Origin of the sequence: Dickeya oryzae (genome assembly GCF_020406815.2) — a bacterium.
GTDB classification, from domain to species: Bacteria; Pseudomonadota; Gammaproteobacteria; order Enterobacterales; family Enterobacteriaceae; genus Dickeya; species Dickeya oryzae.
On sequence record NZ_CP162670.1, the window covers coordinates 749,729 to 980,414 of the forward strand.

The 230,686-nt window shown below is 55.1% G+C and carries 186 protein-coding genes and 1 CRISPR repeat array (2 of these 187 cut by a window edge); of the genes, 99 read left to right on the forward strand and 87 right to left on the reverse strand.

The genetic code is table 11. The annotated features are described in order from the left end of the window. Together secA and mutT are read left to right on the forward strand one after the other, a co-directional pair. Positions 1-580 carry the 3' end of a preprotein translocase subunit SecA gene (gene secA / locus LF929_RS03190; protein WP_226093053.1) on the forward strand. It extends 2,114 nt beyond the left edge of the window, so only the last 580 of its 2,694 coding nucleotides appear in the window; its start codon lies beyond the left edge, outside the window; its stop codon occupies positions 578-580. A gap of 66 nt (positions 581-646) precedes the next feature. Beyond that, positions 647-1,048, forward strand: coding sequence for an 8-oxo-dGTP diphosphatase MutT (gene mutT, locus LF929_RS03195; protein ID WP_016940590.1), 402 nt, complete (start codon positions 647-649; stop codon positions 1,046-1,048). Positions 1,049-1,181: 133 nt separating this feature from the next. Here the strand turns inward: mutT and yacG are convergent, their stop codons facing one another. From yacG to coaE, 3 genes are read right to left on the reverse strand one after another with little or no spacing between them, the layout of a single operon-like run. After that, on the reverse strand, positions 1,182-1,367 hold the full coding sequence (gene yacG, locus LF929_RS03200) for a DNA gyrase inhibitor YacG (protein WP_226093054.1): 186 nt from the start codon (positions 1,365-1,367) through the stop codon (positions 1,182-1,184). A 60-nt stretch (positions 1,368-1,427) separates the two neighbouring features. Next, complete coding sequence (zapD, locus tag LF929_RS03205) at positions 1,428-2,177, reverse strand: cell division protein ZapD (RefSeq protein ID WP_038905657.1); 750 nt, start codon at positions 2,175-2,177, stop codon at positions 1,428-1,430. After that, positions 2,170-2,796 carry a dephospho-CoA kinase gene (coaE, locus tag LF929_RS03210; RefSeq protein WP_210176277.1) on the reverse strand — a complete coding sequence of 209 codons (627 nt, stop codon included), beginning with the start codon at positions 2,794-2,796 and terminating at the stop codon, positions 2,170-2,172. The genes zapD and coaE overlap by 8 nt, the downstream gene beginning before the upstream one ends. A 166-nt stretch (positions 2,797-2,962) precedes the next feature. Between coaE and LF929_RS03215 the strand changes: the two genes are divergently transcribed. Continuing rightward, positions 2,963-4,003 (forward strand): GMP reductase, encoded by a 1,041-nt coding sequence (locus tag LF929_RS03215; protein ID WP_226093059.1) that lies wholly within the window; start codon positions 2,963-2,965, stop codon positions 4,001-4,003. Positions 4,004-4,028: 25 nt separating this feature from the next. Here LF929_RS03215 and hofC read toward each other — a convergent pair whose 3' ends face one another. The 5 genes from hofC to LF929_RS03240 all read right to left on the reverse strand — a co-directional run bounded on the left by hofC (position 4,029) and on the right by LF929_RS03240 (position 9,312). Then, on the reverse strand, positions 4,029-5,234 hold the full coding sequence (gene hofC, locus LF929_RS03220) for a protein transport protein HofC (protein ID WP_226093055.1): 1,206 nt from the start codon (positions 5,232-5,234) through the stop codon (positions 4,029-4,031). A 9-nt stretch (positions 5,235-5,243) separates the two neighbouring features. Continuing rightward, on the reverse strand, positions 5,244-6,665 hold the full coding sequence (gene gspE, locus LF929_RS03225) for a type II secretion system protein GspE (RefSeq protein ID WP_080649114.1): 1,422 nt from the start codon (positions 6,663-6,665) through the stop codon (positions 5,244-5,246). Positions 6,666-6,670: 5 nt separating this feature from the next. Further along, positions 6,671-7,114, reverse strand: coding sequence for a prepilin peptidase-dependent pilin (ppdD, locus tag LF929_RS03230; RefSeq protein ID WP_226093056.1), 444 nt, complete (start codon positions 7,112-7,114; stop codon positions 6,671-6,673). Positions 7,115-7,375: 261 nt separating this feature from the next. Continuing rightward, a complete protein-coding gene (gene nadC / locus LF929_RS03235; RefSeq protein WP_038905650.1) occupies positions 7,376-8,266 on the reverse strand; it encodes a carboxylating nicotinate-nucleotide diphosphorylase in 891 nt (296 codons plus the stop codon). Positions 8,267-8,448: 182 nt separating this feature from the next. Beyond that, entirely contained in the window at positions 8,449-9,312 is an 864-nt protein-coding gene (locus tag LF929_RS03240; RefSeq protein WP_012886145.1) for a nucleoside-specific channel-forming protein Tsx, read from the reverse strand. A gap of 417 nt (positions 9,313-9,729) precedes the next feature. On the opposite strand from LF929_RS03240, the gene ampD reads away from it, so the two are divergent. Together ampD and ampE are read left to right on the forward strand one after the other, a co-directional pair. Beyond that, a complete protein-coding gene (gene ampD / locus LF929_RS03245) occupies positions 9,730-10,290 on the forward strand; it encodes a 1,6-anhydro-N-acetylmuramyl-L-alanine amidase AmpD (RefSeq protein WP_226093057.1) in 561 nt (186 codons plus the stop codon). Between the two features lie 6 nt (positions 10,291-10,296). Continuing rightward, positions 10,297-11,151 (forward strand): beta-lactamase regulator AmpE, encoded by an 855-nt coding sequence (gene ampE, locus LF929_RS03250; protein ID WP_210174593.1) that lies wholly within the window; start codon positions 10,297-10,299, stop codon positions 11,149-11,151. A 127-nt stretch (positions 11,152-11,278) separates the two neighbouring features. Here the strand turns inward: ampE and LF929_RS03255 are convergent, their stop codons facing one another. Next, entirely contained in the window at positions 11,279-12,625 is a 1,347-nt protein-coding gene (locus LF929_RS03255) for an amino acid permease (RefSeq protein ID WP_210174592.1), read from the reverse strand. A gap of 652 nt (positions 12,626-13,277) precedes the next feature. Between LF929_RS03255 and pdhR the strand changes: the two genes are divergently transcribed. From pdhR to LF929_RS03280, 5 genes are all read left to right on the forward strand, one after another. Further along, positions 13,278-14,042 carry a pyruvate dehydrogenase complex transcriptional repressor PdhR gene (pdhR, locus tag LF929_RS03260; RefSeq protein ID WP_012886141.1) on the forward strand — a complete coding sequence of 255 codons (765 nt, stop codon included), beginning with the start codon at positions 13,278-13,280 and terminating at the stop codon, positions 14,040-14,042. 132 nt (positions 14,043-14,174) lie between these two features. Beyond that, positions 14,175-16,838 (forward strand): pyruvate dehydrogenase (acetyl-transferring), homodimeric type, encoded by a 2,664-nt coding sequence (aceE, locus tag LF929_RS03265; protein ID WP_210176275.1) that lies wholly within the window; start codon positions 14,175-14,177, stop codon positions 16,836-16,838. A gap of 13 nt (positions 16,839-16,851) precedes the next feature. Continuing rightward, positions 16,852-18,723 carry a pyruvate dehydrogenase complex dihydrolipoyllysine-residue acetyltransferase gene (gene aceF / locus LF929_RS03270; protein ID WP_226093058.1) on the forward strand — a complete coding sequence of 624 codons (1,872 nt, stop codon included), beginning with the start codon at positions 16,852-16,854 and terminating at the stop codon, positions 18,721-18,723. Positions 18,724-18,938: 215 nt separating this feature from the next. Then, entirely contained in the window at positions 18,939-20,363 is a 1,425-nt protein-coding gene (gene lpdA / locus LF929_RS03275) for a dihydrolipoyl dehydrogenase (RefSeq protein ID WP_210174590.1), read from the forward strand. Between the two features lie 186 nt (positions 20,364-20,549). Beyond that, complete coding sequence (locus tag LF929_RS03280) at positions 20,550-21,728, forward strand: dienelactone hydrolase family protein (RefSeq protein WP_038909006.1); 1,179 nt, start codon at positions 20,550-20,552, stop codon at positions 21,726-21,728. 62 nt (positions 21,729-21,790) lie between these two features. Here the strand turns inward: LF929_RS03280 and LF929_RS03285 are convergent, their stop codons facing one another. Beyond that, positions 21,791-23,122, reverse strand: coding sequence for an MmgE/PrpD family protein (locus tag LF929_RS03285; RefSeq protein ID WP_210174589.1), 1,332 nt, complete (start codon positions 23,120-23,122; stop codon positions 21,791-21,793). 466 nt (positions 23,123-23,588) lie between these two features. On the opposite strand from LF929_RS03285, the gene acnB reads away from it, so the two are divergent. The 3 genes from acnB to LF929_RS03300 all read left to right on the forward strand — a co-directional run bounded on the left by acnB (position 23,589) and on the right by LF929_RS03300 (position 27,902). Next, the gene (acnB, locus tag LF929_RS03290) at positions 23,589-26,186 is read left to right on the forward strand and encodes a bifunctional aconitate hydratase 2/2-methylisocitrate dehydratase (RefSeq protein ID WP_210174588.1); all 2,598 of its coding nucleotides are present in this window, start codon (positions 23,589-23,591) and stop codon (positions 26,184-26,186) included. A 100-nt stretch (positions 26,187-26,286) separates the two neighbouring features. Next, positions 26,287-26,649 (forward strand): protein YacL, encoded by a 363-nt coding sequence (yacL, locus tag LF929_RS03295; RefSeq protein WP_038909003.1) that lies wholly within the window; start codon positions 26,287-26,289, stop codon positions 26,647-26,649. Positions 26,650-26,861: 212 nt separating this feature from the next. Then, complete coding sequence (locus tag LF929_RS03300; protein ID WP_210175837.1) at positions 26,862-27,902, forward strand: IS481 family transposase; 1,041 nt, start codon at positions 26,862-26,864, stop codon at positions 27,900-27,902. Between the two features lie 63 nt (positions 27,903-27,965). Here the strand turns inward: LF929_RS03300 and LF929_RS03305 are convergent, their stop codons facing one another. From LF929_RS03305 to LF929_RS03360, 12 genes are all read right to left on the reverse strand, one after another. After that, positions 27,966-28,559 (reverse strand): FMN-binding negative transcriptional regulator, encoded by a 594-nt coding sequence (locus tag LF929_RS03305; protein ID WP_193744481.1) that lies wholly within the window; start codon positions 28,557-28,559, stop codon positions 27,966-27,968. Between the two features lie 16 nt (positions 28,560-28,575). Further along, on the reverse strand, positions 28,576-29,448 hold the full coding sequence (locus tag LF929_RS03310) for a diiron oxygenase (RefSeq protein ID WP_038909001.1): 873 nt from the start codon (positions 29,446-29,448) through the stop codon (positions 28,576-28,578). Next, positions 29,445-30,335: an O-methyltransferase gene (locus tag LF929_RS03315; RefSeq protein ID WP_038909000.1), complete on the reverse strand. Its 891-nt coding sequence runs from the start codon at positions 30,333-30,335 to the stop codon at positions 29,445-29,447. The genes LF929_RS03310 and LF929_RS03315 overlap by 4 nt, the downstream gene beginning before the upstream one ends. 2 nt (positions 30,336-30,337) lie before the next feature. Continuing rightward, positions 30,338-30,832, reverse strand: coding sequence for a GNAT family N-acetyltransferase (locus LF929_RS03320; protein WP_038908999.1), 495 nt, complete (start codon positions 30,830-30,832; stop codon positions 30,338-30,340). Further along, positions 30,829-32,025 carry an acetyl-CoA carboxylase biotin carboxylase subunit family protein gene (locus LF929_RS03325; RefSeq protein WP_210174587.1) on the reverse strand — a complete coding sequence of 399 codons (1,197 nt, stop codon included), beginning with the start codon at positions 32,023-32,025 and terminating at the stop codon, positions 30,829-30,831. Before LF929_RS03325 ends, LF929_RS03320 begins: the two co-directional genes overlap by 4 nt. Beyond that, positions 32,015-33,181, reverse strand: a complete 1,167-nt coding sequence (locus tag LF929_RS03330) for a hypothetical protein (protein ID WP_210174586.1) — start codon at positions 33,179-33,181, stop codon at positions 32,015-32,017. The genes LF929_RS03325 and LF929_RS03330 overlap by 11 nt, the downstream gene beginning before the upstream one ends. Positions 33,182-33,478: 297 nt before the next feature. Next, positions 33,479-34,162 carry an SDR family NAD(P)-dependent oxidoreductase gene (locus LF929_RS03335; RefSeq protein ID WP_210174585.1) on the reverse strand — a complete coding sequence of 228 codons (684 nt, stop codon included), beginning with the start codon at positions 34,160-34,162 and terminating at the stop codon, positions 33,479-33,481. Between the two features lie 5 nt (positions 34,163-34,167). After that, entirely contained in the window at positions 34,168-34,641 is a 474-nt protein-coding gene (locus LF929_RS03340) for a YhcH/YjgK/YiaL family protein (RefSeq protein ID WP_210174584.1), read from the reverse strand. An 80-nt stretch (positions 34,642-34,721) separates the two neighbouring features. After that, positions 34,722-35,906: an exo-alpha-sialidase gene (locus LF929_RS03345; protein WP_226092528.1), complete on the reverse strand. Its 1,185-nt coding sequence runs from the start codon at positions 35,904-35,906 to the stop codon at positions 34,722-34,724. Positions 35,907-35,912: 6 nt separating this feature from the next. Next, positions 35,913-37,334, reverse strand: coding sequence for a sodium:solute symporter family protein (locus LF929_RS03350; RefSeq protein ID WP_210174582.1), 1,422 nt, complete (start codon positions 37,332-37,334; stop codon positions 35,913-35,915). A 37-nt stretch (positions 37,335-37,371) separates the two neighbouring features. Beyond that, complete coding sequence (locus LF929_RS03355) at positions 37,372-38,256, reverse strand: dihydrodipicolinate synthase family protein (RefSeq protein WP_210174581.1); 885 nt, start codon at positions 38,254-38,256, stop codon at positions 37,372-37,374. A gap of 74 nt (positions 38,257-38,330) precedes the next feature. Continuing rightward, positions 38,331-39,467 (reverse strand): iron-containing alcohol dehydrogenase, encoded by a 1,137-nt coding sequence (locus tag LF929_RS03360; protein ID WP_038906465.1) that lies wholly within the window; start codon positions 39,465-39,467, stop codon positions 38,331-38,333. A gap of 215 nt (positions 39,468-39,682) precedes the next feature. On the opposite strand from LF929_RS03360, the gene LF929_RS03365 reads away from it, so the two are divergent. The 4 genes from LF929_RS03365 to LF929_RS03380 all read left to right on the forward strand — a co-directional run bounded on the left by LF929_RS03365 (position 39,683) and on the right by LF929_RS03380 (position 43,501). Then, entirely contained in the window at positions 39,683-40,969 is a 1,287-nt protein-coding gene (locus LF929_RS03365) for a four-carbon acid sugar kinase family protein (RefSeq protein WP_226092527.1), read from the forward strand. Further along, the gene (locus LF929_RS03370; protein WP_029456213.1) at positions 40,962-41,942 is read left to right on the forward strand and encodes a D-threonate 4-phosphate dehydrogenase; all 981 of its coding nucleotides are present in this window, start codon (positions 40,962-40,964) and stop codon (positions 41,940-41,942) included. Before LF929_RS03365 ends, LF929_RS03370 begins: the two co-directional genes overlap by 8 nt. Positions 41,943-41,971: 29 nt before the next feature. Further along, positions 41,972-42,796 carry a DeoR/GlpR family DNA-binding transcription regulator gene (locus LF929_RS03375; RefSeq protein WP_016940560.1) on the forward strand — a complete coding sequence of 275 codons (825 nt, stop codon included), beginning with the start codon at positions 41,972-41,974 and terminating at the stop codon, positions 42,794-42,796. 207 nt (positions 42,797-43,003) lie between these two features. Next, positions 43,004-43,501 (forward strand): VOC family protein, encoded by a 498-nt coding sequence (locus LF929_RS03380; protein WP_038908992.1) that lies wholly within the window; start codon positions 43,004-43,006, stop codon positions 43,499-43,501. A gap of 55 nt (positions 43,502-43,556) precedes the next feature. Here the strand turns inward: LF929_RS03380 and LF929_RS03385 are convergent, their stop codons facing one another. The 7 genes from LF929_RS03385 to LF929_RS03415 form a co-directional block, all read right to left on the reverse strand. Further along, the gene (locus LF929_RS03385; protein WP_038908991.1) at positions 43,557-44,123 is read right to left on the reverse strand and encodes a TIGR00730 family Rossman fold protein; all 567 of its coding nucleotides are present in this window, start codon (positions 44,121-44,123) and stop codon (positions 43,557-43,559) included. Positions 44,124-44,377: 254 nt separating this feature from the next. Continuing rightward, positions 44,378-45,256 carry a metal ABC transporter substrate-binding protein gene (locus tag LF929_RS03390; RefSeq protein WP_038908990.1) on the reverse strand — a complete coding sequence of 293 codons (879 nt, stop codon included), beginning with the start codon at positions 45,254-45,256 and terminating at the stop codon, positions 44,378-44,380. A 41-nt stretch (positions 45,257-45,297) separates the two neighbouring features. Continuing rightward, a complete protein-coding gene (locus LF929_RS03395; protein ID WP_038905620.1) occupies positions 45,298-46,152 on the reverse strand; it encodes a metal ABC transporter permease in 855 nt (284 codons plus the stop codon). Further along, entirely contained in the window at positions 46,149-46,850 is a 702-nt protein-coding gene (locus LF929_RS03400) for a metal ABC transporter ATP-binding protein (protein ID WP_226092526.1), read from the reverse strand. The genes LF929_RS03395 and LF929_RS03400 overlap by 4 nt, the downstream gene beginning before the upstream one ends. A gap of 475 nt (positions 46,851-47,325) precedes the next feature. After that, positions 47,326-48,219, reverse strand: coding sequence for a BadF/BadG/BcrA/BcrD ATPase family protein (locus tag LF929_RS03405; RefSeq protein ID WP_226092525.1), 894 nt, complete (start codon positions 48,217-48,219; stop codon positions 47,326-47,328). Beyond that, positions 48,216-48,770, reverse strand: coding sequence for a glucosamine kinase (locus LF929_RS03410; protein WP_226092524.1), 555 nt, complete (start codon positions 48,768-48,770; stop codon positions 48,216-48,218). Before LF929_RS03410 ends, LF929_RS03405 begins: the two co-directional genes overlap by 4 nt. A 4-nt stretch (positions 48,771-48,774) precedes the next feature. Next, entirely contained in the window at positions 48,775-50,085 is a 1,311-nt protein-coding gene (locus LF929_RS03415) for an ABC transporter substrate-binding protein (RefSeq protein WP_226092523.1), read from the reverse strand. A gap of 539 nt (positions 50,086-50,624) precedes the next feature. Between LF929_RS03415 and LF929_RS03420 the strand changes: the two genes are divergently transcribed. The 6 genes from LF929_RS03420 to LF929_RS03445 are packed head-to-tail and all read left to right on the forward strand — an operon-like array spanning position 50,625 to position 58,477. Then, entirely contained in the window at positions 50,625-53,105 is a 2,481-nt protein-coding gene (locus LF929_RS03420; protein ID WP_226092522.1) for a hypothetical protein, read from the forward strand. 1 nt (position 53,106) lies between these two features. After that, positions 53,107-54,210, forward strand: coding sequence for a glycoside hydrolase family 105 protein (locus LF929_RS03425; protein WP_226092521.1), 1,104 nt, complete (start codon positions 53,107-53,109; stop codon positions 54,208-54,210). A 46-nt stretch (positions 54,211-54,256) separates the two neighbouring features. Next, positions 54,257-55,357, forward strand: a complete 1,101-nt coding sequence (locus tag LF929_RS03430; protein ID WP_153508228.1) for an ABC transporter ATP-binding protein — start codon at positions 54,257-54,259, stop codon at positions 55,355-55,357. Positions 55,358-55,372: 15 nt separating this feature from the next. Then, positions 55,373-56,374, forward strand: a complete 1,002-nt coding sequence (locus LF929_RS03435; RefSeq protein WP_026357747.1) for a carbohydrate ABC transporter permease — start codon at positions 55,373-55,375, stop codon at positions 56,372-56,374. Positions 56,375-56,389: 15 nt separating this feature from the next. Then, a complete protein-coding gene (locus tag LF929_RS03440) occupies positions 56,390-57,439 on the forward strand; it encodes a carbohydrate ABC transporter permease (RefSeq protein ID WP_016940550.1) in 1,050 nt (349 codons plus the stop codon). Beyond that, on the forward strand, positions 57,440-58,477 hold the full coding sequence (locus tag LF929_RS03445) for a LacI family DNA-binding transcriptional regulator (RefSeq protein ID WP_226092520.1): 1,038 nt from the start codon (positions 57,440-57,442) through the stop codon (positions 58,475-58,477). 2,598 nt (positions 58,478-61,075) lie between these two features. Here LF929_RS03445 and LF929_RS03450 read toward each other — a convergent pair. The 14 genes from LF929_RS03450 to LF929_RS03515 form a co-directional block, all read right to left on the reverse strand. Then, positions 61,076-64,945 carry a contractile injection system tape measure protein gene (locus LF929_RS03450; protein WP_226092519.1) on the reverse strand — a complete coding sequence of 1,290 codons (3,870 nt, stop codon included), beginning with the start codon at positions 64,943-64,945 and terminating at the stop codon, positions 61,076-61,078. Beyond that, the gene (locus LF929_RS03455) at positions 64,942-67,398 is read right to left on the reverse strand and encodes a hypothetical protein (RefSeq protein ID WP_210174570.1); all 2,457 of its coding nucleotides are present in this window, start codon (positions 67,396-67,398) and stop codon (positions 64,942-64,944) included. The genes LF929_RS03450 and LF929_RS03455 overlap by 4 nt, the downstream gene beginning before the upstream one ends. 2 nt (positions 67,399-67,400) lie before the next feature. Further along, the gene (locus LF929_RS03460; protein WP_226092518.1) at positions 67,401-68,228 is read right to left on the reverse strand and encodes a hypothetical protein; all 828 of its coding nucleotides are present in this window, start codon (positions 68,226-68,228) and stop codon (positions 67,401-67,403) included. Positions 68,229-68,278: 50 nt separating this feature from the next. After that, a complete protein-coding gene (locus LF929_RS03465; RefSeq protein ID WP_226092517.1) occupies positions 68,279-72,409 on the reverse strand; it encodes a baseplate J/gp47 family protein in 4,131 nt (1,376 codons plus the stop codon). A 63-nt stretch (positions 72,410-72,472) separates the two neighbouring features. Then, positions 72,473-72,892 carry a GPW/gp25 family protein gene (locus tag LF929_RS03470; protein ID WP_038908977.1) on the reverse strand — a complete coding sequence of 140 codons (420 nt, stop codon included), beginning with the start codon at positions 72,890-72,892 and terminating at the stop codon, positions 72,473-72,475. A 2-nt stretch (positions 72,893-72,894) separates the two neighbouring features. Then, positions 72,895-73,194, reverse strand: a complete 300-nt coding sequence (locus LF929_RS03475) for a PAAR domain-containing protein (RefSeq protein WP_016940542.1) — start codon at positions 73,192-73,194, stop codon at positions 72,895-72,897. A gap of 375 nt (positions 73,195-73,569) precedes the next feature. Next, entirely contained in the window at positions 73,570-75,360 is a 1,791-nt protein-coding gene (vgrG, locus tag LF929_RS03480) for a type VI secretion system tip protein VgrG (RefSeq protein WP_210174567.1), read from the reverse strand. A gap of 12 nt (positions 75,361-75,372) precedes the next feature. Beyond that, positions 75,373-76,020, reverse strand: coding sequence for a peptidoglycan-binding protein (locus tag LF929_RS03485; protein WP_038905591.1), 648 nt, complete (start codon positions 76,018-76,020; stop codon positions 75,373-75,375). A 14-nt stretch (positions 76,021-76,034) separates the two neighbouring features. After that, positions 76,035-76,235 (reverse strand): hypothetical protein, encoded by a 201-nt coding sequence (locus LF929_RS03490; RefSeq protein ID WP_210174566.1) that lies wholly within the window; start codon positions 76,233-76,235, stop codon positions 76,035-76,037. Positions 76,236-76,255: 20 nt separating this feature from the next. Next, a complete protein-coding gene (locus LF929_RS03495; protein ID WP_226092516.1) occupies positions 76,256-76,714 on the reverse strand; it encodes a phage tail protein in 459 nt (152 codons plus the stop codon). 105 nt (positions 76,715-76,819) lie between these two features. After that, a complete protein-coding gene (locus LF929_RS03500; protein WP_038905586.1) occupies positions 76,820-77,290 on the reverse strand; it encodes a phage tail protein in 471 nt (156 codons plus the stop codon). Between the two features lie 78 nt (positions 77,291-77,368). Then, a complete protein-coding gene (locus tag LF929_RS03505) occupies positions 77,369-78,922 on the reverse strand; it encodes a phage tail sheath family protein (RefSeq protein WP_210174564.1) in 1,554 nt (517 codons plus the stop codon). A 138-nt stretch (positions 78,923-79,060) separates the two neighbouring features. Beyond that, on the reverse strand, positions 79,061-79,873 hold the full coding sequence (locus LF929_RS03510) for a hypothetical protein (protein ID WP_210174563.1): 813 nt from the start codon (positions 79,871-79,873) through the stop codon (positions 79,061-79,063). Next, complete coding sequence (locus tag LF929_RS03515; protein ID WP_210174562.1) at positions 79,870-80,451, reverse strand: DUF4255 domain-containing protein; 582 nt, start codon at positions 80,449-80,451, stop codon at positions 79,870-79,872. The genes LF929_RS03510 and LF929_RS03515 overlap by 4 nt, the downstream gene beginning before the upstream one ends. Positions 80,452-80,751: 300 nt before the next feature. Here LF929_RS03515 and LF929_RS03520 point away from each other — a divergent pair, with 300 nt between their 5' ends. From LF929_RS03520 to LF929_RS03530, 3 genes are all read left to right on the forward strand, one after another. Then, the gene (locus tag LF929_RS03520) at positions 80,752-81,333 is read left to right on the forward strand and encodes a hypothetical protein (RefSeq protein WP_038908972.1); all 582 of its coding nucleotides are present in this window, start codon (positions 80,752-80,754) and stop codon (positions 81,331-81,333) included. Positions 81,334-81,527: 194 nt separating this feature from the next. After that, positions 81,528-82,157: an NAD-dependent dehydratase gene (locus LF929_RS03525; RefSeq protein ID WP_038908971.1), complete on the forward strand. Its 630-nt coding sequence runs from the start codon at positions 81,528-81,530 to the stop codon at positions 82,155-82,157. Between the two features lie 63 nt (positions 82,158-82,220). Further along, positions 82,221-82,796: a flavin reductase family protein gene (locus tag LF929_RS03530; RefSeq protein ID WP_038908970.1), complete on the forward strand. Its 576-nt coding sequence runs from the start codon at positions 82,221-82,223 to the stop codon at positions 82,794-82,796. Between the two features lie 86 nt (positions 82,797-82,882). Here LF929_RS03530 and LF929_RS03535 read toward each other — a convergent pair whose 3' ends face one another. Then, on the reverse strand, positions 82,883-83,431 hold the full coding sequence (locus LF929_RS03535) for a single-stranded DNA-binding protein (protein ID WP_038905579.1): 549 nt from the start codon (positions 83,429-83,431) through the stop codon (positions 82,883-82,885). A 235-nt stretch (positions 83,432-83,666) separates the two neighbouring features. Here LF929_RS03535 and uvrA point away from each other — a divergent pair, with 235 nt between their 5' ends. Both uvrA and LF929_RS03545 read left to right on the forward strand, forming a co-directional pair. Then, positions 83,667-86,498, forward strand: coding sequence for an excinuclease ABC subunit UvrA (gene uvrA / locus LF929_RS03540; protein WP_226092515.1), 2,832 nt, complete (start codon positions 83,667-83,669; stop codon positions 86,496-86,498). Positions 86,499-86,589: 91 nt separating this feature from the next. Beyond that, complete coding sequence (locus LF929_RS03545) at positions 86,590-87,009, forward strand: secondary thiamine-phosphate synthase enzyme YjbQ (protein WP_038908968.1); 420 nt, start codon at positions 86,590-86,592, stop codon at positions 87,007-87,009. A gap of 46 nt (positions 87,010-87,055) precedes the next feature. Here LF929_RS03545 and LF929_RS03550 read toward each other — a convergent pair whose 3' ends face one another. Continuing rightward, positions 87,056-88,666, reverse strand: a complete 1,611-nt coding sequence (locus LF929_RS03550) for a diguanylate cyclase (protein WP_368678958.1) — start codon at positions 88,664-88,666, stop codon at positions 87,056-87,058. Between the two features lie 956 nt (positions 88,667-89,622). Here LF929_RS03550 and LF929_RS03555 point away from each other — a divergent pair. The 7 genes from LF929_RS03555 (at position 89,623) to cas6f (ending at position 101,523) form a co-directional block, all read left to right on the forward strand. Beyond that, positions 89,623-91,293, forward strand: a complete 1,671-nt coding sequence (locus LF929_RS03555) for a methyl-accepting chemotaxis protein (RefSeq protein WP_226092514.1) — start codon at positions 89,623-89,625, stop codon at positions 91,291-91,293. A 1,671-nt stretch (positions 91,294-92,964) separates the two neighbouring features. Then, entirely contained in the window at positions 92,965-93,966 is a 1,002-nt protein-coding gene (cas1f, locus tag LF929_RS03560; RefSeq protein WP_226092513.1) for a type I-F CRISPR-associated endonuclease Cas1f, read from the forward strand. Continuing rightward, on the forward strand, positions 93,963-97,247 hold the full coding sequence (gene cas3f, locus LF929_RS03565) for a type I-F CRISPR-associated helicase Cas3f (protein WP_226092512.1): 3,285 nt from the start codon (positions 93,963-93,965) through the stop codon (positions 97,245-97,247). Before cas1f ends, cas3f begins: the two co-directional genes overlap by 4 nt. Positions 97,248-97,648: 401 nt before the next feature. Beyond that, a complete protein-coding gene (gene csy1 / locus LF929_RS03570; RefSeq protein ID WP_226092511.1) occupies positions 97,649-98,986 on the forward strand; it encodes a type I-F CRISPR-associated protein Csy1 in 1,338 nt (445 codons plus the stop codon). Then, positions 98,983-99,939 carry a type I-F CRISPR-associated protein Csy2 gene (gene csy2, locus LF929_RS03575; protein ID WP_226092510.1) on the forward strand — a complete coding sequence of 319 codons (957 nt, stop codon included), beginning with the start codon at positions 98,983-98,985 and terminating at the stop codon, positions 99,937-99,939. Before csy1 ends, csy2 begins: the two co-directional genes overlap by 4 nt. Before the next feature lie 11 nt (positions 99,940-99,950). Beyond that, entirely contained in the window at positions 99,951-100,964 is a 1,014-nt protein-coding gene (csy3, locus tag LF929_RS03580) for a type I-F CRISPR-associated protein Csy3 (RefSeq protein WP_226092509.1), read from the forward strand. A gap of 4 nt (positions 100,965-100,968) precedes the next feature. Further along, on the forward strand, positions 100,969-101,523 hold the full coding sequence (cas6f, locus tag LF929_RS03585) for a type I-F CRISPR-associated endoribonuclease Cas6/Csy4 (protein WP_226092508.1): 555 nt from the start codon (positions 100,969-100,971) through the stop codon (positions 101,521-101,523). 2,378 nt (positions 101,524-103,901) lie between these two features. Here the strand turns inward: cas6f and LF929_RS03590 are convergent. The 3 genes from LF929_RS03590 to LF929_RS03600 form a co-directional block, all read right to left on the reverse strand. Further along, positions 103,902-105,095 (reverse strand): amino acid aminotransferase, encoded by a 1,194-nt coding sequence (locus LF929_RS03590; protein WP_226092507.1) that lies wholly within the window; start codon positions 105,093-105,095, stop codon positions 103,902-103,904. Between the two features lie 40 nt (positions 105,096-105,135). Further along, complete coding sequence (locus LF929_RS03595) at positions 105,136-105,750, reverse strand: YitT family protein (RefSeq protein ID WP_210174552.1); 615 nt, start codon at positions 105,748-105,750, stop codon at positions 105,136-105,138. Positions 105,751-106,000: 250 nt separating this feature from the next. Continuing rightward, positions 106,001-106,477 (reverse strand): Lrp/AsnC family transcriptional regulator, encoded by a 477-nt coding sequence (locus LF929_RS03600; protein ID WP_016940523.1) that lies wholly within the window; start codon positions 106,475-106,477, stop codon positions 106,001-106,003. A 371-nt stretch (positions 106,478-106,848) separates the two neighbouring features. On the opposite strand from LF929_RS03600, the gene LF929_RS03605 reads away from it, so the two are divergent. From LF929_RS03605 to LF929_RS03615, 3 genes are all read left to right on the forward strand, one after another. Beyond that, positions 106,849-108,222, forward strand: a complete 1,374-nt coding sequence (locus LF929_RS03605) for an amino acid permease (RefSeq protein ID WP_012886070.1) — start codon at positions 106,849-106,851, stop codon at positions 108,220-108,222. A gap of 391 nt (positions 108,223-108,613) precedes the next feature. Further along, positions 108,614-109,361: direct repeats of the CRISPR family, unit length 28 nt; unit sequence TTTCTAAGCTGCCTATGCGGCAGTTCAC. Between the two features lie 206 nt (positions 109,362-109,567). Beyond that, positions 109,568-110,335, forward strand: coding sequence for a transporter substrate-binding domain-containing protein (locus LF929_RS03610; protein ID WP_012886069.1), 768 nt, complete (start codon positions 109,568-109,570; stop codon positions 110,333-110,335). A gap of 244 nt (positions 110,336-110,579) precedes the next feature. Next, a complete protein-coding gene (locus LF929_RS03615) occupies positions 110,580-110,828 on the forward strand; it encodes a DUF1471 domain-containing protein (protein ID WP_016940522.1) in 249 nt (82 codons plus the stop codon). Between the two features lie 173 nt (positions 110,829-111,001). Here LF929_RS03615 and alr read toward each other — a convergent pair whose 3' ends face one another. Both alr and dnaB read right to left on the reverse strand, forming a co-directional pair. After that, entirely contained in the window at positions 111,002-112,078 is a 1,077-nt protein-coding gene (alr, locus tag LF929_RS03620; protein WP_210176230.1) for an alanine racemase, read from the reverse strand. Positions 112,079-112,112: 34 nt separating this feature from the next. Then, a complete protein-coding gene (dnaB, locus tag LF929_RS03625; RefSeq protein ID WP_038905554.1) occupies positions 112,113-113,516 on the reverse strand; it encodes a replicative DNA helicase in 1,404 nt (467 codons plus the stop codon). 123 nt (positions 113,517-113,639) lie between these two features. Between dnaB and LF929_RS03630 the strand changes: the two genes are divergently transcribed. Beyond that, a complete protein-coding gene (locus LF929_RS03630; RefSeq protein WP_210176229.1) occupies positions 113,640-114,635 on the forward strand; it encodes a quinone oxidoreductase in 996 nt (331 codons plus the stop codon). A 405-nt stretch (positions 114,636-115,040) separates the two neighbouring features. On the opposite strand, the gene pspG is transcribed toward LF929_RS03630, so the two are convergent. The 3 genes from pspG to LF929_RS03645 all read right to left on the reverse strand — a co-directional run bounded on the left by pspG (position 115,041) and on the right by LF929_RS03645 (position 117,437). Beyond that, the gene (gene pspG, locus LF929_RS03635; protein ID WP_038905552.1) at positions 115,041-115,319 is read right to left on the reverse strand and encodes an envelope stress response protein PspG; all 279 of its coding nucleotides are present in this window, start codon (positions 115,317-115,319) and stop codon (positions 115,041-115,043) included. Between the two features lie 188 nt (positions 115,320-115,507). Beyond that, complete coding sequence (gene dusA / locus LF929_RS03640) at positions 115,508-116,524, reverse strand: tRNA dihydrouridine(20/20a) synthase DusA (RefSeq protein ID WP_226092506.1); 1,017 nt, start codon at positions 116,522-116,524, stop codon at positions 115,508-115,510. Positions 116,525-116,729: 205 nt separating this feature from the next. Beyond that, positions 116,730-117,437: a UTRA domain-containing protein gene (locus tag LF929_RS03645; RefSeq protein ID WP_226092505.1), complete on the reverse strand. Its 708-nt coding sequence runs from the start codon at positions 117,435-117,437 to the stop codon at positions 116,730-116,732. Between the two features lie 268 nt (positions 117,438-117,705). Between LF929_RS03645 and LF929_RS03650 the strand changes: the two genes are divergently transcribed. The 5 genes from LF929_RS03650 to LF929_RS03670 all read left to right on the forward strand — a co-directional run bounded on the left by LF929_RS03650 (position 117,706) and on the right by LF929_RS03670 (position 122,314). Further along, on the forward strand, positions 117,706-118,758 hold the full coding sequence (locus LF929_RS03650; RefSeq protein WP_023640685.1) for an ABC transporter substrate-binding protein: 1,053 nt from the start codon (positions 117,706-117,708) through the stop codon (positions 118,756-118,758). A 21-nt stretch (positions 118,759-118,779) separates the two neighbouring features. After that, a complete protein-coding gene (locus LF929_RS03655) occupies positions 118,780-119,604 on the forward strand; it encodes an alkaline phosphatase family protein (RefSeq protein ID WP_226092504.1) in 825 nt (274 codons plus the stop codon). After that, on the forward strand, positions 119,601-120,443 hold the full coding sequence (locus LF929_RS03660; RefSeq protein WP_012886053.1) for an ABC transporter permease subunit: 843 nt from the start codon (positions 119,601-119,603) through the stop codon (positions 120,441-120,443). Before LF929_RS03655 ends, LF929_RS03660 begins: the two co-directional genes overlap by 4 nt. Before the next feature lie 20 nt (positions 120,444-120,463). Beyond that, positions 120,464-121,246, forward strand: coding sequence for an ABC transporter permease (locus tag LF929_RS03665; RefSeq protein ID WP_029456181.1), 783 nt, complete (start codon positions 120,464-120,466; stop codon positions 121,244-121,246). A gap of 75 nt (positions 121,247-121,321) precedes the next feature. Then, entirely contained in the window at positions 121,322-122,314 is a 993-nt protein-coding gene (locus LF929_RS03670) for an ABC transporter ATP-binding protein (protein WP_210194042.1), read from the forward strand. A gap of 12 nt (positions 122,315-122,326) precedes the next feature. On the opposite strand, the gene LF929_RS03675 is transcribed toward LF929_RS03670, so the two are convergent. Next, positions 122,327-123,262: a LysR family transcriptional regulator gene (locus LF929_RS03675; RefSeq protein ID WP_226092503.1), complete on the reverse strand. Its 936-nt coding sequence runs from the start codon at positions 123,260-123,262 to the stop codon at positions 122,327-122,329. 548 nt (positions 123,263-123,810) lie between these two features. Here LF929_RS03675 and lysA point away from each other — a divergent pair. Next, positions 123,811-125,073 (forward strand): diaminopimelate decarboxylase, encoded by a 1,263-nt coding sequence (gene lysA, locus LF929_RS03680; protein ID WP_038908949.1) that lies wholly within the window; start codon positions 123,811-123,813, stop codon positions 125,071-125,073. 14 nt (positions 125,074-125,087) lie between these two features. Here lysA and LF929_RS03685 read toward each other — a convergent pair whose 3' ends face one another. Next, positions 125,088-126,098 (reverse strand): LacI family DNA-binding transcriptional regulator, encoded by a 1,011-nt coding sequence (locus LF929_RS03685; RefSeq protein ID WP_210174548.1) that lies wholly within the window; start codon positions 126,096-126,098, stop codon positions 125,088-125,090. A 121-nt stretch (positions 126,099-126,219) separates the two neighbouring features. Continuing rightward, on the reverse strand, positions 126,220-126,546 hold the full coding sequence (locus LF929_RS03690) for a PTS lactose/cellobiose transporter subunit IIA (protein WP_038905539.1): 327 nt from the start codon (positions 126,544-126,546) through the stop codon (positions 126,220-126,222). Between the two features lie 237 nt (positions 126,547-126,783). Between LF929_RS03690 and LF929_RS03695 the strand changes: the two genes are divergently transcribed. The 5 genes from LF929_RS03695 to LF929_RS03715 all read left to right on the forward strand — a co-directional run bounded on the left by LF929_RS03695 (position 126,784) and on the right by LF929_RS03715 (position 131,353). Next, positions 126,784-128,130, forward strand: a complete 1,347-nt coding sequence (locus tag LF929_RS03695; RefSeq protein ID WP_038905538.1) for a PTS sugar transporter subunit IIC — start codon at positions 126,784-126,786, stop codon at positions 128,128-128,130. 38 nt (positions 128,131-128,168) lie between these two features. Beyond that, positions 128,169-129,605 (forward strand): glycoside hydrolase family 1 protein, encoded by a 1,437-nt coding sequence (locus LF929_RS03700; RefSeq protein ID WP_226092502.1) that lies wholly within the window; start codon positions 128,169-128,171, stop codon positions 129,603-129,605. Between the two features lie 8 nt (positions 129,606-129,613). Continuing rightward, on the forward strand, positions 129,614-129,931 hold the full coding sequence (locus LF929_RS03705; protein ID WP_035344014.1) for a PTS sugar transporter subunit IIB: 318 nt from the start codon (positions 129,614-129,616) through the stop codon (positions 129,929-129,931). 177 nt (positions 129,932-130,108) lie between these two features. After that, positions 130,109-130,876 (forward strand): FCD domain-containing protein, encoded by a 768-nt coding sequence (locus LF929_RS03710; RefSeq protein ID WP_038908944.1) that lies wholly within the window; start codon positions 130,109-130,111, stop codon positions 130,874-130,876. 3 nt (positions 130,877-130,879) lie between these two features. After that, complete coding sequence (locus tag LF929_RS03715; protein WP_210174545.1) at positions 130,880-131,353, forward strand: GNAT family N-acetyltransferase; 474 nt, start codon at positions 130,880-130,882, stop codon at positions 131,351-131,353. 362 nt (positions 131,354-131,715) lie between these two features. Here LF929_RS03715 and galR read toward each other — a convergent pair whose 3' ends face one another. Next, positions 131,716-132,726 carry an HTH-type transcriptional regulator GalR gene (gene galR / locus LF929_RS03720; RefSeq protein ID WP_168366391.1) on the reverse strand — a complete coding sequence of 337 codons (1,011 nt, stop codon included), beginning with the start codon at positions 132,724-132,726 and terminating at the stop codon, positions 131,716-131,718. Between the two features lie 455 nt (positions 132,727-133,181). On the opposite strand from galR, the gene lpxO reads away from it, so the two are divergent. From lpxO to LF929_RS03740, 4 genes are all read left to right on the forward strand, one after another. Next, positions 133,182-134,084 carry a lipid A hydroxylase LpxO gene (gene lpxO / locus LF929_RS03725; protein WP_038905534.1) on the forward strand — a complete coding sequence of 301 codons (903 nt, stop codon included), beginning with the start codon at positions 133,182-133,184 and terminating at the stop codon, positions 134,082-134,084. Between the two features lie 456 nt (positions 134,085-134,540). Then, entirely contained in the window at positions 134,541-136,739 is a 2,199-nt protein-coding gene (gene aas / locus LF929_RS03730; protein WP_226092501.1) for a bifunctional acyl-ACP--phospholipid O-acyltransferase/long-chain-fatty-acid--ACP ligase, read from the forward strand. After that, on the forward strand, positions 136,736-137,983 hold the full coding sequence (gene lplT / locus LF929_RS03735) for a lysophospholipid transporter LplT (RefSeq protein ID WP_226092500.1): 1,248 nt from the start codon (positions 136,736-136,738) through the stop codon (positions 137,981-137,983). Before aas ends, lplT begins: the two co-directional genes overlap by 4 nt. Before the next feature lie 11 nt (positions 137,984-137,994). After that, positions 137,995-138,450, forward strand: a complete 456-nt coding sequence (locus LF929_RS03740) for a GNAT family N-acetyltransferase (RefSeq protein ID WP_016940486.1) — start codon at positions 137,995-137,997, stop codon at positions 138,448-138,450. Between the two features lie 283 nt (positions 138,451-138,733). Here the strand turns inward: LF929_RS03740 and LF929_RS03745 are convergent, their stop codons facing one another. Further along, positions 138,734-138,862, reverse strand: coding sequence for an entericidin A/B family lipoprotein (locus tag LF929_RS03745; RefSeq protein ID WP_012886033.1), 129 nt, complete (start codon positions 138,860-138,862; stop codon positions 138,734-138,736). A gap of 400 nt (positions 138,863-139,262) precedes the next feature. On the opposite strand from LF929_RS03745, the gene LF929_RS03750 reads away from it, so the two are divergent. After that, positions 139,263-140,732 (forward strand): diguanylate cyclase, encoded by a 1,470-nt coding sequence (locus tag LF929_RS03750; RefSeq protein ID WP_226092499.1) that lies wholly within the window; start codon positions 139,263-139,265, stop codon positions 140,730-140,732. Positions 140,733-140,799: 67 nt separating this feature from the next. Here the strand turns inward: LF929_RS03750 and hemW are convergent, their stop codons facing one another. Genes hemW through LF929_RS03780 form a run of 6 tightly spaced genes read right to left on the reverse strand, consistent with a single transcriptional unit; the run spans position 140,800 to position 145,040 of the window. Continuing rightward, positions 140,800-141,939 carry a radical SAM family heme chaperone HemW gene (gene hemW / locus LF929_RS03755; RefSeq protein ID WP_038908937.1) on the reverse strand — a complete coding sequence of 380 codons (1,140 nt, stop codon included), beginning with the start codon at positions 141,937-141,939 and terminating at the stop codon, positions 140,800-140,802. Next, positions 141,932-142,525 (reverse strand): XTP/dITP diphosphatase, encoded by a 594-nt coding sequence (locus LF929_RS03760; RefSeq protein ID WP_019843494.1) that lies wholly within the window; start codon positions 142,523-142,525, stop codon positions 141,932-141,934. The genes hemW and LF929_RS03760 overlap by 8 nt, the downstream gene beginning before the upstream one ends. 47 nt (positions 142,526-142,572) lie before the next feature. After that, on the reverse strand, positions 142,573-142,863 hold the full coding sequence (yggU, locus tag LF929_RS03765) for a DUF167 family protein YggU (protein ID WP_012886029.1): 291 nt from the start codon (positions 142,861-142,863) through the stop codon (positions 142,573-142,575). Then, complete coding sequence (locus LF929_RS03770; RefSeq protein WP_023640669.1) at positions 142,860-143,414, reverse strand: YggT family protein; 555 nt, start codon at positions 143,412-143,414, stop codon at positions 142,860-142,862. The genes yggU and LF929_RS03770 overlap by 4 nt, the downstream gene beginning before the upstream one ends. A 43-nt stretch (positions 143,415-143,457) precedes the next feature. Continuing rightward, positions 143,458-144,279 (reverse strand): pyrroline-5-carboxylate reductase, encoded by an 822-nt coding sequence (gene proC / locus LF929_RS03775; protein ID WP_226092498.1) that lies wholly within the window; start codon positions 144,277-144,279, stop codon positions 143,458-143,460. Between the two features lie 32 nt (positions 144,280-144,311). After that, positions 144,312-145,040 carry a YggS family pyridoxal phosphate-dependent enzyme gene (locus LF929_RS03780; RefSeq protein ID WP_264084742.1) on the reverse strand — a complete coding sequence of 243 codons (729 nt, stop codon included), beginning with the start codon at positions 145,038-145,040 and terminating at the stop codon, positions 144,312-144,314. A gap of 21 nt (positions 145,041-145,061) precedes the next feature. Between LF929_RS03780 and LF929_RS03785 the strand changes: the two genes are divergently transcribed. Continuing rightward, positions 145,062-146,084, forward strand: coding sequence for a type IV pilus twitching motility protein PilT (locus tag LF929_RS03785; RefSeq protein WP_226092497.1), 1,023 nt, complete (start codon positions 145,062-145,064; stop codon positions 146,082-146,084). A 109-nt stretch (positions 146,085-146,193) separates the two neighbouring features. Here LF929_RS03785 and LF929_RS03790 read toward each other — a convergent pair whose 3' ends face one another. From LF929_RS03790 to LF929_RS03805, 4 genes are all read right to left on the reverse strand, one after another. After that, positions 146,194-148,266, reverse strand: a complete 2,073-nt coding sequence (locus LF929_RS03790) for an EAL domain-containing protein (RefSeq protein WP_226092496.1) — start codon at positions 148,264-148,266, stop codon at positions 146,194-146,196. Between the two features lie 281 nt (positions 148,267-148,547). Then, entirely contained in the window at positions 148,548-149,789 is a 1,242-nt protein-coding gene (gene codA, locus LF929_RS03795; RefSeq protein WP_226092495.1) for a cytosine deaminase, read from the reverse strand. 2 nt (positions 149,790-149,791) lie between these two features. Continuing rightward, the gene (locus tag LF929_RS03800) at positions 149,792-150,763 is read right to left on the reverse strand and encodes a CdaR family transcriptional regulator (RefSeq protein WP_226092494.1); all 972 of its coding nucleotides are present in this window, start codon (positions 150,761-150,763) and stop codon (positions 149,792-149,794) included. Between the two features lie 333 nt (positions 150,764-151,096). After that, positions 151,097-152,683 (reverse strand): methyl-accepting chemotaxis protein, encoded by a 1,587-nt coding sequence (locus LF929_RS03805; protein ID WP_019843503.1) that lies wholly within the window; start codon positions 152,681-152,683, stop codon positions 151,097-151,099. 373 nt (positions 152,684-153,056) lie between these two features. Here LF929_RS03805 and nsrR point away from each other — a divergent pair, with 373 nt between their 5' ends. The 3 genes from nsrR (at position 153,057) to rlmB (ending at position 156,821) form a co-directional block, all read left to right on the forward strand. Next, on the forward strand, positions 153,057-153,482 hold the full coding sequence (gene nsrR / locus LF929_RS03810; protein WP_038909663.1) for a nitric oxide-sensing transcriptional repressor NsrR: 426 nt from the start codon (positions 153,057-153,059) through the stop codon (positions 153,480-153,482). Positions 153,483-153,522: 40 nt separating this feature from the next. Further along, positions 153,523-155,997 carry a ribonuclease R gene (gene rnr / locus LF929_RS03815; protein ID WP_226092493.1) on the forward strand — a complete coding sequence of 825 codons (2,475 nt, stop codon included), beginning with the start codon at positions 153,523-153,525 and terminating at the stop codon, positions 155,995-155,997. 89 nt (positions 155,998-156,086) lie between these two features. Beyond that, the gene (gene rlmB / locus LF929_RS03820; RefSeq protein WP_226092492.1) at positions 156,087-156,821 is read left to right on the forward strand and encodes a 23S rRNA (guanosine(2251)-2'-O)-methyltransferase RlmB; all 735 of its coding nucleotides are present in this window, start codon (positions 156,087-156,089) and stop codon (positions 156,819-156,821) included. Between the two features lie 174 nt (positions 156,822-156,995). On the opposite strand, the gene LF929_RS03825 is transcribed toward rlmB, so the two are convergent. The 3 genes from LF929_RS03825 to LF929_RS03835 form a co-directional block, all read right to left on the reverse strand. Beyond that, entirely contained in the window at positions 156,996-157,271 is a 276-nt protein-coding gene (locus LF929_RS03825; RefSeq protein WP_226092491.1) for a hypothetical protein, read from the reverse strand. A 288-nt stretch (positions 157,272-157,559) separates the two neighbouring features. Then, on the reverse strand, positions 157,560-157,925 hold the full coding sequence (bsmA, locus tag LF929_RS03830) for a biofilm peroxide resistance protein BsmA (protein WP_226092490.1): 366 nt from the start codon (positions 157,923-157,925) through the stop codon (positions 157,560-157,562). 199 nt (positions 157,926-158,124) lie between these two features. Next, complete coding sequence (locus LF929_RS03835; RefSeq protein WP_226092489.1) at positions 158,125-160,065, reverse strand: methyl-accepting chemotaxis protein; 1,941 nt, start codon at positions 160,063-160,065, stop codon at positions 158,125-158,127. Positions 160,066-160,298: 233 nt separating this feature from the next. Between LF929_RS03835 and yjfP the strand changes: the two genes are divergently transcribed. The 8 genes from yjfP to LF929_RS03875 all read left to right on the forward strand — a co-directional run bounded on the left by yjfP (position 160,299) and on the right by LF929_RS03875 (position 167,377). Further along, on the forward strand, positions 160,299-161,048 hold the full coding sequence (yjfP, locus tag LF929_RS03840; protein ID WP_226092488.1) for an esterase: 750 nt from the start codon (positions 160,299-160,301) through the stop codon (positions 161,046-161,048). Between the two features lie 184 nt (positions 161,049-161,232). Then, positions 161,233-161,625 (forward strand): 30S ribosomal protein S6, encoded by a 393-nt coding sequence (gene rpsF, locus LF929_RS03845; protein WP_016940468.1) that lies wholly within the window; start codon positions 161,233-161,235, stop codon positions 161,623-161,625. A 5-nt stretch (positions 161,626-161,630) separates the two neighbouring features. After that, positions 161,631-161,951: a primosomal replication protein N gene (gene priB, locus LF929_RS03850; protein WP_038908928.1), complete on the forward strand. Its 321-nt coding sequence runs from the start codon at positions 161,631-161,633 to the stop codon at positions 161,949-161,951. Positions 161,952-161,955: 4 nt separating this feature from the next. Continuing rightward, positions 161,956-162,183, forward strand: a complete 228-nt coding sequence (gene rpsR, locus LF929_RS03855; protein WP_000135199.1) for a 30S ribosomal protein S18 — start codon at positions 161,956-161,958, stop codon at positions 162,181-162,183. 41 nt (positions 162,184-162,224) lie between these two features. Beyond that, entirely contained in the window at positions 162,225-162,674 is a 450-nt protein-coding gene (gene rplI, locus LF929_RS03860; protein WP_016940467.1) for a 50S ribosomal protein L9, read from the forward strand. Between the two features lie 458 nt (positions 162,675-163,132). Continuing rightward, positions 163,133-163,333 carry a hypothetical protein gene (locus LF929_RS03865; protein ID WP_152490401.1) on the forward strand — a complete coding sequence of 67 codons (201 nt, stop codon included), beginning with the start codon at positions 163,133-163,135 and terminating at the stop codon, positions 163,331-163,333. 147 nt (positions 163,334-163,480) lie between these two features. Continuing rightward, entirely contained in the window at positions 163,481-164,863 is a 1,383-nt protein-coding gene (locus LF929_RS03870) for an MFS transporter (RefSeq protein ID WP_193744525.1), read from the forward strand. Between the two features lie 639 nt (positions 164,864-165,502). Continuing rightward, positions 165,503-167,377, forward strand: coding sequence for a methyl-accepting chemotaxis protein (locus LF929_RS03875; RefSeq protein ID WP_226092531.1), 1,875 nt, complete (start codon positions 165,503-165,505; stop codon positions 167,375-167,377). 51 nt (positions 167,378-167,428) lie between these two features. Here LF929_RS03875 and LF929_RS03880 read toward each other — a convergent pair whose 3' ends face one another. After that, positions 167,429-168,475 (reverse strand): LacI family DNA-binding transcriptional regulator, encoded by a 1,047-nt coding sequence (locus tag LF929_RS03880; RefSeq protein ID WP_038908926.1) that lies wholly within the window; start codon positions 168,473-168,475, stop codon positions 167,429-167,431. Positions 168,476-168,857: 382 nt separating this feature from the next. Continuing rightward, positions 168,858-169,793: a dihydrodipicolinate synthase family protein gene (locus LF929_RS03885; RefSeq protein WP_210174532.1), complete on the reverse strand. Its 936-nt coding sequence runs from the start codon at positions 169,791-169,793 to the stop codon at positions 168,858-168,860. 227 nt (positions 169,794-170,020) lie between these two features. Here LF929_RS03885 and LF929_RS03890 point away from each other — a divergent pair, with 227 nt between their 5' ends. Further along, positions 170,021-170,380, forward strand: coding sequence for a DUF488 domain-containing protein (locus LF929_RS03890; RefSeq protein ID WP_210174531.1), 360 nt, complete (start codon positions 170,021-170,023; stop codon positions 170,378-170,380). Here LF929_RS03890 and LF929_RS03895 read toward each other — a convergent pair. Next, complete coding sequence (locus tag LF929_RS03895; protein ID WP_210174530.1) at positions 170,377-171,126, reverse strand: LysM-like peptidoglycan-binding domain-containing protein; 750 nt, start codon at positions 171,124-171,126, stop codon at positions 170,377-170,379. The two genes, LF929_RS03890 and LF929_RS03895, sit on opposite strands and share 4 nt — an antisense overlap. A 226-nt stretch (positions 171,127-171,352) precedes the next feature. Here LF929_RS03895 and fklB point away from each other — a divergent pair, with 226 nt between their 5' ends. Then, on the forward strand, positions 171,353-171,973 hold the full coding sequence (gene fklB, locus LF929_RS03900; RefSeq protein WP_019843519.1) for an FKBP-type peptidyl-prolyl cis-trans isomerase: 621 nt from the start codon (positions 171,353-171,355) through the stop codon (positions 171,971-171,973). A 317-nt stretch (positions 171,974-172,290) separates the two neighbouring features. After that, positions 172,291-172,659 (forward strand): DUF2502 domain-containing protein, encoded by a 369-nt coding sequence (locus tag LF929_RS03905; RefSeq protein ID WP_016940458.1) that lies wholly within the window; start codon positions 172,291-172,293, stop codon positions 172,657-172,659. Between the two features lie 86 nt (positions 172,660-172,745). Here LF929_RS03905 and ytfE read toward each other — a convergent pair whose 3' ends face one another. Next, complete coding sequence (gene ytfE, locus LF929_RS03910) at positions 172,746-173,411, reverse strand: iron-sulfur cluster repair protein YtfE (protein WP_038908919.1); 666 nt, start codon at positions 173,409-173,411, stop codon at positions 172,746-172,748. Positions 173,412-173,554: 143 nt separating this feature from the next. Further along, positions 173,555-175,501, reverse strand: coding sequence for a bifunctional 2',3'-cyclic-nucleotide 2'-phosphodiesterase/3'-nucleotidase (locus LF929_RS03915; protein WP_038908918.1), 1,947 nt, complete (start codon positions 175,499-175,501; stop codon positions 173,555-173,557). 231 nt (positions 175,502-175,732) lie between these two features. Between LF929_RS03915 and cysQ the strand changes: the two genes are divergently transcribed. Together cysQ and LF929_RS03925 are read left to right on the forward strand one after the other, a co-directional pair. Beyond that, positions 175,733-176,473, forward strand: coding sequence for a 3'(2'),5'-bisphosphate nucleotidase CysQ (gene cysQ, locus LF929_RS03920; protein ID WP_038908917.1), 741 nt, complete (start codon positions 175,733-175,735; stop codon positions 176,471-176,473). Positions 176,474-176,896: 423 nt separating this feature from the next. Further along, positions 176,897-177,103: a DUF1107 domain-containing protein gene (locus LF929_RS03925; RefSeq protein ID WP_012885999.1), complete on the forward strand. Its 207-nt coding sequence runs from the start codon at positions 176,897-176,899 to the stop codon at positions 177,101-177,103. 78 nt (positions 177,104-177,181) lie between these two features. Here the strand turns inward: LF929_RS03925 and LF929_RS03930 are convergent, their stop codons facing one another. Beyond that, positions 177,182-178,498: a hemolysin family protein gene (locus LF929_RS03930; RefSeq protein WP_038905509.1), complete on the reverse strand. Its 1,317-nt coding sequence runs from the start codon at positions 178,496-178,498 to the stop codon at positions 177,182-177,184. A 138-nt stretch (positions 178,499-178,636) separates the two neighbouring features. Further along, the gene (gene msrA / locus LF929_RS03935) at positions 178,637-179,275 is read right to left on the reverse strand and encodes a peptide-methionine (S)-S-oxide reductase MsrA (protein WP_226092530.1); all 639 of its coding nucleotides are present in this window, start codon (positions 179,273-179,275) and stop codon (positions 178,637-178,639) included. A gap of 757 nt (positions 179,276-180,032) precedes the next feature. On the opposite strand from msrA, the gene LF929_RS03940 reads away from it, so the two are divergent. From LF929_RS03940 to LF929_RS03970, 7 genes are all read left to right on the forward strand, one after another. Beyond that, the gene (locus LF929_RS03940) at positions 180,033-181,730 is read left to right on the forward strand and encodes an autotransporter assembly complex family protein (protein ID WP_210174675.1); all 1,698 of its coding nucleotides are present in this window, start codon (positions 180,033-180,035) and stop codon (positions 181,728-181,730) included. Then, positions 181,727-185,482 carry a translocation/assembly module TamB domain-containing protein gene (locus LF929_RS03945; RefSeq protein WP_210174527.1) on the forward strand — a complete coding sequence of 1,252 codons (3,756 nt, stop codon included), beginning with the start codon at positions 181,727-181,729 and terminating at the stop codon, positions 185,480-185,482. The genes LF929_RS03940 and LF929_RS03945 overlap by 4 nt, the downstream gene beginning before the upstream one ends. Before the next feature lie 2 nt (positions 185,483-185,484). Further along, the gene (locus LF929_RS03950) at positions 185,485-185,832 is read left to right on the forward strand and encodes a gamma-glutamylcyclotransferase (protein ID WP_012885994.1); all 348 of its coding nucleotides are present in this window, start codon (positions 185,485-185,487) and stop codon (positions 185,830-185,832) included. Between the two features lie 499 nt (positions 185,833-186,331). Further along, entirely contained in the window at positions 186,332-187,363 is a 1,032-nt protein-coding gene (locus tag LF929_RS03955) for an aminotransferase class I/II-fold pyridoxal phosphate-dependent enzyme (RefSeq protein WP_210174526.1), read from the forward strand. 161 nt (positions 187,364-187,524) lie between these two features. Continuing rightward, the gene (locus tag LF929_RS03960; protein ID WP_038906454.1) at positions 187,525-188,586 is read left to right on the forward strand and encodes a cupin domain-containing protein; all 1,062 of its coding nucleotides are present in this window, start codon (positions 187,525-187,527) and stop codon (positions 188,584-188,586) included. After that, the gene (locus LF929_RS03965; protein WP_210174525.1) at positions 188,583-190,079 is read left to right on the forward strand and encodes a phenylalanine--tRNA ligase subunit alpha; all 1,497 of its coding nucleotides are present in this window, start codon (positions 188,583-188,585) and stop codon (positions 190,077-190,079) included. Before LF929_RS03960 ends, LF929_RS03965 begins: the two co-directional genes overlap by 4 nt. Further along, complete coding sequence (locus tag LF929_RS03970) at positions 190,076-190,498, forward strand: nuclear transport factor 2 family protein (protein WP_038905500.1); 423 nt, start codon at positions 190,076-190,078, stop codon at positions 190,496-190,498. Before LF929_RS03965 ends, LF929_RS03970 begins: the two co-directional genes overlap by 4 nt. A gap of 148 nt (positions 190,499-190,646) precedes the next feature. Here the strand turns inward: LF929_RS03970 and ppa are convergent, their stop codons facing one another. Next, positions 190,647-191,177: an inorganic diphosphatase gene (gene ppa, locus LF929_RS03975; RefSeq protein WP_012885989.1), complete on the reverse strand. Its 531-nt coding sequence runs from the start codon at positions 191,175-191,177 to the stop codon at positions 190,647-190,649. A gap of 320 nt (positions 191,178-191,497) precedes the next feature. Between ppa and LF929_RS03980 the strand changes: the two genes are divergently transcribed. Then, positions 191,498-193,084, forward strand: a complete 1,587-nt coding sequence (locus tag LF929_RS03980) for a methyl-accepting chemotaxis protein (protein WP_038908912.1) — start codon at positions 191,498-191,500, stop codon at positions 193,082-193,084. A gap of 95 nt (positions 193,085-193,179) precedes the next feature. Here the strand turns inward: LF929_RS03980 and plsY are convergent, their stop codons facing one another. Continuing rightward, positions 193,180-193,821, reverse strand: a complete 642-nt coding sequence (gene plsY / locus LF929_RS03985; protein ID WP_038908911.1) for a glycerol-3-phosphate 1-O-acyltransferase PlsY — start codon at positions 193,819-193,821, stop codon at positions 193,180-193,182. Between the two features lie 107 nt (positions 193,822-193,928). Between plsY and folB the strand changes: the two genes are divergently transcribed. Beyond that, positions 193,929-194,291: a bifunctional dihydroneopterin aldolase/7,8-dihydroneopterin epimerase gene (gene folB / locus LF929_RS03990; protein WP_038905496.1), complete on the forward strand. Its 363-nt coding sequence runs from the start codon at positions 193,929-193,931 to the stop codon at positions 194,289-194,291. 172 nt (positions 194,292-194,463) lie between these two features. Further along, positions 194,464-195,285, forward strand: a complete 822-nt coding sequence (gene bacA / locus LF929_RS03995; RefSeq protein ID WP_038908909.1) for an undecaprenyl-diphosphate phosphatase — start codon at positions 194,464-194,466, stop codon at positions 195,283-195,285. Positions 195,286-195,398: 113 nt separating this feature from the next. On the opposite strand, the gene LF929_RS04000 is transcribed toward bacA, so the two are convergent. Together LF929_RS04000 and LF929_RS04005 are read right to left on the reverse strand one after the other, a co-directional pair. Next, entirely contained in the window at positions 195,399-196,649 is a 1,251-nt protein-coding gene (locus LF929_RS04000) for a multifunctional CCA addition/repair protein (protein WP_226092487.1), read from the reverse strand. 296 nt (positions 196,650-196,945) lie between these two features. Beyond that, positions 196,946-197,566, reverse strand: a complete 621-nt coding sequence (locus LF929_RS04005) for a TIGR04211 family SH3 domain-containing protein (RefSeq protein ID WP_038908907.1) — start codon at positions 197,564-197,566, stop codon at positions 196,946-196,948. Between the two features lie 304 nt (positions 197,567-197,870). On the opposite strand from LF929_RS04005, the gene LF929_RS04010 reads away from it, so the two are divergent. The 5 genes from LF929_RS04010 (at position 197,871) to LF929_RS04030 (ending at position 205,980) form a co-directional block, all read left to right on the forward strand. Then, a complete protein-coding gene (locus tag LF929_RS04010) occupies positions 197,871-199,202 on the forward strand; it encodes an inorganic triphosphatase (protein WP_226092486.1) in 1,332 nt (443 codons plus the stop codon). A 101-nt stretch (positions 199,203-199,303) separates the two neighbouring features. Continuing rightward, complete coding sequence (glnE, locus tag LF929_RS04015) at positions 199,304-202,156, forward strand: bifunctional [glutamate--ammonia ligase]-adenylyl-L-tyrosine phosphorylase/[glutamate--ammonia-ligase] adenylyltransferase (protein ID WP_226092485.1); 2,853 nt, start codon at positions 199,304-199,306, stop codon at positions 202,154-202,156. A 105-nt stretch (positions 202,157-202,261) separates the two neighbouring features. After that, positions 202,262-203,689 (forward strand): bifunctional D-glycero-beta-D-manno-heptose-7-phosphate kinase/D-glycero-beta-D-manno-heptose 1-phosphate adenylyltransferase HldE, encoded by a 1,428-nt coding sequence (gene hldE / locus LF929_RS04020; protein ID WP_226092484.1) that lies wholly within the window; start codon positions 202,262-202,264, stop codon positions 203,687-203,689. An 11-nt stretch (positions 203,690-203,700) separates the two neighbouring features. Beyond that, positions 203,701-205,752: an NAD-dependent DNA ligase LigA gene (gene ligA / locus LF929_RS04025; RefSeq protein WP_226092483.1), complete on the forward strand. Its 2,052-nt coding sequence runs from the start codon at positions 203,701-203,703 to the stop codon at positions 205,750-205,752. 6 nt (positions 205,753-205,758) lie between these two features. Then, positions 205,759-205,980, forward strand: a complete 222-nt coding sequence (locus LF929_RS04030) for a DUF3820 family protein (protein ID WP_016940436.1) — start codon at positions 205,759-205,761, stop codon at positions 205,978-205,980. Between the two features lie 139 nt (positions 205,981-206,119). On the opposite strand, the gene LF929_RS04035 is transcribed toward LF929_RS04030, so the two are convergent. The 4 genes from LF929_RS04035 to garD all read right to left on the reverse strand — a co-directional run bounded on the left by LF929_RS04035 (position 206,120) and on the right by garD (position 211,068). Next, positions 206,120-206,482, reverse strand: coding sequence for a FlxA-like family protein (locus LF929_RS04035; protein WP_038908904.1), 363 nt, complete (start codon positions 206,480-206,482; stop codon positions 206,120-206,122). A 326-nt stretch (positions 206,483-206,808) separates the two neighbouring features. After that, entirely contained in the window at positions 206,809-207,141 is a 333-nt protein-coding gene (locus LF929_RS04040) for a hypothetical protein (protein ID WP_038905483.1), read from the reverse strand. A gap of 158 nt (positions 207,142-207,299) precedes the next feature. After that, positions 207,300-208,835, reverse strand: coding sequence for a PAS domain-containing methyl-accepting chemotaxis protein (locus LF929_RS04045; RefSeq protein WP_226092482.1), 1,536 nt, complete (start codon positions 208,833-208,835; stop codon positions 207,300-207,302). A gap of 643 nt (positions 208,836-209,478) precedes the next feature. After that, on the reverse strand, positions 209,479-211,068 hold the full coding sequence (garD, locus tag LF929_RS04050) for a galactarate dehydratase (RefSeq protein WP_226092481.1): 1,590 nt from the start codon (positions 211,066-211,068) through the stop codon (positions 209,479-209,481). Positions 211,069-211,756: 688 nt separating this feature from the next. Here garD and LF929_RS04055 point away from each other — a divergent pair. The 6 genes from LF929_RS04055 (at position 211,757) to LF929_RS04080 (ending at position 218,906) form a co-directional block, all read left to right on the forward strand. Continuing rightward, complete coding sequence (locus tag LF929_RS04055) at positions 211,757-213,109, forward strand: MFS transporter (protein WP_038905480.1); 1,353 nt, start codon at positions 211,757-211,759, stop codon at positions 213,107-213,109. A 20-nt stretch (positions 213,110-213,129) separates the two neighbouring features. Further along, positions 213,130-214,491, forward strand: a complete 1,362-nt coding sequence (locus LF929_RS04060) for an enolase C-terminal domain-like protein (RefSeq protein WP_210176193.1) — start codon at positions 213,130-213,132, stop codon at positions 214,489-214,491. A gap of 15 nt (positions 214,492-214,506) precedes the next feature. After that, positions 214,507-215,847 (forward strand): glucarate dehydratase, encoded by a 1,341-nt coding sequence (gene gudD / locus LF929_RS04065; protein ID WP_016940429.1) that lies wholly within the window; start codon positions 214,507-214,509, stop codon positions 215,845-215,847. 86 nt (positions 215,848-215,933) lie between these two features. Continuing rightward, a complete protein-coding gene (gene garL, locus LF929_RS04070) occupies positions 215,934-216,704 on the forward strand; it encodes a 2-dehydro-3-deoxyglucarate aldolase (RefSeq protein ID WP_019846169.1) in 771 nt (256 codons plus the stop codon). A gap of 74 nt (positions 216,705-216,778) precedes the next feature. Continuing rightward, entirely contained in the window at positions 216,779-217,663 is an 885-nt protein-coding gene (gene garR / locus LF929_RS04075; protein WP_038905477.1) for a 2-hydroxy-3-oxopropionate reductase, read from the forward strand. Between the two features lie 100 nt (positions 217,664-217,763). Then, positions 217,764-218,906, forward strand: coding sequence for a glycerate kinase (locus LF929_RS04080; RefSeq protein ID WP_038925813.1), 1,143 nt, complete (start codon positions 217,764-217,766; stop codon positions 218,904-218,906). Positions 218,907-219,032: 126 nt separating this feature from the next. Here the strand turns inward: LF929_RS04080 and barA are convergent, their stop codons facing one another. Next, complete coding sequence (gene barA / locus LF929_RS04085; RefSeq protein WP_038905474.1) at positions 219,033-221,801, reverse strand: two-component sensor histidine kinase BarA; 2,769 nt, start codon at positions 221,799-221,801, stop codon at positions 219,033-219,035. 60 nt (positions 221,802-221,861) lie between these two features. On the opposite strand from barA, the gene rlmD reads away from it, so the two are divergent. From rlmD to LF929_RS04115, 6 genes are all read left to right on the forward strand, one after another. After that, positions 221,862-223,196 carry a 23S rRNA (uracil(1939)-C(5))-methyltransferase RlmD gene (rlmD, locus tag LF929_RS04090; protein ID WP_226092480.1) on the forward strand — a complete coding sequence of 445 codons (1,335 nt, stop codon included), beginning with the start codon at positions 221,862-221,864 and terminating at the stop codon, positions 223,194-223,196. 9 nt (positions 223,197-223,205) lie between these two features. Next, positions 223,206-225,443: a GTP diphosphokinase gene (relA, locus tag LF929_RS04095; protein ID WP_038905471.1), complete on the forward strand. Its 2,238-nt coding sequence runs from the start codon at positions 223,206-223,208 to the stop codon at positions 225,441-225,443. A 67-nt stretch (positions 225,444-225,510) separates the two neighbouring features. Continuing rightward, a complete protein-coding gene (gene mazG / locus LF929_RS04100) occupies positions 225,511-226,308 on the forward strand; it encodes a nucleoside triphosphate pyrophosphohydrolase (RefSeq protein WP_038905470.1) in 798 nt (265 codons plus the stop codon). A gap of 226 nt (positions 226,309-226,534) precedes the next feature. After that, on the forward strand, positions 226,535-228,172 hold the full coding sequence (gene pyrG / locus LF929_RS04105; protein ID WP_016940421.1) for a glutamine hydrolyzing CTP synthase: 1,638 nt from the start codon (positions 226,535-226,537) through the stop codon (positions 228,170-228,172). Between the two features lie 97 nt (positions 228,173-228,269). Further along, positions 228,270-229,568, forward strand: a complete 1,299-nt coding sequence (gene eno / locus LF929_RS04110; RefSeq protein ID WP_016940420.1) for a phosphopyruvate hydratase — start codon at positions 228,270-228,272, stop codon at positions 229,566-229,568. A 514-nt stretch (positions 229,569-230,082) separates the two neighbouring features. Further along, positions 230,083-230,686, forward strand: partial view of an MFS transporter gene (locus LF929_RS04115; protein ID WP_110371370.1) — the beginning only. It continues 971 nt past the right edge of the window; the window shows 604 of its 1,575 coding nt (coding positions 1-604); the start codon lies at positions 230,083-230,085; its stop codon lies beyond the right edge, outside the window.

Here is a 230,686-nt window from a genome sequence, read left to right on the forward strand (position 1 = left end):
GCTGGAACAGCGCCTGAAAAGTGACTTTGATCTTGAATTGCCGATCGCAGAATGGCTGGACAAAGAGCCGGAACTGCATGAGGAAACGCTGCGTGAGCGTATCTATGAGCAGGCTGTAGACGTGTATCGTCGCAAGGAAGAAGTCGTCGGCAGTGATGTCATGCGTAACTTCGAGAAAGGTGTGATGCTGCAAACGCTGGACTCGTTGTGGAAAGAGCATCTGGCTGCGATGGACTATCTGCGCCAGGGGATCCATTTACGCGGTTATGCGCAAAAAGATCCGAAACAGGAATACAAGCGTGAGTCGTTTGCGATGTTTGCCGCGATGCTGGAAGGCCTCAAATACGAAGTCATCAGTACCCTGAGTAAAGTTCAGGTACGTATGCCGGAAGAGGTTGAAGCGATGGAGCAGCAGCGTCGTGAAGAAGCGGAGCGTCTGGCTCGTCAACAACAGTTGAGCCATCAGGATGAAGCGGCTGGCAGTTCGCCGTATGCTGATCGTAAAATCGGTCGTAACGATCCTTGCCCGTGTGGTTCGGGCAAAAAGTACAAGCAGTGCCACGGCCGCCTTCAAAAGTAAGGCGGATAACGTAGTGACATCTCCCAAAGGCGGTCGTTGACCGCCTTTTTACTGGTTGAAAAGAGAATGACGCAAAAAACTTTATCTGTGGCGGTGGGGATTATCCGCAATCCGCAGCGTGAGTTCTTCATCGCTTGCCGTCCAGCAGGTGTACACATGGCTGGAAAATGGGAATTCCCGGGTGGCAAGGTGGAAGTGGGTGAGACGCCGGAGCAGGCGCTGGCGCGTGAGCTGCATGAAGAAGCCGGGATTGAGGTGATCAATCCAAGCCCGCTGGGCAGCAAAACGTTTTCTGCCGGAGAACGTCTGATTACGTTGCATTTCTTTTTAGTTGAGCAGTGGCGTGGCGAGCCGTATGGCCGCGAAGGCCAGCCATCGCGTTGGTTAACGGCTGAAGAACTGGACGAACACGAGTTTCCACCGGCCAACGCTGAGATGATTCAACAACTGAAAGCCGGTCGCGTATAAACGTAAGCTGGGCATGTTGTCTGGGTCGTGGCTGCATTCTTTGCAGCGATTCATGCCCGCAGGCATGAATCGTGAAGGGCGATAAAAAGGCGATGGATAAATAGCGTGTCGCTATCGTTGGGTTTGTAAGGGTTCAGTGCGGCGTTTCGCCCCAAACGTCGCTGTCTGAAACGTCTTCCGCGCTGGGTATCCGTTTTTCTTCGTCTGCCCATTCGCCTAAATCAATCAACTGACAGCGCTTGCTACAGAAGGGTCGATAAGGGCTATTCTCGCTCCACTCTACCGGTTTGGTGCAGATGGGGCATTTTACAACGGTCATCTCGTTATCCACGTTTCATTCTTCTCCAGAAACTTGCTGTCGCCAGCAAGTCCACTCTATCTAGCAACATGCCAACTCGAATTCCAACCGTGCGGGGGTTTGCCCGTCGCTGTCTAATGGCAGAAAGCGGATGGCATAGCGGGTTTTATGCCCCGATATTTGAGGATAAAGCTGATGAGCGAGGCCAATCCGCAGACGTAACAGATCAGCATCGGTTGCGTTATCCTGATAAAACCCGTTAAGGCTGGTTTGCTCTTTGAAGGCTCCCGCATGACGAATCAACTCCAGTATGCTGTCGAGTGAACGTTTAAGCGGCGATACGCTCTCCAGCCAAATGTTGATGTGTCGTTGTTTTTGCTCAGGCAACTGGTGCAGCCAGATATGCAAGGTCGGCAGGTCAAAGCTGCAACATCCACCCGGCAGGCTCAGACGTTGGCGTACCATAGCGATTAATTTGTCTTCACGCAGCCCTTGTCCCATGCGCGGAGCAGCAATCAGTTCGCTGGACAGGTTGCGTAATTTTTGACGTAACGTGTTAATACGCAAAATATCCGCTTCTGGTAGTTCACCCCATTGCGCCAGTTTCTGTTGCTGGCGTTCCAGCTCTTTTAGCAGGTCTGGGCGGGCATCTCCCCGTTCGAGAATATCCAATAATTCGGAGACGGCACGGAAAAACGTCAGGGCAACGCCGATGTCTTTCAGGTCGTGGTTATCGAACATCTGTTGCAGTAAAAATTCCAGGCGTAACCAGGTACGCATTTTTTCATTCAGCGGATATTCAAAAAGAACTGTTGAGGAAACGTCACTCATTATGGGTCGTCCTGTCGGTTGCGGATGCGGCCAGCTCAAGGTAATGCTGATGTAGAGCGGCAATCCGCGGAGCCAGTAAGCTCGGATTGCTGTTGTTATCGATAATATCATCAGCGCAGGCCAGTCGTTGTTCGCGGCTAGCTTGCGATGCCAAAATATTTTCCGCCTGAGCGCGGGAAACACCATCCCTGCTCATGGTTCGTTGTAATTGTGTTTCCAAGGAGACATCCACCACCAAAATACGGTGTGCTTTCCCTTGTAGTTGATTCTCCACCAGCAAAGGCACCACCCATAACGCATAAGGGGTGGTAGCGGCAGCGAGCTGGCGTCGGGTTTCTTTCTGAATCAGCGGATGCAGCAAGGCATTGAGCCAGCGCTTATCTTCCGGGTTAGAAAAAATGCGCTCACGCAGGGCGCTTCGGTTTAATGCACCGTCTGGTTGTAATATTTCCGGGCCAAAGTATTCCACAATAGTTGCCAGAGCGGGTTGCCCGGGGGATACGACCTCTCGGGCTATTACATCCGCATCAACGATAGTGGCTCCCAGCGCTGCAAACCCCTGAGCAACCGTGCTTTTCCCGCTTCCTATGCCGCCTGTGAGCGCGACGATATATGCCATGATAATCAACTAGAAATGGCCAGGTAAATTTATCGGATTTTAGCCCAAATTGAGAAAAAATCGCAGTCTTGTCGCAGGATTATTCGAGCGTATGATCACAATGAATTGGCGCATTATCGCCTCTTCTTCCCTGAATCATTCTCCTCACTTCATCAGGTCGTACATCATGCGTATTGAAGAAGATATTAAACTGGGTTTCAAAGATGTGCTTATTCGTCCTAAACGCTCCACGTTGAAAAGTCGTGCAGACGTTGAACTGACACGTGAATTCAGCTTTTTGCATGCAGGTTGCGGCTGGTCGGGTGTCCCCGTCATTGCGGCCAATATGGATACAGTGGGGACGTTTCAGATGGCGCGTGTCCTGGCGTCATTTGAGTTGCTGACTGCGGTGCATAAGCACTATTCCGTGGCTGAATGGCAACAGTTTATAGAGAGTACGCCGGCTGCGGTCTTACGCCATGTCATGGTGTCGAGTGGCACATCGGACAGTGATTTTGAGAAGATGATACAGATTCTGGCGTTATCCCCAGATTTGAAATTTATCTGCATTGATGTTGCTAACGGATATTCGGAACATTTCGTCAATTTTGTGCAGAAAGCACGCGACGTTTTCCCTGATAAGGTCATCTGTGCCGGTAATGTGGTCACCGGTGAGATGGTGGAAGAACTGCTGTTATCAGGGGCTGATATCGTCAAGGTGGGGATTGGTCCCGGTTCTGTTTGTACGACGCGGGTTAAAACCGGCGTCGGCTACCCGCAATTGTCAGCGGTGATTGAATGTGCTGATGCCGCCCATGGGCTGGGTGGGCAGATTGTCAGTGACGGTGGCTGTACTGTACCGGGTGATGTAGCTAAAGCCTTTGGTGGCGGTGCTGACTTCGTGATGTTAGGGGGACTGCTGGCCGCGCATGACGAGTGTGGCGGCGATATCGTTGAGGAAGATGGCCGTAAGATGATGCTGTTTTACGGCATGAGCTCCGCCTCTGCAATGGAGCGGCATGTCGGCGGCGTTGCTGAATACCGTGCAGCGGAAGGTAAGACAGTAAGTCTGCCGCTGCGTGGCCCGGTCGAGCATACCGTACGGGATGTTCTTGGTGGGCTGCGCTCTGCCTGCACCTATGTGGGGGCGGCACGCCTGAAAGAACTGACCAAGCGCACTACCTTCATTCGCGTTGCCGAGCAGGAAAATCCGGTGTTTAACGGCTAAGCCCCGTTGTTATGTGCTGGCGGGGTCAGGCACCTGCCAGTACATTCCCCAACTGGAAAATCGGCAGATACATGGCGATGACCAGTGTTCCCACCAGACCACCAACGACGACCAGCAGCAGCGGTTCCAGTGTCTGTGTTAGCGTGTCCGCGAATTGTCGGGTGTGATTCTCATACCAACCTGCCAGTCGGGCAAATAACTGATCCAGCGCTCCGGTTTCCTCGCCGACGCTAATGAGCTGGTGGCAGGGGGCAGGGTAGAGCAAGGGATAGTCATGAATGGCTTGCCCGAGCGGAATGCCCTGCTCAAGCTGGCGCTGTATCTCTGCAAGTGATTGTCGGTACACCGGGTTGTTCAACGTGGCAGCCGCATTGAGGCCTGACAAGAGAGTTAATCCCGCCTGTTGCGTCATGGCCAGAGTGTGAAAAATTTGTCCCAGGCAATGACTTTGTATCAGTGTGGATAGCAGCGGTAGTTTCAGCAATAGCCGTTGTTCCCGTTGTTGCCACTGTGCGTTTTGTCTGCGTAACCGCTGATAACCCAGCCATATTCCAGCAGACAGGAGAAAGAGGAGCATGCCGTGATGGCTGACCCCATCCGATAACGCCAGCATCATGCGTGTCAGCCAGGGAAGCGGAGCGCCAAAAGAGGCGTACAGCTCTGCGAATTCCGGTAATACCAGTGTGAGCATCAGTAGTGTGACCATTACTCCTACCGACACCACAAACAAGGGGTAGCGTAAGGCCCTCATCACTTTTCCCGTCAACTGACGTTGCGTTTCCTGATAATCCGCCAGCCGGGCACAGCATTCGTCCAGTTTTCCTGTCAGCTCACCCACCGCAACCAACGAACTGCACATAACCGGGAAGATGGTTGGATACTCTGAGAGTACCTCTGACAGTGGGCGTCCCTGGCTGACCTGCAGGCGAATGTCCTGTAACAGACAGCGCCAGCCTGCTTTTTCGTGCTGACGTCCTAGTAGCTCCAATGCATCCAGCAAGGGTAGTCCTGCCTGCAACAAGGTCGACAGTTGCCGGATGATGATGGATAGCTGTGGGCCTTGCCAGTAACGTGGTGTCAGATACGCACCGGTTTTCAGTCGTAAAGGTTGATAGCCGAGCTCCAGCAGGTACTGATAAATTTCACCCCGTTCAAAACCGATACGTTCACCAGCGCAAGGTTCGCCATCCTGACGTAGTGCCTGCCAGTAGTAGAGTTTTTGTACTGCCATGCGCGGCCTCTATTCAATGTGATCGCCTATCACGCGATAGACTTCTTCCAAAGACGTGACGCCTTCGTGAACCAGTGCCAGTCCTGCGGATAGCAAGCGGGTTTCCCGTTGCAATGGGAGTGCCAGGTTGTGGTCAGCTAATGATGTGGCACCAGACAATGCCTGCTGAAGTGCCGGTGTGACCGGCAGTAGATCATAAATCGCGGCCCGGCCGTAGTAGCCAGAAAAACAGTGTTCACACCCGGTGGCTTGCCATTGCCGTAACGGGCCTTGCCATAGCGAGTTGGGTAAGGTTGTCGTGTCTTCTCTCAGTTGGCGGCAGTGCGGACATAATCGTCTCACCAGTCTTTGGGCAATCACCAGTTTGAGCGCCGCGGCGACCAGATAACCGGGGATGCCTAAATGTCCCAGTCGGATCAGTGTATCCAGCGCCGAATTAGTATGCAGGGTGGACAGCACCAGATGACCGGTTTGTGCGGCTTTGACAGCAATCTCCGCCGTTTCAGCATCACGGATTTCACCAATCATGACAACATCGGGATCCTGGCGTAATAGCGCGCGTAATACCCGGGCGAAATCCAACTGACTTTGTGCGTGGATAGCGGTTTGATTGATACCGGGCAAGGGTATTTCCACGGGATCTTCTACGCTGCAAATGTTACGGCTGGTGTCATTTAACCAGCGGATAGCGCTGTACAGCGTGAACGTCTTGCCACTACCGGTTGGCCCGGTAACCAAAATCAGGCCTTGTGGCAGGCTGAGAGTGTGCTTGAATTGTTGCAGCGCGTAGTCGGGCAGGCCTAACGCACTCAGTTCCAGAGCGTGTTGCTGTGTTTGTAATACTCTCAATACGACTTTCTCACCGCCCTGAACGGGTAACGTGGCGATGCGTAGCGAATAGGTGTGCTGTTCCAGACGGAGGCTGAATTGCCCGTCTTGTGGCAAACGGCGTTCAGCAATATTCAGTTTCCCCATAATCTTAAGGCGGGCAACCATACGGTTTGCGGGTAAATCCGGGTTGGTCGGTATTTCATGTAATACCCCGTCGATACGCAGCCTAACGCGATAACCTGCTGATAAGGGTTCCAGATGGATATCAGAGGCCCGGCGCTGGATAGCCAATTTCAGGGTTTGGTTAATGAACTGGACCACTGGCGCATCATCGGGTTCTTCGGGGGATGCGGCATCAGCCTGATAAGAGGCGTTAGCCTCTTGAGCTTGCGGTGAAGTGAGTTGTTGCTCCAGCCGTGCGGCAGGCCACTGTTCCACCAGAACGCGTCTGTGACTGGCGAAACGCAGCGCGGCGATCAGATCTTCTGCTACCGATCCTGCCACGGCAACAGAGATCGTCTGTTCGTCTATATCCAATAGCAGAGCGTGATAACGACGACAAAGCAATTGTAATTCATGGTGTTGTGTCTGATGTGTCATGGCTGTCACCCTGCTGCCGAGTCAAAACGAAAGACGTCTTCGCATGCCTGACGCAGACTGTCGGCTCCGGCGCTGGTGCGGCAAGCCCTTGTCCAGCGGGATACACCGTTTTGCGCATCCAGTGTGGGTGTCATCACCACACTTAGCCCTTGCAAGGTCGACTGCCCGGTCAGGGTAATGACACCCTGATTGATCGTGACGGCACTGACATACCGTGATGCCGAAGGTGTCGGGATCCCCTGGCTACCGGCGTTACATCCTTCCAGCCCGGCATTGCTAAGGCTGCAAAGATCGACTGCGGTTTTATAGGCGCTCATGGTTTGCAGCATGTCAGTCATGGCGGCTTTTTGCAGATACCCTTGATACGCTGGGATCCCCAGCGCGCTCAGAATAGCGATGATGACAATAACCACCATCAATTCAATCAGTGAAAATCCTTGTTGTGTCATGTTATTGGTTCCCTGGTGTGGCTGGTGATGGCAGGGTAGAGACAGAGAGTGATGCTGGCTATCCCGATGTTTTTAATCAGGAACCTGTTGTGCAAACTGTGGAGGATTGCTGCAAGGTGTTACAAAAAACAGGCGAGCTGGCTCGCAAAACGGGGAGGTAAACCGAAGGAAAGGTTGGCGAGAGAGCCAATAGTGCTACAGCATCGCCATCAACCCGGCGCACCGGGCTGATGGAGGAGCACCACAATGCAACGACAGGCGTTAACGAAAACGCATCGACAGGTCGAGCGCCCGTACATGTTTGGTCAGCGCGCCAACCGAGATATAGTCGACGCCGGTGGCAGCGTAATCCGGCAATGTTTGCAGCGTCACGTTGCCAGAGACTTCCAGCAACGCGCGGCCATTGGTCAGTGTGACGGCTTCGCGGATAGCATCCAGCGTGAAGTTGTCCAGCATAATAATGTCTGCCCCGGCACTCAGTGCTTGTTGCAGTTCCTCGAGGGTTTCTACCTCGACTTCTACCGGCACATCACGACGCAATTGGAAGGCTTTTTCAACCGCCTGCCTGATGGAGCCCGCGGCAATAATGTGGTTTTCTTTGATCAGGAATGCATCGGCCAGACCGAGGCGATGATTGCTCCCACCACCGCACAGTACCGCGTATTTCAGCGCAGTGCGCAAGCCGGGCAGCGTTTTTCGCGTGTCCAGCAACTGGGTATGCGTGCCGGCCAGTTGTGCGACATAACGACTCACTTCAGTTGCCACACCACAGAGCGTTTGCAGGAAATTCAGCGCGGTGCGTTCACCGGTAAGCAGTATGCGGGAAGACCCCTGCAACTGGCACAGCGGTTGATTTTCCGTCAGTACATCACCGTCGTGAACCAGCCAGTCGATGGTAATGACGTTGCCCAACTGACGGAACACCTCGTCTACCCAGCGCTGACCGCAGAATACACCGGCTTCGCGGGTAATGATGACCGCGCTGGCGACGGTGTCATTGGGTAACAACTGTGCAGTGAGGTCATGCTCAGGGTTGGCTTCTCCCCCGAGGTCTTCGCGTAATGCCTGCTGTACGCTGGCGGGGATATCGTGCTCAATACGGCTGAGCAGTTCCGCCTGGCGCTGCTCCTGACTATAACGGCGTGTTGTCATGATGCTACTCCGATGGAATCCGGAATGTATGCTATCCCGTTAATGGGTGATTTTAAAAATTATTTTAATTCAATGTGTTATTTGCTTTTTGCGCAACCCGCCAGGCCTGACATGGTGAGTAACAACCTATCCAGGCGGGGTTTTCGTATCCCGGCGATGGCCGGGATACATCATAGCAAAGATCAGAAGTTGTAACCGGCTACCAGATAATAGCCCCACCCTGTAGAGCGGACGTTGAACGGGCCACGACCGAAATCCAGTTCGGTGCCATCAGCCCACTGTCCACCGTTATGGAAGTAACGGGCAACGACGGAGTAGTGCCAGTGGTCATAGTTCAGCGCCAGAATATGGCTGGAGGCAATGGCGTTACTGGTACGAGACGGGCCAGCGGCGTCAGCCAGGTCGGATCCGAAGTCGAAGTTGGTAAAGCCGATATAGGTCAGCTTGCCTCCCCACAACGATGTAATCGGATAAAAGTATTTGATTTTAAAACGGTAGCCGTCCCAGCGATCTTCATTCGGCGCGCTGTAGTTCTGTCCCTGATATTTGGCGTAGATATTGGCGGACAACGACAGATCCGTACCGGTATTGATATCGGTTCCCAGACCGACATACCAGGTGCTCTGGCGCGAATCATTATTACGACCCTGATCGTAGATAATGTTGTTGGCGACATACCACTCTTTGAACGGGCCGAACCCCAACTGTGTGTTGGTCAGTTTATCAATAGAGAAACGAGGTTCGATTTCCATGAACAGCGGAGAGCCTTTATTCCAGATACCACGGTCTGGTGTATTACCCGCACCGAAGGTCTTTGGCACATCAACATAGCCATAGAAATCAAACCAGTCTTTACGAGCGAACGCTTCATATTCCAGATACACATCATTGTTTAACTGGGGTCCGAAACGAGTGTGATAGCTGCCAACCACATTGATACTCTGGTGCCACCAGTCCGAGAGGTATTGCGGGGCGTTAGTGTCCGCAACGGTAGGTAAACTGTATGACAATGTGCTGATTGCACAGGCGGCAAGGATTTTTTTCATGACGATTCTCTGTGTTACCCGATAGCGCGTCAGCGGCCTGGTTGGCCGGGGCGGCGCAGAGTGATTCGGGCGGTAATAACAAAATAACTGCTGAAAAACCTCCCGGTGATGGGCAGAAGACGAAAACGTTTGCTTATTATGGCGTACGTGTCGACTGCTTGCCGGAAAGAGGGGGCGCAGCATACCAGAAGAAGGGCAGAACATCATGGTTTGTGTGCAGGCGTTGAAAGAACAATTGCGAATAAACCGGAATGGTTTTTTAACAGGTCAGGAACATGGCAGATGCGGTAAGATGTTTGCATGATGAGTGCGATCAGTCGGTTAACGCTTGTGGTGCGATACCTGATGGTTGCCGGGCAAACCGGTGTTCCGATGACGATCGTGTTTTGACGGGTAGGAAGAATAAAAGGAGCGCTGATGAGAGTGGAGCATGGCTGGTTGACAGAGGCCAGACGCGTTTTGTCGCCACATCAGGATGATCGTCCGCAAGGCGAGTCGCCTTCTTTGCTGGTGATTCACAACATCAGTTTGCCTCCAGGCGAATTCGGCGGGCCGTACATCGACCAGCTCTTTACCGGTACGCTGGATGGAACGGTGCATCCCTATTTTGCGTCCATATGCCATCTGAGGGTGTCGGCGCATTGTCTGATTCGCCGCAACGGTGACATCGTGCAGTATGTGGCATTTGATCAACGGGCCTGGCATGCCGGTGTGTCGCAGTTTGATGGGCGAGAGCGTTGTAATGACTTTTCGATTGGTATCGAGCTGGAAGGCACTGATACGCTGCCATTTACCACAGAACAATACGCCCGGCTGGCAGATGTCACCCGCCTGCTGAGTGAAATGTATGGCATTACGCCTGAACGTATTACCGGACATAGTGATATTGCACCGGGACGTAAGACTGACCCCGGCCCGGCGTTCGACTGGGCGCGATATCAACGGTTATGGCAGACACCACCAGAACAAGGGGAGTAATCACAGATGACGTTGTTTAGCCTATTGTTGGTCCTGGGATGGGAGCGGTTGTTTAAACGTGGCGACCACTGGCAACTGGATCACCATGTAGAACGGGTGTTTCGTCATCTTTCTGCCCCATCGCTGGTGCAAACATTGCTGTTATCTATTATGGGTATGGCGGTTGTGTTGGCGGCGCAGTGGGTGCTCAGCGGGTGGCTATTTGGCTTGCCGCTGCTGCTGCTGTGGATTGCCGTCGGCTTGATGTGCATCGGTGCGGGCGAAATACGCCAGCATTACCACCGCTATATTCAGAGCGCTCAGCGTGGTGAGGCGGATGCCTGCCGGGAAATGGCTGAGGAGCTGGCGCTGATTCATGGCCTGCCGCTCGATGGCAGCGAACGTGAACGTTTAAAGGAATTACAAAACGCGTTGCTGTGGCTGAATTTCCGCTTTTATCTGGCACCATTGTTCTGGTTTGTCGCGGCGGGGCCTTATGGTCCGGTGGCATTGGTGGGGTACACCGTGTTGCGCGCCCGGCAGTGCTGTCTGGCGCGTCATCATACCCCGCTGGAACGAGCGAACTCGGGTGTTGATACCTTACTGCATTGGCTGGACTGGATTCCGGTACGGTTGGCCGGTGCCGCTTATGCGTTGCTGGGGCACGGTGAGAAGGCATTGCCCGCCTGGTTTGCCGCGATGATGGACGTACACTCTTCTCAGTACTGGGTACTAACAAAACTGGCGCAGTTTTCACTGGAACGTGAACCACATGGCGACCCGATTTCTACTCCGAGAGCGGCAGTGTCGCTGGCGAAAAAAGTGACGCTGGTGTTGGTTGTCGTCGTGGCTTTACTCACCATCTACGGTACGCTGGTCTAACGTATCGTGAGAGTCACGTTGATCGTAAAGACGGGAACATCATGAAAGCAGGAACATCATGAAAACAGTATGGCCGCTGCGGCGGCCATACTGAGAAAGGATGGTGTTATTCTAAGAAAGGAAAGTGTTATTGGCGCTTTTTGAAACGGTAGCCGATACCTAACACGATCAACCAGACCGGAATCAACAAGACCGAAATCTGGATACCGGGCGTCAGGGACATGATGACCAGAATACCCACCATAAATGCCAGACACAGGTAGTTGCCGAACGGGAACCACAACGCTTTAAATCGGGTCTGCACGCCTTCACGGTCTTTGGTCGCACGGAATTTCAGATGTGCCAGACTGATCATCGCCCAGTTGATCACCAGAGCAGACACCACCAACGCCATCAACAGCTCAAACGCTTTACCCGGCAACACATAGTTGATCAGTACGCACAGGGCGGTAGCCAGCGCGGATACGCCGATAGCGACCACCGGCACACCGCGACGGTCTACTTTCAGCAGCGATTGTGGGCCGTTACCCTGCTTAGCCAGGCCGTACAGCATACGGCTGTTACAGTAGACGCAACTGTTGTATACCGACAGCGCTGCAGTCAGCACCACAATATTCAGGATATTAGCCACCAGCTCACTGTTCAGTGCGTGGAAAATCATGACGAACGGACTGCCGCCTTCGACCACTTTGCCCCACGGATAGAGCGACAGCAGCACCGTCAATGAACCGACGTAGAAAATCAGGATACGGTAAATGACCTGATTGGTCGCACGTGGAATGCTCTCTTCCGGTTTATCTGCTTCTGCTGCTGTAATGCCCACCAGTTCCAGACCACCGAAAGAAAACATGATAACCGCCATCGCCATCACCAGACCGCTGATGCCGTTGGGGAAGAAACCGCCCTGCGCCCAGAGATTGGTAATGGACGCGTCCGGCCCGCCGTGGCCACTGAGCAGCAGCCAGCCGCCGAACAGGATCATGCCGACAATCGCCACCACCTTGATGATCGCAAACCAGAATTCCAGCTCGCCGTACATCTTCACGTTGGCCAGGTTAATGGCGTTGATCACGACAAAGAACACCGCAGCGGACACCCAGGTAGGAATATCTGGCCACCAGTATTGTACATAGATACCAACGGCGCTTAGCTCTGCCATCGCCACCAGCACATACAGCACCCAGTAGTTCCAGCCGGAAGCGAAACCGGCGAAGTTGCCCCAGTATTTATAGGCAAAGTGGCTAAATGAACCAGCAACCGGCTCTTCCACCACCATTTCGCCTAACTGGCGCATGATGAAAAACGCAATCAGACCGCCGATTGCATAGCCCAGCAGAACGGATGGCCCGGCCATCTTGATCGTTTGTGCGATACCGAGGAACAATCCGGTTCCAACCGCGCCCCCCAGAGCAATCAACTGTATGTGACGGTTTTTCAGTCCGCGTTGTAGCGTACCGTCTTGTTGATCTTGCATGCTTTTACCCTCTGCCGATGAAAAGACAAACCGTTCACCGACGGTGTGGCGCGGGCTGGCACGTTTGTCTTTTTACGTGTGTGTAATTTTATATTTACGACGCTGACAAACCTAAATCGCCGCCAGTGCTATCGCGCGTCAGAGAATAGTGATATGCGCAGAGAATTGCACTGATTTCTTGCGAGGCATGACATAAAAGTGTGATGTCATGATCACCGTCATCTGTACGGTACGGCTTTGCGCTTTTACCGTGGTTTACAGGGGGAAAAACGTCGTTGCCTTTTCCATGTCATACACGCGCGATATGTTCGGGAGGGCCAAAATAAGGTCATGGTCTGTGAATCGGGCTTGTTGGTTTTTTTATTCATTTATTGTGATTTTAAATTCATTAAATGGCAGGTTGAACGGTTCAGCTTTGCCTGATTTGAGTTTCAAAAAAGTTAAAACTAGCGAGCTTTACTAAATGGTAATACCACTGAACGATTCGTGCTTTTGCTACAAGATTCTGGGCATTTGTTAAAAACTAAGGTGATTGGTAATTTCGCTCATCGTCTGTATGGACAGAAGGTGAATACTTTGTTACTTTGTGCGTCATGTTTTTAAAATTGGTATTACCAATTGACTCCGCGCTTTTTCGCCGGGAAGAATTCACATGGCCTACAGCAAGATCCGTCAACCTAAACTGTCAGATGTGATTGAACAGCAACTGGAGTTTCTGATCCTTGAGGGAACCTTGCGCCCTGGAGAGAAGCTGCCACCGGAACGCGAACTGGCAAAACAGTTCGATGTTTCCCGCCCCTCGCTACGCGAGGCTATCCAACGGTTGGAAGCCAAAGGGTTACTGTTGCGCCGTCAGGGTGGCGGTACCTTTGTTCAGAATAACCTGTGGCAGAGCGTTAGCGACCCACTGGCGGAGCTGTTAATTAACCATCCGGAATCCCAGTTCGACCTCCTCGAAACTCGTCATGCCCTTGAAGGGATCGCCGCTTACTATGCCGCCTTGCGTGGCACGGAAGAGGATTTGCAGCGTATCCGTGATTGTCATGCTCTGATTGAAACGGCGCGCGAAGCCGGTGATCTGGAAGGGGAGTCTGAAGCCGTCATGCATTATCAGGTCGCAGTGACGGAAGCCGCGCACAACGTGGTGTTGTTGCACCTGTTACGCTGCATGGGACCGATGCTTGAGCAAAACGTCAGGCAGAATTTTGAATTGCTTTATCTGAGTCGTGAAGTTCTGACGCAGGTGAGTAGCCATCGTGCCAGGATTTTTGAAGCGATTGTCGCTCGTGAGCCGGAAAAAGCCCGCGAGGCATCACATCGCCATCTGGCCTTTATTGAGGAAGTATTGCTGGAACTTAACCGGGAACATAGTCGGCGGGAACGCTCGTTGCGTCGGCTCCAGCAGCGCAAGGATTAGGCCGTCGACTGACGGTCGTTTGCGGCAACAAGACGAAGGGCCTGTCTTCCTGTGCTTTCTCCAACAGGAACAGAGTACAAGAAGACAGGCTCCAGACAAATCAACTGATTAGAAACAGATAAGGAATACACCATGTCAGAACGTTTGAACAATGACGTGGATCCGATCGAAACGCGTGACTGGCTGCAGGCGATCGAATCGGTTATCCGTGAAGAAGGTGTTGAGCGCGCTCAGTTCCTGATTGATCAGGTATTGACTGAAGCACGTAAAGGTGGGGTGAAAGTGGCTGCGGGCAGTGCTGGCAGTAACTACATCAACACCATCGCGGCAGAAGATGAACCCGCGTATCCGGGGAACCTTGATCTGGAGCGTCGTATCCGTTCCGCAATCCGCTGGAATGCGGTGATGACGGTACTGCGCGCATCTAAGAAAGATCTGGAGCTGGGCGGTCATATGGCGTCTTTCCAGTCTTCCGCTACCTTCTATGAAGTGTGCTTCAACCACTTCTTCCGTGCTCGTAACGCACAAGACGGCGGTGACCTGGTGTTCTTCCAGGGGCATATCTCCCCAGGGGTTTATGCGCGCGCCTTCCTGGAAGGTCGTTTGACTGAAGATCAGATGAACAACTTCCGTCAGGAAGTTCACGGTAATGGCCTGTCTTCCTACCCGCATCCGAAACTGATGCCGGAATTCTGGCAGTTCCCGACCGTGTCAATGGGCCTGGGCCCGATTAACGCTATCTATCAGGCCAAGTTCCTGAAGTATCTTAACAATCGTGGTCTGAAAGACACCACGAAGCAGACCGTATACGCCTTCCTGGGCGACGGTGAAATGGATGAGCCGGAATCTAAAGGTGCGATTACTATCGCGACCCGTGAGAAGCTGGACAACCTGGTGTTTGTCATCAACTGTAACCTGCAGCGTCTGGACGGCCCGGTCACCGGTAACGGCAAGATCATCAACGAGCTGGAAGGCATCTTCGGTGGTGCTGGCTGGGAAGTGATCAAGGTTATCTGGGGCGGTCGTTGGGACGAACTGCTGCGTAAAGACACCAGCGGTAAGCTGATTCAACTGATGAACGAAACCGTTGACGGCGATTACCAGACCTTCAAATCCAAAAACGGTGCCTACGTGCGTGAGCACTTCTTCGGTAAATACCCGGAAACCGCTGCGCTGGTCAAAGACTGGAGCGATGACGATATCTGGGCACTTAACCGAGGTGGTCACGATCCGAAGAAAGTTTACGCTGCACTGAAAAAAGCACAGGAAACCAAAGGCAAGCCGGTGGTTATTCTGGCTCATACCATCAAAGGTTATGGTATGGGTGATGCGGCTGAAGGCAAGAACATTGCTCACCAGGTCAAGAAAATCAACATGGACGGCGTGCGTTATTTCCGCGACCGTTTCAATGTGCCGGTTGCTGACGCTGATGTGGAAAAACTGCCGTTCATTACCTTCGACCAAAACTCCGAAGAGTACAAATACCTGCACGAACGTCGTCAGGCGCTGGAAGGCTACCTGCCGTCCCGTCAGCCGAGATTTGATGAGAAGCTGGACCTGCCGACGCTGGAAGACTTCAGCTCTCTGCTGGAAGAGCAGACCAAAGAAATCTCCACCACCATCGCCTTTGTGCGTGCACTGAACGTGATGCTGAAGAACAAGTCTATCAAAGACAGACTGGTTCCGATCATCGCCGACGAAGCGCGTACCTTCGGTATGGAAGGTCTGTTCCGTCAGATCGGTATCTACAGCCCGAATGGTCAGCAGTACACCCCGCAGGACCGCGAACTGGTCGCTTACTATAAAGAAGACCAGAAAGGTCAGATCCTGCAGGAAGGGATCAACGAACTGGGTGCAGGCTCCTCCTGGCTGGCGGCGGCAACGTCTTACAGCACCAATAACCTGCCGATGATCCCGTTCTATATTTACTACTCCATGTTCGGGTTCCAGCGTATCGGTGACCTGTGCTGGGCAGCTGGTGACCAACAGGCACGTGGCTTCCTGATCGGCGGTACATCCGGTCGTACCACACTGAACGGCGAAGGTTTGCAGCATGAAGATGGTCACAGCCACATCCAGGCACTGACCATTCCGAACTGTATTTCCTACGACCCGGCGTTCGCGTACGAAGTGGCGGTCATCATGCATGACGGTCTGGTTCGTATGTATGGCGACGCACAGGAAAACATTTACTACTACATCACCACACTGAACGAAAACTACCACATGCCGGCGATGCCGCAGGGCGCCGAAGAAGGCATCCGCAAAGGTATCTACAAGCTGGAAACCGTGGCGGGCAGCAAAGGCAAAGTTCAGTTGCTGGGTTCTGGTTCTATCCTGCGTCATGTGCGCGAAGCCGCACAGATTCTGGCCAACGATTACGGCATCGGTTCTGATGTGTACAGCGTTACCTCCTTCACCGAACTGGCCCGTGACGGTCAGGACTGCGAACGTTGGAACATGCTGCACCCGACCGAAGCGCCGCGCGTACCGTACATTGCTCAGGTGATGAACGACGCACCGGCCGTCGCGTCTACCGACTACATGAAACTGTTTGCCGAGCAGGTACGTACCTACGTTCCGGCCAGCGATTATCGCGTACTGGGCACCGATGGTTTCGGCCGTTCCGACAGCCGTGAAAACCTGCGTCACCACTTTGAAGTGGACGCGTCCTACGTGGTCGTTGCTGCACTGGGCGAACTGGCTAAACGCGGTGAAGTTGAAAAATCTGTCGTGGCTGAAGCCATCAAGAAATTCGACATCAACCCTGAAAAAGTTAACCCGCGCGTAGCATAAGAGGGAAAGAGTAATGGCTATCGAAATCAAGGTACCGGATATCGGTGCAGATGAAGTTGAAGTCACCGAAGTGCTGGTCAAAGTGGGTGACAAAGTGGAAGCCGAGCAGTCGCTGATCACCGTTGAAGGTGACAAGGCTTCGATGGAAGTCCCCTCTCCGCAGGCGGGTGTGGTTAAAGAGATTAAAGTGGCGGTAGGCGACAAAGTCGAGACCGGCAAACTGATCATGGTCTTCGAAGCAGAAGGTGCGGTGGCTGCCGCACCGGCTCCGGCCGCTGCTGCGCCGGCACCGGCTGCGGCACCTGCCGCTGCCAGCGCGGTGAAAGAAGTTGAAGTGCCGGATATCGGCGGCGACGAAGTCGAAGTGACCGAAGTGATGGTTAACATCGGCGACACCGTAGCGGCAGAGCAGTCGCTGATTACGGTGGAAGGCGACAAAGCCTCTATGGAAGTGCCGGCACCGTTCGCGGGTACGGTAAAAGAAATTCGCATCAAGACCGGTGACAAGGTGAAAACTGGCTCACTGATCATGGTGTTTGAGGTTGCGGGTGCCGCGGCTCCTGCCGCGAGTGCACCTGCTGCCGCGCCAGCGGTGAGCGGCGGTGCTAAAGACGTCAACGTGCCGGATATCGGTGGCGATGAAGTCGAAGTGACGGAAGTATTGGTCAAAGTCGGTGATAAAGTGGCGGCAGAACAGTCGCTGATCACCGTGGAAGGCGACAAAGCGTCAATGGAAGTGCCGGCACCGTTCGCCGGTACCGTGAAGGAAATCAAGGTTAGCACCGGCAGCAAGGTGAAAACCGGGTCGCTTATCATGGTATTCGAAGTGGAAGGCGCCGCACCGGCAGCGGCTCCTGTAGCGGCAGCACCGGCTCCGGCCGCAAGTGCACCAGCACCGGCGGCAGCGACACCAGCTGCAGCGAAAGCCGATAGCAAAGGTGAGTTTGCTGAAAACGACGCCTACATCCATGCCACACCGGTCATTCGTCGTCTGGCGCGTGAGTTCGGCGTCAACCTGGCGAAAGTAAAAGGTACTGGCCGTAAAGGTCGTATCCTGCGCGAAGACGTACAGGCTTACGTGAAAGAAGCCGTGAAACGCGCTGAGTCTGCTCCGGCAGCGGGTGCGACTGGCGGTTCTCTGCCGGGTCTGTTGCCGTGGCCGAAAGTTGATTTCAGCAAGTTTGGTGAAATTGAAGAAGTGGAGCTGGGTCGTATCCAGAAAATCTCTGGTGCTAACCTGAGCCGTAACTGGGTGATGATCCCGCATGTTACGCACTTCGATAAAACCGATATCACCGACCTGGAAGCGTTCCGCAAACAGCAGAACGTGGAAGCTGAGAAGCGTAAACTGGATGTGAAGATCACGCCGGTCGTGTTCATCATGAAAGCGGTTGCCGCTGCGCTTGAGCAGATGCCTCGCTTCAACAGTTCGCTGTCTGAAGACGGTCAACGCCTGACGCTGAAGAAATACATCAACATCGGTGTTGCGGTAGATACGCCGAATGGTCTGGTCGTTCCGGTGTTCAAAGATGTGAATAAGAAAGGCATCATTGAGCTGTCTCGTGAACTGATGACCATCTCTAAGAAAGCCCGTGACGGTAAGCTGACCGCAGGCGAAATGCAGGGTGGGTGCTTTACCATCTCCAGCATCGGTGGTCTCGGTACGACGCATTTCGCGCCGATCGTCAACGCGCCGGAAGTGGCTATTCTGGGTGTGTCTAAGTCCGCCATGGAACCGGTCTGGAATGGTAAAGAGTTTGTTCCGCGTCTGATGATGCCGATCTCTCTGTCCTTCGACCACCGTGTCATTGACGGTGCTGATGGTGCACGCTTCATTACCATCATCAACAACACCTTGTCCGACATTCGCCGTCTGGTGATGTAATCAAAAAAGCCGGCCTGACGGCCGGCTTTTTTCTGATAAGCTGTTATTGGTTACAGCTATCAGTGATTAAGGACAAATCGTTAGTCGCTCGTTGTTTCAAAATTGTTAATGATTTTGTAAACTAGCGCGGCAAAGACACGTCCCGGTGGAAGAGGGCGTTAAGACTCAACAATAATGACGTCACAGACCCGCCGGAAATTCATTAAGAGGTCATGATGAGTACTGAAATTAAAGCTCAGGTGGTGGTACTTGGCGCGGGCCCTGCTGGTTATTCCGCAGCGTTCCGTTGTGCAGATTTGGGTCTGGACACCGTGCTGGTCGAGCGCTATTCCACGCTGGGCGGCGTATGTCTGAATGTAGGCTGTATCCCTTCCAAAGCACTGCTGCATGTAGCGAAAGTTATCGAAGAAGCCAAAGCGCTGGCTGAGCACGGTATCGTGTTTGGCGAACCGCAGACGGATATCAATAAAATTCGCACCTGGAAAGAAAAGGTTATCACTCAACTGACTGGCGGTCTGGCTGGTATGGCGAAAGGCCGTAAAGTCAAAGTCGTCAACGGTTTTGGTAAGTTTACCGGCCCGAACACCCTGGTGGTTGAAGGGGAAGGCGGCAGCACCACGGTAAATTTCGACAACGCGATTATCGCGGCCGGTTCCCGTCCGATTCAGTTGCCATTCATTCCGCATGAAGACCCGCGTGTATGGGACTCTACTGATGCGCTGGAACTGAAAACCGTTCCCGGCCGTCTGCTGGTCATGGGCGGCGGTATCATCGGTCTGGAAATGGGTACCGTGTACCACGCGCTGGGTTCACAGATCGACGTCGTGGAAATGTTCGATCAGGTGATCCCTGCTGCGGACAAAGACGTCGTTAAAGTCTTCACCAAACGTATCAGCAAGAAATTCAACCTGATGCTGGAAACCAAGGTGACGGCGGTAGAAGCCAAAGAAGACGGTATCTACGTGTCGATGGAAGGCAAGAACGGCCCGGCAGAACCGCAGCGTTATGACGCGGTGCTGGTGGCTATCGGACGTGTACCGAACGGCAAACTGCTGGATGCTGGTCAGGCTGGTGTTGAAGTTGACGACCGTGGTTTCATCCGCGTTGACAAACAAATGCGTACCAACGTACCGCACATCTACGCTATCGGCGATATCGTCGGTCAGCCGATGCTGGCGCACAAAGGCGTGCATGAAGGTCACGTCGCGGCTGAAGTCATCTCCGGTAAGAAACACTACTTCGATCCGAAAGTGATCCCGTCTATCGCCTACACTGAGCCGGAAGTGGCATGGGTTGGCCTGACTGAGAAAGAAGCGAAAGAAAAAGGCATCAGCTACGAAACCGCCGTGTTCCCGTGGGCCGCATCGGGTCGTGCGATTGCCTCTGACTGCGCTGACGGTATGACCAAACTGATTTTCGACAAAGAAACACACCGTGTGATCGGTGGTGCGATTGTCGGTACCAACGGTGGTGAACTGCTGGGTGAAATCGGTCTGGCTATCGAGATGGGATGTGATGCAGAAGATATCGCACTGACCATCCACGCTCACCCGACGCTGCATGAATCCGTAGGTCTGGCGGCTGAAGTCTTTGAAGGTAGCATCACCGACCTGCCGAACCCGAAAGCCAAGAAGAAATAATTCGTTTCCCCGCAACCGTGGTTGTGGGGAACAAACGTCTTGTCTGTTCAATGCGAATCCGGCACCTGTTGCCGGATTTTTTTTACCTTCCTCCCAGAATTCTGATCTGCTCCTGTCAGCGGTATCTGCTTCATTTACAATCAACTCCACCGAAAAGAAACGATGTTTTATTTTTGGAGGATAACAATGAAAATAGGCAGATTACGGCGTACCCTCGGTATTTTGATGTGCTGTCTGGCGAGTACCCCGCTTATGGCAAACGATCATTCCTATACAACGACGTCAGTAACGGATGACGCCTTGCCCACGTTCTACCCGCAGCTCAAGCAGCAACTGACCTACCCGGATTCCTGGCTGGCCGGGCATGAGGCGCATTTCAATCAATGGCGAGAGCATGCCCGGCAACTGGTACGATCACTGCTGCTCACGCCTGATTCCCACCGCGCTTTCGAGCCACAGGTGGTGGACCGTCAGGACCGCGATACCTATGTGGCCGAGAAAGTGGCGTTTAATCTCACCGATGAAAGCCGGGTGGCGGGATTGTTACTGACGCCAAAAACTCCGGGGCCGCATCCAGCGGTGCTGTTGCTGCATGATCACGGTGCAAAATTCGATATTGGTAAGGAGAAAATGATCCGCCCGTGGGGGGATGACGCGCGTATCGCTTCTGCAAAGGCGTGGGCTGATCGTTACTTTACCGGCCGCTTTGTCGGTGACGAACTGGCAAAACGGGGTTATGTGGTGCTGGCGGTAGATGCGCTGGGGTGGGGGGACCGTGGGCCGTTGAAATATGAACAACAGCAGGCGCTGGCCAGTAATTTTTTTAATCTGGGGAGATCGCTGGCAGGTGATATGGCCTACGAAGATACCCGGTCGCTGGATTTTCTGGCGTCGTTGCGCTCGGTTGACCCGAAACGGGTGGGTGTCGTCGGGTTTTCCATGGGGGCTTACCGTGCCTGGCAACTGGCCGCCTTGTCGGATAAAGCGGCGGCGACAGCGGCTGTTGCCTGGATGGGAACGTATGACGGTTTAATGGTGCCGGGCAACAATGTGCTACGCGGCCAGTCTTCTTTCTATATGTTGCATCCGGGGTTACCTGCTCATCTTGATTTCCCTGATGTTGCCAGTATCGCAGCACCGCGTCCGATGCTGTTTTTCAACGGCGGCAAAGATAACTTGTTCCCACAGCAGGCGGTGCAAGCGGCGTATGAGCGCATGCATCAGGTGTGGCAGTCGCAACACGCTGATGACAGGCTGGAAACCCGCATCTGGCCTGAGTTAGGGCACGTGTTCTATCAGGAACAACAGGAGGCCGTGTTCCAATGGCTGGATCGCTGGCTGGCACCTGCGCCGGAGCGGCGTTAAGTACCGCGAACCAGCCCGGCTGAATGTCAGGTCAACACAGCGGGAAAGCATCCCGCTGTCGGTTATGACAGGAGACGAATCAGCTCAGCCAGTGCGTCGGGGGTGCGTAACTGGCTGTGGCTGAGTACCTCGTCAGCCGTCAGCCACGGCAGCAGGGTGAGTGTCTGGCGAAGCTTGGCGGTGACATCCGTTTTTACCGCAGCGGTTTGCTGCCAGGTGACTCTGGCATGAAAACATGACCCATCGTTCATCAGCATACTGACGTCATGGAAGCGGGCATCGGGGTTCTGTTCATCCGGCGGTGCGCTCAGGTCTGCCTGACGTGATACTTTGCTTGCCAGTGCGGCAATGCGCGGGTCGACCGGGCCTTCGGTAAAACGTTCCAGTCGCAACTGACCTTCCAGCAGTGCGGCGGCAATCACGTACTCAAGGCTAAAGCGGCCTTCGACGCCGGTGGTGGCCTGCCGGATAAACGGTGCCGCGTCGCCACCCGGTGGGAACCGCACCGTAATACGTTGAATGGCGTCGGGCAGGTCGTCGGGGGCGTGCCCATCCTGCGTGACCCACTGTTCCCGCAGGATAAATGCCGCTTCCGCCGCACTGTGGGTACCGCCACAGGTGGGGTAACGCTTAAAGGTCAGCCCGGGTGACACCAGTCGCCAGGGGGCTCCCCAGTGCGCGATCAACGCTTCATCGTGGTGCTGGCCGTCGCCGTGGGCTGCAAGAAACGCCTCCAGCACGGTATCAGGGTTGCCGTGGAATCCCGCCAGTGCCAGTTGCATGGCACTTAACCCGGCGCGCGCGGCCAGCCCCGCATGCAGTGGCTTCATAGCGGAGCCGAACTGCGCACGCAGCCCGGCGGCTTGTGATGCTGCCAGTCCCAGCGCGTTAGCGGTTTGATCCGGTGTCGCGCCCATCAGTCGGCAGCTTGCCGCCGCTGCCGCAATGGCACCCAGCGTCGCCGTATTATGGTAGCCCTGACTGTAGTGGCGTGGCCCTGCCGCCAGCCCCAACCGCCCGGCTGTTTCCACGCCGATAGCGTAGGCGGTAAGGAAATGCGTCTGCGTGAATGTCGGGTGTTCACCCACCAGAGCCAGCAAGGCAGGCAGAATAACCGTGCTGGGATGACCACGAAACCCGGAGTGAAAATCGTCAAAATCCAGCGCATGACCGGCATAACCCAGCAGCAGGCTTCGGCTCTGGCTATCGTTGCCGGGGTAGACCGATTTTAACGGCGCAAGCCCGCTGTCTGCTACCGCACCCTGCCAAACCGGCAGTGCGCAGGCGAGAAAATCCATGACGCCTTCGCGGGCGAGATCGATAACGGTAGTATCCGGTTGAGTGGTGACGATCAGGTGCGCCAACCGGGCGGTAATACGGGAATGGGCTGACATGGCGATATCTGTGCTGTGACGTAAATGTGAAGAAAGACAATGCCGCGAATGACGCGCGAAGCATAGCAATTTTTTCTGCTGTTAACGGCGATTATCCGTTATATCGGGGCGGTAACAGTGGGTTTGGCATTCGGCGGCAGTGGCGAATATTCTTTTTATTATCCTTATCGTTTCTATGGGCTAAGCGGTGGTTGATTTTGCCGCCAACTGCTATGCTGGCCTCAAGGGAGGAGGCTTGGCTTATGTCGTTTAACGCCCCCATCCTTGAGAAAGCAGTACCGGTATAAAAAGCAGTACAGGTATAAATGTTGCCTTAATGTAAACGAATTAACAAACGGTTCAAACTCTGATATGTTGAACGGGCTGGACCGGGCACTCTGACCTTACCTATCCATACGCTGACAATCAGCCTAAAGCTGGAACTGAGCGCCAGGCATAATTAGACAATGAGAGCGAGGAGAACGTCGTGCTAGAAGATTATCGCAAGCACGTAGCCGAGCGGGCTGCACAAGGGATCGTCCCCAAGCCGCTAGAGGCTTCGCAAATGGCGGCACTGGTGGAATTGCTGAAAAACCCCCCCGCCGGAGAAGAAGAATTTTTAGTCGACCTGTTAGTCAATCGTGTTCCGCCGGGTGTTGATGAGGCGGCCTACGTCAAAGCCGGTTTCCTGGCTGCCATCACCAAAGGTGAGACGGTTTCTCCCCTGGTCACCCCGGAAAAAGCGACTGAGCTGCTGGGTACCATGCAAGGCGGCTACAATATTCATCCGTTGATCGATGCGCTGGATAACCCCGCCCTGGCACCGGTTGCCGCCAAAGCCTTATCCCACACCCTGCTGATGTTCGATAATTTCTACGACGTGGAAGAAAAAGCCAAAGCTGGCAATGCCCACGCGCAGCAGGTTGTCAAATCCTGGGCTGAGGCCGAGTGGTTCCTGTCCCGTCCGCAACTGGCGGAAAAAATTACCGTGACGGTATTCAAGGTCACTGGTGAAACCAATACCGATGATTTGTCTCCGGCGCAAGACGCCTGGTCACGCCCGGATATCCCGCTGCATGCGCTGGCCATGTTGAAAAACGCCCGTGATGGCATCGAGCCGGATCAACCGGGTGCGGTTGGCCCTATTAAGCAGATCGACGCGCTGAACAAGAAAGGTTTCCCGTTGGCGTATGTCGGCGACGTTGTCGGTACTGGTTCTTCCCGTAAATCTGCCACCAACTCGGTGTTGTGGTTCATGGGGGACGATATCCCGAACGTGCCGAACAAGCGTAGCGGTGGCGTGGTGCTGGGTGGCAAGATTGCACCGATTTTCTTCAACACCATGGAAGACGCGGGTGCGCTGCCGATTGAGGTCGACGTCACCAAGCTGAACATGGGTGATGTGATTGATGTTTATCCGTACAAGGGTGAAATCCGTCATCACGATAGCAATGAGCTGCTGGCCAGCTTTGAACTGAAAACGGATGTGCTGCTGGACGAAGTTCGTGCGGGTGGTCGTATTCCGCTGATCATTGGTCGCGGTCTGACCAGCAAGGCGCGTGAATCGCTTGGTTTGCCGCACAGTGACGTATTCCGTCATGCTAAAGATGTGGCGGCGAGCAGCCGTGGCTTCTCGCTGGCGCAGAAGATGGTTGGCCGTGCCTGCGGTGTAGCCGGTATTCGTCCGGGCGCTTACTGCGAACCGAAGATGACCTCGGTGGGCTCTCAGGATACGACCGGGCCGATGACTCGTGACGAGCTGAAAGACCTGGCTTGTCTGGGCTTCTCGGCTGATCTGGTGATGCAGTCGTTCTGTCATACTGCGGCCTATCCGAAGCCGGTTGACGTGAATACTCACCACACCCTGCCGGACTTCATCATGAACCGTGGCGGCGTGTCGCTGCGCCCGGGTGATGGTGTTATCCACTCCTGGTTAAACCGCATGCTGTTGCCGGATACCGTCGGTACCGGCGGTGACTCTCATACCCGTTTCCCGATTGGTATCTCCTTCCCGGCAGGCTCTGGTCTGGTGGCGTTTGCTGCTGCGACCGGTGTGATGCCGCTGGATATGCCGGAATCAGTGCTGGTGCGTTTCAAAGGTCAGATGCAGCCGGGTATTACCCTGCGTGATCTGGTCCATGCGATCCCGTATTACGCTATCCAGCAGGGTCTGCTGACCGTTGAGAAGAAAGGTAAGAAAAACATCTTCTCCGGCCGCATTCTGGAAATCGAAGGGTTGCCGGACCTGAAAGTCGAGCAGGCATTCGAACTGACTGATGCCTCGGCAGAGCGCTCGGCAGCGGGCTGTACCATTAAGCTCAACAAAGAGCCGATCATCGAGTACCTGAACTCCAACATCGTTCTGCTCAAGTGGATGATTGCCGAAGGTTATGGTGATCGCCGTACGCTGGAGCGTCGTATTCAGGGCATGGAAAAATGGCTGGCGGATCCGCAGTTGCTGGAAGGCGATGCTGATGCAGAATATGCCGCGGTTATCGACATCGATCTGAACGAGATCAAAGAGCCGATCCTGTGTGCGCCGAACGATCCGGATGATGCGCGTCTGCTGTCCACCGTGCAGGGCGACAAAATCGATGAAGTGTTCATCGGTTCTTGTATGACCAACATCGGCCACTTCCGTGCTGCCGGTAAACTGTTGGATCAAAATAAAGGGTCATTGCCGACCCGTCTGTGGGTGGCACCGCCGACCCGTATGGACGCTGCACAGTTGACCGAAGAAGGCTATTACAGCGTCTTTGGTAAGAGTGGCGCACGTGTCGAAATCCCGGGCTGTTCACTGTGCATGGGTAACCAGGCGCGTGTGGCAGACGGTTCGACGGTGGTATCGACCTCTACCCGTAACTTCCCGAACCGTCTGGGCACGGGGGCCAATGTCTATCTGGCCTCCGCAGAGCTGGCGGCGATAGCGGCGCTGCTGGGGCGTATTCCGACGCCGGATGAGTACCAGCAGTATATGGCGCAGGTGGACAAAACCGCAGACGACACTTACCGTTATCTGAATTTTGACCAGTTGCAGCAGTACACCAACAAAGCGGATAAGGTGATCTTCCAGACCGCTGTATAAACCGCTATAGTTTATTGTAATAACAGGAAGGGAGGCCGAAAGGTCTCCCTTTTTTTACTGTTGTGGCACGCGATAGCGAATCAGGCAGAGGAGAACGATCATGGATTATGAGTTTTTGCGTGATGTCACCGGGCAGGTGGTGGTTCGGATGTCGATGGGCCATGAAGCAGTCGGGCACTGGCTAAATGAAGAGGTTAAAGGTCAGCAGGCCGTATTGGATGAAGTGGAGGCGGCGGTGCGTGAACTGTCCGGCAGCGAACGCCAGTGGGAACGTGCCGGTCATGAATACACGCTGCTGCTGGACAGCGAAGAGGTGATGGTGCGCGCTAACCAACTGGCGTTTGAAACCGACGAGCTGGAAGAAGGCATGAGTTATTACGACGAAGAAAGCCTGTCGCTCTGCGGTCTGGAGGACTTTCTGGAACTGCTGGAAAAATACCGGGCGTTCGTCGATAAATCCTGACCTGGGGAATTCAGGTCAGGTAAACGGTATCGCAGTCGCAGGAGTTGGCGTATCGTCTCGGAGCAGTAAAATAGCTTCACTGCGAATACCCTTTCTTATGGTTGATTATTTGTATTAGTCGCGACTTGATCTGACACATGGCCTTGAAAGGTTGAGAGTTACCGGTTTTGATAGGGGTGTCGAAGCCTTATACAAAACACAAGGTAACTCTCATGTTTCATACTACCAATCCCGTTATCAAACACAAAGCTGGTTTGCTCAACCTCGCTGAAGAGCTCAGCAACGTATCCAAAGCCTGCAAAATCATGGGCGTTTCACGGGATACGTTTTATCGTTATCGCGAACTGGCTGATGAAGGCGGCGTGGATGCACTGATAAACCGTAGTCGTCGCGCTCCTAACCTTAAAAATCGTACCGATGATGCCACTGAGCAGGCTGTTGTTGATTATGCTGTCGCATTCCCGGCTCACGGCCAGCACCGGACCAGCAACGAGCTGCGTAAACAAGGTGTTTTTATCTCCGGAAGCGGCGTTCGTTCAGTCTGGCTGCGTCACGACCTTGAGAACTTCAAAAAACGTCTGAAAGCGCTGGAAGAAAAAGTGTCTCGTGAAGGTATCGAACTTACTGATACCCAAATTGCCGCGCTGGAACGTAAAGCCAGTGATAACGAAGCCTGTGGCGAAATCGAAACCGCTCATCCGGGCTATCTGGGCTCGCAGGACACGTTCTATGTGGGCAATCTGAAAGGCGTCGGGCGGATTTACCAGCAGACGTTCGTCGATACGTATTCGAAAGTAGCTCACTGCAAGCTCTACGTGACTAAAACGCCGATTACAGCAGCTGATTTACTGAATGATCGTGTACTGCCGTTTTATGAGTCTCATGGCCTGCCGATGCTGAGGATACTGACCGACAGAGGCACAGAGTACTGTGGCAAAGTGGAGCAACATGATTACCAGCTGTATCTGGCGATAAATGACATCGACCACACGAAAACCAAAGCGATGTCGCCACAAACCAACGGTATCTGTGAGCGGTTCCATAAAACGATACTAAACGAGTTTTATCAGGTGACGTTCCGTAAAAAGTTATATGGCGATCTCGACACATTACAAGCGGACCTTGATGAATGGCTGACTCACTATAATAATGAGCGAACCCATCAGGGAAAAATGTGCTGTGGGCGGACGCCAATGGAAACATTACTTGATGGAAAACGCATCTGGGCTGATAAAAATTTAAGCCAGATGTAATCTGACAGACACCTGTATAAATAACCGGTAACTGTCAGATCAGGTCTGAGCTAATACAGATTATTATTTGTCGCCAGTCAGAATGTCAGGGCGGAATCTTTCCAGCCACTGCTGTGCAAAATTCGCGTACAGCAGATTATCTGCACCCTTATCCGATAGCTTTTCAAAGACCTTTCGTTGATCTTCAATGCAGCGATGCTGGCCCAGTTTGAGTTTGCCGCGCATTTCCGTGATATCAATACGCACCCCTATGATGCTTTGCATCAGCTTCTCTCTGAATTCATCGGGTAGTGTTATCTTGTCTTCCACAAGGTCGTGCTGGAAGTGCGATAACATCTGGTTCAGCGAATCGCTGAGCTGTTTTGGGGACATAAGCGATGCCTTTCCCTTGATACTAACTGAAGCATAATTCCAGGTAGGAACCGCTGGTTTGGTTATGTAGTTTGTTGTTGCGATAAAGGCATGTGGACCCAGAATGCTGAGCAGGCAAGGCTGATTATCCAACGAGGCTACCTGGTGGTTGCCTGACGCCAGATGTGTCTCAATGGTGTCCTCATCTGGCATGATAAAAGGAACATGGCTAAGTGCTAAGTCTGAGGTAATCAGTGTGCCAAAGGAATATCGGCTAAGAAAATACCGGCATTCCTCCATGCTCATCGTTGTCTCTTTTGGGTTAAACATTGGTGACTCCGGTATATTTTTTCAGCATACGAAAATTATACAGCTCAAGAAAGGACGGATTTTCACGCTTAGGTAAGGGAATACCCACCAGGGAATAGAGATGTGACCATGTTTTTCGGTCTACGGACGTCAGGACAGTGATACTTTTTTTGAGAAACGTCGTGAACTTCTCCCGTGTATATTCGTCCAGTTCAGTATATGCAACGGCGATGAGATCCATAAAAAGGGAAGAGTGTGACGCTTCGTCTTGCCGGTGCATGTCGGCAATAAAACGGAAAGCGGGCTGTACATTACTTACACCTGGCAGGACAGATAGGTATTTACTGATAGTAGCTTCGCAGACAGTTGTCAGTGCCAGCCAGGCAAGTTCTCTGTCAGCCGCGGTGAGCAACTGGCATGAGTTGATGTAATTTGCCAGATCGGTATCTGGAAAAATCGATAACCCATGGGTTCTGAGGCGCTCGCAAAGGTCTATACCTTTGTACGACATGAGTGTGTGATAGGTTTCATCCACCTGAACCTGAGAAAGCCGGTGGATAAAATACCGGGTAAATGCAAAGGATGAGCATCCGGAAAGAACCGTTTTGCAGTATTCTGTGAGCGCTGATTGTTCAATGATGATTGTCTTCAGGTTATACATAAACCAACCGAAGGAGAGGAGCTGCTTATGTTGCTCATCTGTCAGTTCTGCCCAAGATTCCGCAGTATAAAAAGGCAGGTACTCTTTGACAAAATCATCGTATGTGGGATCGTAGTGCATCCCACTGAGTGTGTTAAGTATTTCTTGATGTTCGGTTACTGCTGCTGTTTTTGCCCACGAATCAATGTAGCGATTCTGACGCTCCAATATTTGGTGAATATTCATTTCTTGGCTATCCCCACACCTTCGGTTGATTCGAAATGAGTGAATGAGCGGAAATTCTGGTTCAGGAAGGGGATGAACTTGGAAAACATTTTTGTATTCCAGTCAATCTTCTCCTGAATATAGGGAGAGTCGGTCGTATTTTCCAAGAGGATATTGTGAGCAATCATCAGTCCCCCCTCGTTAAGAGATGTATAGCCCTGACGGATCATTGGATAATAAATCGCCTTATCAATAAGGTCTTCATCATCTGGCCCGGTTTTGGGGCCTTCCGCATCCAGTACAATCCAGTCGAGGTCGGTAATGTTGGTAATGGATGCTATTGCATCCTGACTTTCATGATAGATGTTTACTTGTTTTCCCAGGCCAAGGCTGGTGATATTCTCGCGGGCCAGTACCTGGCATGTTTCATCGATATCCATGAGCCAGATGGAGGAGCCATTTGGTAATACAGGTAGGGTCCAAATGGCCCAGAAGGCATAGTATGATCCCATAAAGGCAATTCTTTTAGGCTTGAGGATATCGGCCAGCGCGAAAATCAGTCTCGACTCTTCTGGAAAGATAAATGTTTTACGGTCGCGATGAAGGAAGTTTTCGGCAATTATTTTCTCGGTATTGCTGTAAAGATTTTTATCATAGATTGTGTTGGGGATAATATCCATTTTATAAAGTTCATTGAGAAGTTCATCAACAAACGCGTCAGGATCGGATGGCATTCTGGCAGAGAGATTAAGCATGTCTTCATTGAACTCACGCCCCAATAGTGAATCTTTTTTTTCAACGATATTCTTGAAATATTCTTTCCTGCTTATTTGATTTTCTCTGAATGAATGAAATTCAGGGTTGTTATTCAGTGCATTACAAATAATCTGATAGGCTGTTCCCGGCATAGTTATTTTCTCCTGAAATGTTTTTGATATATCTTTAAAGATTGATACTGACCTTGCTTGAATGCTACTTCAACCATTTCACCACGTGGGGTATAACCCAAATGCTCACAAATTTTCCGCATCGGTGTATTGTTAGAGTTGAAAAGCGCTAGCACTGTATTAAGCCCTGAGTGCTCAGCATAATCATTGACATGCCGACACATCTCCGTACCCAATGATTGACCATGATATTCTGGATTTACATAGCAGGTTAACTCTGAAAGCCCAGCATAAGCCTTTCTTCTGGAGAAAGGATAGAGTCCTGCAAATCCAGTAACAATACCATTATCTATAGCGACGCAGAGATAATGGAAAAACTCTGAGTTATTTATGAACTCCATAAAATATTCAGGGCTTTTTTCCTCCGTATCAAAAGTTGCAGCAGTATTTACAATGGCATAATTGTAAATACTACATACGGCGTTAAGATCTTCTGAGGTTGCTTTTCGTATAATCATTCTTTCCCTTGAATGAAATTCAGTGATTGATTGAGATCAGTGGACTCAAAAATAATATACCCTGATCGGTTTACAACATTCTTAACACTACTTTCTGGTGTGCTGATATATCTCTGTGCCAGATCACTCTCTATAACTGTGATTGTGGCAGGAATAGTCGGTTCCTCTCCGAAAAGAAAACGTATACCAATCAAGTTACTTGAGGAAGTATTGTCGGTGAGAATATATTTATCCAGATTATTCTGGCCAGATCGCGCCTGTAGATAAAAGGCTTCAAGAGAATATCCATGCTTGATTCTGACAAGGTTGGAAATGAGGTCACCAGCAATACGGGACGCGACTTCAATGAGGTATAGCTTGTTATCCCTGGTTTGACGGAATTCTATGTGAAGTACGCCGTTGACCACATCCATCGCTGTGATGACTTCTTTTACCAGATCTTCGCATCCGGCTGGATAATCGCAGGCAGAGAGGGATATATGGCCTATTTCATCAAAATATGGTTCATCGGAAAGCACTTTTCTGGTGATGAAAAACCTCTCACACTGGCCTGAATATACCATGACTTCCGCACTATATTCGGTTCCGTCTATAAACTCTTCGAGAATAGCTTGTCCCTGAAAGCGTACGCCGGTAGCCTTTGACATTTTATGTGCGATGATCTTATTTATCGAATCAGGTAATTCGTCCAGACAGTTGATCTTTTTTACAAAAAAGCTGGCAGCACCATCGACGGGTTTAACAATCAACGGGTACGACAGGTTGGGGAGCAGTGCGGTTAACTGCTCACTGGAATCAATCACCCCATATTGCGTCGGTTGCGATATTTTTCCCTGTGACAGCCAGCGGCGCATCGTTACCTTGTTACGAAAACGGTTGCTATCGCCAGGATTAAAAGGCAGATCCAGTTGCTCGCAGAGACTCTCTGCTAATGGCACTGCGAGTTCTCCTCCTGGTACGACAGAAAATATATGTTCTGTGATAGCGCTGATGAGATGCATTGTCTTATCGATCATATCCACACCCAACCCATCGGCTTTAATATAGTTGTCAGAGGTGAGTAAAATTGAACTGGGAATATGATCTTTATGAAAAAGAAAAAATGGCTCTTTGCCTATTTTTTTAGCCGCATCATAAAATTGTTTTACGCTATAACTACTGATCGCACCAATAACCAGTACCTTATTTTTCATGAGGATTTTCTCCAAGCTTTTTAGAAGCTATAACAACGATTGTCGAACTTACAATAAGGAAAGCGACTAATGCGGCTTCGCCACCCTGATATATCAATCCTGCCATTGGTGAGGATAGTGTTGCACTGAGACTGACGCTTATCAGGGTAATATCTCTGATTATCATTTCTTTTTCTGCACTCTCTCTTGAGGCTACCAGGGATACGACGAAAGGCAGAAACATAATTTCAGATATTGCCATTAATGATGAAGAAAAAATGACTCTGTAAATGTTTCCATTATAACCGTAAAAAATAAAAATAGAGAGTAATGAAAGTAATGATGATAAAATGATTATCGTTTTTTTATCAGGCGAAAGCTTCTCTATAATATTCATTATCGGAAATGAGAAAAAAGCGACAACCAGAGAGTTAATAGTGAAATAAAACGCGATATATTTCTGTCCAACGTCAGGTATGTCGGTTAGTCTCAACGGTATGTAGGAGTAAATAAAGGCAAAAATGACCGAGTTGATCAGGGTTATAAGATAAAGTGGCATATGTTTTAGAAAACGCCTTGCCGTATTTCCCGGCGACGGTTTACCTGATACTACAATATTTGTCAATGTTGCCTGACGACCGAAAAGTAATAATCCTAGTGTTGCGCAGCAGAGCGAAAAGAATACTGCCATATTAACCAATGCACTGGCACCCCACTTTTGCAAAATAAAAACAGCGGCAAGGGGAACAGTACAGGATATAATATTGGATACCACATTCGCGGCGGATAGAGCCTGCCTGATGCCACGCTCGGTATTCGTCTGCATATGGGCCTGACGGTTAAAATCGCTGTAGTTAACCAGCGCAATACGCATCATGGCGACACCGACAATCAGTACCCAGGGAAGATAGCTTTTTATACCGACCAGTATCAGGCTCGTACCGACGATCATGAGCGCCATTATTGCTGCCAGTAGCCAACCAGCCCTGCGAAATGAAGGACGAATATAGAGAGTGAGCGCTGCTACCCCGTTACATATTCCTAAACCCCATGTCATTCCATTAACAGAGATACCCACACCTGGCGCAAGCGTAGATATTAGGTAGGGCATAACCATGAATGATGACATTAGAGAAAAGGCGAGTAAAACGATACAAGAGCAGCTTGTTTTGCTCATCGATCATGATCCTTATGATACCAGGGCGCGGATTTTAATTTCTTCCAATGACTAATTAAGCAATTTACTCGTTTTCAAATGAATATATAGTCATTTTTGATTTTTTTGTTGTAATTAATGGTAACTATTGTTGATTTTATATTTCATCCATATAATGCAGACGTGAAGGGCTCTGTATGGTCGACGCTGAGGTTGGCTACCAAGGTCGGTTATCTGGGATGGATATTTCTAGCGTAGGTGTGTGGATTAACGATGAACATGGGTCACCGTTAATCCACAATAGCATTAGCCGCACGGCTATAACGAGGCTCCGCCGCATATAACCAGTTGTTGTCCGGTGATGGCAGCGGCGGAAGGGGACAACAGGTACGCGACCAGATCGGCCACTTCCTGCGGTTGAATAAACCGGCCAATGGGCGGCAGTTTCGGCGGTGAACTTTGTCTTCCCGGCTGGTTGAGCATCGGTGTTTCGGTCGCTCCCGGTGCTACAATATTTACCGTGATACCGCGTGGGGCCAGTTCGGCCGCCCAGCTTCGCACCATACCAATCATCGCCGATTTGGTGGCGACGTACTGGCTACGTCCGGCTGCACCACTGGAGGTCCGGCTACCCAGCAGGATGATGCGCCCGCCTTGCGGCAGTTTGTTCACCAGTCTGTCGGCTAGCACTTCCGCCACCTGAATATGCAGCTTCCACAACTGCTCGCTATCGGCGTAGGACAAGGTGCCCAGTGTCGCCGCTTTCATCACCCCGGCGGCGTGGATCACCGCGTCGACGGCGGGCAGGCTGTCCAGCAAGGCACAGAGCGCAGGCGTATCAGTGATATCCAGCGGACAATGCCTGAAATTCGGGTGCTGATGTGCGCCCGGTTGACGTGACAGCCCGATGACCTTCCAGCCCGCCGCCAGCAAGGTGGCGGTAATGGCGGCACCGATGCCGGAGCTGCTGCCGGTAATCACCGCCTGTTTCTGTGCTGACATACGCTTTACCCCTGAGTGTTCAGTTGTTCAACCGGTATCTTAAACACCGCTTTTTTCACCGGGGCTGGCTGGTCGTTGATGGCGCACAGCGCCTGATGGGGTTCACCCGGATAGAAGGTGACGAAATCCCCGGCGGCCAGTCGAATGGCGTGCGGTACCTGCGACTGTTCCAGAATAAACAGGTCCGGTTTGCGTTCGGTAGCGGTGCGATCACTGGCGTCGTTCAGGTCGTAGCCGATGATCTCTTCCCCTGCCAGAATCAGTTGAATATCGAGAAAACGGCGATGGAATTCGGTATGACGTTCGGCTTTCGGTGCGGTGGATACCGTGCCGATAGAATAGAACCAGTCCACGTTATCCGGCTGGTATTTCCCTTCCGGCAGCGCGTTTAGCTGCGCAAGCGTGAAGCCGGAAAGAATGCGCCACAGCGGTTCGGGCAAGGTGGCCAGTGACAGATGATTCAGATTACCTGCGATCATAAGTGGTTCCTTAGCAAGTCGTGAGCAAATAGACGGGAAGTGGCGAAAGCCCCTCCCTGCAAGAGGGAGGGGAGACCGGGTTAACCTTTGACCCACTCTTCGCTGACGCAGACGTATTTAATCGCCTGACGGAAGTAAGTAAACGCGATGTGCAGTTTGCCGTCCGGCCCCTGTTTGATGCTGGGGTAGGAGAATTCGCGGTTACGCTTCTCGGTTGAGTTGTTGGTCATGCAGTAACCGTCACCTACTTCCAGATTGCGCTGCCACGGCCAGGTTTTCCCACCGTCTTCAGAAATTGCCAGCGTCATCGGCGCACGTGGCGCGCCCCAGAAGGCGCTGCGTCCGGTGGCGATTTCCGGCATTTTGGCATCGCTCTCTTCTTCGTCTTCGATTTCGTCATACAACGACAGGCGGCGTTCGGTCGCGCCGTCGGCATTCATGGCGTTAAACACCAGTGCCAGATGGCCGTTATCCAGCGTGGTCACCTGAATCGACGAGTTGTTGTTCGGAAGACTTGTCGCCTCTGGCTCAGACCAGGTTTCGCCACCGTCAGTCGAGTGACTGCGGTAGATGAAATCGGCCCAGCGGCTGCGGAACAGCGCCAGCAGAGTGCCGTCTTTGAGTAGGGTGATGTTCATGTGTACGCAACCCGTGCTGTTTGGCACCACCGACTCACGCCAGGTTTGGCCGCGATCGCTTGAAATCTTCACCGCGCTGATGTCATCGTTGCCGACCCATTTCTCACCCGGCTGGACGCGGCAGTAGAACACCGGCAGCAGCCAGTCGCCGTTGGGCAGCACGGTAATCGGCTGGCGGATAAAGGTGCCGGGTTGTTCCAGCAGTACGCCAATTTCACCCCAGGTGTAGCCCTGATCCTGTGACTGGCGGTAACGCACGATGGCGGTATCCTGATTGCCGGATTTCTGCGCGGTGTACAGTAACCACAGTACGCCGTCCGGTGCCAGAAACAGCACCGGGTTTTGCTCTGAACGGGTCGGGTCGTCGGAGAGTTTGACAGCAGGCGTCCATTGCCCACTCTCGTTCACCAGCCGCGACAGATAAATTGAGATGTCCGACACCCCTTCCTGGGTGCCGCCGAACCAGACGCACAGCACATCGCCATTGGGCAGATGCAGCAGGTTAGACGCATGGTTCTGCGGGCATTCTGACGGAATGTACGCGTCAAGACGTTGGTTGTCAGCGTCAGCCGGGCGGACCAGGCCGTCGCGTTCGATGGTAATGGTTTCGGTCGTTTCGGTCGTCATGACTACTTAGGCTCCAGAATGAGGTACGGATGGTTCAGCTTTCTGTCCGGCTTTGGCGGCTTTGTTGGGGATCAGGCGGTCAAGCGCCATCACCACTGCCGGTGTTGCCAGTGCAATGTACATGTTGTCGATGCCGAACGGGTTACCCATGATGTACCAGACGGAGGTGACGACACAGGACAGAATCAGACCCGCGTTGACGCCACGCGAACTGCTAAAGAACGGCAGGTAGAAGGCGACCATCGCCACCACGGAAATCGACAGACGAATGGCACGGGTAAAGAACGACAGTTTCAGCACTTCTGGCACCAGCAGCACGAACACCAGCGGCAGGAAGCCGATGATCAGCGAGAACACGCGGGTCATCTTGAATTCTTTTTCCGGCGTGGGTTTGCAGTACGGCACGTAGAAATCTTTCACGATCAGCGAGGCAATCGCCAGTGCAACCGTACTCACGCTGATGAAGATGGAGGCGACCAGCGAGGTGGTGACAAGACCTGCCAGCCATGGATTCATGTCCTGCAGGAAGATAGGCAACGCGTACAGGCTCTTGATTTCCGGGTGTACGAATTTGGCGGCGACACCGATGATGGCAATCGCAATGGCGATCGGCATACAGAACAGGAATGCAATCCAGGTCGCCCGTTTGGCAGATTTCTCATCTTTGGTGGAGGCGATAGCCTGAATCACAAACTGGGTACAGAAAATGGAACCGATGGTACCGATAAGCCATGCACCGATAGTGCTGGCACCGATACTGCCATCCCAGGTCCAGTAGAATTCCGGCATTTTCTCGACCATCGGCGTGATGCCGCCGGTCATTTTCAGCGCCACGTACAAAATGATCATCACCCCAACGTATTTCAGACCGCTGTGGATCAGTGTGACGTAGGCTACGCCTTTGATGCCGCCGAAGTAGAAATAGAAGGTACTGACGATAGCGGTAATGAGTGCCGCCACCGGCAGACTGACTTTCAGCACAGTGGAGATGGCCGCGGCGCCGCTGACGTAGTTACCTACGTTAACCAGCAACAGCGCGTAGATCATGATAATGGAGATGATGTTCTTGGTGGTGTTGCCATAACGCTCGGCAATAGCCCCGGAAATGGTGATTTTCCCGGTGTTATAGATCTTCTTCACCAGAATCATACCAAACAGCAGGAAGCCGATGGCGGCGCCAATCACCGACCAGGAGGCCGCGATACCACTCTCAAAGGCGGCCTGTGACGTACCGACGGTTGATTTGGCACCGATAAATTCGGTCATCAGCAGGATACCGACGATAAAGGCTGGCAGTGCGCGTGAACCTTCCATGAACTCCGCGTTGGAGTTACTGCGCAGGCGCAGGGTCAGCCAGGAGGTAAGGGCGATGTAGACGACAATTATCCCGACGATGATAAGTGTGTCTGTCAGATCAAAATGGTTCATGGTTTTCGATCCTGTAGGAGTAAGGGTAGGTTCTCATTCACTGTGAGAACGGTTTAATAATGGTGCGAATGGTCTCTTCGTCTTGTGCTGAGAACGCAATCGGGTAGCGGCTGACGCCCACGTCCTGCCCCATCAGTACCAGCGCCTTTTTCACCACAGCAGGAGAGAACGCTACCGCGTACAGCGTCTTACGCAGTTCACTCACCTGTTCCTGCGCCTGACGGGAACCGTCAATATCGCCAGCATGGAAGCGGTGCCAGATTTCGCTGATGGCCTGTGGCGCAACGTTGGCAAGTCCAGAAATACAGGCGGAACAACCGTCGACAAACCCCTGATGAATCAGCGAATCCGGGCCATTGAGCACGTCGCAGTTCGGCATATCTTTCACGGCTTGCAGGAAACCGCTCAGGCTTTCGTAACTACCGGCGCTGTCCTTGATGCCAATAATGTTCGGGTGCTCGGCCAGCACGCGCACCGTTTCCGGTTGCAGCGTATTGCCGGTACGGGCCGGAATGTTGTACATGAACACCGGTACCGGCAGCGCGTCCGCCACAGCACGGTAGTGGTCTATCAGTTCACTTTGTTTGAGCGGCACGAAATACGGCGTGATGACGGAAACGGCATCCACGCCCAGCGCGGCGATGCGTTTACCGAGCCTGATAGTTTCACGGGTAGAGATTTCACCGATATGTGCCACGACTGGCACTTTCCCGGCGGCTTCGTCCACGCAGGTTTCGGTGACGGCCACTTTCTCATCGGTGTGCAGCACAAAGAACTCACCGTTGGTGCCGTTACAGAAAATGCCGTTGCCATAGCGCATCTGGCGTTGAACCTGCTGGCGCATGGCGGTGGGGCTAAATTCCCCCTGATGGTCAAAAGGCGTGACGATCGCCGTCAGTACGCCTGTAATCGCTTTAGTCATCGTTATTGTTCCTCGGTCTTTTTCATTATCCAGAGCGACGTTTTTAGAACGGATGTCGTTAAATACGGATGTGGTTAAAACAGCGTTGAATAAATGGCGTGGACATCCTGCGCCGTCACGGTAGTCGGGACATTTTTCATCAGTCGCTGTACCTGCAAGGCGGATTCCACCAGATACGGCAGGTGATCCGGGCTAATGCCCAACTGTTGCAGCGACGATGGCAGATTCAGTCGTTTCACCAGCGCGGTGAAGTAATCCACCAGTGCGGCGGCTTTCTGTTCAGTGGAGAGCGACAGGTCGGCATCCGGCAGCAGGTCATAGGCCTGCGCGAATTTTTCCGCCGCGGCGTGCTGAACGAAGCGCATGCACGGTGCCAGCAGAATGGCGTTCGCTACCCCATGAGGAATGTGGTACTTGCCGCCCAGCGGGTAAGACATGGCGTGGACCAGATGGGTACCGGAGTGGGCGATAGACGCGCCGCCATAATAGGACGCCCACAGCATGTTCAGGCGCGCTTCCAGATTAGAAGGTTCGTTCACCGCGGTTTCGATGTTGGCGAACAGTTTCTTCATGCCGATTAAGGCATAGTTGTCGGCCACCGGGTTGGCGATGGTGGCGGTAAAGCATTCGATCAGGTGACAGAGCGCATCAATGCCGGTTGAGGCGGCGATGTGCGCTGGCATGCTGGTGGTCAGTTCAGGTATCAGCGCCACATAATCCGGCAGCATTACCGGGGTGATAATCCCGACTTTGGTTTCTTTTTCCGGAATAGCCAGAATGGCGTTTGGCGTGGCTTCAGAACCGGTGCCCGCTGTTGTTGGGATCAGCAACGAGGTGGTGCGCCGCGTTGGTTTGCGACCTTCCAGCAGGCTATCAAGCGTGATGCCTTCTTCACCGGCGCACAGCAGCGACAGCAGTTTGGCGACGTCCAGTACGCTACCGCCCCCGACGCCAATCACCAAGTCAGGTTGGGTGGTGGGCAACTGTTGCAATACTGCAGCCACATCGTGCTGGCTGGGTTCGGCTGGCACGTTATCAATCAGGGAAAGGTGCGGCACGCTGTCCTTCAGTTGTGCGATCAGCGCCTGAACCCCGGCCAGTCCCACGATGTTCTTGTCCGTCACCAACAGTACGTGTTGCCTGTCGCGCAGGAGGTAGCCCAGATCCTGGAGTGCCTGATAACCGCTGATGAGGGTGCTGTTGATATTCATACTGGTACCTTGTCTTTTTGCTGTGACTTCAGCTGGATAGGTCTGATTTTTTTCAATCATATTTCTGTGCTGTGATGGAAAAAAATCGTTTTGCTCGCATTGTGTGGGGTAATTTATAGGTGAAATTGGTTTTGAATAATTTGATGTTGCTCACATATAATCAATCATGATTCAATATAATCATTTTCAGGTAATCGGAATGATGGAGAATGGGTATGCCGGACGGGCGTGAACTCACCCCAATCATGGTGGTGGCAGATGACTTCACGGGTGCGAACGATGCGGGCGTCGGTCTGGCGCTGCAGGGGGCGCGGGTGAATGTGATGTTTGACGTCACGGCTATCCATACCGGACAGACGGATGATGCACTCGTGGTGAACACCGACAGCCGTGCTGTCACGGCTTCCGTGGCGGCGGAACGTACCGCACAGGCGGTGGCGTTGTGGCGTAAAACCGGCGCGCGCGGTTGGATCGTTAAAAAGGTGGATTCGACCCTGCGGGGTAACCCCGGTGCGGAAATAGAAGCGGCACTGAATGCGGCGGATCTGTCGCTGGCATTGATTGCGCCTGCTGCTCCAACGCTGGGGCGCATGACCCGTGACGGGCAGGTATGGGTACATGGCGTGTTGCTGACAGATACCGAATTCGCCAGCGACCCGAAAACGCCGGTACGTTCCGCATCCATCGGTAAACGACTGGCGGAACAAACCCAACTGGCTCAGGCAGCGTTGCCGCTGGGCGACGTGCGTAGCGGCAATCTGGCGGCTCGACTGCAACAGCTCAGTGATAGCGGTGTGCGGCTGGTGGTGCTGGATGCCGAGAGTCAACAGGATCTCGACCATATTGTTGCGGCTGCCGCCCAATTAGCAGAAAAACCGCTGCTGGTCGGGTCTGCCGGGCTGAGTGAGGCGCTGGCGCAGCATCTGTCGTTTCCGGCACCGTGCCGGTCGTTGCTGGCGGTGATTGGTTCAATGAGTGAAATTGCTCAATTGCAGATTAATGCCGCCGGTCAACGTCCCGACGTGCGGTTAATCGATGTCGATATCGTCGGGTTACTGACGGCGGATGACGGTCTGCTGGTGCAGATCAGTCAGCAGGCGGCAGCGGTGTTAGCCACCGGGCAGCACTGCGTGCTACGCACCTGCCGTGACGATAATCAGCGTTTTGAGGTGGACAGTCTGTGCCAGCGCTACGGCATGAGCCGTCAGCAACTGGGGGAGACCATCAGTCGCCAGTTGGGTGAACTGACGCGGCGTATCGTGCAGCGTCAGCGACCGGGCGGGCTCTATTTATCCGGCGGGGATATCGCCATTGCGGCCGCGACTGCGTTACAGGCCAGCGGATTTCATATCAAAGGACAGATTGCTTCCTGCGTCCCCTGGGGACGTTTGCTCGATAGTCTGGTAGGCGATATTCCCGTCATGACGAAAGCGGGCGGGTTTGGCGATGAGGCCACCCTGCTGAATGTATTGCGTTTTATTGAGGAGAGCGTGTGTGAGTAAAATTATTGCGGTAACTATGGGTGACCCGGCGGGCATCGGCCCGGAAATCATCATCAAGTCGTTGGCCGAAGGCGAACTGTCCGGCGCACCGGCGGTGGTGGTGGGCTGCGTACAGACGCTGCGCCGTATTCTGGCGTTAGGCGTTGTGCCGCAGGTCGAGCTCAACGAAATCGAAAGGCCTGCCGACGCACGTTTCGCTCCCGGCGTTATCAACGTGATCAACGAGCCGCTGGCTGACCCACAGGGCCTCAAGCAAGGCGTGGTGCAGGCGCAGGCGGGCGATCTGGCCTACCGTTGCGTGAAACGCGCCACCGAGCTGGCGATGGCGGGCGAAGTCCATGCGATTGCTACCGCGCCGCTCAACAAAGAGGCGCTGCACTCTGCCGGTCACCTCTATCCGGGGCACACCGAGTTGCTGGCGAAGCTGACCCACAGCCGTGACTACGCGATGGTGCTGTATACCGACAAACTGAAAGTGATTCATGTCACAACCCATATTGCCTTGCGCAAATTCCTGGATACGCTTAACCGTGATCGGGTCGAAACCGTGATTGCGATGGCGGATACTTTCCTCAAACGTGTCGGCTATCAGGCACCGCGCATTGCGGTTGCCGGGGTGAACCCGCATGCCGGTGAAAACGGCTTGTTTGGTGATGAAGAGATTACTATTGTTGGTCCGTCCATCGAGGCGATGAAAGCCAAAGGTATCGACGCCTACGGCCCGTGCCCGCCGGATACGGTGTACCTGCAGGCATATGAAGGGCAATATGACATGGTGGTGGCGATGTACCACGATCAGGGGCATATTCCACTTAAGCTGCTGGGCTTTTATGATGGTGTGAATATCACCGCCGGATTACCGTTTATCCGCACCTCGGCGGACCACGGTACCGCGTTTGATATCGCCTGGACAGGTAAAGCGAAGTCTGACAGCATGGCGATCTCCATCAAACTGGCGATGCAACTGGCCTGATATAATCGCGGATATGGAGCCTGTTGAAGATGTCGTGGGGTGCAACATTGACTGATACGTTACGCGTAAATGGAGAACGAGTGAGAGGACAAAGCCGTCTTGATCAGATTCTGGATTATCTGAAAAGCCATAATCTGGTGACGGTGGATGAACTTGTGACGGTCATTGATGCGTCCCCGGCGACCATTCGCCGCGATTTGATCAAGCTCGACGAGCAGGGCGTCATCAGCCGTAGTCACGGCGGGGTGACGCTCAACCGTTTTATCCCTTCTCAGCCGACCACCAATGAAAAGCTGCAGCGCAGCCTGGCGGAAAAGCAGGCCATCGCCCGGCGGGCGGCGACACTGGTGCAACCAGGAAATGCGGTGGTGTTGGATGCTGGTACCACCATGCTGGAACTGGCACGCAACCTGACGCATTTGCCGCTGCGGGTGATCACCGCCGATTTGCAGATAGCGCTGTTTCTCTCTGAATTCAAGCAGATAGAAGTGACGATCATCGGTGGACGTATCGACGATAGCAGCCAGTCCTGCATCGGCGAGCACGGCCGCCGTTTGTTACGCAGCGTCTATCCGGATATTGCCTTTATCAGCTGTAACTCGTGGAGCCTGGAGAAAGGCATTACCACCCCCACGGAAGAAAAAGCGGGTATCAAACAGGATCTGGGCATGAACGCCAGCCGTCGGGTGTTGCTGGCCGACAGCAGCAAATACGGCGCTTACTCGCTGTTTTGCGTATCTGCGTTGAATGAACTGACCGATATCATCACGGACAGCGGCCTGTCGCCAGACGTGGAGCGTCAGTTACGAGGTCAACCCTTTATGCTGCAACTGGTGAGTGTAGAAAGCCGCTGAACGGCGGCTTTCCTGTCGCTCTTTTTTCTTCATACTTTTTTTCTTCATACCTTTTTCTTTACGCTTTTTTCTTGCGTATGCCTTCGCGTTTCGATGCTTTTCAGCTCATGCGTCCGGCGACTTTGGTTGCCGGAAATCGGCATATGTCCCGTCGTCATCGTGTGTCAGGATAGGTGTTTATACCAGCAGGCAACTAAGGAGATGACGATGGGGATTACCCGCCTGAATCACGCGGTGCTGTATGTGTCCGACGTGGAGAAAAGCACCGCATTCTACCGTGATACGTTAGGGTTTCGCCCCAAGCCGGGCGGCAGTCAGGCCGTATTTACCCAGGCGGCGGAATCGGATAACGATCATGACCTGGCACTGTTCGCCAAAAATCTCGGTCAGCAGCGGGCTGGCGTGTTTCGCGCTCGCGGCGAGCAACCTGGCGAACATGAGCCACCGGCGGGCTTGTACCATTTGGCCTGGGAGGTGGATACGTTGCATGAACTCAAGCGGATTCGTGACCGGCTGGCGCAGGACGGACGGCTGGGGCTGGAGGAAGACCACGGCGTGCACAAAAGCGTATACGGCCACGATCCGGATGGCCTGCTGTTTGAGGTCACCTGGTTTATTCCTGCGGAGCAACTGACGCCTGCGGATCGTAACGCCCGAGGCATTCAGCCGTTGGATTTCGACAAAGAACTGGCGCGTTTTGGCTAACCGGGTATGACGGGCATAGGCTGAGGCATCTCAGCCTATTCAGCGGATGTGCCGCTTATTGATCCCATTTGGCTTTAGGCGGCTGATAAGACAGCGCTTTATCCAACACCGCTTCGGGGCTGTCTGAGACGATCAGCATGTCGAGGTAGGCCTGCTTCATGAAGCCATCGCGCACGGTGCGGGCGATAAAGTCGATAAAGCCGTCATAGTAGCCGTTAACGTTGAACAGGATGCAGGCTTTGTGATGCAAGCCCAACTGCGCCCAGGTCCATTGTTCGATGATCTCTTCCAGCGTACCGGCACCGCCCGGCAACGCGATGAAAACATCCGCCAGTTCAGCCATTTTCGCTTTGCGCTCATGCATGTCTTCGGTGATAACCAGTTCAGTGAGCGTCGGGTGCGCCAGCTCCTTGTTCACCAGATGCTTAGGGATAACCCCGGTTACCTGACCACCACAGGCCAGTGCCGTATCCGCCACCAGTCCCATCAGGCCCACTTTGCCACCACCGTAGACAATGCCAGCGTTTTGGCTGACCAGATAGCGGATGAGGGATTGCGTCTGTTGCTGATAAATCGCGTTGTTACCGGGAGCGGAACCGCAAAATACGCCGAACTTCAACATAGTATTCCTTCTGTGGCCTGAGTTGATCGATGCTGTCTGTCAGATGACGGCGGGAGCGAGTGTGCTATGCCTTCGCACGATGAACCGGAGCGTTGTCGCGCTATCAGCATAATCGAAACCGGTATGAGGGGCTATCGGACGATAATCAGAACGTGAGGCGTTGGGACGTGGTGCGATGAAGAAATAGGTGAGCCTGACGGGTTGCCCGGCGATACCGGGCAACCTGATGACGACTTACTTCCTTACTTACTCGCTTACTTCATGCCAGCCGCGATGGTATCGACATTGTGTTTGAACGCTGCCGTGTAGGTGGCGGCGGGGCCGTTGCTGTCGGTCAGCGCTTCCGGGTAAAGCTCGCCACCCGGCTGTGCGCCGCTGGCATCGGCGATTTGTTTCACCAGACGTGGGTCGGTCTGGTTCTCGATAAAGTACAGTTTCACGTGTTCTTTCTTGATCTGATTGATCAGTTTAGCCACGGTTTTACTGCTGGCTTCCGACTCGGTGGAGTAGCCCACCGGAGACAGGAAACGCACCCCGTAGGCAGCAGCGAAATAGCCAAACGCATCATGGCTGGTCAGTACTTTACGTTTCTCTTTCGGGATGGCGGCAAACGTCTGGGTGGCGTAATTATCCAGTTGCTGCAACTGCTGGATGTAGCTGTCGCCCTGTTTACGATAATCGTCGGCGTGCTCCGGGTCTGCTTTGACCAGGGCATTGACAATGTTATGGGCATAGACGATGCCGTTTTTCATGCTGTTCCAGGCGTGCGGATCGGTGATGGTTTTCCCATCTTCTTCCATTTTCAGTGTTTTGATGCCGTTAGACGCGGTAATCACCTCACCTTTGTAGCCTGAGGCTTTCACCAGACGGTCCAGCCAGCCTTCCAGCCCCAGCCCGCTGACAAAGACGACGTCCGCCTGTGACAGGGTTTTGCTGTCTTTCGGCGACGGTTCAAATTCATGCGGGTCACCATTCGGTTGCACCAGGTCGGTGACGTGAACGTATTGGCCGCCAATCTGGCCGACCATATCGCCCAGTACCGAGAAACTTGCCACCACATTCAACTCTTTTGCCATTGCCAGTGGACTCAGTAACAGGCTGGACAGTGTCATAACCAAAATGGAACGTTTCATCTTTTCCCCTTCATCTCGTTGCCATGCAAAACCATTACGTGTCAGCGACGTGTGCGTAACATGCCGCCATTAGAGCCAAACAGTACCGAAAAGCAGAAAAATAGCGTGGTGGTGAGAATGACCGCCGGACCTGCGGGCAAATCCGCGTAATAAGACCAGGTCAGCCCCACCAGGCTGGCGCAGGCACCGATACCCACTGCCGTTAGCAGCATGATGGGCAGACGTTGACTCCAGAAACGAGCGCAGGCGGCCGGTAGCATCATCATGCCGACGGCCATCAGCGTGCCGAGTAACTGGAAGCCCGCCACCAGATTCAACACCACCAGCGACAAAAACAGGCCGTGGATCAGCGCCCGCGAGCGGCGCGACAGAATTTTCAGAAAGGTGACGTCAAACGACTCGATCACCAGCGCCCGGTAGATCAAGGCCAGTACCAGCACCGAACAGGAACTGATGGTGCCAATGGTGATAAGCGCACTGGCGTCGATAGCCAGAATAGAACCGAACAGCACGTGCAACAGGTCGACACTGGAGCCGCGCAGCGATACCAGCGTGACGCCCAGCGCCAGCGAGCCGAGGTAAAACCCGGCGAAACTGGCGTCTTCTTTCAGTTCGGTATGGCGGCTAACCACGCCAGACAACATGGCCACCGCCAGCCCGGCGATGAAACCACCGACCCCCATAGCGACCAGCGACATGCCCGATATCAGGTAGCCGATTGCCACTCCCGGTAACACCGCGTGCGACAGTGCATCGCCGATCAGGCTCATCCGGCGCAGCAGTAAGAAACAGCCGAGCGGTGCGGCGCTCAGGGTCAGCGCCAGGCAACCCACCAGCGCCCGACGCATAAAACCGAAATCGCCAAATGGCTCGGTCAACAGATGCAGTAACATCATGGCACCAGCCTCAGTTGCGGCGGCGTGACTACGGCCGTGGGGGCATGCAACACATCAGGACTTTCACCCCAACGATGGCCTTCTGTACTGAGCATCAGTACGCGGGGAAAGTGGGCTTTCACCTGTTCCAGGTCATGCAGCACCGCCAGAATGGTGCGTCCTTCCTGATGCAACTGCCGGATAACGGCCAGCAGGGTGCGGGTAGTCTGGGCATCGATACCGGTAAAGGGTTCATCCAGCAGAATAACCGGCGACTGCATCACCAGCAGTCGGGCAAACAGTACGCGCTGTAACTGGCCGCCGGAAAGCGTGCCGATGTGCGCCGGTGCGAATTCCGTCATGCCGACGGTATCCAGCGCTTCGGTGGTTTTTTTTCGCCACGCACCGGAAATACGGCCGAACATCCCGCAGTGCGGGACGCACCCCATCAACACCAGGTCGTTAACGCTCAGTGGAAACTGGCGATCAAATTCGGTCAGTTGGGGCAGGTAACCTAACTGGCGTCGTGCCTGCGGTGCCATACAGAAATGACCGCCCAGTGGTGGCAACAGACCGGCCAGCGTTTTAAGCAAGGTGGATTTGCCTGCGCCGTTCGCGCCGATAATGGCGGTCAGCGAACCGCTGTCAAAGCATCCGTCCAGCGTACCCAGCGGGGGCTGGCCCGAATAACCAAATGTCAGTGAATGTAATGCGATCATGCCAGTGCCACCGCCCAGGAAATCAAACCCCATAACAGCACCAGCAACACACCGGCGATACCCAGCCGGGCCACAGCGGAAAAAGCGTAAAGACTGGTCACAGTATCCTCCATCAGAATCGTTATAATATAACATAACGATTTTATGCCAGTCGATGAGAGGTAAGAAAATGTGTCAGGGCCTCTGCGGCGACAGGTGATGAGGCGAGCAGGCTGGCAGAGGGCGTCAGGTTAGCGTTTGAGGCGAGGGAGGTTGCTGCTCACCCCTTTTTGGCCTGCCGCGACAAGGTGGGTGAGTGACTCTGCGGGATTACATATTTTGTCGCATTTTATTTTTTCACTTTGCCACATGCAGGAGGATTCTCGTTGTGCGTTTTTTTATATAGCGAATGGAGTGAGTGTGAGCAAGCGGATAACGTACCCGTGTGTCTGATATTGGGATGTTGGGCAAACCAGTGTCAGGCATCACGAACGCATCAGGGATAGAGCGCGTAACCGTGCAGCGCAATCAGCCGTGCGCCGTCCAGTGCATCACCATCAGGTGGTGACAGCCGTTGCTGCCAGCTTTCTGTCAGCCAGGGGCGAATATGCAACCCAATGCTACCCATCAGCGACAGGCGTGGCAGGTCATGGGCCGCTACGGCGGCCAGCAACCCTTCCACCTCGCGGGCGGTCTGTTGCAGCAGGCTGATTGACAGCGCATCGCCCTGACGGGCGCAGTCAAACACCGGCCGGGCAAAACGAGCGTAGTCACCCGGCCTGGCTTGATTCAGCCAGGTCGCTGCGTCCGCGTCGTTATCAAACGGCAGCGTCTGTTGCTGACTTAACGCCGATGGCGTCGCCCACCCTTGTCTGACGCCCCACAAGTGTTGCAGGGCCGCAAGCCCGAGACGCGCGCCGCTACCCTGATCGGAAATCGGAAATTCATGGCCGCCGTAGGCGGTGATGGTGCGTTGATGCCAGGCCAAACCGCAAGAGCCGGTGCCAGCGATCACGACCCCGGCGTCGTTCCCCCGGTTCACCGCCAGACAGGCACCCAGCGCATCGGTATTGAGCACCTGTGCGGCATCAGGAGAAGGCAGTGCCAGAAATGCCTGATAAGCGCGGCGATGTTCGGCACCGGCCAGCGCCAGGCCGACGTGTAAACGCGCGCGATCCTGCGACGGTAGCCCGCTGTGCTCCAGCGCCTGCAACAACGCGTCATCCACCGCGTGACGTACCGTTTCCACGCCCAGTAACAGATTGGCGCGACCACCCACACCCTGTCCGAGCGGCGTGCCGTCAGCCCGATAAATGCGCGCCCGACACCCGGTGCCGCCGCCGTCAACACCGGCATAAAGTACTTCCCCGGTATAAAGTGTGGCGGTCATGAACGGGCCTCCTGGCTCAGGTAAGGCAGACACGCCGAGGCCAGCGCACCGCTAAAGCAGACTTGCTCCGGCGCGTGTTCTGCGATGTCTGGCAAGCGCAACAGCAGCGCCAGCTCGTGGGCGCAGCGTTGTAATAGCGATACGGCCAGCGGGTCAGCAGGGTGGGCGAGGATATCGGCCGCCAGCGTGGCGTAGTCACTGGCCTCGGCCTGCTTTGACCACTCGACGACTTGATCAATCTGGTGATTGAAACGGGCAAACAAGGTACTGACCAGCGGGGTGAGCGGCGTCATGCCCTCGACGGCTTGCAGCATGGCTTGTACGCCCCACAGCCCAAGCCGCGCCTGACTGGCCGGGTCGCCCACGGGAAACAGGTTGCCGCCATAGTGCTGCAACCGACCCTGCCGCCAGCATAGCAGCCGGGTGAAGGTGCCGGTGACAACCAGAAAGCGGTCTTCATCCGGCCACCGTTGCTGGCAGAACGTGTATTCCGTCTGCCAGTCAAACGGGACGTCACCATTGAGCGGCAACGGAACCAGTGGATGTGTCATACCGTTACTGCGCTTTCTGTTGCTGCCGGTTGGCGGCAATCGTCTGGTTAAGCCGTTTCACGTCGTTTTCCGTCAGGCGCAGATACTCGTCGTAGGAAACCTGATTGTTCAGGTATTGCGTAAAGCGGGTCAGGATAATCGGGTACAGTTCATTGCCGCCCAGACTCTCCATTTTTTCCCAGTCGAAGACATACGCCGGGATTTTGGCGATTTCGGCACGTGCGGTATTCAAGCCGTCGATCACGTGCTGATCCTTGGTCTGATAGTGCAGATCGGGAATATCGGCACCGACGATAATATTAAAGCGCTCGGCGATTTCACGCTGAATAGCATCGCTGCCCAGCCACTCCATGAATTCCGCCACTTCTTTCGGATGCTTGCTGGTTTTGAACGGCATAATAAAGGTGGCACCGCCCATTGAAATGCATTTTTCCTTGCAGGGGGCAGGGAGCATTTTCCAGTCGAAGCCATTGCCGATTTGCTTGCTGAACTGGTTTAACTGCCAGTTGCCGGAGAAATAGGTGACGATGTTGCCGTTCACAAAGTCGTCTGCCATGCTCTTGTATTGTCCACCGCCTGCCGCTCCCCACATTTCACGCGGGAAAATCCCTTCGTCTGACCATCGTTTCAGGTCTTTGATCCACGCCTGTGCGGCCGCGTCGGGGAAATTAATCAGGCCATCTTTGTCGTAACGGGTACCGTAGGAATACGCCGGGCCGGAGAACCGAAAGCCACTGCGGTCAATGGTAAAAGGAATGGCGACACCGGTTTTGGCTGCGACCTGTTTTGAGGCCTGCATCAGTTGTTCCATGGTGTAACCCGGTTGCGGCAGTGGCACACCGGCTTGCTGGAACAGCGTCACGTTAACGAACGGTAAGTCGGCCGTCCAGGAGGCGACAAAACCCGGCAGGGCGTTGTCTTTGTGCACCCCTTTGATACGCATGATTTTTTCAATACCAGCACCGTAGCGTTTTTCAAATCCGGCCGGGTCAGCCAGATAAGGACGCAGGTCGAGGGTGTAGGAGAGCAGGCCCATCTGGGTGGTTTTGGCGATATCCGGCCCCAGACCGGCGGCCAGTTGCATCGGCAACTGGGTTTGCAGCGCGTTATAGCCGGTGCTGACAAAATTCACGTCAATATGATCGTTATGTTGTGAAAACGTCTTCACCTTCTGTTCCATGAAATGGACCAGTTCCGGGTCGTCGTCGCTGTATAAAAAAGTAATCTGTGTTTTTTCAGCGAAGGCATGGCTGCTGGCAAGGGCACCCAGCGTCATGAAGGAAAATAACAGTGCGTGCTGATAGCGATTCATCATTCTCTCCCACCCATTATAAATAGCTGACCCATCATGGGTCAGGTTGCAGGTGCATTGGCATTATTGACCGATGATTCCAGGTATATATCGACGACCCTAAAGTGCGAATGCAAATTTGCATGAATAAGCCATTCAGCGGCTTATCATGAACAAAAATGATGTTCTTTTCTGTGAGGCATATTAAATATATTTCGATAGTACGCTGAGTCAACGTCTTTTTGTGATAAGAATCGCATATTGTTCACGCGATAATTTACTCTATAATGCAAAAATACGATGTTAAGTGCAAATTGCCTAATTATGCAAATTTGCATTAATTGCGTGCTTATACTGAGCCGGGTAGTGAAAAAGCGTCGTAAACTGGCAGTGGAAAATAGCATTGCGCCAAATAACGGCAGAGGGGTGCACAGTAATAGTGCAAATAACCGAAACAGTGCAAATAAATACCTTCAGGTATTTCTGGGTTATTAGTTTTTTCTTATTGAATAATACATTTTTGCTATTTCATTTATACCTTTGTGCGGTAACAAGGAATCGCCATGAATATCGGTTGGGTGTTAAAGAAAAATAGTGTGATTAACCGGTTTATGATTACCGAGCTGGAGGAGAATGATTATCCTGCAGAACCGGATACGTTACCGGATAATGTTAACTATCGTTTTATTAATGGCTTTGTCGATGTCGGCGTATTGCCTTGTCGGGTGCGTTTTCTGCGGGAAACGGCACCCCGTGCGATTAGCCTGCCGGAATCATTGCGTTTTCACACGCTGTGGAGCGGTGGCGATGACAGCCAGTCCGTCAATTTCAGCGATTTCTGGCCGTGCCCCGCCCATGTGCAACGCTTCGCCCGTTGCTATGTGCATAGCGACAGCCTGCAAGCGGCCCCTTTCCTGCTGTCTACCTGCGGTGGCGTAACCGTATGGCTCAATGGCAAGCAGATTTGCCGTTTCACGCCGTTTAGTCGCAATACCGAGCAGCAATGCGAACTGACACTGCCCTTGCAATTAGGGCTGAATACGCTGGTGGTGCATGCTGAAGAACTGTGTGAGCGTGATACCGATTACCTGTTCAGCCTGCGCTATGTCGGTGAAAGGTCGCTGCGCTGGCAGGTTGCGCCGGATGCGGCCTGTAGTGAGCGCATGTGGGCGTTGGATCGCTGGCTCAACAGTGTGTCGCTGGTCGATAACCTGACCGACGGTGATGTGCTGACTCTGCGTGCTGATACACCGCTGCCGGACACGGTGGAACTGCACCACCATCTGCTGTGCAACGTCAACGAATCGGTGCCTCCCTGGCAGCAGCAGTCAACACTGGCGGCAGGGAATACTGGCTGGCAGGTGACACTGCCGGATGGGTTGGTGGGGTATTACGATGTGGTATGCCGTGTCGTGTGCCACGGCATCACCCTGACGCGCAGCCTGAGCTTCGGCCGTTTGCCGACGCAAACGATGTCGATGCACACCACGCCCGCACTGTCGACGCTGGCGGCCAGACGCGATTACCTGTTACGCCACATCGCTTTGCACGGTTTCGAGCGCATCGGTCGGGTGCTGGCCGCTTTTGCCACGGGCGAAGGGACAGACCGCATCATGCCTGCGCTCAACAAGGCGCTGCATAAAATCAGTCGCCGGGAAGATTGCGCCGATTTTCAACTTGTGCCGCTTATCTGGCTGTGGCAACGCTATCAGGGCCAGCGACTGGCGGCCCATGACTGGCGGCGCGTGCGCAGCGCGATTCTGGGCTTTCGTTACTGGATAGACGAACCGGGCAACGACACCATGTGGTTTTGGAGCGAAAACCACTGTCTCTGTTTCCATGTCGCGCAATATCTGGCCGGGCAAAACTTTCCTGATGAGGTGTTCGTGTGCAGTGGCCGTCGGGGGCGCGAACAGCAGGCTATCGCCCGTCAGCGACTGGACAACTGGTTTGACGCCATTCTGGAACACGGGCTGGTGGAGTGGAACTCCGCGGCGTATTACCCCATTGATCTGATTGGGCTGGTGGCATTAGCCGAACTGGCCAGTGATGACAGCCTGCGCACCCGCGCCCGTACGGTGATTGACCGTATTATGCTGATGACCGCCTGGGTACACCAAAACGGTGTGGCGGTTGGCACCATGGGGCGGGCTTACGATAAAGAGCTGCGCTCCGGCATGTTGACCGAGTTGTCCGGGTTGTGTGCGCTGGTCTGGGGCGAAGGGTGGCTGATTCCGCATTGTGCCGCGCTGCCGCTGTTGTGCCTGAGCCAGTACCAACCGCCCGATGAAACGTACGCTATCGCCCAGTGGCAGTCACCGCAGGGCGCGCAGGCGCGCTGGGTGCAGGGGCTGAACCGCAGTGCCCGCGTCATCGCCTGGAAACAGCCGGATGTCGCGTTTTCTTCCGTGTTCGATCACCACCCCGGTCAGCCGGGGCATCAGCAGCATGTGCTGGATATTCGTCTGGGTCGTCATTACGCCGCCCGACTGTGGGTTAACCATCCCGGTGAAGATCGCCCCGATGGTGTCCACCGCCCGTCGTACTGGGCGGGGAATGGCCGCCTGCCGCATGTGATGCAGCATCGCAATCGCGCCTGGATGATTTTCGACTTACAGCAGGATCTCCGCCACTGGACCCACCTTTACCTGCCGCGCACCGCACTGGACGACGTGGTGGTGGAGCCGAACTGGTGCTTTGTGCGTGGTGGTAACGGCTACGCGGCGCTGCATAACCCGGCGGGGCTACAGACCCATACACCGGACGGCGGGCAGCCGGATAGTGAATTGCGCGCTATAGGGGAGCGCAACGTCTGGTACATCGCGGTGGACAGCGGCCAGGGTGCGGCGGATTTTCAGGCGTTTATCGCGCGTTTCCGCCACCGTCAGGCGCAATGGGCGGATGACGGCGGCGTCGCGTTTGACGACCCGGATTACGGCCTGATGCACTGGCATCCCGCACAGGGTTTTACGGTTAATCATCATCCTTTCATCTTTCCCGACACGGTGTCGGTAATGCCTGAGCGTACCGAGGAGGATCGGTAACATGACAACACAATCAATAAACAGATCCGCTGACAGTCAGCCGATCGATGCGCTGCTGGACAAGGTCGCACTGGCGTTTTGTCGCCTGAAGGCTATCAACAGCGTGACCGATGGCGCACCTACCCACGAGACGCTGACCATCCAGTTCGAAGAATGGGACTGGGAGGTGGGCGTCGGGCTGTATGGCTTTTGGAAACTGGCGCGCCAGCGGCAGGATAGCGCCATGCTGGCGGCGCTTGAGCAATGGTATGAGCAAAAATTACAGGCCGGGTTGCCACCACGGCAAATCAACTCCACGGCACCGATGCTGGTGCTGGCGTTGTTGTGTCGTGATAACCCCAAACCGCACTGGCTGGCAGCGGTGGAAGAGTGGGCCGACTGGCTGCTGCATTCCTTGCCGAAAACCGAAGACGGTGGTTTCCAGCATACGGTGAAAGAACGCCCCAACACCGGCCAACTGTGGGACGACACGTTATTCATGGCCGGGCTGTTTCTGGTGGTCAGCGCCGGGGTGCTCAAACGTCGTGAACTGCTGGAAGAAGCGGAATACCAACTGCTGACCCACGCCCGCTATCTGGCCGATGCCACCACCGGGTTGTGGTACCACGGCTGGACGTTTTTGGGTCGCCATCATTACGCCGGGGCATTCTGGGGGCGTGGCAACGCCTGGGTCACGCTAGTGCTGCCGGAGATGTGCTGGCTGACGGATTCGCCATTGTCGGCACCGGTCCGCCGCACGCTGGAGGCGATCCTCACCCAGCAGACCCGTGCGCTGGCGCTCTGTCAGCACGAGTCCGGGTTGTGGCACACGCTGCTCAACGATCCAGACTCACCGCTGGAAACCTCTGCCAGCGCCGGTTTCATCGCCGGGATCCTGACGGCGCGTCAGCTTGGCATGCTGATGGACTTCCCGCAGGAGGTGCTGGATAAAGGGCTGACGGCGGTGATGGCGCAAATCGATGAACAGGGTGTGGTGCAAGGGGTGTCAGACGGCACCGCGATGGGCCACGACCTGCAGTTTTATCGTGATATCCCCAATGTCGCGGTGCCTTACGGGCAGGCGCTGGTCATGCTGATGCTGCTGGCGCAGCGACATTCTGTTTGAAAAACAGAGCTGGGTTTGAAAACAGAAACAGGTTGAGGAAACGGTGATGGCGAGTCTGGAACTGAAGAACGTCCATAAAAGCTATGGATCAATACAGATTATCAAAGGCGTGGATCTGACGATCCGCGACGGGGAATTCATGGTATTCGTCGGGCCGTCCGGTTGCGGCAAATCCACGCTATTACGGATGATCGCCGGTCTGGAGCCCATCACCGACGGCGATCTGTGGATTGGCGATCGCAGGGTTAACGATCTCAGCCCGGCGGAGCGGAAAATCGCGATGGTATTCCAGTCTTACGCGCTGTATCCGCATCTGTCGGTGCGCAAGAACCTGGCGTTCGGGCTGGAAAACCTGCATTTCCCGAAAGATGAAATCGAGCGGCGCATTGAAGAGGCCGCCCGCATGCTTGGGCTGGAGCCGTATCTGGACCGCAAACCACGGGCGCTGTCCGGCGGGCAACAGCAGCGTGTCGCTATCGGCCGCGCCATCGTGCGTGACCCGGACCTGTTCCTGTTTGACGAACCCTTGTCCAACCTTGACGCCAAACTGCGGGTGCAAACCCGTGGCGAACTGACCCGACTGCACCAGAAGCTGCGCACCACCATGATTTATGTCACCCATGATCAGGTTGAGGCGATGACCATGGCGCAGCGCATCGTGGTGCTCAATGGCGGACGTATCGAACAGGTGGGGACGCCGCTGGAGCTGTTCAATCGCCCGAGAAACAAGTTTGTGGCGGGTTTTATCGGTTCGCCGCGCATGAATATGTTCCGCGCCACCATCAGCAGCGCCTCGGATGATGGCGTGGAAGTTCGCTGTCCCTCCGGCACGCTGTTGCGCCTGCCGTTTCGTGGCGAGGAGGGGAAAACGGTGGATCTGGGCATTCGGCCATCCCATTGTCAACTGGTGAGCGAGCATGACGACGGAGTGTCGTTGTGCATCGACCGCTGCGAAATGATGGGGCATGAAACCTTCATCTATGGCCGCTGTGCCGGTATTGAAGATGAGATCATCGTGCACCTGCCGGGGCATCACGAATTCCGTACTGCGGAACTGGTGTTTGTCCGCTTCCCGGAGGCCTATTGCCATCTGTTTGACGCCGAGAGCGGCCAGACACTGCCGCGTCTGACCGAACAACTCGCCTGACTGCAGGAGACAACCATGAACCGAAAATCGCTGATTCAGCCCGGCTCATCGCTGGTGGATACCCTGGTCACACCGGTGGAAAAGTCCGTCAACCTGCTGCAAAAATTCGGTGGCCGCCGGGTGATGCCGTGGTTTTTTATCGCACCGAACATGCTGCTGTTCGCCGTGTTCGTGTTTATTCCGATCCTGCTGGCGGTGTGCTACGCCTTCACCGGTGGTACCAATATCCTGCTGTGGGACCGGCCCTACGTCGGGTTGCAGAACTTTTCCACCCTGTTGAGCTGTGAGCAATATACGGTGCCGTCGACCTGCGAGCAGGATCTGTTCTGGACCGGCATTTACAACACGGTGTCGTTCACCTTTTTTAACGTGACCTGCACGCTCGGTGTGGCGCTGGTCACCGCGCTTATCCTCAATCGCAAGATCATCGCCCGTGGCTTTTTCCGTGCCATCTTCTTCTATCCGGTGTTGCTGTCACCGGTGGTGGTGGGGCTGGTGTGGCAGTGGTTTTTGAACCGTAACGGGTTGCTGAATCTGGTGTTGTCGTCGCTGGGCGGCCAGCCGGTCACCTTTTTGCTGGATCCATCGCTGGCGCGGTTTTGGGTGGTGTTCGTGTCGGTGTGGTTTCACGTTGGCTTTTATACCCTGATTCTGCTGGCCGGGTTGCAGGCGATCCCTCGGGATATCTATGAAGCGGCGGCGGTGGACGGCACCTCACGCTGGCGCGGTTTCTATATTCTGACGTTACCGTTGCTGGCACCCAACATTCTGGTGGTGGTGATCCTGCTGACCATCAACAGCGTGCAGATTTTCGATGAGGCCTGGGTGCTGACCAACGGCGGCGGGCCAGGGACTGCCAACAACTTTATTGTGCAGTACATCTATCAGACCGCGTTTTCGTCTAATGCGTCACTGTATGGGCTGGCATCGGCGGCTTCGGTGTTGATGGGGCTGGTGCTGATGATCCTGACGGCGTTGCAGTTTCTGCTCACCCGCCGTCTGGAAGGCAAAAAATAACCGGGAGTCAGCGGCATGAAGATCATCACGTTTCTTACCCGTACCCGTTATCCGGGGCGGATTCACATCACCGACATCATGAGCTGGGTGTGGTTGGTGGTCGGTACCTTGTTGGTGTTGATTCCGGTGATGTGGGCGGCGATGTCATCGCTGAAAACACCGGCGGAAATCAACCGCTTCCCGCCCAGTTTTCTGCCGGAGGCTGCCAGTACCGTTACGCTGCCAGACTACCCGAAACCACTGGAGCTGTGGCAGGCGAAGCAGGACGACGGCAGCAGCAAAACGCTGGCGATGGTGCGGCGGATCGGTTTGCTGGCACAAATGGTGGACCCGAAAGCGCCGCAAGAGGTGGTGCGGGTACCGGTGCAGAACCTGACACCGCAGAAAACCCTGCATCTGGAAACCGATAACTACACCACGCCGTTGTCGAAATTCCACTTCGCCACCTACCTGAAAAACACCGTGTTCGTGACGGTGATGGCGACGCTGCTGACGCTGCTGCTCAGTTCAATGGCGGCCTTCGCGCTGGCGAAATACGAATTCCGTGGGCGCGGCACGGTATTAACGCTCTTTTTGTCCACCATGATGATCCCGCTGTCGGTGGTGATGGTGCCGACCTTTCTGGTGGTGATCGGCCTGCGGATGGGCGATAACCTGTGGGGGGTGATCATCCCGACGATCGCGACACCCACCGGGGTGTTCCTGCTGCGTCAGTACATGCTGACTATCCCGGATGAGTTGATCGAAGCGGCGCGTATCGATGCCGCCAGTGAATTTCGCATCTACTGGAAGATCATTTTGCCGCTGACCGCACCGGCGCTGGCGGTGCTGGCGATCTTCTCGGTTATCTGGCGCTGGAACGACTTCCTGTGGCCGCTGATTGTGCTGTCCAGCCAGGACAATTTTACGCTGCAAATCGGTTTGAATGCGTTTCAGGGGCAGTTCTCGGTGCAGTGGCACTATATTCTGGCGATGACGATGCTCTCGCTGTTGCCGGTGACGGCTGTGTTTGTGTTCCTGCAGAAATACATCACCACCGGTATTGCCAACACAGGAATGAAATAAATGACGACGCTCAAGGATATTGCCGAGCGCGCGGGTGTGTCGATCAGTACGGTGTCACGGGTGCTGAACGGGACCGCGCCCATTAGCGCCAGCGTGCGCCAGCAGATTATGGCGATTGCCATCGAACAAGGGTATCCGCTGCATAAGACGGGCAAAACGATCGAGGCTCCAGACCCGCTACGCCATATTATGCTGGCCACACCGCGTAATCTGATGCTGGAAAGCGATATCAATCTGGTGTCGCTGACGTTGATCAACCGGCTAAAAACCCTGTGCCAGCAGCGCAACATCCAACTGAGTCCGTTTGTCGGCGAACCGGACAGCATCAACGAGCAACAACTGTTGCAGGCGCTGCGGGCCGGCAAAGCTAACGCTATCCTGATCGTCAATGACGATCACCCCACATTGCTGAACGCGGTGGCGGAAAGCGGCGTACCGGCGGTACTGATCAACGGTGAAGACCCGACCATGCGGCTTAACACCGTGATGCCCGCGAACTACTATGCGGCGACGCAGGCGGTGCGCTATCTGATAGCTCAAGGACATCGCCGCATCCTGCACCTGACCTGGCCTTCGCGCCAGACTATCCGCGAGCGCGAGCGTGGTTATCGCAGTGCGCTGGCGCAGGCTGACATTGCGCTGGATGAGCGCCTGATTCTGTCGCTGCCGGATTTTCAACCACTGACCGCCCGTGACGCTCTGCTCGACTGGCTGGTGCGCCACCCAGACAGACTGGGCGTTACGGCTATCTTCTGCGCTGCCGACAATCAGGCCATCGGGGTGACCGACGCGCTCAGCCAGCACGGCCTGCGGGTACCGGAGGATATCTCGGTGATGGGGATGGACGACATTCTGCCGCTCGACATGCTGCCGCTGTCGCTCACCACGGTACACCTGCCATTTGAAGAGATGGCGCGTGCGGCGCTGCACCTGCTGACCCAACAACTGCTGCCCACACAGGACCTTGGTATCGCCCAGCGCATCGAACTGGCCGGTCACCTGGTTATCAGGGAATCGGTGCGAGGGCTGACGGCGTAGGTCATGTCGTTATGTCGGTGTGGCTGTTTCTCTTTGGCGCGGGGAGGTTGACATCACGGATTTCGCTCCCGCCGGTTTTTTCGCACGCGTTGCAGCATGGCGATGGCGACCACCACGGCGGCGAACAGCAGCAGGATCAAGGTTTGGTATTGCTGCCAGTATGGATCTGCGACCAGCGCCAGCATTAGCGTTGCGGCAAACAGCACCACAAACCCCGCAAACCACAGTGATTCGGTCACCCTGCGCACCGGGAACAGCCACAGGCTGACAAGCCCGGTGATGACAATGCCCCAAAAGGTGATCAGCAGAATCAGGCGCAGTACCCAACGGTTAGGGCAGATGACGTCGATAACGGCATTGGCGACGGCCGCTATCTGCGCCAGCGGTGCGGGCAGGATCGTGCTGGGGTAATAGGTGTGGCTGATGAGCTGTTGGCTGGTGTCGTTAAGCGGCAGCGGCCAGTAAGCCGCACTGAGGAAGTTCCAGCTACTGTAATGCACCAGTTCGGTCAGCTCCGTCGTTTGCTGGCGGTTGGCGTCACTAATCAGGATAGGCACCATCTTGCGGTACAGGGTAGCAATACCGTCCTGTGGCTGCTGGCTTAATGCGTAGCGCAGGTCGTTCAGTTGGTCGCGTGCCCGGCGTGGTTCGCCAACCCCATCGGGTGGATCCGATTGCAGGATAAACCGATCAACATACGGCAGCAGTTCGCGCAGGTTATCCAGCGTATAAAATCCCTGTCGCTTCAACAGCAACTCCACCGGCACGATCAGGTTGATGGCGTAGTGGGGCGGTGGGTTGAAGCGGTGTCCGGTGGGCGTAAGCGCGTTGCGCAGCGCCTGTACAAAGCGAATAAAAGCCTGTTGACCGGCGCGGGTGGTCAGCCGGGTCAGGTCGATGTCCAGCGTGACGCCATCCGCCATGGTGTAAATCGTCCCCAGACCCAGCGTCAGCCAGGGTTTCGCTCCATTAATCCAGTCCTCCAGCGGTGTTTGCACACTGGCGCTCAGGCGGGCAATCACCGAGGGGGTGAACAGGCTGACCAGCGTTGCCGATGGCAGTTTTCGTGGCGTGGAGACCACCAGGTCAACATTCGTGCGATAACGATGCGCCAGTCGGATAAAGTTGGAATACGGTTTGTTTTTCCGCCAGTTGGGCGGCAACACCAGTTGTGGTTCGCGTCCCCCCGGCAGGAGGGCGGCAGAGAAATACCCGATGCGGTCCAACTGGCGGAAATTCAGGCTTTGCCCTTCCGCCAGCGGTTGCCAGTAAGGATAAAAGCCGTAGAACGTGGCGTCATCGCCGTTAATGTTCGGGGCGCTGTCTTCACATCCGCAATCGTCCGATGCCCGCCACACCATCGGCGGCAGGGTGGCTGACGGCGCGCCGTCTTTGCGGGCTATCTCAATAATGCGTTGCCAGCTCTGGCGATTGAGGCGGCCAAGCCCGGCCAGCTTCAGCGCGACCGTCAGTTGGTAACGGTCGGCAAACGGTATGTTTTTCAGTGTTGCCAGTTGCGTCAGGGCATCCTTATCGACCGAGACCAGATTGAGATCGAGATAAGCCAGCTCCAGTGCATTCTGGTTGAGCGAGTAAGCCATCACCGTGTTGGCATCGCTGGGTTGTGGCGTATCTGACGGGAGAGCTGGCGGGGTATCCGCGCTGTCGTCGCTGACCTGCGCGTCAGGTGGCGTACCTTCGTGTGGTGTACCTTCGGGTGGTGTGGCAACGGCGGTGGCCTGCGGGGCATGACGCACGCCGCTGCTGACCGGTACGGCGTCGACAATTTGCCGCAAAATCTGCTCTTCATTACCGTGCAACTGACGGATTAACGGGCGTACCGCGTTGTTCAATTCTACCGGGCTGGTGAACTGGTGGCCTGTCAGTGCGTCCAGTTGGCTCTGAATGGCGTTGCGTTCTGAAAGTTTGCTCAGGTCGTCCTCTGTCAGTGCGTAGTACTCCACGGGGGCGACCTCCGTAGACGGTGTGCTCATTGCCTCCACCTGCGCGCTAAGAAACTCGATGGTTTTCTGTGTCGGCCACTGCAACAGTTCCGGTGCGCTCATCCGGCTACGCCAGTAAGGAAACAGTTGATCCAGCTCGGACACTTTAGCCAGCGACACCAGCAACGCTTCGACGAAGGTGTTGCGATTAGGCGCAGGCGTGATGTCGAATTCGCCACAAAACGTCGCCAGCCATTTGCGGGTTTTGGGGCCGAACACCCCATCGGCAAGGTAGTCCCCCGGCTGATGATAATCACGCTGATAGTCGTCATTATCGTGGTAGATAATCGCCAGTTTATCCTGCGTGATGTGGGTAAACCGTCGGCTGTCCATCCGTTCCAGCACCTGAAGGCATTGTGCATAGGTGGGCGTGGCAGTGGGCGTGTCCGCTGGCAGAGAAGACACCGCCTCCGGCTGTGCAGCAGAGGCCATCGGCGTGAGCGGTAATGCCAGTAAAAACAGGCAGGCCACTAACCCCAGCAAGACACACTGCGGTACGGGTATGGCACGGCACACGATAAAACGGTGAATCCTCATGACGGTGGTTTACTCCCTTAACAGGTGTCGATAGCAGGTGCTGACAGGACGGGGCGGCTCAACGCCAGACCACGTGCAGCGGCCTGTCCATCCAGGGGTATTTGATGGTCGAATATCCCCACGGCAGTCGGTCGAGAAGCATGTCGAATGGGCCAGGGTCCACTTCCAGTTTCCAGCTATCTGCCTGTCGCCACAGCGTGCCTTCGCGTTGCAAAAAGGTCTGGCGCAGGCCCTCTACCGAGGTGTGGCCTAACGCGTTCCAGTGTTGCAGGATGGCAGCCAATAACGTGTCCAGCGTGTCGCAGGTGGCAGTGTCCGGTGTTATCGCCCGTGGTAGCGGCGCGTTGAGCGGCACACCACACAGCAACTTGTTCAGCGTTAACTGGTATTCGGCATAGTCGAGCTGCGGGCTGACCAGATATTGCAGGCAGTAAATGGCCTGATAGCGGGCATCCGGTGCGGTAAATTCCCCGTTTTGCACCCACCCCAGCCGTGCCAGCAGGCGAGGTAAGTAGGGCGAGGCCAGCACCAGCCCGGCGTTGGCGACAGACAGCGGTTCGTCGGTGCGCAGTGCGTCATCACCCTGCCAGTCACTGATAACCGGCGTGCGTGTGGGCGATGCCAGTGCAGGCCGCGGTGTATCGCCTGCATCGGAGGGGGCAGAGCAAGGCTCCTCTGCGCTGTGGTGTTCCGCGAGGTGCCCGGTATCGGCGATATCGGCAGGTGCCGCGGGTGGGGTGTCCTGATGCAGACCGGCGGTAGTGATGAGCTGTTGCAAACGCTCGACCAGTAGGCGGGTTGCCGGTAAGCACTCGGCCTGTGCCTGTTCCAGTAGAAAACGGTAGAACGCTGCCAGTGACGCCTGATGGCTGCGCGTTTGCCAGTCAGCCGCCAACTGATCAAGAAAATAGCGGATAAACGCGGCGATAGCCATCGGTGAGTCGGTGGCGAACAACGCGTGGTACAGCGCCCGCCTGAACAGGTTCTCCAGTACCGACGACGCCCTGTCGTTCGCCGGATCATAGTTCGCAGGATCATAGTTCGCCTGATCATAGTATGCCAGATGGCGATAGCAGAGGTTGGTAACCAACCTGCCGTATGGGTACAGCGCCAGGAAATCGTGACGGCGCAACAGTAGCAGTAACGCGGTGTGCAGCGTGTCGGGGAGCCTGTCAGCCAGTTGTTCGCCAAGAGCCGATGAGCGCAGCGCCGGTAGCAGTAAACGGCGGATGGCCTCGGGCTGTGCGGGCAGCAGGCGCGCCAGTGCTGCCGGGAGTGCGCTCAGGTCGCTTTCGGTGACGGCGGCCGAGCCGTGATCCGCTATCCGTTGTAATAACGCCAGTGCGCTGGCTTCATCGATAGTGCGTGGCGTCTGGGCGACGGTGGGGGGAGCCGGTTGCCGGGGTGTTGTCTCGCGGGTGGCTGGGTCAGCCTGGCTTACCGCATCACGGATTGCCATCCAATCCGGTGTGCGGTTGGCCGCCAGTGTGTCGATCATCTGCCCGTAGAAGGCCTGCCGTTGGGCAAGGCTCAGGCGGCGGGTGGCGGTGTCGAGTGTCGCCGACAGGTGGCGCAGATTGGCAGATGGTTGGCGCAGCATGATCAACAGCGCCAGTAACCGGGCGGCGTGTGACGGGCGCAGTGCGGCGCACAGCCGCAACCAACTGGCGGGATGGTGTGTGGAAACCGCCAACCAGCGTTGGATCAATAACGGGTGGTGGCGCTGTAACTGTTGCAGGCAGTACAGCAGGTCGGCACCGGCAGGGGACGAGGCCGCATAACGGGTATCCGGTACTGCTTGCGTCGGTGTAAAACGACGCGCCGGTGAGCCGTCGATCAACACATCGTGCAGGTATTGGTAACAAGCGGCATCAAGCAGCGGGTCGGCCGGGGGCGGAAAATCAGCCTCGATCGGGAATGTCTGCCCGGCGGATGGCTGAGGCTGTTTTGATGGTGACGGTGACGGTGACGGTAACGATGACGGCGATGGTGATGGTGGCAGTGACGGTGCGCCCGGCTCACTGTCTTGCCAGCGGCTGAGCAGGGCCAGCAGCGACCGGCGTACCTCGCTGTCAGCGGTGGTATGGCGCAGGTGCTGCAACAATGCCTCAACCAGCGTCTGGCGTGACAGGTTATGGTGTGCCGCCAGTTGCCGCAGCAACGCCTCCAGATAGCTGTGGCGGTTGAACTCGCTGCCGCGCTCGACCAGCAGATAGCTGAAGGTAAGGCTCCACAGGCTGTGTGTCAGCAGTGGTTCGCCCGGCGCGTGTGCAGCGTGGGCGTTGATAGCCGACTGGCTGGCGCTGACCTCAGCCATCAGGTCACGAATAAAAGGGGCCTCAGTCGGTTCCAGCAACGTTAGCAGGCGATAGCGCGCAGTAGCGGAAAAACGCACCGCCCAGCGCTGGCGCACCTGACTTTGCTGACCGCAGTGGATCAACAGTGGGCGTAACATCAGCAGCACAGCCGGTGCGCTGTGTCGCCATAGCCGATGGAACGCTGCTTCATCGGCCTGTTGTAGGGCATCCAGCCAGTGCTGTCGCCATTCGGGGGTGAAGGTCTCTGCGGTGGTCGGCCTTTGTGGGCCGCGCTCGTGGGTTGTCGCACGGTACTGTACCGGCTGAACGCCTGATAGGGGAACGGACAACAGTGGCAGTGACCGGGCAGGTGCTGCCATTTCTTCCCAGAGTGTGGTCAGTAACGACAACAGCGGCTGCTTCAGCGCTCGGTCGCCCGGCCAGGCGGCCAGATGCAGGTACAGTGATTGCAGTACCTCGGTGCGCTCCTTATTGTGATGCGCCGCCAGACGGCCAATCAACCCGGCCATGTAGCGCTGTTTATTGAACTGACCGCCGCGCTGTACCAGCAGGTAATGCAGGGTGAACTCCCGTAGCAGATGGGGTGGTTCCGCCGGGGGGATGACGTCGTCAGGCTGGCGGAGCCACACCGGGTGGTTCAGTACCTGCTGGATGAACGGCTGTGCCTGCGGTGCCAGCAGGATCAGCAGGTCATTGAAGGTGCTGTCATCCAACGCCTGTGCCATTGCGCGCACCACATCAGCGTGTTGCCCGCAGGCGTACAGCGCCAGCAAAAAGCGGGGGCGCTGCTCGCCGAGTAGTGTTGACCAGACGGGGAGTAATTCCTGGCGCAGACGGTGCTGCTGCAACGCCTGATGGATGCGTTGGTGCCAGTGGCGATGCAGCTGCCCCCGCAACGCGGCGGGCATGTCCCGCTGCGGCGGCCGTTCTGCCAGACAGCGCAGCGCCATGTCCTGATGGGCCGGGGAGAGTTGTTCCAGCCAGCCATTGAGCGCGCTCAGCGGCAGTTGCGAAACCAGCCGGGCGATCAGGCTTGCCGCGTGGGGGCTGGCGTTTAGTAACTGGTTGAGCTGTGTAGCGTGCAGACGTACCGCCTCGGTCAGCCAGTGACGGCGGTGGTTATCCACCCGCCACCAGCCTTGTCGGCTGGGGTAATGCCAGGGCATCACGCCGTGTTGCAGGTAAAACGCCAACTGACGCCATTGGGCGGCGGGGCCATCCAGTACTTCTTGTCGTACTTCATCTTGCCGTACTGCTTGTGGCACGGCTTGTCTGGCCGAAGCTTCTGCCTCGTGTCCGTCATCAGGTATGTTCACGTCCCGTCGTTGCGCGCGCAGCGCTTGTGTGAGCTGTTGTGTGAGTTGTTGTTGCAGTGCGGCCAGCAATGCAGAGGCCAGATCCGATGCAGGCAGCACGCCCAAATCACAGTTCAGGTGGTCGATAACCCACAGTTGATGCGGCGGCGAATACTGGTCAAACAGCGTGTCAATCAATGGCAACAGCTGGTGCTGCACCAGATGTGGGGCCTCGCGTTCAAACCGCTCCGCCTCGGACGGATGGCAAAAGTCGAGCGTCAGGCTGGCGGTGTGGATCCGGTGTGGCTGCGTCATGCGTCCTGTCCTTCTGGTTGAGAAAACGGGGATGGGGTGTGCCAGTCGTGCAACAGCGCCGTCAATCGGGCGCTGGCCTCGTCGTACAAGGGCTGACCGGGGGCGTGGCGTCGTGCATCAAGCCAGGTGAGCCAGGCGGTTTCGAAGCTGTGCATGGCATCGAGATCGAGCCAGTGGCAGCGCGGCAGCAGGTGTGCCGGGCACTGGCGGGCGATTAACGCTTCGGCCTGCCCTCGAAACAGCGGGTTGCCGCCCCGGGCGGTGTAGCCGGGCAGGATCAGGCTGAGCTGGCCGCTAAACGGGTCGGGGCGGTCATCGGCACAGCGGTGCGGCGGTGCCGGGTGCAGCAGCAGGTGCTCTAGTACATACACCCCTTCGCACTGTTGATTGAGTTGAATCAACCGACGACGCAGCTGATTAACGAGGTGCACCAGTTGCGCCGGTCGGCGGCTGTCGCCCAGATAGAGCCACAGTGCGCTGTGTGGCGGCGTTGTCGCTGACGATAACCGGAACAGCGCCTGATAACGGCTACTGCTGCGTGGCGGCAAAATACGGTAATGCGCCAGCGTGACACCGTGCTGCAACAGCGAGACCGGCAAGGGATGGTCGCAGAGTGCCCGTATGTCGCGTGCCGTCGCGGCTTCCTCCGCGCTCCCCGGCTCTGGCGCTTCCCGTAGTGGCACATCCAGCAAACTGTCGAGCGAGCGTTGATCCAACCATTGCAGGCGGGACTGCTCCTGCGCGCAGTGCAGCAGGGCGTCATTGGTGATGAACCGCCATCCCTGCCGGACCAGTGTCTGGCTATAGGGCCAGTCGGCGGCGTCGTCCATGCCGAGCAGTAGCGCCACACGGTGCGCGAATCCTCCCCGGTTTTCCTGGTGGGTCATCGGCTGGCACAGGTTGAAACCCGCGCCCCGATCGCGCGTCAGGCGGCCGATGGCCTGAATAAACCGGCGTGGATATTCCAGTGACAAGGGGCGTTGCGCGCTGTCATCCAGCGCTTCGCCCGGCTGACGCCATAAACGGGTATCCAGCGTTTCGCCGTATAACGCCAACAGATAGTCGAATAGCCGACCTTTGCGTTCCGGGTAGTGATCGATACCGGCCAACAGGTGCTGAAAGCGGATTGCGGCGTCGTCAGGATAGAGGTCATCCACCCCACGAAACTGGCTGTCATTGAGCAAGCCAAAGGCGTAACTGCGCCCGGTGTCGATAGACGGGGAAAACAGGTCGCGCAGGTTAGCCAGATTGGCGCAGAAGTTCGCCATCAGTTGTTCAAACAGCAGCAGATAGCCGCGAAATTGTTGTACCTGCAGGTGCGCCTGCGGGTTCATCGCGGCCGGGAAACGCGGTGCGTCCAGTTGGTAGACGCGGGGGAACAGCGACTGGAGAGAATGATACTCCGACAGCGCGCGCCAGGTGCCGTGTGGCACCGGGATCAGGGTGTCGGTCTGGCGGCGGATTTGCTCGCCCAGCGAGCCAGCTTGCGCCTGCCGTCGCACCAGCCGGATACTCATGGCGCTGAAGTCAATCGGCACGGGATAGCCCTGATGGGTAAACCTGAGGTGAATGTCATCGTGCTTTTTCGGCAGCAGGAGCCAGTCGCCGGGGCTGAAGTGTTCGGGGCTGGCGTTGTCAGATCGGCGGTGATCAGAACGCGCGTCGGAGGCACCCTCCCGTTCAGGCGGCGGGATCAGGCGCAACTGCTGGATATGGCTAATCCCATCGAGGCTAATGAGCCGGGTATAGAGTGACGAGAGGGCGCGGGTCGGGGCTATGGGGTCATCATCTGGCATGTCGTCGGCGCGGGTGTCGTCGCCGCGCAGCCACTGTTCGGCCTGAAAGTAAATGTCCGCCGCCAGCGCGTCGGCGTTATCGTGGCGTTGCAGCTCAATATCGGCGTACAGCCGCAGCCCGCGGCTGTCGATGATGCGTACCCCGGCGAGGTCTTCACACAGGTTGCGGTTGCGGTGGTAAACCTCGGTAACCGCCGTGATGATGGCGTCGCGCAGCGCCGGATGGTGTTCACAACGCTGACGTGCCGACTCGGTGAGTAGCAGGTCGATGTGATAGTACTGCGGGCATTGGGCGTCCAGTGTCACCCAGACGCGCTCGACGTCATCAACGTTGTCTTGTATCGCACGCTGGTAATCCTCTCGGGTGCAGGGGCGTGCCGGGAAAATCTGCTCCGGCAGCATCAGCCCCTGTGCGGCGTAATCCAACTGGCCGTCAGGCGTTGTCAGATAATCGGCAACGTCGAAATCGGTGCGATAGATAAGGTCCGTCAGCGCGAAACACAGCAGTTCCAACAGGGTGACGCCGGGGTCGTGCAGGTTGTAGTCGGTCCAGCGGTTGCCGCTGAGTGTCTGCACCAGTTTCAGCCCGTCGCGCAGCAGGCTGGCAACGTTGTCCGGGTCATCCGTTTGTCTTGGGATAAACGACGACGGTGCCATGCTCACTCCTCCTGCGCCGGTAACAGGCAGTCGTGCATGTAGGCGTCATGCCACAGTTGGGTGAGGTGGTAGCGAATGACGATGCCGTCGCCGTAACTGGTGTGGGTGCGAATCTGTAACCGGTAGGGGCGGATACCGTCATGACCGTGCGTGGGGGTATCGTCGCGCAGCCAGCGCAATGTCAGCTTGTCAGCCCGCGAATGGTAATAAGCATGGTGCGCGTTGATGCGGTTTTTGTGGCCGAAAAAGTTGAACAGAAAACCGCTGGGCGCGCAGGTATTCAGGGCGATAGCGTGGAGCAACGCGTAACGCCCTGAATGGCGGATACCCACACCGGCCATGACTTCAAACGCCTGGCACCCTTCCAGTCTGGGGGTGATGTCGTGCCACTGACCATCAGCCGGTAGTGTCTCTGCCCATTGCGCGCCGGCGCGACCTTGCGCGCCGATCACCCCGTTGACCTCAAGCGCATGGCGCGGCGCGGTCGTATTCACGCCCATTCGCCCTTCCGGGGTGAGTGTCAGCAAGGGGGCTGCGGCGTCCATTACCTCCTGCCCGTCGCTGAGGTGGCGGTCTATCTGTAAGCGATCGCTGTCCGGTTGCAGGCCGACTGACCACAACTCACGGCTGGGGTCACTGTCGCGGTAAAACGTCATCAGTCTGGCGTGGGCGTCCAGTGCGGCGACCTTCAGCCCGTGTTCCGGTGTTTTATCGAACCCCTCCTCGATTTTGTTGACTGACGAGTCGATCAAATCGGAAAAGTGCTCGGCGGACGGCATGGCGCCCTGACGGAAATAGTTTTTCAACGTGCCGCGATTTCGTTTTGCCACTGACCTACTCCTTTTGTCGCTGTCTCCCGTCGGGTGGGCCGCCATACGGGTTAGCGGACGGTGATAAAACTGTCGCCGATGACCAGATCGCCAATACCGATTTTTTCCGGCGCAAGCGGGCGCAGATCGGTACTGAGCCGCAACGCGTGTTGCTCAACCGGCAGGATAATATTCCAGGGATAGCGCGGACTTAGCCCGGTCAGATTCGGGGTGTTTGCGGCGGGATCGCGGGTGTTATCGTGCGACGGCGCAGCACTGTCAGATAACCACCAGCCCGTCGTCGGGTCATCACACTCATCGCGGGTGTCCTGACGCAGGATGACCAGTGAAAAGGCGGTCACGAAACGCACGTAATCGAGGTGGGCGATGAATGACTCGATTTGGTGCAGCGCCACGTGGGAACCGAAGCCCTGACTGACGCTGTCTTCGCGCCACGGGCAGAGGTAGGCACAGATATCCCGGTTCAACGTCCGCAATGCCTGCCCCGGGTGTTGTCCCGGCTGAAACGCGACGCTACAGCGTACCTGAACCCTGTCGTACACCGGTGAACGCACCGCGATGTTGGCCCCCGGCGGCGCGATGGTTTGCAACCAGCTTTGTATCCGGTGCAGCAGCGCGGCGCTGGTGTGCCGCGCGTCACAGGGATGATGCTGACAGGCTGGGTGGCGCTGGCGCACAAGCAGCAGAACATGCCCCGGATGATGACCCGGCACGCCGAAACGGGTATGTGGAAAACAACGCACCTGTTCGATATCCGCAAACTGTTGCAACACCAGCCGCTCATAATCCCAGCCGGTCAATGCCCGTCCTTTGTGACGCAACTGTTCGCTGACGCGCTGGTGGAACTGGCGCAGGGACTCGTGCGGCGCTTCACCCTGCACCGGCAGCATCAGGCTGACGCCGCCAAGCCCCGGCGGTGGCGACAATACCTGCCAGCCAGCACCAGAACCGGCAGTGGGCGGCTGCGGGGCGTTATGGTCTTCCTGTTCTGGCGTCCATTGCCGACGTGCCTGCACTACGTGGGTGGCGACATGCAGGCAGTTGGCGTACTCGCCGATGCCCTGGCGGGTGCTGACCTGCAACCAGTAGAGCTTATCCGGCATAACGGTGTGCCGATCGTTAATCTCTGTTGGGATCTCCAGCGTGATGATGCCGGAGGTGATAAAGCCGCAGGTGGTATCAGCAATGACCTGATGCGGCGGCAGAATGCGCCAGTCGTTATCCACCAGATAACGCCACTGAAACGCCTGTCGATGGCGAATGGCGGTAGGGGTGGCCTGATCGTCGAGATGGAAAAACAGGTTCAGCATGCCACCCGGTGATGAGGCCTGTAAGCCGATGAACAGGTTGCCGTCATCCTCGTAGCGGGGGAAAAAGGTGACGCTACGGGTGGCCTCGTCGGTGTTACGCATCGGGGACCGCACGTTATCGTCGGACAATTCTTCATAGCCGAATAGCACTTCATAGCCGAAAGGATGTAAATGCAGCAGATGGCTGTCCGGCAACGGCGTGTGACCGGGTGTGCCGGGGGTAAGCCGGGAGCAGGCGCGGTAGCCGAGCGTCAGCCGGTTGACAGCCGGGGTATACGGCGGGTTGGGCAGCGGTAGTGGCGTACGGTGTTTGGCATTGTGTATCAGCGTCTGGCTCAGCAGTGACGCGTATTGCTGGTGGCCAAACGCGTGCTCCGGTTCGCACAACGACAGGCGAATCAGGCCGTTGCGGCTGGTGCTATCGAAGCGAAAGGTATCCGCGTCGACGGCGTGGCGGCTCGGTTGAAACGCCTGCTTCAGCGAGGCATGAATCTGCCTGTCAGGGCGTAACCGATCGCTGCCTGCTTCGCAGTCAAACAGCGCGATATCGTGACTGACGACGTTCCATTCACCTTCACGCAGTACGGATAACTGCGCGTTAAAACGCGTGGTGGCGTAATCGCCGGGGTAAGCCTGATAGTGCTGGCGAAAGCCGTCGCTGCCGCCCGGCAGGTTGGCCCAGTCGATGGTCAGCGTGATGTCCTGTACCTGCTTTTGGGCGAGTTCATAGCAGGCGATCGTCAGCGAGGACTGGCTGACGGGTTGTGCCCCAAAAGGGTAAAACACCTTGCTGGCGTCGGCCTGGCCTTCCGGCGTGTAGACCTGAATTGCCTGAACGCCGGAGACCTCGGTGTTGAGGATTAACGGGCCGAGCACGAAATGGCGAAACACCGAATAAGGGAAAAAGGGCGTTTCTGGCTTCATGGTCACCTGCAACGCCGGGGCGTGGTAACACCACCTCTCACCGTGGATAGCCGGGTCGCAGGGGATGACGGCCCCAAACCCCGGCGGCAGGGTAAAGGTCAGCCGAAAACCGTAGGAGCCATCGTCGCCAGCACGCAGCGGATGGATGCGGTACGTGGCGATGGGCTGCCAGCCACTGTCGGTGCTGATGCGTAGCGAGAATAATTCGCTGCATAGGCGGTAGAAGGTGGCTTGCCGGTTGCCGTTGAGCAACGCTGCCAGCGACAACTGGCTGTCCGTGGGCAGTAACTGGCGACTGCGGGCCACAATCCATTGCCGGTCATCGTCATTCAGCCAGTCGGTCAGGCTCAGGCACTGGCGGCTAAACAGATGCCCCAGTGCCCGACGATAACAGGCCGGGTCGTCGGTCTGGCGCAATACGCCCAGTAACAGGTATTGGTACAGACGGCTGATGATGTGGTCGTCGCTGCCTTGTTGCAGTGCCTGTAGCTGGCGGGAAGATAATGCCTCTACCAGCGAGTGGATCGTGGCGGGGGCGCTGTCGTCAGGCAGCAGCGGTGTCATCGCACGTGCCAGCGAGAGCAATAGCGTGGTCAGCCGATTTCGCAACAGGGCCGGATAAGGGGTATCGCGCAGCAGGTAAAGTTGCTGCGCCAGTAGCGAATGTTGCGCTTCGTGAAGCGTGATGGTGAGGCTGACCCGACGCCGCCCTTCAGGCAGGTAGAGTACCGGGTCGATAATGGCGATGCCCGGCGCACAGGGCGACGGGTGGCGTTGTAACGCCGGTGTTTCGCCAAATAGCGTCAGCAGGGTGCGGGAGCGCGGCTGGTCATCGTGCCACGGCCACAGGCTGTCGCTGTGAATGGCGGTCACGAAATCCAGCTCCCGTTCTGGTGACATCAAGGGGTCACGCCTTAGCAGCAGCGAGTGAACCTGTTTGACTTCAGCGTCGGTCACCAACACCGGGTGTTCACTGTGGTAGAGCAGGTCGCGCAGTCGGTCATCCTGCCCGTGGCTAAAGGCGGTGCCGCGCGCCAGTGATACGGCAGGCGTTGCGGGATGTTCCAGCGTCAGTTTTAAAAAGACGGCGTCAGCGTTGAGCGGTTGTGGCTGCTGGCGGAGCACCTGCCGGTAGTAAAAATCGAGGTGTCGGGCGGTGAACCGGTTAAGCCGGGCTTGCGCTCTGGCGAATAAGCGCAGAAACGCCAGATACAGGGCGACTTCCGGGGCGTGATCGGCATGAGACAACGCCTGTTGCAGATGGCGGCGGCACTCGGCCTGCAACTGGCTGACAGCATTGATGGCGGCGGAAAAACACAACTGCAACTGCTCTTCCAGGATCGCAATGCCCGGTAATTGCTGCTGGAGCAACGGGTGCTGCTCGCTGGCGACAAACCGGCCGTTGTCGTAGCCAATCCCCCACAACGGGTCGAGGGCGGTCAGGCTGTCGTTTGCCAGCAGCGACTGGCGATAGTCCTCCAGTGCCTGTGCCAGGATCACCACGTACTGAAAGGGGCGCACCAACTGTGTTTTCAGCACCGTTTGGATCGTCAGCTTGATGTGGTCGGCACTGAGGGTCTGGACGGGAATAAAAGCCCGGTACCAGCGATCCAGATTGCCGTAGAGGGCGATCAAATACGCCAGTGTCTGATCCAGACCGCGTGACTGTGCCTGACGAAAACGGTTCTGTTCCAGCGTGGTGTCGAACGACAGCATGATAGCCATACCGGTGACTTCGCTTTTGGCAAACAGCGCCTGCCAGTTACCCGGCGGCGAGCCTTCACCGGCATCGAACGATAGCTGGGCGGCGATATCACTGGCCAGTACCAGCAAGGTTTCAAACGACATCTCATCTGCCAGAAACGCGCCGTCCTCCAGTGCTGGCGGCAGGCGCTGGTGTTGTGACGTGCCAGCGGGCGGCAAGGGGGGGCTCCAGTGTGTAGTCATGATTCAGCGACCTTGGTTAATGGGTGTCCGTCAGGGGCAGAGGTGAGCGGCGGCCGGAGCCGGTTAGGGGGTTGCGGTCAACGTGCCTTCCCGTAAATAGAACGGATACACCATGTTGCTGCGGGTATTGGTGGCAATCAGCGTGTAGTCGAGGTTAATCAGCAAGGTACCGTCGGGAGCATGGCTACTGTCGATAGTGATCGCCTGTAGCTGAATCCGTGGCTCAAAAAACAAGATGGCCTGCTCAATCCGGGTTTTCATGTCGGTCAGGGTGGAGAGCGTGAGGTCTTCAAACACCATGCCCTGAATATCGCAACCGTACTTAGGGGCCATAATGCGCTCGCCGGGGCGGGTGGAGAGCAACAGCGCCAGGCTTTGCCGGATATCTTCATCGCCGCTGACCATGCCAATACTGTGGGTTGTGGTATCAAACTGCGGCGGAAACCCCCAGCCGGTACCGAGAAACGCGTTGTCGTTATTCACGGTTATCCTCCTATCAACACAGTAAAATCGCCCAGCGCGATATTGCCGCCGTGGGCGGTGGTATCACCAAGGCGGGCTGCCGGTTTCCCGCCGATCAGCACCGTGGCGGAGCCTTTTACGATGGCGTCCGGTGGCCCGACACAGACGCAGTTATCCCCCAGCACCGCCGCTGGCAGTTTGCCAATCAGCACCGTCGGTACGCCGGGGCCGATAACCGGCCCGCCGACATGGGGAATCGGCGGCAACCCCGGCGTTACCATCGGGCAAGCGTGTAAGTCAGTCAGGCGAGCAGCAGGTGGCATAAATCTCCTTTAATTTTTTGTTGATAACCAACAACGTTGTCTCGTTGTGTGCTGTACCCGTCTGGCGTTAAAACTGTGCTGAGGTGTGCGCCACCGCCGGGTGAGCCGCATGGACGCGGCGAAAGCCCTTGCCGCGCCGGGAGCGCGTCAAGGGCGGCCCGAACAGCGGGGGCGAACGCCGAAGGCACCGCGCAGCGGCACAGTTTAGCCACCAGCCAGTGGTCAAGGAGAGGCGGCGTTTGAGCCTCTCCTTGTCGTGCGTGCGATGATGTTGCAAAGATAAAATGAGGCTTATCGCGCACGAAATGCTACTCAGTGTTTTCAGACATTCGATAACCACTGCCCTACTGCCCTACTACCCTCAATCAGTCAACGTTAATTGATCATCACGATGCCGCCTTTCACGGTGGTTTGGCCGGAGGCCGACAGTTCGGCGGTGGCGTTGCCTTTGGCGGTCAGGCCGGTTTTGGCCGACAGGTTGACGTTCATCCCCTCGGCGGTGACGTCGGCTTTGGCGCTGATATCGACGGTGCGCCCGGCGCTGAGTTCGATTTTCCCTTTGGCGCTGAGGGTGATGTTCTTCGGGCTGTCGAGCGTGATGCCAGACGCATCCAGCGTGACGCTGTTGCCGTTCAGGTCCTGTAACGTCACCGTTTTGCCTTTGTCGCTCAACATCACCTGATTGCCGCCGGGGGTCGTCAGGGTGATGGACTTGTCTTCTTCGTTGAACTGCAACGTTAACTGGCTGCGGGTCATCAGCGTTTTGAGGGTGTTTTTGGCTTCGGGTGTGACCGGTGGTGGGTTCTTGCTGCTGTACAGGCTGCCGAGGATCACCGGGTCGGACGGGTTATTGTTGAAGTAACCCAGTATCACCTCGTCACCCACCTCCGGCATAAACTGTGCCCCGATGCCGGATGAGGCGTAATAACTGGCCAGACGCGCCCACAGGCCGTCGTTTTCCGCCTGCGTCACCGGTAGCGATACCTGAACGCGATGCTGCTGTTGTGGGTCGCCGTCGAGCTTTTTGACGATGCCTATCTGCAAGCCATCCACGCCCGGCAGCAGACCAGCGGCAGGCGGCGGCGTGAGGTCCCGGTGTTCGGCCGACCAGGCCGGCGGCATACCGAAATCGATGTGGGTCAGCCACTGCCCATCCTGAATATGGTGGCGAACGCCGCTGACATAGAGGTGGCCGTTAAAACGCGCGCCGACGCCAGCCAGCTCAATCAGCGTGTTGATGCGTGCGCGGGCGCAGCCCTGACAGGTTAGGGTGCCGCGCAGGCGGGAGAGGGCGGATTTTACCTGTTGACCGCTTGCCCAGTCCCGCAGGGCGCTGGCTGGCAGCGGCGTGGCGCTTTGCAGCCGGAACGCGGGCAGCCCCAGTACGCGGGCCAGCTCATCGGCGCTGAGGTTGCCTTGCTGGCTGACGGACTGCGCGGCAGCGTTTTCCTGTATCGGCTGCTGGTTTTTGATATCCCAGCCAACGCCGGTGACCGAGGTGAACTGGTAACGGGCGTCGATGTCGGCGGTCAGTGACATCAGGTCGTCACCGTAGGTGAGGGTCAACACCGGTGACGCGCTCAGACAGGGCGCGGTGACCGCTACCGTATTATCGTCGTTGCAGACCACCAGCCCGTTGGCTTCCGCTCGGGTCAGCAAAAAATCCCAGTCGGTGCAGTTGAACTGCACCAGCTCGTCGTGCTGGGTGGTTGTGGTGTCGACACGGGCGGTAAGCCCGGCGCAGCCGCCGATCAACTGTCGTAAGATGTCGCTGTCTTTCTTCTTGAGGTAGTTGTTGTTGCGGCGCGCGACTGTCATGCCGATAGCGCTGTCCCGGCATTCGATGATCAGCCGTGAATGACCCGCACCACCGAGGCGGATGCCGTGGCGAATGATGATCCCCTCGAACAACACCTGTTCCTGACTGGCGTAACCGGCGGCGATAGTCAGTGCGTTGCCCGGTTTGAACAGCGAGCCGCTACTGAGCGGAAAACGGTTTTGCGGCATGTCGCCATCCTCAATCACCAGCTCGGCGCGGGCGATATGATTCACCCGTTTACAGACATGGAGGGATAACACCTGAATAGCGTTACCGATCTCGGTGCCGTTGCTCTTGATGGTGTAGGTCACCACGCCGTCATGGTGTGTTGCCGGGGAGTCCGCCATATCGTGATTCCGTCAGGCCAGTGGGGGAAAATACAGGCGTGTGCCCGGTGCAATGTGCATCACGCTATTCAGGTTGTTGTAACGGGCGACCGCCACGTAATAGGCACTGTCCTGATAAATGTCATGGCAGAGTTGCGCCAGGGTATCGCCTTGTTTCACCACCACACTGTGGGTGAGGTCCGGCGAGGAGCGATTGGCCCGCAATGCCTGCTCGCTGCTGTCCAGATAGTTGTCGAAGCGCAACCCGAGGGTGGCGCGCAGTGGCGCACCGGCGGCGTCGAATAACGAGTAGCGAATATCAAGACGGGTCAGGCGTCCTTTGAACGACAGGGTGCCCCAGGTCAGTACCACCACGCTGGGTTCGTGCTTCTCGCCGACATAGCGATACACCACGTTTTTCAACTGGGTAACCTGACTGGCGACATCGGGCTTTTGCGGCTGCTCGACCACGCCGGTGCCGTCAATCATCAACTCGAAACTGAGGCTCTCGCTCTGGTAGCTGGCAAAATCAAGCCGCGGTGCCAGGCTGCCGAGTGTCCGGTTGCCCGCCACCGCCCGGTTGGTGTAGTTAATGCCGTGCTCGTGACGGAGGCTGGCAGGGTTGAGCATCACGTCAAACTGCTGCTTTTTATCGAGGGTGCGGATAGTCAGCTTCTGCATGATAGCGCCTCCGGTTAGCGTTCCCGCGGCCCGCTGTTCAGGTGATGCAGTACCTGCGTGCCTGCTGGCGCGCTGTGTGAGGCATCCTGCCCACGGTTGTCCGCCGCGTTGTCTGTGTCGCTGTCGAGGCTGCCCGTGTCCTGCCGCGGAGCATCCGGGTCATTCGGCTGGATAACCCGTGAGTAAATCGTCAGTTGTCGCACTTCTATCGCCATGATGGTGTCTCCTTCTGCGGTTACTGCTTGCGTGTCGAACGACTAAAACACAGCACAATCTCTTCAATCGCCACCTCATTACCGGTGGCGTGGAAACGATCGACCCGCCAACTGATGGGGTAGGCGTTATAAAACAGCCATACCCGCAACGGGTCGCCCTGTTCGTTCAGCAGGCTGACGCTGACCTCTTTGGTTTCCAGCGGGCCATTCAATTGCCCTTCAAAGCAACGCTTACACCAGCGCACCAGCGGCGAACTGGCTGAACCGAGGCCCCGGCGCAGCGTGAGCGGCCCGTGTTTCACCGCCACTGGCAGGTGATACAGGTTGTTATTGCCGCCCTCGCGGAAGGGTTCGGTTTCAATACGTGTCTCAATACCGGACACTTCCTGAAACGCCTGATCGTCGCCGCTGTTGTCGATATTCACGCTGAAATAAAACGCGGGTAGCGGCCATTCACTGCTGGATGATGGTTTTTGCATCAGCATTACCGGGTCTGGTTAGTGGCTACGCCAGATGAGCCTGATGACCGGGTTAATGCAGCGCTAATCTGCTGCATTAACCGTTCTCACGCCGTGAACCGGCGATTACACCGAGACTTCCAGCCCTTCGTGCGCCAGTTCGATGGTTTCAACCGCCACTTCATTGCCGTCTGATTTCAAATCCGTCCCGCTGATTTTGGTCGGCCAGGCGTTTTTGAGCTTCCACGTCATGGCCGGGCTGCCGCTTTCATCGAGCAGGTTGATGGTGACGGCGGTGCGGGCAATGGTGTTCATCTTGATTTTCGAGAACCAGTCGTAAAAGTTGTTATCTTTGACGAAAATGCCTTTTTTCAGCGTCACATTGCCGGACTTGATAATTCCGGGCATTTTGATGGTGGAAAATACCGGGCTGTTGCCCGCGCGGTATTCAATAATCTGGGCTTCGATATCCAGGCCGGTAATTTCCTGAAACGACGCCACCATGCTGGCGCCCGCGCCGCCGTCCCATTTCACTTCAAAGTGAAATTTGGGCATCGGCCATACGGTGCTTGACTGAGCGGAACCGTCATCTGCCATGGGTGTTCTCCTTGAAGAGGGTGATAAAACCTGTGTTCGTCAAAAACCTAAGGTCGCTAAAACGTCATACCGTCAGCATCAGGATTTCTGCATCTGCTGCTGGAAGGTGATTTCGATAAACTCGGCCGGACGGCTGATGGCTACCAGCACGGTGATACGCAGGATCCCTTCCAAAATGTCCTGCGGCGTCATGGTCTTGCCAAGACCGACATCCACGCTGTAGGCGTCTTCCGGTGAGGCTCCCGCCAGCCCGCCGCGCTTCCAGATGCCGAACAGAAAGTTTTCGATCATGCTTTCCATCGAAACCCAGGTATTGGCGGTGTTAGGTTCGAACACGTAGGCTTTGGCCGCCTGTTTGATAGACTCCTCGAGCATGATCATGGTCCGGCGCACATTGACGTAGCGCCAGTCGAGGCTGTTGCCGTCCAGCGTGCGCGCGCCCCACACCAGCGTGCCTTCGCCGGTGAAGGTACGCAGCGCGTTGATCGATTTCCCCTGGGTGGTGACGTTCAGGTCTTCCTGCTCGTCGGCGCTGATATTCACGCTGGGTGACACCACCGCGTTCAGGCTGACGTTGGCCGGGGCTTTCCACACGCCACGGGCGTTATCCACCATGGTGTAGATCCCCGCCATCGATGCGGCGGGTGGCAGCAGGTTTTGCTGACGCCGGATGTTTTCCAGCACACTTTTGTAAATGGGGCTGATAGAGAACAGGATTTTGTGCAGCAAGGTTTTCTCTGCCTCGCTTTGTTCCACCGTCAGTTTGGCGACTTCGTCCAGCATCTGTTGCTTTTTGGCCGCTTTGAGCTTGTTGCCACCGCTGTTTAACTGCTCAGGACTCAGTGCGTCCAGTTCTTTGAACGCGGAGGCGATTTCCGCGTTCAACACGGTAATCAGAATGTCCGGGTTGTTGACGTTGGCGAAACTGATGTCGCTGTCCTGAATGATTGAGGTGTTCAGCCACGGGTAGTACGCGGTGGCGTAATCCAGGTAGTTGATGCCCAGTTTGGAACGGAAGTTGGCGATACAGTCGCCGCTCGGGTCCTGTCGGTCTTTATACCCTTCCCAGACATCAAGAATGGCGATGCGGTTTTTCATGGTACCGCCGCAGTGGGCCAGCACGGCCTGCTGCACGTTGATGCAGTCGTCTTCTTTCAGGCATACCGCTTCCGGGGTCAGCACCATGGTGGGTTCCGGCTCTTTGAGCAGTGGTGTAATGCCGTTTTTCAGTGCATCAGCATCAATGGCGTCTTGATAGCTCCCCACCGAGATGATGTAGCAGGGGCCGCCGCCATTCTGGAAAAAGAACAGCATGCTGTAGTACAGCAGGTAGCGGGTATTCGCCAGGGTCAGGGTATAGGCTTTACCGGCCTGACTGAAAGCGGCATCGCCCGGTACTTGATCGGTTTTTTCGACGATATCGAATTTATGCAGCGGCGCGCCGCCAAAATAATGGCGAAAATCCGACATCGAGGTAATTCGCCACGCTTTATTACGCAGTGATACGCCGCCATTTTCCGCCTTTTCGGTATAACCAATAAAGGCCGGTACCGCCGTGGCGACTTCAACAACGGAATTGGGGAAGGCGTTTTTTTCAACAATATAAACGCCTGGGGTTTTCATCACGCCCATAGTGTGATTCCTTCTGATTGAGAGAGATAACCACCCCGCGCCCTTTCGATGCCGAGAATAAAAGGTACCTGCGCCGGTATGGCGGTATCGCTATTTTTTATTGCGCTATTTTTTTATTGCCCTGTCTTTATCGTTATGTCAGTTAACAATGATTTCCGAGACAACATCGAATGACTTATCCGTTTGAAATCGACATTGATGCTGTGGCATGGCGACCGGTAATCGTTCAATCAATACGGTGTTGTCCTGATAAAGTTGAAAATAATAGTCTGACTTTTTTTGTATTCTTAATGGTTCACAGGAAATAAACGCCTGTGCCCGTTGGCCATTAGCCAGTATTTCCTCCCCCAGATAATCAAACTGATTATTCTGGCAGTTATCCCGAATACATGTATTCGTATTAACATACGGCGCGGTGAACAGATATTTCCAGCGCCGCCGTTGGCAGCGAAACGGCATAATAAAGACCGGTTCTGTTCGCCGGTTGAGAAATGCCGTTATTGCTGTTGCATTAATCTCAATATCAACCAGCCAGAGCCACCCTTTCGTTGAGGGTCGCAGACGGTGCGATGCCTCAGTGAGCCTGTCGCTGCTTGTTTCCAGACGCACCTCGCCGGGTTCTGCGCCGTTCAGTGTGTAACGGAAGTGCGGAGTCTTCGGTTCCAGCAGCCCGCTGGCGTCGGTCACACTGGTGTCGGTGTAGCTGAAAAAATTCGGCTCCCGGCTGCTAAACCACCACCGCAGCGTTACGTGTTCCACCGCCTGAAGGGCGGGATGGGTTCTATCCGCCAGCACCAGTACCCCGTCAGCCTGTGGTTTGGTCAACAGCCCGATGCTTGTCGCCGCCTGTTGGCTACCTGGCAGCCATTCGCCATAAAACGGCAGGCTGGTACAGCCGGTAAAAAATTCATGTTCGATACGCAATTGAAATAACACGTCGTAATCGCTCATGACGTTGTGCCCTTAGTCACGGTGGCAGGCAATTGTCTGACACTTTCGGTCTGCGACTGAATCGCCTGGCTATCAGCAATTTTTACCCGCACACGGTATACCGCAGACGGTAAATAACGAGTGCCTAACATCGTCCACATCGTGCTGAGTTCGTGACGCGGCAGGCTGTCCATTTCCAGTAATAGTTGCTCAATTGCCTCATCCATATCTGGGGCGTTATAACGGTTAAGCAGGGCATTTTTATGAAAGAACGCCATCGCATGGGCGATCATTTGTAATCCTTCCGCGTATTGCGCACCGCTAAAATTTGCCGCCACCACCAGCGAAATGCGTACAAATAACGGCGGCGTACTAACAGCAAAACGATTCCCAGGATTAGCGGCATTATTCCGATACGTCACGGTTTCTTTTTCAATATTCGATAAAAACACCACCAGTTTATTTTTTGTGAGTGGAAACATCTTACCGTCGTCATCAGCCGGGTTCGCAATAACCACAACGTCATCATGCAGGTTCAGGATATTTTTTAGGTATTGATTTAATTGCCGGGTCAGGTAATGGATAGAGGCGTGGATCATGGGGGTTCCTTTATTAATTATCCTCTTTAGATCTTGCTATAAATGAGGTGGCTGTAAGTCGTACAGCAAGTATTGCTGATGAAATTTGTGCCGAAAAGAGCATTCGGATTTCTGACTGAATTAACCATGGTTTTTACTGGTTTTTGAAATAATTTATTCATTTCTATTTTTTCTTTTTTTATATGACGTTTTTTACTTGCTTTTGTTAAATCTACTCTGGCGCTTTTTTGTGATTGATTCTTATGATATTGTTATAAAATTATTGGGTCTGACCCTGCCGATTGACAGGTCTTAAACCCTATGTTTGAGGTTTTTCTCGTCTTTCTTATTGATGATTTTATTATCTTTCTATTAGCTATTCGGAGGCTATACATGACCTTGGGGCGTTCTATCAGTCTACTTTTACCCCTTATTTTCCTTTCTTCACACGCTATTGGAGCGGCGAAGTCATTCGATGGTATAACCTGTAAGAGTGATATTCCCTCGGCATTAATCGGGCGCCATATGCCAAATGAGAGTACTGTAGCCACCGAAGAGCGTTACAAGAGTATTGATCTCAAAGATCTGGGGACTTACGGCATGGAAAGTGATGGTGATCCCTGGTCGCTTGAGTCATGGCAAATATGCGGTCGGGAGTATTTCTTACTCGATCGTCGTGAAATCGTCAAAGATGTCCTCTCGTCACCTTCACCGAAAGAAAACCCTAAAACACAAATCGTTTCGTGTGTAGTTGATGGTTCGAATTCCCACGATACGTTTGTTACGTTTATCTCATCGGAGGAAAAACCATGGCCAAGGACGGTTGAACACGCCTGGCGCATCAATGACAAGACAGTCAAATTTTCGAAGGTTGAAGGCAAGGAAATTGTTTGCAACCCATAGTCATTAGTATTTGGGGTAACCAGCGGATGGTTGAACGGATCGGTACAAAACACCGTGCGGTCTGTTCATCTGTATTATGTTGAACTTAAATCAGGTTGGTATCTTATTTGTGCAATCTGGGTTATGCCCTTTAGTGAGTTCTGCCATGTTGCGATGCTGTTTCATGCCACTATTCCATACGGAGATAAATAGAAATGAAACTACTACTTGTCGGCGCAACCGGGTTGGTCGGCCATCAGGTGCTATTAAAGGCACTGGCAGAGTCGCGTATTACGCAGGTGACGGCACCGGTACGGCGTGAATTACCCGCTCACGACAAACTGTTGGCACCGCAGGTGAGCTTTGAACACTTGCCGCAAGATGCCGACTGGTGGCAGGCCGATGCCGTGATCTGCACGCTGGGCACCACCATTAAAACGGCAGGGAGTCAGGCGGCATTCTACCGGGTTGATCATGACTACCCATTGGCGGTTGCACGTCTGGCTAGGCACCACGGTACGCCGACCTACGTGCTGAATTCAGCCAGAGGGGCGAGCGTTACGTCGCGGTTTTTCTACAACCGGGTGAAAGGTGACGTGGAGCGCGATCTGGCCGGGGTGGGTTTTGCCTCACTGACGCTGGTGCGTCCAGGGCTGATTGGCGGCGATCGACACGAACGGCGGCCCGGTGAATGGGCGGCACAACAGGTATTGCGTGTATTGCATCCTGTGCTGCCACGGGCTTTGCACATTAACCCTGCACAGCGGATTGCCGATGCGTTACTGGAAGCCGCGTTGAACCCCGTTGCGGGTGTGCGAACCATTAGCTCTGAACATTTGGTGTAAGTGTCAGGACACTATGTATGCCAGGAGTATGCCAGAACACTATGTATAACGCAGGAGTTAAACATGAATAGCGCAATTTCACCGGTTGAGCTGGCAAAAGCCTATCGGCTGGTTAACCACGGGCCGACGGTGTTGGTGTCGGCCAGTCATAACGGGGTTGAGGATGTGATGGCGGCGGCCTGGTGCTGTGGGCTGGATTTTGCACCACCTAAGCTGACTGTCGTGCTGGATAAAGCGACCAAAACACGCGAGCTGCTGGAAAACAGCGGCTATTTCGCTATTCAGGTGCCGACAGTGGCACAACTACAATTAACCAACCAGGTCGGGAATATCAGCCTGCGGGATAACCCGGACAAACTGGCGCACTGCCAGGTGGAACTGTTTCGCACCAGCGAATCGGATGTGCCTTTGGTGGCCGGTTGTGCAGCGTGGTTGTTGTGCAAGCTGATCCCTGAAGCCCACAATCAGCAAACTTACGACCTTTTTATCGGTGAGGTTATCGCTGCCTGGGCGGATTCACGGGTCTTTAGTGACGGTCACTGGCATTTTGAGAAGGCCGACCCGACATGGCGTAGCCTGCATCACGTGGCGGGTGGGCATTATTACGCTATCGGCGATGCGCTGAATGCAGGGGAATAGCGATATAAACGAACGCCCTGCAAGGGCAGGGCGTTGTAAGGGGATAATACCGGAACCTGTGTCGGCCCCGGCATTGATGACGCTTATCAGAACGGAATGTCGTCGTCAAAATCCATCGGCGGTTCGTTGCCCGGCATCGGTGCGCTTTGCTGAGGACGGGATTGACCGCCACCGCTGAACTGGTTGGCTTGCTGCGGCTGTTGCGGCTGACCCCAACCACCTTGTGGCGCGTTGCCACCCGCATTGCCGCCCATGTTGCCACCAGCAGCAGGTGCGCCGCCGCCGGTGCGGCCGCCCAGCATTTGCATGCTGCCGGAGATATCGACCACCACTTCAGTGGTGTAGCGATCCTGGCCGCCCTGATCCTGCCATTTGCGGGTACGCAACTGACCTTCGATATACACCTGAGAGCCTTTGCGCAGGTACTCACCGGCGATTTCCGCCAGCTTGCCGTAGAGGGCGACGCGGTGCCACTCTGTACGCTCTTTCTGCTCGCCGGTCTGCTTGTCGCGCCAGCTGTCCGACGTGGCCAGAGTCAGGTTAGCGACTGCGCCGCCATTCGGCATGTAACGGACTTCCGGGTCCTGACCCAGATTCCCGATAAGAATCACTTTGTTAACGCCTCTGCTGGCCATGTTGGTGTCTCCTGAACAATCACTTCTATAAATTTTAAACGAAAAACTATATCACGCCATTGAGTCAGATAATACCCGCGAGGCGAACCGCATTCTTTTTTCCGCCGTTGCAGAAATTGCCATCAGATACTGGATATCCATTCAGTTTTGTTTGTGCCATAATCGGCCGTTTCTACTGGTTTCCTTTCTTAGCTAAAGGATAAAAAGAACAGCGTCTACTGCGGGAAAAGTGTGCATGGATAAGATCGAGATTCGTGGTGCCCGTACCCATAACCTGAAGAACATCAACCTGATTATTCCGCGTGATAAGCTTATCGTCGTGACGGGGTTATCCGGTTCGGGCAAATCCTCGCTGGCGTTCGATACGCTGTATGCCGAAGGGCAACGTCGTTATGTGGAGTCGCTATCGGCTTACGCGCGCCAGTTCCTGTCATTGATGGAAAAGCCGGATGTGGACCACATCGAAGGGCTGTCGCCCGCCATTTCCATCGAACAGAAATCTACGTCCCATAACCCGCGTTCTACCGTCGGCACCATCACTGAAATCCACGATTACCTGCGTTTGTTGTTCGCCCGCGTTGGTGAGCCACGCTGCCCGGAACACGATATTCCGCTGGATGCCCAGACCGTCAGCCAGATGGTGGACAACGTCTTGTCCCAGCCGGAAGGCAAGCGGTTGATGCTGTTGGCACCTATCGTGAAAGAACGTAAAGGCGAGCACACCAAGACGCTGGAGAACCTGGCGACGCAGGGCTACATCCGCGCGCGTATCGACGGTGAAGTGTGCGACCTGTCAGACCCGCCGAAACTGGAACTCCAGAAAAAGCACACCATTGAAGTGGTGGTAGACCGCTTTAAAGTACGCAGCGATTTGGCACAGCGTTTGGCGGAGTCGTTCGAAACCGCGCTGGAGTTGTCCGGCGGCACCGCTGTGGTGGCGGATATGGACGATCCGAATGCGCCAGAGCTGCTCTTTTCCGCTAACTTTGCCTGCCCGGTGTGTGGTTACAGCATGCATGAGCTGGAGCCGCGGCTGTTTTCGTTCAATAACCCGGCGGGTGCCTGCCCAACGTGTGACGGGCTGGGCGTACAGCAGTTTTTTGACCCGGCGCGTGTGGTGCAAAACGGCGAATTATCGCTGGCAGGCGGCGCGATCCGCGGCTGGGATCGCCGTAATTTCTACTATTTCCAGATGCTGCGTTCACTGGCGGAGCACTATGAGTTCGATGTGGAAGCGCCGTTCGATAGCCTCAGCCCGGCGATTCACAAGGTAATTCTGTACGGTTCCGGCAAAGAGAATATCGAGTTCAAATATATCAACGATCGCGGCGATACCTCGGTGCGCCGTCATCCGTTCGAAGGGGTGCTCAACAATATGGAGCGCCGCTACAAAGAGACGGAATCGACTGCTGTACGCGAAGAACTGGCGAAATTCATCAGTAACCGGCCGTGCGCCAGCTGTAATGGCACCCGCTTGCGTGAAGAGGCGCGCCACGTTTACGTGGAGCAGACCACGCTGCCACAGATTGCTGACATGAGCATCGGCCATGCGATGGAGTTTTTCCATAACATCAAGCTGAGCGGCCAACGGGCGAAAATCGCCGAAAAAGTGCTGAAAGAAATCGGCGATCGGCTGCGTTTTCTGGTTAACGTGGGTCTGAATTACCTGTCGCTGTCGCGCTCGGCGGAAACCTTGTCGGGCGGCGAAGCGCAGCGTATTCGTCTGGCGAGCCAAATCGGTGCCGGTCTGGTTGGTGTGATGTATGTGCTGGACGAACCGTCTATCGGCCTGCATCAGCGTGATAACGAGCGCCTGCTGGAAACATTGATCCACCTGCGTAACCTCGGTAACACGGTGATTGTGGTGGAACACGATGAAGACGCCATCCGTGCCGCTGACCACATTATCGATATCGGCCCCGGTGCTGGCGTACACGGCGGTCAGGTGATTGCCGAAGGCACGGCTACGCAGATCATGGCGGTGCCGGAATCATTGACTGGGCAGTTCCTGAGTGGGGCGCGCAAAATCGAGATCCCGGAGCAGCGTGTGCAGGCGGATCCGTCTAAAGTGCTTAAGCTGATTGGTGCGCGCGGCAATAACCTCAAAGACGTGACCCTGACGCTGCCAGTCGGGCTGTTCACCTGCATTACCGGGGTGTCTGGTTCTGGTAAATCGACGCTGATCAACGATACGCTGTTCCCGATTGCCCAGCGCCAGCTTAACGGTGGTGAACTGAACGAACCGGCACCGTACCGCGAGATCCAGGGGCTGGAGCAATTCGATAAGGTGATCGACATCGATCAAAGCCCGATCGGTCGTACCCCTCGCTCGAACCCGGCCACCTACACCGGCGTTTTTACGCCGATCCGCGAGTTATTCGCCGGTGTACCCGAAGCGCGCAGCCGCGGCTATAACCCCGGTCGGTTTAGTTTTAACGTGCGCGGCGGGCGTTGCGAAGCCTGTCAGGGCGATGGTGTTATCAAGGTGGAAATGCACTTCTTGCCGGATATTTATGTGCCCTGTGACCAGTGCAAAGGCAAACGCTATAACCGCGAAACGCTGGAGATTAAATACAAGGGCAAGAGCATCCATGAAGTGCTGGAGATGACCATCGAAGACGCCCGCGAGTTCTTTGATGCCATTCCGGCGCTGGCGCGTAAGCTGCAAACCCTGATCGATGTCGGTTTGTCTTACATCCGTTTGGGACAGTCGGCCACCACGTTGTCCGGCGGGGAGGCGCAGCGCGTGAAGCTGGCGCGTGAGCTGTCGAAGCGTGGCACCGGTCAGACGCTGTATATTCTGGACGAGCCGACGACTGGCCTGCATTTTGCCGATATTCAGCAGTTGCTGGCGGTTTTGCACCAGTTGCGCGATCAGGGCAACACCATTGTGGTGATCGAGCACAATCTGGATGTGATCAAAACCGCCGACTGGATAGTCGATCTGGGCCCGGAAGGGGGCAGTGGCGGCGGTGAGATTCTGGTGTCCGGCACGCCGGAAACGGTAGCCCAGTGCGCGCAATCCCACACCGCCCGGTTCCTGAAACCGATTCTGGATCGGGGTTAATCCCGCCAGCAAGGTGAGGTTTGTTAAGCGCGGCGTGCCGCGCTTTTTTATGGCATCCTCTGGCGATGGTTACCACCACAGGAGAGATGAAATGTGGAAACAATACGATATTCGGCTTAAACCCCGGTCCCGTGGTTTTCATTTGATCACCGATGAAGTGCTGGGGCAGGTGACGGATTTACGTCAGGTGAAGGTCGGGTTGCTGCATGTGTTTATCTGCCACACGTCCGCATCGCTGACGGTCAATGAAAATGCCGACCCCACCGTGCGCCAGGACTTCGAGAGCTTCTTTAATCAGTTGGTGCCGGAAGACGAACCCTATTACCGCCATACCTATGAAGGCAGCGACGACATGCCTGCGCACCTGAAGAGCAGCCTGTTGGGCAGTAGCCTGATGCTACCGGTACGCAACGGTCGGCTGCATGTTGGCACCTGGCAGGGGATTTACCTGTGTGAACACCGTAACCACGGAGGCAGCCGCTCGCTGGTGGTGACGTTGCAGGGGGAATAACCGGTAACGGTGTGTTGCTGGTTACCGGCCCGGTAGGGCGGGCCGCTTAGTGTTGCACCAGTGACATGTCGTCAGAGAGGTATTCCACCACCACCTGATTCCGCCCGCCGTTTTTCGCTTTGTACAGCGCGTTATCTGCCGTTTTAATGGCGATATCCAGCGCGGATTTTTGCGGGTTAAAGGTGGTCACGCCGATGGAAATGGTAACCTGATGGTGGTGCGCACCCGGCACATAGACCGTGTTGGCGACATTATTACATAACCGTTCGGCTATCACCGTCGCGACATGGATATCGGCACCGGGCAGCAAAATAAGAAACTCTTCGCCACCAATTCGGCAGACCAGGTCGGTTTTGCGGAAGTTTTTACGGATTTGCTGGCTCAGTTTACAAATCACCGTATCCCCCACGTCATGCCCAAAAGAGTCATTGATCGATTTGAAATGATCGATATCGATGGCGATGACCGAGACTTTTTTATATTCCCCCCGGATCTCTTCCATGCTTTCCAGCATACCTCGCCGGTTCAACATGCCGGAAAGTGGGTCGGTGTGCGCTTCTGAACTGAGGCGGCCAATACGCTTATGCAACAGCACTGTTCCCATCAGTAGCACCCGCTTGAGCTGTTCTATCTCCTGATACCAGGCTTTGACCGCCCGGATTTTACTAATCACGCCGGGCTGCTCCATACAACTGGCTGATTTGGCTAACTGACGTAGCGGTTTGGCGATGTAATAGGCCAGAATGCTGAGCATCAGCAGGGTGACGAGGCCCAACGGCGTGCCTTGTTCCAGCACATTCAGCATGACACCATTCAGTTCCTCTTCAATGGAGTGGAATGACTGTTGGGTAATAATAATCCAGCCTGATTTTTGTGTTCGGATAAAGGAAGCCGGTGAGGGGATCCCCTGTTCATCTGGCATCATAAAGCTGCCTTTATCCTGGCCGTTAATCGATGATAAGAGGGTGGGATCAGTAAATTTAGTACCGACTTGCGCAATATCGTGGTGATAAATAATGGTGCCGTCGTTATCAATGACGTAAGTATTAAAGCTGTCATTGCTAAATTGTGTATTCATGAATTCATTCAGAATACGTCGGTTATTAAGGTAAAGGGAACCACCGACATAGCCGAGGTAATGCCCTGCATTATCCAGAATAGGTTGGGAAATAAAAATAATATAGTTTCCACTTAGGGAGATATAGGGTGTGCTGATAAAAAAACGTTTCTCCTTCTTTGCGGTAAAATGCTGGCGAGAGTTTACTGTGAGGCCTGTCAAATTTAATGACGTTGGTGAGGCGGCGATGATTTGCCCCTTTTCTGTCAACACCAGCATTGAATTAAAGACATGGCTTAACCGGTGAATGCGTTGCAGTTCGTTTTGCAGCGCCTGCATATTGCCGGATTGGACATGTGTAACGAGCAACCTGGCACCGTACGACAATTGCTCTTCTGAAATAGAGAAAAAATTATCTACCGTAGCGGATAATTTGGATGAATAGCCTGAGTTGATTTTAGTGGCTTGTTCGATAAGTAATTTTTTCTGAACATGATAAAAAGTGAAATAGCTGTTCAGTAGAGTAATAAACATACTGGCAAGAGAAATGAATAGCATTAAATGCAAAAGGTTTAGTCGAAGCAGGTTTTTCATTCGCATTTAGTTATCGTTACCGCATTTATTACCATTTATGGTGGCACAAGATGTGCAATTCATTTGTTTTTTCGTTAAGGGAAGACACACGTCTGACCCTAATAATTAAGTAGTAGTCAAAGATTAAAATAGTGTCAACCGGCGTGGTGGCGAAATTTTTAGACAAAATTGAAAATAAAAAAGAAACTGTGTTTTAATTAAAATAATGGATATAAATACTAATAAGAGTATGCCGTAAGATCCTACCACCACAGGTAGGTATTTAATTAACTTGCTATTAATTAATGTAGTTAATATCAGTCTGGGTTGCAGTGGTTATCAGCAACAACTCTGGTCGTAATGACAGCATCAGCATGATTTATTTACCGCGATTGATGCATCTGGCCATTGTCGGCAATCGGCTATTTTTACAGAGGAAGGCGTCTCTTCCCCTCTTTTTCTGACCGGATGCTTACCGTTGCGCACACCACTTCTCCGACACGCTTCTTCCGCTTTATCCTTAACATTTTTGTTACTTTTTTGTTGCTATTTCCGATCAATAAATAAAATTCAATAGTTATAATCTATTTATAGTCATTATTTGAATGTTTTTATCGATCAAACTGTAAAGGTTGATAGAATGAAAAAACCGATAGCGGGTCAGGGTGCCGACCAGAGCGTATTCAATGGCGACAGGTAGTGATGATCTCGAATCCGTGTTCCTGGAATGCTTTTAAATCTCTTTTTTTATGTTTGTGTTTTACTCACTGTGGAAAAGAAATGCTTTTTATCGCCGGAAAAGGGGATGAGAAATATTTCATCGTGATGACTGGCTGAGATATTCGCCTGGTTGTTGCTTTTCTCTTATCACGATTAATGACAGTAACGGATGAGATACCTATTTTAGCCGCAGTTCTGTGTTTGCCTCTGAAAAAGTCATGGTTATGACATTGTGTTCTTAATAAAGGAATGAGGAGCGGAATATGCGTTTATCTGATTGGCGAATCGGGTATCGGCTCGGTGCCGGTTTTGCTGTCCTGGCAGTCATGCTGGTGTTTGTGGGCATGCTATCGATGGCGAAGCTGTCAACGTTTCATGATGATGCACGTGACATTGTACAAGAGATTTATCCCCAAACCGTTGATGCCAACGCCCTGATCGAAAATGTGAATGAAGGGGTGCGAATTTTCCAGCAATTACTGCTGGTTTCGGGCGATGACCGTATCAAAGCGGTATCCGAGCAGATTGCGCCGGTATCAAAGGAAATTACCCGGTTGATGAATGCGTTGGAAAAAGAAGCCAGTGAATCCAATAACGCGAAAATTCAGCAACTGATTGATGATATCCGGCGTATCCGGGCACAGTTTCTGGAGTCGGGACAAAAAATGGTGGCGCTGGTGAAAGCCAATAACCGTGAAGAAGCGTTGGATGAATTTAACCAGCACCTGAATCCGGCACAGCAGGAATACCGTAATGCGGTACGCCAACTGGTGGATTATCAGGACAATGCCATGATGAGTACCGTGGATGCCATGTCCGCCACGTATCATGATATCCGCCTGGTGTTGCTGACGATTCTGGCGGCGGGCGTGCTGCTGAGCATCTGGGTGGCGATGGCGATAACCCGCAGCGTGACCCAGCCGATTCAGCAGGCACTGCTGATGGCAGACCGCGTCTCGCAAGGCGACCTCACCGCACAGATTTCTTCCAGCCGTAAAGATGAAACCGGGTTACTGTTGCAGGCACTGGATCACATGAATGCCAGCCTGCGCCAGATTGTCGGCCAGGTGCGTGACGGTGCGGAAGCCATCTCCACCGCCGCCTCGCAAATCGCTGCCGGTAATCAGGATCTCTCTTCGCGCACCGAAGAGCAGGCCAGTTCGCTGGAACAAACGGCGGCCTCAATGGAAGAGCTGGTCTCCACCATCAAAAACACCGCCGATAACACACATCAGGCCACCTCGATAGCCAATCTGGCATCCTCCGCCGCGCACCGCAGTGGCGAAGTGATGTTGTCCGTCACCCATAAAATGCGCGGGATTCGTGAATCCTCGATGCGCATGGCGGAGATCATCGGCGTTATCGACGGCATTGCATTCCAGACCAACATTCTGGCGTTGAACGCGGCGGTGGAAGCCGCGCGTGCTGGCGAACAAGGGCGTGGGTTTGCTGTGGTCGCGGGTGAAGTGCGTTCTCTGGCGCAACGCAGTGCTACCGCCGCCAAAGAGATCAAAGAGCTGATTGATGATTCGGTCGACAAAGTGCAGGAAGGGATGGAGCTGGTGGATAACGCCGAATCCACCCTGACTGACCTGACCAGCCACGTCAATGATGTGAACAGCATCATCAACGAGATCTCGCAGGCGAGCCATGAGCAGAGCGACGGCATGAGCCAAATCAACATCGCCGTCGGGCAGATTGACACCACCACCCAGCAGAATGCCGCGTTGGTGGAAGAGTCGGCCTCTGCCGCGCTGTCGTTGCAGTCTCAGGCCTCCTTGCTGGCTGAAGCCGTCAGCGCGTTTCGCCTGACGACGCAGGGCAACAGCGGCACAACGCCGCCAGCCCGTCAGCCAGCGGTGCTATCTCCGGCGTTGCCGGAAAAGCGGGCCACGGCGGCGGCGGGTAGCAATAGTGATTGGGCGTCGTTTTGACTGAATATCCCTGAAGCGGGGAAAGCGCTGTTGGATTAAGGGCGTAGTGTATAGGGTAGTGTGGTGGAGGGTTTCGTGCGGGATAAACCGCATCACGCCGACACCGAAGGCGTGCCTGAAAGCGTGAAGGGTTTCGTGCGGGATAGACCGTGTCGCTTCTTTGCCACATCATCGCACGCACGACAAGGAGAGGTGCAAGCGCCACCTCTCCTTGACCTCTGGCTTGATGGCTAAACTACGCCGCTAACGCGGTGCCTTCGGCGTTCGCCTTCGCTGTTCGGACCGCCTGTGACGCTCTCCCGGAGCGGCACAGGCTTTCGCGGCGTCCTGCCGCTCATCCGGCGAAGTCGCCCACCTCAGCGTAGTTTTAACGCCAGTAAACCCCGTCGACCACCGCTTGTACGGCAGTGAAAATCTAATTTAATCCCCTTAATCGCCAGAACTGTTTTCTAAGCTGCCTACTCGGCAGTGAACAAATAGGAGTGGCTGATCACCTTTTGCAAAAATTTCTAAGCTGCCTACTCGGCAGTGAACGCTTCCGGCATTACGACAGGCATTGCTGCCGATTTCTAAGCTGCCTACTCGGCAGTGAACTCTGATCGCGCTGGGTGAGGGTGAATTTTATGGTTTCTAAGCTGCCTACTCGGCAGTGAACGGGCTGGGCTGGGTGCAGCGCGACCAGAAGCTTTTCTAAGCTGCCTATCCGGCAGTGAACGCGCTCTTCGCGGCCATCATAGCGCTGTTCTTTTTCTAAGCTGCCTATCCGGCAGTGAACAGAAGCGGCTTATAGCCGTTCTTCTGCTTGTTTTTCTAAGCTGCCTATCCGGCAGTGAACTTGGCGGCACGACTGATTTTCTTAATTACCCTTTTCTAAGCTGCCTACTCGGCAGTGAACAAAAGAGACAGTTGATGTTGGCGCATGTCGCGTTTCTAAGCTGCCTATCCGGCAGTGAACAACGGCACGCAAGCTGTTCGTGGTTCAGTTGGTTTCTAAGCTGCCTATCCGGCAGTGAACCATAGGCATTATCATCCGCGCGACACTGAGAGTTTCTAAGCTGCCTATCCGGCAGTGAACGTTGCCGACCCACATCCCCTTTTCTGTGTTGATTTCTAAGCTGCCTATCCGGCAGTGAACGCAAACGCAATGCACAGGTTGGCGTGCAGCACTTTCTAAGCTGCCTATCCGGCAGTGAACGAAAGTGCCAGTAGTGATGCCGCCAACTCTCCTTTCTAAGCTGCCTATCCGGCAGTGAACATCAAGTGGTCGCTTTGTATTCAGTGGTAAATTTTCTAAGCTGCCTATCCGGCAGTGAACCGATAGCATCCGCCAGCCGTTCTTGCTGCACATTTCTAAGCTGCCTATCCGGCAGTGAACTGTAGCCTGTTGACTCTAACTCGTTGTATTTCAGCCTGCAATTGTCGATTTTCGCTGTCAGACCCTTTTTTTCGGCTGTCGGTAACTTATTGATTTTTCAATATCGAAAAAGACGTCTGAAAAAAAGGGTATTAAAGCGGGAAAAGTGTTTCTGGCGTCATTCATTTTCTGGTTTGGGTTGTGCTAGGCTGATTCTCGTTACTTTCCAGTGTATTACGTGTTTTTCAATGAATTATTAGTCTGCGTTTTATTACGCGGATGGGGTCGTTTTATCACCACCACAGAGAAACGGTTTTATGGATAACGTATTCAGCCCGTCGGATTTAAAAACTATTCTGCATTCCAAACGCGCCAATATTTATTACCTCCAACATTGCCGTATTTTGGTGAATGGCGGGCGGGTGGAATATGTCACCGAAGAAGGGAATCAGTCGTTGTACTGGAATATCCCGATTGCTAATACCAGCGTGGTGATGCTTGGCACCGGTACTTCGGTCACGCAGGCGGCGATGCGGGAATTTGCCCGTGCCGGGGTGATGGTCGGGTTCTGTGGTGGCGGGGGAACGCCGCTGTTCGCTGCCAATGAGGCCGAAGTGGCGGTGTCATGGCTGTCGCCGCAAAGTGAATATCGCCCTACTGAGTATTTGCAGGATTGGGTCAGCTTCTGGTTTAACGAAGAACAACGGCTGGCGGCGGCGATTGCCTTTCAGCAGGTGCGCATCGGCCAGATTCGCCAGCACTGGCTGGGCGGGCGGCTGGCGCGTGAGCCGCGTTTTGCTATCAAACCCGAGCATGTGGAAGCGCTGCTTAACCGCTATCAGCAGGGGCTGACGGCGTGTCGCACCAGTAACGACGTATTGGTGCAGGAAGCGATGATGACCAAAGCGCTGTACCGGCTGGCGGCCAACGCGGTGAGTTACGGTGATTTTACCCGCGCTAAACGTGGCGGCGGCACTGATCTGGCGAACCGTTTTCTCGACCACGGCAATTATCTGGCTTATGGGTTAGCGGCGGTGGCGTTGTGGGTACTGGGCCTGCCGCACGGGCTGGCGGTGCTGCACGGCAAAACCCGGCGCGGCGGGCTGGTGTTCGATGTGGCGGACCTGATTAAAGACGCACTGATTCTGCCGCAGGCGTTTATCGCTGCCATGGAAGGGGAAGACGAGCAGGAATTCCGTCAGCGTTGCCTGACGTCGTTTCGTCAGGCCGACGCGCTGGATGTGATGATCGACAGCCTGCAACAGGTGGCGCAGCAATTAAGCCAGGTGGCGAAAAGCGGGAGTCAGGGGGCGCAATGAACATCCTGCTGATTTCCGAATGCAACAAGCGGGCGCTGGTGGAAACCCGCCGGGTGCTGGACCAGTTCGCCGAGCGCAAAGGGGAGCGCACCTGGCAGACCGCCATCACCGAAGAGGGGTTAAAAACGCTGCGCCAGTTGCTGCGTAAAACCGCGCGGCGCAACACCGCCGTGGCCTGCCACTGGATTCGTAGCGCCAATCACACCGAGCTGTTGTGGATTGTCGGCAACCTGCGGCGTTTCAACCCACAAGGCAGCGTGCCGACCAACCGTACCGAGCGTGATATTCTGCGTAGCCACGACGAAAACCCGTGGCACAGTGCCGAAGCCTTCAGCCTGCTGGCGGCGATTGCCGGGCTGTTTCACGACATCGGCAAAGCCAATGCGCTGTTTCAGGCCGGGTTGCGGGGCAAGGGGCCGCGCAGCCAGCCGCTTCGCCACGAGTGGGTGTCGCTGCGGCTGTTTCAGGCGTTTGTCGGCGAGCGGGACGATACCAACTGGTTGACGGCGCTGGCCGCTATCCGCCCGGAGGAGGAAGCGGCGTTGCTGGCACGCTTGCAACAGGATACGAAAATACTCAAGCCTTCGCCGTTTAACAGCCTGCCGCCGCTGGCGCAGGTGGTGGGCTGGCTGATTGTTTCTCACCACCGTTTGCCGATGTTCTGGGATGACAAGAGCAGCAATCCCAGCCCTGATTTCACCTATATTGATGAATGGCTGACCGGGCAGGTGTCACCTTGCTGGAATGCCATTAATCACCTGCGTCCGGATATTAGCGCGCAGGAATGGCAACAGGTGTGGCAGTTCCCGCATGGCACGCCGCTGCAAAGCCGCGTCTGGTGTGAAAAGGCGCACAAGTTCGCCACCCGTGCGCTGAAGTTACCCTCGTTGATGACCTTCGGCCAACTGGACCAGCGGTTGACTGTGCATCTGGCGCGGCTGTCGCTGATGCTGGCAGACCACCATTACTCCTCTTCCGATGCCACCTCCGGCTGGCAAGACCCTGGTTATACCGTGTGGGCCAATACCGACAGAAAGACTGGCAAACTCAAACAGCAACTGGATGAACACTGCGTCGGCGTGGCGCAGAATGCGCTGCTGCTTGGGCGTAGCCTGCCGCACCTGCGCGATACGCTGCCAGCTATCACCCGCCACAAAGGCTTTCGCCAGCGCAGCACTGATGCGCGCTTCCGCTGGCAGGATAAAGCATTTGATCAGGTTTGTGCGATACGTGAGCAGGCGGCCCGCCACGGTTTCTTTGGCGTCAACATGGCCTCTACCGGGCGCGGCAAGACGCTGGCGAATGCCCGCATTATGTACGCGCTGGCAGACGAATCCGTCGGGTGCCGTTTTTCGGTAGCACTTGGCCTGCGTACCCTGACGCTGCAAACCGGTGATGCCCTGCGCCAGCGCCTGACGTTGGATGAAGACGACCTGGCGGTGTTGATAGGCTCGCAAGCGGTGCAGGAACTGCATGAGCTACGCCAGCAGGAGCAGGAAACGCGTGTGGTACAAACCGGCAGCGAATCGGCTGAGTCGCTGTTTAGCGAGCATCAGTACGTCAGTTACGACGGCTCGCTGGATGACGGGCGGCTGAAAACCTGGCTGGAAAAATCGCCGACGCTGCATCAACTGCTGAGTGCGCCGGTGCTGGTTACCACCATCGACCACCTGATGCCCGCGACCGAAAGCCTGCGCGGCGGCCACCAGATTGCGCCGATGCTGAGGCTACTCACCTCTGATCTGGTGCTGGACGAGCCGGACGATTTTGGGCTGGAAGACCTGCCCGCGTTGTGTCGGCTGGTGAACTGGGCGGGGATGCTTGGCTCACGGGTATTGCTATCCTCCGCCACGCTGCCACCGGCGTTGATTCGCGCGCTGTTCGAAGCCTACCTGAAAGGGCGCGAAGCCTGGCTGCAGGCTTACGGCGAACCGGGTACGCCGTTGAGTATTTGCTGTGGTTGGTTTGATGAATTCGACAGCCAGTGCCAGACGATAGCTGATACCCGCGCTTTTGCCGAACAGCATAAGGCGTTTGTCACCGGGCGTATCGACAAGCTGCAACAGCAGGAACAGCGGCTGCGCTGGGCGGAGATTGAACCGGTGGCAAGCCCGACGCAAGAGGCGAGTGCGGTGTGCCAGGCGGTGGCGCACACCCTGCACCAACGGTTGTTTGCGCTGCATCAGCACCATCACCAGACGCATTCCGGCGGCAAAACCGTGTCGCTGGGGTTGATTCGCATGGCGAACATCAACCCGCTGGTGGCAGTAGCGCGTGCGCTGATGGAGATGCCTTCCCCGCTGGATTACTGCGTGCATTATTGCGTCTATCACAGTCAGCACCCGCTGGCGATGCGCTCCCACATCGAAGCGCGGCTGGATGCGGCACTGATGCGCAAAGATCCAGCGGCACTGTGGCAGGTGGCGGAAATTCGTGACGCCATCGAACAGCAGCCGCAGCAGCATCACCTGTTTGTGGTGCTGGCCACCTCGGTGGCGGAAGTCGGCCGGGACCACGATTATGACTGGGCCATCGCTGAACCCAGCTCGATGCGTTCATTTATCCAGTTAGCCGGGCGTATTCTGCGCCACCGCCAGCGTGACGAGTATGTGCCGACCTCTCCTAACTTTTATCTGCTAAGCCATAACGTGCGGGCGCTGAAAGGCGAAAAAATGGTGTTCCTTCGCCCCGGTTTTGAATCGAAGGACGGCTTCACGCTCGCCAGCCACGACCTGCGGGAACTGCTGAAACCGGAGGACTACCAGTACATCAGCGCTGCGCCACGTATTACCGAGCCACCGTTAGATCTCAAAAAACTGACGCTAATCAGCCTCGAACACGCAGCATTAAGGTTAATGCTGTTGGGGAGGACGAAACCGAGGCCGACAGATAAACCCGCAGCGGTGTTGTGGTGGAAGGTTTCGTTGCACTGGAACGGCGAACTACAGCGGCACACGCCGTTTCGCCGTTCAGAGCCACAGCAGCGCTACTGGCTGCGGTTGGAAGACGAAAGCGAAAAAACGCGTTTTATGTTGCAGGACGACGGCCCGAGCGGCTGGAAAGAAATCGATGTGATTCGCTCAGTGGAACAGGCCATGGCCGACGGCGTCAGCCTTTGGGTAGAGATGGATTACACCGCGCTTTACCTGCAACTGGCCGAGGAAAAACAGTGGGAGTTAGCCAGAGTCAGCGACCGTTTTGGTGAAATCAGCATCAGCACCCGCGACAGCCGGGAGTGGTGCTGGCACCCGTGGCTCGGGGTGTTTGGCGCACTCAAGTGAGTGCGCCGCTGCCTATGCGGCAGTTAATAATAAGCATGCTAATAAATAGCAGTTCTTATTTCTAAGCTGTCTGGTTCGACAGTGCTCGTATCATATATGTGGGAATCAGATTGTACAAATTTTTATTATAGCAGTTCTTAGGTGTTGATCGTTTTGCGGCCATTGTGTAGCATGGCATCACTGTCTTGATTGATTAGTGAGCCTAATGAAATGAATCGCCATAACTCAACATTGTTCTGTGTCGCGGTACTTTGTATTGTTGCCGGTCTGCTGATGAGACCGGTATCTATGACTGTTAACAATCCACCGGACACGTCAGTAAAGGCCCAGTTGTTCTCGATTTTTTCTATAAACATTAACAGTAATTAATCGCAATTGATGACACGCTCAAGGAATCGACTATGAGTAGTGAGGGTTTGCAAGCGTTTATTCTGTCGTATATCGAAACCCGAAAGCAGGCCAAGCTGGATGCCTTCGATAAAGCCGCCGACAAGCAACGGACGGCGTTAAGCGGTGAGGCGCTGGCCGCAGCGGAAGTGGCGCTTTTGCAGCAGCGGCGTGAGATTGAGCAGGCTTATGAGGTGCGCACCTGGCTGACGGATGCCGCCAGCCGCGCCGGGCAGATTAGCCTGGTGACCCACGCGCTGAAATTCACCCACAGTGACGCCAAAGGCAGCAGTGTGTTCAGCACTGAGCCTGCAACGGCTACGGATGTGCTCTCCACCGCAGCACTGGCGCAACCAGCGATTGATGCCGTCGGCAACGCCGCAGCGCTGGATGTGGCCAAACTGCTGCAAACCGAGCATCAGGGTGATTCGCTGGTGGCGGCGCTACAACGGGGCGACCACCGCGCACTGGAAGCGCTGGCGGAAAACCCAGAGCAGCTTACACAGTGGCTGGCCGGGTTCGGGCAGGTGTTAAGTGATAAGCAACCCAGTTCCCATAAGCTGGCAAAGCAGATCTACTTCCCGGTGGGGGACGGCGAATACCACTTACTCAGTCCGCTTTATTCCTCTTCGCTGTCGCAGGCGCTGGACCAACGCCTGAACGCAGTGCGCTTTGGCGAGCAGGCTAAAGCCATCCGCGAGGCCCGGTATGAGAAGCGCTGGCACGATGGGGTTGATGTCAGCTACCCCGGTATTGCGGTGCAGAACATGGGCGGCACCAAGCCGCAAAATATCTCTGCGCTTAATTCCGCCCGCAGCGGTCGCTCCTATCTGCTCAGCAGCGCGCCGCCACAGTGGCTCAGCCAAATCAAGCTGCCGCTTGAGCATGACACCATCTTCCGTGTTCGGGGGGAGGTGGATGCACTGACTTACACTGCGCGCCGGGAGATGCAGCAATTCCTGCTCAGCGTCAAAGAGGTGGAAAACAACCGCGATATTCGCAATCAGCGCCGACGTTACCTCGACCGGTTGATCAACACCCTATTCGACTATGTCGCCACGGTACAAAACCTGGGCAAGGCGGGCTGGAGCACGTATTCCCAACTGAATTTCCCTCTGCAACTGTGGCTTGACCCAAGGCGTTGTCAGCAGGATGACGCGTTCCGCTATGCACGCGACGGCGGGGACTGGAAGGAACAGGTCGCCCATGAATTTGGTCAGTGGCTAAATGAACGATTGCACCACGATAAACTGATTTTCGGCGAGGTGGAGCGCCGCGAGTGGTCAACCGCCGCACTGTTTAAGCAGCGGCTGCGGGAAAACGAGCGATGGCTTAAGGAGGAACTGGCATGAGCAAGCTGATGATTCTGCGACGCCTTGTAGTGGAAAACGCCAACGCCATTGCCGGACACACCTACGGCTTCCCTGCCATCAGCCATTTTCTCGGCTTTACCCATGCGCTGTCGCGCCAGTTGCAGGTATCTCACGGTTTGCGGCTGGAAGGCTGCGGTGTGGTGTGCCATCAGCATCAGGTTCATGCTTACGGCAACGGCTGGAACCGCAGCTTTGCGCTGACGCGTAACCCGCTGACCAAAGAGGAAAAAACCGCCGCTTTTAACGAAGAGGGGCGAATGCACCTCACCGTGTCGCTGCTTATTGAATGCCACGGCATGTTGCCCGGTGAAGACGGGCGCGAAGCGCTTCGCCAGCAGGTGCTGCAACAGGTACAACAGCAGCGACTGGCGGGCGGGTTGATTGTGGATATCGAACAGGTGAGCTTCCATGACATGCCTGCAGACGAGAGTACGACCCGCGGCCTGATGCGTCGTTTACTGCCGGGCTTTGTGTTGCTGGACCGCACGGCGCTGTTATCGTCGCATCTTGAAACCCTGCAACAGGCTGACGCGCAGGCGGACATGCTGGATGCCTGGCTCGATTTCGCTGCCCTGAAATATCAGGCGGTACGATCTTTTGATGATGCGGTGAGCTGGCAGCCGCTGCCGAAACCGCAAGGCGGCTATCTGGTGCCGCTGATGACCGGCTACCGCGCCATTTCGCCGTTGTATGCCCCCGGAGAGGTGGAGAAAACCCGTGACCCGTCCACCCACTTCTGTTTTGCCGAGGCGATTTACGGCGTTGGCGAGTGGCGGGGCGCACACCGTATTGACGACATCAACCGTATTTTCTGGCGTTACCACTATCAACACGACGTTCAACACCACACCTACCGCTGCCTGCAAACCGGGCAAGGTACAGACAGCGCCGCAGATGATTGCGATGAATTCGAACTGAACGACTTTGAATAAGGATGAAGACCATGGCAAAAGCAGCAACCACCTTGAAAACTGCATCGGTACTGGCGTTTGAGCGCAAACTGGCGAATTCCGATGCGCTGATGCTGGCGGGCAACTGGCAGCAGGAGAACTGGCAGCCGGTGGTGATTCAGGAAAAATCGGTACGCGGCACCATCTCCAACCGGTTAAAAAACGCCATTAGCAGTGACCCGGCTAAACTGGATGCCGAAATTCAAAAACCCAACCTGCAAACGGTGGATGTGGCAGCGCTACCGTTTGACGCCGACACGCTGAAAGTGGCCTTCACCCTGCGGGTGCTGGGTAACCTGGCGTTGCCGTCGGTCTGTAACGATCAGGATTACCAGCAGGCGCTGACGGAACTGATTAACGGCTACGCCCGCGAGCAGGGCTTTGGCGTACTGGCGGCGCGTTACGCTGAGAACATTGCCAGTGGTCGTTTTTTGTGGCGCAACCGCATCGGCGCAGAAGCGGTGCAGGTGGTGGTGACGCAACCGCACAACGATAAGCGCTGGGTATTCAATGGCGAAGACTACTCGCTGCGCCAGTTTAGCCAACCTTCAGGCGCACTGGCCGAACTGGCCCACGCCATTGAGCAGGCGCTGGCGGGCAGCGGTTCGGCGTTTTTCCGTGTGGAAGCGCAGGTGAAACTGGGCAACGGGCAGGAAGTATTCCCTTCGCAGGAACTGGTGCTGGATGAGCGCGCCCGCAACGGCAAGAGCAAAATTCTGTATCAGGTTAACGGTGTGGCGGCGATGCACTCCCAGAAAATCGGCAATGCGCTGCGCACGGTGGATGACTGGCACCCGGAAGCGGCAGAAACCGGGCCGATTGCGGTTGAACCCTATGGTTCTGTCACCAGCCGTGGCCGTGCGTATCGCCAGCCGAAAGATAAGATGGATTTTTACACCCTGCTGGATAACTGGGTGATCAAGGGCAACGTGCCAGACGTGGCGCAGCAGCACTACGTGATCGCCACACTGATTCGCGGCGGGGTGTTTGGCGAAAAAGGCGAGTAACCCTATGGATCACTATATCGAGATTCGGGTGTTGCCCGACCTAGAGTTCAGCGCGGTGCAGTTGCTAAGCGCGCTGTTCGCCAAGCTGCACCGGGCGCTGGGGCTGCAAGCGACGGGTGCCATTGGTGTGAGCTTTCCGGATGTGGGCAAAACGCTGGGGGAGCGGCTGCGGTTGCACGGCAGCGAGCAGGTACTGACGGCACTGGAACAAACCGGCTGGCGCACAGGGCTACGCGACTATAGCACCATCACCGATGTATTAACGGTGCCAACTGGTGCGCAGTACCGCACCGTGCGCCGGGTGCAGGTGAAAAGCAGCGCTGAGCGCCTGCGCCGCCGGGCGGTGAGCAAAGGTTGGCTGACCGCGGATGAAGCCGCCGCCCGCATTCCCTATGCGGTGGAAAAACGCACCTCGCTGCCGTATCTACCGCTGCGCAGCCTTTCCAGCGGACAAACGTTTTTGCTGTTTGTCGAGCACGGCCCGCTACAGGATAAACCGGTCGCCGGTACCTTCTCCAGCTACGGCTTAAGCGCGACCGCCACCATCCCGTGGTTTTGACCCTTTTTTTGCGGCCAGTTGTAACGTATTGATTTTCAATACCGCAATCTGGCCGCCAGAAAAAAAGGTTTTCCCGGGAAAACGGCAATTTTTCTTTAACAATCAGGCGATAAGCGATTGTTCGCTACAGTTCACTGCCGTGTAGGCAGCTTAGAAAGTTTGCGGGTGGGCGACCTGGCAAGGTCTTCAGTTCACTGCCGCATAGGCAGCTTAGAAATGATGACGCGAAAGGGTTAAGTAGCCAGCCGTGTTCACTGCCGCATAGGCAGCTTAGAAAGCCACATGCAACGAGCGTCCGTGAGGATCACTTGTTCACTGCCGCATAGGCAGCTTAGAAAATGCATAAAAAGTGGATGCCGGGCTCACACCTGTTCACTGCCGCATAGGCAGCTTAGAAAAGCAATCACCCGGCATGCATCCTGATACTGTTCGTTCACTGCCGCATAGGCAGCTTAGAAAGAGATCATTATGGCCGGTGACGGTCAGCCTGTGTTCACTGCCGCATAGGCAGCTTAGAAAGTTGCCAAAGACTAATGCCTGGGCTTTATGGGGTTCACTGCCGCATAGGCAGCTTAGAAAATTGCCAAACAGTTTCGCCGCTGGGTTCTTGAGTTCACTGCCGCATAGGCAGCTTAGAAATTGATGACTCGTTGCTGCGTTGTGTTGGAATGGTTCACTGCCGCATAGGCAGCTTAGAAAAATAAGCGCTCGGTCAACGCTGAACTGGTCGCGTTCACTGCCGCATAGGCAGCTTAGAAACACCAGTGCGGCGACCATGGCCACAATACCGGGTTCACTGCCGCATAGGCAGCTTAGAAAGGTTAATGGGCTTGCGCCCATGGTTTTTATCTTGTTCACTGCCGCATAGGCAGCTTAGAAAGCGCTACTGTGGCCGCTGTGCCAACTGCCGCAGTTCACTGCCGCATAGGCAGCTTAGAAAACGCGTTAATCACTCATCTTTGATGTCGATGAGTTCACTGCCGCATAGGCAGCTTAGAAAGTGCGGCCTTCCGCTCAAGCTGACGCTGTTCAGTTCACTGCCGCATAGGCAGCTTAGAAAGTTGGTGCTGCCAACCCGCCCGGGGCAGGCGAGTTCACTGCCGCATAGGCAGCTTAGAAAAAGCGGTGCGGGCTGTGACAGCGCAAACCGCAGTTCACTGCCGCATAGGCAGCTTAGAAAAGAAGAAATTCAAGGATGATGGGAAAGACGGCGTTCACTGCCGCATAGGCAGCTTAGAAAATAAAACGGATGAAGTGGTGCCTGAGTCCTATGTTCACTGCCGCATAGGCAGCTTAGAAAGCGAGTAACTCCAGATTTGGTTTTAGCGTCCAGTTCACTGCCGCATAGGCAGCTTAGAAACACATGAATGCGATGTTTTTGCGTCGCGAAAAGTTCACTGCCGCATAGGCAGCTTAGAAATATTACAGCGACCCGATGGGGTATGACCGGATGTTCACTACCGTGTAGGCAGCTTAGAAAATATCCGGGTTTTCGTCGTTGAACTTGTCGATGTTCACTACCGTGTAGGCAGCTTAGAAATGCAGGGATGGTAAGCACGCCCTCAGCGAATTGTTCACTACCGTGTAGGCAGCTTAGAAACGTGCATTGTCTATTATTGCCAAGTGGAGCAGGTTCACTGCCGTGTAGGCAGCTTAGAAATCAGGGCCAGAAAAACGAGCATCATGTCTTCGTGTTCACTGCCGCATAGGCAGCTTAGAAAGGTGACGGATTTCCATACGTTGCTCAGCGCGCGTTCACTGCCGCATAGGCAGCTTAGAAACCTTCGGCTCCCCGGCGTTGCCGGGTCGTCAAGTTCACTGCCGAGTAGGCAGCTTAGAAATGGTGATATCTGCTCTCAAAGGTGGGCAGATTGTTCACTGCCGCACAGGCAGCTTAGAAAGAGCACTAATAAAAACTGGTTTGCAAGGCTGCGTTCACTGCCGTACAGGCAGTGGTTGACGGGTTTACTGGCGTTAAAACTACGCTGAGGTGGGCGACTTCGCCGGATGCACGGCATGGATGCCGTGCAAGCCCATTCCGCGTAAGGAACGCGTAATGGGCGGTCCGAACAGCGAAGGCGAACGCCGAAGGCACCGCGTCAGCGGCGTAGTTTAGCCACTCAGCCAGAGGTCAAGGAGAGGTGGCGCTTGCACCTCTCCTTGTCGTGCGTGCGATGATGTGGCAAAGAAGCGACACGGTTTATCCCGCACGAAACCACCCACCGCCCCCACATACATTCGACAAACACATTCGCCAGCAGCACCTCGGCTGTTGCCAACAGCCCATCCCCGGCGGGCATAGCCGTTTCCTGCAAGGAAAAAAATCCCCCAACCGTTACCGGCTGGGGGAAAGGGCGTAAAAAAGTGAAAGGAATAACTTACTGTACGGCGGCGAAGGCAGCAGCGACGCGCTGTACGTTGTGATGGTTTAACCCGGCGATGCAAACACGGCCGCTGGCGATGAGATACACACCGAACTCTTCGCGCAGGCGGTCTACCTGTGCGGCGCTAAAGCCGGTGTAGCTGAACATGCCGCGTTGGGTCAGCAGGTAGTCAAAGTCACGCTCCGGTAGCGCTTTTTTCAGTTCGTTCACCAGCGTCTGGCGCATTTCCTGAATACGCAGGCGCATCGCTTCCACTTCTGCGTGCCAGCTGGCGTTGAGCGTGCTGTCGTTCAGTACGCGTGATACCACCTGTGCGCCGAAGTTCGGCGGGCTGGAGTAGTTGCGGCGCACGGTGGCTTTCAACTGGCCCAATACGCGGCTGGCGGCGTCCTGGTCTTCACACACGACGGACAAGCCGCCGACGCGCTCGCCATACAGCGAGAAGATTTTAGAAAACGAGTTGCTGACCAGCGCAGGCAGGCCCGCACTGGCGATGGCGCGAATGGCGTAGGCATCGTCGTCCATGCCACCGCCAAAGCCCTGATAAGCGATATCCAGAAACGGCACCAGCTCGCCTTTGATCAGCACTTCGATGACGCGGTCCCACTCGGCGTGGGTCAGGTCTGAGCCGGTCGGGTTGTGGCAGCAGGGGTGCAGCAGCACGATGCTGCGCGGCGGCAGTTGTTTCAGCGCGCTGATCATCCCTTCTACGTTGACGCCCAGCGTATCGGCATCAAAGTACGGGTAGGTATGTACCTGAAAACCGGCACCGGAGAAAATCGCGATGTGGTTTTCCCAGGTCGGGTCGCTGACCCAGACTTCGGAGTCCGGGAAATAACGTTTGAGGAAATCGGCCCCCACTTTCAGCGCGCCGGAGCCGCCCAGGGTCTGGATGGTGGCGACACGCTGGGCGGTCAGCGCCGGGTGGTGCTCGCCGAACAGCAGCGTTTGTACCGCGCTGCGGTAAGCGGCCAGACCTTCCATCGGCAGGTAAACTGAGGCGTGTTGCGGCTCTGCCTGCAACTGGGTTTCTGCGGCGTTGACCGCCTGCAACTGAGGAATGACGCCTTGCCCGTCGTAATACAACCCGATACTGAGGTTGACTTTATCAGTACGGGGATCCTGCTTGAATTTTTCCATCAGGGACAGGATAGGGTCGCCAGCATAGGCGTCGACATTCTGGAACACGTTGGTCACTCTCCTCAGGTATAAAAAGTCAGGCTGTTCGCTAGGCGATATAACGGCCGGGGCGATGATTCATGGCAATAATCAGATTCAGCGCCGCCGCCCCGCATACCGATGCGATCAGCATGGGTATGCTTACCACGAACAGGGAAGCCAGCACAATGGTCACGTCTACCGCCATCTGGAATTTTCCGGCGCGGATTCCACTTTTATCCTGTAAATAGAGCGCCAGAATATTCACTCCACCCAGACTGGCGCGATGGCGAAACAGTACGATAAACCCCAGCCCCATGATCAGGTTGCCAAACAGCGTGGCGTAAACCGGTTGCAGGTGGTCAAAGTGGATGAAGAGCGGGTGCAGGTCGGAAAACAGCGAGACCATCGCCACCGCGCAGAAGGTTTTAACGGTAAATGCCCAGCCCATGCGCCGAATAGCGAGGTAATAAAACGGCAGATTCAGCAGGAAGAACGCGGTGCCGAACGAGATATGGGTCGCGTAGTGCAACAGAAACGCCATGCCAGCGGTGCCGCCGGTGAGCGCGCCCGCCTGACGCAGCAGAATCACCCCGAAAGACACCATCAGGGTGCCGATAAGTAGCGCCAGAATGTCTTCCAGCAGCGTGTGTGAAGCGGGTTGTGGTGTAATGACGTTATCCATGGAAACGTGCCTGATAAAAGAAGGAATACCTGTCTTTTCAAGCAAAAAGCACACCAGATGGCGTGGTGCATGTAGCCCAGGGTTGTTTTTTTACGCTGTAATCACGTTAACGTATTGAAAGCATTAAACGAAAATTTTTACACGTATCGTGCGTGATTGGCGTTTTTTGTGTAGATATCGTGCATTTTGTGGTGGGGTGATGCAGGGGGTATGCCGTCCTGCACCATAATGAAGCACGGTGTGCACTGAATCAGAGCGCCGAGACGGCCGGAGCCATTAACCCATTCTCTTTCAGGCGGTTGAGCACCACGGAGGTTTTCAGGTGCGCCACGCTTTTATTGCGCGCCAGAATTTCGCTGATGAGCGCGCTCAGGCCGTGTAAATCCGCGACCGCCACTTTGAGCATGTAATCGGCGTCACCGGTGGTTTTGTAGGCATCGATAATGGCGTCTACTTCGCCGAGCATCTGATGGAAGCTCTCGACACATTCCTGCGTGTGATTGATGAGCCGCACTTCAATCAGGCTCATGACTTCCAGCCCAACCGCATCGGGAGCCAGCCGGGCGTGATAGCCGAGAATCAGTTGCGCCTGTTCGAGGGCGATACGACGACGGGAGCACTGTGAGGCAGACAACCCAACCAGATCGCTGAGCTCCTGATTAGTCAGGCGTCCGTTTGCCTGCAGCAATGTGAGGATCTTCAAATCAAAATCATCAATGTTGTACATAGCCCTGCCTTGCCAGAAGCATAAAGCCTACAGACTATCAGCTTTTTTCCCTTCCGGAAGTTCGTTGTTTGACATCTTATGCCGCCAGCACATTTTTCCGGCTAAGCGTTTGCACCATTCTGGTTCGTTGTTGTGTATGAATGCCCGGTATTTCGTTGGTTGCATGCGAGTTTTGCCTGTTTTTTGCGCCAAACAAACGCAATGGCCGTTTTGTTGCGAGGAATGTGAATAAGCGATTTTTTCCAAATTGATTCAGTTTGTTAAGTACCTTAAACACGCCTTGCGGGTAAACGGTGTGGGGGTTGGCCTGATAATTGCTCCTTGTGTGACGACAGCGATAACAATTAACCCACTTTCTGGGAGACAGGGTGATGAACACACAACAAGACAGCCAACTGAAACGCGGGCTGAAGAACCGTCATATCCAGCTGATTGCGCTGGGTGGGGCGGTCGGGACCGGCTTGTTTCTTGGCATTGCACAGACGATTCGTATGGCGGGGCCGTCGGTGCTGCTGGGGTACGCCATTGCGGGCGTGATTGCTTTTTTTATTATGCGTCAGTTGGGGGAAATGGTGGTGGAAGAGCCGGTAGCCGGTTCGTTTAGCCATTTCGCTAACCACTACTGGGGGCATTTTGCCGGGTTTATGTCCGGCTGGAATTACTGGGTGCTGTATGTGCTGGTAAGCATGGCGGAACTGAGCGCCGTGGGTATCTATATTCAGTATTGGTGGCCGGGTGTGCCGACCTGGGTGTCGGCGGCGGTGTTTTTTGTCGCGATTAATGCCATCAACCTGAGCACGGTGAAGGTCTACGGCGAGCTGGAGTTTTGGTTTTCCATCATCAAAGTGGCAGCGATTATCGGCATGATCGTGTTTGGTGGCTATCTGCTGTTGAGCGGTACGGGCGGGCCGGATGCCAGTGTCGCCAACCTGTGGCAGCACGGTGGCTTCTTCCCGAACGGTGTCAGCGGCATGGTGATGGCGATGGCAGTGATCATGTTTTCCTTCGGCGGGCTGGAGCTGGTGGGGATCACCGCCGCCGAAGCGGACGACCCGCAACGCAGTATTCCACGTGCCACCAATCAGGTGATTTACCGCATCCTGCTGTTTTATGTGGGGGCGCTGGCGGTACTGCTGTCGCTGTATCCGTGGCAGAAAGTGGTGGAAGGCGGCAGCCCGTTCGTGCTGATTTTCCACGCGCTGGATAGCAATCTGGTGGCAAATGTGCTGAATCTGGTGGTGCTCTCCGCCGCGTTGTCGGTGTACAACAGCTGTGTGTACTGCAATAGCCGGATGCTGTTCGGGCTGGCGCAGCAGGGTAACGCGCCGCGTGTTCTGCTTTCGGTCAACCGCCGTGGTATTCCGTTGGTGTCATTGGGGGTATCGGCACTGGCAACCGCGTTGTGCGTGCTGCTCAACTACCTGATGCCGGGTAAAGCGTTTGAACTGCTGATGGCGCTGGTGGTGTCTGCACTGGTGATCAACTGGGCGATGATCAGCATTACCCATTTGAAATTCCGCCAGGCGAAACAGCGTGCGCATCAGGAAACCCGCTTCAAAAGCCTGGGCTACCCGCTGACCAACATTCTGTGCCTGCTGTTTCTTGCCGGGATTCTGGTGATCATGGCAATGACGCCGGGCATTCAGATTTCCGTGTGGCTGATTCCGTTCTGGCTGCTGGCGCTGGGGGCAGGTTATGCCATCAAACAGCGTAAAAAGGCGGTAGCGGTGTTGACGGTGGAGTAGTGTTTTTGGGCTGTTGGTAAACAGCCGGGGTGCTGCTGGCGAATGTGTTTGTCGAATGTATGTTGGGGCGGTGGGTGGTTTCGTGCGGGATAGACCGTGTCGCCTCTTTGCCACATCATCGCACGCACGACAAGGAGAGGTGCAAGCGCCACCTCTCCTTGACCTCTGGCTTAGTGGCTAAACTACGCCGCTAACGCGGTGCCTTCGGCGTTCGCCTTCGCTGTTCGGACCGCCCATTACGCGTTCCTTACGCGGAATGGGCTTGCACGGCATCCATGCCGTGCATCCGGCGAAGTCGCCCACCTCAGCGTAGTTTTAACGCCAGTAACCCCACCACCGCTGCCTGTACGGCAGTTCACAAGGCGTTGATTGATGAATGCCTGTCAGACTGTTTCTAAGCTGCCTACGCGGCAGTTCACCAAACCGACATACCTCACCCTGCCAGACGGCATTTCTAAGCTGCCTACACGGCAGTGAACCTAGCTTGTATACCTTGAAAGCACAGTCTCAATTTCTAAGCTGCCTATGCGGCAGTTCACCCTCGTCGTCGAGTTGAAACGCAATGCCGCGATTTCTAAGCTGCCTATGCGGCAGTTCACCTCCGTCTCGATTGGCGCACTGTCCATCGTCATTTCTAAGCTGCCTATGCGGCAGTTCACCCAAAGTACTGGGTTACCCGCTGGCTGCGAGTTTTCTAAGCTGCCTATGCGGCAGTTCACGCGCGCTCGTCTTTCCCTTTACTGGTCAGCGCTTTCTAAGCTGCCTATGCGGCAGTTCACCGGTCAACCGGCGTACAAACCCGCCTTGCGCGTTTCTAAGCTGCCTATGCGGCAGTTCACATCAGGCACTTTACCGAGTCGTTTTTAGCTGCTTTCTAAGCTGCCTATGCGGCAGTTCACATTGAGTCCTGCATTTCGCTAAACGTTACGGTTTTCTAAGCTGCCTATGCGGCAGTTCACCGAGCAACACCGGGGAACCTTCCACGAGTAGATTTCTAAGCTGCCTATGCGGCAGTTCACATTGGTTCCCCATCTTTCGTCGGGTCTCCCGCTTTCTAAGCTGCCTATGCGGCAGTTCACGAGATACCAGGCTTTCGGATCAGCAGCGTCGATTTCTAAGCTGCCTATGCGGCAGTTCACTGTAGCAATTTATCGCTTATGGCTTGATGTTGAAAGGGAAAGTCGTGTTTTGGGTCGTGAAACCCTTTTTTAAAACCCACCTTTGTCATCATTGAAAATCAACGAGTTATAACGGGGCGAAAAAAAAGGGTCAACGTCGATATTGGTGAATATGGCGTGCTACAGTGACGTTTTTGCCAGACAGGCGTGACGTGCAGGGAAATTTCATGAAAAAACGGTTCTCATTGATGTTGTTATTGGGGCTGGCCGGTAGTGCCAGCGCGGCTTCTCATCTTGATCAGGTTCAGGAACGTGGGGTGCTGAAGGTCTGTACCACCGGGGACTATAAGCCGTATACCTCGCTGCGGGCGGATGGCAGTTACGAAGGTATCGATATTGCGATGGCGCAGTCGCTGGCGAAAAGCCTGGGCGTGAAGGTGGAGTGGGTGAAAACCAGCTGGAAAACCCTGATGCCAGATTTTCAGTCCGACCAGTGCGATATCGCTATGGGCGGGATTTCTGTCACGCTGGAGCGCCAGAAGAAGGCCTTTTTCTCGAATACGCTGGATGTGGATGGCAAGATCCCGCTGGTGCGCTGTGACGACAAGGACAAATACCAGACGGTAGCGCAGATTAATCAGCCCTCGGTGCGGGTTATCGAACCGGCGGGGGGCACCAACGAGGCGTTTGTACATGCCCATTTGCCGAATGCCCATCTGGCGTTGCACGACAATGTGACCATCTTCCAGCAACTGGTGGATAAGCAGGCAGATGTGATGATTACCGATGCGTCCGAAGCGTTGTACCAGCAAAAGCGTTATCCGCAACTGTGTGCGGTTAATCCCGCCTCACCGATGCAGTATGGCGAGAAAGCCTACATGCTGCCGCGTGACGACATGAGCTGGAAGTTATACGTGGACCAATGGCTGCATTTGTCTAAATCAACGGGCGAATATCGGAATATCATTTCTGAATGGTTGGGTAAGGCAGAATAAAAGTTTGTATATTCTGTGTAATGTAACGTAAAGCTATATTGTTTATCGTATTTTTCGGGATAATAACCCGCCATTGCGCACCAAAAGATCGTTTTTGCTTATCTTTTGGTGCCTTTTTTTATTCAATTTATTTGATTGATATCGGCAAATTAACCCGGTTTTAACAGACTGCTAACGGCGCTATCCTGCTTCACATCGAAGGCGAACGAGCCTTCCCGACCCGAATAATGTGAAGAGGCTTATCATGAAATCAATCAAAACTGTTGTTGCAGCTGCTGTTCTGGCGACTATCTCTTTCGGTTCTATGGCAGCGACTGAAGTTCAGTCAGCGCAGAGCCGTGACATCGGGACCGTGTCTGTTACCGGTCGTACCCTGGATGATGTACAGCATCAGTTGTCAGTAAAAGCAGATGCCGCCGGTGCCAAATCTTTCCGCATCATCTCTGCGACCGGTGATGACCAGATGCGCGCAGTTGCCGAGCTGTATAACTAATCACTTGCTTGTGCGTGGCTGATGTTCCGCGGCTGACGCGTCATGAGTAAACGGTTCAGTATGATGTGAGAAAGCCCGAACCCAGGTTCATCCAGGGTTCGGGCTTTTTGCATAGCAGCGGATTAGTGCTGATCGACGATAGTGCTGATCGGGAAGGGCGATGAGCCGATGTACTAACCGATGTACTCCAGTTGAGTACGTGCGGTCAGACGGGTGATCAGCTCATAGGCGCTGATGCCGTTGTAGGCCGCGACCTGTTCTACCGGCAGCGGACCGCCCCATAAAATCACTTCATCACCCACCTTGTCTTTCGCATCCGGCCCCAGGTCGACGGTGAGCATATCCATCGAAACCCGACCAGAGAGCGGGACTTCACGGCCATTTACCCACACCGGTGTACCGTTTTTGGCATCACGCGGATAGCCGTCGCCGTAGCCGATGGCGACCACCCCAAGGCGGGTGTCACGCGGGCTGACCCAGTTGCTACCGTATCCCACCGGTTCACCGGCGTGGTGTTCGCGTACTGCAATCAGCTGTGAGGTCAATGTCATCGCGGGTTTAAGCTGCCACTGACTGGCATCGCCTTGCGCCAGCGGTGAAATACCGTACTGGATAATGCCGGGGCGGATTTGATCCCGGTGCGCCTGTGGCCACAGCAGGATACCGCCGGAGGCGGCGATGGACTGACGGCCCGGCTTGCCTTGTACAAAGGCATCAAAGCAGTCGAGCTGGCGTTGGGTGGTATCGACCTGAGGTTCATCGGCGCGGCAAAAGTGACTCATGATGTTCACCGGCTGCACCACGTTAGTGCAGGCGCACAGTCGGGTATAAAACGCGTCGGCGTGTTCCGGTAATACGCCAAGACGGTGCATGCCGGTGTCGAGCTTCATCCAGACCGTCAGCGGGTGCGGCAAGCGCGCCTGTTCCAGCGCCGCTAACTGCTCTTCACTGTGTACCGCGGTTTCCAACTGGTGTTCGGCCAGCAACGGTAACTCGTCAGCGTCAAAGAAACCTTCCAGTAGCAGGATAGGTTTGGTGATACCGGCGGCGCGCAGTACCAGCGCTTCGCTAAGGCGGGAAACGCCGTAACCGTCAGCGTCGGAAAAGGCGCGGGCGGCTTCCAGTGCGCCGTGCCCGTAGGCGTTGGCTTTGACGATGGCGATCAATCGGCTTTGTGGTGCCATCTGTCGGATACGTTGCAGATTATGGCGCAAAGCCTGACGATCAATGACGGCAGTTGCCGTTTTCATGCTAAGTCCTTAGTGCGTTTATTCGTCATCATATTTATTCATCATCGTATTGTGGTCCGGCGTAATTGTCGAAACGTGACCACTGCCCGTTAAAGGTCAGGCGAACGCTACCGATCGGCCCGTTACGCTGCTTACCTATAATAATTTCCGCGATGCCTTTCAAATCGCTGTTTTCGTGATAGACCTCGTCACGATAGATAAACATGATCAGGTCAGCGTCCTGCTCGATGGAGCCGGATTCACGTAAGTCGGAGTTAACCGGGCGTTTATCTGCCCGCTGCTCCAGACTACGGTTGAGCTGCGACAGCGCGATGACCGGTACTTGCAATTCTTTTGCCAACGCTTTGAGTGAACGGGAAATTTCGGCAATCTCCAGCGTTCGGTTGTCCGACAAGGAAGGAACCCGCATCAATTGTAGGTAGTCGATCATGATAAGGCTCAGGCCATCGTGCTCGCGGAATACCCGGCGGGCGCGGGAGCGTACTTCGGTAGGGGTCAGGCCAGATGAATCATCGATGTACATGTTGCGTTTTTCCAGCAGCAACCCCATGGTACTGGAAATGCGCGCCCAGTCCTCGTCGTCGAGCTGACCGGTACGAATGCGGGTTTGGTCGACGCGCGACAGCGAGGCCAGCATACGCATCATGATCTGTTCGCCGGGCATCTCCAGACTGAAGATCAGCACCGGCTTTTCCTGTGTCATGGCGGCGTTTTCGCACAGGTTCATGGCGAAGGTGGTTTTCCCCATGGAAGGACGTGCTGCCACGATAATCAGGTCTGATTTCTGCAAACCGGCGGTTTTTTTGTCCAGGTCCTGATAGCCGCTGGAAACACCGGTAACGCCGTCGTGCGGGCGCTGATAAAGCTGCTCGATGCGCGACACGGTATCTTCCAGAATGCGGTCGATACTTTTGGGGCCTTCATCTTTACTGGCGCGGTTTTCCGCGATTTGAAACACGCGTGATTCGGCCAGATCAAGCAGTTCTTCGCTGCTGCGGCCTTGCGGATCATAGCCCGCGTCGGCGATTTCGTTGGCGACGGCGATCATTTCTCGCACTACCGCACGTTCACGTACGATGTCGGCATAAGCGCCGATATTCGCCGCGCTGGGGGTGTTTTTCGCCATTTCCGCCAGGTAGGCGAACCCGCCTGCGGATTCCAGCTCGCCTTTTTGCTCCAGTGACTCTGACAGGGTGATCAGGTCAATGGGCTTGCTCATCTCCAGCAGGCGCTGCATCTCGTTGAAGATGAGCCGATGGGCACGGTTGAAAAAGTCGTTGGTACTGACGCGCTCGGCAACGTTGTCCCAACGCTCGTTATCGAGCATCAACCCCCCTAGCACCGACTGTTCCGCTTCGATGGAATGGGGCGGAAGTTTGAGCCCTTCTACCTGACGGTCGCGGGATTCTGCCGGTTTAGTTGGTTTTTTTTCTGCCATGAAACGCGTTCTTTACGGGTTGATTTAGCTTAAGGTGTGGGAGCATTGTATATCCTAAATACAGAATGACATATCGTCCGATGATATCTGCGGGCACTCACGAGTAGAGCGAGGAGATTCACCATGGCTAAACGTATTCAGTTCAGCGACCACGGCGGGCCGGGGGTGCTGGAGTATGTGGATTACACACCGCGCGAGCCGGGTCTTAACGAGGTTCAGGTGGAAAACCACGCCATCGGCATCAACTTCATTGATACCTACTTTCGTGCCGGGTTGTACTCACCGCCGTCGTTCCCCTCGGGATTGGGAACAGAAGCGGCTGGCGTGGTGGTGAAAGCCGGGGCGAGCGTCACACACCTGAAGGTGGGCGATCGTGTGGTGTATGCCCAGTCGGCATTGGGGGCGTATAGCGAGCGGCATAACGTACCGGCGGACAAAGTCGCGTTGTTGCCGGATAACATCAGCTTCGAGCAGGCGGCGGCGTCATTCCTGAAAGGATTGACCGTGCATTACCTGCTGCGTCAGACCTATGAAGTGAAGCCGGGCGAGGTGTTTTTATTCCACGCGGCGGCGGGCGGCGTTGGGCTTATCGCCTGTCAGTGGGCGAAAGCCCTGGGCGCGAAATTAATCGGTACCGTCGGTTCTGACCAGAAGGCGGAACTGGCAAAACAGGCAGGGGCCTGGGCCACCATCAATTATCGCCGGGAAGATATCGTCCAGCGGGTGCTGGAATTAACGCACGAAGAGAAAGTGTCGGTGGTGTATGACTCGGTCGGTAAGGACACCTGGGAGGCTTCGCTGAACTGTCTGAAACGGCGCGGGTTAATGGTGAGCTTCGGCAACGCGTCCGGCCCAGTGACCGGGGTCAATCTCGGTATCCTCAACCAGAAAGGGTCGCTGTATGTCACCCGTCCGTCGCTGTTTAGCTATATCACCAACCGCGAGGAACTGGAGCTCGCCAGCCGTGAGCTGTTTGGGCTGATTGCCAGCGGTGCCATCAATGTGACGGTGCCGGAGAGCCAGAAATTCGCGCTGGAAGATGCGCAGTCCGCACACCGTGCGCTGGAAAGTCGCACTACGCAAGGCTCATGCCTGCTGATTCCGGGCTACAGCGCGTAATCAGCGTGCTGTGGCAGGTCGCGGTACTTCCCCTGGCGTGTGAGGGCATAGACGTTGGAGCGTGTCAGGGGGATTGATCCGGTATTGCGATTCAGGCAGGACAAACACCGGCCCGGTAAGAGCCGGTGTTTGTGCACAGACAGTAAACGCCATAAGGCTAATTTCATCAGCTGTATGTAGGGTACAGCGCGGTGATCGTCACGAAAGTGCCACTGAGCGGCTATTATTTTCCTGACGGCGATGAAATCGTGTCGCTGGCTTTTCCCTGAGTTATCGGGAAGACGCAGACAATACTCAGTATGCTAGCAGTTGCGGTGAGGAAAAAATATTTGCTGGCGCACAGTTTTGTATTCCCTGCGTTTTTATCTGCAAAACGTCTATTCTGATGTCTCTTTCTGTGTGTCGTTACCAGTCACCGCCGCCTCTGCGATAGCGAGAGTCATATTTTTTCCGATAGCGGTCATAGGGCGTACTGGCGGTATCTGACCCTTGATATCGACGCCACAGCCATACCACCACGATGGCCAGCAGCAGCCACGGCAGGACTTTTATCGCCATCGTAAACAGCCCGGCAATCAGCATCACAATGGCAGCGGCAATCAGCGCCACCATGACGCCCAGTAGTGACACGCCGGTGATCACCAGCATGATAAAAAACCCCATAACGAAGAAAATCTCTAACATGGTGTGCTCCTTGGCCATTGAATCACGTCGTGCGCAGGAACCGCCGCATTCTGCGTGTGATGACGTATACAGCCAGAGTATTACAAGAAGCATGCCAGAATGGGTTTCTGGTAACGCATTGATTTATAATGAGGTGGTAAGAAGAGGGAAATAGGCTGTTGGTCAAAAAGACCAACAGTTGGTTTTTTTTAGGCGATATTGACCAGTGATAACGCGTGTTCCACTACCGATGCATCCGCACCCGGTTTATGGGCATTTTCACTCAGATAACGCCGCCACTGGCGTGCGCCGGGTATACCCTGAAACAGACCGAGCATGTGCCGGGTGATATGGCCCAGTGCAGCCCCGTCAGAGAGTTCACGTTCGATATACGGGTACATCGCCTGCACCACGGCCGCCTGATTTGGCACCACACTGGTGGCGTCAAACAGATCGCGGTCAACCTGCGCCAGCATTCCGGGGTTTTGGTAGGCTTCCCGGCCCACCATCACGCCATCCACGTGTTCCAGGTGCTGTTTTGCCTCCGCCAGCGTTTTGATGCCGCCGTTAATCGCCAGTGTCAGCGAGGGGAAATCGCGCTTGAGTTGGTAGACGCGCGGGTAATCCAGCGGCGGGATTTCGCGGTTTTCCTTCGGGCTTAAGCCAGAAAGCCAGGCTTTACGGGCATGCACGATAAAGGTGTCGCAGCCACCCTGTTCGGACACGGTGCTGATGAAATCGCATAAAAATTCGTAGCTGTCCTGATCGTCGATACCGATACGGGTTTTCACCGTAACCGGAATGCTGACGCGCTCGCGCATCGCTGTTACGCAGTCCGCCACGAGCTGTGCTTCCGCCATCAGGCAGGCACCGAAACGGCCATTTTGCACCCTATCGGACGGGCAGCCGACATTGAGGTTGATTTCGTCATAGCCGCGTTGTTCCGCCAGTACCGCGCACTGTGCCAGCGCTGTCGGGTCGCTGCCGCCGAGCTGCAACGCCAACGGATGTTCTTCGTCGCTATAGGCCAGATAATCGCCCTTGCCGTGCAAAATCGCACCGGTGGTCACCATCTCGGTGTACAGCAACGCGTTATGGCTCAGTAACCGGTGAAAGTAGCGGCAATGGCGGTCAGTCCAGTCGAGCATCGGGGCGACGCTAAAGCGGCCACGCCAGACAGTCTGGGACATGCCAGAAACGGGAGCGGTTGGGGCTGGACTACTCATGACGATACAAACTCACTGCCTGACAGAAAACGAAGGGGCGTCATAGTAGCGTGATTTTCCGACTTTGGGGAGGGCGGTGGAGCAAGGCGCGCGAATTTATGCCCGTGTTCGTGTTACTGATGCTGCCACCTGTCGGTTCAACCCCGAGCACCCACAAGCGTCGCAGGTACTGTCTACCTTGCAGGTGGTGCCGTTTCATTGTGATTCACGCCTCCACATCAATATACAGCGCATCGTAACGCCAGTACTCGCAGTCACAGTCGATAATGCGGTCATGCTGATCCCGGTTGATCCGGGTGATAAACAGCGACGGGCTGCCGGGGGCGAGTTTTAATACTGGTGCGGCCACCGGTGGTAGCGGCGAGGGCAGCATGATGAAGCGCACCCGGCCGTAGCGAATATCGTACTGTGACTGGTAAAGCTGGGTGAGCGAACGCCTCAGGTCGCTATTGAGAAGACCCGGAAACCAGACCGGATTCAGGTAGTGTTCCACGTACAACACCGCACGGCCATCAAGGCGACGCAAACGGCGGATGCGGTAGATCTCCGCGCCTTCCTCCAACTCCAGATGACGGGCGATAGTCGCATTCGCTGCGACAACCGCGGCATCCAGCACTTCGGTCGCGGCTTTACGCCCCTGTTTTTCCGCCATTTCATGAAAGTGACTTCTGTGCAGCGGATTATAGCTAAGCCGCGGCGGTGAGATGAACCAGCCGCGCCGCAGTTCCCGGTAAATGATGCCTTGCGATTCCAGCAGTGTGAGGGCTTCGCGCAGGGTGATGCGGGTAGTGGAGAACTGCTCGCTGAGCGCCCGTTCGGATGGCAGTCGGCCACTCGTGAACTCGCCACGGTGCAGGCGTTCTCGTAGCGCATCAGCAATCTGGATAACGGTGGTCGGTTGTATTTTCGTCATCGTAAAAAGCCTTGATATTGTGCAGCCTGCACCATAGCAGGGATTGTTGACTATCAGGTTGCATGCCTGTTGGGGTGATGCAAATAGCGCGCCGACAGGCACCCGATGCCGTCCACACGCCTTTACAGACCGGCGTTGAAACCTTCTCGTCATCTTGCCGACATGAAAACGTCATCGCCGTGTGCTGAATTGGCGTACTTATTGCTGGACTAGACCAGCAGAGTGTCAGACCAACAGCGTATCACTCCCCTTGCTATGGAGCATCATGATGAAAAAATTGTTGTCTTCTGTGTTAATCAGCAGCGCGTTGTTTTCGAGTGCCGTTATGGCGCAGGATTTGGCGGCGCTGGAGAAAGCCGCTCGTGCTGAAGGCGAAGTTAACAGCGTCGGCATGCCGGACAGCTGGGCCAACTGGAAAGATACCTGGAACGATTTAAGCACCAAATACGGCCTGAAACACAGTGATACCGATATGTCCTCCGCGCAGGAGATTGCCAAATTCGCCGCAGAGAAAGAGAACGCCAGTGCGGATATCGGTGACGTGGGTGTGGCCTTCGGCCCGGTCGCGGTGCAAAAAGGCGTGAGTCAGCCGTACAAGCCGACCACCTGGGACCAGGTGCCAGCCTGGGCGAAAGACAAGGACGGCCACTGGGCGATGGCCTACACCGGCACCATTGCGTTTATCGTCGATAAGCAGCAGGTGAAAGACATTCCGCATAGCTGGGCCGATCTGCAAAAAGGCAAGTATGTGGTGACTATTGGTGACGTTGGTACCGCGTCTCAGGCGTCAAGCGGGGTGCTGGCGGCCAGCTTCGCGCTGGGCGGTAACGAGAAAAACCTGAAACCGGCGCTGGATTTCTTTGCCAAACTCGCCAAAGAAGGCCGCCTCGGCCTGACTAACCCGGCTATCGCCAATATCGAGAAAGGCGAAGTGCAGGTGGGCGTAGTGTGGGATTTCAACGGCCTGAACTACCGCGACAAGATCAACAAGGATCGCTTCGAGGTGCTGATCCCGTCTGACGGTTCGGTGATCTCCGGCTATACCACCATCATCAACAAATACGCCAAACACCCGAACGCCGCCAAACTGGCGCGTGAATACATCTTCTCTGATGCCGGTCAGATCAATCTGGCACGTGGCTATGCCCGCCCGATCCGTGCGCAATACATTACCCTGCCGGATGACGTAAAGGCCAAGTTGCTGCCGCAGGAACAGTATAAAAATGCACATCCGATCGCGGATGCTGACGCCTGGGACAAGAGCGTGAAAGCGCTGCCGCGTCTGTGGCAGGAAAACGTCATCATCAACATGAAGCAGTAAGCACGCTTTCGGGAGTTCGGGATGAAAACGATTCTGGTGATACTGGACGGGCTGAGCTTTCAGGTGGGTCGTGAGGCCATGGGCTACCTGCAGGCGGAGTGTGCCGCCGGGCGCGGTTGCCTCTATCAGATGGAGTGCGAGTTGCCCTCGCTGTCGCGCCCCTTGTATGAGTGCATTCTCACGGGGGTGACGCCGGTGAGAAGCGGCATTATCCACAACGGTGTCGACCGGCTAAGCCGCGAGCGCAGTATTTTCCACTACGCTCGCGAGGCGGGCTTAACGACAGCGGCGGCGGCGTATCACTGGGTCAGCGAGTTGTATAACCGCACGCCGTTTGAGGCGGCGCGCGACCGTCATACCGTCGAGCCGTCGCTGCCGATTCAATACGGCCACTTCTACCATGATGACGGTTATCCCGACTCCCATCTGTTTGAAGACGCGGAAAGTCTGCGCCTGCGTTACCAGCCGGACTTTCTGCTGATTCACCCGATGAATATTGACGACGCCGGGCATCGCCACGGTTTATCCACCCCGCAGTACCGTAACCGGGCGCGTATGGCGGACGGTTACCTGTCGCACTGGATGCCGCGCTGGCTGGACGAGGGTTACCAGGTGCTGGTGACCGCTGATCACGGCATGAATGACGACCGTAGCCACGGCGGCGTCTTGCCGGAAGAACGTCAGGTGCCGTTGTACGTGTTCGGCGACGCATTCTCGTTGCGACCGGATGCCGCACCACAACAAACCGAGTTATGCGGCACGGTGTGCCAGTTACTGGGTGTGCCACATGACAAGCCGGTGAGTCGCGATGTGCTGGTGAAATGCGGTGTGGGGGAGCGAGTGTGAAGAGGCGATGGCTGGCAGCGCTGGTATTGCTGCCGTTTTTGGTGGTGTTTATCGCCTTTCAGATAGCCCCACTGGTATGGATGGCAGTCAACAGCTTCTACAGTGATACGGAAAGCGCCTGGGGGCTGGCTAACTATCAGGATTTACTGACCTCGCCGTTTTATTTGCAGGCGATGCGTTTTTCACTGGATATTTCATTCTGGTCAAGCCTGTACGGGCTGATTATCGCGCTGGTTGGCGGTTATTCGCTGCAACAGCTGGGAGAAGGGCGGTTGCGGCGTTTTGTGATGTCGTTTGCCAACATGACCAGTAATTTCGCCGGTGTACCGCTGGCGTTCGCTTTCGTGATCATGCTGGGGCTGAACGGTTTTATTACCCTGTTGCTGCGGCAAAACGGGTTGCTTGGCGACTTTACGCTGTATTCCCGCGACGGATTGATCCTGATTTATACCTATTTTCAGATACCGCTTGGCATTTTACTGCTCTATCCGGCGTTTGACGGGTTGCGCAGCGAATGGCAAGAGTCGGCCGCGCTGTTGGGTGCCAGCCGCTGGCGTTACTGGTTGCATATCGGCATTCCGGTGCTGACGCCGGCATTGCTCGGCACCTTCGTCATCCTGCTGGCTAACGCGCTGGGGGCCTACGCCACCTTGTACGCGCTCACCACCGGCAATTTCAACGTGGTGCCGGTGCGCATTGCGGCGCTGGTGTCCGGTGATATCTCGCTGGACCCTAATCTGGGCAGTGCGCTTTCCATGCTGCTGGTCGTGTTGATGGCGCTGATTACCGCGATTCACCAATGGCTGCTACGCCGGAGTTACCTCCATGCTGCTCGCTAATTCTGTCACCGGAGGCTGCCATGTCCCAGGCTGAACGCCGTTACCATCTGCTGGTGGTATGGCTGATATTACTGGTTCTGATGTTACCGCTGCTCGCCACGCTGGGTTACGCGCTGGCGACCGAGTGGGGGGCGACCATTTTACCCAATGGGTTGACCCTGAAATGGTTTATCGAATTGTGGCGCGATGGCCGCTTTCTGGTCGCGCTGGGCCATTCACTGCTTATCTGTTTTGGGGCGTTGTTATTTTCACTGCTGTTGGTGCTGCCTGCCATGTTTGTCATCGCCTGGGCCTTTCCGAAGCTCGACGGGCTGATGAACGTGCTGATTCTGCTGCCGTTTGCGGTACCGCCAGTGGTGTCGTCAGTCGGGTTATTACAGCTCTATTCCGCACCGCCGCTGGCGCTGACCGGTACACCGTGGATCCTGATCGGCTGTTATTTCACGATTGCCCTGCCGTTTATTTACCGCGCCATCGCCAACAATATACAGGCCATAAATTTGCAGGAACTGCTGGATGCGGCGCATTTGCTGGGGGCCAGCACCTGGCAGGCGGCGCTGTGGGTGGTGCTGCCTAACCTGCGCAAAGGGGTGATGATCGCGGTACTGCTGTCGTTTTCATTCCTGATTGGCGAGTTTGTGTTCGCTAATTTACTGGCAGGCACCAACTACGAAACCTTGCAGGTCTACCTCTATAACAAGCGCAACGACAGCGGGCATTTCACCAGCGCATTGGTGATCTCCTATTTTCTGGTGGTGCTGTTGGTGACCTGGCTGGCGAATGCGCTCAATCGCCATTCATGAATGACGCACATTTAATGTTGCAAATTCAATTTCGCACATTCAATTTCGCAATGAGTAAAACGGGACACGCTGAACATGGCCTACCTTGATGTCATCAATCTGAATAAACACTACGGGCCGACCAGAGTGTTTCAGGATATCCATTTTTCGGCCGATGAGGGCGAGTTCGTCACTTTGCTGGGGCCAAGTGGTTGCGGTAAATCGACGTTATTACGTTGTCTGGCCGGATTGACCTCGGTGGATAACGGTCAGATTCTGCTACAGGGCCGTGATATCGTGCCGCTGTCGCCACAACAGCGTGATATCGGCATGGTATTCCAGAACTATGCGCTGTTTCCCAATATGACTGTTGAAGGCAATGTGGCCTTCGGCCTGAAGATGCAGAAGCTGCCTGCTGCTGAGATTCACAGCCGGGTCGAGGAGGTATTGGCGCTGGTGGAACTGGGCGATTACGCCCGTCGCTACCCGCATCAGTTGTCTGGCGGGCAGTGCCAGCGTGTGGCGCTGGCGCGTTCACTGGTGACCCGTCCCCGTCTGCTATTGCTGGACGAGCCGTTATCCGCACTGGATGCGCGCATTCGTCGCCACCTGCGTGAACAGATCCGACGCATCCAGCAGGAACTGACGCTGACGACGATTTTCGTCACCCACGATCAGGAAGAGGCGCTGACCTTGTCTGACCGAATCGTGCTGATGAATAAAGGTGAAATCGTACAAAATGGCGACGCGGAGTCGCTCTATACCCAGCCTGCCAGTCTGTTTGCCGCCGGGTTTATCGGCAGCTATAACCTGCTGAGCGCCGACGAGGCAATGCGCCTGACCGGTGGGCAGTTTGCCGGTCAGGTGGCGCTGCGCCCGGAGTCGGTGCGCTTGTGCGCGCCGGAACACGGGCTGGCCGGGGACATTATCGGGCATAGCCTGTTGGGTAACGTGGTGCGTTATCGGATACGCGTCAGCGAGGTGGAACTCTCGGTGGACGTGCTCAATCGCTCGGTCGAGGATTTGCACGCCACCGGCAGCCGCGTCGGCGTGCAGATTGACCTGGGCGCGCTGCGTGAGGTGGCGTAACGGGGATGGCGTTTAGAGCGGGTTAGCCGCCAGCACGCGCTGTAACCGGGCGGGGAAGCGCTCGGCGAAGGCGAGCAACTGCTCGGTGAATTGCGCCACCAGCGTCGACGCCGGGCGGTGCAGCGGGCGAATCAGGCTGACGGTAAACGGCACATCGATGCTGAAGCGGCGCACCACGACCGCGCCGCTGCTGGCGTAATCCACGGCGGTAAGCGGATTGACTATCGATAATCCTACCCCGGCGCGTACCATCGCGCATACCGAGGCGGCGCTGTGGGTATCCAACACCAGCCGCCGTGTGACGTTTGCCTGCTCAAACTGCTGGTCCAGCAATTGCCGATAACTGTCGGTGCTGGACAGGCTGACGAACGGCTGGTCGCGGAAATCCTCTGGTGTCAGTACCGCCTTGTGTGACAGTGGGTGACCACTGGGCAGCACACAGACTTCGTTCAGCTCCATCAGGGTGTGCCGTTCGGTGCCTGCGGGTGTATTCAGGTTTTCCGTTAGCCCCAGGTCGTGGCGCTGTGCGGAGAGCCACTCTTCCAATAACGGCGATTCCTGTGGGATGACATGCAGGTTGAGTTCAGGGTAACGCGCCAGCAACGGCTGGCACACCTCGGGCAGTAATGACTGAGAGAACACCGGTAAACAGGCAACCGAGAGCGGGGCCTGACGAAACTGGCGGATATCCTGCGCCGCGTTGATGATGCGATCCAACCCATAATAGGAATGCTGCACCTCCTCGAATAACTGCAACCCTTGCGCGGTAGGGTGTAACCGCCCGCGAATGCGCTCGAACAGTGGCATCTGCACCAGGTGCTCAAAGCGCGCCAGCTCACGGCTCACGGTGGGCTGTGAGGTGTTGAGCAGCGCGGCCGCTTCCGTCAGGTTGCCGGTGGTCATGACCGCGTGAAAAATCTCAATATGGCGCAGGGATATCTCAGCCATGTGTCCCTCTTTGTTGTTTAGGATGTTAACAGCGTTGTTGTTTTGCTTATGCCGGAGCAGTGAGAGGTTTCGTGCTTGATGGCATTGGTTGTCTCTTTGCAGCATCACTGCACGCACGACAAGGAGAGGCTCAAACGCCGCCTCTCCTTGACCTCGGGCTAGAGGCTAAACTGCGCCGCTTCGCGGTCCCTTCAGCGTTCGCATTCGCTGCTCGGACCGCTCGTGACACAGTTACTCGCCCCATCCCTGGGGCTCGCCCTTCGGGCCAGCGTAAACGCTGTTCAAAAACGCTCCCGATGTTTTTGTCCTGACGCGGCACGAGCTTGCGCGGCTTCCCTGCCGCGCATCCGGCGAAGTCGCCCGCCTCAGCACAGTTTTGACGCCAGAAAACACATCTATTTCGCACTTGACGGGATTGTCATCAGGTTGTTCTTTATACTCAATTTAACCATATCAAAAATGAATAGAGTCTTTGAAAAAGGATATTGGAATTATAGCTTGTGGACCAGCACAATTCAGACATCTGATAACGTTTCGGTACTCTATTCATGCCACACGATCTGAATGACCTGTCTTATGCGTTGAACGCGCAGAGCCTGCGTGCGCTGCCTGCCCAATTTGGTTGCCCGTTGTGGGCCTATGACGCCGCTACCATCGTTGAGCGCATTGGTCAGTTGCGCCAGTTCGATACCATCCGTTTTGCGCAGAAAGCCTGTTCCAACCTGCATATTTTGGCGTTGATGCGCCAGCAGGGCGTGAAGGTGGATTCGGTTTCGTTGGGTGAAATCGAACGGGCATTGGCCGCCGGTTTTGAGCCGGGTACTGACGCGCATGAGATTGTGTTTACCGCCGATGTGCTCGATGACGCCACACTGCAACGGGTGCATGAGCTGGCTATTCCGGTGAACGCCGGTTCCATCGACATGCTGCATCAATTGGGCGAGCGTTCGCCGGGTCACCCGGTGTGGCTGCGTATTAACCCCGGTTTTGGACATGGTCACAGCCAGAAGACCAACACCGGCGGCGAAAACAGTAAACACGGCATCTGGTATGCCGATTTACCACAGGCGCTGGAGGCCCTGAGTCGTTATCGCCTGAAACTGGTCGGTATCCATATGCATATCGGCTCCGGCGTGGATTACCGGCATCTGGAGCAGGTCTGCGAGGCGATGGTGCAGCAGGTACTGGCGGTGGGGCAGGATCTGGAGGCGATTTCTGCGGGCGGCGGGTTGTCTATTCCGTATCACCACGGCGGCGAGCGCATTGATACCCAGCACTATTATGGCCTGTGGAATCGGGCGCGGGAGCAAATTGCCGCACACCTGGGGCATCCGGTGACGTTGGAAATTGAGCCGGGGCGTTTTCTGGTGGCAGAGTCCGGCGTACTGGTGGCGCAGGTGCGCGCGGTGAAGGACATGGGCAGCCGTCATTTTGTGCTGGTGGATGCCGGATTCAGCGACCTGATGCGTCCGGCGATGTACGGCAGTTACCACCATATTACCCTGTTGCCGGGCGACGGGCGTGACCTGAGCCAGTCACCGCGGCGTGATACTGTGGTGGCAGGCCCGCTGTGTGAATCTGGCGATGTGTTTACCCAGCAGGCCGGCGGCGGCGTGGAGACGATGGCGTTGCCATCCGCGCAGGTGGGCGACTATCTGGTGTTCCATGATACCGGTGCGTACGGTGCGTCGATGTCTTCCAACTACAACAGCCGCCCGCTGATAGCGGAAGTGCTGTTCGAACAAGGGCAGCCGCGACTGATTCGCCGCCGTCAGACGCTGGACGAATTGCTGGCGCTGGAGCGGGTGTAATCGTTTGCGCGGACTCAGTGCGCGTAGGGGCCTTTGACGACCGATGCGCGCAGTTTCAGCTCGCCGGTAAACGGCGCGATGGCAGTGACAGGAGAACCGTCGCTCAGCTTCAGCGCCTGTGAGATAGCGGCGCTAATCATCTCTTCAATCGGTAAATAGACGGTAGATAACGCGGGCGTCAGATAAGGGGCGCTGGGGATATCGTCAAAACCGAACAGCGACACGTCCTGTGGCAGGCGTTTACCGGCCTCGAGCAGCGCTTTCATCGCACCGATGCACATATCGTCGTTACTGGCGAACAGTGCGGAAAAACCAGCGTCATGCGCCAGTAATTCGCGTGCGGCCTGATAACCGCCGGGGACCAGGCTATCACCGTTGACCACCCGCAGCGGGTCGTAAGCAATGTGATGATGCTCCAGCGCCTGCCGGTAACCGGCCAGACGGGCGCGTGCAGTCGGCGTGTTGATGGGGCCGGTGATGCAGGCAATGTCGCGGTGCCCTTGCTGTACCAGATAATCGACCAGTTGGAACACTGCCTGTTGTTGTTCAAACCAGACGCAGTACTCAGGTGCCATCGGCAGATGACGATTGATGACCACGATAGGCACCCGGGATTGATCCAGCAATGCCATCAGGGCGGCGTCAGACATGTGACGGGTATAGAGTACGATGGCATCACAGCGGCGATCGATCAGGAGCTGTACCGCCTGTTGCTCGTCTTCCGGCGTATCGTGACCGTCGGTCACGATCAGGTGCTTGCCGCTGGTTTCGGTGCGCTCGGCGGCACGGCGCAGCAGGCGACCAAAATAGGGGCCGTCGAAGTTGGAGACCACCAACCCGAGGCTGTTTGAACTGCGTTGTGCCAGCGAGCGCGCCAGAAAATTAGGGCGATAGCCCAGCTCTTCCATCGCCTTGAAGACGGCGTCACGCGTACTTTGTTTTACCTGACCTGTACCGTTTAACACCCGTGATACCGTTGCTTTGGATACACCGGCGTGCTTTGCCACGTCAAGCATGGTCATCATCGTTTGCACCTTCCCTGTTTTATCGAAGTCAGTCACAGCGTTGTTATCAATATTAGTCACATACTAGCACACTGGAACGACGTCAGTGGGTGAAGTGCGCCCTGTTGCGCGGTCGGTGCCATCAGGCGTGGGGGCCACCAAACAGTTCTTTGCGCAGTTGTACCATTTCGTCGGCCAGATCCCGGCAGAGCATGGCGGTCATCAGGTGATCCTGAGCGTGCACCATGATCAGATTAACCGGCACTTTGCCTTCGCCTTCATCCAGCCCGATCAACCGAGTCTGGATCTGGTGGGCTGCTTTTGCCGCCTCTTGAGAGGCCAGCAGTTGCGCGTCGGCTTCCACCCAGTCCTTCGCTCGGGCGGCCTGAATCGCCATCATGGCGCAGGAACGCGCTTCACCAGCGTTGATCAGCAATTCCATTACGGTCTGTTCCATATCGAATTCCATCACGGTGCCCTCTTGGTATGCCAAATTAGCTGTTAAACATGTTATTGGAATTCCAATATTGACTTGTGAGAACAGTGTCACAGAAAAATTATTCGTTTGTTTTATTTTTTGGTATGCCAAACGCGAGAGCGCTGAACCTGCTGTCCATTCTCTTCCGCGCGTAACGGCCACTACAGGGGCGATAGCCTCTGATAACAACAACCCCTGAAAACACAGGTAAATCAAAGAGGTGGAGTTATGTCATTCAAGGATAAGGCTATCGATTCATTAGGATCGTTCGCCAACCAGTTCAACAGCCTGAGATACATCATGGCGATCAAAGCCTCGTTCATTACGTTGATGCCGGTGATCATCGTCGGGGCGTTCTCTGTGCTGATCTCCAACATGGTGCTGGATCCGAAGAACGGGCTGGCGAGTTTCGCTCTGTTTTCATTTCTGGCACCGTTAAAACCCATCATGAGTGGCATTAACTATGCCACGCTCAATTTCCTCACCATCGGCGCGGTGTTCCTGATAGGCATCGAACTTGGGAAAATCAACGGCTCTCGTAGCCTGTTTCCCGGTTTGCTGGCGGTGATCTGCTTTATTTCCATTACCCCGACCACCATCGATATGGTGATCAACGGTCAGACATTACCGGTGAAAGATGTGCTGGCGCGGCAATTCTCCGACACCAAAAGCCTGTTCCTCGGCATGTTTATCGCCATTCTGTCAGTAGAAATCTATTCGAAGCTGGAGTCGGTAGAAGGGTTGCGCATCAAGATGCCAGACAGCGTGCCGCCGAATGTGTCCGCGTCGTTTTCGGCGTTGATCCCGGCGATCATCACCGTCACGCTGGTCGCGACCTTCGGATTTACCTTCCAGAAAGTGACCGGCATGTACCTGTATGACGCTATCTACAAGGTGGTGCAACAGCCGCTGGAGTCGGTCGTGCAGAGCCTGCCGGGGCTGTTGATTCTGATGTTCGTGGCACAGCTGTTCTGGGTTATCGGTATTCACGGCAACCAGATGATCAAACCTATTCGCGAACCGCTGTTGCTGGGGGCGATTGCGGTGAACATGACCGCGTTTGAGCAGGGGCATGAGGTGCCGAACATCATCACCATGCCATTCTGGGACGTGTACATGAGCATCGGTGGGTCTGGGTTAACCATCGGGTTGCTGCTGGCGGTGATGATCGCCTCTAAGCGCCGCGAAATGAAAGAGATCGCCAAGATTTCCTTCGGCCCTTGCATCTTCAACATCAATGAACCGGTGATTTTCGGCATGCCTATCATGCTCAACCCGATTCTGGCTATCCCGTTCATCATCACGCCGCTGGTGACCGGCACCATCGGTTACTTCGCCACCAGCATGGGTTTTGCCGGTAAAGCGGTGGTGATGGTGCCCTGGACCACGCCGCCGTTGATTAACGCCTGGCTGTCTACCGCCGGTTCGATGGGGGCGGTCGCGACACAGGTGGTGTGCATCATCGTCGCTACCCTGATTTACCTGCCGTTCGTCAAAGTGGCGTCTCGTCGTGCTGATCTGGCGCAGCGTGAGGCGGAGTTAGAGGCCGCGACACAAGCCAATGCATTGAAATAATGAATGTATTGCAATACTGAATCTAAGGGAGACCGGTAATGAGCAAGGTATCAATGACCCTGCCTGAGGGCTTTATTCTGGGGGCGGCGGCGTCCGCCTGGCAGACCGAGGGGTGGTCAGGCAAGAAAAGCGGGCAGGACTCGTATCTGGACCTGTGGTACAAGCGGGATCGTCAGGTATGGCACAACGGCTACGGCCCGGCGATCGCCACCGATTTCTATAACCGCTACCGCGAAGACGTGGCATTGATGAAGCAGACCGGGCTGACGCACTTTCGTACCTCGATTAACTGGTCGCGCTTCATGCTGGATTATGAAAACGGCGTGGTGGATGAAGAGTACGCCGCTTACATCGATAACCTGATCGACGAAATGCAGCGTGAAGGCATCGAACCCATGCTGTGTTTAGAGCACTATGAGCTCCCGGCGGTGCTGTTAGAGAAATATCAGGGCTGGTCGTCGAAGCAGGTGGTGGAGTGGTTCGTGCAGTACGCCGACGCGGTATTTGCCCGCTACGCCGGTAAGGTCAAACGCTGGTTTACCTTTAATGAGCCGATTGTGGTACAGACCCGCGTGTATCTGGATGCGGTGCGCTACCCTTATCAGCAGGATACCGGCATCTGGATGCAGTGGAACCACCATAAAAACCTGGCAACCGCCAAAGTAGTGCAACGGTTTCGCGACAAAGGTTACCACCTGCAGGGGGGCAGCATCGGGGTGATCCTGAACCCGGAAGTCACCTATCCGCGCTCCAGTACAGCGCATGATGTTGAGGCGGCACGCCTGTATGACCTGTTCTATAACCGGGTATTTCTCGACCCGGCGCTGAAAGGCGAATACCCGGCGGAATTACTGGCGCTATTGGAAAAGCATCAGGTGAAGTGGGATTACGACGCGCAGGAGCTGGCTATCATCCGCGCGAACACCGTGGATGAGGTGGGCATTAATCTCTACTACCCCCATCGGGTCAAATCCCCCAGCCGGGCCTGGAACAGCAACACACCGTTCCACCCAGCCTGGTACTACGAGCATTTCGAATTGCCTGGCCGCCGAATGAATAAGTCGCGCGGTTGGGAGATCAACCCCCGCATTATTTACGACATGGCGATGCGTCTGAAAGAGGAGTACGGCAACGTGCCCTGGTTTGTGTCGGAAAACGGTATGGGGATTGAAAACGAAGGCCAGTTCAAAGACAGCCACGGCGTGATACAGGACGACTACCGTATTGCGTTTATCGCCGAGCATCTTTACTGGACGCTAAAAGCACGCGAAGACGGGGCCAACTGTCAGGGATATATGCTGTGGGCGTTTACCGACAACGTGTCGCCGATGAATGCCTTTAAAAACCGTTACGGCCTGATTGAGATAGACCTGGAGCACGACCGGCAGCGCAGAGCGAAGAAATCAGCCAGTTGGTTCCGACAGGTTCGGGACAGTGGTGTGCTGACGTTCGAACTGGACGATGAAGAGAAATAGGGGGAAAGATGAAACGGATCGTACTGGCCTGCTCGGCAGGCATGTCTACCTCGCTGGTGGTGACCAAAATGGAAAAAGAAGCCGCGGCGCGGGGCATGGAATATCAGATTTACGCTATCCCGGAACAGAACCTGCGTGATGAGTTGCAGACTTACGGCAATGACATTATCGCTGTGCTGCTGGGGCCGCAGGTGCGGTTTAAGCTGACGGAAAACAAAAAACTGACCGACGAGTATCACATTCCTATCGCCGTTATCGACTCGGTGGCCTACGGCACCCTGAACGGTGCAAAGGTACTCGATCAGGCGCTGAGTTTGGTAAACTGAGTCTGATTGCTGTAAACGCGAGCCGGTGTAGGATGACGCACCGGTTCGTGTTTAGGCTGTGGACCTGACGAACGCGGTGTGAAGCCGCAGTAACGATGACGAAAGGAAGCAGCCTGGTATCCGGCCCCGTGTCGGGGCGGCAGCGGTGTTCAATTCTCGGCCGTTCAGGGTGGCATTGTGACGAAGGTTGTGGTTCTACAAGACAGAAAGCAATACCAGGAAATAGGGGGTGACCTGCGGGAGAAAATCCAGCAGGGGGAGTACCCGGTCGGGGCGCGTCTTCCGCCAGAGCGGAATATTGCGGAGACCTATGGCGTAAGCCGTACCATCGTACGTGAAGCCTTGCTGATGCTGGAACTGGAAGGAACGGTGGATATCCGCCAGGGGTCCGGGGTGTACGTGTTACGTGTGCCGTCGGCGGAAGAACCGTCCCCGAACGCGCAAAACCGTATCGGCGCGTTTGAAATGTTGCAGGCGCGCCAACTGCTGGAAAGCAACATTGCCGCGTTTGCCGCTCGCATGGCGACCCGCAATGATATTGATAATTTGCGGCGCACGCTGGAGCAGGAACAGGCGGCTATCGCCGCCAACGATTACCGCAGCGATTTCGATAAAATCTTTCACTTGCAGGTAGCAGGGGCGACCCAAAACCAGATGCTGTTGGAAACCGTCAGCAATATCTGGTCTTGCCGGGACGAAAGCCCTATCTGGCAACAGCTTTACAGCCATGTGGGCAACCACGGTTACCGGCTGAAATGGCTGGCGGATCACCAGACGATACTGGCGGCGCTGCGTCGTCGCGACGTCAGCGGGTCGTATCAGGCGATGTGGCAGCATCTGGAAAACGTCAAAACCACACTGATGGAAATTTCTGACGCCGAAGCGCCGGAGTTTGACGGCTACCTGTTTGATTCGGTGCCGATTTTTCAGGGAAAACTGGTCTGACGTATGACGATGATGGAAATTAAGCCAACCATTGGCTATCTGGCGGATTATCCGCATTGTGAGACGCAGGTGGTCGACTGGCTGTGGCAGGCGTTTGGCGACGGGCTGAGTCGGGATTTTTTTGCCAGCGTGGTGCACCACAGCATGGATAAGCGCGCGTTGCCGCTGACGTTCGTGGCGCTGGCGGGCGACCAACTGGTCGGTACGGTCGGGCTGTGGCGTTGTGATTTGATAAGCCGTCAGGATTTAACCCCGTGGCTGGCGGCGCTGTATGTGGACGAACGCTACCGCGATCGCGGTCTGGGGGCCGACCTTCAGCGTTTTGTCATCGAATGCAGCCGCGAACGCGGTTTTGACGATCTCTACCTGTACGCCAGTTTTAGCGGTTACTACGAGCGCCACGGCTGGCGTTACATCGGCGACGCACCCGAGTACCCCGATAAACAGGTCCGGCTGTACCACCGCTCGTTAAGGTAATCTGCGCTGTTTGCAAACAGCCTATTGCTTCGTGGATAGTGATTTTTATCCGGTCGGTGAATGGTTTCGTGCTGGATAACCAGTGTCATTTCTCTGCTATTTCATCGCACGCACGACAAGGAGAGGCTCAAACGCCGCCTCTCCTTGACCACTGGCTAGGGGCTAAACTGTGCCGCTAACGCGGTTCCTTCGGCATTCGTCTTCGCTGTTCGGGCCGCCCGTGACGCGTTCCAGACGCGGCACGGGCTTTCGCCGCGTCCGTGCGGCTCACCCGGCGAAGTCGCCTGCCTCAGCACAGTTTTTGACGCCGTAAAACCATCACCTCCAGCTGAGTGTCTGCTGCGTCTTAATGCCTTACTAGTTTAGTGCCCATTATTCAAACTGGTGACGGAGTGTCGGCGAATCAGCGTCGGGTGGAACAGGTTGATGGCGTTGGGGAGCGGTGTGTTGTTTGCCAGCGCCAGCGCAATTTGTGCCGCCTGTGTCGCCATCGCGGTGATCGGATAGCGGATAGTGGTCAGGCGCGGGCGCAGGTAACGCGACAGCAGCACATCGTCGAAGCCGATAAGCGACATGTCTCGCGGCACGTCGATGCCGTTATCACTCAACACCGCCAACGCACCAGCGGCCATCGGGTCGTTGTAGCAGGTCAGCGCCGTCACCGGGCGGCCGCGCTCCAGCAGCGTGGTCATCGCGGCTTCGCCGCCGCTTTCATCCGGTTCGCCGTAGGCGATCAACTGCTCATCCAGTGCAATATCGTGTTCGGCCAGCGCGTCCCGGTAGCCCGCCAGGCGGTCATCGGCATCGGAAATCGCATGGTTGGAACACAAAATACCAATCTGGCGATGCCCTTGCAGAATCAGATGTCGGGTAGCCAGCCAGGCACCATAACGGTTATCCAGCGCCACGCAGCGCGCCTCGTACCCCGGCAGAATACGGTTGATCAACACCATGCCTGGGATCTGTTCCATCAGTTGCGCCAGCTCTTCATCCGGCAGCATCTTGGCATGCACCACCAGTGCTGCGCAGCGATGACGAATCAACTGTTCAATGGCCTGCCGCTCTTTGTGCGCGATGTGGTAGCCGTTGCCGATCAGCAGAAAATTACCAGTACGGTAGGCTTCCTGCTCCACGGCTTTGACCATGGTGCCGAAAAACGGGTCGGACACGTCAGAGACCACCAGCCCCAGCGTTTCGGTAGACTGCTGGGCCAGCGCACGGGCGTTGGCGTTCGGATGGTACTGCAACTGTTGCATGGCCTGCAGAACGGCGCTGCGTGCGTGCTCACTGGCTTTGGGCGAATCGTTGATCACACGTGATACGGTGGCGACCGACACGCCTGCCAGCCTGGCGACATCCTTTATGGTGGCCATGAAGGTTTCCTATTGCTCTTAGAGCCTATCCCATTAGGGCTATTTCACTGGCCATTTTGGCCCTGGGCAGTGCTCGAACTCCTCACGTACTCCGTGTACGCTGCGGGTTCTCCGCGGCTTCCCGAGTCCAAACTGGCTGCGCCAATAACGCCTGATGGGATAGGCTCTTAATGTAAAAATGAGTCGTCGAATCAAGTAACTGCCTGAGTGTCACGGAATTAGGCCGTGGCCGCAAGAGGCGGTGATCGCAACTTTCACCGCTTTTATCTGCCTCGCTCATCGCTTTTACCGTTTGTACGCCATCGACAATTTCCTTTCAGCAGCAATATTCGTGAAACGTAAGCGAATTGTTTGACATATGTTGTGCCAATGTTTTTTCAACGTGCTCTCTCTTGCGCTGGGTATGGTACTCAGTCATGGCGATAACCCTCTGTCTCAGGGAAGGAAGTCTCGGTATGAAATATATTATTCTGCTGGTGTTTATTCTGGCGGTGGCCTACGTCCATTTCCGTGGTCGTAGGCGATATCCATTTTGGCGACAATTGTCGGATCACTCGACCTTTACCGCACCGCTCAACGTCTTTATGTACCTGTTTTCCCGTGTCCCGGTGACACCGTATCTCAAACCTGAACATTTTCCCGAACTGGCGGCGCTACAGCAGAATTGGCAGACGATCCGTGAGGAAGGCGAAAGGTTACTGGCAATGCAGGAAATTAAAGCCTCGGATCGGTATAACGATGCCGGGTTCAACTCGTTTTTCAAGACCGGCTGGAAGCGCTTTTACCTGAAATGGTATGAGGAATCTCACCCTTCGGCGGATGCATTGTGCCCCAATACCACCGCGTTGCTGCGCTCGGTGCCGTCGATAAAGGCCGCCATGTTCGCCACCTTGCCGGATGGTAGCCGACTGCCGCGCCACCGTGACCCGTATGCCGGTTCGCTGCGCTACCACCTGGGGCTGTCGACACCTAACGATGACCGTTGTTTTATCGAGGTCGATGGCGAGCGTTATAGCTGGCGTGATGGTGAAGGTGTGCTGTTTGACGAAACCTATATCCATTATGCGGAAAACCACAGTGGGCAGAACCGCTTGATCCTGTTTTGCGACATTGAGCGACCGATGCGTTATCGCTGGGCGCAAGCGGTGAATTACTGGCTGGGGCGTCATTTGATGAGTGCGGCGGCCGCGCCGAATAGCGATGGAGATCGCACTGGCGGCATCAATCGAATTTTCAAATATCTCTATGCGGTACGCAAAGTGGGGAAACGGCTGAAAAGCTGGAATAAGCCGGTTTACTATCTGGTGAAATGGGCGTTGTTCGGCGGGATCGCAGCAGGGATTTGGTGGGCGCTGTAAGTCTGGATCCGGGCGTGTCAGTGGCGATGTTGCTGCGTTTTCACGCCTTTATTACAGCTCACCTGAGAATTTTACAGTTAGTTGCACTTCGAACGGTTATCTTTCGATTCAACGCTAGTGATTCAGGGGGACTGTCTTTAGAGTAACAAGTCCCAGAGGTATTGATGGGTGACAATCGATGTGTTCTCCACATTGAACCATTCAAATTTCACCAACCTACGCGGATGCGTAGGTTTTTTTTTGCCTGCGATCTGCATTTGCCCTGTTTACCTGGTCTTTCTGCCCCTTCTGCCCCTTCTGAGCATCGCTAATCTTGCTACGGTTTATGGTATGGTGAACCCTTTGGCTGGCCGCCATGAACAATCCGTGGCATGTGGGGTCCAAACCGGGCAGCGTGACGGTTTACCTCAAGGTGACTATTACGTCAGAGTTACTGTTTAGACATAGGGAGGTGGGATGATTTATACCTTTTTACGCTGGGCGCTCAAGCACCTGTATCGCATTCAGATCTCGGGTGATGAAAGCGGTTTCCGGCAATCGAAGATATTGATTACCCCCAATCACGTTTCCTTTCTCGATGGCGTGCTGATGGCGCTGTTCTTGCCGGTACAAACCAAACCGGTATTTGCCGTCTATTCCCGCATTGCCGATAGCTGGTTTATGCGCTGGCTAAAGCCCTATATCGATTTTCTGCCGTTGGACCCTACCAAGCCGTTGGCTATTAAGCAGTTAATCCGTCTGGTGGAGCAGGGGCGTCCGGTGGTGGTGTTCCCCGAAGGGCGCATTACCGTGACTGGCTCACTGATGAAAATCTACAGCGGTGCGGCGTTTGTGGCGGCTCGCTCAGGCGCGGCGGTGGTGCCGGTTCGTATTGAAGGGCCGGAGTTTACGCACTTCGGCCGTTTGGGCGGGGTGCTGCGTCGTCGTCTGTTCCCACAAATTTCACTGCATTTCCTGCCGCCGACAACGCTACCGATGCCCGTCGCCCCTTCGGCGCGTGAACGCCGCGAACTGGCGGGCGAAGCGCTGCATCGCATCATGATGGAGGCGCGTATGGCGGTACGTCCGCGTCATACGCTGTATCAGGCGTTTCTGGCCGCCTGTGATCGGTACGGTTACCACTCTGGCTGTATCGAAGACGTTAATCTGAAAGAGGACAGTTATCACGGCCTGCTGAAGAAATCACTCGGGGTGGCGCGCATTATGCAACGTTTTACCAGCGAGCGTGAGCATGTCGGGTTGTTGTTACCCAACGCGACGGTGACGGCGGCGACAGTGCTTGGCGCGTCGCTCAGCAGCCGGGTACCGGCGATGCTGAACTACACTGCTGGGGCGAAAGGCATTCAGAGCGCGATGAGCGCCGCGCGCATCAAAACCATCGTCACGTCGCGACAGTTTCTGGAAAAAGGCAAGCTGACGCATCTGCTGCCGCAGGTGAAAGAAGCCAATTGGGTCTATCTGGAAGACTTGAAAGACACGGTGACATGGTCGGATAAGCTGTGGATCCTGTGCCATCTGCTGTTCCCGATGCGTGCGATGTGCCCGCAGCAGCCGGATGACGCGGCGGTCATTCTGTTTACGTCCGGCTCGGAAGGCAACCCGAAAGGGGTGGTGCATTCTCATAATAGCCTGATGGCTAACGTAGAGCAGATCCGCACCGTGGCCGATTTCACCCCGCGCGATCGTTTTATGTCGGCCTTGCCGCTGTTCCACGCGTTTGGGTTGACGGTCGGGTTGTTGACGCCGTTGATGACCGGTGCGCGCGTCTTCCTCTATCCCAGCCCGCTGCATTACCGCATCGTGCCGGAGCTGGTGTATGACCGTAACTGCACCGTATTGTTCGGCACCTCGACCTTCCTCGGGCATTATGCCCGCTTTGCCCACCCCTATGACTTCGCTCGCCTGCGTTATGTGGTGGCCGGGGCGGAAAAACTCTCCGAACGGGTGCGGACGCAGTGGCAGGACAAATTCGGCATTCGTATTCTGGAAGGCTACGGCGTGACGGAATGCGCGCCGGTGGTGGCTATCAATGTACCGATGGCCTGCAAGCTGCATTCCGTTGGTCGCTTGTTGCCGGGGATGGAATCGAGGTTGATCCCGGTTGCGGGTATCCATCGCGGCGGTCGTCTGCAACTGCGTGGGCCAAATGTGATGAAGGGGTACCTGCGGGTGGAAAACCCCGGCGAGCTGGAATCGCCAGCAGCGGAAAATGAGCACGGGCAGCGTGAGGCGAACTGGTACGATACCGGCGATATCGTTGACTTAGATGAACTGGGCTTTTGTACCATCGTGGGTCGTGTAAAACGTTTTGCCAAGCTGGCCGGAGAAATGGTGTCGCTGGAGAGCGTGGAGCGACTGGCCAATCAGGTGTCGCCACACGCCCAACATGCCGCCAGCGCCCGCAGCGACAGCAGTAAAGGGGAGGCGCTGGTGCTGTTTACCACCGATGCCATGCTGACCCGCGATAGCCTGCTGACACAAGCTCGGGCAAGCGGCGTGCCGGAACTGGCGGTGCCGCGCGATATTCGTTACCTGAAAGAGTTGCCGCTATTGGGCAGCGGCAAACCGGATTTCGTCACGCTGCGGCAATGGGCGGAACAACCCGCCGTGGCCGCGGAAGATGCCACGCCTATCCCCTCGGAGCATGATGCATGAGTCACACGACTTCCCCTACGTCGTCACTGTTTTCCCGCGGTATGAATGCGGTGATGGTGGCGCAGTTTTTCTCTGCTTTCGGCGATAACGCGCTGCTGTTCGCTACGTTGGCACTGGTGAAATCGCTGGCGTATCCCGACTGGAGCCAGCCCTTCCTGCAAATGGGGTTCGTCGCCGCCTATATCGTGCTGGCACCGTTTGTCGGGCAGTTTGCTGACAGTTTCGCCAAAGGGCGGGTGATGATGTTTGCCAACGCCCTGAAACTGGCTGGCGCGTTATGGATTTGTCTGGGTGGGAACCCGTTTCTGGGGTATACGCTGGTGGGACTGGGGGCGGCGGCCTATTCCCCGGCCAAATACGGCATTCTGGGGGAAATCACCCGTGGCGATCAGTTAGTGAAAGCCAACGGGTTGATGGAAGCTTCCACCATCGCCGCTATTCTTACTGGATCGGTGGTCGGCGGCGTGCTGGCGGACTGGCATATCTACGGCGCGCTGGCGGTGTGTGCGCTGGCTTACGGTATCGCACTGGCCGCTAACCTGTTAATTCCGAAACTCGCTGCCGCACGTCCCGGCGCATCCTGGCGTCCGGCGCGCATGACGCGCTCGTTTTTCGATGCCTGCCAGATACTGTGGCGCAACGGTGAAACCCGCTTTTCGCTGGTGGGCACCGGCATGTTCTGGGGCGCTGGCGTGACGCTACGTTTCCTGCTGGTGCTGTGGGTTCCGCTGGCATTGGGCATTAATGACAATTCAACGCCGACGTTACTCAACGCCATGGTGGCGGTGGGGATTGTGGTCGGTGCGGCGGCGGCTGGCAAGCTGGTGACGTTGAAAACTGTGCGACGCTGCCTGCCCGCTGGGGTATTAATCGGCGTGATGGTGGTGGTCTTTACCCTGCAACATAGCCTGATGAATGCCTATGCCTGCCTGTTGGTGCTGGGGGCGTTGGGCGGCTTTTTTATCGTGCCGCTCAATGCACTGTTGCAAGAACGTGGCCGGGAAAGCGTTGGGGCTGGTAACGCCATTGCTGTGCAGAATCTGGGTGAAAACGGCGCGATGTTGCTGATGCTGGCGCTGTACTCGCTGGCGGTGAAGGTCGGCGTACCGGTACTGGCGATCGGTATCGGTTTCGGCACGCTGTTTGCGCTGGCGATTGCCGGGTTGTGGTGCTGGGTACAGGTAACCCAGTGGCGGCGTCGGCTAACGCCTGCGGTCGCACCAACGTCTGATGAGCAGGAATAACGGGAGAGGCAATGAGTCTGATTTGGCATGACTGGGGGGTGAAAGACCTGAACCCGTATGCGTTGTATGACATTTTGCGCCTGCGTAGCCAGGTTTTTGTGGTGGAACAGCAATGCGCTTATCAGGACCTGGACGGTCTGGATCTGGTCGATGGTAACCGGCATGTCACCGCCTGGCAAAACGGCAGGTTGATCGCCTGCGCGCGCTTACTGGCACCGCATGACCGGCAAGAGGTGGTCACGATTGGCCGGGTCGTGGTCGCCCCCGAAGCGCGAGGCCAGCGGCTGGGGCATCAGTTGCTGATGCATGCTCAGGCCGTTTGTGCCCGTCACTGGCCGGGACGAGCGCAATACCTCTCTGCTCAGGCGCATTTGCAGCATTTTTATCAGCAATTTGGCTTTGTGGTTTGTGGTGAAGGTTACGATGAGGACGGTATTCCTCACGTGCCGATGCGAACCGCGGGGTAAGAGCCTATCCCATTAGGGCTATTTCACTTGCCATTTTGGCCCTGGGCAGTGCTCGAAATCCTCACGTACTACGTGTACGCTCCGGTTTACTCGCTGCGCTCGCCCGTTGGGCCGGACAAAGCACTTTGTCCGTTCAACAGGCAACGCATGTTGTCTGCGCGGCTTCCCGTGTCCAAACTGGCTACGCCAATAACGCCTGATGGGATAGGCTCTAAGTGTTGCGCTAAGGCGTAACAGCGCCGCCCTGCACTCGGGCAGGGCGCTGGTGTGGTTTGACGCCGGGTTAACTGGCGGAATGGGAAATGGTACTGCCGAGCTTCTGAACGTCCTGACCAAATCCGCGAGCGGTGTTGCATCCGCTCAATGTGGTCGCCATCACGAGTGTGGCAACCAGCAGGGCGATAGTTTTCATAGTGATTTACCTTTATGTACCCGTCATACTTCATATTGCAGGTGTGTTGGTGTTATTACCCAGCCTGTTAGCGCGGCAAAACGCAGCGTACCAGTGTGCTTTTTGTCGCGTGGCCGCTCACTCCGGTTGCTGGCCCGGATAAGCGCCGGGCGTTCTTTTCGCGGCACGGTTCAATGCGCCTGCCAGTTTTTCTGCAACGTGAATTATTTCGGGGATCGCAGCGCAAATCCAGACTGAGGTCATTTCTGCTTTCACTTTGTCATACTATCACGCAAGGATCCAACGTGATGTCAGCCAGTTAGCAGAGAATTAGTCAGTGTAGCGCTGGGTGCTTTGCCATAGTCTGGCTGACAGGGGAAGGTCAATCGCCAGTTCGGTTTATTCAGTTACAGGGTGGGTCATGTCTGGTCTGTTTCACTGGTTAAAAATGTGCTGGTCGACAATTTTTTGGAAAAAGATAGCGTTTCGGCAAAAGACAGCGTCTGCGGTGAGTGACGCACAGATTATGGCTGCCTGTAGTTCATTATTGATGAACGCATCCACGCAGGCGGCGATCATCGCCACCGATTCAGCCAATCACATCACCTTGTTCAACTCGGGAGCCGAACGGTTGTTTGGCTTTCGCGCTTGTGAAGTTATCGGTCGCGATGCCACCACGGTAGTGCTGCGTCAGGGGGAGATGGGGCAGTTATCGCCACAGGCGCTGTTACGCCATTATCAGCCGTTTTCAGTCTGGTGCTATCGGAAAAAAGATGGCGGTATCTTTTGGGGCGAGTTGAGTTTTCACGAGGTTCGCCTGCCGGACGAGCGCTTGCTGGGCTACCTCAGTGTGATTACGGATATCACTGCACGTGAACGGTTGCAGGAACAATTGCATCAACAGCAACAGATGATGGATATGCTGTTACAGCGTGCACCGGCGGTGCTTTATACGTTTGTTGTTCATAGCAATACCGTTCATAGTGATGCAGTTCATAGCGATACCGCTGGTGGTGATACGGATCGTGGTAATGAATATCGGTTTGTTTACTGTAGCCCGGTCTCGACACGGGTATTGGGCCTGACACCGCAGGCGATGACCGCTGTGCCGTTCGGCCCGGGTCACCCATTACGAGAGCGCATCCTGCCAGAAGATCGTGAACGTATCGCACATTATTATGCCCACGGTGATTTTCATCGTCATAGCTGGCGCAGCGATTTTCGTATCTACGCTGAAAATGGGGATGTACGCTGGATCCATGCCGAAGCGATGGCGTCTTACCCCGAGGACGGCAGCATCGTGTTTTACGGTTCGATGCTCGATATTACTGACCTCAAGCAGTCAGAAACCTTGTTGCAGGTGTTAGCACAGACCGACTCGCTGACCGGTATTGCCAATCGTCGCTATTTTGATGAGCGTTATCAACAACTGTGGCATCAGCACGAATCCACACAGATGCCGTTGTCGCTGCTGATGATCGATATCGATTATTTCAAACGCTTTAACGATAGCTACGGGCATAGCAAAGGGGACGCCTGCATAAAATCAGTCGTGGAAACGCTGGCAGGGCAACTGCCATCGTCAGAATGCTTGCTGGGGCGCTACGGTGGTGAGGAGTTTACGGTGGTGTTGCCACAAACCGACTACCAACACGCGCTGGTATGGGCCGAATGTTGTCGGCAGGCGGTTGAGTCGATGGAGATCCCCCATACCAAGTCGCCACAGGGGGTGGTGACGGTGAGTATTGGTGTGGCGGTCGCCAGACCGGGCGATGCCGGGAGCAGCATGACACAGTTGAGTAATGATGCCGATGATGCGCTGTACCGCGCTAAACATCTGGGCCGCAATCGGGTAGAAGCGAGTCCTGACCAGAATGCGGCTCCCGCCTGACATCGCCTGTCGGTGGTGTCGTGTCGGTATCTTGTTCACCACTATTCACCGCGTTCGCCGCACATTCTCACTCTTCCGTCAGAAAGCGCTCCAGCAACGAATTAAGAAACAGCTTACCGTGCTCGGTGACCTGCCAGTGCTGTTCGGTTTCCGTCAGGTAGCCTTGCGTCAGTGCGGCGTCCAGTTGTTCCCTGATGACGCTTTCCGGCAGGCCGGTATACGCGGTGAAATCAGCGCGGGGTGCCGGTTCCAGCAACCGAAAGCGGTTCATAAAAAACTCGAATGGACGGTCAGCCAGCGCGACTTCGCTGCGTTGTTGCAGGTAATTTCCCTGCATATAGCCGCGCGGGTGGCGGGTTTTCACCGTGCGCACGATCTCGCCATCGGTGAAGGTGATTTTGCCGTGTGCGCCGCAGCCGATACCGAGATAATCACCAAAGCGCCAGTAGTTGAGGTTGTGCTGACACTGGTAACCCGGTTTGGCGTAGGCCGAGGTTTCATACTGCTGGTACCCGGCGTCGCTCAGCAAACGGTGCCCCTGCTCGAAAATATCCCACAGCGCATCGTCGTCTGGCAGCACCGGCGGGCGTGAGCCAAATAGGGTATTGGGTTCGATGGTCAGCTGATACCAGGACAGGTGCGGAGGGTTGAGCGCTATCGCCTGACGTAAATCATCCAGCGCTTCATCCAGCGACTGCTCCGGTAGCCCGTGCATCAAATCCAGATTGAAACTGCGCAGCCCCAGACCGGCGGCGAGAACCGCGGCGCGTTTGGCCTCTTGCGGGCCGTGGATGCGGCCCAGGCGCGTCAGTTTATCCGGGCTGAAACTCTGCACGCCGATGGAAATACGGTTAACCCCTGCGCGCTGGTAACCGCTGAACCTGTCGGCTTCTACGGTTCCGGGGTTGGCTTCCATGGTGATTTCCGCGTCCGGCACCAGTGACAACCGGGCCCGCACGCCATCGAGCAACTGTTGCATTGCCTCGGCGCTGAGCAGGCTCGGTGTGCCGCCGCCGATAAAAATGCTGTGCAGCGGGCGAGCGCTCACCATCGGCAGGTCGGCATCCAGATCCGCCAGCAGGTGCGCCACATAATCGTCGTGTGGAACCTCGCCTTTGAGCGCATGGGAGTTGAAGTCGCAATAAGGGCACTTCTGCACGCACCAGGGGATGTGGATGTACAGGCTCAGCGGCGGCAAATTAAGCATGTCGCAGCGCATCCAGCAATTGACGCAGCGCCTGTCCCCGATGGGAGTGGGCGTTTTTCTCTTCGCGGCTGAGTTCGGCGGCGGTTTTGCCGAGTTGCGGCACGAAGAAGATGGGATCGTAGCCAAAACCGCCCGCACCGACAGGCGCGCGAGTGATGACGCCTTGCCAACTGCCGTGGCACACCAGTGGCGTCGGGTCATCAGCGTGACGCAAATACACCAGCACACAGTGGAAGCTGGCCTGACGCTGTTCGTCCGGCACGTTGTCGAGTACCGCCAGCAGTTTGTCCAGATTCTGCTGGTCGCTGGCGTCTTCTCCGGCGTAGCGGGCGGAATAAATGCCCGGCGCGCCGCCCAGCGCGTTGACTGCCAGCCCCGAATCATCGGCAATGGCGGGCAGGCCGGTCGCGCGTGCGGCGTGACGCGCTTTCAGAATGGCGTTTTCGATAAAGGTCAAACCGGTTTCTTCGGCGGAATCGACGCCCAGCGTGGTTTGTGCCACCACGTCGAGACCAAAATCCGCCAGCAGACCGGCGAGTTCACGCACTTTACCGGCGTTGCCGGTGGCTAAAACCACGTTTTGCATCTGTTGTTCCTGCAATCTGTCTGGGATGTTTTATTCAGGGAATCGGCTCAGGAAATGAGGCCCGCGACATCGGCCGGGATGGTTTGCGGGTTGACGATCCTAATCTGTTTGTGACGTCCAAGCTCCCCTTTTTCGATGGTGACCATGCCTTTGGCGACCCGGAATTGTTTGGCGAGAAATTTGATCAGGTGGGCATTGGCCTGACCGTCTACCGGTGGTGCGGTAATGGCGACTTTAAGCTCGTCGCCATGCAGCCCGACAATTTGATCCCGGCTGGCTTTCGGCTGAATATACAGCCGAATCACCAGCCCGTCTTCACAGCGACTGACGGCACTCACAACAAGAACCACAGCCCCGGGAAGAAATCCATGCCGAGGTAATTCAACACGTACAGCACCAAAATCACGATCATCGGCGAAAAATCCAGACCGCCTGCCGAGGGCAGAATGCGGCGTACCGGGCCCATCAACGGTTCAGTCAGTTGGTGCAGCATGTAATCGACCGGGCTGCGGCCCTGGCTAATCCAGCTCATCAGCGAGCGAATGATCACAATCCAGAACACCAGATAACCGGCGGATTTGATCAGTGCCAGCAGCCCCACCAGCAAGTTGATCGGGCTTAGCGAGAGCGAGCCGACCTGAATCAGCAACAGCAACGGGTACTTCAGCGTGGTGAGCAGAAACGCCAACAGCAACGAGGCGCTGTCGATAGGCCCCAGCGAAGGGATAATGCGACGCAGCGGGCCGATGATCGGCTGAGTGAGCTTCACCACGAACTGCGCCAGCGGGTTGTAAAAATCACTGCGTGCCCATTGCATCCAGATACGCAGCAGCAACACCATCACGTACAGGTCAATCAGGGTTTTGACCAGAAAAGTCAGGGTCAGCATCAGAGGGTCATTCCTTCATTCAAAGTCATCTTTCAGGTGGTAATCAGAACAGCGATTCCATTTCCTTTGCCCGGTGTACAGCGGCCTGCATAGCATCAGCGACCGTCTGGCTCAACTGACGCTCGTTGAATACGCGTAGTGCCTCAGCGGTGGTGCCGCCTTTGGAGGTCACATTTTCCCGCAGGGTAGATAACGGGGTATGCGGGCTGGCTTCCACCAGTGCCGCTGCACCGCTCGCCGCCTGCTGTACCAGCAATCGGGCGGTGTCGGCGTCGAACCCCTGACGCATGGCCTCCTGCTGCATCGCTTCCATAAACAGGAAGAAGTAGGCAGGCGCGCTACCGGCAGCGGCAATCACGCCGTTAATGTGCGACTCGTCGGCGACCCAGCACAGTTTACCGACGCTTTGCATCAGGTCACCGGCAAAGGCGCGATCGGCCTCGTTAACCCCGGCCGGTGCGTATAATCCGCTCATGCCCTGACCTACCAGCGAGGGGGTATTTGGCATGATACGCACCATGTTGACCGATGCGCCCAGTAACTGGCGGAAACGGGCGACGTTAACACCGGCGGCGATCGATAATACCAGCTTGCCGTTGAAATCCACCTGTTTTGCCAGTTCCCCGCAAACGTTGGCCATCAGTTGCGGTTTAACCGCCAGCACCACCACATCGGCGTCACGCGCACAGGCGGCATTGTCGCTCAGGCTGGCAATGCCATAGCGGGCGGCCAGTTGATCCCGGTGGGTGGCGGACGGTGCGCTAACGCTGACCTGGTGGGCCGGATAACCGCCTGCCATCAAACCGGCGATGATCGCCTGTGCCATATTGCCCGCGCCGATAAAGGCTATTTTACGGTGTTCCATCAGATTCTCGCTGTTTTCGTCTGTCCGTTAGGTTAACTGGTCGGCGAACTATAATCACGTGCGCCAAAAATTGCGGTACCGATGCGTACCATCGTGCTGCCAGCTTCAATGGCGGCAGCCATGTCGTCGGTCATCCCCATCGACAAGGTATCCAAGGTGCCATAATCCACTTTCAGTTGCAGAAAAAGTTCAGTCATGTGACGAAATACCGCCAGTTGCTGGGCATGATCCGTTTGCGGCGCGGGGATCGCCATCAGTCCGCGCAGTCGCAGATTCGGTAGTGTCGCCACGCTGGCGGCCAGTGCGGGTAGTTCGCTGACCAGAATGCCGGATTTGCTCGCTTCCTGACTGATGTTGACCTGCAACAGCACATTGAGCGGTGGCTGGTGCGCCGGGCGTTGCTCACTCAGGCGCTGGGCGATACGCAGCCTATCGATGGTGTGGCACCAGTCGAAATGTTCTGCCACCAGACGACTTTTATTCGACTGTAACGGCCCGATAAAGTGCCATTCCAGCGCGATATCAGGCAGGGCGGTCTGAAAATGACGAACCTTATCCACCCCTTCCTGTACATAGTTTTCGCCAAATGCCCGTTGCCCAGCCGCGATGGCTTCTTCGAGCGCGCTCACAGGTTTGGTTTTGCTGACGGCAAGCAGCGTAATCTCTTCTGGCGCACGCCCGCAGCGTTGCGCTGCCGCCGAGATTTTCTGCCGGACGTCCTGTAGGTTTTGCTGAACTGTCGATATCGGTGTCATCGTCATAGTGATTCAGGAGGCCAATCAATGGATGTGAGTGAATGGGTGAACGCTAGTGTAAAACAGAATGTATCCGATCTGCACCTGTGCAGCGGTCATCCCCCGGTGCGGCGTATCGACGGCCAACTGGTGGCGGATGCTACCCAGCAGCCGTTACAGCACACCGAGCTGGAACAATGGTGCCAGAGCTGGCTGGACCCGGAGTGCGCGCAGCAGTTGCACCGGTGTGGGCAGACCGACTGTGCGTTGACGCTGGCGGGAGGACAGCGGTTGCGGGCCAATCTGTTTATGCAGCGCCACGGTTTATCGGCAGCGCTACGCCTGATCCCACACGGCCAGCCGGATTTGCAGGCACTGCGGGCACCTGCGGTGGTCGCGGCATTGGCTGAACGTACGGATGGGCTGATTCTGGTGACCGGGGCGACCGGCAGCGGGAAATCGACCACTCTGGCGGCGATGATCGCCGCACTGAATCAACGCTGTGCCCGCCATATTATTACGCTGGAAGACCCGATTGAATTCCTGCATACCAGTCAACGTAGCCTGATCCAGCAGCGGGAAATCGGCCGACACAGTGAGGGGTTCGCCAGCGCTTTGCGGGCTGCGTTGCGTGAGGACCCGGATGTGTTGTTGTTGGGGGAGTTGCGTGACAGCGAGACCATCCGGCTGGCGCTGACGGCGGCGGAGACCGGCCATCTGGTACTGGCGACGTTGCATACCCGGCGGGCGGTGCAGGCGGTGGATCGATTGGTGGACGTGTTCCCGGCCGAAGAGAAAGCCTTTGTGCGCACACAACTGGCGGCGAGTTTGCAGGCGGTAGTGGCACAGAAGCTCTTGCCGGGCGTGCAGGGGGGGCGTGTGGCGCTATTTGAGGTACTGCTTGCCACACCGGCGGTGAGTAACCTGATCCGCGAAGGTAAAACCCACCAGTTGCCGAGTTTGTTGCAAACCGGCAGCCAGGTGGGGATGCAGACCTTTGAGCAGAGCTACCAACAGCGGTGTCAGGAAGGCCTATTAGCGGACGGCTGCGCTGGCGATAGCTGGCTTTGACATATCGCGCGGCTGTGAATGGCTATCGCCGTGAAGAGCTACCGTCGTGAAGAGTCGTTGTGACGAAACCATGCGCCATAGCATGGCTATCGTCATCAATGCCTTCGGTTTACGCCGATTTTGTTTCAGTCGTATCGGTGGCGGCTTGCAGCAGCATCGTCAACTCTGTGGCTGGAACGGGGCGTGAGAACAAAAAGCCCTGCGCATAGTCGCACCCGAGTCGGGTAAGAGTGTCGCACTGGTGCTGCGTTTCAACCCCTTCGGCTACCACATTGAGGCCAAGGCTGTGGGCCATCGCGATAATCGCCACGCACAGTTCAAGCCCGATGCCATCGAGATCCTCGATGAAGGAGCGATCTATCTTCAGGCAATCGATATTGAATCTTCTGAGGTAGGCCAGTGACGAATACCCGGTACCGAAATCATCAATGGCGATTTGTATTCCAGCATTCCGAAGCAGATGCAGATTGTTATTCACCCGTAGTTCGGCATTCAACAGCAGCCCTTCGGTGATTTCGATGATCACAGCGCTGCCGTCTAACCCATGTCGTGCCAGTTCCTGCACCCAGGTCATTTCAGTGAAATCTTTGCTGCGCAGTTGAATCGGAGACTGGTTGATGGCTATCTGAAAGTGTGGGTGAAGGGTGTTACGCCATTGCGCCAACTGAATGATGGCCTGCTGTGCGACCCAATCGCCGAGTGGAACAATCAGGCCGGTATCTTCCGCAAGTGGAATGAATTCCGCCGGGCTGACCATACCGCGTACGGGATGATGCCAGCGCACCAGCGCCTCAGCCTTGGTTATCCTGTTAGTAGCCAGTTCGATGATCGGCTGGTAGTAAACCTCGAATTGAGCGCACTCAAGCGCCTGGCGCAGATCGTTGGTCAGGCGTAAGCGTGCGCGTGCAGCCTGCTGCAAGGCAGGCGTGAAATAATGAAAGCCGTTGCGCCCTGCGTTCTTGGCCGCATACATCGCCTGATCGGCATGTTTGAACAGTTCTTCTAGCGTGTCGCTGTCATTGGGAAATAACGCGATACCGATACTCGCGGAAACCATCATGTTTTCGCCATCGATATTGAACGGTTGTGCCAAACGCTGCAGCAAGGTGTTAGCCAGGCGCTCACAGTCGTCGGTTCGCTGCAGGTCAGACAGGATAATGGCAAATTCATCGCCACCGATACGCGCAATGGTATCGGCACCCTGAATACAGTCGGTAATGCGGGTCGATACCGCAAAGAGTAGCGCATCGCCAGCGCGATGTCCCAGGCTGTCATTAACCGATTTGAAGTGGTCCAGGTCTATCAGCATCAACGCCATGGGGCGGCCGGTTTGCCTGGCTCGCTCAACCGCACGCTCGAGTTTATCCTGAAATCTGTGCCGGTTTGGCAGCGCGGTAACCGCGTCGTAGTTGGCTTGCCGCCAGATTAACTCCTCTTGTTTCTTGCGCTGGGTAACGTCAGAAAATACACCGACATAGTTGATGGGGGTGCCTGCCGCGTCTTTGACCACATTGATGGTCAGTTCTCTGAGATAGTCGCTGCCGTCTTTTTTACGATCCCACATTTCACCAATCCACAGCCCATCCTCATTCACTTTGCGCCAGATGGCATCATAAAAAGCAATATCATGGCGATCGGAGCGGAATATGTACGACGGTTGTCCCACGATATCGGCTTCGCTATATCCGGTCAGGCGGGTAAAAGCCGGGTTGATGGAGATAATTTTTCGATGGGTATCGATGACGATGATGGCTTCCTGGGTACTTTCGTAGACCGTAGCGGCAATCTTCATCTGTTCACGTGCTTTTTGGCGCTCGGTAATATCGAGTACGTACACCAGTCGGTCGGCTTTATGGCCGTGCTGTGCGAAGGGAACCGATTCTGACCAGACCGTCAGGACTACGCCGTCATGACGCACGACCGTCCATTCCCCACCCAGCTTGCCGCCTTCATCGAGAAACGACTGATGACGGGCCAGAACGGATGCGCGGGTAGACTCAGGAAAAACCATGGTAAAGGGATGATTAATCATCTCTTCCTGGGTGTAACCATAAATAGCGCTATAGGCAGGATTCACGGTGACATACTTTCCGTCGTAATTGATAACGGCAATGCCCACCGGGCAGCGGTCGAGGATGCCCTGAAACAGACTTTCTGAATTCCATGCAGAACCGGTCATCATTCACCTCATCATCGATACTGTTCTTCTTATGACAATCCGTGTTGATACGCGGTTAACGGCAGGCCGTTTTCGATGCAGGCGTTCGTCCGATTACTTCCTTTTAGTTCATTTTTGGGAAATTTTCCTGACAAAGAAATTATCGACCATCAGCCGCGATTTCTGAGGTGTTGACCGGAAGTTTGATGAAAAAGGGTGACGGCGGTATCACCCTTGCGTTTATTGTGGCTATGTATTAACCGTGAACGCGGATTCATAACGAGTCCGGTGACGTTGTCAGACAGTTACGTTGTCGGATAAATCACGTGTTCGGGTGCACGTTGCATGATGATGCGCCCGTGGCGGATAGATAACCGTGCCTTTGCCTGCCGCTGGAGTGCGTCGTAGTCGTTTTGTGCATCCATAATCACCAGATTGGCCGGGCGACCGACAGCGATACCGTAATGATCGCCCAAATGTAGGGCTTTAGCACTATTGTCGGTGACGAAATCGAGGCAACGTTGCAGATCCTGATACCCCATCATGTGGCAAATATGTAGTCCGGCATCGAGAACACGCAGAATATTGCCGTTGCCGAGTGGATACCACGGGTCTCTGATGGAGTCCTGCCCGAAGCAGACGTTCATACCCGCCCGGTCCAGTTCGGCAACGCGGGTCACGCCACGACGTTTAGGAAAGGTATCGAACCGTCCTTGCAGGTGGATGCTTTCCGTCGGACAGGAGACGAAGCTGATGCCTGAGCGGCGTAACAGACGAAACAGCTTCGAGCAGTACGCGTTGTCATACGATCCCATCGCCACCGTATGGCTGGCGGTGACCCGCGCGCCCATGTCTCGCACCCGTGCTTCTTCCGCCAGTACCTCCAGAAAGCGTGAATGCGGGTCATCGGTTTCATCGCAATGCACGTCAACCAGACACCCGGTACGCTCTGCCAGATCCATCAAAAACTTCACGGAACTGACGCCCTGTTCACGGGTATTTTCAAAGTGGGGGATGCCACCAACTACATCTGCACCCAGCGCAATGGCGCGTTCCATCAACTGGCGACCATCCGGATACGATTCGATACCTTCTTGTGGAAAGGCGACGATTTGCAGGTCTATCAGGTCGCGCACCTCGTTTTTGAGTTCGAGCATGGCTTCCAGCGCCGCCAGCGAGGGATCGGTGACATCAACATGGGTACGGACATGCTGGATGCCGTGATCGCGCAACATGCTGATGGCGGTATACGCCCGGTGCCGGGTATCGTCATGGGTGATCGTCGCTTTGCGCTGGCTCCAGCGTTCGATGCCTTCAAACAACGTGCCACTCATATTCCACTGCGGCTCACCCGCCGTCAGAACGGCATCAAGATGAATGTGCGGTTCTACCAGTGGTGGAATCACCAGTTGCCCTGCGGCGTCGATGTCGTCGGGTGCGGCAGGGTGCGGACCGGATTGGGCGTCGATGGCCGCAATCAGGCCATTTTGCAGTTGCACGGTGTAAAGCCCGGGCTGATGGCGTAACACGGCGTTGATAATCTTCATAATCACTCCTGTGACGGGGCGTTGAATGGTGACACGGTGCTTGCTGACGTTGGAAAGCCAGAAAGACGCCCGATCATGAGCGCGACGGCGGCGCTAAGGCGAAACAGTGGGTCGTTCAGGGTGCCACCCGATAATTGTTCAATGCGTTGCAGGCGTTGATGTAGCGTATTGCGATGAATAGCCAGCCGCTCGGCGGCTTTAATCAGATTACTGTTTTCCTGCAATACTGCATCCAGCGTCTCAATCAACAAATAAGGCGACTTACGGTTATGCTCCACCAGATTGCCCAGCACATTGTGCATAAACCGGGTCAGCAGCGTTGGGTCGCTGACGGCCCCCAGCAATTGCAGTATCCCTAATTCAGTGTAATCACACAGCCCTTTTTCTGGTTGCAGGCTGGCGACGGCGTCAAGTGCCTGTTGGGCTTCGCTAAGCCCCTGCCGGTATTGTGCTGCTGAGCTGACCGGGCTGGATAGCCCAACGTACAGCGTCAATGGGGCGATATCGGCGTGGATGGACTGGCGTAACGCCACCAGCCGCTGATGCCCCGGTGGTTGCAGTAATGGGCTGTCTGTTGGCAACACCATCAGGAACAGCGAGCCCAGCGTGACCACCGGTGGGGGAGAGCGTGACGCGGATGGCGGGGGGGATGCTAACAGCGACGCCTGTAGCCGTTGTTGCAGCAGGAGGCGTGAATGCTGCAGTTGCGCCTCTGGGGCGCGGTAATCCGCTGAGGCGAACAGGCTTGCCTCGTTACCTATACGCCATGCCACCACCCGGTGTGGCACGTCCAGCGGCCATTGCAGGCGGTCGGCACGTTGATGAATCAGCGCCAGATCCAGCGCGTCTGTGGTGAGTAGCGTCAGCAGAAAGTCGCTACGCCATCTGTCCCACTGCTCTTCAGTATGGTGCGCTTCAGTATGGCTATGGACACTGTCGCGATAAGACAGGCTGCGTTGATGCGATGCCGACATGATGATCCCTCCGGTTTTCCCTTCTCTTCCCATTCAGGGGAAACGACAATGTCAGTGATATTCAGTGTAGTGTGCGCCACCGCGTATGCAGCAAAGAGCGTGCCGGTTTTACTGCCGGTAACGCGTTAACGGGGAATCTGGGACGCTCGCCAGAGCATTGTGAATACATTACCTGTGCAGGTTGCATGGTTTGGCGCTAAAACATGGCGTAATGCGCCCGTTTATTGTGCAGGGTGCTGTGTAGTGCACTGAAAGCGTGAGCCAGCAGCAATAGAGCCACAAGGACGAGTCAGTGAAAACGCAGTGGCCGTGAGGCCACTGCCAAAGACAGAATCAGCGCGCTTGCAGCAGCGGCGTGTGGTCTTCGATACGGAACATGGCCATGGCCTGTACCAGTTGGCGGGATTGCTCTTCCAGCGACTGGGTGGTATCGGTGGAGGCCTTGACCAGAGACGCGTTTTGCTGTGCGACTTTATCTATCTGGGTAAAGGCGATGTTCACCTGTTCAATACCGCGATGTTGTTCCTGAGACGCGTAAGAAATCTCTTTCATCAGCGTGGTGATACGGTTGATCTCGTCTGCGACGTTATCCATGGTTTCACCTGCCTTGGCTGCCAAATCGAGCCCTTCTGAGACATGGGACTGAGAGTCGAGGATCAGTGTGCGGATCTCTTTGGCGGCCTGAGCGCTATGCTGCGCCAGATTACGCACTTCACCGGCGACCACCGCAAACCCTTTCCCTTGTTCACCCGCACGGGCGGCTTCCACCGCGGCGTTCAGCGCCAGAATGTTGGTCTGGAAGGCGATACCGTCAATCACACCGAGAATATCGCTGATGCGTTTGGCGCTGGCGGCGATTTCGCGCATTTTTTCCACCACGTAGTTGACGGATTCATTGCCGCGATCGGTGGTATCGGAAACCTGATTGGTCAACTGATGGGCCAGTTCGGCGTTATCGGCGTTGCGTTTAACGGTGGCGCTCAGTTCTTCCAGGCTGGCGGCGGTTTGCTCCAGCGCGGCGACCGATTCCTCGGTACGTTCCGCCAGATGGCGGTTGCCGCTAAACAGTTCACGACTGCCCTGATCGATTTGATGACTGGCGTCACGCACCTGACCAACGGAATCCAGCAGCGCCATTTGCATACGCAAAATGGCGTCGTTCAGGCGACCCAGTTCATTGTCTCCGCCGGTGGTAATGCGGTGGGTCAAATCGCCGGAGGCAACGTGTTCCAGTTGCTCGATGGCGTGATCCAGCGGTTTGAGCAGCATGTGGCGTAACGCCAGCCAGCCCAGCAAGACCAGTAACAGGGATAACAGACAAGCAAAGCCTATCAGCATCAGCATCAGTCGTTCGTTGCTGTTTGCCTGTTGGATGTGTTGTTCGGAGAGTTGCTGGGAGTAACTGCGGAAATTCTGGATGGATTTATCAAATGCGTCGCTCAGGGGCGTCAGGTTATTTTCCAGCAAGGTGTAGTATTCGTCGGTGTACTGCTTTCTCAGGGACTCTAACATCGGTTTTAATCCCTGATTCAGGTAGTCCTGATAGGTTTTTAACACTTGCTGTGCCAGTTTTTGCTCCTGCTCACTGGTGGTGCCGACGCTACTGAACTGGCGAATCTCTTTGTCGGACTGCTGGATATAACTATCCAGTTTATCCGTTTCTTTAGCTCCCACGTCCAGCAAACCAATTTCTATCTTGCGTACCGCCAGTGTCGCGGACGCTCTGGCCCGTAGCGTCAGGTTATAACCGTTCATCAACGCGCCCAACTGCTCCCCCTGAATCTGGTTGAGCTGCGTCAGGGAGTCCCGGCTTTTATTGATGGCCTGAATCCCCATACCGCTGACCAGCAGCAATAGCAGGGTGATAACAGCCAGCAAGGTTAACAGGCCGGTACGGATGGAGAGATTTTTCAAACGCATGGTCCATTTCCTAGTGTGTGCAGAATAAAAAACACTGGCAAAGCCTATCTCTGGCTTGCCATACGTTAACGTACATGTAGGGCTATTTTTGTTCAGAACATAACAGATGAAACAGCATGTTAGATAGCAAGATTCTCTTATGTTTTGTTAACAGAAATGCGTCAACTCGGCGAATTTTCCTTTAAGAAAGATCTCTGAGTACTAAATAAATTCGCCCGGCGCGGAGCACTGGTTTATCATCTGCTGATAAAAAATGAACATGATGTGTCTGGTGTCAGGACAACGAGCGCCATCCTGGTTCCGGTTCACGTTTTTGGGGCAGTCAGGTGGCTGTTCGGCAACGTACTCGATTGGAAAAGTACCCGAGGTTTCTGTGCAGTTAACAAGTTTTACGGATTATGGTTTGCGCGCGCTGATTTACATGGCGTCATTGCCGGAGGGCAAAATGACCAGCATTTCAGAAGTGACTGAAGTGTATGGCGTTTCACGCAATCATATGGTGAAGATTATCAATCAGCTGAGTCGCGCCGGGTTGGTTATGGCAGTGCGTGGTAAGCATGGCGGCATTCGGTTGGGCCGCGATCCGTCCACCATTCGCATCGGCGATGTGGTACGGGAACTGGAGCCGCTCTCTCTGGTTAACTGCAGCAAGGAGTTTTGTCATATTACCCCCGCCTGCCGACTCAAACAGGTATTGCAACAGGCCGTACAGAATTTCCTGAAAGAATTGGATAATTATACGCTCGCCGATATGGTGGAAGAAAACCCGCCCCTCTATAAATTACTTCTGGTTGAATAAGCCTGCTCAGCTGCCTGCTGATGACAACGGAGGAACCGCAATGTCACAAGATCCGTTTCTGGAACGTGAAGCAGAAAAATACGAATTCCCCATCCCCAGCCGTGAATACATTCTGGAGCATCTGGCAAAACGGGATACCCCTATCAGCCGTGAAGAACTGGCAAGCGATCTGCAACTGACCAGCGATGAGCAACTGGAAGGGCTGCGCCGCCGGTTACGCGCGATGGAGCGCGACGGGCAACTGGTGTTTACCCGTCGTCAGTGTTACGCCCTGCCGGAAAAGCTGGATTTACTGCGTGGCACGGTGATCGGCCATCGTGATGGTTATGGCTTTCTGCGGGTGGAAGGACGTAAAGACGATCTTTACCTGTCCGCTGAACAAATGAAAACGGTGATCCACGGTGATGTGGTGCTGGCCCAGCCGTTGGGTGAAGACCGCCGGGGACGTCGTGAAGGGCGCATTGTGCGTGTGCTGGAGCCGCGTACCAGTCAGATAGTCGGGCGTTATTTCACCGAAGCCGGTACCGGTTTTGTGGTGCCGGACGATAGCCGTCTGAGCTTTGATATCCTGATCCCACCGGAATGTATCGCCGGGGCTTGCATGGGCACGGTGGTGGTGGTGGAACTGACCCAACGCGGGACCCGTCGCACCAAGGCGATCGGTAAGATCGTGGAGATCCTCGGCGACAACATGGGGACCGGGCTGGCGGTGGATATCGCGCTGCGCACCCATGAAATCCCGCACAGCTGGCCACCTAAAGTGGAAGAGCAGGTGAGCGACCTGGCTGAAGAGGTGCCGGAAAGCGCCAAGAAAGGCCGGGTGGATTTGCGTTCCCTGCCGCTGGTGACCATTGACGGCGAAGACGCTCGTGATTTTGACGATGCGGTGTACTGTGAGAAAAAACGCGGTGGCGGCTGGCGGCTGTGGGTGGCGATAGCGGATGTCAGCTATTATGTGCGCCCCGGTACGGCGCTGGACCATGAGGCCCGCGCGCGTGGCACCTCGGTCTATTTCCCATCGCAAGTGGTGCCGATGCTGCCGGAAGTGCTGTCTAACGGGCTGTGTTCACTGAACCCGCAGGTAGATCGCCTGTGTATGGTGTGTGAGATGACCGTCTCCTCGCAGGGTAAATTGTCCAGCTACAAGTTCTATGAAGCGGTGATGAGTTCACATGCCCGCCTCACCTACACCAAGGTGTGGAGCATTTTGCAGGGCGATGAAGCGTTGCGCGAACACTACCAGTCACTGGTGGAGCCGCTGGAAGAGCTGCACCGGATGTACAAGGTGCTGGAGCATGCGCGTGAGGTGCGTGGAGGTATCGCGTTTGAAACCGAAGAAGCCAAGTTTATCTTCAACGCAGAACGCCGTATTGAACGGGTGGAAGCCGTCGTGCGTAACGATGCGCACAAGCTTATCGAAGAGTGCATGATTCTGGCCAACATCTCGGCGGCGAAGTTTGTCGAGAAGAGTGAAGAACCGGCATTGTTCCGCGTGCATGACCAGCCCAGTGAAGATCACGTGCTGGCGCTGCGTAGCGTGCTGGGCGAGTTGGGGCTGACGCTCAAAGGCGGCATGAAGCCACAGCCGAAAGACTATGCTGAGTTGATGGATTCCATCGCCGATCGGCCAGATCATGAGATGCTGCAAACCATGCTGTTGCGATCCATGAAGCAGGCTATCTATGACCCGGAAAACCGCGGTCACTTTGGGCTGGCGTTGACCTCGTATGCACATTTTACGTCACCGATCCGGCGTTATCCAGACTTGTCGTTGCACCGTGGTATCAAGTATTTGCTGAGCGACCGTAAAAACCGCTGGACGCAAAGCGGTGGCTGGCATGCGGATTTCAACGAAATGTTGCAACTGGGCGAACACTGCTCGATGACTGAGCGCCGTGCCGATGAAGCCACACGCGATGTGGCTGACTGGCTGAAGTGCGATTTCATGCAGGACCATGTGGGGGAAACCTTTACCGGGATTATATCCAGCGTCACCGGTTTCGGTTTCTTCGTGCGGCTTAACGACCTGTTTATCGATGGTCTGGTGCATGTCTCCACGCTGGATAATGACTACTATCGTTATGACAATGTTGGCCAGCGCTTGATCGGCGAATCTCGCGGTCAGACTTACCGACTGGGCGATGAGGTAGAAATTCGCGTTGAAGCGGTACACATGGATGAGCGTAAGATTGATTTTGCGCTGATCTCGTCTACCCGTAAGGTGCGTGGCGAAGGTAAAACCTCGCGCGACCGGGCGAAGAGGGGGAGCGATACCGGTGCGAAGCCGCCGCGTCGTCGCCGTACCGGCCAGCGTGCCAACTTTGAGCCGGATAGCGCATTCCGCCCTGAGGGAGACGGTAAAAAACGCCAGTCTGCCAGCAAGGATAACGGTAAGGCGAAAACCGGCGGTAAAAAGAAGGCAGCAAAATCGCAAAAGAACGCTGAAAAAACACGTAAAATTGCGGCAGCCACGCGAGCTAAACGCGCCAGCAAAAAGAATAAAACGGCAGAGTGACGAACCGCGTCTGACCGTGACATCGGTATTCTGGGCAGCCGACCGGCTGCCCTGTTAACCCGTCTCAAGCGTATTATTGAAGAGTAGTAATGAGCGAAATTATTTACGGCATCCATGCGGTGAAAGCACTGCTGGAACAAGACCCTCAACGTTTTCTGGAAGTGTTCACCCTGAAAGGGCGTGAAGACCGTCGCCTGCAACCGCTGATAGCCGAGCTGGAAGCCAGCGGCATTGCGGTGCAGGTCGCCAGTCGTCAGTGGCTGGATGACAAGGTGGAAGGTGCGGTCCATCAGGGGATCATCGCCCGGGTAAAAGAAGGGCGTCAGTATCAGGAAAACGACTTGCCGGGGTTGCTGGCATCACACGCGACGCCGTTCCTGTTGGTGCTGGATGGCGTGACTGACCCTCATAACCTGGGCGCGTGCCTGCGTAGCGCTGATGCCGCTGGCGTCCATGCGGTGATTGTGCCGCGAGATCGCTCCGCTCAACTGAATGCGACCGCGAAGAAAGTGGCCTGTGGCGCGGCGGAAACCGTTCCGTTGATCCGCGTGACCAATCTGGCACGCACGTTGCGTTTCCTGCAGGAGCAGAATATCTGGATCGTCGGTACGGCGGGCGAAGCGGATCACACCTTGTACCAAAGTAAACTGACCGGCCCGCTGGCGCTGGTGATGGGCGCAGAAGGGGAAGGCATGCGTCGCCTGACGCGCGAACACTGCGACGAGCTGATCAGTATTCCGATGGCAGGAAGCGTGTCATCGCTGAATGTTTCCGTGGCGACCGGTATTTGTCTGTTTGAAGCGGTACGCCAGCGCGCTATGTGAGCCATCGCGCAAGGTAGCGTGATGTCGTGTGACCGGGTGTGTGCTAACACGCTGCAGTACGGTCACACGAAACGGTTACACGAAAATAAAAAATGCCGTCATATGATAAAAACGATGTGTTCCCGGCTGACGGCATCTAACGATGGGATAGCTGGCTTGCCGGGAGATGATGCGTTATTTCTTCAGGCTGGCGATTTTCTGTTCTACCGCCGCGCACCACAATACCGAATTGCGTGACGGCCAGGAGGTGGCAGGTAATCGGCTTTCCACTGCCTGCTGCCAAACCTGTGAGCCTACATCGACATCACCCAGCACGGCGCGCGTATTGACTATCGACTCTATCCACTCATTCCATTCCGTGCTGCGGCATGGGTATTCTGAAGCCAGCGCGGTGCCACTCAGGCCGCTTGTCAGTAGTAACAGGGCGATGGCGGCAATCTTTGTTTTCATCCTTCATCCTCTTAACGTTCTTTAGGGTACTTAGAGCCTATCCCAGTAGGCGTTATTGGCGTAGCCAGTTTGGACACGGACAGCGCGCAGACAACATGCGTTGCATGTTGAACGGACAAAGCACTTTGTCCGGCCCAACGGGCGAGCGCAGCGAGTAACCCGGAGCGTACACGTAGTACGTGAGGATTTCGAGCACTGCCCAGGGCCAAAATGGCCAGTGAAACCAGTGAAACCAGTGAAACCAGTGAAATAGCCCTAATGGGATAGGCTCTTATTGTGCCTGAATGACTATGGGCGAGCGGTAGGCAAGGGACGATAGAATACCGCATAGCCGTGCCAGTTGTCCTGTCGCACATGCTCGTCTTGCGTCAGGTTGACCACACGGTAGTAAGGCATACCGCGTGCGTTGGCCTCACGGGCGATTTCTTCTACTGCATCATCGAGAGTCCCGCGGACATTCACCGAGACAGAACCGGTTTTTTCCAACAGGTAGCTTTGCTCTCTGGACACTTCTACCGCCTGCTGCGTCGGTGGTGGCGGTGGAACCGGCTTACCAGCCAGCATCGCACAACTACTTAGCAGCATCGACAGCGCCGCGCCCAACCACACTCTGTGTAGCGGCGTCAGTCTGAATAACCATGACAGGCAAGCCATAACGCGGTGCTCCATTCAGTCCGATACGCGATAAATTCATCCGGCACACGTTAATAACGCGCTGAATCAGCGTTCTGTACCGGGCGAGAATAGTGTAACGCCTTGAAGCAAACAGGGATACCGTTGAGGTGTGTTGACGTGTAAACGGGGCCGGGGGTGACGCGACCTTCGCCGGTCAGAGGCGAAGGTCATGACAGCATCAGTGATGAATGCGGAATACGCTGACCACATCGCTCAAGTGGTGGCCTTTCTCACGTAGCCCTTGAGCCGTGCTTTCCGAGTTTTGTACCAACGAGGCGTTCTGGTGGATAGCCTGCCCGATCTGATTGATAGCCATATTGACCTGCTCGATGCCCAGAGCCTGCTCATGTGAGGCGATATCAATATCGTTAATGATGGTGCTGACCTGCTGAATACGTTGCAGTAAGTCATCCATCGCTGCACGGGTTTTTTCCGAGAAGTGGTAACCGGTTTCGACCTGATGCAGTGATTCGGCAATCAGTGCTTCGATTTCTTTTACCGCTGAAGAGCTACGCTGGGCCAGCGAGCGTACTTCGGCGGCGACCACCGCGAAGCCTTTACCGTGTTCGCCTGCGCGTGAGGCTTCGACGGCGGCGTTGAGCGCCAGAATGTTGGTCTGAAAGGCGATCGACTGGATGGTGGTGGTGATATCGGCAATTTTCTGCGATGAGCGTTTGATTTCGCTCATCGTTTCCACAGAGTCGGTGACCGTTTTGCTGCCATTTTGGGCGGCGCTGGCGCTTTGTGCCGCCAGACCTTTGACGGTAGAAACGTTGTCGGCATTCTGTTTTACCGTCGATGCCAGTTGTTCCATGGTGGCGGAGGTTTCTTCCACACTGCTGGCCTGACGGGAAATTTGCTCGCTGATGTTGCCGCTGTCTTCGGCCAGCACGTCCGTACCGACGACGATCTCTTCGGCGGCGTCGCGTACCTGAGATACCAGCCGGGTCAGGCCATGTCCCATGCCGTTGATGGCATCGACCAGCCGACCCACTTCATCCTGGCTCCGAGTCGTGAGCGTGGCTTGCAGATTCCCGGCCGCGAACTGTTCTGCCACTTTGACCACCTCGTCCAGTGGTCGGCTTAACCAGCGACGGGTAAGGTAGACGAAGAACACGGCAAACAGCACTACCAGTGCAATACCACCGCCCAGAAACATATTGCGGATGGTATTGATTTCGGCCAACAGACTGGCTTTGCTAATGGTGCCGACGACAACCCATTTCCATTGCGGTACATTGTGATACACCATCACCTGGGTACGATCATCGCCGCTCAGGTTGCTGTCTTCGTATTCCAGCCTGCCGCTGTCATTTTTCAGCACTTGTTGCAGCGTGTCGCCAGACCAGCCCGGCTTTTGTCCACGAAGCGTTGGATGAACCAGATAGTTGCCTGCCGTCGCACCCGCTGTGCTGAGCGCAATAAAATGGCCGCTATCGCCGATGCGTTTATCCAGGATGCGTTTTTGCATCAGGGCAAATTCTTTGCTGATATCAATCCCCACGAACAGAATGGCGATGACGTTACCGGTGGCGTCGGTGACCGGCTTGTATTGGGTGATATATTGTTTGCCGAAGAGCACCGCCAGTCCGCTGAACGATTTGTTGCTGGAAACGGGCGCGAATGCCGGGCTGGCGCGGTCCAGTTTAGTGCCGATGGCACGTGAGCCGTCTTCCTTTTTTAACGAGGTGGTGATACGCATGAAGTCGTCGCCATCGCGTACGAAAATGGTAGAAATCGCACCAGTTCGACTGAGAAAGTCGTCGGTAATGGCGGTGTTCATGTTGAGAACGGTATCGCCGGATTTCAGTGTCGGGGCAGTTGTACTACCGACAGGCAGGCGGGCCTGATTATCAACGGTAAAACGAGAAGGCAGAAAGCTGGCAAACAGATTGGTATAGCTGTCGACACCCGACTGCAGGCTGGCGTCGTACAGGGCTATCATATCGGTAATACCCACAACCTGACTGTCCATGTCATGCATTGTCAATGATTCCAGTTTCTCACCGGCTGAGCGCGTCAGGCTGAGGCTGAATGCAATAAACAGCACAGCCACACTCAGGGAGGCAATGACTGAAAGTTTGACACCAAGGCTCCAGCGTCTAAAAGCAAGCTGCATGATTATTCTCTTTAGTATGGTATGAGACGTGATTGGGGATTGATTACTGCCGTTAACGGCAAAAAAGCGCCAGATTTTACACCAATCGATACTTTTGTAACTAAATTGATCAAGATCATTGCGAACTGTCTTTATATGTCCCCAGAGACTGCCAGTGGTTAAATGGCATACAAAACAATTGTAGGCGTTCCTGACGGTTTTACCTGTTAATCAATGAAGAAAAGGAGATGATAATGGTAGAAATGGGAATCGAGGATGTTTCAGGCATCGACGTGCTGCATGCCTTTCCTTCTGGCGGCAGGACGCGGCCTTTACCCACCATTTTCTTCTTTCATGGCTACACCTCCTCCAAAGAAGTTTACTCGTATTTCGCCTACGCGTTGGCAAAGGCCGGCTTTCGGGTTATCGCGCCGGATGCGCTGATGCATGGTGGGCGCTTTGACGGCGATGAGGCGCGGCGCTGGCGTTGTTTCTGGGACATATTACTGACTAATGTGCAGGAATTGCCCCGCTATCTGGCCTGGTGTCGAGAACAGGCGTTGATTGATGGCGACAGAGTCGGGATTTGTGGTGCGTCGATGGGCGGCATGACGGCGCTGGCGGCGATGACGCAATACCCCTGGCTGAAATCAGCGGCCTGCTTTATGGGCGCTGGCTATTTTTCGTCGTTATCGCAGACGCTGTTTCCACCGGTGACACCAGGTGAACCGGGAGCGCAGGCGCAGTTACAGGCGCTGGCGGAACGTGTGGCACCGTATGATGTGGGTCATCAGTTGGATAAGGTATCCGACCGGCCACTCCTGCTTTGGCATGGCCTGGCTGATGAACTGGTTCCGGCCTCGCAGAGCGAACGTTTGTACCGGGAACTGACCGCTCGCAACACCAGTCAGCATGTGACCTACCTGACGGAGATCGGCATCGGCCACAAGATTACCCCGACCGCCTTGCAGGCCGGGGCGGATTTCTTCGCGCGTTCGCTTTGATTTTCCCCTTTGGCTGCGCTGTTTTTCTCTTTGTGAGGCTGACTGGCAATATCGCTTGTTTTCCCATGAGGGCGTCATTATAATTACGCGTCATTTTTTCAGCCGTACACACAACACGTTCCTTGCTTCCATGGGCCGCGGCTGACCCTGACAGGAGGCTGAATAATCCGTAAGGAGCAATTCGATGCGTCATTACGAAATCGTTTTTATGGTTCATCCTGACCAGAGCGAACAGGTTCCGGGCATGATCGAGCGTTACACCGGTGCTATCACAGCAGCGGAAGGCAAGATCCACCGTCTGGAAGACTGGGGCCGCCGTCAGCTGGCTTACCCGATCAACAAACTGCACAAAGCTCACTACGTTCTGATGAACGTTGAAGCACCGCAGGAAGTGATCGATGAGCTGGAAACTAACTTCCGCTTCAACGACGCCGTTATCCGCAGCATGGTTATGCGCGTTAAGCACGCGGTAACTGAAGCATCTCCGATGGTGAAAGCGAAAGACGAACGCCGTGAGCGTCGTGACGAATACGCTGAAGCTGATGATGATGCTGAAGTTGGGGATTCTGAAGAGTAATTGTTGTGGTGACGGTTAATCGGCTGGTGTTGTCGGGCACGGTGTGCAAGACACCCATTCGAAAAGTCAGTCCGTCAGGCATTCCTCACTGCCAGTTTGTGCTTGAGCACCGCTCAGTGCAGGAAGAAGCCGGACTCAGCCGACAAGCATGGTGCCGTATGCCCGTGATTGTCAGTGGACATCCGTCACAGGCATTTACCCACAGTATAACGGTCGGTATGCAACTCAGAGTTCAGGGGTTCATTAGTTGCCACCAAGGGCGCAATGGCCTCAGTAAGTTGGTGCTGCATGCCGAGCAGATTGAATTGATTGATTCTGGAGACTAGCCAAATGGCACGTTATTTCCGTCGTCGCAAGTTCTGCCGTTTCACCGCGGAAGGCGTTCAAGAGATTGACTATAAAGACATCGCAACGCTGAAAAACTACATCACTGAAAGTGGTAAAATTGTACCGAGCCGTATCACCGGCACCCGTGCAAAATACCAGCGTCAGCTGGCCCGCGCTATCAAGCGTGCGCGCTACCTGTCTTTGTTGCCGTACACTGATCGTCATCAGTAATCGGCCACTGTCCATTAACGAGACTTTGAGAGGATAAGGTAATGCAAGTTATTCTGCTTGATAAAGTAGCAAACCTGGGCAGCCTGGGTGATCAGGTTAACGTTAAAGCGGGCTACGCTCGTAACTTCCTGGTTCCGCAGGGCAAAGCTGTGCCGGCAACCAAGAAAAACGTTGAGTTCTTCGAAGCCCGTCGCGCTGAACTGGAAGCTAAACTGGCTGACGTTCTGGCTGCTGCTGAAGCTCGCGCTGAGAAAGTCAACGCACTGGCTTCCGTAACCATCGCTTCTAAAGCGGGTGACGAAGGTAAACTGTTCGGTTCTATCGGTACTCGCGACATCGCTGATGCGGTGACCGCTGCCGGTGTTGAAGTAGCGAAAAGCGAAGTTCGTCTGCCGAACGGCGTTCTGCGCACACTGGGCGAGCACGAAGTGAGCTTCCAGCTGCACAGCGACGTATTCGCTAAGCTGAACGTTGTGGTTGTTGCTGAGTAATTTTTACTCCGCTTCATCGCAACACGTAAAACGCTGGCCTTGTGCCAGCGTTTTGCATTTCAGGCGCTCCATTTTATAGCGTGATCCTGCGAGAGGTGATCCTATCGCTTTGGATCCTGTAGCAGACGCCTTCTCCAGCAGCCAGGCATCAGCGACCGCTACCTGTACTGTGGGTATGCGGTGATTTTTATCCATTTGATAATTAATGAATTATTCCCTCTTTTTCTTCAGTGTCTCTGAATTAATAAACTTTCTGTGATGCAATTCGCATATATGCCTTCTGCCCGAGATCCTGCGATCGAATAAGTATCAGGCATAGAGAGTCGTCACACTCCCTGTCGAAATTTTCATCGTTTTCTTGACACCCATAATCTCTTCATTAGAAAAATATGCAAACGTTCCTGCAAACGTTTTACATAATTTATTAAAAGTACCCTACATCGAGAAAAGAGGACGCTATGAAAAAAATCACGATAACGGCGGGGCAGCGCTACCGCAGTCCGTCTACGGGAAAGAGCGGTGATATTGATGGGGCGCGTTATGTATTACGCGTTAACGCACTGTGCGGCAGAGCACAAGGGGGAATGCGGTGTGTGGGCGGGCATACGTTGCTGCAACGGGGAGTGCAACAGGTAACACCGGCGGTTATCGGGCGGTGAAATAGCCTCTGTGACTGTTACTGCGTGCTGAACATACCGGTAGGCGGGAAGACGAAGAAAACCCCCTGACTGGTCAAGCAACAGCACATCCTCACTAGCCTTTCTGGAGAAAAACGTATGTCAACGCATGACATGAGTGTCGGCACCATGAGTGGTGTCATCAGCACTGTCGTTACTAGTGGTACCACACAGGCTGAATTGGTGGCCCGCCTTGAACGGATGCCGATCACCCGCCAGTTAATGACGATCCGTGTAGTCGTAGGGCTTTCCACATTCTTTGATGCTTATACCGTACTGGCAATCGCGTTCGCCATGCCGCAACTGGCCGCGGAATGGGGGCTCAACGCGACGGATATCGGAATGATTATTGCGGCCAGTTATGTCGGGCAACTGTTCGGTGCTGTATTTTTTGGCTCTCTGGCAGAAAAAATTGGCCGTCTTGGCGTATTAAAAATCACGATTATTCTGTTTGTTATTATGGATGCATCCTGCCTATTCGCCTGGAGCGGTACATCCATGATGGTATTTCGTTTCCTGCAAGGTGTGGGCATTGGGGCTGAAGTTCCGGTCGCCAGTTCTTATATCAACGAATTCGTCGGAGCGAAAAAACGTGGACGTTTCTTTCTGTTATATGAAGTGATCTTTCCGATAGGCATGATGTTTGCCGGGATAGCTGGGTACTTTCTGGTGCCGATTTATGGCTGGAAGGCCATGTTTATCGTGGGGTTGATTCCTTCCATCATTACGGTGCCTTTACGCTGGTTTATGCCCGAGTCACCACGCTGGCTGGCCTCAAAAGGGCGCTTGTCTGAAGCCGATGTGGTGGTGAAAAAACTGGAGGACGAGGTGATTCGCCACGGTGGCTCGCTAGCAGAACCTGTCATTCGCCAGACTGCGGATAAAACCGCAGCCTCACAAGGGTGGCGTGAGCTGTTCTCGGGTATTTACTGCAAGCGAACATTGACTATCTGGGCGTTATGGGTGTGTGGCTATACCATCAATAATGGTTTGGTGACCTGGTTGCCTACGCTGTATAAAAAGGTCTTTGGACTGCCTATCGAAACAGCGCTGGCTTACGGCTGGATAACATCGGCATTTGGTGTGCTGGCTTCGATTATCTGTGCGTTGTTTATTGATAAAGTCGGACGCAGGCGCTGGTATGCTGCTGCTTTTTTATTGGCAATTATTCCGCTGACTACATTGACTGTATTAGGAGCGACCAGCCCAATACAGATTTTGATCTGTGCCACGGTGGGGTACGGCATATTGCAAACCATTACTTTTTCTCTCTACCTCTATTCTTCCGAGCTTTATCCAACCCGGCTACGTGCTATCGGCACCGGATTGGGCAGTGCCTGGCTGCGTGCGGGTTCCGCCGTTGGCCCTATTTTGGTAGGCGTTATTGTCAGTGATTTTGGCATTCGCTACGTGTTTGTCGCATTCGCCTTAATCGCCCTGATTGGAGGTGTGGTAACGCTGCGATATGCTATTGAAACAAAAGGCAAGGTTCTGGAGGAGCTATCACCATAGCGGTGACTGTCTATGGCTGGCTTGCCCTGCGAATGTGGGGCAAGTATTAACTAATCACAGGCAGTGATTTTCCAAGTGGTGCTTGCCTGCGCTGAGAAAATAATATGAAGCATAATTATTTTAGATTTTAAATAATACGCGTGGCGAGTTGAACCATGTCACATACTGGCGCGTTAAGCCTGAAACGATGAAATGATTGAATCATATAACCCATACACGTATGACGTGAGGATAGACCAGGGGAATAGAGAAACCCACCGATTTTATGCATCACGTTGTCAGTTTTTATTTCGGCTAGGATGAAACGGATTTTTACTTAATCATGTGTGTGGATTATTTGTTTTTAAGCGATTAATCTCGATGTTGTCAGTAATATTGTTTTATCAGGAGGTTATGGCGGTGTGATGTTCGACCGAAACAGATTGATTTATAATTATAAGTGGTAACTTGTTTGTGGTGTGTATCACATTTTAACGTTTGCTGGCGTTAAAGTTATCAATTTTTCGTGTGTCAGACAAAATAATGACATCATCGTTAATGTCTCGCAATCCGTACCGATACTGTAACAATGTGGTGTGGTTTTTCTTTCCGTCAAGGGTGGGGAACAATATGGGGTTGGCTAATAGAATAATGAATAAAATGAAGGTGTCTCACAAGCTATACGGCGGTTTCTCGATAGTGCTTATTTTAGTGATTATCGCCTCAGGGTTTGCGGCGACGCGATTTTTCACTATTCGAGACCTTTATATCAAGACATCGATCATGAATGATATGAATCATTACCTTGATCAGTCTAAGATAGCGAGAATCAAATATTTCTTTTCTTTTGATGACACGAATCTCAATAATCTGGTGAATTATAATAATCAGATTGTCGAGAGTATTAATAAAACCAAGTCACTGTCGTGGGGAGATGAATATTCTGGCTATCTGAGCAGTCTGGATCAGGATATGAAACAGTACTGGCAGGATCTGGATACCGAGAAAGCCGCATTAAATAAAGTGAAAGAGACCAATAATGCTATTGATGCGCTCGGTAGCGGAAATCAGCTAGCTCAGGCTCTGGGTAGCATAACGCTGAAGCCTGATGAAACTGCGTTGCTGGCAAAGCGTGACGCCATGTTGCTGGCCATTGTTAAGCTGACTAACAGTACGCAGATACTGCAACGGACAGGCAGTGCGGAGGTATTGAAAACACAGCAGCGTTATTACGATGAGGCGACAAAAGCGTATACCGATTTTGCCAGCGCACTGGATAGTGAACGAAAAGCCCGGCTGACGGATACCGCTGCCTATGTCGACAATTATGGCCGTGCGGGCAAACAGTATTTTGATAACCTGACCAACCTGAAGACTGTTGATGCGAAATTCCGTGCTACGGGGGATAAGCTCACTGCGGATATTGCCAGCATCGTCGGGAGTATTGACGCAAAAAATAGCGCCATCATCAACAGCTCAGTCTTGCAGATGACAACCCTTGGGGGGATTGCGGTACTGTTCGGCTTGCTGATTTCCTGGGCGATAACCCGCCAGATAACCCAGCCTATTATGTCGAATCTGAAACTGGCGGAAGCCATCGCGGATGGTGATTTATCCATGTCGGTGAAGATTGAGCGCAATGACGAGTTGGGGATGCTGACGCATGCCATGATGGATATGACAGTGCGGCTGCGCAAGCTGGTGGCGGATATTCTTCACAGCGTTAATCGCGTTGCCGGGGCATCGAATGCAATCAGCGCCGGTAATAACGACCTGTCGGCAAGGACGGAGCAGCAGTCCAGCATGATTGTGGAAACGGCCGCCAGTATGGAGCAGTTGACCTCAACGGTGAAAAATAATACCGATAACGCCCGCCATGCCAGTCAGATTACCGGTAAGGCGTCAGATATTGCTAATCAGGGGGGCGATATTATCCGGCGAGTAGTCAGCACCATGTCCGAGATTTCCGGTAGTTCTAAAAAGATTTCTGATATCACATCGGTCATCAACAGTATCGCGTTTCAGACCAATATTCTGGCGTTGAACGCCGCGGTGGAAGCTGCCCGAGCCGGGGAACAAGGCCGCGGGTTTGCGGTCGTCGCCAGCGAAGTGCGTAGCCTGGCGCAACGTAGTTCCCAGGCGGCCAAAGAGATCGAAGCGCTGATTTCCGAGTCGGTTTCCCGTGTGGATGTCGGGGCGAGTCTGGTGACGAAAGCCGGCACGACGATGGATGAAATCGTGGGGTCGGTCAACTCGGTCAACAACCTGATGGGTGAAATTGCGGTGGCCTCTGATGAACAGAGCCGTGGTATTTCGCAGATCGGCAGTGCGGTAACAGAAATGGATTCGACCATCCAGCAAAACGCCTCCATGGTCAGTGAATCTGCTTCTGCGGCTCATGCACTGGAAGAGCAAGTATCGCGTCTGGCTGAATTGGTCGCGGTCTTCCGTTTGCCTGAAGGTGCTGGTGCGTTTGAGGAGAACGGCTACGGCCGCCCGTCAGCGCTGGTATCACCACACCGGCTGTTATCCTAAATACGGTGAGAGCAGGCCGCTCTGATGAACAGAGCGGCCATTGCGCATTGCTCAGCGTTTGAATGGCGCGCTGGAGCTGCGTGGAATCAGACTTGGGATAACCCGACTGATGGTGTTAGCGCCTTGTGGAGGAGAAAGCAAAAGGTCGACGGCCAGTGAGGCGACATGATCCAGCGGCACGTGGACTGATGAGAGCGGCACCGGCAGGCGCGCTACCAGCGGAATATCGTTATACCCTACCAGCGACAGGTCTTGACCAATTGTCAGGCCGACACGGTGCGCTGCCGCCATCACGCCTATCGCCAGATCATCATTGATCGCAAAAATGGCGCTGGGACGATGTGGAAGAGTGAGCAGTTCCAGCCCTTGTTGTTCCCCGGACTCAATCCCAAAACCAGACTCGCGGATCCATTCGGGCCGTATTGGTAACCCGGCTTCCTGCATCGCCCGTTGAAATCCCAGACGGCGATCACGCGCCCCCGAGGTGAAATTAGGGCCTGCAATCAGGCCGATATCCCGATGTCCTAAATCGATGAGATGACGAGTGGCCAGATAACCCCCTTGCTCATCGTTGCCTGTAGCAGAAGGGCTAATGCCATCGGTACGCAACACCAGTGTATGGGGAATCTGCTGCTGGCGTAATTCCGCAGGTAGCTGGTCATCCAGTCGGCTGGTGGCGAGAATTAAACCATCAACCCGGCGGTCAAGCAGCGATTCTGCCGCCTGCTTTTCCTGTACCGGGTCATCACCACACGTGGCGACGATAGTGAAGTAACCGTGTCGTTCTGCGGCGCGGAAAATGGCTTCGTATAAAAGCGCCATGACCATATCGCTTAAACGCGGTACCAGGACGCCGATAGTACCGGTGCCGCCACGACGCAGGCTGGATGCCATAATATCGCGTCGGTACCCCAGCTCCTGTGCGACCTCTCTGACCCGTTGGGCGGCTTTACTGCGTGATGGAGGCAGACGCTCGTCCAGTACGCGCGACACAGTAGAGACGCTGACGCCAGCCGCGGTTGCCACGTCCTGTAGGGTGACCGGTTTATTGCTCAGCTTCCGGTTGGTGCCAGGTGGCGAAAATGCGTTTGAGTCCATGTCATCCTTAGTCGTAGTCAGTAGGGGAGCCTCCCCGATAAAACTCCGGTATTTGAGGCTATCCACGCTGTCCGGATGCCCTTAGCCGTCTGGAGTGTGTCTGTTTTATTGCTTGTTTTGCACGCTGTTATTATGTAGTGGCACCGGTGAATTAGCTATATTTTTGGTAATACACCGCAGATAGCGCTATGACGTGAATCAAGGCGCGGTGCCGACAGGGTATGGCGGTCGGTACGCGAGCAAATGTGGTGAAGGGAAGCGCAAGGCCATGCAAACAGGGCGCGTCAGGTCAGAATGGCAGGGTGCCCGTACCCTGTTCAAGCGGGCACCCTGATAGTTGAGCTGATAATTGAGCTGATAGTAGAGATGAGCGTCGAACGCATCAGCCAACGCGAGGAAGCTCCGCCATGCGGACTGCCGTCATGATTTCGTCTGCAGCCCCTGCCTCCAACGGCATTAACGGGGAACGCACTGTCGCATGATCCAGGATCCCTCTTGCGACCAGCGCATGCTTCAATGCCACTGTGCCTTCCATGTGAGAACCACGGTGGTACACGCTTTTCGTCACCGGCAGCAGGCGATCGTGGATGGCGCGTGCAGCAGCATAATCTTTCGCCTTACCCGCTTTAATCATTTCAACCAGCAGTTCGGGAGCAATGTTGCCATAACCGACCAGGAAGCCATCCACATCGAATACGGTTGATAGCAGGTATTCATCGTGGCAACTCAGGATCTGCAAGTCAGGGCGTTCGCGGCGGATGACAGGAATTTCAGTGTCCCAGCGGCGCATGTTTCTCACCCCATTTTTCATGGCGAATACGCCGGGTTGTGCCGCGATATCCAGCATCGTTTCCAGGTTGTAAGTACATTTGGTCGCATCGGGATACTGGAACAGAATGAGCGGCAGACCACTTTCTTCATACACATGGCGGTATTTATCCTGCGGTGCGCCTTTCTGATAACCGAAACGCAGCCAACCGTGGGACGGGTACAGCAACCCTGCCGATGCACCGGCTTTGATGGCGCGTTTGGCTTCTTCTGCCGCGACAGCGGTCCCTTCCAGCGTGATGCCAGCGATAATCGGAATCGCGCCGTTTACTGATTCGGCAAAGGCTTCAATCACTTTCATTTGCTCGTCTTGCGACAGGAAGGTGCCTTCCCCGGCATGCCCTAACACGGTGAGGCTTTTCACACCGTCGATGCTAGCCAGCCAACTGCCTAGTTTTTTACAAGCCGCATAGTCGACGGCCCCTTCACGGGTGAACGGGGTGATTGGCGCTGGGTTAAGACCACGTAAATCGATATTGATGTTTTTCATAACGTCCTCTTTTTTTCTATAGGGTACTGTCGAGTGTAATTTATTAAAAAAACGTTTGCGGGAACGTTTGCAGTTTTTATCAAAGCGACCGATCCTGTCAAGAGAGATTTGCGAGAAATTGGATCTATTCAGCAGAGGATCATCCGTTAATGGTGGATAGGCACGACGTGACGCCACCCCGCGAGTATGATCAACGGGCGGATAAATTCAGTCAGAAGGAGGGGGATATGGCCTTGATACACCTGATGCGCGTCTATGACGTACATCAGCCGATGGAACCGGCGGCATTTCTGGTGGATAGGCTATGGCCGCGCGGTGTGGCGAAAATTCGTCTGGCTGGCGTTGTCTGGCTTAAAGATGTGGCACCCAGTCATGAATTGCGCCGCTGGTATCATGCCAACCCGGTCGAGTGGGATGCTTTCGTTGGGCTGTACCGCGCGGAACTCCGTCAGCATAGCGCGTGGCAACCGTTGATCACGCGGTTACGTCAAAACGGGCCGATAACACTGCTGTATGGCAGCCGGGATACGCAGCGAAATCATGCCATGGTTTTGCGTGATTTTCTGGTTGAGCAAGTGGACGCTTAGCGAACGCGGATAAAAGAGCCGTCTTGCTGCCGGGTGAACTGGATTTGCTGACCATCCGGGGTGTCGATTTCAAGCTGGCTTACCATCCCCTGCGTATTGAGTTGCAGGCGAATATTCTGCCCGGCCCGTAAGTTGCTGAGTGGCTTGTTCTGGCCCTCTACTTGCGCCATAGCAAACACATCGTTGACGGGCAGGTTATTGTCACGAAATAGCTGAGCCAGTGTCTGACCGGAGGCGATTTGGTAGGACTGCCAGTGGGCACCAGATGTCGCCGGGCGCGACGTCTGGTTGGTGGTGGCAGTGGCGTTAGCGTTAGGGTCCACCAGTTGCGCCTGTATCGGCGCACTCTGCGAGCTGAGTGGCACCTCCACCTGACGGAACGGCGCGGGTGCTGAGGGCGGGGTCGGCCACAGCAGTACCAGTAACAGCAAGCACAACAGAATCAGAATACAACGGCGGTGAAAATAGGGCAGCGGTTCCATCCAGCTGAAATCATCCGGCAGGTGCCACACTGTCCGCAGCCAGGATGAACGTCTGCGATGCGGGTGGCGTGGAGCAGGATCCGGGGAAACCTCGGGTGCTTCCTCTGCACGTTCTTCCGGTTCATCTGGCATCGCCTTGTGTTGACGTTGTTGGGCCAGCCAGTTCAGGCAGGACTGCCATAACGTCAGGGGATTCCAGGTTGATTGCTCTTTCCGGGATTGATCTCTCCTGGATTGTTTTCTCCTGGGCGCGATTCTGCCCATGGTGACCTCTCTTAGAACCGTATAAAGGTAAAAACAGCCTAATTATATCGGTAATTGGTGACAGATAACCAGTTAAGGCCGCCGTCATTGGAAACTGATGCCGTAAACATGAACGGTTTGACGCAAGGTCGAGCGACGGCGAAACAAGATAACGACAGAACGTTTTACCCTCAATCGACTCACTGCTATGCTGCACTTTCATATTTTTTAGATTAAAGGAACATTCATGACAACGCCTTCTTATGACAGCGTCGAAGCGCAGGCAAGCTACGGCATTGGCCTGCAGATTGGTCAACAACTGCAGGAATCCGGTCTGGAGGGGTTGATCCCCGATGCGCTGCTGGCAGGGCTGTGCGATGCGCTGGAAGGTAAAGCGCCTGCGGTGCCGGTTGATGTGGTACATCGCGCGTTGCGTGAAGTGCATGAGCGGGCAGATGCGGTGCGTCGTGAACGTCAGCGTGAACTGGCGGCTGAAGGCCAGCGTTTTCTGGATGCCAACGCCGCTAAAGAAGGGGTGAGCAGCACCGAATCCGGTTTGCAGTTCCGTGTCCTGACTCAAGGCGACGGCGCGATTCCGGCCCGTCAGGATCGCGTGCGGGTGCACTACACCGGTCGCCTGGTTGACGGCACCGTGTTCGACAGCTCGGTACAGCGCGGTCAGCCAGCTGAATTCCCGGTTAGCGGCGTGATCCCAGGTTGGATCGAAGCGCTGACATTGATGCCGGTTGGTTCTAAGTGGGAACTCTATATCCCTCAGAATCTGGCGTATGGCGAACGTGGCGCGGGTGCGTCCATTCCTCCGTTCAGTACCCTGATTTTTGAAGTGGAACTGCTGGAAATCCTGTAAGTGTTTTCTCTGCCGGGGACGTCGTGACCCGGCAGAACTCCTCTCGCAAGCGTTCGCTGTGAATGACGCCACCTCAGCGCTTTTTAGCCACCCATGACTCATGCCGGTATGCCAATACCCTATGGTGTAACTGATAGATACACCTGGTAAAGGTGGGCTGACGATTCTTTTTTTATACTGGTCTGCAGTCAACGGTGCCAGACCTGAATTGCTTTCCTGAAGTTATTATTATTTAGCCATTTTCTGATAGCGACTGAAGGTAGCGCGCCGTATAAGTGACTCATCCGCCGCGTTGCGGTGAATCAGAGGTTAACAATATGATTAAGCCACTTTTACTGGGTGCCATCGTGACAGGCTTATTGCTGTCGGCAATGCCTGCCGCACAGGCTGACAGCTTGAGTCTGTCGCTGCCGGGTGTGTCTTTGCACATCGGCGATCGTGATACTCGTGGCTATTACTGGGACGGTAATCGGTGGTGTGACCCGGATAGCTGGTACGCCCGTCGCCACCACCATGCCCGCCAGGTTTATTACGAATATTACGACTATGCACCGCCCCCGCCGCCACGCCGAGTTGTGGTGGTCGAAGCACCGCCTCCGCCGCCGGTTTATGTCGTTCCTGCCGGGCCGCGTGGTCCAGGATGGGGATGGGGCCCCGGCCCTCATCACGGTGGCCCGCGCTGGTAAACCGTGATTGATAGCGACCCTAAAATAAAAAACCGTGCTCTGACAGAGCACGGTTTTTTTAGCGGCACCATGGCGGGTAACGGCGGTTATTCGCCCTTCAGCGCCCGTGGAAACAACTGATTGTTTTCCAAATGGATATGTTCCATCAGGTCGTCGATAAATTCATTGATACCGGTGTATAGCGCACGCCAGGTAGTACAAGCGCCGACCGGCGGGGTCACGTTGTTGGTGAGGGTTTTGACCACTTCCAGCTGTTGACCGGCGTCGTCGTGCTCATGTTCCATGACGGAAATCGGCCCAGTGGCCTGGGCACCCATACCGGACTGGATCATCGGGAACAGGATCCGCTCTTCTTTCATCATATGCTGTGCCAGATCGTCGTGAATCAGCGTCAGTTGAGCCGTCAGCCCAATCGGGCAACCTGGCTTGTCGTGGTGTACGCGTTCGACTTTCTCTGCCATCCGAATCAGTTCCGGCAACTGCGCACGGTGACGATCGTGGAAACGGCTGATGATGTGCACAATCATTTCGCCAAGAGAGGCCTGTTGCCAGTCTTTTTCCGTGGATGGCTGTGTTGACAGGTCGGCCAGACGCGATTCGAGCATATCGATATCCAGCGCCCGCTTGGTGGCAGCACGCAGCAGCGTTTGTTTGCCGCCGCAACAAAAATCGAGATTGAATTCACGGAACAGTGCGGTAGCGCGAGGGATGGTAATGGCCAGCTCGCCTAATGATTGATCGCGGTAGTGCATGGTGGGTACCCTCAGAACGGTGTTATTTATAAAATGTATTTTAAATGCATCTTTAAAAATTAGCTATCCCTAAAAAGGATTACCGGGAGAAAGAGGGCGATGAAAACACCGCGCCTGTCGGCGCGGCGCGGTGTGGTGACGGGTTAGTGTTGTAAATCCAGACGGTACACGGCGAAGCCGATATCATCATTGCCCACCAGCGTGAGTGGGTATTGCGATTTTTCCTTAATGAATGCAGCGGCTTTTGGCGATGGAGAGGTTTCCACCCGGATATCCAGCGGTGTATCGCTGACAATCTTCGCCAGACGCCAGTTGTTGTCCGCTGATGGTTTCACCTCTCCGGATTTTTTCGTTTCAGTGCTGATGTAGGCAGCCAGTACTGCACGGTTTTCATCCGGTGACGCGAACGCGACTTGTTTTTCACCAGTACCGGCGAATTTTTCGCCATACGCGCGGTAGTTATTGGTGGCGACAAGGAACGTGGCCTGTGGGTCGATAGGTTTGCCGTTAAAGGTCAGATCCTTGATGCGGTGCGCATTACCGTTGATCAATTGGCACTCGCCGTCGTAACGGGCGGGTTGGGTGACATCTATCTGGTAGCTGACACCGTCAATCACGTCAAAATTGTAGGTGCGGAACCCTTCCCAGTTGATCAGCGATTGCGGTTCGCGTTTATGCACATCAATCTGGTTGAACTGACCGGCGGAGCATTCCAGCCATTCCCGTACCTGCTCGCCTTTGACTTTCACCACCACCAGCGTGTTGGGGTAGAGGTAAAGATCGGCGGCGTTACGGAAGGTCAACTGGCCTTTTTCGACTTCCACATAGCTGGCCGGGTCGTTTTTGCGACCGCCAGCCTTAAAGGGCGCGGCGGCAGAGAGCACCGGCAGGTCCGCCAGATCCGGGTCACCCTGAATAAAATGTTCGACGTAGGCTTTCTGCGCGTTGTTGACTATCTGTACGGTTGGGTCGTCCTGAATCAACGACAGGTAGCTGTACATGTTGTCCGAAGAGTGGCCGATAGGCTGGCTGACAAATTCACGGGTTTTTTGGTGGGCGTCCGCCAGTACGTTAACCAGTTGCGCATCCTCCGCCGCCAGTGATTTCTTCTGGGCTTTGTCGAAGATCGGGCGGGCTTCCGCTTTGCCTTCGGTCACTTTCCACTGACCACTGTCATTGTTCAAGACCAAATCGACCACCCCAAGGTGATCGCCCCACTGGCCGGGCATAACAGCAGGAACCCCATTCAGCGTGCCTTTGGTGATATCGGCACCGTGGATGCCAGCAAAATCTTTGCTCGGGAATACGGCGTGAGCGTGACCAAACATAATGGCGTCAATACCGGGAATCTGGCTTAAGTAGTAGACCGAGTTTTCCGCCATCGCTTTGTACGGCTCAGCCGACAGGCCGGAATGCGGGATGGCAATCACCACATCCGCCCCTTTTTTACGCAGCTCTGGTATCCATTTTTTCGCGGTTTCGGTGATATCCGCCACCGTGACTTTACCGCTCAGGTTGGCTTTGTCCCACACCATGATTTGTGGCGGGACAAAACCGATGTAACCAATGCGCAGTTCATGGGGGTTACCGTCACGGTCTTTCACCGTTTTCTTTTCGATCAGGTAAGGTGTAAACAGTGGTTTGCCGGTACTGGCATCCAGTACGTTGGCGTTGATATAAGGGAAGTGGGCGCCAGACAAGGCCTTGTGCAGATAGTCCAGCCCGTAGTTGAATTCGTGGTTGCCGATATTGCCGACCGCGTAATCCAGCGTATTCATCGCCAGATAGACCGGGTGCACATCGCCTTTTTGTAATCCTTTGGCCGCAATGTAGTCACCCAGGGGGCTGCCTTGAATAATATCGCCGTTGTCCACCAGCACGCTGTTGATGGCCTGCTGGCGAGCAGCCTGAATTAAACTGGCGGTGCGGACCAGTCCGAATTTATCCGTTGGACTGTCTTTATAGTAGTCATAGTCCATCATATTGCTGTGAAGATCGGTGGTTTCCAGCACCCGTAAATCGACGGTCGCCGCCTGGGTAGCGGTAGCGATAGCCATCGCAAGCAGGCTCAGCACCAGCTTATGCTTCATAAAGGTCGCTCCTGTGACGAGGTATGAATAGGGCAACGCCGCTGGTCATTTGTCCGACGTCCTGGCGGCGAAGCCTGAATCTATATCGCAGATTTTGATGAATATAGTGTTAAATATCAGTCTGAAGTGTGAAGCATGACATATACCCGCCGTCCTGCAACGCGATTTATTAAAGGATAGAATGCCGGGGACAGACATAATAATGGCCTGTACAGATAACGAGGTGAAACGATGCTAGAACCGATCTGCCAACTGGCGCGTGAGGCGGGAGAGGCCATCATGCAGGTATATAACGGCCATCAGCCGCTCAATGTAGCGCATAAAAAAGATGATTCGCCGGTGACGGCGGCTGACCTGGCGGCGCATAAGGTGATTGCGCGTGGGCTGGCGGAACTGCACCCCACTATCCCGATGCTCTCGGAAGAGGACCCGCAGGCGTGGTCCGAACGCCAGCACTGGCAGCGTTATTGGCTGGTGGACCCGTTGGATGGGACCAAGGAGTTTCTTAACCGCAACGGTGAGTTTACCGTCAATATTGCGTTGATTGATAACGGTAAACCAGTGCTGGGGGTGGTGTATGTGCCGGTGACGGGCGTGATGTATGCCGCCGCACAGGGCAATGCCTGGAAAGAGGAACAGGGTGCGCGCCGTCCGATTCGAGTGAAAGACGCCCGGCCGCCGCTGGTGGTGGTGAGCCGTTCCCATGCCGACGCAGAGCTGGATGATTATCTGCGCCAGTTAGGTGAACACCAGACCGTTTCTATCGGTTCGTCGCTGAAGTTCTGTCTGGTCGCCGAAGGCAAAGCGCAACTGTATCCGCGGTTTGGACCGACGAATATCTGGGATACCGCCGCCGGGCATGCGGTGGCGCTGGCTGCCGGAGCACAAGTGCATGACTGGCAGGGGCGTGAGCTTTCCTATGTGCCGCGTGAGTCCTTCCTGAACCCCGGATTCCGCGTATCGCTGTTCTGAGGCATATTTTCTACTGGTCGTGATATGCCAGCCTGATCCTTCCCGCTGATATCGCAGCAGCCAACGCGCCTGCTGCGATACCTTTCTTTACGTTTTCATCTTTAACATGACGCACGACGTACTGTCGTTTTTTGGTCATATTTTCCCGGTAGATTGGCGGCCGTTAACGCGAGTGCGGTGGTATGCCCGAGTTTGCGGCATACCGCACACACGGTAATACCTTGAAGGTTTATACTGATTTAAAATTTATGGCATTAATCTATTCGGTAAAATTATGTAAATGCCATAAATAATGCTGCGGTTGCGGGAACTAACCACAGAATAGAGACACTAATCAGTAGTACATGATTGCCACGCAGGACATCTCCGGCCTGAATCAGGAACGGGGGGCGTGGTGAATAAAAACGGGAGGAGAGGAAGACGATGAGGATCTTCGAGCGTTACAATCCCCTGAAGGTCGCCAAGTATGTGAAAATCCTGTTTCGCGGAAGGCTCTACATTAACGGGATTGGCGCTTTTGAATTTGATCAGGGGCGCATCCTGCTGCCCAAGACGCAGGATAAACAGCATCTGGTGGTCATGTCTGAAGTTAACCGTCAGGTACTGAAATTGCAGGCTGAACTGGGTTGACGAACCCTCTTCTGCAACAGGAAAACGGCCCTTTGACGGGCCGTTGTTATTGGTGGCGACTGAACGGTGAAGGCTGACTTAGGCCGGGGGCGTTTCGGGGTTCACCGTCACCCTTTCTTCCAGCCGGGTGACCAGCAACTGATCAATCTTGTAGCTGTCGATATCCACCACTTCGAATTTATACCCAGAGTAACGAACAAAATCGGTACGTTTGGGGATTTTGCGTAGCGTGTACATCATGAACCCGCCGATGGTTTCGTAATTATCGGAGTGAGGGAACTCATCAATACTCAGCGCGCGCATTACGTCTTCTATCGGTGTGCCCCCCTCGATAAGCCAGGAGTTCTCGTCACGGGCGACAATTTGCTCTTCCATCCCTTGTCCAACCAGGTCGCCCATCAGCGTTGTCATCACATCGTTGAGGGTGATAATCCCTACCACTAACGCGTACTCGTTGAGGATAACGGCAAAATCTTCTCCTGCCGTTTTAAAACTTTCCAGTGCTTCTGACAGCGTCAGGGTATCCGGTACGATCAGCGCCGGACGAATCTGAACGCCGCTGGTCAGCTCCAGACTCTGGTTCCCCAACACCCGGTTCAGCAAATCTTTGGAATCCACATAACCGACAATTTGGTCGATGGTGCCGTCGCATACCAGAAACTTGGAGTGCGGCTGGTGGGCGATTTTCTCTTTGATTTGCGTTTCATCTTCGTGCAAGTCGAAATACACCACACTTTCGCGCGAGGTCATGGAGGACGGTACGGTACGGGACTCCAGTTCGAACACGTTTTCGATCAACTCATGTTCCTGTTTGCGCAGCACACCGGCCAGTGCTCCGGCTTCCACCACCGCATAGATATCATCCGGGGTGATGTCTTCTTTACGCACCATTGGCAATTTGAACAGCCGGAAAATCAGGTTTGCCAGACCGTTGAACAGCCACACCAGTGGGCGGAATACCAACAGACAGAAGCGCATGGGGTTGATGATCCGAACGGCAATCGCTTCCGGGGCAATCATACCAATGCGCTTCGGCGTCAGGTCGCCAAACAGGATGAACAGGCTGGTCACCAGCACAAACGAGCAGACAAAACTGGCGCGGGCGACCATGTCTTGCGGCAGAACGCGGGTAAACAGCATTTCGAAATACGGGGAGAACGCCGCGTCGCCGATGATACCGGCGAGGATAGCAACCGCATTGAGGCCTATCTGAATCACGGTGAAGAAGATACCCGGCGTTTCCTGGAATTTCAGTACCAGCACGGCATTAAGGTCTCCTTCGTCGGCCATCAGCTTCAGTTTGATTTTGCGCGAAGCGGCCAGCGATATTTCCGATAGGGAAAAAAACGCACTAATGGCGATAAGACATAAAATAATTAACAGACTGTTTAACATAGTTTTTTCGCACAGTCGTCGCGGACGGCGAACCTCTGAAAGGGAATCACATTATGGGTGCTGTGGCACCGCAAAAAGGACCGGAAACCGGTCCTGTGGATGCACAGTATAACAGGTGCGATGAAATCGTCGCCAGCCTTAGCCTTGCGGCGGTAAACACACGCCAATGCCGCCCAGTCCGCAGTAGCCGTGCGGATTTTTGTGCAGGTATTGCTGGTGCTCATCTTCAGCGTAGTAAAACGGCCCGGCAGGTTGAATTTCGGTGGTAATGGCACGGTTGTCGCCTGCCTCGCGCATGGCTTGCTGAAAGCGCTGGTAACTGGCTTTGGCGGCGGCGTCCTGCTCTGGCGTTAACGTATAGATAGCGGAACGGTATTGCGTGCCGATGTCGTTGCCCTGACGCATCCCTTGCGCGGGATTGTGGTTTTCCCAAAACAGCTGCAACAACTGGGTGTAACTCACCTCTGCCGGGTCAAACACTACCCGTACCGCTTCGGCATGGCCCGTTTTACCGGTGCACACTTCCCGATACGTCGGGTTGGGGGTATAACCGCCGCAATACCCTGACGCGGTGCTGTAAACCCCCGGCTGTTGCCAGAACAGGCGCTCTACGCCCCAGAAACAGCCCATCGCGAAAATCGCCACCTCCATGTGGTCCGGAACGTGGGTCATGGAGTGCTGGTTGACCACGTTCAGGCGGGCGACCGGCATCGGCGTCGTGCGGCCTGGCAGGGCATCTGACTTGTCGATCAACTGGGTCTTGTCAAAATTCACTATCACGTTTGGCTCCTGATTATCACCCTGTATTTCGTCATTTTCAGAGCATAACCGAGTTAATGCGCTCTGTCTTTATGGCGAAATAGCATAGGTATACCCGTCATACTTCAAGTTGCAGGTGTGTTGGCTGCGTTACTCGGCCCACTTCATGGGCCTCGCCCTTCGGGCCGCTGCAAGCAGCGTTCAAATCGGCGTATGCCGATTTGTCGTTCACCCGAATCACTTACCTGAGTAAGCTCATCGGGATGAAATGAGAGACATCCTGTCTCTCACCAGAGGCCAGCCGTTGGCTGGTCAAATTCGTTCCCGACGAATTTGTCACTCACTTGCCGCGTTACAAGGCTCTAACGAGCCTTGCCCTAAAGGGCCAACGCATCGCGTTGTTCAACACGCGAGCGTGTTGTCCTGCAACTCGAATTATTTGGGGTATATATGACAACGGTGCGGGTATCGACAGCGAGTATGTCGTTGAGGCGGTGGCCTCTGACCTGAAGTGTACGCATTGTCGGGCTATCGTGCCGGGTGTGGGCGACTTTCAGGTTCATGGCGTTGTCGGCATGGCGACGACTATCTATAGTTAACCATGGTAACTAATCCTATCGTTACCGATATACCTGTTTGTTGTTGTTAAGAAAATACGTCGATTCTACCGACGCTACTGGGAAGTGATGTGACAATTTTTATCAGGACAAAAAATAGATTTTGCCGCCGTAGCGCCGTGTTCTGCCGGGTGTTAAGCATAGTTTGCCTGCTGCTGATGGCGATGTCGGCATGGGCTGCATCGAATGTACGTCTTCAACTTACCGGGCTGGACGGGGAGTTGCAGAAGAATGTGCGGGCACGCCTTTCTACCATCACCCCGGATGAAGTTAATGCTGATGGGCGTTTCCGTGCCCGGGTTGATGAAGCTATCCGCAAGGGCCTTCGTGCTTTGGGGTACTACGACCCGGATATCCGCTTTGAATTTATTCCGGCGCAGGGGCGTGGCCGCCCGGTGTTGAAGGTCACGGTGACACCGGGAGAGCCGGTCAACATCGCCGGTTCCAGCATCGCTATTCGCGGTGGTGCACAACAGGATGAGGATTATCAAAAACTGGTGCAGCAACGTCGGCCAGCGGTTGGTAGTCCGCTCAATCACGGTAATTACGATGCGTTTAAAGACGAACTCAATACGTTGTCGATGCGTAAGGGCTATTTCGACGGTCATTTCACTAAAAGCCAGTTAAGGGTGATGCCCTCTACCCATCAGGCCTGGTGGGACATCGATTATGACAGCGGCCCCCGTTATCGCTTTGGTAAGGTGAACTTTCGTGGCTCTCAGATTCAGCAGGCGTATTTGCACAATCTGGTGCCCTTTCGTGAGGGCGATGCTTACTCGGTGGAGCAACTGGGGGAGTTTAACCGGCGCTTGTCTGCCACCGGTTGGTTTAACTCTGCGGTAGTGTCACCAGATTTTGAACACGGTCGCCAGAGTAAAGTCCTGCCGCTAGAAGCGGTGGTGACGCCGCGTACCCGTAATAATGTGGAAACCGGGGTAGGGTATGCCACCGATGTCGGGCCACGGCTGAAAACAACCTGGAAAAGACCCTGGGTTAACGATTACGGTCACAGTCTGGAAAGCAGTCTGAGCGTATCTGCGCCGGAACAGCAACTGGATTTCAGCTACAAGATGCCCCTGCTGAAAAGCCCGCTGGAGCAGTACTATTTGGCGCAGGGGGGCTTCAAGCGCGAAGATCTCAACGATACCCAGTCTGACTCGACGACATTCAATCTGGCGCGTTACTGGGAGCTATCCAGCGGCTGGCAGCGTGCCGTGAATATGCGCTGGACGTTGGATCACTTTACTCAGGCCAACGTCACCAATACCACCATGCTGCTTTACCCCGGCGTCAGTTTCAACCGTACCCGACAGCGAGGTGGGCTTATGCCCGACTGGGGGGATACCCAGCGTTACTCGGTGGATGTCTCCAACACCTTGTGGGGGTCGGATATTGATTTTGCGGTATTTCAGGCACAGAACGTCTGGATCCGAACGCTGGCGGAAAAACACCGTTTTGTGACCCGCGCCAATCTGGGCTGGATCGAAACCGGGAGCTTCTCGCGTGTTCCCCCTTCGTTGCGCTTCTTTGCGGGTGGCGATCGCAGCATTCGCGGTTATAAGTACAAATCCATTTCTCCGCGCGACAGTGACGGCAAGCTCACCGGTGCCTCGAAGTTGGCAACAGGATCACTGGAGTACCAGTACAACGTCACGGGAAAATGGTGGGGAGCCGTTTTCATAGACAGTGGCGAAGCCGTCAACGATCTGACTCGCACCAACCTTAAAACAGGCGCAGGTATTGGTGTGCGCTGGGCTTCGCCGGTCGGGCCAGTCAAGCTGGATATCGCCCGGCCGATTGGCGACAACGATAAACGTGGATTGCAGTTTTATATCGGGCTGGGACCGGAATTATGAGCAGGATGAAAAAAGCCGGAATTGGCCTGACGGTGGGTGTGCTGGCGTTATTGCTGGTGGTGATACTGCTGGTGACCACCACGCCAGGGTTACATATGTTGCTTGGCGCGGCTACGCGTTGGGTGCCGGGGCTGGAAATGGGGACTGTCGAGGGCGGGTGGCGGAATTTGACGCTCAATGGCATACGCTACCAGTCACCCGGTGTCAGCGTGCAGGCGGAGCGACTGCATGTGTCGTTAACACCGGGATGCCTGTGGCGCAGTCAACTGTGTCTGGATGACCTGTCGTTGCGGGGGCTGACGGTCGCTATCGATACTCAGGCATTGCCCCCAGTCGACGCTGAGCCACCAGCACACGCCGCACCGGTAACCGAAATACGTGCGCCGGTTTCGATGGCACTGAATCACATCAGCCTGACCGATAGTCGCATTCTGGTTGATGGTACCGATGTGTCACTGAACTCGTTGCAAACGGCGCTGAACTGGCAGGGGCGTTCACTGACGTTGTTGCCGACACAGGTATCAGGCCTCATTGTCTCGCTGCCTGCCACCGCGAAAGCGCCGTCTACACCGCCAGTGACGGCGGTTAAGCCGCCGCCGTTGGGCGAAACGCTGCATGCATTGTTTGCCGCACCGCTACTGCCTGCGATGCCTGAGTTTACCTTGCCGTTAGATCTCACCATTGCCGATTTGCAGGGGGAGTCATGGCAGCTTGTAGGGAGCCAGCCGGTAGCTATTTCACGCGTCCAACTGCAGGCGGCTACCCGACAGCAGACGCTGACGTTGCAGCAACTCACGGTGCAATCGCCGCAGGGCGCACTGTACGCGCATGGTAATGCGACCTTATCGGGCGACTGGCCGGTCACGCTCAACCTCAACGGTATACTCAATAGCGACCTGCTCAAAGGGGAACGCATACGGCTGACTGCTGACGGTAGCCTGCGCCAGCAGTTGCGGCTGGCGATAAACCTGTCTGGTCCGCAGCGGGCGCAGGTCGATATTCAGACTGCGTTGGCTGAACCCGGCCTGCCGCTGAATCTGAGCGTGCGTACACCGCAACTGCGTTGGCCGATAACCGGTGATGCGCTTTACCAGTTCAATCAGGTACAAGTGAATGTCAGCGGAAAAGTGACGGATTATTCATTGTCGCTACGCGGGGATATCCGTGGCAGTGGACTGCCGCCCGGTACCCTGACGCTCGACGGTCAGGGCAGTGAACAACGGTTCTCGCTGGCACGACTACGGCTGGCGGCGTTGCAGGGAACGGCGGACATAACCGGTCAACTGGACTGGCGTGATGCGATAACCTGGAACGGTAATCTGGCGCTCACAGGCATCAATACCGCGCAGCAATGGCCAGAGTGGCCAGCACGGCTGGACGGTGTATTCACCATTAATGGCAGTCTGGCGGGGGAGTCATGGCGGTTTGATGTACCGCAGTTGGCGCTGGATGGGCAAATCAGGCAGAACAAACTGAGTGCCAAAGGGGCATTGAGTGGTAATGCCGACGGTCAGTGGTCGATTCCGGGGGTGACGCTCTCGCTGGGGCGTAACCAACTGACGTTCCAGGGGGAATTGAACGACCAGTGGCGATTGAACGGTGACATTAATGCGCCGTCACTCAATGGAATACTGCCCGGTTTGGGCGGGCAGATAACCGGGAAGCTGCGGCTGGAGGGCAAACGTGAGGCACCACAGTTGCAGACAGATATTTCCGCCACCGCGTTGCGCTGGCAGGAACTGAGCCTCGGTAAACTAACACTCAAGGGTGACGTGCAATCGGATAAACAGGTACAGGGCACACTGACGTTACAGGTGCAGCAACTGACGCAGGGGGATGTGCGGCTGGCGTCGCTGAATGTCCGGGCGACCGGTGATGAGAATCAGCACCAGCTACGCGTCACCCTGAACGGCGAGCCGGTAGGCGGCCAGCTGTTATTGAGCGGCCACTTCGACCGTGCACAGCAGCGCTGGCAGGGAGAACTGAGTGATACACGGTTTGATACCCCGGTTGGTGAATGGCGGCTGGCACCGTCGATGTCTCTGGTCTATCAGGTTGCGGCGCAGACCGTCACGATAGGAACGCATTGCTGGCGTAACCCTAATGCTGAATTGTGTGTACCTCAGCCGATTGAAGCGGGAGCCAGCGGCAAGGCAAGCGTGACGCTTAACCGGTTTAATCTGGCGATGCTGGCACCTTTTATCGGCCAGCAGACGGCGGTGAGTGGTACGGTGAACGGCAATGCGCAAGTCAGTTGGCAGGCCAACGGTGGTTTGCCACAAGCCCGTGTCACGCTGGTGGGCCAGGGTGTCACCGTCCGCCAGCAGGTTGAAGGCGGTACGCTGCCGATAGCGTTTGACACGCTGACCCTAGATGCCGGATTAGAGCACGGGCAGGCGCGACTGGCATGGCTGATGGGCATTCAGGGCAACGGGCGTTTTCGAGGGGAGGTGACTATTACGGATCCACAGCATCGCCGTAATCTGAGTGGTACGGTGACGCTGAATGCGTTGTCACTTGACCTGCTGCGACCAATGCTACGCCAAAATGAGAAAGCCGCCGGTGTCGTCAATGCGAATCTGCGCTTGGGGGGTGACCTGCAACGTCCACAGGTGTTCGGGCAACTCACGCTGGATAACCTTGATGTGGACGGTAACTGGATGCCCGTTGATTTAACCAGCGGGCGGTTAGCGTTGGTGTTCAACGGTATGTCCTCGACATTGCAAGGAGTGTTTCGTACCACAAAGGGGCAAATAACCCTGGCGGGGAATGCCGACTGGTCGGTATTCGATGCCTGGCGAGCGCGGATTGCCGTGAACGGTGATCGTATGCGGGTGACGGTGCCACCGATGGCGCGGCTGGATGTGTCGCCGGATATCGTGTTCGAGGCGACGCCACAGCTACTGTCGCTAAACGGTACGGTGACGATCCCCTGGGCGCGAATTGTGGTGCACGATATGCCCGCCAGTGCGGTGGATGTCTCGTCGGATGAAGTGATTCTGGATGCGCGACGTCAGCCGGTCACCACCGTGGCCCGCGGGATTCCGATCGCCAGCAACCTGATTGTACGGGTGGGCGATGATGTCTGGCTGGATGCTTATGGGTTACGAGCCCGTCTTCATGGTGATTTGAAAGTCTCGCAGGATGAACAAGGGTTGGGGCTGAACGGGCAGATTTCGATGCAGGAAGGGCGCTTCAAGGCCTATGGGCAGGATTTGCAAGTGCGTAAAGGGCTATTGCTGTTTTCCGGGCCGCCGACGCTGCCGGTGTTAAATATCGAGGCTATTCGCAACCCGGATAATACCGCAGACAGCGTGACGGTCGGCGTTCGGGTCACCGGTACCGCCAGTGCACCTAAGTTGGATGTGTTTTCGGAACCGACATTATCGCAGGAGGAAGCGTTGTCTTATCTGCTGCGCGGTCAGGGTTTGAACAGTAGTGGCGCGGATAGTTCGATGATGACATCAGCCCTTATTGGTTTAGGGGTTGCACAAAGTGGTCAAGTTGTGGGTAAAATCGGCGAGGCCTTTGGCGTAAGCAATTTAGCTCTGGATACACAGGGAGTTGGCGACAAATCGCAGGTTGTTGTCAGCGGTTACGTCCTTCCGGGCCTGCAGGTCAAATATGGTGTCGGCCTGTTCGATTCATTGGCAACGTTAACCTTACGTTACCGTTTAATGCCAAAACTATATCTGGAAGCGGTGTCTGGTGTGAATCAGGCACTCGATGTGCTCTATCAGTTTGAGTTTTAGCAATGCGAATTATTGTCTACGGCAGTTTACGGCGCAAACAGGGAAACAGTCATTGGATGACCAACGCTCAGTGGTTAGGGGATCACCAGCTCGAAGGGTATGAGTTATACGATCTGGGACACTATCCGGCGGCGGTTGCAGGCGAAGGAGAGATTTACTGCGAAGTGTACCGCATCAGTTCGTCTATTCTGACCGAACTGGATGAACTGAAGCGGGGAGGCGGAGCTTACCAGCGTGAGTTGATTGCCACGCCTTATGGCAGCGCCTGGATTTACCTGTATCAGCGCCCGGTTACTGGCTTACGTCGTATCGTCAGCGGCGACTGGTTGAAGCGTAACGAAGAGCCATAACCTACCATCACGTCATACTCTGCATAATCCCGGTAGCGAATAACGTTAACCGGGATTATTTATTTCTATCAATAGTCACTTGCTCTTATTTATTCTTCTTTATTTGTTGTTTTGGTTTATTAATACTTTCTTTGTAAAGAAATCTTGTTGATATTTTTTAATTCTATTCTCTATTTTTGAGTGAAATTTTTGTTGTTCTTGTGATGTTATTTTGTTTTTTTATGACGCTTGACAGTGTGGCGATTTTGATTCAATAATAAAAATCATTAACACTAATTCACCCTTATTTGCCGTTTTGGTTAGTCGTTATTTATTTTTGTTATGTTGTTTATTGGTGGGGAAAGAAAATCTTTCGCCTTGGGATGCTATTGTTATTTATATTGAGTGATTTCTTCTGCTCGTCATATTTATTTTCTATTGCAGTGGAAGGGTTAATATGGATAAGAATAAAAGGAAAGGCATTGCACACCATTTGTAATTCACTAATACAAGGACGAAAATGGAAAAGTCACTGGTCAGGGATGTGATTAATAGTATGAAGCCTGCCTTCAGTTTTTCTTCCCGTTCAGAAGAGCGAGGCATGGTTAACCTGCGAGATAACGAAAACCCGTTTGGTGGTCAGCAAAATCGTTACCCTGCGAATGTCTATCCAACACTCGCCAGCCATTATCTTAACGCACTGGCAGAGATAGAGGGATATCAAGGTAGTCAGGAATGGCATTCGGATTGGGTGCTCATGACCCGTGGTGCCTCTGATGGTCTGGATTTAGTCTTTCGAACGTTCTTTGAACCGCGACAAGACAGTGTGATTGTCACCCCACCTAATTTCCGTTTGTTTGATGAACTGGCTACGGCCTATTCTGTTCATATTGAGCCTATCCCGCTTTTAGGTGACGAGTTTAATCACCTTGATTTGGATAGAATAAAGGAAAGTCAGGCGAAAGGTATTTTGCTATGTGACCCGAATAACCCCATCGGCAGTGGCTTGATGATGGATGAGGTTATTCACGTGCTGGAGAATTTCTCAGGGTTGGTTGTTATCGATGAAGCCTATGTAGAATATGCTGCCCGGCGTTCATTTCGTCATCTGATTCATGACTATCCGCAACTGATTGTGGTGCGCTCCTTGTCTAAAGGCATGGCGCTGGCTGGGTTGCGCCTGGGCGCGGTACTGGCCCGGCCTGAACTGATTCACGCTATGATGAAGGTTCGTCTCCCTTTTGCCCTTCCTCAGCCGGTCATTGAGCAGGCGCAAGCGGCATTATCAAATATCGCTCAATTAAAACAACAAATTTTGCTTTTCATTCAGGAGCGGGAACGGGTTGCGCTACGGTTGAAACGTATTCCTGCCATTGAAAAAGTATTTGCTCATGCTGGTTTTATTACTATCAAAGCGCCTGAATCGATGGCGGCCCAACTACTGAATGCCGGATTTGATGTATTACCCAATCCAATGGGGCTTATCGGTTATATCCGTATTTCACTGGCTGCACCTGAGATAATGGATAATCTGCTGGCTGTATTGGAGTAACCGTGAAGGTTTGAATCTATTTTACGAAATAATCTGCACTGACACTTTTTATGAAAATTTCATGATCATGAATGAAAGGCCGCATGGCTAATCTTTGTGATTTTATCGTTGTTGTCAATAAAGCGAAATATAATAACTGTCATTACAAGGAGTCGTTGGAAATGAATAAGGAACAACATGCTGTTGTAAATGTTATTGCGCGTGAGCAAATTCGTGCGATCACACATGTAGACGTTAATGGTGAAAAGCATTTGTTGGGGCAGCACCGTGATTTTCGACGCAATGACAATCTGGCTCATTTTATCCCCGAGTCAGGTCGCTTGTCATTTGCCTGGGTGCGTTTAACCGATGGTGAGACACTGGATGTCCATCAACACCCGACAAAATCCATGATTATTGTATGTAGTGGTTCTGTGCAATTAACGGGAGATGAGCCTCGTCAATTATATGAGGGGGATATTGTTTGTGTAGAACCCTTTCGCAACCACGGCTTTACCACCCGTGAGGGTGAAACCTTCCATGGTTTGTCGATTCAATTTGAAGGTAAGGGATTATATGAGGATGAACAACAGGCAAGGGTAACATTCAGCGATGCACTAAATAACCTTTATCAGGTGAACGAAACGCTGGTGGGGCGTCACCAGACCAATGCCTTGTTTCAGCTATTCTCTTCCGGCCGGTTACAGAAAGACGCGCAATTACGTCAACGTTTTGTATCAGCCTTATATGTCTGGTCACGTTATTTTCAGAAAATGGTGCTGGCTCGCCAGGCACTGTGCATCACCCCGGCTTTGCAGGAGGAGTATCAGCGTCATTTCATGGAAGAAGTGGGGCATGATGAGTTATTGCGCGTGCGTTATGAGATTAATGACGAGGTTTACGACCCAATTTTGGAAGCGGCCGGTAACTGGTTTGTCTCTCAGATGTACCAACAGGATGAAGCAGGGAAAGTGGTGGTGGTGCATCTGGTCGTCGAGTCGAGTGGTCACGTATTTGGCCTCGCCACCTCTGAAATATTCCATAAGCCCGAGGTTGAAGGCGATTATTTTGATGTGCATGCCGAAGCGGATGATGACCATCGGTCTATCGGTCAGGCTTACCTCCACAGCCTGCCAGCTGAAAAAATACAATCACTGCTGCCGTTGTGCCGTCAGGCCTGGGACATGATGGATTTGGTACATGAGCGTATCGCCGCCTGGACATTGCAGGGCGCTTCATCATGACATCCTGTAGCCAACCTCCGCGAGGTTCATTGCATCCGCTGACGTTGCTCAGGCAACAGATCGCCGGTTTTTTTCAGGCGCGTGGCTATACCCCGATGGATGGACCAGAAATTGAAGCCGAATGGTTCAATTTCGATGTGCTGAATATGGCTGACGATCATTTTGCCCGTACCCCAGACAATACTTTTTATCTGATCCAGTCAGCCGCAGAGCGGTACGGCGAGTTAACGACATCGGAACAACAGCCAGAACCACATCGGCCACGTTCCGGGTTGGTGCTGCGTGCGCATACGTCGCCAGTACAGGCGCGTACCTTGCTGACGCAATCGCCGCCGTTATATCGCTTTCATATTGGCCGTACCTATCGGCCTGATGCGCTTGATGCCACGCACAGCCCGGTCTTCAATCAACTGGAGGGGTTAGCGGTAGACCGCCATCTGACGATGGATAACCTCAAGCAATTGCTGGATGAACTGGCGCATTCGCTGTTTGGGCAAGGGGTGGTGACGCGGTTACGGCCTTATGAGTTTGCCTACGCGCAACCGGCAGCCGAAATCGACATTCAATGCAATCAGTGCCATGGGCAGTCGGCAACGTGTCCGACTTGTCAGGGTGAAGGGTGGATTGAATGGGGAGGCTGCGGCATGGTGCATCGGGATGTGCTTATCAATTGCGGTGTCGACCCTGATGTGTTCAGCGCTTTTTCATTCGGCATTGGGGTGGAACGCACGCTGATGCTCAGGGACGGTTTGCAAGATTTGCAGCCGATCGTGAATGGCGACCTGACCTATGCCAGCAGCAGGGCGATGGACCTGGTCACGGCAGAGGCGGAAAAATCAGGCCCCAATGACATTGATAGCCAGACCGACTGGACGATGGCGACCGAGGGATGGGTACAGGTCTCGACCTTTCCGTTTACCTCTGTGCAGGCGTTGGCTTGCGTACAACCCGCTACCTTACCGGACTCGCTAGCCAATTACTGGCAACTGCGTGACCCGATAGAGGGCATTGAGCCGGTGATGCAGCCGCTCTTGTTGCCGGGGTTACTGACCCTGTGGCAGCAGCAAGGCAGCGCATTGCCGCTGCATTACGGCGGTATTTTTGAACGTGCGCGCGTGTTTTTACCTGGCCGCTTGCCTCTTGCTCCGAGTGTGGCGACCGGGCGTGTGCCGTCTGGCGAACAACTGGCACTGTTGCGCTCGGCTATCCCCCAGCAGCCATTCCATCTGGCAGCGCTGGGGCGCAGCAAAGAACAATTGTTGACGGCGATGCTGGCTGCACTGGCTGTGCGCGGCCTTGTTGTTCACTGCCGTGAAGATGACCAGGTTGCCTGGGCAACATCGCAGGCAACCACACTGGTGACCGACGCGGGCGATATTGTCGGCCACGTCGGTCAACTGGCAACGCATGTACTGACTGCATGGCAGCTCTCCGAGCCGTTGGCAGCCGGTGAAATTACGATGGATATTACGCTTCAGGAGGAAAAACAATGACACCGGATCAGATTGCTAAAACGTACCTTGACTCGCTGGAGAAGAGCGATCTTCGCGCCATTCTCGATCTATATACCCCGGATGGGGTGGTCTTTTCACCGTTGTATGGCCCGAGAAAAGCCGTTGATTTCTATACCGCGTTATTCAAAGACACCGGACGTGCGAAAATCAATCTGAAGGGGGTGACGAAAGGGTCGCAGGTGGACGGTCGGCCGCTCATTACCATCTGGTTCAAATTCAAATGGACATTGCCTTCCGGTGAGCCAGCACATTTTGAGTGTGTCGATGTGTTGGAAATGAACAGTGAAGGGTTGATTGAAAAACTGCACATCATTTACGACACCGTCACGGCCCGGCCAGCGTATGAAGCGGAGTTCGGCGTTGGCAGCTCCTGGCGGCCTGCGTTTGACGAAGAGTAATACCGGTGATGAAGGACATTATCGCTGAGGTATAAACAACAACACCGCCATCGGCGGTGTTGTGATTCAGGCGTTGCTGACTTTCTGTTTCTGACTGCCCGTCATGTGACTGTCGCAGTCAAAACACGAAAGACGTCATCACGGCGCCTTATTTGTTTTTAGCACGCTCGAAAGAAGACAGGATTTCGGCTTTCGCGGCGGCGGCATCAGCCCAGCCTTCCACTTTGACCCACTTGCCTTTTTCCAGGTCTTTGTAGTGCTCGAAGAAATGACCGATCTGGGCACGCAGCAGTTCCGGCAGGTCGTTCACGTCTTTAATGTGGTCGTACTCTTTGCTCAGCTTGGTGTGCGGTACGGCAACCACTTTGGCATCTTCGCCAGACTCGTCGGTCATTTTCAGTACGCCAACCGGACGGCAGCGGATAACCGAACCCGGCTGCAGCGGATACGGCGTCGGCACCAGCACGTCAACCGGGTCACCGTCCAGTGACAGGGTGTGGTTGATGTAGCCGTAGTTGCACGGATAGAACATGGCGGTAGACATGAAACGGTCTACGAACAGGGCGCCGGTTTCTTTGTCCACTTCGTACTTGATCGGATCGGAGTTGGCCGGGATTTCGATCACTACATAAATATCTTCCGGAAGGTCTTTACCCGCCGGTACGCTATTCAAACTCATGTCGGTTTCCTTCTTCTTCAAACCAGAATGGAGTGGCGCTCATTATAGCCAACTGATGGCGAAAGTCGTGGTTTTTTAGGGTGAGCGCACGCGGTGTATGGTGTGCCTGTCAAAATGGATTCCATATGGTGCTAATTAATGGAAATTAAATAATTAATCTAATTAAAGAACAATTAGCCGTATTCCGATAAACGTCAGTCCTGAATCGTGTCACCAGACAGGCGCTGTGGCGCATCGTCAGGTGCGCCGGGCAACGAGGCGGGATCGCTATTTCATTCTTGGTTGTTTTTTATGATGTTGAATTACAGGAGAGAGTACGGATGCTAAAGAGCATTACGGTCAGGCATGGTCTGCTGGCAGTGGGGAGTATTATGCTGGTATTGCTGGCGATCGTTGTTGGTATTGGCACCAGTGCGATTAGTCAGGGGAACCGGTCATTAGTGTCTATCGACAAAATTCAGGGCAAGGAACTCAGTGCGCTGTCGTCGAGTTATACCGCCGCGTTGCGGGCCAGAACGGCGGCGTCACAGGCCGCCAGACTCTATGAGATTGGGTTGATTGACCAGGCGCGGGATACCCTTCGGCGTGTTGAAGATTATGTCAATCAGTCGCGTCGGGAGATGGCGCGCTTTCTGGCGTATGGCACGGTGACCAAACGCGGTGCGGAACTGGCTGAACAGATCAAAGTAGCTTATGACGCGTATGACCGTCAGGGCATGACACCGTTGGTCGCCGCGTTAAAGAGCGACAATCTGGATAACTACTACTCCCTGATGCAGGATACGCTGCCAGCGCTGAGTATCAACATGGATTCAGCCATCACCGATTTCCGTAATTTTGCCTTGCAGGTGGGGGAAACCCTGTTGCTGCAGGCAGACGAGCTGGCTTATAGCCGACTGTGGACGATGGGGGTAGTCTTTGCCGTCGCGTTGTTGCTGGCTGGTGTAGCCTGGTGGGCCATCCGGCAGATTGTGTTACGTCCGCTGGACGGTGCTGTGCAGCAGCTTGAGGTTATTGCGCAGGGCGATCTGTCACACACAATTGAAGATGGCGGTAACAATGAAATCGGCCGATTGATTCGGGCGATGAAATCCATGCAGCAGTCGCTGGCTATTGCGGTGGGGCGAGTGCGTGACGCAGGTAGCCAGATTGATCTTGGCACCAGTGAACTGGCCTCTGGCAACAACCATTTAGCGGAGCGCACCGAAGAGTCGGCTGCCTCGCTAGAGGAGACGGCCGCCAGTATGGAACAGTTAGCGTCTACCGTGAAGTTGAATGCCGATAGCGCCGATCAGGCTTACCTGTTGGCACAGCAGGTCTCGGATATTGCAGGTAAAGGGCGTGAAGCCGCTGACCAGATGCTGGATAAAATGCAGATGATTTCCGCCACGGCGGCACGCGTGGCCGACATTCTGGCGATGATCGACGGTATCGCTTTTCAGACCAATATTCTGGCACTGAATGCGGCGGTAGAAGCGGCACGAGCCGGAGAGCAGGGCCGTGGTTTTGCGGTGGTGGCTGGCGAGGTACGCAATCTGGCACAACGCAGCGCCCAGTCAGCCAAAGAAATTAAAGTGCTGATGCAGGATTCGCAAGTTCAGGTCAACGAAGGGACGGATATCGCCCGTATTGCCGGGGAAACCATGAGTGAGGTGGCGTTGTCCGTATCCCAGGTGACAACGCTGATGCGTGAAATCTCTACGGCGACCCGCGAGCAAAGCAACGGTATCGAACAAGTAAACCAGGCCGTATCGCAGATGGATTCCGTTGCACAGCAGAATGCATCGCTGGTGGAAGAGTCGGCGGCAGCGACCCGATCGCTGGAAGAACAGGCGCGTGAACTGGCGGCCAGCATGGCCCAGTTCCGGCTGGAGCCACAGCCGATGGCCGCATTAGGGCGTTACTAAGCCACCGTTCATAATCCTGACAGGATCATAGTCATGACAGAAAAAGCGGCCGACTGGCCGCTTTTTTTAGATTCAGTTTTACGTTCAGGAAACCGTCAGGAGACGTCGTGCTCATCAGGTGTATCGTCCGCCGAATGGCGATTACGACGGAGCTTTTTCCAGATTTTGCCTTCCTGTCCACGCCACAGGCGCTGGATATTATCGTGATGGCGCATCAGGATAAGGCAAGAGAGCATGGCCACCGGGAAGGTAAATTGCGGCTTGAACCACCAGACATAAAACGGGGCTATCAGTGCGCTGACAATCGCACCCAACGAGGAGTAGCCGCTTAACAGCACCGTCAGTAACCAGGTACCGGTCATCAACCCCGTCAGATCCCAGCCGATAGGCGCGATGGCACCAAATGCGGTCGCGACCCCTTTGCCCCCACGAAAGTGAAAAAACACCGGGTAGATATGCCCAAGGCAGGCTGCAATCGCCGTCAGACCGAGATACAGCGGTGAACTGCCCAGCGCGTAAGCGCCCCATACCGGCAGCATCCCTTTGAGAATGTCGAAAACCAATACCGCGGCAGCAGCAGCCTTACCACCGATGCGCAGTACGTTGGTGGCACCGGGATTGCCTGAGCCGTGTTCGCGCGGATCGGGCAACCCGGCAATACGACAAATCAGGATCGCACTGGAGATCGAGCCACACAGATACGCGACGAGAATCATTCCGGGCGCGATAACACTCATAAACGGCTTCCGTCCAATAAAGGTCGTTTTAACTTCAGCATCTGTGGATAATACGCACTTTCTGCCGGAAGTGGTATCCGGCGGCGCTAAAAACAGGGGATGACGTGATGGACATCGTGTTTATTGAAGAACTCAGCGTAATCACCACGATCGGTGCGTATGACTGGGAACAGACCATCCAGCAGAAATTGGTGTTCGATATCGAAATGGCCTGGGACAACCGGCCTCCGGCCGCCAGCGATGAGGTAACGGATTGCCTGAATTATGCCGAGGTGAGCGAGTCCGTGATTGAGTGGGTGGCTGGTGGACGTTTTGCGCTGGTGGAACGTGTCGCAGAAGAGGTAGCTACAGGGTTGATGCAACGTTTTGGTATTCCCTGGTTACGGCTGAAAGTCAGTAAGCCCGGTGCGGTGGCGCAAGCACGCAGCGTCGGTGTGGTCATTGAACGTGGCGTTCGGCCGTCGGCGTGATCGGTTGGTGATTATTTCGGCATAAACACAGACCGTTCTTAAGGTAATTAAAAGATAATATCTTTACTTTAAGTTGTGTCCTTAAGGGGACATCATTCGATGTGCGTTATACGTTGCGGCTTGCTGGTAGCAAGGCCGCTTTTTTATGTGGCAGGTAGGGAGTTAACGGTCGATGGCGGATCTGCATTCGTTGCTGGTGGCGTTCATTCTTGGGGTGGTGGAAGGGCTCACCGAGTTTCTACCGGTGTCATCCACCGGGCATATGATTATTGTTGGTCATTGGCTGGGGTTTGAGGGCGACACCGCCAAGACGTTTGAAGTCATTATTCAGTTAGGGTCGATTCTGGCTGTCGTGGTGGTGTTTTGGCGGCGGATGTTCGGCTTGATTGGCATTCATTTTGGTCAGCCGCCACAGCATGAAGGGCGTGGCAAAGGCCATCTGACGCTGGCGCACATTATACTGGCGATGATCCCTGCTGTTGTGTTGGGGCTGGTATTGCATGACGCCATCAAGTCACTGTTTAATCCGGTGACGGTGACTTACGCGCTGGTGGCTGGCGGCGTATTACTGCTGTTTGCGGAGTGGCGCAAACCGAACAAACCCACAGCGGAAGGGTTGGACGACATCAGCTATCTTCAGGCATTCCTGATAGGCTGCTTTCAGTGTCTGGCGCTGTGGCCGGGTTTTTCTCGCTCTGGCGCGACCATTTCCGGTGGGATGCTGGTCGGTGTTAACCGTTATGCGGCGTCCGAGTTCTCCTTTATCCTCGCGGTGCCGATCATGCTGGGGGCGAGCGGGTTGGATTTGTACAAAAGCTGGCATTTCCTGTCGTTGTCTGACCTGCCGATGTTTGTAACCGGTTTTGTGACTGCGTTTGTAGTGGCGATGATCGCTATCAAAACCTTCCTGCAGTTAATTAAACGCGTGTCTTTTGTGCCGTTTGCGATTTACCGCTTTATTGTGGCCGCGGTGGTGTGGCTGGTACTGATGTAATGTTCATGTCGCCGGGGTAATCCATGCTCCCCGGCGACGACAGCAATACGATCGACTACAACAATACGATCGACGATAGCAATGCAATCGCGATGACACCAATCATCGTGGTGTTATGTGTGTGGCCCGGTCGTGCTTTCTGCACGTTGGGCCTTCCATTCCTCCAGCGCGTGATGTCGACGGTGCTGTAACTCCTCTCTGATCGCCGCATGCTGAAACCCGTCGGCCACCACTTCTGCGCTGGTTATCTGACTGGCGACGGCAAAGGCGTCACGCAGATAGTCGCCTTGCGGATAGGGCTGTTGCTCAAGCCCGGCGCGTCCGCGTGCATCCGCTTCGCTGGCGAGGATCAATTGCTCCAGCCGCTGGGGTTTACGCCAGACGTCAATCGCGTCAAATAACTTAAGCAGTGTTTTGGGTTGCAGCATCTGCACGGTGTGGATCAGGTCATGGTACTCGGTTACCAGACAGGCCAGGTCGCGCAAGGCATTTGGCACCCGCAAGCGCTGGCATAACGCCTCGACCAGCGGTACACCTGCGACACCGTGGCCGTGATGGCGTGGCCAGAGTTCAGGCGGTGTCAGTCCTTTGCCAAGGTCATGACACAGTGTGGCGAAGCGGACATCGATCGCTGGACTAAGGCGAGCGGCCATAGCCAGACTCATCATTACGTGGATACCGGTGTCGATTTCCGGATGCCAGGTCGCGGGAGCGGGTACCCCATAGAGCTTATCGATTTCGGGAAACAAGACAGCCAGTGCGCCACAGTCGCGTAGTACCTGAAAATAGACCTGAGGGTCCTGCGTGCCGAGAGCTTTTTCCGTTTCTTTCCAGACTCGCTCCGGCGTCAGGAAATCCAGCTCGCCGTTACGGGTCATGGTCTGCATCAGGATCAGAGTTTCTTCGGCAATCTGAAAACCGAGGTGAGCATAGCGGGCAGCAAAACGCGCGACCCGCAGCACCCGCAGCGGGTCTTCACTAAACGCTGGCGAGACATGGCGCAGGAGCCGGTTTTGCAGATCGCGCTGACCGCCATACGGGTCGATGAGCTGTCCGTTTTCCGCTTGCGCGATGGCATTAATGGTCAGGTCACGCCGTAGCAGATCGTCTTCCAGAGTAATGTTCGGCGTTGCCTGACAAATAAACCCGGTATAGCCATTGCCGGATTTGCGTTCAGTACGCGCCAGTGCGTACTCCTCTTTTGTCTCTGGGTGCAGGAATACCGGAAAATCACGGCCAACCTGCTGATAACCTTGCTCTAACAGCATTTCTGGCGTGGCACCGACCACGACCCAATCGCGCTCGGTGACCGGCCTGCCCAACAGACCATCACGCACTGCACCCCCTACAAGGTAAATCTTCAAACCCGGCTCCCGATGTTTATGCTGTGTCGATAAGTTTAGGCTGTGTCGATAAATGGAACACACGTTAGCGGTAGCCGACAGGGTCGCTAACGGTCACAGTGGTTATTGTTGATTAACTGCTTCCTGAACACAACGGCACATCGGTATATACCCTTCATACTTCAAGTTACAGGTGCGTTGGCTGCCCTCACTCACCCCAGTCACTTACTTGTGTAAGCTCCTGGGGATTCGCTCGATTGCCGCCTGCCTGTAACTCGAATTATTTTAGGTATAACTGGCGATCCCGTGTTCAGGTCTTACCCCATCCAGCGGTCGTTTTTTTTGCGCCGGGGCAACAGATGTGGCAGCAGCAATCCCAGCAACAGACCGCCACCGGCCACGCCACCACCATACATGAACCACTGCATGATCAGCGTGCGCTGCTTATCGTCCAGTTGCAGGTTGGCGACCTCAAGTTTTTTCTGCGCGACATTCAGTTGCGTTTTCAGCGTTTGGTTTTCCTGCTGTAGCGAGGCGAGGGTACTGTCGCTGCTCGCGACCTTCTGGCGCAGATCGGTGGTGCGCTGGTTCCAGTCCTGGTCAACGCTATTGAGCTTATCTGTCAGGCTTTTTACCCGGTTTTCCAGTTCCGGCACCCGAGTTTTCAGGCTAGGGGTCTGGCTGAGTTGGTCGAGAGGAATCCAACTGGTGCGGTCTTTGTCATCGCGAATCTCGGCGTAATTCGCACTGTCGTTGACGCTAACCAGCGTGACGGCTTCACCGGCATTCAAGGTACCGATGATACGGTATTGATTGCCCGGCCCGCTGCGGGTGTAGGTCACCAGTTCGTCGGAGATATAGCGCTTTTCTTCCGCATGCAGGCTCAACGTGGTGGACAGACCCAGCAGGGCGGCGAGGAAAAAGGATAATTTATTCATCATATTCAATATATTAAGTTCGCAGGGATTATTTCGCAGGGAGTATAAAGTTAGCGGGCCCAGTCTGACGATGACGTTGCCAAACCTGAATGGGAACTGTCTTAGAACCTATCCTGATGGGCACTGAATCAGGAGGCGTTATCCAGCCATTGTCGGTGACAACCGGCTATGAATGCACAGCGGTTACACCGGCTTTGCGAGCGCCTTCGCAGGGTATGTGCGCCGCCATGCCGTAAAAGTGGCAACCTGCGATAAAATGTTATTTACTGGCGATATTTCCGTAACACCCGGGCAGTGCGAGACGATGAGCGAAGAGATTGAATTAAAGTTTATTATTCACCCTGATGCCGCAGCGGCGATCAGACAAGGGCTGAAAAGCTGGCAGAGCGATGTGGGGCACAGCAACCATCTGCATACGCATCAACTGGCCAATAGCTATTACGAAACGGCGGATGGCTATCTGCGTCAGCATGGTATCGGGCTGCGTATTCGGGGTGAAAATGGCCGTTATGAGATGACGGTGAAAACTGCGGGAAAAGTGGTGGGGGGGTTACACCAGCACCCGGAATACAACGTGAGCCTGCCGGGACCTCACTTGGATATTCGCCTGTTGCCGCCAGAAATTTGGCCTGAAGGCTGTGACATTGATGAACTTTCCCAGGCATTGCAACCGCTGTTCAGTACGGATTTTCAGCGTGAAGCCTGGGTGGTGTCTCATCACCAGAGCCTGATCGAAATTGCCGTCGATCAGGGCGAGATCCGCGCCGGTGAGTGTAGCGAACCGTTGTGTGAACTGGAGCTGGAGTTGAAAAACGGTCGTGTTGCGGACTTGCTGGCGTTTGCCAACGAATTGGCTGATATCGGCGGCTTGCGACAAGGCAGCCTGAGTAAAGCGGCGCGTGGTTATCATCTGGCGAAAGGCAATCCGGTCCGGCCCTGCCGCGAACTGACGTTTCTGCCGGTAGCGCCAAAAATGACGCTTGATCAGGGCATCGCTGCCGGACTGGAGCATGCTTTCAGCCACTGGCAATACCATGAGGAGCTATGGGCGCGTGGTGATGCCACTGCTCGCCCGGCGTTGCTGGAAGCCGGTGCCATGATGCGTGAATTGCTGGTACTGATAGGCGGTGTGGTGCCGCGTAAAGTGACCGCGGAGTTCCGTGCTGCGTTGGGCTATCTTGAAGAGGCGATCGAACGCACGGAAACGGCGGATACGCTCTGCTATAGCGTCGATTACCTGAAGGATAAGCTGATCCTGACCTCATGGCTGGTCAAGCAAGGGTGGCGCAACTATATGGACAACCGTGAACTGATGCGCCTGCAGAGTTCCTGGAAGCGCTTTGCCGACATCATGATGAGTCGGGGGCTGGCTGAACTGAAAGCGGTATTCAGTCACTCACTGGATGCGTTGCATTACACCCAGCAACTGTCGCGTCTACAGCGCGGTGTGTATACCTTTTTGCTACTGGGCGGAAGCTATCCACAAGAGGAGGCGACGCGCTATTTGCAGCCGTGGCGTGAGCTGATGCAACTGATTGAGTCGCTGTCCGTTGGTCAGGTGGTGCCTGGAATGCTGGAAAACAGCCGCAAGCAGGCCCTCGCCCAGCCGCCGTTTTGGCTGCATAGCGGCCAATAGTCCAGACTATCGCCATTCGGGGCGCGCTGGTTCTGGAGCCACTGCCCCGGTTTACCCCGTATTGAGGCTGCCTGACGGGGCAGCTGTGCAAGGATATCGCCATGACCTGTCGTCCCGCATCACTATTTCCGCTCTCTGCATCCTTGACTGAACAGGCTCGCCACGAGGTGGAGCGTGCGTTGAGTGCCGCTCCCACGCTGATAGCCGACGACAGTGCGGCGGCAGTGCTGGCCTGTAGCGAGTTTGTCAGTGAGTCGCTGGCACGTTACCCGGACTGGCGAGAGGAGATAACCCGGCAACCCCCGCAAGCGCAGGAGTGGCAGCAGTATGCGCAGTGGTTGTCGCAAGCGCTGGACGATGTCACGGACGAGGCGACGTTAATGAAGGCGCTGCGTCTGTTCAGGCGTCGTATGTTGACGCGCATTGCCTGGGGGCAATGGCTACAACTCAGTACCACGGACGAGACATTGCAACAATTGAGTGTACTGGCAGAGGCATTGATCGTTGCAGCCCGACAGTGGCTGTATGACGCTTGTTGTCGTGAGTGGGGGACGCCATGCAATGCGGCGGGCGAACCGCAACCGTTGTTGATTTTAGGGATGGGTAAACTGGGGGGCGGTGAGCTTAACTTTTCTTCGGATATCGACCTGATTTTCGCGTATCCCGAAAATGGCCAGACTCAGGGCGGGCGTCGTGAACTGGATAACGCCCAGTTTTTTACCCGTCTTGGACAGCGGTTGATTAAAGCGCTGGACCAGCCGACGGTAGACGGGTTTGTGTATCGGGTCGATATGCGTCTGCGGCCGTTTGGCGATAGCGGCCCGCTGGTGATGAGCTTTGCCGCGCTGGAAGATTACTATCAGGAACAAGGGCGTGACTGGGAACGTTATGCGATGGTCAAAGCCCGGCTGATGGGCGGCGATGATGACCATTACAGCCAGGAATTGATCCGTCTGTTACGGCCGTTTGTGTTCCGCCGTTATATCGATTTCAGTGTGATCCAGTCGCTACGCAACATGAAGAGCATGATCGCCCGCGAAGTGCGCCGACGTGATTTGCGTAACAACATCAAGCTGGGGGCGGGCGGCATCCGTGAAGTGGAATTCATCACCCAGGTATTCCAGTTGATTCGGGGTGGCCGTGAACCTACTTTGCAAGGGCGCTCTCTGTTACCGACGCTGGAGCAAGTGGGCGCGCTAGGGTTATTGACCCCGGAGCAGGCGGCCCAGTTGCGCGAGGCTTATCTGTTTTTAAGGCGGCTGGAGAATTTGCTGCAATCGATCGCCGATGAGCAAACACAAACCTTGCCGGAAGACGCGCTGAATCAGGCACGGCTGGCATGGGGGATGCGTTGTGACAACTGGCAGCAACTGAGTGAACGCTTACATCAGCAGATGCAGGCGGTACGTGCGGTGTTCCATGAATTGATTGGTGATGACGCGCCTGACGGCAGCGAAACCCCGGAACACAGCCATTACAGCAGTTTGTGGCAGGATGGTCTGGAGAGTGCAGAACTGTCGGTGTTGTCACCGCAGCTGACTGCCGAAGTGGGTGAGCGTTTACTGACTCGAGTGGCGGATTTTCGCGCCGATTTATCTCGCCGTACGATCGGGCCCCGCGGTCGGGACGTGTTGGATCAACTGATGCCTGCTTTGTTGGCGCAGGCCTGTGGTCATGCCAACGCTGATGTTATCGTGGCGCGCCTGACGCCGTTATTGCTGGGGATTGTCACCCGTACGACCTATCTGGAGCTGTTGCTGGAATCACGTGCGGCATTAACGCAGTTGATCCGGCTGTGTGCCGTATCGCCGATGATAGCAAGCCAACTGGCACGCTATCCGTTGCTGCTGGATGAACTGCTCGACCCCGCCAGTCTGTATCAACCCATCGCCCTGGATGCTTACGCCGATGAACTGCGTCAATACCTGATGCGCGTACCGACAGACGATGAAGAGCAGCAACTGGAAGCCCTGCGTCAGTTTAAACAAGCACAGCATTTGCGTATTGCTGCTGCCGATATTGTCGGCGCATTGCCGGTCATGAAAGTGAGTGATCACTTAACCTATCTGGCGGAGGCCATCATCGCGGCGGTCGTGCAGCAGGCGTGGAGCCAGATGACAACGCGTTACGGCCAGCCGACCCATTTGCATGCTGAATCCGGGCGAGGCTTCGCGGTTGTGGGGTATGGCAAGTTGGGGGGCTGGGAACTGGGCTACAGTTCGGATCTGGACCTGGTGTTTCTGATCGATTGCCCTGATAACGTGATGACCGACGGTGAGCGCAGTATTGATGGCCGCCAGTTCTACCTGCGCCTGGCACAGCGCGTAATGCATCTCTTTAGTACCCGTACCTCGTCCGGCATTTTGTACGAGGTGGATGCGCGTTTAAGGCCTTCGGGGGCAGCGGGCATGCTGGTGAGTACCGTGGCGGCGTTTGAAGACTATCAGTGTAACGAAGCCTGGACCTGGGAGCATCAGGCACTGGTCCGCGCTCGGGTTGTGTATGGCGAGCCCGCCATACAGCAGCAGTTCGAACAGATCCGCCAGCGTATTTTATGTCGTGAGCGTGACGGCGACGCTTTGCGCACCGAAGTACGGGAAATGCGCGAAAAGATGCGTCAGCATCACGCCAGTAAGGACATGGGGTTCGATATTAAAGCAGACGCTGGCGGGATTACCGATATCGAATTTATCGCGCAGTATCTGGTGCTGCGCTATGCAGCACAGGAGCCGCGATTAACGCGTTGGTCTGATAACGTGCGCATTCTGGAACTGCTGGCTCGCCACGGCGTGATGGAAGAGGCCGAAGCTGAGGCGCTGCGGCTGGCTTACATCACCCTGCGTGATGAAATCCATCATCTGGCGTTGCAGGAGTTACCCAGTCGGGTCGGACAGGATAGCTTCATCGCCGAGCGTCAGCAGGTGTTGCAGAGCTGGAAAACGTGGCTGGAGTAAGGCGCGTGCAAAACGCCCGTCAGGGCGGTGGCTACCCGGTGAGTGTGATAGCTGAGTGTGGTAGTATAGCGCGCGTTAAAATGAACCTGTTTTTGGAGCCAGGGAATGAAAGTAACGCTACCTGATTTTCGCCACGCCGGTGTTCTGGTCGTGGGTGACGTAATGCTGGACCGCTACTGGTACGGCCCAACCAGCCGTATTTCGCCGGAAGCGCCGGTACCGGTGGTTAAGGTGGATACCATCGAAGAACGTCCCGGCGGCGCGGCTAACGTGGCGATGAATATCGCTGCGCTGGGCGCAGGGTCGCGTTTGGTGGGGTTAACCGGTATCGATGATGCCGCCCGCGCCCTGAGCGCCAAATTGAACGAAGTCAACGTCAAATGCGACTTCGTTTCTGTTCCCACGCATCCGACTATCACCAAATTGCGCGTACTGTCGCGTAACCAGCAGTTGATCCGCCTCGATTTTGAAGAGGGGTTCGACAGTGTCGATCCGCAACCGATGATCGACCGTATCCAACAGGCATTGCCAAAAATTGGCGCGTTGGTGTTGTCCGATTACGCCAAAGGGGCGTTGGTGCATGTACAAACCATGATCCAAACCGCCAGAGCTGCGGGTGTACCGGTGTTGATCGACCCGAAAGGGACCGATTTCAATCGTTACCGCGGAGCGACGTTACTGACGCCGAACCTGTCGGAGTTCGAGGCAGTAGCCGGGCGCTGTAAAGATGAAAATGATCTGGTGGAACGTGGTGCGAAGCTGCTGGCGGAACTGGACCTGTCCGCGTTGCTGGTGACCCGCTCTGAGCAGGGCATGACGTTACTGCAACCGGGTAAAGCGCCGTTGCATCTGCCGACGCAGGCGCAGGAAGTGTATGACGTGACCGGTGCGGGCGATACCGTGATTGGCGTACTGGCGGCGGCGTTGGCGGCGGGTAAACCGCTGGAGGAAGCCTGCTTCCTGGCTAATGCGGCGGCGGGTGTCGTCGTGGGTAAACTCGGCACCTCTACGGTTACGCCGATCGAACTGGAAAATGCCATCCGTGGTCGTGCCGATACTGGTTTTGGCGTGATGACCGAAGCGCAGTTGAAAGATGCGGTATCGCTGGCGCGCCAGCGTGGCGAAACGGTGGTCATGACCAACGGGTGTTTTGATATTTTGCACGCCGGGCATGTTTCCTACCTGGCTAACGCGCGCCGCCTGGGCGACCGCCTGATCGTGGCGGTAAACAGTGATGATTCCACCAAACGCCTGAAAGGGCCGACTCGCCCGGTTAACCCGTTGACGCAACGGATGATCGTGCTGGGTGCGTTGGAGGCGGTGGACTGGGTGGTCCCGTTTGAAGAAGACACCCCACAGCGTCTGATTAGCGAAGTATTACCGGATATTTTGGTGAAGGGCGGCGATTACAAACCGGAAGATATTGCCGGGAGCAAAGAAGTCTGGGCCAATGGCGGTGAAGTACGGGTACTGAACTTTGAGGATGGTTGCTCGACCACCAATATCATCAACACCATCAAAGCCAGAGACTAACGGGCGCACTTATGCTGGAAAAAGAGTCGAAGACGGCCGACGATATCGCGGCGGTTGCCGCACAGGTTGAGGCGCTGCGCGCCCAACTGCGCTATCACGAATACAAATACCATGTCGAAGATGCGCCGGAGATTCCCGACGCAGAATACGACACGTTGATGAATACGCTGAAAGCGCTGGAGCAGGCGCACCCTGAGCTGGTCACGCCGGATTCGCCGACTCAGCGTGTGGGTGCCGCGCCGCTGGATGCGTTTGACACCGTTGCGCATGACGTGCCCATGTTGTCGTTGGATAACGTCTTTGACGAGGCCAGCTTTCTGGCGTTTTGCAAACGCATCAACGACCGCTTGAAAAATGAGACTGAGCTGGCGTTCTGCTGTGAATTGAAACTCGATGGGCTGGCCGTCAGCCTGTTGTATGAGCAGGGTGTGCTGGTGCGCGCCGCGACACGTGGCGATGGCACAACGGGTGAAAATATCACCGCGAATATCCGGACCATTGGCGCGATCCCGTTGCGTTTGCATGGCGACAACATCCCGGCCCGGCTGGAAGTGCGCGGCGAAGTATTCATGAAACACAAAGGGTTTGAAGCCCTGAATGAAGACGCGCGCCGTACTGGCGGTAAAGTGTTCGCCAACCCGCGCAATGCAGCAGCAGGGTCGTTGCGTCAGTTAGATCCTCGTATTACCGCCACGCGTCCGTTGACCTTCCTGTGTTATGGCGTTGGGCTGGTTGAAGGCGGCACCCTACCGGATACCCACTGGCAGCGGTTGATGCAGTTTCGCGACTGGGGTTTGCCGGTCAGTGATCGCATCCGTCTGTGTACTGGCAGTGAGGCGGTGTTGGAGTTCTATCGCCAGGTGGAGCACGAGCGCGAAACGCTGGGGTTTGATATCGATGGTGTGGTGATCAAAGTTAACGAGCTGGCCTTGCAGGAGCGGCTGGGCTTTGTGGCGCGGGCACCACGCTGGGCGGTGGCCTTCAAGTTCCCGGCACAGGAGCAATTGACCTGGTTGCGTGATGTGGAGTTTCAGGTCGGGCGTACTGGTGCGATAACACCGGTTGCGCGCCTCGAACCGGTGGCGGTGGCTGGTGTGGTAGTGAGTAACGCCACACTGCACAACGCCGATGAAATCGAACGTCTGGGGATTCAGATTGGCGATCGGGTCGCGGTGCGCCGTGCCGGTGATGTCATTCCGCAGGTAGTTAGCGTGGTGTTGTCAGAACGCCCATCAGATGCTCGGCCCATCGTCTTTCCTGATCACTGCCCGGTATGTGGTTCTGAGCTGGAGCGAGTAGAGGGGGAAGCGGTGACCCGCTGTACCGGCGGTTTATTCTGCGCCGCGCAGCGTAAAGAGGCACTGAAGCACTTTGTTTCCCGCCGTGCGCTGGATGTGGAAGGGATGGGCGATAAAATTATCGACCAACTGGTCGAGAAAGAGTACGTCAAAACACCTGCAGATCTGTTTCGGCTGGATATCGGCATCCTTACCCGGTTGGATCGCATGGGCCAGAAGTCAGCACAGAATCTGGTGAATGCGCTGGATAAAGCGAAATCGACCACGTTTGCCCGTTTTCTGTATGCGCTAGGCATTCGCGATGTGGGCGAGGCGACGGCGGCGAATCTGGCATCGCACTTTGGTACGTTAGAGGCGTTGCAGGCGGCCGATCTGGACGCATTGCAGCAGGTGCAAGATGTCGGTATCGTCGTGGCGACGCATGTGCGTCACTTTCTTGATGAAGCGCATAACCAGCAGGTCATCCAGGCACTGATCAGCGATGAGGTCGGTATTCACTGGCCGACTCCGGTGAGAGTGAATGTTGAGGCATCAACGAGCCCGTTTGCCGGGAAAACGGTAGTATTGACCGGCTCATTAAGCCAGCTGTCTCGTGATGAAGCCAAAGATCGTCTCACGGCGTTGGGTGCCAAAGTCAGTGGGAGTGTGTCGAAGAAAACCGATCTGGTGATTGCTGGTGAGGCGGCAGGGTCTAAACTTGCCAAAGCCCAAGAGCTGGGTATTGCTGTCATCGATGAAGCGGAGATGATGCGTCTGCTGGGGTAAGTTCATATGGAAAAAGAGGATCTGCTGGCGATTGCCACTACACCGATGCCGTTTGGCAAATATAAAGGACGTATGCTGGTCGATTTACCAGAAGAATACCTCTTATGGTTCGCCCGCAAGGGCGAATTCCCAGCCGGGCGTCTGGGGGAATTGATGCAGATTACCCTTGCTATCAAGATAGAAGGATTGCAAGGGCTGATTAAGCCTTTGCGCCGCCCTTCACCCTGATATCAGTAACCTGACAGGTATTGATGGCGCTGGTAACTCGCCGGTGCCGACACCCTTTTAGCAAATAAAAAAGCATCATGAATCATCAGGATACATGATGCTTTTACTCATACCAGACAATATTCAGACAGCGAAAAGATTAGATGTAAATATTAACGCTGTTTTCATCCGTCGGCATGTTAACGCCTTCTTTGGGTGTCGCCGACTGAATTGCAGAGGCGGCTGACTGCTGAGCCTGCTGTGTTTTCTGCTGCTGCAACTGCTGGATTTGTGCCTGAATTTGTTGGATTTGCGCCTGAATCATCTTTTGCTGTTGCTCAAGCTGCTGGCGCTCTTCATCCGTCTTTGCTTCTGTCGCCTGCTGAGTCAGCTGGGTCGCTTGCTTAGTCAGCGATTGAATTTGCTTGTTTAACTGGGAAATCTGCTGATCAATACTGGCGCTACTGCTGCTGCCTGATGATGCAGAAACGGCTGATGTTGCTGAGCCGATAGAACTTGCCATAAATTCCTCCTGAAAATAGCCATGATGGCTATACCGTTATCGGCATCGCACTGCGATAGCCTTATCGGATTTTCGATTTCCTGACGAAGTATATACAAATATACCGGCACAAGAACGGTTGTTATTGCGCACCTTCAGTGAAATGCGCTACCACAGGTCAACGATTGCTCGTACGTCAATGATTGCCATACATCAACGACGTCTTTCTATCGAATCTGGTGAAAACCGCGCTGACCACGGTGTTGCCGCTGTATCCCCGGCCTTAAAACGCAAAAGCCCGCTGGGTGGCAGCGGGCTGGGGTAGGCAGTATGTCTGACAGACCGAATCAGATATAGATATCGATAGCGTGTTCGGCAGAAGGGCGGTTAACCCCTTCAACCGGCCGCACCATCGGTTTGCTTTCCTGCGGCTGTTGAACCTGCTGGTTTTGCAACTGTGCAATCTGCCCCTGCATCACAACGATCTGGGCCTGCATCGACTGTTGTTGCCCGTTAATCGTGGTTTCCTGCTGCTTCTTGGTGCTTTCACCTGATGTCTCAGCAGCTTTCAGGCTTTGCAAGTTGCGATCGGAAACCTTTTGTTCCGTATTGGTTTCGACGCTGGTGGATGCTGGCACCGGCATCACTGCAAACGCAGAGCTGGTAATTGGACTCAGCATACATCCTCCTGATTGGGTCGTCTTGGCAGGGGACTGTCCCTGCTATTTCTATTATCGGCACCTGGTGCGATCTTATGAGTGATTATTAACCAAAACGTGACACCTGGCTACTCTTTGAGCGTGATGATAGGTAAAGAATTGTATCTGTATACCTGACATTATTTCCCGTAGACGTTAATGGCATCGGTTAATCGCAGCGCCTGTTTGCTGAGGTTGGCGGAGAATTCAGCGGATTGATCGACCATGCCGGTATTGCCGACAGTCATCTGTTCAATCTGGGCGATAGAGCCGTTGATAAGCGACAACGCCTCGGTTTGCTCCCGGGTGGCATTGCTGATTTCGCTAATCATCGCGGCAACCTGCTGCACGTCATGAATGATATCGTGAATATGTTGACCGGCGTTATCCACCAGGGCGCTGCCGGTTTCAACACTCGCCATATTAGCGTCGATCAACGTCTTGATTTCGCGGGCAGCGGAAGCGGAATGTTGTGCCAGATTGCGCACTTCCGCGGCTACAACGGCAAAACCGCGCCCTTCTACGCCTGCCCGTGCCGCTTCTACTGCCGCATTCAGCGCCAGAATATTCGTCTGAAACGCGATGCTGTCGATGACGCCGATAATATCGACAATCTTGCGGCTGGCGTTGGAAATCGACTCCATCATGCTGACGGTTTCCGCCATGATGTCGCCACCTTTGCGGGCAGAGTGACTGGCGTTTTGCGCCATCTGCGTCGCTTGTGTGGCGGTATCTGCGCTTTGCTGCACCGCTACCGTAATTTGCTCGATAGCAGCGGCGGTCTGTTGCAGATTCGCGGCGGTCTCTTCGGTGCGTACGCTCAGGTTGCTGTTGCTGTCGGCCAGTTGTTGGCTGATGTCGTTAATGCCAGAAACCTGCGTGCTGACATCGTTGACCAGCGAATGCAGGTTCAACCCAAACTGGTTGACGACCCGCAGCAATAGCCCGATCTCGTCTACCCGGTTGAGATGGATGCTATCCGCCCGGCGGCCAGACACCACCTGCTGTGCCTGACGCAGGATCAAACGCAGTGGGCGAGCGATTTGTTGTTGCAAAAAGTAGTCCAGCACCACCATGAGCAGGAGTGTCGCGGCAATAGACACGCCCGCGCCGACGCCCAGTAGGGTGAGAGCCAGTGGTATCAAGCCGCTGAATAATACTGCCAGCCGTAACCGCCCACGTACCGATAAGCGCTGGAATAATGACAATACAGAGAATAGTCCGGTACGGACTACCAGTCCTTTATAAAAACGAAGGTGGCGGGCTTGCTTATTTTGTACCGCTTCATACAACGGTTCTGCCGCCTGAATTTCTGCCGCTTTGGGAGTATTGCGAACCGAAATATAGCCCGTCAGGTGGTTGTTATGATAAACCGGTGTGACATTAGCTCGTACCCAGTAATGATCGCCGTTTTTGCGACGGTTTTTTACCAGCCCGGTCCAACTATCACCCTGTTGCAGGGTGTACCACATGTCCGCAAAGGCTTCGACGGGCATATCAGGATGACGAACAATATTGTGCGGCGCCCCCATGAGTTCATCTTCATCAAATCCGCTTATACGTATAAATGCGGAATTGGCGTAAGTGATGTGGCTTTTAACATCCGTGGTCGACATTAATGTTGTGTCGTCATCCAACAGGTGTTCCTGTTGTGTAATAGGTGTATTAACCCTCATTGGAAACCCCGATGCTGTGTGTCAGTAATATGTCATGAGAATAAAGGGCCAACGTGTGAGTGTGGCCTGATTAATCACACCGGTTGAAAACCTGCCTTTCGGGCCTTTTGGTGCAGTCAGCGTGTTGTCTGGCTGCAACTGGGCACCTGTCAGGAGAGATCATTAACGGTGTGTAAGATCATCATTTTTGTTTTTGATCATGGTTAGAGGGTACGAAAAAAAGGGCGCTTTAAACGAGAAAGCATCCCTAAGTAAAATTATTCCTTTTTTTGTAGGGAGGAATTTATGCTTTGGGTCTTTGTGTTGTCAATGAAATCATTTTTTGAACAGCACTTTTTTTATCTTCTTTGTGTTTATTAAATGTTGATCGATTTTTTCTTAAAGACGACATCACAATAAAAACGTTTTATTAACATGAGTCACGAAAATAGTCCTCCTGAAATGGAGTGAGATTGCATTACTTATTTAGGGGTATTGATGGTGGGCCAGGGGAAACTATGTGGCGTTATTTTCTTTCGAGAATAATTCACGTAATTGACACATTAAATTAATTTCAGGGTGCTGCTCACTGCCGGTGTGTTGAAAACATTCCCCCTGGATGAGGCACCGGGGGGAATGGGCATTAATGGTATGACGGCGCGTATCAGGTAACCGGTGCCGGGTTAAACACTGACAGGGCGTTATGCAGGCCCCATTGATCAGACCAGGTTTTTTTCCTGCCGCTGGCAATATCCAAAATAAAGTGGAACAACTGCCAGCCCACATCCTCGATGGTAGCCTCGCCGGTCGCGATGGTACCGGCGTTGATATCCATCAGGTCATGCCAGCGCTCTGCCAGCGCTGAGCGGGTCGCCATCTTGATAACCGGCACGGCTTTGAGCCCGTAAGGCGTGCCACGCCCGGTAGTAAAGACCTGCACTGTGATACCGGAAGCGAGTTGCTGCGTACCACAGACGAAGTCGCTGGCGGGTGTGGCGGCGTAAATCAGGCCGCGTTTAGTCGGGCGTTGGCCTGGTGACAGCACTTCTACAATCGCACTGGTGCCGGATTTAGCGATAGATCCCAGCGCTTTTTCCACCACATTGGCCAGACCGCCTTTCTTGTTGCCGGGGGAGGGGTTGGCGCTGCGGTCGGTTTTACCGCTATCGAGGTAATCGTCATACCAGGCCATTTCTTCCAGCAGTCGTTTACCCACTTCTTCGTTGATGGCGCGTGGCGTAAGCAGATGGATAGCATCGCGGACTTCGGTGACTTCGGAAAACATGACCGTAGCACCGCAGCGCACCAGCAGGTCAGAGGCGAACCCTACCGCCGGATTGGCGGTCACACCGGAAAACGCATCGCTACCGCCGCACTGCATACCGACGACCAGCTCCGAGGCTGGCACCGTCTCACGCTGACGGCGGTTGAGTTGTTGCAGGTGCTTATCCGCCATGGACAGGATATCGTCCACCATCGATTTGAAACCGACATGGTGTTCATCCTGCAATCGCACAATACTGGTCTCATCGAGCGAAATGGCCTGCACATCTGGCGTGCCTTGCAGCAGTCGTTCCGGCTGTAGTTTTTCGCAGCCCAGCCCAACCACCAGCACTTCGCCGCCGAAATTCGGGTTTAACGCCAGATTATGGATAGTGCGAATGGGGACCACTGCTGCCGGAGCATTGATCGCCACACCGCAGCCGTACAGATGGTTCAACGCCACGACGCCGTCGACGTTAGGGTAGCGGGGCAGCAAATCGCGTTCTATCAGATTGACGACATAATCCACCACACCGGCGACGCAGTGAACACTGGTGGTAATCCCAAGCAGGTTCTTGGTACCGACGCTACCGTCCGGGTTACGGTAGCCCTGGAAGGTAAAACCCTCCAGTGGTGGTAACGCAGGGGGAACCCGGGTTGCCAGCGGTAGTGTTTCCAGTGCGGGGGCATTGGGCAATTCCACCAGCGATTCGTCTATCCAACTGCCACGGGCGATATCCCTGAGGGCATAACCGATAATTTCGCCGTAACGAACGATCGGTGCGCCTTGGGCGATGTCGCTTAACGCAACCTTGTGACCTTGCGGTATATGCTCTTTCAGTTCCAGACCACAGCTGAATCGGGTGCCCGCTTTCAGGCCGTTATTGTTAACGACAATGGCGACATTGTCAGACTCATGGACCTTGATATAAAGCGGCCGATCATCGGCCACACCCGTTGTTGTATTCTCTGACATGGCGTTAACCTTCATGAGTTATAACGCTGGTTAAAGTTATAACGCGCGGTTTATTTTCACTGTTGATGCTAATAATAACTTTGCTCGGCATCAGTATAGGTGAGCTTTCCGCCATCATGCATTATGCAATTGACTGACATCCCGGCGCGTTGTGCTTAATTTCTCGGGCGAAGAAACAATAGGCAGTGAGACCTGTCACATTATTCCGTCCATTGATTTAGCGCCTATCCCATTAGGGCTATTTCACTGGCCATTTTGGCCCTGGGCAGTGCTCGAGCTCCTCACGTACTCCGTGTACGCTGCGGGTTCTCCGCGGCTTCCCGAGTCCACACTGGCGGCGTCAATAACGCCTACTGGGATAGGCTCTGATTCCCTCCTTATTCTGACCGTCTTGTTTTGTGACTGCGATGGCAAAAAACGGTGTTTTCGTGAAATGACTCCCAATCGGTTGGGCGATTGCCATAATCCATGTTGGATGTGGTGGTGATTGTTGTGCGCCTGTCCAGTGAGGTGACAGAAGCTGCCCTTTATAATCGTTTCCAGAAGTCTAAGAGGTCCGTGGTTTATTTTTGCTGTTCTGTTTTTTCTTTGCTCAGGTTTCAAACCATTACCGACTCTTGATTTCATTCTGGTAACTCAACCTTACATTGTGTTGTTATTCGGAATGAATGAGCTAACCGCTATCTGAAAGTAGGAGTTCATCATGAATACCGTCAGCACAGCAGCAGGCGTATTACAAAAGAAAACCAACGCCCGTTACTGGATTGTCGTGATGCTGTTCATTGTCACGTCATTCAACTATGGCGACCGAGCCACGATTTCTATCGCGGGTTCCGCCATGTCCAAAGAGATTGGTCTTGATGCCGTCGGCATGGGCTATATCTTCTCTGCGTTCTCCTGGGCTTATGTTATAGGCCAAATCCCTGGCGGCTGGCTGCTGGACCGTTTTGGTTCCAAGCGCGTGTACTTCTGGAGTATTTTCACCTGGTCGTTGTTTACCCTGCTGCAAGGGTTTGTAGACCTCTTCCACGGCTCGGCCATTGTGATTTCGCTGTTTATGCTGCGCTTCATGGTGGGGCTGTGTGAATCCCCGTCTTTCCCCGGTAACAGCCGTATCGTGGCGGCCTGGTTCCCGGCACAGGAACGTGGTACCGCTGTCGCCATCTTCAACTCCGCGCAGTATTTCGCCACCGTTATCTTCGCCCCCATCATGGGCTGGCTGACGCATGAAGTGGGTTGGGCGCACGTGTTCTGGTTCATGGGCGGCCTGGGTATGGTTATCAGCTTCCTGTGGCTGAAAGTGATTCATGACCCGAAAGATCACCCCGGCGTGAACAAAGCTGAGCTGGAATACATCGAAGCCGGCGGCGCACTGGTCAACATGGATGCCTCGGCGGCGAAAAAAGAGGTCGCTCGCGGTGAGAAGTGGCACCAGATTAAACAATTACTGACTTCCCGCATGATGATGGGCGTCTATCTTGGCCAATACTGCATCAATGCGCTGACCTACTTCTTTATTACCTGGTTCCCGGTGTATCTGGTTCAGGCCCGTGGCATGTCGATTTTAAAAGCCGGGTTTGTGGCATCGATTCCAGCCATCTGCGGGTTTGTCGGCGGCGTGCTGGGGGGCGTGATTTCCGATTATCTGATGCGTCGTACCCAGTCGCTCACCATTGCCCGTAAAACGCCGATTGTGCTGGGGATGTTGCTCTCCATGTCGATGGTGATTTGTAACTACGTCACCACGGAATGGATGGTCATCGCAGTGATGGCGGCAGCGTTCTTCGGTAAAGGTATCGGCGCGTTGGGCTGGGCGGTGATGGCGGATACGGCACCGAAAGAAATCAGTGGCCTGAGCGGTGGTCTGTTCAACATGTTCGGCAATATCTCCGGCATCGTCACGCCGATTGCCATCGGTTATATCGTCGGTGTGACCGGTTCCTTTAATGGTGGGTTGGTGTATGTGGGTGTCCATGCGTTCGTCGCCATTTTGAGCTTCCTGTTCATTGTGCAGGACATCAAACGTATCGAACTGAAACCTTATAAACCCCAGTGATGTCGGGTAAGGACGAGAAAATGAGCAGTACGCAAGATACCCCTGTTATTACTGAGATGACCGTCATCCCCGTCGCCGGCTATGACAGCATGTTGCTCAATATCGGCGGTGCTCACGGGGCCTATTTCACGCGCAATATCGTGATTCTCAAAGACAACGCCGGTCACACCGGCGTCGGTGAAGCCCCTGGCGGCGAGGTGATTTACAACACGCTGATGGCGATGACGTCACAGGTCGTAGGGTCGCAGGTCGCGCGTATGAACCACCTGGTGCATCAGGTTCACAAAGGCAACCAGTCTTCGGATTTCGATTCGTTCGGCAAAGGCGCCTGGACGTTCGAATTGCGGGTCAACGCTGTCGCCGCACTGGAAGCCGCCCTGCTGGACCTGTTGGGGCAGCATCTGAATGTGCCTGTCGCCGAATTGCTGGGGCCGGGTAAACAGCGTGATGAAGTCACGGTACTGGGCTACCTGTTCTATATCGGCGATCGCACTCAAACCGATTTGCCTTATCTGGAAGGCGAACAGGGTAAACACCCGTGGTATCACCTGCGCCATCAGCAGGCGATGAACAGTGAGTCGGTGGTCCGGCTGGCGGAAGCCGCGGCTGATCGCTACGGCTTTAAAGACTTCAAGCTCAAAGGTGGCGTACTGCCGGGTGAGCTGGAAATCGACACCGTGAAAGCGTTGAAAAAGCGCTTCCCCGATGCCCGTATCACGGTGGACCCGAACGGTGCCTGGCTGCTCGATGAGGCTATCCGCTTGTGCAAAGGCCTGAACGGCGTGTTGACTTACGCGGAAGACCCTTGCGGCGCGGAACAAGGTTTCTCTGGCCGTGAAGTGATGGCGGAATTCCGTCGCGCTACCGGGTTGCCGGTCGCGACCAACATGATTGCCACCAACTGGCGCGAGATGAACCACGCGGTGATGTTGCAGGCGGTGGATATCCCGCTGGCAGACCCACACTTCTGGACCATGCACGGTGCGGTACGGGTTGCACAACTGTGTGACGACTGGGGGCTGACCTGGGGTTGTCACTCTAATAACCACTTCGATATTTCGTTGGCGATGTTTACCCATGTGGGGGCCGCGGTGCCGGGTAAACCGACCGCTATCGACACCCACTGGATCTGGCAGGAAGGTCAGCACCTGACCAAAGAGCCGCTGCAAATCGTTAACGGCAAAATCAAGGTGCCGGAGCGGCCGGGGCTGGGCATTGAGCTGGATATGGCGCAGGTAATGAAAGCCCATGAGCTGCATAAAAAACTGCCGAGTGGTGCGCGTAATGACGCGGCGGCAATGCAGTACCTGATCCCCGGCTGGACATTTGATCGCAAACGCCCGGTATTCGGACGCGAGTTACCTAAGAATTCTACGTTTTAACAGAAGGAAATTACCATGACGTCGCAAAGTTCTACCCCGGTTATTACCAGTATGCAGGTGATTCCTGTTGCCGGGCACGACAGCATGTTGCTGAACCTCAGCGGGGCGCACGCACCGTACTTCACCCGTAACATCGTGATCATTAACGACAACGCGGGCCATACCGGCGTGGGGGAAATCCCGGGCGGTGAGAAGATCCGCCAAACGCTGGAAGATGCTGCGGCGCTGGTGGTGGGTAAAACGTTAGGCGAATACAAAAACGTGATGACTGCGGTACGCAACCAGTTTGCCGATCGCGATGCCTCCGGCCGTGGTCTGCAAACCTTCGACCTGCGTACCACCATTCACGTGGTCACCGGTATCGAAGCCGCCATGCTGGACCTGCTGGGGCAGTTCCTGAACGTACCAGTGGCAGCGTTGCTGGGCGATGGTCAACAGCGTGACGCGGTAGAAATGCTCGGTTACCTGTTCTATATCGGTGATCGCAACAAAACCGACCTGCCGTACCAGAGCCAGCCGAATGACAAATGCGACTGGTATCGTCTGCGCCACGAAGAAGCATTGACGCCGGAAACGGTGGTGCGTCTGGCTGAAGCAGCGTACGAGAAATACGGCTTCAACGATTTCAAACTCAAAGGCGGCGTGCTGGCCGGTAGCGAAGAGGCCGAAGCGGTAACCGCGCTGGCTAAACGCTTCCCGCAGGCACGTATTACGCTCGACCCGAACGGTGCCTGGTCACTGGACGAGGCGATTCGCCTGGGTAAACAGCTGCGCGGTGTGCTGGCTTACGCTGAGGACCCGTGTGGTGCCGAGCAGGGCTTCTCTGGGCGTGAAGTGATGGCAGAGTTCCGTCGCGCTACCGGTTTGCCTACCGCCACCAACATGATAGCTACCGACTGGCGGCAGATGGGGCACACCATTTCCCTGCAATCTGTCGATATTCCGCTGGCGGATCCGCACTTCTGGACCATGCAAGGATCCGTGCGTGTGGCGCAGATGTGCCATGAATGGGGCCTGACCTGGGGTTCTCACTCCAATAACCACTTTGATATTTCACTGGCGATGTTCACCCACGTGGCAGCGGCAGCGCCGGGCCGTATTACGGCTATTGATACTCACTGGATTTGGCAGGAGGGCAACCAGCGCTTGACCAAAGAGCCGTTACAGATTGTCGGCGGCATGGTGGAAGTACCGAAGAAACCGGGTCTGGGTGTCGAGCTGGATATGGAACAGGTCATGAAAGCACATGAGCTGTATAAAAACATGGGGTTAGGCGCACGTAACGACGCCGTAGGCATGCAGTACCTGATCCCTAACTGGACGTTTGATAACAAACGTCCTTGCCTGGTCCGTTAATCCATCACGGTTCGTTAATTATCGTAGGTTGTTAATGAAGAGCGCCGCTTCATCCGGGGCGGCGCGGTAAAGAGTAAGGACAAAACATGAAGACGCCACTGTTGCCTAACCAATTTCGCCAGGATTTACGTCAGGGCAATACCCTGATCGGTTGCTGGTGTGCGCTGGCTAATCCGATTTCCACCGAGGTATTGGGGCTGGCAGGGTTCGACTGGCTGGTACTGGACGGCGAGCACGCGCCGAACGACATCAACACCTTTATTCCGCAACTGATGGCGCTCAAAGGCAGCCACAGCGCGCCGGTGGTGCGTCCGCCCTGTAATGAGCCGGTGATTATCAAGCGGCTGCTGGATATCGGTTTCTATAACTTCCTGATCCCCTTTGTGGAAACCGAAGAAGAAGCCATTCGTGCCGTCGCATCAACCCGTTACCCGCCAGCGGGGATTCGTGGTGTATCGGTCGGCCATCGCAGCAATGCTTACGGCACTGAGCCGGACTATTTTGCCACCATTAACGACAACATTACCGTGCTGGTGCAGATAGAAACACAGGAAGGGGTGGACAACCTGGACGCGATTGCCGCGGTCGATGGCGTGGACGGTATTTTCGTCGGCCCCGGCGACCTGTCGGCAGCACTCGGGTATCTGGGCCAGCCGAATCACCCGGAAGTGCAGAAAGTCATTCGCCACATTTTTGAACGTGCGGCAGCTCACGGTAAACCGAGCGGTATTCTCGCGCCGGTGGAAGCGGATGCACGTCGTTATCTGGAGTGGGGTGCCCGTTTTGTTGCCGTTGGCAGCGACCTGGGGGTGTTCCGTGGTGCCACTCAGGCGCTGTGCGACAAATTCAAAAAGTAATTCGGATTAATCAGGGCCGCATCGGCCGTCAACATATCTGACCATGTCTCTGAATGGACAACGAGGTTATCGCAATGAAAATTGGTTTTATTGGACTGGGTATCATGGGCAAACCGATGAGCAAAAACCTGATTAAAGCGGGTTATTCATTGGTGGTGCTGGACAGAAATAGTGAAGCCGTTGCCGAAGTCATCGCAGCGGGTGCCAGCGCGGCGGCAACGCCGAAAGCTATCGCCGAGCAGAGCGATATCATCGTTACTATGCTGCCCAACTCTCCTCACGTGAAAGAGGTGGTGCTGGGCGAAAACGGTGTGATTGAAGGCGCACGCAAAGGTGCTGTCGTTATCGATATGAGTTCTATCGCGCCGTTGGCCAGCCGTGAAATTGCCACAGCCCTGGCGGAAAAAGGCGTCGATATGCTGGACGCACCGGTCAGCGGCGGTGAGCCGAAAGCGATCGACGGTACGCTGTCCGTCATGGTGGGCGGTGATAAAGCGGTGTTTGATCGTTGCTACGACGTGATGAAGGCGATGGCCGGTTCAGTGGTGCATACCGGTGATATCGGTGCCGGTAACGTCACCAAGTTGGCGAATCAGGTCATTGTGGCACTGAATATCGCGGCCATGTCTGAAGCACTGGTGCTGGCAACCAAAGCAGGTGTTAATCCAGACCTGGTGTATCAGGCGATTCGTGGTGGTCTGGCGGGCAGTACCGTGCTGGATGCCAAAGCGCCGATGGTGATGGATCGCAACTTCAAACCCGGTTTCCGCATCGATCTGCATATCAAGGATTTGGCGAACGCGCTGGATACCTCTCACGGCGTTGGAGCGCAACTGCCGCTGACCGCTGCCGTAATGGAAATGATGCAGGCGCTGAAAGCCGATGATCTGGGCGGTGCCGATCACAGTGCGCTGGCTCGTTATTATGAGAAGCTGGCGAAAGTGGAAGTCACTCGGTAGTCGACAAGGCGGCGTCGGCATAACGCACGCCGCCTGGTTGACGGAACATTTTGATTAGCGCCGGTTCTGCAGCGCGGGTAGTTGATGACGCGAGTCGTTTATGAAAATAGTTATCGCACCGGATTCTTACAAAGAGAGCTTATCCGCCCAGGAAGTGGCGACGCAGATTGAGGCCGGTTTTCGGGAGGTGTTCCCCGAAGCCTGCTATGTGAAACTGCCGGTCGCCGATGGGGGAGAGGGAACCGTGGAGGCCATGGTGGCGGCAACCCGCGGTAAAATCATCAAAGTGAACGTCACCGGTCCGCTGGGCGATGATATCGAAGCCTTTTTCGGGCTGTCTGGGGATGAAAAAACGGCGTTCATCGAGATGGCGGCCGCCAGTGGACTGGAACGGGTGCCGCCGCATCTGCGCAATCCGCTGTTGACCACCAGCTATGGCACTGGCGAGTTGATTCGCAGCGCGCTGGATCACGGTGTGCGTCACTGCATTATTGGTATCGGCGGCAGCGCCACCAATGATGGCGGCGCGGGGATGGTGCAGGCGTTGGGCGCGCAGTTGCTCGATGACGCGAAGCAGCCGATAGGTTTTGGCGGCGCGGAGCTGGCCCGGCTGGCGTACATTGATACCCACTCGCTTGACCCGCGTATTCAGCAGTGCCGTTTCGAAGTGGCGTGTGATGTCACCAATCCATTGACTGGCAAGCAAGGGGCTTCGGCGGTGTTTGGGCCGCAAAAAGGTGCCAGCGAAGCGATGGTAGAACAGCTGGATAAGGCATTGCAGCATTATGCTGGCGTTATCCGCCATGACCTGGATATCGATGTCGAGCAGGTGCCGGGAGCCGGTGCTGCCGGTGGGATGGGCGCGGCGTTACTGGCGTTCTGCGGCGCGGAGTTGCGCCGAGGTATTGAGATTGTTACCGAAGCGCTGGGGCTGGATGAACTGGTCAAAGATGCATCGTTGGTGATAACCGGTGAAGGCCGTATCGACAGCCAGACCATTCACGGAAAAGTGCCGATTGGCGTGGCGTCTGTCGCCAAACGCTACCATAAACCGGTGATCGGGATTGCCGGTAGCCTGACGGCCGATGTGGGTGTGGTACACGATCATGGTCTCGATGCCGTATTCAGCGTGCTGTACACCATTTGCTCGCTGGAGGAGGCGTTGGACAACGCTGCCAACAATGTGCGTATGACGGCGCGCAATATCGCCGCCACCATCAAACTGGCACAGACCATCGCCTGAGCCACTAACTCATTACGGGCCGTCAGTCGGGCGGCTTATCAACCGGCAGGCGCTGCCTTTGTCTGCGACGCCTGCCTGATGGGAAGTCGGGGCGTCGAGCCTGATAACGCTTCCCGGTGAACGTATTCAGGCCGAGATCTCAAGTCGTTTCCGTGCGGCTTTTTCCACGTTGGTCATCTCATCCATCAATTCCAGCCATTCCGGCTCCAGTTCATCAACGGGCAGGCCTTTGCGTAGCGACTGTTCAAGGTAGTGGCAAATCTGTTTGAGCCGTGGCACACCGCTATAACTGCAACTGCCGTGCAGTTTATGAATAATATCGACGAGATTATCCGGTGGATTGCCAGCCAGCACCGCGTCTATCTGCTCACGTACTTCGGGGAGAAAGTCGAGCAACATCGCCAGCAGGTCACGCGCCAGATCCGGCTTACTGGCGGCCTGTCGTAACGCCAGGTCCCAGTCCAGTGACAAAGGCAATGGTGTGGCCACCGTTGGCGGTAACACGGTCACTTCAGGTTCGGGCTTGCTGGTATGGTGCAGCAGTGTCTGGCGCAGCATCTGTTCATCAATCGGTTTGGACAGGTAATCATCCATACCGGCCTGTAACAGCACTTCGCGCTCACCGCTCATGGTATGTGCGGTGACCGCCACAATCGGGGTTTGTGCGTGTTGCGGCAACCGCCGGATATGCTCGCTGGCCTGTAACCCGTCCATACCCGGCATCTGAATGTCCATCAGGATGATATCGAGGCGGTTTTCCTGGGCGCGAGCGATCGCATCAGCGCCGCTTTCACACAAAATGATCTTTTCTACCTGTTCTTCCAGCAATGCACCAATCAACTTCAGGTTAGCGGGGTTGTCGTCGACCGCCATCACGCTGAGCGGTAACCGCTGGAGTACTGTGGCTGGGGGCGGCAGGGCCTGTACCTCTTCGCGAGGTTCCTGGCTAAACAGATTAGTGTCCTGCAACAGCGATAAGAGCCGTGGAGCGGTAATTGGTTTGCTCAAACTGGCATGGACGCCGAATGCCTTCAGTTGCTCGGCTTCCATTTCCGCCAGGCTGGGCAGAGCCAGGATGACGCGTGATGCCAGGCGGCAGAAGTCGCGAATCAGTGGCGTAAAATCCAGCAGCGTATTGCGATAGTGGATCGGCACGCCTATCAACAGGATATCGAAGGTGCGTTCCGGCAATTGCTCCAGCGTCGGGCTGTAGCTGACGGTGAGCGGTGTATGCACCAGAATGTCCAGCGTGGCCTGAGCCGCTGCCGGGTTGGTTTCCACATAGGCCAGGTGTTTACCCTGCAACGGCGCAAAGTGATAATCCGGTTCCAGCATATGTGGATTCAATGTCAGGTTGACGGTGCACCAGAAGGTGGTGCCCTGATTGAGCTTACTGTGGAAGCTGATATCGCCACCCATCTCCCGAACCAGTCGCTGGGTGATCACCAGCCCCAGACCGGTGCCGCCATGCTGGCGTGAAATGCTGGTGTCCGCCTGACGGAACGCCTGAAATAACTGGGTCTGCTGCGCTTCGGCGATACCGATGCCGGTATCTTTAATCTGGATTTCCAGTAATACCTGCAGGTTTTCCTGTTTGCGTTTCTCGATGCGAATATCAATGTTGCCCTGCTCGGTAAACTTGATGGCGTTACCCAGTAAATTGGTAATGATTTGCTGCAAACGCAGCGGATCGCCGACAAATTGCTCCGGTACATCGTGCTGAATATTGAGTGTCAGCTCTAGCCCTTTCTCATGGGCGGTGTGCGCTAACAGCATAATCACTTCATCAAGCGTGTTGTGCAGCGAAAACGGGATATTCTCCAGCACCAGTTTCCCGGCTTCCAGCTTGGAGAAATCCAATACGTCGTTGATGATGTTGAGCAGGTTATTGGCCGAACGCTCAATGGTTTGCAGATAGTCCTTCTGGGTTGTCGTGAGCTGGGTTTTCAGCGTCTGCCGGGTAAAACCGATAACACCGTTGAGCGGTGTGCGCAGTTCGTGAGACATGTTAGCCAGAAATTCGGATTTAATGCGTGCGGCTTCCTGTGCCCGCTTTTTGGCCAAATCCAACTCGACGTTTTGAATTTCCATCTGTTCCAGCGTTTCGCGCAGGTCATACGTTGCCTGGTCGATGTTTTGCTGCATTTCCTCATGATAGGCGGTCAGTGACATCGCCATCGAGTTGATGCCGTTTTTCAGCATGTCCAACTCGCCCAGCATGTGGCCTTCTACCCGGCTGTCCAACTGACCGCGACGGATACGGTCTACGGTTTCCACCATGTTGCGGATGGGCGCGGTCACGTCACGCATCAGGCGGTAGGCCAGCAGCATGGCCACGCCCATGCAGAACAGTAACAGCATCGCGGCCATGAACATCTCGCGGTATTGCTGTAACCGTATCGTGTTTAAATCCAGTTCGACCGCCACATACCCCATGGGCGTTTGTCGGCTGACCAGCGTATTGGTCGCAAGCGGGCCTTCGTTTTCGATAGGCATCTGCAATACCAGACTTTCGCCTTCGTCTTGTAGTTGCAGCGTGGTCGGCATCGGGCTGCCTGACGGCACCTGCAACATCAAGGCGTGTGGGTTGTTCGGATTACTGGTGACGATTAACTGGTTACGGGCGTCAAATACGCTGATGGCACGCACAATGCCGGAATGATGGCGGTGCAGCATGTTGACCAGTTGCCGCAGCGATTCAGGCTGTCGTTGGGTCAAGGCATAGGCGCTGTTGGCTGCCAACGGTTTAATGATGCTGGCACCCGCGTCGGCCAACTGTTCCTGCAACTGGTTATAACGGTGGATGACGAAAAAGCTACTGAGCAACAGCCCGATCAGCATCGTTGGGGCCAGAATCAGTATCATCATTCGTGCGCGCAGACTGTATTTGGTCATGGGGTTCCAATGTGGGACAATTAAGGTCGACTATTCCATTAAATCAATGACAGCACACTTATGGCGCAATTCTACTCTCCAAACCGGCGCGTGACGACCCGGCAAACCCTTACCGTGACGGTGACCGATCTCGATCCATTCGGACAGGGAGTAGCCCGTCATCAGGGAAAAACGGTGTTCATTCCCGGCGTCTTACCGGGAGAGCAGGCCGAGGTGCAGCTAACGCAAGACAAACGCCAGTTTGCCCACGCCAAATTACGACGTTTACTGACCACCAGCGAAGAACGCGTCGCGCCGCGTTGCCCACATTTTTCCGTGTGTGGCGGCTGCCAGCAGCAGCATGCCAGCCAGCCGTTACAGCATCGCAGTAAATCGGCCGCACTGAAACACCTGATGCAACGGGAAACCGGTGAAACCGTGCCAGAGCCGGAGGTTATCGGTGCAGCGGCCTATGGTTACCGCCGCCGCGCACGCCTTGCATTATACTATCAGGCGAAAACACGCCAGTTGCAGATGGGCTATCGGCAGGCGGGGTCGCACGACCTGGTGGATATCCGCGCCTGTCCTATCCTGCATCCGGCGCTGGAAGCCTTACTGGTGCCGTTACGCGACTGTCTGGGGCAGTTGCAGGCGCAGCGGCGGCTTGGACATGTGGAGCTGGTGTTGGCGGAGCAAGGGCCGCTGGTCATTTTGCGTCATCTGGATCCGTTGTGTGACGCCGACCGGCACGTATTGACGGCGTTTGCGCAGACGCACGGTGCGTCGCTGTTTGCTGCGCCGCAAGCGGGCACGCTGGAGTGCCTGCATGGCGACATGCCGTCTTATCGTATCGCCGGATTATCGCTGGCGTTCAGTCCGCGTGATTTTATTCAGGTGAATGATGACATTAACCAACGCATGGTGGCGCAGGCGTTAGCGTGGCTGGAACTGCAACCGCAGGACAGCGTGCTTGACCTGTTTTGTGGCATGGGCAATTTCACCTTACCGATGGCGCAGCACGCGGGTCGGGTGGTGGGGGTTGAGGGTGTCGCGGCGCTGGTGGAGAAAGGGCAGGAAAATGCCCAGCGCAATGGGCTGACCCAGGTCACATTTTATCATCATAATCTGGAAGAAGACGTTACCCGACAACCGTGGGCGTCAATGGGGTTTGATAAAGTATTGCTTGATCCGGCTCGCGCCGGTGCGCCGGGTGTGATGCCGCAGATTGTGAAACTGGCTCCCCAGCGGGTGGTGTATATATCCTGTAACCCCACCACGCTGGCGAGAGATAGCAAGGTACTGATGGCGGCCGGTTATCGTTTGGCCCGGTTGGCCATGTTGGATATGTTTCCACATACCGGACATCTTGAGTCAATGGCACTGTTTTTGCTTGGTTCCGAAGGTTCGGTAAAGTAGGGAGAAATTATGGTTGCGGTAAGAAGTGCGCATTTGAATACCGAAGGCAAGTTCGTGCCGGACGCGTGGATTGCCTCCCTGGGTATCGCCAGTAAAACATCGTGCGAACGTCTCGCCGAGACCTGGCGTTACTGCGAAGAAAAAACGCAAGGCCACCCGGATGCGATGTTGCTGTTGTGGCGCGGCATCGAAATGGTGGAAATCCTCTCTACCCTGAGTATGGATAACGACAGCATGCGCGCGGCGATGCTGTTCCCGTTGGCCGACGCCAACGTGGTGGAAGAAGACACGCTGAAGGAAACCTTCGGCAAGAATATTGTCAATCTGGTGCATGGCGTGCGCGATATGGATGCGATACGCCAGCTTAAAGCCACCCAGCACGATTCGATGGCGTCTGAACAGGTGGATAATATCCGCCGTATGCTGCTGGCGATGGTGGAAGATTTCCGCTGCGTGGTGATAAAGCTCGCTGAGCGTATCGCTCACCTGCGAGAAGTGAAAGACGCACCCGAAGAAGAACGCGTACTGGCGGCTAAAGAGTGTACCAATATCTATGCGCCGCTGGCGAACCGGCTGGGTATCGGGCAGCTCAAGTGGGAGCTTGAGGATTTCTGCTTCCGCTATCTGCGCCCGGATGAGTACAAGCGCATCGCTAAACTGCTGCACGAACGGCGTATCGACCGTGAGCAGTACATTGACGACTTCGTTAAAAACCTGCGCGCCTCGATGGCAACCGAAGGGCTGAAAGCCGAGGTTTATGGCCGTCCCAAGCATATCTACAGCATCTGGCGCAAGATGCAGAAGAAATCGCTGTCGTTTGATGAGCTGTTTGATGTGCGGGCGGTGCGTATCGTGGTCGAGCGCTTGCAGGATTGCTATGCCGCGCTCGGGATTGTGCATACCCATTATCGCCACCTGCCTGATGAATTCGACGACTACGTCGCTAACCCTAAACCTAACGGTTATCAGTCGATCCACACCGTGGTGTTAGGGCCGGGCGGTAAAACGCTGGAAATTCAGATTCGTACCCGGCAGATGCACGAGGATGCCGAGCTGGGGGTTGCTGCGCACTGGAAATACAAAGAAGGTGCCTCCACCAGCGGGCGCTCCGGCTATGAAGAACGCATCGCCTGGCTGCGTAAACTGCTGGCCTGGCAGGAAGAAATGTCTGACTCGGACGAAATGCTCGACGAGGTGCGCAGCCAGGTGTTCGACGACCGCGTGTATGTGTTTACGCCCAAAGGCGATGTGGTGGATTTACCCGCTGGCTCCACGCCGCTGGATTTTGCCTATCACATCCACAGCGATATCGGTCACCGCTGCATCGGTGCCAAAGTGGGCGGGCGTATCGTGCCGTTCACCTATCAGTTGCAAATGGGTGACCAAATCGAGGTCATTACCCAGAAGCAGCCGAACCCAAGCCGTGACTGGCTGAACCCCAATCTGGGGTATATCACCACCAGCCGCGGGCGCTCCAAAATTCACAACTGGTTCCGCAAGCAGGACAGGGACAAGAATATTCTCGCGGGTAAACAGATCCTGGATGATGAACTGGCGCATCTCGGTGTGAGCCTGAAGATGGCCGAAAAACTGCTGTTGCCGCGTTACAACATCAATTCGATGGATGAATTGCTGGCTGGCATCGGTGGTGGCGATATTCGCCTGAATCAGTTGGTGAACTTCCTGCAATCGAAGGTGAACCAGCCGAGTGCGGAAGAGCAGGATCGTGAAGCGCTGCGCCAGTTGACGCAGAAATCCCATCAACCGGCTCAGCGTGTCAGTACCAAGGACAATGGCCGGGTGGTGGTAGAAGGCGTCGGCAATCTGATGCACCACATCGCGCGTTGCTGCCAGCCGATTCCGGGGGATGACATCATCGGTTTCATCACCCGCGGGCGCGGTATTTCTATTCACCGTGCCGATTGCGAACAGCTCGATGACCTGCGCAGCCATGCGCCGGAGCGTATTGTCGAGGCCGTATGGGGGGAAAGCTACTCCAGCGGCTACTCGCTGGTCGTCAGGGTGACCGCCAACGACCGCAGCGGCTTGTTGCGAGATATCACCACGATTCTGGCCAACGAGAAGGTCAACGTGTTGGGGGTATCCAGCCGTAGCGACGTGAAACAGCAACTCGCGACTATCGACATGGATATCGAAATCTACAATCTGCAGGTGTTGGGCCGGGTACTGGCTAAGCTCAATCAACTGCCGGATGTGATTGACGCTCGGCGCTTGCAGGGCAATTAATTGATACCGTTGTTACTACCTTAAGGCGGGCTGGTCCCGCCTTTATCATGTCATTATCAGGATTATTATGAATTCATCTGCCATCGAGCGCTTGCTGCGCATCATGCAGCAACTGCGTGACCCGGAAAACGGTTGTCCCTGGGATCGCGAACAAACCTTTGACACCATCGCCCCGTATACGCTGGAAGAAACCTACGAAGTGCTTGATGCCATCAGCCGTAAGGATTTTGACGACCTGCGCAGTGAACTGGGCGATCTGCTGTTTCAGGTGGTGTTTTACGCACGCATGGCGCAAGAGCAAGGGCTGTTTGATTTCTCGGATGTGTGTGATGCCATCAGCGATAAGCTGGAGCGCCGTCATCCACATATTTTTGGTGACGCCACCCTGTCGAGCAGTGAAGCGGTGCTGGCTAACTGGGAGCAGACCAAAGCGCAAGAGCGGGCAGAAAAAGATCGCCATTCGCAACTCGATGACATTCCCCAGGCGCTGCCCGCGCTGATGCAGGCGCATAAAATCCAGCAGCGCTGCGCCGCCGTCGGTTTCGACTGGACGACGCTTGGGCCGGTGGTCGATAAGCTGTATGAAGAGATAGATGAGGTGATGGCTGAGGCACAGCAGGCGGTGATCGACCCGGAAAAACTGGGTGAGGAGATAGGCGACATGCTGTTTGCGGCGGTCAATTTGTCCCGCCATCTCGGTCATAAAGCGGAAACGGCGTTGCAACAGGCTAATCGCAAGTTCACTCGCCGTTTCCAGCAGGTAGAACAGCGCATTGCTGCCCAAGGCAAAACCTTGTCTGACGCGACGTTAGACGAAATGGAAATGGCCTGGCAGCAGGTAAAAGCATCAGAAAGAAAAGATTGAGTTTATTTTCTGAGTGAAAGGCGCGTTTTATGCGCTTTTTCGTGCTATCCGGCTGATTGTAAAACCGAACATTGTCTCCTGTACGCTCGGGAAATACCTTACCAGCCGGAGCCTGTCAACGTCACAAAGGGTAAAACGATCATTTGTGGCGTCTACCAGGTTCGGGTATACTACTTTCCCGTCCTGGTCTTTCCATCGTCCTTAAACCTAAACTTTCAGGTTCAGCATGACAACTAATTATATTTTTGTGACCGGCGGGGTCGTATCCTCTCTGGGTAAAGGCATTGCCGCAGCCTCCCTCGCGGCTATTCTCGAAGCCCGTGGCCTCAACGTGACCATCATGAAACTGGACCCGTATATCAATGTGGATCCGGGCACGATGAGCCCGACGCAACACGGCGAAGTGTTTGTCACCGAAGATGGCGCTGAAACCGATCTCGACTTGGGTCACTACGAGCGTTTTATTCGTACAAAGATGACGCGCCGCAATAACTTCACCACCGGACGCATTTATTCTGACGTTCTGCGTAAGGAGCGTCGGGGTGACTATCTGGGGGCGACCATTCAGGTCATTCCGCACATCACCAACGCCATTAAAGAACGTATTATCGAAGGCGGCGAAGGCCATGACGTGGTGCTGGTAGAAATCGGCGGTACGGTTGGCGATATCGAGTCTCTGCCGTTTCTTGAAGCGATTCGGCAGATGGCGGTGGAAGTGGGGCGTGAACACACCCTGTTTATGCACCTGACGCTGGTGCCGTACATGGCCGCGGCGGGTGAGGTGAAAACCAAGCCGACTCAGCATTCAGTGAAAGAATTGCTGTCTATCGGTATCCAGCCTGACGTGTTGATTTGCCGTTCCGACCGCACTGTGCCGGCTAACGAGCGCGCAAAAATTGCGCTGTTCTGTAACGTGCCAGAGAAAGCAGTTATCTCGCTGAAGGACATTGATTCCATTTATAAAATTCCAGCGCTATTGAAATCTCAGGGTCTGGACGATTATATTTGTAAACGATTCAGCTTGAACTGTCCGGAAGCAAACCTGTCAGAATGGGAGCAGGTGATTTACGAAGAAGCCAATCCGGTCGGTGAAGTGACCATCGGTATGGTCGGCAAGTATGTAGAACTGCCGGATGCGTACAAGTCCGTCGTTGAAGCGTTGAAACATGGCGGTTTAAAGAACCGTCTGACGGTGAATATCAAGTTCATTGATTCGCAGGATGTTGAAACCCGCGGTGTCGATGTACTGAAAGGTTTAGATGCGATTCTGGTGCCGGGCGGGTTTGGTTACCGCGGGGTGGAAGGGAAAATCATGGCGGCAGGTTATGCCCGTGAGAACAACATCCCTTACCTCGGCATCTGTCTGGGCATGCAGGTGGCGCTGATCGAGTTCGCTCGTCATGTCGCGGGTATGGACGGCGCCAACTCCACCGAGTTTGTGCCAGACTGTAAGTACCCGGTGGTAGCGCTGATTACCGAATGGCGTGATGCGGATGGTAATCTTGAAGTGCGTACTGAAGATGGCGACCTTGGCGGCACGATGCGTGTCGGTGGGCAGCAGTGTCATCTGACAGAAGGCAGCCTGGTGCGTCAGATGTACGGTGAGCCGACGATCATTGAACGTCACCGCCACCGTTATGAAGTCAACAATATGTTGTTAAAACAGATTGAGGCGGCGGGATTACGTGTTGCTGGTGTCTCCGCTGACCGCAAGCTGGTTGAGATTGTCGAAATTCCTGATCATCCGTGGTTTGTGGCGTGTCAGTTCCATCCGGAATTCACCTCCACACCGCGTGACGGGCACCCGCTGTTTGCCGGCTTTGTCAAAGCCGCCGGGGCGTACCAGAAGCGTCAGGTGAAGTAAGGTTTTACCGGTGAAATGAGTTTTGCAGCAACGCGCGGTCTTCTGATCGCGCGTTGCCGTCTGAGGTTTTAGTTTAACTTGTACTGAGGAAAATCTGATGTCCAAAATCGTTAAAGTCATTGGCCGTGAAATCATCGACTCACGCGGAAACCCGACTGTTGAAGCGGAAGTACACCTGGAAGGTGGTTTCGTTGGTCTGGCTGCTGCACCGTCAGGCGCTTCTACGGGTTCCCGCGAAGCGCTGGAACTGCGTGACGGCGACAAATCCCGTTTCCTGGGCAAAGGCGTCACTAAAGCTGTTGCTGCGGTAAACGGTCCGATTGCACAGGCTGTTCTGGGCAAAGACGCTAAGGATCAGGCTGCTATCGACAAGATCATGATCGATCTGGACGGTACCGAGAATAAATCCAACTTCGGCGCTAACGCCATTCTGGCTGTTTCTCTGGCTAACGCCAAAGCCGCTGCCGCGTCAAAAGGCCTGCCGCTGTATGCTCACATCGCTGAACTGAACGGCACCCCGGGCAAATACTCCATGCCGCTGCCGATGATGAACATCATCAACGGTGGTGAGCACGCCGACAACAACGTCGACATTCAGGAATTCATGATTCAGCCGGTTGGCGCGAAAACGGTTAAAGAAGCCATCCGTATGGGTTCTGAAGTGTTCCACAACCTGGCAAAAGTACTGAAGTCCAAAGGCATGAACACCGCTGTAGGTGACGAAGGTGGCTATGCACCGAACCTGGGCTCTAACGCAGAAGCGCTGGCCGTTATCGCTGAAGCGGTAAAAGCAGCCGGTTACGTGCTGGGCAAAGACATCACCCTGGCGATGGACTGTGCAGCGTCTGAGTTCTACAAAGACGGTAAATACGTTCTGGCTGGCGAAGGCAACAAAGCGTTCACCTCTGAAGAATTCACTCACTTCCTGGAAGACCTGACCAAACAGTACCCGATCGTTTCTATCGAAGACGGTCTGGACGAATCTGACTGGGACGGTTTTGCTTACCAGACCAAAGTGCTGGGTGACAAAATCCAGTTGGTGGGTGACGACCTGTTCGTAACCAACACCAAGATCCTGAAAGAAGGTATCGAGAAAGGCATCGCTAACTCCATCCTGATCAAATTCAACCAGATCGGTTCTCTGACTGAAACGCTGGCTGCTATCAAGATGGCGAAAGATGCAGGCTACACTGCCGTTATTTCTCACCGTTCCGGTGAAACCGAAGACGCTACTATCGCTGACCTGGCGGTAGGTACGGCGGCTGGCCAGATCAAAACCGGTTCTATGAGCCGTTCTGACCGTGTTGCTAAGTACAACCAGCTGATTCGTATCGAAGAAGCACTGGGCGACGCTGCACCGTTCAACGGCCTGAAAGAAGTGAAAGGTCAGGCTTAATCGCCTGCCATCCGGTGAGTTAACTCGCCGGAAATCACCTCTGCAATCCGGAAGCGTTTTCGCTTCCGGATTTTTTTGCCTGTCGTTCATGGTCTGCTGCCAGCGCGATACGGTCTGGTGTGGTCGATAGCGTTACCCTGTCTTTTGACCTGCCATGAGGAGGGCGACGTTGTTGATGTATGAGCACGCTTCCTGACTCTTTTTAGAGTCCTGAACCTTGCACTAACAAATAATGAACCCGATCCCAAATCTCTTCTTCGCCGCATGCGGCCTGCCTCACGACCCGGTAGAGTGATTTCAAACTACAGGTTCTTCTGATTCAAAATCCTATTTCGATAAGAAGTTTGAAGCCGATCGGCTGGTTCTTCCCGCAGATGCCAATAGCGATGAGGGGGTGGCAAACGCACAAAGGTTTTTGCCTTGCTGCCTCGTTACCTTAACGCTACGGCGGCAGCGATGTTTTTTAGGGCCGCTGCAACACCTTCATAAATACAATCAATGAGGAAGGATGGCGATGAAAACACGTAAGATTGGGCTGGCGAATTATCTGGCCTACGGTTCCGGCGATTTTCTCGGGGCCGGTACCACGGCGCTCACCGCTGGTTGGTTGCTCTATTTTTACACCACGTTTTGCGGTCTGACGCCGATTGAGGCGACCTTTATTTTTGCTATGGCCAGGGTGCTGGATGCTGTCGTCAGCCCATTGATGGGCTTCCTGACCGATAACTTCGGTTCGACCTGGTTGGGTAAGCGCTTTGGGCGTCGCAAGTTCTTTATTCTGCTTGGTATTCCTTGTGTCTTCAGCTACAGCCTGATGTGGGTCGGCCACATGGATTACTGGTATTACCTGCTAACCTACCTGCTGTTTGACGTTATTTACACCATGGTTCTGGTGCCGTATGAAACGCTGGTGCCGGAAATGACGGATGACTTTAAACAAAAAACCAAGTTTTCCGGCGCGCGTATCGCGCTGGCACAGTTGTCGGCCATTCTGGCCGCGTTTTTGCCGGGCATTCTGCTGGGGCATTTCGGCAAAGATAACGCGGTGTCTTTTTTCTACGCCAGTCTGGTGTTCTCAGTCATTTGCGCGTGTGTGCTGACATTGGTGTATCTGTTTA

Coding starts and splice junctions, on each gene's coding strand:
- LF929_RS03315 (WP_038909000.1), bottom strand. CDS start 30,335: ATGCCGGGAACAGCCTATCAGATTATTTGTAATGCACTGAATAACAAC.
- LF929_RS03915 (WP_038908918.1), bottom strand. CDS start 175,501: ATGAAGCATAAGCTGGTGCTGAGCCTGCTTGCGATGGCTATCGCTACC.
- LF929_RS03505 (WP_210174564.1), bottom strand. CDS start 78,922: ATGGGCGTGATGAAAACCCCAGGCGTTTATATTGTTGAAAAAAACGCC.
- coaE (WP_210176277.1), bottom strand. CDS start 2,796: ATGGCATATATCGTCGCGCTCACAGGCGGCATAGGAAGCGGGAAAAGC.
- barA (WP_038905474.1), bottom strand. CDS start 221,801: ATGACCAAATACAGTCTGCGCGCACGAATGATGATACTGATTCTGGCC.
- lysA (WP_038908949.1), top strand. CDS start 123,811: ATGCCACACGATCTGAATGACCTGTCTTATGCGTTGAACGCGCAGAGC.
- LF929_RS03495 (WP_226092516.1), bottom strand. CDS start 76,714: ATGCAAAAACCATCATCCAGCAGTGAATGGCCGCTACCCGCGTTTTAT.
- dnaB (WP_038905554.1), bottom strand. CDS start 113,516: ATGGCAGAAAAAAAACCAACTAAACCGGCAGAATCCCGCGACCGTCAG.
- LF929_RS03405 (WP_226092525.1), bottom strand. CDS start 48,219: ATGACCGCCACACTTTATACCGGGGAAGTACTTTATGCCGGTGTTGAC.
- garD (WP_226092481.1), bottom strand. CDS start 211,068: ATGAAGGTTAACGCCATGTCAGAGAATACAACAACGGGTGTGGCCGAT.
- rlmD (WP_226092480.1), top strand. CDS start 221,862: ATGGCGCAATTCTACTCTCCAAACCGGCGCGTGACGACCCGGCAAACC.
- LF929_RS03950 (WP_012885994.1), top strand. CDS start 185,485: ATGCGAATTATTGTCTACGGCAGTTTACGGCGCAAACAGGGAAACAGT.
- LF929_RS03715 (WP_210174545.1), top strand. CDS start 130,880: ATGACGATGATGGAAATTAAGCCAACCATTGGCTATCTGGCGGATTAT.
- LF929_RS03430 (WP_153508228.1), top strand. CDS start 54,257: ATGGCGAGTCTGGAACTGAAGAACGTCCATAAAAGCTATGGATCAATA.
- LF929_RS03805 (WP_019843503.1), bottom strand. CDS start 152,683: ATGCGTTTGAAAAATCTCTCCATCCGTACCGGCCTGTTAACCTTGCTG.
- LF929_RS03880 (WP_038908926.1), bottom strand. CDS start 168,475: ATGGACTCAAACGCATTTTCGCCACCTGGCACCAACCGGAAGCTGAGC.
- LF929_RS03675 (WP_226092503.1), bottom strand. CDS start 123,262: ATGGCTGAGATATCCCTGCGCCATATTGAGATTTTTCACGCGGTCATG.
- zapD (WP_038905657.1), bottom strand. CDS start 2,177: ATGAGTGACGTTTCCTCAACAGTTCTTTTTGAATATCCGCTGAATGAA.
- LF929_RS03355 (WP_210174581.1), bottom strand. CDS start 38,256: ATGACTAAAGCGATTACAGGCGTACTGACGGCGATCGTCACGCCTTTT.
- LF929_RS03255 (WP_210174592.1), bottom strand. CDS start 12,625: ATGCAAGATCAACAAGACGGTACGCTACAACGCGGACTGAAAAACCGT.
- LF929_RS03870 (WP_193744525.1), top strand. CDS start 163,481: ATGAGTGGTGTCATCAGCACTGTCGTTACTAGTGGTACCACACAGGCT.
- LF929_RS03425 (WP_226092521.1), top strand. CDS start 53,107: ATGACAACACAATCAATAAACAGATCCGCTGACAGTCAGCCGATCGAT.
- LF929_RS03415 (WP_226092523.1), bottom strand. CDS start 50,085: ATGATGAATCGCTATCAGCACGCACTGTTATTTTCCTTCATGACGCTG.
- LF929_RS03740 (WP_016940486.1), top strand. CDS start 137,995: ATGAGTCTGATTTGGCATGACTGGGGGGTGAAAGACCTGAACCCGTAT.
- ppdD (WP_226093056.1), bottom strand. CDS start 7,114: ATGACACAACAAGGATTTTCACTGATTGAATTGATGGTGGTTATTGTC.
- rlmB (WP_226092492.1), top strand. CDS start 156,087: ATGAGCGAAATTATTTACGGCATCCATGCGGTGAAAGCACTGCTGGAA.
- gspE (WP_080649114.1), bottom strand. CDS start 6,665: ATGACACATCAGACACAACACCATGAATTACAATTGCTTTGTCGTCGT.
- LF929_RS03645 (WP_226092505.1), bottom strand. CDS start 117,437: ATGACGAAAATACAACCGACCACCGTTATCCAGATTGCTGATGCGCTA.
- LF929_RS03350 (WP_210174582.1), bottom strand. CDS start 37,334: ATGAACCATTTTGATCTGACAGACACACTTATCATCGTCGGGATAATT.
- LF929_RS03760 (WP_019843494.1), bottom strand. CDS start 142,525: ATGCAAAACGTGGTTTTAGCCACCGGCAACGCCGGTAAAGTGCGTGAA.
- aceE (WP_210176275.1), top strand. CDS start 14,175: ATGTCAGAACGTTTGAACAATGACGTGGATCCGATCGAAACGCGTGAC.
- rpsR (WP_000135199.1), top strand. CDS start 161,956: ATGGCACGTTATTTCCGTCGTCGCAAGTTCTGCCGTTTCACCGCGGAA.
- fklB (WP_019843519.1), top strand. CDS start 171,353: ATGACAACGCCTTCTTATGACAGCGTCGAAGCGCAGGCAAGCTACGGC.
- LF929_RS03545 (WP_038908968.1), top strand. CDS start 86,590: ATGTGGAAACAATACGATATTCGGCTTAAACCCCGGTCCCGTGGTTTT.
- LF929_RS03890 (WP_210174531.1), top strand. CDS start 170,021: ATGGCCTTGATACACCTGATGCGCGTCTATGACGTACATCAGCCGATG.
- hemW (WP_038908937.1), bottom strand. CDS start 141,939: ATGCTTAATTTGCCGCCGCTGAGCCTGTACATCCACATCCCCTGGTGC.
- LF929_RS03485 (WP_038905591.1), bottom strand. CDS start 76,020: ATGCAGAAGCTGACTATCCGCACCCTCGATAAAAAGCAGCAGTTTGAC.
- folB (WP_038905496.1), top strand. CDS start 193,929: ATGGACATCGTGTTTATTGAAGAACTCAGCGTAATCACCACGATCGGT.
- LF929_RS03865 (WP_152490401.1), top strand. CDS start 163,133: ATGAAAAAAATCACGATAACGGCGGGGCAGCGCTACCGCAGTCCGTCT.
- lpdA (WP_210174590.1), top strand. CDS start 18,939: ATGAGTACTGAAATTAAAGCTCAGGTGGTGGTACTTGGCGCGGGCCCT.
- rpsF (WP_016940468.1), top strand. CDS start 161,233: ATGCGTCATTACGAAATCGTTTTTATGGTTCATCCTGACCAGAGCGAA.
- LF929_RS04005 (WP_038908907.1), bottom strand. CDS start 197,566: ATGAATAAATTATCCTTTTTCCTCGCCGCCCTGCTGGGTCTGTCCACC.
- uvrA (WP_226092515.1), top strand. CDS start 83,667: ATGGATAAGATCGAGATTCGTGGTGCCCGTACCCATAACCTGAAGAAC.
- LF929_RS03595 (WP_210174552.1), bottom strand. CDS start 105,750: ATGGATAACGTCATTACACCACAACCCGCTTCACACACGCTGCTGGAA.
- LF929_RS03665 (WP_029456181.1), top strand. CDS start 120,464: ATGTCCCAGGCTGAACGCCGTTACCATCTGCTGGTGGTATGGCTGATA.
- pyrG (WP_016940421.1), top strand. CDS start 226,535: ATGACAACTAATTATATTTTTGTGACCGGCGGGGTCGTATCCTCTCTG.
- LF929_RS03475 (WP_016940542.1), bottom strand. CDS start 73,194: ATGCCACCTGCTGCTCGCCTGACTGACTTACACGCTTGCCCGATGGTA.
- hldE (WP_226092484.1), top strand. CDS start 202,262: ATGAAAGTAACGCTACCTGATTTTCGCCACGCCGGTGTTCTGGTCGTG.
- nadC (WP_038905650.1), bottom strand. CDS start 8,266: ATGACAACACGCCGTTATAGTCAGGAGCAGCGCCAGGCGGAACTGCTC.
- pspG (WP_038905552.1), bottom strand. CDS start 115,319: ATGTTAGAGATTTTCTTCGTTATGGGGTTTTTTATCATGCTGGTGATC.
- LF929_RS03610 (WP_012886069.1), top strand. CDS start 109,568: ATGAAAAAACGGTTCTCATTGATGTTGTTATTGGGGCTGGCCGGTAGT.
- LF929_RS03750 (WP_226092499.1), top strand. CDS start 139,263: ATGTCTGGTCTGTTTCACTGGTTAAAAATGTGCTGGTCGACAATTTTT.
- LF929_RS03650 (WP_023640685.1), top strand. CDS start 117,706: ATGAAAAAATTGTTGTCTTCTGTGTTAATCAGCAGCGCGTTGTTTTCG.
- LF929_RS03375 (WP_016940560.1), top strand. CDS start 41,972: ATGTCGTGGGGTGCAACATTGACTGATACGTTACGCGTAAATGGAGAA.
- LF929_RS03800 (WP_226092494.1), bottom strand. CDS start 150,763: ATGTCGGCATCGCATCAACGCAGCCTGTCTTATCGCGACAGTGTCCAT.
- LF929_RS03420 (WP_226092522.1), top strand. CDS start 50,625: ATGAATATCGGTTGGGTGTTAAAGAAAAATAGTGTGATTAACCGGTTT.
- yacL (WP_038909003.1), top strand. CDS start 26,287: ATGGATTATGAGTTTTTGCGTGATGTCACCGGGCAGGTGGTGGTTCGG.
- LF929_RS03785 (WP_226092497.1), top strand. CDS start 145,062: ATGGATGTGAGTGAATGGGTGAACGCTAGTGTAAAACAGAATGTATCC.
- LF929_RS03790 (WP_226092496.1), bottom strand. CDS start 148,266: ATGATGACCGGTTCTGCATGGAATTCAGAAAGTCTGTTTCAGGGCATC.
- LF929_RS03615 (WP_016940522.1), top strand. CDS start 110,580: ATGAAATCAATCAAAACTGTTGTTGCAGCTGCTGTTCTGGCGACTATC.
- csy2 (WP_226092510.1), top strand. CDS start 98,983: ATGAGCAAGCTGATGATTCTGCGACGCCTTGTAGTGGAAAACGCCAAC.
- LF929_RS03700 (WP_226092502.1), top strand. CDS start 128,169: ATGAGCAAGGTATCAATGACCCTGCCTGAGGGCTTTATTCTGGGGGCG.
- LF929_RS03670 (WP_210194042.1), top strand. CDS start 121,322: ATGGCCTACCTTGATGTCATCAATCTGAATAAACACTACGGGCCGACC.
- LF929_RS04030 (WP_016940436.1), top strand. CDS start 205,759: ATGGAAAAAGAGGATCTGCTGGCGATTGCCACTACACCGATGCCGTTT.
- LF929_RS03515 (WP_210174562.1), bottom strand. CDS start 80,451: ATGATCCACGCCTCTATCCATTACCTGACCCGGCAATTAAATCAATAC.
- LF929_RS03525 (WP_038908971.1), top strand. CDS start 81,528: ATGAAACTACTACTTGTCGGCGCAACCGGGTTGGTCGGCCATCAGGTG.
- LF929_RS04035 (WP_038908904.1), bottom strand. CDS start 206,482: ATGGCAAGTTCTATCGGCTCAGCAACATCAGCCGTTTCTGCATCATCA.
- lpxO (WP_038905534.1), top strand. CDS start 133,182: ATGAAATATATTATTCTGCTGGTGTTTATTCTGGCGGTGGCCTACGTC.
- LF929_RS03905 (WP_016940458.1), top strand. CDS start 172,291: ATGATTAAGCCACTTTTACTGGGTGCCATCGTGACAGGCTTATTGCTG.
- cas6f (WP_226092508.1), top strand. CDS start 100,969: ATGGATCACTATATCGAGATTCGGGTGTTGCCCGACCTAGAGTTCAGC.
- LF929_RS03465 (WP_226092517.1), bottom strand. CDS start 72,409: ATGACTACACACTGGAGCCCCCCCTTGCCGCCCGCTGGCACGTCACAA.
- LF929_RS04060 (WP_210176193.1), top strand. CDS start 213,130: ATGAGCAGTACGCAAGATACCCCTGTTATTACTGAGATGACCGTCATC.
- LF929_RS03825 (WP_226092491.1), bottom strand. CDS start 157,271: ATGAAAACAAAGATTGCCGCCATCGCCCTGTTACTACTGACAAGCGGC.
- LF929_RS03300 (WP_210175837.1), top strand. CDS start 26,862: ATGTTTCATACTACCAATCCCGTTATCAAACACAAAGCTGGTTTGCTC.
- bacA (WP_038908909.1), top strand. CDS start 194,464: ATGGCGGATCTGCATTCGTTGCTGGTGGCGTTCATTCTTGGGGTGGTG.
- LF929_RS03955 (WP_210174526.1), top strand. CDS start 186,332: ATGGAAAAGTCACTGGTCAGGGATGTGATTAATAGTATGAAGCCTGCC.
- LF929_RS03770 (WP_023640669.1), bottom strand. CDS start 143,414: ATGCTGACCCTGACTTTTCTGGTCAAAACCCTGATTGACCTGTACGTG.
- LF929_RS03360 (WP_038906465.1), bottom strand. CDS start 39,467: ATGAATATCAACAGCACCCTCATCAGCGGTTATCAGGCACTCCAGGAT.
- LF929_RS03500 (WP_038905586.1), bottom strand. CDS start 77,290: ATGGCAGATGACGGTTCCGCTCAGTCAAGCACCGTATGGCCGATGCCC.
- LF929_RS03305 (WP_193744481.1), bottom strand. CDS start 28,559: ATGAGCATGGAGGAATGCCGGTATTTTCTTAGCCGATATTCCTTTGGC.
- ampD (WP_226093057.1), top strand. CDS start 9,730: ATGAGAGTGGAGCATGGCTGGTTGACAGAGGCCAGACGCGTTTTGTCG.
- LF929_RS03940 (WP_210174675.1), top strand. CDS start 180,033: ATGGCGATGTCGGCATGGGCTGCATCGAATGTACGTCTTCAACTTACC.
- LF929_RS03965 (WP_210174525.1), top strand. CDS start 188,583: ATGACATCCTGTAGCCAACCTCCGCGAGGTTCATTGCATCCGCTGACG.
- mazG (WP_038905470.1), top strand. CDS start 225,511: ATGAATTCATCTGCCATCGAGCGCTTGCTGCGCATCATGCAGCAACTG.
- LF929_RS03980 (WP_038908912.1), top strand. CDS start 191,498: ATGCTAAAGAGCATTACGGTCAGGCATGGTCTGCTGGCAGTGGGGAGT.
- yjfP (WP_226092488.1), top strand. CDS start 160,299: ATGGTAGAAATGGGAATCGAGGATGTTTCAGGCATCGACGTGCTGCAT.
- lplT (WP_226092500.1), top strand. CDS start 136,736: ATGAGTCACACGACTTCCCCTACGTCGTCACTGTTTTCCCGCGGTATG.
- LF929_RS03695 (WP_038905538.1), top strand. CDS start 126,784: ATGTCATTCAAGGATAAGGCTATCGATTCATTAGGATCGTTCGCCAAC.
- LF929_RS03685 (WP_210174548.1), bottom strand. CDS start 126,098: ATGATGACCATGCTTGACGTGGCAAAGCACGCCGGTGTATCCAAAGCA.
- LF929_RS03455 (WP_210174570.1), bottom strand. CDS start 67,398: ATGGCACCGTCGTCGTTTATCCCAAGACAAACGGATGACCCGGACAAC.
- hofC (WP_226093055.1), bottom strand. CDS start 5,234: ATGGCAGTACAAAAACTCTACTACTGGCAGGCACTACGTCAGGATGGC.
- LF929_RS03960 (WP_038906454.1), top strand. CDS start 187,525: ATGAATAAGGAACAACATGCTGTTGTAAATGTTATTGCGCGTGAGCAA.
- bsmA (WP_226092490.1), bottom strand. CDS start 157,925: ATGGCTTGCCTGTCATGGTTATTCAGACTGACGCCGCTACACAGAGTG.
- yacG (WP_226093054.1), bottom strand. CDS start 1,367: ATGACCGTTGTAAAATGCCCCATCTGCACCAAACCGGTAGAGTGGAGC.
- dusA (WP_226092506.1), bottom strand. CDS start 116,524: ATGAGTAGTCCAGCCCCAACCGCTCCCGTTTCTGGCATGTCCCAGACT.
- LF929_RS03445 (WP_226092520.1), top strand. CDS start 57,440: ATGACGACGCTCAAGGATATTGCCGAGCGCGCGGGTGTGTCGATCAGT.
- LF929_RS03365 (WP_226092527.1), top strand. CDS start 39,683: ATGCCGGACGGGCGTGAACTCACCCCAATCATGGTGGTGGCAGATGAC.
- LF929_RS03440 (WP_016940550.1), top strand. CDS start 56,390: ATGAAGATCATCACGTTTCTTACCCGTACCCGTTATCCGGGGCGGATT.
- garL (WP_019846169.1), top strand. CDS start 215,934: ATGAAGACGCCACTGTTGCCTAACCAATTTCGCCAGGATTTACGTCAG.
- LF929_RS03690 (WP_038905539.1), bottom strand. CDS start 126,546: ATGGAATTCGATATGGAACAGACCGTAATGGAATTGCTGATCAACGCT.
- ppa (WP_012885989.1), bottom strand. CDS start 191,177: ATGAGTTTGAATAGCGTACCGGCGGGTAAAGACCTTCCGGAAGATATT.
- pdhR (WP_012886141.1), top strand. CDS start 13,278: ATGGCCTACAGCAAGATCCGTCAACCTAAACTGTCAGATGTGATTGAA.
- LF929_RS04080 (WP_038925813.1), top strand. CDS start 217,764: ATGAAAATAGTTATCGCACCGGATTCTTACAAAGAGAGCTTATCCGCC.
- LF929_RS03435 (WP_026357747.1), top strand. CDS start 55,373: ATGAACCGAAAATCGCTGATTCAGCCCGGCTCATCGCTGGTGGATACC.
- LF929_RS03325 (WP_210174587.1), bottom strand. CDS start 32,025: ATGAAAAATAAGGTACTGGTTATTGGTGCGATCAGTAGTTATAGCGTA.
- LF929_RS03520 (WP_038908972.1), top strand. CDS start 80,752: ATGTTTGAGGTTTTTCTCGTCTTTCTTATTGATGATTTTATTATCTTT.
- LF929_RS03320 (WP_038908999.1), bottom strand. CDS start 30,832: ATGATTATACGAAAAGCAACCTCAGAAGATCTTAACGCCGTATGTAGT.
- codA (WP_226092495.1), bottom strand. CDS start 149,789: ATGAAGATTATCAACGCCGTGTTACGCCATCAGCCCGGGCTTTACACC.
- LF929_RS03530 (WP_038908970.1), top strand. CDS start 82,221: ATGAATAGCGCAATTTCACCGGTTGAGCTGGCAAAAGCCTATCGGCTG.
- cas3f (WP_226092512.1), top strand. CDS start 93,963: ATGAACATCCTGCTGATTTCCGAATGCAACAAGCGGGCGCTGGTGGAA.
- LF929_RS04055 (WP_038905480.1), top strand. CDS start 211,757: ATGAATACCGTCAGCACAGCAGCAGGCGTATTACAAAAGAAAACCAAC.
- cysQ (WP_038908917.1), top strand. CDS start 175,733: ATGCTAGAACCGATCTGCCAACTGGCGCGTGAGGCGGGAGAGGCCATC.
- LF929_RS03930 (WP_038905509.1), bottom strand. CDS start 178,498: ATGTTAAACAGTCTGTTAATTATTTTATGTCTTATCGCCATTAGTGCG.
- LF929_RS03410 (WP_226092524.1), bottom strand. CDS start 48,770: ATGACACATCCACTGGTTCCGTTGCCGCTCAATGGTGACGTCCCGTTT.
- aceF (WP_226093058.1), top strand. CDS start 16,852: ATGGCTATCGAAATCAAGGTACCGGATATCGGTGCAGATGAAGTTGAA.
- rplI (WP_016940467.1), top strand. CDS start 162,225: ATGCAAGTTATTCTGCTTGATAAAGTAGCAAACCTGGGCAGCCTGGGT.
- ligA (WP_226092483.1), top strand. CDS start 203,701: ATGCTGGAAAAAGAGTCGAAGACGGCCGACGATATCGCGGCGGTTGCC.
- LF929_RS03875 (WP_226092531.1), top strand. CDS start 165,503: ATGAAGGTGTCTCACAAGCTATACGGCGGTTTCTCGATAGTGCTTATT.
- ytfE (WP_038908919.1), bottom strand. CDS start 173,411: ATGCACTACCGCGATCAATCATTAGGCGAGCTGGCCATTACCATCCCT.
- LF929_RS03330 (WP_210174586.1), bottom strand. CDS start 33,181: ATGAGCAAAACAAGCTGCTCTTGTATCGTTTTACTCGCCTTTTCTCTA.
- LF929_RS03535 (WP_038905579.1), bottom strand. CDS start 83,431: ATGGCCAGCAGAGGCGTTAACAAAGTGATTCTTATCGGGAATCTGGGT.
- proC (WP_226092498.1), bottom strand. CDS start 144,279: ATGGAACACCGTAAAATAGCCTTTATCGGCGCGGGCAATATGGCACAG.
- glnE (WP_226092485.1), top strand. CDS start 199,304: ATGACCTGTCGTCCCGCATCACTATTTCCGCTCTCTGCATCCTTGACT.
- LF929_RS03600 (WP_016940523.1), bottom strand. CDS start 106,477: ATGTACAACATTGATGATTTTGATTTGAAGATCCTCACATTGCTGCAG.
- LF929_RS03395 (WP_038905620.1), bottom strand. CDS start 46,152: ATGATGTTACTGCATCTGTTGACCGAGCCATTTGGCGATTTCGGTTTT.
- LF929_RS03335 (WP_210174585.1), bottom strand. CDS start 34,162: ATGTCAGCACAGAAACAGGCGGTGATTACCGGCAGCAGCTCCGGCATC.
- rnr (WP_226092493.1), top strand. CDS start 153,523: ATGTCACAAGATCCGTTTCTGGAACGTGAAGCAGAAAAATACGAATTC.
- alr (WP_210176230.1), bottom strand. CDS start 112,078: ATGAAAACGGCAACTGCCGTCATTGATCGTCAGGCTTTGCGCCATAAT.
- galR (WP_168366391.1), bottom strand. CDS start 132,726: ATGGCCACCATAAAGGATGTCGCCAGGCTGGCAGGCGTGTCGGTCGCC.
- LF929_RS03885 (WP_210174532.1), bottom strand. CDS start 169,793: ATGAAAAACATCAATATCGATTTACGTGGTCTTAACCCAGCGCCAATC.
- LF929_RS03945 (WP_210174527.1), top strand. CDS start 181,727: ATGAGCAGGATGAAAAAAGCCGGAATTGGCCTGACGGTGGGTGTGCTG.
- LF929_RS04010 (WP_226092486.1), top strand. CDS start 197,871: ATGAGCGAAGAGATTGAATTAAAGTTTATTATTCACCCTGATGCCGCA.
- eno (WP_016940420.1), top strand. CDS start 228,270: ATGTCCAAAATCGTTAAAGTCATTGGCCGTGAAATCATCGACTCACGC.
- LF929_RS03345 (WP_226092528.1), bottom strand. CDS start 35,906: ATGACGACCGAAACGACCGAAACCATTACCATCGAACGCGACGGCCTG.
- LF929_RS03705 (WP_035344014.1), top strand. CDS start 129,614: ATGAAACGGATCGTACTGGCCTGCTCGGCAGGCATGTCTACCTCGCTG.
- LF929_RS03490 (WP_210174566.1), bottom strand. CDS start 76,235: ATGGCGATAGAAGTGCGACAACTGACGATTTACTCACGGGTTATCCAG.
- LF929_RS03450 (WP_226092519.1), bottom strand. CDS start 64,945: ATGACGCAGCCACACCGGATCCACACCGCCAGCCTGACGCTCGACTTT.
- LF929_RS03655 (WP_226092504.1), top strand. CDS start 118,780: ATGAAAACGATTCTGGTGATACTGGACGGGCTGAGCTTTCAGGTGGGT.
- LF929_RS03240 (WP_012886145.1), bottom strand. CDS start 9,312: ATGAAAAAAATCCTTGCCGCCTGTGCAATCAGCACATTGTCATACAGT.
- LF929_RS03605 (WP_012886070.1), top strand. CDS start 106,849: ATGAACACACAACAAGACAGCCAACTGAAACGCGGGCTGAAGAACCGT.
- LF929_RS03780 (WP_264084742.1), bottom strand. CDS start 145,040: ATGACGATGACACCGATATCGACAGTTCAGCAAAACCTACAGGACGTC.
- LF929_RS03310 (WP_038909001.1), bottom strand. CDS start 29,448: ATGAATATTCACCAAATATTGGAGCGTCAGAATCGCTACATTGATTCG.
- csy1 (WP_226092511.1), top strand. CDS start 97,649: ATGAGTAGTGAGGGTTTGCAAGCGTTTATTCTGTCGTATATCGAAACC.
- LF929_RS03550 (WP_368678958.1), bottom strand. CDS start 88,666: ATGCGAATGAAAAACCTGCTTCGACTAAACCTTTTGCATTTAATGCTA.
- LF929_RS03215 (WP_226093059.1), top strand. CDS start 2,963: ATGCGTATTGAAGAAGATATTAAACTGGGTTTCAAAGATGTGCTTATT.
- LF929_RS03510 (WP_210174563.1), bottom strand. CDS start 79,873: ATGAGCGATTACGACGTGTTATTTCAATTGCGTATCGAACATGAATTT.
- LF929_RS03835 (WP_226092489.1), bottom strand. CDS start 160,065: ATGCAGCTTGCTTTTAGACGCTGGAGCCTTGGTGTCAAACTTTCAGTC.
- LF929_RS03285 (WP_210174589.1), bottom strand. CDS start 23,122: ATGTCAGCCCATTCCCGTATTACCGCCCGGTTGGCGCACCTGATCGTC.
- LF929_RS03385 (WP_038908991.1), bottom strand. CDS start 44,123: ATGTTGAAGTTCGGCGTATTTTGCGGTTCCGCTCCCGGTAACAACGCG.
- LF929_RS03970 (WP_038905500.1), top strand. CDS start 190,076: ATGACACCGGATCAGATTGCTAAAACGTACCTTGACTCGCTGGAGAAG.
- vgrG (WP_210174567.1), bottom strand. CDS start 75,360: ATGGCGGACTCCCCGGCAACACACCATGACGGCGTGGTGACCTACACC.
- relA (WP_038905471.1), top strand. CDS start 223,206: ATGGTTGCGGTAAGAAGTGCGCATTTGAATACCGAAGGCAAGTTCGTG.
- LF929_RS03380 (WP_038908992.1), top strand. CDS start 43,004: ATGGGGATTACCCGCCTGAATCACGCGGTGCTGTATGTGTCCGACGTG.
- plsY (WP_038908911.1), bottom strand. CDS start 193,821: ATGAGTGTTATCGCGCCCGGAATGATTCTCGTCGCGTATCTGTGTGGC.
- LF929_RS03390 (WP_038908990.1), bottom strand. CDS start 45,256: ATGAAACGTTCCATTTTGGTTATGACACTGTCCAGCCTGTTACTGAGT.
- LF929_RS03280 (WP_038909006.1), top strand. CDS start 20,550: ATGAAAATAGGCAGATTACGGCGTACCCTCGGTATTTTGATGTGCTGT.
- LF929_RS03895 (WP_210174530.1), bottom strand. CDS start 171,126: ATGGGCAGAATCGCGCCCAGGAGAAAACAATCCAGGAGAGATCAATCC.
- LF929_RS04040 (WP_038905483.1), bottom strand. CDS start 207,141: ATGCTGAGTCCAATTACCAGCTCTGCGTTTGCAGTGATGCCGGTGCCA.
- LF929_RS03555 (WP_226092514.1), top strand. CDS start 89,623: ATGCGTTTATCTGATTGGCGAATCGGGTATCGGCTCGGTGCCGGTTTT.
- gudD (WP_016940429.1), top strand. CDS start 214,507: ATGACGTCGCAAAGTTCTACCCCGGTTATTACCAGTATGCAGGTGATT.
- LF929_RS03340 (WP_210174584.1), bottom strand. CDS start 34,641: ATGATCGCAGGTAATCTGAATCATCTGTCACTGGCCACCTTGCCCGAA.
- LF929_RS03745 (WP_012886033.1), bottom strand. CDS start 138,862: ATGAAAACTATCGCCCTGCTGGTTGCCACACTCGTGATGGCGACCACA.
- garR (WP_038905477.1), top strand. CDS start 216,779: ATGAAAATTGGTTTTATTGGACTGGGTATCATGGGCAAACCGATGAGC.
- LF929_RS03925 (WP_012885999.1), top strand. CDS start 176,897: ATGAGGATCTTCGAGCGTTACAATCCCCTGAAGGTCGCCAAGTATGTG.
- LF929_RS03400 (WP_226092526.1), bottom strand. CDS start 46,850: ATGATCGCATTACATTCACTGACATTTGGTTATTCGGGCCAGCCCCCG.
- csy3 (WP_226092509.1), top strand. CDS start 99,951: ATGGCAAAAGCAGCAACCACCTTGAAAACTGCATCGGTACTGGCGTTT.
- LF929_RS04045 (WP_226092482.1), bottom strand. CDS start 208,835: ATGAGGGTTAATACACCTATTACACAACAGGAACACCTGTTGGATGAC.
- aas (WP_226092501.1), top strand. CDS start 134,541: ATGATTTATACCTTTTTACGCTGGGCGCTCAAGCACCTGTATCGCATT.
- cas1f (WP_226092513.1), top strand. CDS start 92,965: ATGGATAACGTATTCAGCCCGTCGGATTTAAAAACTATTCTGCATTCC.
- ampE (WP_210174593.1), top strand. CDS start 10,297: ATGACGTTGTTTAGCCTATTGTTGGTCCTGGGATGGGAGCGGTTGTTT.
- LF929_RS03630 (WP_210176229.1), top strand. CDS start 113,640: ATGGCTAAACGTATTCAGTTCAGCGACCACGGCGGGCCGGGGGTGCTG.
- mutT (WP_016940590.1), top strand. CDS start 647: ATGACGCAAAAAACTTTATCTGTGGCGGTGGGGATTATCCGCAATCCG.